This is a genomic window from Mucilaginibacter sp. A5337 (assembly GCF_059690695.1).
The window spans coordinates 980192-1210877 of the sequence record NZ_JCAWEC010000001.1; the positions used below are offsets into that span (position 1 = coordinate 980192).

General features: G+C 42.4%; 183 protein-coding genes and 2 tRNA genes (2 of these 185 cut by a window edge). 57 read left to right on the forward strand and 128 right to left on the reverse strand.

What is annotated here, in order from left to right; all coding sequences use genetic code 11:
• Together AC59JO_RS04055 and AC59JO_RS04060 are read right to left on the reverse strand one after the other, a co-directional pair.
• Window positions 1-430 carry the 5' end (the start) of an efflux RND transporter permease subunit gene (locus AC59JO_RS04055; RefSeq protein WP_413669315.1) on the reverse strand. 2816 nt of this gene lie to the left of the window's left edge, so only the first 430 of its 3246 coding nucleotides appear in the window; it begins with the start codon at window positions 428-430; the stop codon falls past the left edge of the window.
• A gap of 18 nt (window positions 431-448) precedes the next feature.
• Entirely contained in the window at window positions 449-1852 is a 1404-nt protein-coding gene (locus AC59JO_RS04060) for a TolC family protein (RefSeq protein ID WP_413669316.1), read from the reverse strand.
• Window positions 1853-1941: 89 nt separating this feature from the next.
• On the opposite strand from AC59JO_RS04060, the gene AC59JO_RS04065 reads away from it, so the two are divergent.
• Genes AC59JO_RS04065 through AC59JO_RS04080 form a run of 4 tightly spaced genes read left to right on the forward strand, consistent with a single transcriptional unit; the run spans window position 1942 to window position 4661 of the window.
• Entirely contained in the window at window positions 1942-2892 is a 951-nt protein-coding gene (locus AC59JO_RS04065) for a LysR family transcriptional regulator (protein WP_497303564.1), read from the forward strand.
• Window positions 2846-4096, forward strand: a complete 1251-nt coding sequence (locus AC59JO_RS04070) for a family 8 glycosyl hydrolase (RefSeq protein ID WP_497303566.1) — start codon at window positions 2846-2848, stop codon at window positions 4094-4096. Before AC59JO_RS04065 ends, AC59JO_RS04070 begins: the two co-directional genes overlap by 47 nt.
• Before the next feature lie 35 nt (window positions 4097-4131).
• Window positions 4132-4359 (forward strand): hypothetical protein, encoded by a 228-nt coding sequence (locus AC59JO_RS04075; RefSeq protein ID WP_497303568.1) that lies wholly within the window; start codon window positions 4132-4134, stop codon window positions 4357-4359.
• Window positions 4356-4661 carry a type II toxin-antitoxin system RelE/ParE family toxin gene (locus AC59JO_RS04080; protein ID WP_497303570.1) on the forward strand — a complete coding sequence of 102 codons (306 nt, stop codon included), beginning with the start codon at window positions 4356-4358 and terminating at the stop codon, window positions 4659-4661. Before AC59JO_RS04075 ends, AC59JO_RS04080 begins: the two co-directional genes overlap by 4 nt.
• A 7-nt stretch (window positions 4662-4668) precedes the next feature.
• Here the strand turns inward: AC59JO_RS04080 and AC59JO_RS04085 are convergent, their stop codons facing one another.
• The 9 genes from AC59JO_RS04085 to bglX all read right to left on the reverse strand — a co-directional run bounded on the left by AC59JO_RS04085 (window position 4669) and on the right by bglX (window position 25717).
• On the reverse strand, window positions 4669-5979 hold the full coding sequence (locus AC59JO_RS04085; RefSeq protein WP_497303572.1) for a flavin monoamine oxidase family protein: 1311 nt from the start codon (window positions 5977-5979) through the stop codon (window positions 4669-4671).
• A gap of 224 nt (window positions 5980-6203) precedes the next feature.
• On the reverse strand, window positions 6204-8993 hold the full coding sequence (locus tag AC59JO_RS04090; protein ID WP_497303574.1) for a glycoside hydrolase family 2 protein: 2790 nt from the start codon (window positions 8991-8993) through the stop codon (window positions 6204-6206).
• 278 nt (window positions 8994-9271) lie between these two features.
• Window positions 9272-10828, reverse strand: a complete 1557-nt coding sequence (locus AC59JO_RS04095; protein ID WP_497303576.1) for an FG-GAP repeat domain-containing protein — start codon at window positions 10826-10828, stop codon at window positions 9272-9274.
• 17 nt (window positions 10829-10845) lie between these two features.
• Entirely contained in the window at window positions 10846-12411 is a 1566-nt protein-coding gene (locus AC59JO_RS04100) for an FG-GAP repeat domain-containing protein (RefSeq protein ID WP_497303578.1), read from the reverse strand.
• A 15-nt stretch (window positions 12412-12426) separates the two neighbouring features.
• Window positions 12427-13749, reverse strand: a complete 1323-nt coding sequence (locus AC59JO_RS04105; protein WP_413669323.1) for a vanadium-dependent haloperoxidase — start codon at window positions 13747-13749, stop codon at window positions 12427-12429.
• A 10-nt stretch (window positions 13750-13759) separates the two neighbouring features.
• A complete protein-coding gene (locus AC59JO_RS04110; protein WP_497303580.1) occupies window positions 13760-17374 on the reverse strand; it encodes a VCBS repeat-containing protein in 3615 nt (1204 codons plus the stop codon).
• Window positions 17375-17451: 77 nt separating this feature from the next.
• Complete coding sequence (locus AC59JO_RS04115) at window positions 17452-19230, reverse strand: RagB/SusD family nutrient uptake outer membrane protein (RefSeq protein WP_413669325.1); 1779 nt, start codon at window positions 19228-19230, stop codon at window positions 17452-17454.
• A gap of 25 nt (window positions 19231-19255) precedes the next feature.
• A complete protein-coding gene (locus AC59JO_RS04120) occupies window positions 19256-22477 on the reverse strand; it encodes a SusC/RagA family TonB-linked outer membrane protein (protein ID WP_497303582.1) in 3222 nt (1073 codons plus the stop codon).
• 933 nt (window positions 22478-23410) lie between these two features.
• Window positions 23411-25717: a beta-glucosidase BglX gene (gene bglX / locus AC59JO_RS04125; RefSeq protein WP_413669327.1), complete on the reverse strand. Its 2307-nt coding sequence runs from the start codon at window positions 25715-25717 to the stop codon at window positions 23411-23413.
• Window positions 25718-25906: 189 nt separating this feature from the next.
• Between bglX and AC59JO_RS04130 the strand changes: the two genes are divergently transcribed.
• Window positions 25907-26668, forward strand: a complete 762-nt coding sequence (locus tag AC59JO_RS04130) for an NUDIX hydrolase (RefSeq protein ID WP_497303584.1) — start codon at window positions 25907-25909, stop codon at window positions 26666-26668.
• 191 nt (window positions 26669-26859) lie between these two features.
• Here the strand turns inward: AC59JO_RS04130 and AC59JO_RS04135 are convergent, their stop codons facing one another.
• From AC59JO_RS04135 to AC59JO_RS04175, 9 genes are all read right to left on the reverse strand, one after another.
• On the reverse strand, window positions 26860-28581 hold the full coding sequence (locus AC59JO_RS04135; protein ID WP_413669329.1) for a HAMP domain-containing sensor histidine kinase: 1722 nt from the start codon (window positions 28579-28581) through the stop codon (window positions 26860-26862).
• A gap of 2 nt (window positions 28582-28583) precedes the next feature.
• Window positions 28584-29714, reverse strand: coding sequence for a sensor protein KdpD (locus AC59JO_RS04140; RefSeq protein ID WP_413669330.1), 1131 nt, complete (start codon window positions 29712-29714; stop codon window positions 28584-28586).
• A 370-nt stretch (window positions 29715-30084) separates the two neighbouring features.
• Window positions 30085-30651: a K(+)-transporting ATPase subunit C gene (locus tag AC59JO_RS04145; RefSeq protein ID WP_497303587.1), complete on the reverse strand. Its 567-nt coding sequence runs from the start codon at window positions 30649-30651 to the stop codon at window positions 30085-30087.
• 127 nt (window positions 30652-30778) lie between these two features.
• Window positions 30779-32809: a potassium-transporting ATPase subunit KdpB gene (kdpB, locus tag AC59JO_RS04150; protein ID WP_413669332.1), complete on the reverse strand. Its 2031-nt coding sequence runs from the start codon at window positions 32807-32809 to the stop codon at window positions 30779-30781.
• Window positions 32810-32811: 2 nt separating this feature from the next.
• A complete protein-coding gene (kdpA, locus tag AC59JO_RS04155; RefSeq protein ID WP_497303589.1) occupies window positions 32812-34527 on the reverse strand; it encodes a potassium-transporting ATPase subunit KdpA in 1716 nt (571 codons plus the stop codon).
• Window positions 34528-34536: 9 nt separating this feature from the next.
• Window positions 34537-34614 carry a K(+)-transporting ATPase subunit F gene (kdpF, locus tag AC59JO_RS04160; protein WP_083879072.1) on the reverse strand — a complete coding sequence of 26 codons (78 nt, stop codon included), beginning with the start codon at window positions 34612-34614 and terminating at the stop codon, window positions 34537-34539.
• A 526-nt stretch (window positions 34615-35140) separates the two neighbouring features.
• A complete protein-coding gene (locus AC59JO_RS04165) occupies window positions 35141-36487 on the reverse strand; it encodes a sigma-54-dependent transcriptional regulator (RefSeq protein ID WP_497303591.1) in 1347 nt (448 codons plus the stop codon).
• 115 nt (window positions 36488-36602) lie between these two features.
• Complete coding sequence (locus tag AC59JO_RS04170; protein ID WP_413669335.1) at window positions 36603-37040, reverse strand: MarR family winged helix-turn-helix transcriptional regulator; 438 nt, start codon at window positions 37038-37040, stop codon at window positions 36603-36605.
• A 6-nt stretch (window positions 37041-37046) separates the two neighbouring features.
• On the reverse strand, window positions 37047-37559 hold the full coding sequence (locus AC59JO_RS04175) for a GNAT family N-acetyltransferase (protein WP_497303593.1): 513 nt from the start codon (window positions 37557-37559) through the stop codon (window positions 37047-37049).
• Window positions 37560-37976: 417 nt separating this feature from the next.
• Here AC59JO_RS04175 and glgB point away from each other — a divergent pair, with 417 nt between their 5' ends.
• Entirely contained in the window at window positions 37977-40220 is a 2244-nt protein-coding gene (glgB, locus tag AC59JO_RS04180; protein ID WP_497303595.1) for a 1,4-alpha-glucan branching protein GlgB, read from the forward strand.
• Between the two features lie 368 nt (window positions 40221-40588).
• Window positions 40589-40777 (forward strand): hypothetical protein, encoded by a 189-nt coding sequence (locus AC59JO_RS04185; protein WP_497303597.1) that lies wholly within the window; start codon window positions 40589-40591, stop codon window positions 40775-40777.
• A gap of 10 nt (window positions 40778-40787) precedes the next feature.
• Here the strand turns inward: AC59JO_RS04185 and AC59JO_RS04190 are convergent, their stop codons facing one another.
• From AC59JO_RS04190 to AC59JO_RS04210, 5 genes are all read right to left on the reverse strand, one after another.
• Window positions 40788-41342, reverse strand: coding sequence for an STM3941 family protein (locus tag AC59JO_RS04190; protein ID WP_497303599.1), 555 nt, complete (start codon window positions 41340-41342; stop codon window positions 40788-40790).
• A gap of 250 nt (window positions 41343-41592) precedes the next feature.
• On the reverse strand, window positions 41593-43257 hold the full coding sequence (locus AC59JO_RS04195) for a M1 family metallopeptidase (protein ID WP_497303601.1): 1665 nt from the start codon (window positions 43255-43257) through the stop codon (window positions 41593-41595).
• Window positions 43258-43299: 42 nt separating this feature from the next.
• Window positions 43300-44124, reverse strand: coding sequence for a DUF6348 family protein (locus AC59JO_RS04200; RefSeq protein ID WP_497303603.1), 825 nt, complete (start codon window positions 44122-44124; stop codon window positions 43300-43302).
• Between the two features lie 163 nt (window positions 44125-44287).
• Window positions 44288-44950, reverse strand: a complete 663-nt coding sequence (locus AC59JO_RS04205; protein ID WP_497303605.1) for a hypothetical protein — start codon at window positions 44948-44950, stop codon at window positions 44288-44290.
• Window positions 44951-45266: 316 nt separating this feature from the next.
• On the reverse strand, window positions 45267-47057 hold the full coding sequence (locus AC59JO_RS04210; RefSeq protein WP_413669343.1) for a GmrSD restriction endonuclease domain-containing protein: 1791 nt from the start codon (window positions 47055-47057) through the stop codon (window positions 45267-45269).
• A 277-nt stretch (window positions 47058-47334) separates the two neighbouring features.
• Here AC59JO_RS04210 and AC59JO_RS04215 point away from each other — a divergent pair, with 277 nt between their 5' ends.
• The 3 genes from AC59JO_RS04215 (at window position 47335) to AC59JO_RS04225 (ending at window position 51658) form a co-directional block, all read left to right on the forward strand.
• The gene (locus AC59JO_RS04215) at window positions 47335-49752 is read left to right on the forward strand and encodes an ABC transporter permease (protein ID WP_497303607.1); all 2418 of its coding nucleotides are present in this window, start codon (window positions 47335-47337) and stop codon (window positions 49750-49752) included.
• 223 nt (window positions 49753-49975) lie between these two features.
• Entirely contained in the window at window positions 49976-50881 is a 906-nt protein-coding gene (locus tag AC59JO_RS04220; protein WP_497303609.1) for a helix-turn-helix domain-containing protein, read from the forward strand.
• Window positions 50882-50932: 51 nt separating this feature from the next.
• Window positions 50933-51658 carry an SDR family oxidoreductase gene (locus AC59JO_RS04225; RefSeq protein WP_413669346.1) on the forward strand — a complete coding sequence of 242 codons (726 nt, stop codon included), beginning with the start codon at window positions 50933-50935 and terminating at the stop codon, window positions 51656-51658.
• A gap of 155 nt (window positions 51659-51813) precedes the next feature.
• On the opposite strand, the gene AC59JO_RS04230 is transcribed toward AC59JO_RS04225, so the two are convergent.
• The 6 genes from AC59JO_RS04230 to AC59JO_RS04255 all read right to left on the reverse strand — a co-directional run bounded on the left by AC59JO_RS04230 (window position 51814) and on the right by AC59JO_RS04255 (window position 62730).
• Window positions 51814-54288, reverse strand: coding sequence for a glycoside hydrolase family 31 protein (locus AC59JO_RS04230; RefSeq protein ID WP_413669347.1), 2475 nt, complete (start codon window positions 54286-54288; stop codon window positions 51814-51816).
• Between the two features lie 111 nt (window positions 54289-54399).
• Window positions 54400-55776 carry an MFS transporter gene (locus AC59JO_RS04235; RefSeq protein ID WP_413669348.1) on the reverse strand — a complete coding sequence of 459 codons (1377 nt, stop codon included), beginning with the start codon at window positions 55774-55776 and terminating at the stop codon, window positions 54400-54402.
• 153 nt (window positions 55777-55929) lie between these two features.
• Complete coding sequence (locus tag AC59JO_RS04240; protein WP_497303612.1) at window positions 55930-57702, reverse strand: alpha-amylase family glycosyl hydrolase; 1773 nt, start codon at window positions 57700-57702, stop codon at window positions 55930-55932.
• 41 nt (window positions 57703-57743) lie between these two features.
• Window positions 57744-60053 carry a glycoside hydrolase family 65 protein gene (locus AC59JO_RS04245; protein WP_497303614.1) on the reverse strand — a complete coding sequence of 770 codons (2310 nt, stop codon included), beginning with the start codon at window positions 60051-60053 and terminating at the stop codon, window positions 57744-57746.
• A gap of 118 nt (window positions 60054-60171) precedes the next feature.
• Window positions 60172-60822 (reverse strand): beta-phosphoglucomutase, encoded by a 651-nt coding sequence (gene pgmB / locus AC59JO_RS04250; RefSeq protein ID WP_413669351.1) that lies wholly within the window; start codon window positions 60820-60822, stop codon window positions 60172-60174.
• 45 nt (window positions 60823-60867) lie between these two features.
• Window positions 60868-62730, reverse strand: a complete 1863-nt coding sequence (locus AC59JO_RS04255; RefSeq protein WP_413669352.1) for a glycoside hydrolase family 13 protein — start codon at window positions 62728-62730, stop codon at window positions 60868-60870.
• A gap of 265 nt (window positions 62731-62995) precedes the next feature.
• Here AC59JO_RS04255 and AC59JO_RS04260 point away from each other — a divergent pair, with 265 nt between their 5' ends.
• On the forward strand, window positions 62996-63355 hold the full coding sequence (locus AC59JO_RS04260) for a hypothetical protein (RefSeq protein ID WP_497303617.1): 360 nt from the start codon (window positions 62996-62998) through the stop codon (window positions 63353-63355).
• A gap of 131 nt (window positions 63356-63486) precedes the next feature.
• Window positions 63487-64017: a ferritin gene (locus tag AC59JO_RS04265; protein WP_110587071.1), complete on the forward strand. Its 531-nt coding sequence runs from the start codon at window positions 63487-63489 to the stop codon at window positions 64015-64017.
• Window positions 64018-64240: 223 nt separating this feature from the next.
• Here AC59JO_RS04265 and AC59JO_RS04270 read toward each other — a convergent pair whose 3' ends face one another.
• From AC59JO_RS04270 to porV, 3 genes are all read right to left on the reverse strand, one after another.
• The gene (locus tag AC59JO_RS04270) at window positions 64241-64501 is read right to left on the reverse strand and encodes a (2Fe-2S) ferredoxin domain-containing protein (protein WP_413669354.1); all 261 of its coding nucleotides are present in this window, start codon (window positions 64499-64501) and stop codon (window positions 64241-64243) included.
• Between the two features lie 199 nt (window positions 64502-64700).
• Window positions 64701-65183: a 2-C-methyl-D-erythritol 2,4-cyclodiphosphate synthase gene (gene ispF, locus AC59JO_RS04275; protein WP_091217073.1), complete on the reverse strand. Its 483-nt coding sequence runs from the start codon at window positions 65181-65183 to the stop codon at window positions 64701-64703.
• On the reverse strand, window positions 65183-66352 hold the full coding sequence (gene porV, locus AC59JO_RS04280) for a type IX secretion system outer membrane channel protein PorV (protein ID WP_413669355.1): 1170 nt from the start codon (window positions 66350-66352) through the stop codon (window positions 65183-65185). Before porV ends, ispF begins: the two co-directional genes overlap by 1 nt.
• 242 nt (window positions 66353-66594) lie before the next feature.
• On the opposite strand from porV, the gene AC59JO_RS04285 reads away from it, so the two are divergent.
• Window positions 66595-68253 (forward strand): SUMF1/EgtB/PvdO family nonheme iron enzyme, encoded by a 1659-nt coding sequence (locus AC59JO_RS04285; RefSeq protein ID WP_413669356.1) that lies wholly within the window; start codon window positions 66595-66597, stop codon window positions 68251-68253.
• A gap of 110 nt (window positions 68254-68363) precedes the next feature.
• Here AC59JO_RS04285 and AC59JO_RS04290 read toward each other — a convergent pair whose 3' ends face one another.
• The 31 genes from AC59JO_RS04290 to AC59JO_RS04440 form a co-directional block, all read right to left on the reverse strand.
• A complete protein-coding gene (locus AC59JO_RS04290) occupies window positions 68364-68750 on the reverse strand; it encodes a nuclear transport factor 2 family protein (RefSeq protein WP_497303620.1) in 387 nt (128 codons plus the stop codon).
• Window positions 68751-68834: 84 nt separating this feature from the next.
• A complete protein-coding gene (locus AC59JO_RS04295) occupies window positions 68835-70241 on the reverse strand; it encodes a RagB/SusD family nutrient uptake outer membrane protein (protein WP_497303622.1) in 1407 nt (468 codons plus the stop codon).
• A 16-nt stretch (window positions 70242-70257) separates the two neighbouring features.
• Complete coding sequence (locus AC59JO_RS04300; protein ID WP_413669359.1) at window positions 70258-73311, reverse strand: SusC/RagA family TonB-linked outer membrane protein; 3054 nt, start codon at window positions 73309-73311, stop codon at window positions 70258-70260.
• Window positions 73312-73440: 129 nt separating this feature from the next.
• The gene (locus AC59JO_RS04305; RefSeq protein WP_497303625.1) at window positions 73441-73941 is read right to left on the reverse strand and encodes an acyl-CoA carboxylase biotin carboxyl carrier protein subunit; all 501 of its coding nucleotides are present in this window, start codon (window positions 73939-73941) and stop codon (window positions 73441-73443) included.
• A gap of 166 nt (window positions 73942-74107) precedes the next feature.
• Window positions 74108-74770: a DUF4159 domain-containing protein gene (locus AC59JO_RS04310; protein ID WP_497303627.1), complete on the reverse strand. Its 663-nt coding sequence runs from the start codon at window positions 74768-74770 to the stop codon at window positions 74108-74110.
• Window positions 74767-75477: a 16S rRNA (uracil(1498)-N(3))-methyltransferase gene (locus AC59JO_RS04315; RefSeq protein ID WP_413669362.1), complete on the reverse strand. Its 711-nt coding sequence runs from the start codon at window positions 75475-75477 to the stop codon at window positions 74767-74769. Before AC59JO_RS04315 ends, AC59JO_RS04310 begins: the two co-directional genes overlap by 4 nt.
• A 14-nt stretch (window positions 75478-75491) precedes the next feature.
• Window positions 75492-76832 (reverse strand): hemolysin family protein, encoded by a 1341-nt coding sequence (locus tag AC59JO_RS04320; RefSeq protein ID WP_413669363.1) that lies wholly within the window; start codon window positions 76830-76832, stop codon window positions 75492-75494.
• 6 nt (window positions 76833-76838) lie between these two features.
• The gene (locus AC59JO_RS04325; protein WP_091217112.1) at window positions 76839-77387 is read right to left on the reverse strand and encodes an inorganic diphosphatase; all 549 of its coding nucleotides are present in this window, start codon (window positions 77385-77387) and stop codon (window positions 76839-76841) included.
• 22 nt (window positions 77388-77409) lie between these two features.
• The gene (locus tag AC59JO_RS04330) at window positions 77410-78054 is read right to left on the reverse strand and encodes a DedA family protein (protein ID WP_497303631.1); all 645 of its coding nucleotides are present in this window, start codon (window positions 78052-78054) and stop codon (window positions 77410-77412) included.
• Between the two features lie 55 nt (window positions 78055-78109).
• Window positions 78110-79492 (reverse strand): NADH-quinone oxidoreductase subunit N, encoded by a 1383-nt coding sequence (locus AC59JO_RS04335; protein WP_413669365.1) that lies wholly within the window; start codon window positions 79490-79492, stop codon window positions 78110-78112.
• A gap of 22 nt (window positions 79493-79514) precedes the next feature.
• Window positions 79515-80990 carry a complex I subunit 4 family protein gene (locus AC59JO_RS04340; RefSeq protein ID WP_497303633.1) on the reverse strand — a complete coding sequence of 492 codons (1476 nt, stop codon included), beginning with the start codon at window positions 80988-80990 and terminating at the stop codon, window positions 79515-79517.
• Window positions 80991-81015: 25 nt separating this feature from the next.
• Entirely contained in the window at window positions 81016-82929 is a 1914-nt protein-coding gene (nuoL, locus tag AC59JO_RS04345; RefSeq protein WP_413669367.1) for an NADH-quinone oxidoreductase subunit L, read from the reverse strand.
• A 142-nt stretch (window positions 82930-83071) separates the two neighbouring features.
• Complete coding sequence (gene nuoK / locus AC59JO_RS04350) at window positions 83072-83401, reverse strand: NADH-quinone oxidoreductase subunit NuoK (RefSeq protein ID WP_090533902.1); 330 nt, start codon at window positions 83399-83401, stop codon at window positions 83072-83074.
• Complete coding sequence (locus AC59JO_RS04355; protein WP_091217130.1) at window positions 83401-83904, reverse strand: NADH-quinone oxidoreductase subunit J family protein; 504 nt, start codon at window positions 83902-83904, stop codon at window positions 83401-83403. The genes nuoK and AC59JO_RS04355 overlap by 1 nt, the downstream gene beginning before the upstream one ends.
• Window positions 83905-83961: 57 nt before the next feature.
• The gene (locus tag AC59JO_RS04360) at window positions 83962-84459 is read right to left on the reverse strand and encodes a NuoI/complex I 23 kDa subunit family protein (RefSeq protein ID WP_091217133.1); all 498 of its coding nucleotides are present in this window, start codon (window positions 84457-84459) and stop codon (window positions 83962-83964) included.
• Window positions 84460-84463: 4 nt separating this feature from the next.
• Window positions 84464-85507 (reverse strand): NADH-quinone oxidoreductase subunit NuoH, encoded by a 1044-nt coding sequence (gene nuoH / locus AC59JO_RS04365; RefSeq protein ID WP_497303637.1) that lies wholly within the window; start codon window positions 85505-85507, stop codon window positions 84464-84466.
• Window positions 85507-86496, reverse strand: a complete 990-nt coding sequence (locus tag AC59JO_RS04370; protein ID WP_394332327.1) for an NADH-quinone oxidoreductase subunit G — start codon at window positions 86494-86496, stop codon at window positions 85507-85509. The genes nuoH and AC59JO_RS04370 overlap by 1 nt, the downstream gene beginning before the upstream one ends.
• A 114-nt stretch (window positions 86497-86610) precedes the next feature.
• Window positions 86611-87969 carry an NADH-quinone oxidoreductase subunit NuoF gene (gene nuoF / locus AC59JO_RS04375; protein WP_112575916.1) on the reverse strand — a complete coding sequence of 453 codons (1359 nt, stop codon included), beginning with the start codon at window positions 87967-87969 and terminating at the stop codon, window positions 86611-86613.
• Between the two features lie 3 nt (window positions 87970-87972).
• The gene (locus AC59JO_RS04380; RefSeq protein ID WP_090533912.1) at window positions 87973-88497 is read right to left on the reverse strand and encodes an NADH-quinone oxidoreductase subunit NuoE family protein; all 525 of its coding nucleotides are present in this window, start codon (window positions 88495-88497) and stop codon (window positions 87973-87975) included.
• Window positions 88490-89701, reverse strand: coding sequence for an NADH-quinone oxidoreductase subunit D (locus AC59JO_RS04385; RefSeq protein ID WP_208864805.1), 1212 nt, complete (start codon window positions 89699-89701; stop codon window positions 88490-88492). Before AC59JO_RS04385 ends, AC59JO_RS04380 begins: the two co-directional genes overlap by 8 nt.
• 111 nt (window positions 89702-89812) lie before the next feature.
• Window positions 89813-90316: an NADH-quinone oxidoreductase subunit C gene (locus tag AC59JO_RS04390; RefSeq protein ID WP_413669370.1), complete on the reverse strand. Its 504-nt coding sequence runs from the start codon at window positions 90314-90316 to the stop codon at window positions 89813-89815.
• A complete protein-coding gene (locus tag AC59JO_RS04395) occupies window positions 90316-90858 on the reverse strand; it encodes an NADH-quinone oxidoreductase subunit B (protein WP_091175781.1) in 543 nt (180 codons plus the stop codon). The genes AC59JO_RS04390 and AC59JO_RS04395 overlap by 1 nt, the downstream gene beginning before the upstream one ends.
• Before the next feature lie 249 nt (window positions 90859-91107).
• Window positions 91108-91479: an NADH-quinone oxidoreductase subunit A gene (locus AC59JO_RS04400; RefSeq protein ID WP_091217156.1), complete on the reverse strand. Its 372-nt coding sequence runs from the start codon at window positions 91477-91479 to the stop codon at window positions 91108-91110.
• Between the two features lie 179 nt (window positions 91480-91658).
• Window positions 91659-93353 carry a tetratricopeptide repeat protein gene (locus AC59JO_RS04405; protein ID WP_413669371.1) on the reverse strand — a complete coding sequence of 565 codons (1695 nt, stop codon included), beginning with the start codon at window positions 93351-93353 and terminating at the stop codon, window positions 91659-91661.
• A 10-nt stretch (window positions 93354-93363) separates the two neighbouring features.
• Window positions 93364-94290 carry a PstS family phosphate ABC transporter substrate-binding protein gene (locus AC59JO_RS04410; RefSeq protein ID WP_413669372.1) on the reverse strand — a complete coding sequence of 309 codons (927 nt, stop codon included), beginning with the start codon at window positions 94288-94290 and terminating at the stop codon, window positions 93364-93366.
• A gap of 223 nt (window positions 94291-94513) precedes the next feature.
• Complete coding sequence (locus AC59JO_RS04415) at window positions 94514-95344, reverse strand: energy transducer TonB (protein WP_274986923.1); 831 nt, start codon at window positions 95342-95344, stop codon at window positions 94514-94516.
• Between the two features lie 40 nt (window positions 95345-95384).
• Window positions 95385-95930, reverse strand: coding sequence for an ExbD/TolR family protein (locus AC59JO_RS04420; RefSeq protein WP_413669373.1), 546 nt, complete (start codon window positions 95928-95930; stop codon window positions 95385-95387).
• Window positions 95931-95939: 9 nt separating this feature from the next.
• Window positions 95940-96566, reverse strand: a complete 627-nt coding sequence (locus AC59JO_RS04425) for an ExbD/TolR family protein (protein ID WP_413669374.1) — start codon at window positions 96564-96566, stop codon at window positions 95940-95942.
• A gap of 90 nt (window positions 96567-96656) precedes the next feature.
• Window positions 96657-97490, reverse strand: a complete 834-nt coding sequence (locus AC59JO_RS04430) for a MotA/TolQ/ExbB proton channel family protein (RefSeq protein ID WP_274986920.1) — start codon at window positions 97488-97490, stop codon at window positions 96657-96659.
• A 429-nt stretch (window positions 97491-97919) separates the two neighbouring features.
• A complete protein-coding gene (locus tag AC59JO_RS04435; RefSeq protein WP_413669375.1) occupies window positions 97920-98255 on the reverse strand; it encodes a translation initiation factor in 336 nt (111 codons plus the stop codon).
• Between the two features lie 5 nt (window positions 98256-98260).
• The gene (locus tag AC59JO_RS04440; protein WP_413669376.1) at window positions 98261-99148 is read right to left on the reverse strand and encodes a diacylglycerol/lipid kinase family protein; all 888 of its coding nucleotides are present in this window, start codon (window positions 99146-99148) and stop codon (window positions 98261-98263) included.
• Between the two features lie 217 nt (window positions 99149-99365).
• On the opposite strand from AC59JO_RS04440, the gene metK reads away from it, so the two are divergent.
• The 3 genes from metK to AC59JO_RS04455 all read left to right on the forward strand — a co-directional run bounded on the left by metK (window position 99366) and on the right by AC59JO_RS04455 (window position 102970).
• A complete protein-coding gene (gene metK / locus AC59JO_RS04445) occupies window positions 99366-100616 on the forward strand; it encodes a methionine adenosyltransferase (RefSeq protein WP_497303644.1) in 1251 nt (416 codons plus the stop codon).
• 257 nt (window positions 100617-100873) lie between these two features.
• A complete protein-coding gene (locus AC59JO_RS04450; RefSeq protein WP_497303646.1) occupies window positions 100874-101392 on the forward strand; it encodes a hypothetical protein in 519 nt (172 codons plus the stop codon).
• Window positions 101393-101896: 504 nt separating this feature from the next.
• Window positions 101897-102970: an AAA family ATPase gene (locus tag AC59JO_RS04455; RefSeq protein ID WP_497303648.1), complete on the forward strand. Its 1074-nt coding sequence runs from the start codon at window positions 101897-101899 to the stop codon at window positions 102968-102970.
• Between the two features lie 246 nt (window positions 102971-103216).
• Here AC59JO_RS04455 and AC59JO_RS04460 read toward each other — a convergent pair whose 3' ends face one another.
• From AC59JO_RS04460 to AC59JO_RS04480, 5 genes are all read right to left on the reverse strand, one after another.
• Window positions 103217-103417: a hypothetical protein gene (locus tag AC59JO_RS04460; RefSeq protein ID WP_497303650.1), complete on the reverse strand. Its 201-nt coding sequence runs from the start codon at window positions 103415-103417 to the stop codon at window positions 103217-103219.
• A 60-nt stretch (window positions 103418-103477) separates the two neighbouring features.
• Window positions 103478-104404: an anti-phage phospholipase gene (locus tag AC59JO_RS04465; protein ID WP_497303652.1), complete on the reverse strand. Its 927-nt coding sequence runs from the start codon at window positions 104402-104404 to the stop codon at window positions 103478-103480.
• A gap of 16 nt (window positions 104405-104420) precedes the next feature.
• Window positions 104421-105461 carry a nucleotidyltransferase family protein gene (locus tag AC59JO_RS04470; RefSeq protein WP_497303654.1) on the reverse strand — a complete coding sequence of 347 codons (1041 nt, stop codon included), beginning with the start codon at window positions 105459-105461 and terminating at the stop codon, window positions 104421-104423.
• Complete coding sequence (locus AC59JO_RS04475) at window positions 105451-105633, reverse strand: hypothetical protein (protein ID WP_497303656.1); 183 nt, start codon at window positions 105631-105633, stop codon at window positions 105451-105453. The genes AC59JO_RS04470 and AC59JO_RS04475 overlap by 11 nt, the downstream gene beginning before the upstream one ends.
• 581 nt (window positions 105634-106214) lie before the next feature.
• On the reverse strand, window positions 106215-106499 hold the full coding sequence (locus AC59JO_RS04480) for a hypothetical protein (RefSeq protein WP_497303658.1): 285 nt from the start codon (window positions 106497-106499) through the stop codon (window positions 106215-106217).
• A gap of 145 nt (window positions 106500-106644) precedes the next feature.
• Between AC59JO_RS04480 and AC59JO_RS04485 the strand changes: the two genes are divergently transcribed.
• A complete protein-coding gene (locus tag AC59JO_RS04485; RefSeq protein WP_497303660.1) occupies window positions 106645-107079 on the forward strand; it encodes a hypothetical protein in 435 nt (144 codons plus the stop codon).
• A 204-nt stretch (window positions 107080-107283) separates the two neighbouring features.
• On the opposite strand, the gene AC59JO_RS04490 is transcribed toward AC59JO_RS04485, so the two are convergent.
• Both AC59JO_RS04490 and AC59JO_RS04495 read right to left on the reverse strand, forming a co-directional pair.
• The gene (locus AC59JO_RS04490) at window positions 107284-107829 is read right to left on the reverse strand and encodes an REP-associated tyrosine transposase (RefSeq protein ID WP_497303662.1); all 546 of its coding nucleotides are present in this window, start codon (window positions 107827-107829) and stop codon (window positions 107284-107286) included.
• A gap of 457 nt (window positions 107830-108286) precedes the next feature.
• Window positions 108287-109051, reverse strand: coding sequence for a hypothetical protein (locus tag AC59JO_RS04495; RefSeq protein ID WP_497303663.1), 765 nt, complete (start codon window positions 109049-109051; stop codon window positions 108287-108289).
• Window positions 109052-109220: 169 nt separating this feature from the next.
• Between AC59JO_RS04495 and AC59JO_RS04500 the strand changes: the two genes are divergently transcribed.
• The 6 genes from AC59JO_RS04500 to AC59JO_RS04525 all read left to right on the forward strand — a co-directional run bounded on the left by AC59JO_RS04500 (window position 109221) and on the right by AC59JO_RS04525 (window position 115752).
• A complete protein-coding gene (locus tag AC59JO_RS04500; protein ID WP_497303665.1) occupies window positions 109221-110012 on the forward strand; it encodes a DUF5995 family protein in 792 nt (263 codons plus the stop codon).
• Window positions 110013-110168: 156 nt separating this feature from the next.
• Window positions 110169-110636, forward strand: coding sequence for a hypothetical protein (locus AC59JO_RS04505; RefSeq protein WP_413669389.1), 468 nt, complete (start codon window positions 110169-110171; stop codon window positions 110634-110636).
• A 117-nt stretch (window positions 110637-110753) separates the two neighbouring features.
• Window positions 110754-111710 (forward strand): tRNA modification radical SAM protein MnmL/YtqA, encoded by a 957-nt coding sequence (mnmL, locus tag AC59JO_RS04510; protein WP_497303667.1) that lies wholly within the window; start codon window positions 110754-110756, stop codon window positions 111708-111710.
• Between the two features lie 589 nt (window positions 111711-112299).
• The gene (locus AC59JO_RS04515) at window positions 112300-113532 is read left to right on the forward strand and encodes an acyltransferase family protein (protein WP_497303669.1); all 1233 of its coding nucleotides are present in this window, start codon (window positions 112300-112302) and stop codon (window positions 113530-113532) included.
• A gap of 7 nt (window positions 113533-113539) precedes the next feature.
• The gene (locus tag AC59JO_RS04520; RefSeq protein ID WP_413669392.1) at window positions 113540-114883 is read left to right on the forward strand and encodes an acetylxylan esterase; all 1344 of its coding nucleotides are present in this window, start codon (window positions 113540-113542) and stop codon (window positions 114881-114883) included.
• 20 nt (window positions 114884-114903) lie between these two features.
• Entirely contained in the window at window positions 114904-115752 is an 849-nt protein-coding gene (locus AC59JO_RS04525; RefSeq protein ID WP_091217238.1) for a hypothetical protein, read from the forward strand.
• A gap of 202 nt (window positions 115753-115954) precedes the next feature.
• Here AC59JO_RS04525 and AC59JO_RS04530 read toward each other — a convergent pair whose 3' ends face one another.
• Complete coding sequence (locus AC59JO_RS04530) at window positions 115955-116506, reverse strand: 5' nucleotidase, NT5C type (protein ID WP_497303672.1); 552 nt, start codon at window positions 116504-116506, stop codon at window positions 115955-115957.
• Window positions 116507-116572: 66 nt separating this feature from the next.
• On the opposite strand from AC59JO_RS04530, the gene AC59JO_RS04535 reads away from it, so the two are divergent.
• Together AC59JO_RS04535 and AC59JO_RS04540 are read left to right on the forward strand one after the other, a co-directional pair.
• A complete protein-coding gene (locus AC59JO_RS04535) occupies window positions 116573-117322 on the forward strand; it encodes a DeoR/GlpR family DNA-binding transcription regulator (protein ID WP_497303674.1) in 750 nt (249 codons plus the stop codon).
• Between the two features lie 14 nt (window positions 117323-117336).
• Complete coding sequence (locus AC59JO_RS04540; RefSeq protein ID WP_497303676.1) at window positions 117337-118515, forward strand: MFS transporter; 1179 nt, start codon at window positions 117337-117339, stop codon at window positions 118513-118515.
• A gap of 112 nt (window positions 118516-118627) precedes the next feature.
• Here AC59JO_RS04540 and AC59JO_RS04545 read toward each other — a convergent pair whose 3' ends face one another.
• The 4 genes from AC59JO_RS04545 to AC59JO_RS04560 form a co-directional block, all read right to left on the reverse strand.
• Complete coding sequence (locus AC59JO_RS04545; protein WP_497303863.1) at window positions 118628-118897, reverse strand: GIY-YIG nuclease family protein; 270 nt, start codon at window positions 118895-118897, stop codon at window positions 118628-118630.
• Between the two features lie 144 nt (window positions 118898-119041).
• Complete coding sequence (locus tag AC59JO_RS04550) at window positions 119042-119512, reverse strand: SRPBCC family protein (RefSeq protein WP_413669397.1); 471 nt, start codon at window positions 119510-119512, stop codon at window positions 119042-119044.
• Window positions 119513-119778: 266 nt separating this feature from the next.
• Window positions 119779-120615, reverse strand: a complete 837-nt coding sequence (locus tag AC59JO_RS04555; RefSeq protein ID WP_497303678.1) for a sulfurtransferase — start codon at window positions 120613-120615, stop codon at window positions 119779-119781.
• A gap of 59 nt (window positions 120616-120674) precedes the next feature.
• Window positions 120675-121148, reverse strand: coding sequence for a ribonuclease H-like YkuK family protein (locus AC59JO_RS04560; protein WP_090533971.1), 474 nt, complete (start codon window positions 121146-121148; stop codon window positions 120675-120677).
• 260 nt (window positions 121149-121408) lie between these two features.
• Here AC59JO_RS04560 and AC59JO_RS04565 point away from each other — a divergent pair, with 260 nt between their 5' ends.
• A complete protein-coding gene (locus AC59JO_RS04565) occupies window positions 121409-122011 on the forward strand; it encodes an REP-associated tyrosine transposase (RefSeq protein ID WP_413669399.1) in 603 nt (200 codons plus the stop codon).
• A gap of 447 nt (window positions 122012-122458) precedes the next feature.
• On the opposite strand, the gene AC59JO_RS04570 is transcribed toward AC59JO_RS04565, so the two are convergent.
• The 3 genes from AC59JO_RS04570 to AC59JO_RS04580 are packed head-to-tail and all read right to left on the reverse strand — an operon-like array spanning window position 122459 to window position 124085.
• Window positions 122459-123190 carry a lysophospholipid acyltransferase family protein gene (locus AC59JO_RS04570; protein ID WP_091217261.1) on the reverse strand — a complete coding sequence of 244 codons (732 nt, stop codon included), beginning with the start codon at window positions 123188-123190 and terminating at the stop codon, window positions 122459-122461.
• 39 nt (window positions 123191-123229) lie between these two features.
• Entirely contained in the window at window positions 123230-123790 is a 561-nt protein-coding gene (locus AC59JO_RS04575) for an NUDIX domain-containing protein (RefSeq protein ID WP_413669400.1), read from the reverse strand.
• A gap of 58 nt (window positions 123791-123848) precedes the next feature.
• Complete coding sequence (locus AC59JO_RS04580) at window positions 123849-124085, reverse strand: hypothetical protein (RefSeq protein WP_413669401.1); 237 nt, start codon at window positions 124083-124085, stop codon at window positions 123849-123851.
• A gap of 143 nt (window positions 124086-124228) precedes the next feature.
• Between AC59JO_RS04580 and AC59JO_RS04585 the strand changes: the two genes are divergently transcribed.
• Complete coding sequence (locus AC59JO_RS04585; protein ID WP_497303682.1) at window positions 124229-126106, forward strand: M1 family metallopeptidase; 1878 nt, start codon at window positions 124229-124231, stop codon at window positions 126104-126106.
• Between the two features lie 192 nt (window positions 126107-126298).
• On the opposite strand, the gene AC59JO_RS04590 is transcribed toward AC59JO_RS04585, so the two are convergent.
• Window positions 126299-126727 carry a pentapeptide repeat-containing protein gene (locus AC59JO_RS04590; RefSeq protein WP_497303684.1) on the reverse strand — a complete coding sequence of 143 codons (429 nt, stop codon included), beginning with the start codon at window positions 126725-126727 and terminating at the stop codon, window positions 126299-126301.
• 211 nt (window positions 126728-126938) lie between these two features.
• Here AC59JO_RS04590 and AC59JO_RS04595 point away from each other — a divergent pair, with 211 nt between their 5' ends.
• A complete protein-coding gene (locus tag AC59JO_RS04595) occupies window positions 126939-127433 on the forward strand; it encodes a DUF6265 family protein (RefSeq protein WP_497303686.1) in 495 nt (164 codons plus the stop codon).
• Between the two features lie 18 nt (window positions 127434-127451).
• Here the strand turns inward: AC59JO_RS04595 and AC59JO_RS04600 are convergent, their stop codons facing one another.
• Window positions 127452-128252, reverse strand: a complete 801-nt coding sequence (locus tag AC59JO_RS04600; protein ID WP_413669405.1) for a PAS domain S-box protein — start codon at window positions 128250-128252, stop codon at window positions 127452-127454.
• Window positions 128253-128548: 296 nt separating this feature from the next.
• Here AC59JO_RS04600 and AC59JO_RS04605 point away from each other — a divergent pair, with 296 nt between their 5' ends.
• Window positions 128549-129547, forward strand: coding sequence for a hypothetical protein (locus AC59JO_RS04605; protein WP_497303688.1), 999 nt, complete (start codon window positions 128549-128551; stop codon window positions 129545-129547).
• A 145-nt stretch (window positions 129548-129692) separates the two neighbouring features.
• Here the strand turns inward: AC59JO_RS04605 and AC59JO_RS04610 are convergent, their stop codons facing one another.
• The 5 genes from AC59JO_RS04610 to AC59JO_RS04630 all read right to left on the reverse strand — a co-directional run bounded on the left by AC59JO_RS04610 (window position 129693) and on the right by AC59JO_RS04630 (window position 139710).
• Window positions 129693-131906 (reverse strand): alpha-galactosidase, encoded by a 2214-nt coding sequence (locus AC59JO_RS04610; RefSeq protein WP_413669407.1) that lies wholly within the window; start codon window positions 131904-131906, stop codon window positions 129693-129695.
• A gap of 14 nt (window positions 131907-131920) precedes the next feature.
• On the reverse strand, window positions 131921-135259 hold the full coding sequence (locus AC59JO_RS04615; RefSeq protein WP_497303691.1) for a DUF5107 domain-containing protein: 3339 nt from the start codon (window positions 135257-135259) through the stop codon (window positions 131921-131923).
• A gap of 14 nt (window positions 135260-135273) precedes the next feature.
• Window positions 135274-136632, reverse strand: a complete 1359-nt coding sequence (locus tag AC59JO_RS04620; RefSeq protein ID WP_413669409.1) for a sugar porter family MFS transporter — start codon at window positions 136630-136632, stop codon at window positions 135274-135276.
• Between the two features lie 85 nt (window positions 136633-136717).
• Window positions 136718-138679: a glycoside hydrolase family 97 protein gene (locus AC59JO_RS04625; protein WP_497303693.1), complete on the reverse strand. Its 1962-nt coding sequence runs from the start codon at window positions 138677-138679 to the stop codon at window positions 136718-136720.
• On the reverse strand, window positions 138676-139710 hold the full coding sequence (locus tag AC59JO_RS04630) for an aldose epimerase family protein (protein ID WP_497303695.1): 1035 nt from the start codon (window positions 139708-139710) through the stop codon (window positions 138676-138678). Before AC59JO_RS04630 ends, AC59JO_RS04625 begins: the two co-directional genes overlap by 4 nt.
• A gap of 229 nt (window positions 139711-139939) precedes the next feature.
• Between AC59JO_RS04630 and AC59JO_RS04635 the strand changes: the two genes are divergently transcribed.
• Both AC59JO_RS04635 and AC59JO_RS04640 read left to right on the forward strand, forming a co-directional pair.
• A complete protein-coding gene (locus AC59JO_RS04635) occupies window positions 139940-140836 on the forward strand; it encodes an AraC family transcriptional regulator (protein WP_413669412.1) in 897 nt (298 codons plus the stop codon).
• Window positions 140837-140885: 49 nt separating this feature from the next.
• Window positions 140886-141422, forward strand: coding sequence for a DUF6886 family protein (locus AC59JO_RS04640; protein WP_413671112.1), 537 nt, complete (start codon window positions 140886-140888; stop codon window positions 141420-141422).
• 242 nt (window positions 141423-141664) lie between these two features.
• Here AC59JO_RS04640 and AC59JO_RS04645 read toward each other — a convergent pair whose 3' ends face one another.
• The 5 genes from AC59JO_RS04645 to AC59JO_RS04665 form a co-directional block, all read right to left on the reverse strand.
• Window positions 141665-142876 (reverse strand): DUF5000 domain-containing lipoprotein, encoded by a 1212-nt coding sequence (locus tag AC59JO_RS04645; protein ID WP_497303698.1) that lies wholly within the window; start codon window positions 142874-142876, stop codon window positions 141665-141667.
• A 20-nt stretch (window positions 142877-142896) separates the two neighbouring features.
• Window positions 142897-144123: a DUF4959 domain-containing protein gene (locus AC59JO_RS04650; protein WP_497303700.1), complete on the reverse strand. Its 1227-nt coding sequence runs from the start codon at window positions 144121-144123 to the stop codon at window positions 142897-142899.
• A 50-nt stretch (window positions 144124-144173) separates the two neighbouring features.
• On the reverse strand, window positions 144174-146093 hold the full coding sequence (locus tag AC59JO_RS04655) for a RagB/SusD family nutrient uptake outer membrane protein (RefSeq protein WP_413669415.1): 1920 nt from the start codon (window positions 146091-146093) through the stop codon (window positions 144174-144176).
• A gap of 20 nt (window positions 146094-146113) precedes the next feature.
• Window positions 146114-149401, reverse strand: a complete 3288-nt coding sequence (locus AC59JO_RS04660) for a SusC/RagA family TonB-linked outer membrane protein (protein ID WP_497303703.1) — start codon at window positions 149399-149401, stop codon at window positions 146114-146116.
• A gap of 548 nt (window positions 149402-149949) precedes the next feature.
• Window positions 149950-152415, reverse strand: coding sequence for a TonB-dependent receptor (locus AC59JO_RS04665; RefSeq protein WP_497303705.1), 2466 nt, complete (start codon window positions 152413-152415; stop codon window positions 149950-149952).
• Window positions 152416-152986: 571 nt separating this feature from the next.
• Between AC59JO_RS04665 and AC59JO_RS04670 the strand changes: the two genes are divergently transcribed.
• From AC59JO_RS04670 to AC59JO_RS04680, 3 genes are read left to right on the forward strand one after another with little or no spacing between them, the layout of a single operon-like run.
• Complete coding sequence (locus AC59JO_RS04670) at window positions 152987-154120, forward strand: sensor histidine kinase (protein WP_497303707.1); 1134 nt, start codon at window positions 152987-152989, stop codon at window positions 154118-154120.
• Window positions 154120-154857, forward strand: coding sequence for a LytR/AlgR family response regulator transcription factor (locus AC59JO_RS04675; RefSeq protein ID WP_497303709.1), 738 nt, complete (start codon window positions 154120-154122; stop codon window positions 154855-154857). The genes AC59JO_RS04670 and AC59JO_RS04675 overlap by 1 nt, the downstream gene beginning before the upstream one ends.
• Window positions 154858-154898: 41 nt before the next feature.
• On the forward strand, window positions 154899-155321 hold the full coding sequence (locus AC59JO_RS04680) for a DUF1801 domain-containing protein (protein ID WP_497303711.1): 423 nt from the start codon (window positions 154899-154901) through the stop codon (window positions 155319-155321).
• 31 nt (window positions 155322-155352) lie between these two features.
• Here the strand turns inward: AC59JO_RS04680 and AC59JO_RS04685 are convergent, their stop codons facing one another.
• On the reverse strand, window positions 155353-157635 hold the full coding sequence (locus AC59JO_RS04685) for a tetratricopeptide repeat-containing sensor histidine kinase (RefSeq protein WP_497303713.1): 2283 nt from the start codon (window positions 157633-157635) through the stop codon (window positions 155353-155355).
• Window positions 157636-157856: 221 nt separating this feature from the next.
• Entirely contained in the window at window positions 157857-159308 is a 1452-nt protein-coding gene (locus tag AC59JO_RS04690; protein WP_497303715.1) for an aminotransferase-like domain-containing protein, read from the reverse strand.
• A gap of 92 nt (window positions 159309-159400) precedes the next feature.
• Here AC59JO_RS04690 and AC59JO_RS04695 point away from each other — a divergent pair, with 92 nt between their 5' ends.
• The 7 genes from AC59JO_RS04695 (at window position 159401) to AC59JO_RS04725 (ending at window position 165522) form a co-directional block, all read left to right on the forward strand.
• Window positions 159401-159868 (forward strand): GNAT family N-acetyltransferase, encoded by a 468-nt coding sequence (locus AC59JO_RS04695; RefSeq protein ID WP_413669423.1) that lies wholly within the window; start codon window positions 159401-159403, stop codon window positions 159866-159868.
• A gap of 139 nt (window positions 159869-160007) precedes the next feature.
• Complete coding sequence (locus AC59JO_RS04700; protein WP_497303718.1) at window positions 160008-161210, forward strand: aminotransferase class V-fold PLP-dependent enzyme; 1203 nt, start codon at window positions 160008-160010, stop codon at window positions 161208-161210.
• 687 nt (window positions 161211-161897) lie between these two features.
• Window positions 161898-162755: a helix-turn-helix domain-containing protein gene (locus tag AC59JO_RS04705; protein ID WP_413669425.1), complete on the forward strand. Its 858-nt coding sequence runs from the start codon at window positions 161898-161900 to the stop codon at window positions 162753-162755.
• Between the two features lie 67 nt (window positions 162756-162822).
• Entirely contained in the window at window positions 162823-163395 is a 573-nt protein-coding gene (locus tag AC59JO_RS04710; RefSeq protein WP_413669426.1) for a DUF417 family protein, read from the forward strand.
• 20 nt (window positions 163396-163415) lie between these two features.
• Window positions 163416-163955: a carboxymuconolactone decarboxylase family protein gene (locus AC59JO_RS04715; RefSeq protein ID WP_497303721.1), complete on the forward strand. Its 540-nt coding sequence runs from the start codon at window positions 163416-163418 to the stop codon at window positions 163953-163955.
• Window positions 163956-163973: 18 nt separating this feature from the next.
• Window positions 163974-164375: a nuclear transport factor 2 family protein gene (locus AC59JO_RS04720; RefSeq protein WP_497303723.1), complete on the forward strand. Its 402-nt coding sequence runs from the start codon at window positions 163974-163976 to the stop codon at window positions 164373-164375.
• A 544-nt stretch (window positions 164376-164919) separates the two neighbouring features.
• Window positions 164920-165522 carry a DUF1684 domain-containing protein gene (locus AC59JO_RS04725; RefSeq protein WP_497303725.1) on the forward strand — a complete coding sequence of 201 codons (603 nt, stop codon included), beginning with the start codon at window positions 164920-164922 and terminating at the stop codon, window positions 165520-165522.
• A gap of 106 nt (window positions 165523-165628) precedes the next feature.
• Here the strand turns inward: AC59JO_RS04725 and AC59JO_RS04730 are convergent, their stop codons facing one another.
• Window positions 165629-168889, reverse strand: a complete 3261-nt coding sequence (locus tag AC59JO_RS04730) for a DUF2135 domain-containing protein (RefSeq protein WP_497303727.1) — start codon at window positions 168887-168889, stop codon at window positions 165629-165631.
• Window positions 168890-169353: 464 nt separating this feature from the next.
• Between AC59JO_RS04730 and AC59JO_RS04735 the strand changes: the two genes are divergently transcribed.
• Both AC59JO_RS04735 and AC59JO_RS04740 read left to right on the forward strand, forming a co-directional pair.
• Entirely contained in the window at window positions 169354-170034 is a 681-nt protein-coding gene (locus AC59JO_RS04735; RefSeq protein ID WP_413669431.1) for a YoaK family protein, read from the forward strand.
• 157 nt (window positions 170035-170191) lie between these two features.
• Window positions 170192-171079 (forward strand): dienelactone hydrolase family protein, encoded by an 888-nt coding sequence (locus tag AC59JO_RS04740; protein ID WP_497303729.1) that lies wholly within the window; start codon window positions 170192-170194, stop codon window positions 171077-171079.
• A 51-nt stretch (window positions 171080-171130) separates the two neighbouring features.
• Here AC59JO_RS04740 and AC59JO_RS04745 read toward each other — a convergent pair whose 3' ends face one another.
• The 3 genes from AC59JO_RS04745 to AC59JO_RS04755 all read right to left on the reverse strand — a co-directional run bounded on the left by AC59JO_RS04745 (window position 171131) and on the right by AC59JO_RS04755 (window position 175258).
• Entirely contained in the window at window positions 171131-171397 is a 267-nt protein-coding gene (locus AC59JO_RS04745; protein WP_090534028.1) for a DUF4342 domain-containing protein, read from the reverse strand.
• A gap of 110 nt (window positions 171398-171507) precedes the next feature.
• Window positions 171508-172626 carry a Gfo/Idh/MocA family protein gene (locus AC59JO_RS04750; RefSeq protein ID WP_497303732.1) on the reverse strand — a complete coding sequence of 373 codons (1119 nt, stop codon included), beginning with the start codon at window positions 172624-172626 and terminating at the stop codon, window positions 171508-171510.
• A 340-nt stretch (window positions 172627-172966) separates the two neighbouring features.
• Window positions 172967-175258 carry a GH92 family glycosyl hydrolase gene (locus AC59JO_RS04755; RefSeq protein ID WP_497303734.1) on the reverse strand — a complete coding sequence of 764 codons (2292 nt, stop codon included), beginning with the start codon at window positions 175256-175258 and terminating at the stop codon, window positions 172967-172969.
• 318 nt (window positions 175259-175576) lie between these two features.
• On the opposite strand from AC59JO_RS04755, the gene AC59JO_RS04760 reads away from it, so the two are divergent.
• The 4 genes from AC59JO_RS04760 (at window position 175577) to AC59JO_RS04775 (ending at window position 179481) form a co-directional block, all read left to right on the forward strand.
• A complete protein-coding gene (locus AC59JO_RS04760) occupies window positions 175577-176632 on the forward strand; it encodes an alpha/beta fold hydrolase (RefSeq protein ID WP_413669435.1) in 1056 nt (351 codons plus the stop codon).
• Window positions 176633-176785: 153 nt separating this feature from the next.
• Window positions 176786-177256 carry an organic hydroperoxide resistance protein gene (locus AC59JO_RS04765; protein ID WP_413669436.1) on the forward strand — a complete coding sequence of 157 codons (471 nt, stop codon included), beginning with the start codon at window positions 176786-176788 and terminating at the stop codon, window positions 177254-177256.
• A gap of 245 nt (window positions 177257-177501) precedes the next feature.
• Window positions 177502-178596, forward strand: coding sequence for a metallophosphoesterase family protein (locus AC59JO_RS04770; RefSeq protein ID WP_497303737.1), 1095 nt, complete (start codon window positions 177502-177504; stop codon window positions 178594-178596).
• Between the two features lie 468 nt (window positions 178597-179064).
• A complete protein-coding gene (locus AC59JO_RS04775; RefSeq protein WP_497303739.1) occupies window positions 179065-179481 on the forward strand; it encodes an acyl-CoA thioesterase in 417 nt (138 codons plus the stop codon).
• A 118-nt stretch (window positions 179482-179599) separates the two neighbouring features.
• Here AC59JO_RS04775 and AC59JO_RS04780 read toward each other — a convergent pair whose 3' ends face one another.
• From AC59JO_RS04780 to AC59JO_RS04850, 15 genes are all read right to left on the reverse strand, one after another.
• Window positions 179600-179995 (reverse strand): DoxX family protein, encoded by a 396-nt coding sequence (locus tag AC59JO_RS04780; protein ID WP_413669439.1) that lies wholly within the window; start codon window positions 179993-179995, stop codon window positions 179600-179602.
• A gap of 220 nt (window positions 179996-180215) precedes the next feature.
• Window positions 180216-182396 (reverse strand): TonB-dependent receptor, encoded by a 2181-nt coding sequence (locus AC59JO_RS04785; RefSeq protein ID WP_497303741.1) that lies wholly within the window; start codon window positions 182394-182396, stop codon window positions 180216-180218.
• Window positions 182397-182473: 77 nt separating this feature from the next.
• Window positions 182474-182869 carry a hypothetical protein gene (locus tag AC59JO_RS04790; RefSeq protein ID WP_497303743.1) on the reverse strand — a complete coding sequence of 132 codons (396 nt, stop codon included), beginning with the start codon at window positions 182867-182869 and terminating at the stop codon, window positions 182474-182476.
• Window positions 182870-183018: 149 nt separating this feature from the next.
• On the reverse strand, window positions 183019-185460 hold the full coding sequence (locus AC59JO_RS04795) for a TonB-dependent receptor domain-containing protein (RefSeq protein WP_497303745.1): 2442 nt from the start codon (window positions 185458-185460) through the stop codon (window positions 183019-183021).
• A gap of 110 nt (window positions 185461-185570) precedes the next feature.
• Window positions 185571-187502, reverse strand: coding sequence for a M56 family metallopeptidase (locus tag AC59JO_RS04800; RefSeq protein WP_497303747.1), 1932 nt, complete (start codon window positions 187500-187502; stop codon window positions 185571-185573).
• 23 nt (window positions 187503-187525) lie between these two features.
• The gene (locus AC59JO_RS04805) at window positions 187526-187909 is read right to left on the reverse strand and encodes a BlaI/MecI/CopY family transcriptional regulator (RefSeq protein WP_497303749.1); all 384 of its coding nucleotides are present in this window, start codon (window positions 187907-187909) and stop codon (window positions 187526-187528) included.
• Window positions 187910-188153: 244 nt separating this feature from the next.
• Window positions 188154-188227: transfer RNA gene (locus AC59JO_RS04810), tRNA-Asn, on the reverse strand.
• A gap of 191 nt (window positions 188228-188418) precedes the next feature.
• Window positions 188419-189111 carry a hypothetical protein gene (locus AC59JO_RS04815; protein ID WP_497303751.1) on the reverse strand — a complete coding sequence of 231 codons (693 nt, stop codon included), beginning with the start codon at window positions 189109-189111 and terminating at the stop codon, window positions 188419-188421.
• A gap of 26 nt (window positions 189112-189137) precedes the next feature.
• A complete protein-coding gene (locus tag AC59JO_RS04820) occupies window positions 189138-193112 on the reverse strand; it encodes an nSTAND1 domain-containing NTPase (RefSeq protein WP_497303753.1) in 3975 nt (1324 codons plus the stop codon).
• On the reverse strand, window positions 193102-194499 hold the full coding sequence (locus AC59JO_RS04825; RefSeq protein WP_497303755.1) for a toll/interleukin-1 receptor domain-containing protein: 1398 nt from the start codon (window positions 194497-194499) through the stop codon (window positions 193102-193104). Before AC59JO_RS04825 ends, AC59JO_RS04820 begins: the two co-directional genes overlap by 11 nt.
• 897 nt (window positions 194500-195396) lie before the next feature.
• The gene (locus AC59JO_RS04830; protein ID WP_497303757.1) at window positions 195397-196503 is read right to left on the reverse strand and encodes an acyltransferase family protein; all 1107 of its coding nucleotides are present in this window, start codon (window positions 196501-196503) and stop codon (window positions 195397-195399) included.
• A 105-nt stretch (window positions 196504-196608) separates the two neighbouring features.
• Window positions 196609-199074 (reverse strand): glutaminase family protein, encoded by a 2466-nt coding sequence (locus AC59JO_RS04835; protein WP_497303759.1) that lies wholly within the window; start codon window positions 199072-199074, stop codon window positions 196609-196611.
• A gap of 224 nt (window positions 199075-199298) precedes the next feature.
• On the reverse strand, window positions 199299-199868 hold the full coding sequence (locus AC59JO_RS04840; protein ID WP_091217519.1) for a Crp/Fnr family transcriptional regulator: 570 nt from the start codon (window positions 199866-199868) through the stop codon (window positions 199299-199301).
• Between the two features lie 32 nt (window positions 199869-199900).
• Entirely contained in the window at window positions 199901-201346 is a 1446-nt protein-coding gene (locus AC59JO_RS04845) for an MFS transporter (protein WP_497303761.1), read from the reverse strand.
• Window positions 201347-201593: 247 nt separating this feature from the next.
• Window positions 201594-201667, reverse strand: a tRNA-Asn gene (locus AC59JO_RS04850).
• A gap of 317 nt (window positions 201668-201984) precedes the next feature.
• On the opposite strand from AC59JO_RS04850, the gene AC59JO_RS04855 reads away from it, so the two are divergent.
• Complete coding sequence (locus tag AC59JO_RS04855) at window positions 201985-202899, forward strand: PfkB family carbohydrate kinase (RefSeq protein WP_091217747.1); 915 nt, start codon at window positions 201985-201987, stop codon at window positions 202897-202899.
• A 46-nt stretch (window positions 202900-202945) separates the two neighbouring features.
• Here the strand turns inward: AC59JO_RS04855 and AC59JO_RS04860 are convergent, their stop codons facing one another.
• Genes AC59JO_RS04860 through AC59JO_RS04875 form a run of 4 tightly spaced genes read right to left on the reverse strand, consistent with a single transcriptional unit; the run spans window position 202946 to window position 205285 of the window.
• Window positions 202946-203215 (reverse strand): cytochrome b5 domain-containing protein, encoded by a 270-nt coding sequence (locus tag AC59JO_RS04860; RefSeq protein ID WP_497303764.1) that lies wholly within the window; start codon window positions 203213-203215, stop codon window positions 202946-202948.
• Complete coding sequence (locus AC59JO_RS04865) at window positions 203215-203892, reverse strand: lycopene cyclase domain-containing protein (protein ID WP_413669453.1); 678 nt, start codon at window positions 203890-203892, stop codon at window positions 203215-203217. The genes AC59JO_RS04860 and AC59JO_RS04865 overlap by 1 nt, the downstream gene beginning before the upstream one ends.
• On the reverse strand, window positions 203889-204434 hold the full coding sequence (locus AC59JO_RS04870) for a hypothetical protein (protein ID WP_497303766.1): 546 nt from the start codon (window positions 204432-204434) through the stop codon (window positions 203889-203891). The genes AC59JO_RS04865 and AC59JO_RS04870 overlap by 4 nt, the downstream gene beginning before the upstream one ends.
• Window positions 204434-205285, reverse strand: coding sequence for a phytoene/squalene synthase family protein (locus tag AC59JO_RS04875; RefSeq protein ID WP_497303768.1), 852 nt, complete (start codon window positions 205283-205285; stop codon window positions 204434-204436). The genes AC59JO_RS04870 and AC59JO_RS04875 overlap by 1 nt, the downstream gene beginning before the upstream one ends.
• 82 nt (window positions 205286-205367) lie before the next feature.
• Here AC59JO_RS04875 and crtID point away from each other — a divergent pair, with 82 nt between their 5' ends.
• Window positions 205368-206861, forward strand: coding sequence for a bifunctional phytoene desaturase/3,4-desaturase (gene crtID, locus AC59JO_RS04880; RefSeq protein WP_497303770.1), 1494 nt, complete (start codon window positions 205368-205370; stop codon window positions 206859-206861).
• A gap of 201 nt (window positions 206862-207062) precedes the next feature.
• Here the strand turns inward: crtID and AC59JO_RS04885 are convergent, their stop codons facing one another.
• Both AC59JO_RS04885 and murB read right to left on the reverse strand, forming a co-directional pair.
• Window positions 207063-207599, reverse strand: a complete 537-nt coding sequence (locus tag AC59JO_RS04885) for an RNA polymerase sigma factor (RefSeq protein WP_090528721.1) — start codon at window positions 207597-207599, stop codon at window positions 207063-207065.
• Window positions 207600-207862: 263 nt separating this feature from the next.
• Window positions 207863-208900 carry a UDP-N-acetylmuramate dehydrogenase gene (murB, locus tag AC59JO_RS04890; protein WP_497303865.1) on the reverse strand — a complete coding sequence of 346 codons (1038 nt, stop codon included), beginning with the start codon at window positions 208898-208900 and terminating at the stop codon, window positions 207863-207865.
• A gap of 444 nt (window positions 208901-209344) precedes the next feature.
• On the opposite strand from murB, the gene AC59JO_RS04895 reads away from it, so the two are divergent.
• From AC59JO_RS04895 to AC59JO_RS04915, 5 genes are all read left to right on the forward strand, one after another.
• Window positions 209345-209722 (forward strand): BlaI/MecI/CopY family transcriptional regulator, encoded by a 378-nt coding sequence (locus tag AC59JO_RS04895; protein ID WP_090528727.1) that lies wholly within the window; start codon window positions 209345-209347, stop codon window positions 209720-209722.
• Between the two features lie 5 nt (window positions 209723-209727).
• Complete coding sequence (locus tag AC59JO_RS04900; RefSeq protein WP_497303773.1) at window positions 209728-211722, forward strand: M56 family metallopeptidase; 1995 nt, start codon at window positions 209728-209730, stop codon at window positions 211720-211722.
• A gap of 168 nt (window positions 211723-211890) precedes the next feature.
• The gene (gene recN, locus AC59JO_RS04905) at window positions 211891-213579 is read left to right on the forward strand and encodes a DNA repair protein RecN (protein WP_497303775.1); all 1689 of its coding nucleotides are present in this window, start codon (window positions 211891-211893) and stop codon (window positions 213577-213579) included.
• Window positions 213580-213612: 33 nt separating this feature from the next.
• Window positions 213613-214377 (forward strand): energy transducer TonB, encoded by a 765-nt coding sequence (locus AC59JO_RS04910; protein WP_413669459.1) that lies wholly within the window; start codon window positions 213613-213615, stop codon window positions 214375-214377.
• A gap of 34 nt (window positions 214378-214411) precedes the next feature.
• Window positions 214412-215224 (forward strand): enoyl-ACP reductase FabI, encoded by an 813-nt coding sequence (locus AC59JO_RS04915; RefSeq protein ID WP_091217560.1) that lies wholly within the window; start codon window positions 214412-214414, stop codon window positions 215222-215224.
• Window positions 215225-215297: 73 nt separating this feature from the next.
• On the opposite strand, the gene AC59JO_RS04920 is transcribed toward AC59JO_RS04915, so the two are convergent.
• Complete coding sequence (locus AC59JO_RS04920; RefSeq protein ID WP_121223957.1) at window positions 215298-215684, reverse strand: hypothetical protein; 387 nt, start codon at window positions 215682-215684, stop codon at window positions 215298-215300.
• Between the two features lie 301 nt (window positions 215685-215985).
• Between AC59JO_RS04920 and AC59JO_RS04925 the strand changes: the two genes are divergently transcribed.
• Complete coding sequence (locus AC59JO_RS04925; protein WP_497303778.1) at window positions 215986-217095, forward strand: carboxypeptidase-like regulatory domain-containing protein; 1110 nt, start codon at window positions 215986-215988, stop codon at window positions 217093-217095.
• A 148-nt stretch (window positions 217096-217243) separates the two neighbouring features.
• Here AC59JO_RS04925 and AC59JO_RS04930 read toward each other — a convergent pair whose 3' ends face one another.
• Entirely contained in the window at window positions 217244-219778 is a 2535-nt protein-coding gene (locus AC59JO_RS04930) for an ATP-dependent Clp protease ATP-binding subunit (RefSeq protein ID WP_413669461.1), read from the reverse strand.
• Window positions 219779-220301: 523 nt separating this feature from the next.
• On the opposite strand from AC59JO_RS04930, the gene ettA reads away from it, so the two are divergent.
• Together ettA and AC59JO_RS04940 are read left to right on the forward strand one after the other, a co-directional pair.
• Complete coding sequence (ettA, locus tag AC59JO_RS04935; protein WP_497303780.1) at window positions 220302-221984, forward strand: energy-dependent translational throttle protein EttA; 1683 nt, start codon at window positions 220302-220304, stop codon at window positions 221982-221984.
• Between the two features lie 89 nt (window positions 221985-222073).
• Complete coding sequence (locus tag AC59JO_RS04940) at window positions 222074-222490, forward strand: SMI1/KNR4 family protein (RefSeq protein ID WP_497303782.1); 417 nt, start codon at window positions 222074-222076, stop codon at window positions 222488-222490.
• Window positions 222491-222599: 109 nt separating this feature from the next.
• On the opposite strand, the gene AC59JO_RS04945 is transcribed toward AC59JO_RS04940, so the two are convergent.
• The 7 genes from AC59JO_RS04945 to AC59JO_RS04975 form a co-directional block, all read right to left on the reverse strand.
• The gene (locus tag AC59JO_RS04945; RefSeq protein WP_497303784.1) at window positions 222600-223409 is read right to left on the reverse strand and encodes an SDR family oxidoreductase; all 810 of its coding nucleotides are present in this window, start codon (window positions 223407-223409) and stop codon (window positions 222600-222602) included.
• Between the two features lie 325 nt (window positions 223410-223734).
• The gene (locus tag AC59JO_RS04950) at window positions 223735-225057 is read right to left on the reverse strand and encodes an MFS transporter (protein ID WP_497303786.1); all 1323 of its coding nucleotides are present in this window, start codon (window positions 225055-225057) and stop codon (window positions 223735-223737) included.
• A gap of 167 nt (window positions 225058-225224) precedes the next feature.
• Window positions 225225-226607 (reverse strand): M20/M25/M40 family metallo-hydrolase, encoded by a 1383-nt coding sequence (locus AC59JO_RS04955; protein ID WP_413669467.1) that lies wholly within the window; start codon window positions 226605-226607, stop codon window positions 225225-225227.
• Window positions 226608-226863: 256 nt separating this feature from the next.
• Window positions 226864-228963: an ATP-dependent DNA helicase RecG gene (gene recG, locus AC59JO_RS04960; protein ID WP_497303788.1), complete on the reverse strand. Its 2100-nt coding sequence runs from the start codon at window positions 228961-228963 to the stop codon at window positions 226864-226866.
• 429 nt (window positions 228964-229392) lie between these two features.
• Window positions 229393-229770: a RidA family protein gene (locus tag AC59JO_RS04965; protein WP_091217590.1), complete on the reverse strand. Its 378-nt coding sequence runs from the start codon at window positions 229768-229770 to the stop codon at window positions 229393-229395.
• On the reverse strand, window positions 229767-229910 hold the full coding sequence (locus AC59JO_RS04970) for a DUF6728 family protein (protein ID WP_162997005.1): 144 nt from the start codon (window positions 229908-229910) through the stop codon (window positions 229767-229769). The genes AC59JO_RS04965 and AC59JO_RS04970 overlap by 4 nt, the downstream gene beginning before the upstream one ends.
• A gap of 138 nt (window positions 229911-230048) precedes the next feature.
• Window positions 230049-230686: the 3' portion of an OmpA family protein gene (locus AC59JO_RS04975; RefSeq protein ID WP_413669469.1), read on the reverse strand. The gene runs 718 nt beyond the window's last position; 638 of the gene's 1356 nt are visible here — the last part of the coding sequence; its start codon lies off the right edge, out of view; the stop codon is at window positions 230049-230051.

The following is a 230686-nucleotide window of genomic DNA, read 5'->3' on the forward strand; positions in this document are numbered from 1 at the left end:
TCAACACCAGCTGACCAACCGGCAGCGTTGAGGCATCAAAGCGCAAAATAAAGGGCGGCTGCGACCCCTGAGGGAAGCTGGCCTGCGCCCGGTTGGTATAACTCGTGACCTCCGCCGCGGCCTGGGCCATATTAGTGCCCTCGTAAAAAGTAACTTTAATTAACGTTAAACCCTGTATATTTTTCGTTTCGATACTTTTTACGCCCGACACGAAAAGCAACAGGTTAACATATTGCTTACCAAAGTAAGCCTCCATTTGGTTTGGGGTGAAACCGCCGTATGGGTGCGATACATATATAACCGGCAGGTTAAGATCGGGAAATATATCGATCTTGATAGTCCGCACCGCATTTATACCGAAGAAGAACAGCCCGGCTACTATAACCAATATGGTAATTGGTTTTTGCAGCGCCCCTTTTATCATTCCCATTGTATATGTGTGTAACTGTTAAAAATTATTGATGAATAACCCAAAATCGCCGGTGGCAGCCGATTTGAACAGCAATGCCTGCCATACGTTGTTAAGGGCTATATATTTGTCAACCTCGGCCCGGTTAAGGGTATAAAGCGCCTGTGTAAAATCAACTATGTTTGATAGTCCGTTTTTATACAGTGTATATTTTTGAATGTAAGCGTTATTTGCGGCCGAAACTTCAACCGGTACTTCGTTTACATTTTTAAGGGCATTGCCTATGCGTGTTTCTGCAAGTGTACGCTGTGCTTCCAGTTGCTTATCAACCAGTTCGTAGTCGTTTTTCAATTGCTCTGATGTGAACTTTTGTGATTGAACCTGGTAGTGGGTCCTGAAAACGCTGGTAAAGTTCCAAACCATGCCAATACCAAACAGATAGTTATAACGGGTAGGGTCAACACCTGCGCCGTAACTGCTGGTATAACTTGATTGATCAACACCATAGTCTGACTTAAAGCCTGAGCCCCTGCCCTGGTAAACACCAAACAAGCTAAAGGTAGGCAAGGCAAAGGTGCGAAGGTATTTAGCCTGCTGATCGCTCACATTCACCCTGTTTTGATAAAACTTTAAAGTTGGGTGATCGGTTGCAGCAACAGCACTTAAAGCTTCCAGGTTGGTTGGCTGTTTGGTAATGAAAGCGCTATCCAGCTGAAACTCCTGTGCCGGAATACCTAAGTAAATAGAAAGCTGATTGCTTTGGTCCTGCACAGTTTGCTGTGAGTTGGTTAAAGCAATCTTGGCGTTAGATACTTCGGCATTAGCCAGTGATGAATCCACTCCTGGATTTAAACCGTTCTTTACGCGGGCAACCACTACTTTTTGTAAGTCCATAGCGCGGTTAAGGTTATCCTGCTGCGCCTTGGCAAGCTGCTGTGCTGCCAATAGATTTAGATACGTAGCTGCAACGCGTACCTGGTGCTGAAATTGCTCCTGTGCAAGATCAGTTTCGTCGCGCGATACGATGGTTTTCTGTACGCCGATCCTTTGCTTTGATCTGCCGAAGGCGAAAAAGTCCCAGCTAACGTTGGTTAAATACAGAGCGCCAAAAGCGGCGTTCCAGTTCTGTTTGGCCAAAGCTGGCCCCGATGAGGATACCGACAGGCCACGATAACCATACGATGGTCCGTTTTGGCCGTTCACTGTTCCGTAGTCCTGCTGCGCGGAAAAATTTACGTCCGGCAGATACTCCGTTTTTGTTTCTTTGAGGTATGCCTTAGAGGCGTTAAGCTGGTTTGCCTTCGACTTGATGGAAGCATAGTTAGCAAGGGCCATTTGTTCAGCATCCTTAATGGAAAGGACTTTTTGCTGAGCTTGTACGTGTAAGACATATGAAACACTCAAAAAAAACAGGAGTAATTTTTTTGAATTTGTGTTTAACATGAGGTGTATTTTATACACAGCAAATGTATACCTATATGATTCATGAAAAAAATGAATTAATTTTGTGTAAATCATTAGCAAAACTAATAATGAATATTGCATTACATCATTTCAGGTTAGTTGATACCATTTCAAAAGAGGGTTCGCTGACCAAAGCAGCAAGCGCTTTACACCTAACTCAATCGGCCCTGAGCCACCAGTTAAAAGAGCTGGAGAAGGAGCTGGATATTGAGGTGTTCCATCGCCAGGGAAAGAAGCTTCAGCTTACCGAAGTGGGCTATCGTTTCCTACGAAGTTCGGAAAAAATATTGGCCGAAATACGCACGCTTGAAGAAGATATTAACAACTATAAAAATGGCAAAACCGGCAAGCTAAATATCAGTATGCAATGCTATACCGCATACCACTGGCTGCCCGGCGTAATTAAGGATTTCAAGAGCCAATGGCCTGATATTAATATAAATATAGTTTCGGATGCCAGTCGCCGACCGCTCGAATATCTCATGCGCGGCGACCTTGACCTGGGCATTGTGCGCACCCAAATGGTGAACACCCAGATAGTGTATGAACCCATTTTTGAAGACCGCCTGATAGCCATTTTACCGGCCGATCATCCGCTGGCAAAAAAGGCTGTTATTGACATCTGCGACTTCCAGGACCAGGAGCTAATCCTGGCCCTTTATGACCCCTCATACCAGGAGACTCCGGTCATCGAAACGCTCATCCAGGAGCAGCATGTAAAGCCCAAAACTTTGAACCGGATCCACTACACTGATGCCACTATTGAGATGGTAAATGCAGGCCTCGGAATTAGCGTTATGGCCGACTGGATAGTGAAGCCATACCTCCCCGGTAAACACATTGTTACAAAACCATTACATCACAGCATAGCAAAACGCACCTGGTACGCCGCTACATGTAAGGATACGCCGGTAATTCAAAACTTTTTGGCCTGTTTAAAAAACCATTTCTGCAAAACCGAGCTATTATGTAATGATGTTGAAGAGGTTGCTGCTTACCCCGAACTACGTGCGATATAGTCTACTGCTATTTTTGATATTTATACTTAACGGCCTTCATGCACAGGTTGCATTAAGGCCGTTTCCGCAACATTGCAAGTATACCGCCGGTACTATTAAGCCTAACCACCTCAGTCAGCAGCAATTGGACAGGCAGGTAACCAGTTTTTACGATCAATGGAAACGCAGGTACATTAAACCCGGCTGCGATAAAGACCAGTTTTATGTTTGGTTTGAAAAGCCCGGTAAAGAGTGCGTATCCGAAGGGCAAGGTTATGGCATGATCATTACCGCGCTAATGGCCGGTTATGATCAACAGGCAAAAACCATTTATGATGGCTTGTATAATTATTACAAAGCCCATCCAGCCAAAGCATCTCCTTATTTAATGGCCTGGGCCCAGCTAAAAAACTGCAAAAACCACGACCGGGATGCTGCCACCGACGGCGATATGGATATAGCATACTCCCTTCTGTTAGCTGATAAGCAATGGGGAAGCAAAGGCCATATCAACTATCTGCAGGAAGCTAAAAACACAATGACTGCAATTATGCGCTATGAGATCAACTCTAAAACATATTCTGTTTTACTGAGCGATGGCAGCGATGGAGATAGCGAAGATTATTATGATATGCGCGCATCTGATTTTATGCCTTCCAACTTCAAAGCATTTGAAACCGCATCAAAAACCGGCAAATGGCAAAAAGCCATCGACAACAATTACCGGTTATTTAGTTATCTACAGAAAACTTACAGTCCGGATGTTGGTTTGGTACCCGACTTCATAAGGGGGATAGATAGGAAAGCCCGGCCTGCCCAACCTAAATACATGGAATCGGTGTACGATGGTTACTATAACTACAATGCGTGCCGTGTTCCCTGGCGGATAGCAACCGATTATTTGTTATATGGCGACAAACGCGCAAAAGCTTTTGTAACCCCGATAAACCAATGGATCAGGCAAACTACCAATGGCAACCCTGATAATATTTCGGCCGGGTATACGCTTGAAGGTAATGATATTAAAGGACGATACTTTGAAGCGCTGAGCTTTATAGCGCCATTCGCTGTATCAGCAACGGTTGATCAGAGTAATCAGCAATGGCTTAACAAAGTTTGGGATTACCTTGTGGCGTTTAAATTGAAGGACTACGATTATTACGACAATACCATCAAAATGCTGGATATGATTATTGTGAGTGGCAATTATTGGAAGATTGAATAAATTGATACAGACGAATAAATTAGTTAAATTTGATTATGCTTACAGTTCAAGTAAAATTATCCGTAGAAGACATTATCAATTCATTACCCGATTTGAATGCTAATGAAGTTGATAAACTTCAGAAAGCTATTGCTGTATTGAAAAACGAAGAAGCATTACAACAGGCGATTAACAAGGGCTTAGAAGATATAAAACATGGCAGGGTAACTCCGCACGACGTGGTAATGCAGGAAATTAAAGCGAGATATAATTACAAGGCGTGAATTTCATGGTTTTGTGGTCAGACAAGGCCAAATCAACTTATCTCGAAGTAATTGAATATCTGGAATATAAATGGACAGAAAAAGAAATTAATGCGTTCATTTCCAGAACTGACGGCGTAATCATTAAAATAAGCAATAATCCTTTTCTATTTCAACAGCATAAAGATGATACCTTAATCAGGCAGGCTGTACTACATGAAAATATTTCACTCATATACCAAATTTCAGAAGATCAAAAATTAATTAACCTGATTACATTTTGGGATAACAGACAGAACCCAACTAAACTAAAAGTAAAATAACGCTGTCTTACTCATACCCCAATAACATTTCAGCAGCCCTCAACCCACTGGTAAGTGCTGCTTCAACAGTTCCCATAGCTGTACCTTCATACAGGTATTCGCCGGCGAAAAACAGGGTATCACCGATTGGATGACTTAAGATCTTCCTTGCCCCGGCTGTTTCAACGGTATCATAACTATAAGACCCGCGCGCGAATGGGTCCACTGTCCAGTTGATTACATTCCAGGTGAGGAGTTTTTCTTTCAGCCTCGCAATAGCTATCTTAAAAATATTGGAGATGGAGCCAAGCGCTTCTATCAAAACATCCTCGTCGCTGGTATTTAAACGTGCAGCTGCTGGCGGACCACCTAACCAACCGGTGAGCAGTGGGCGATGTACAGGCATCTGAGTCCACCAAACCGGGATGGCTTCGTTTGAAAACAGGAAACCCATATCTTCCAGATCGGCACCGGTCATTTTCCGGGTTTCATCGCTGTACCAAAATGCCTCATCAAACTCAAGCAAAACTTTGATTACAGCACCAAAACCAAGTGCTTTAAGAGCATTCACATAATAATCAACCGGAGGATCAAAACTCAATGTACCTTTCAATCCGGCTTCAGCCTGTAAAATTCCAAGTGGTACGGCCACAAGCAATTGCCGGGCCTGGTAAGTTATCCCGATATCAGTGCTTACCGTAACATGGTGTTTTCCCCAATCAATATCTTTTGCAACAGCATTAAGGTAGATATGCCCGCCTGCCTGCTTAAACTCATTTGCCAGGTAACTGATCAGCACACAATAACCACCTTCTACACGGTACTGTGCATCCTCATGCTCATTTTGCCACTCTTTACGGATAGAAAACGCGCTCGCTTTTTTAGGATCGGCGTTGTCATAGCCAGATACATAACCCCGTACAGATTCACGGAGACCTGCATATTTTTCGCCTGAAAACTCCTGCTGCATGAATTCATCAATGCTCATATCATGTTTCAGCTGCATAATACTTTCCAGGAATTCATCCCAATGTTCAATTACATGCCCCTCGGCCAAAAACTTTCCGTCATCATATTTCCACATAGAGGCCGAGGCCGGGGTATATTTAATGCCGGCTTCATTAAGCAAACTTTGGGTAACCGGTAAATCGCCATGAATAAATTCGGCGCCCAACTCTGCTGGCTCTAAAGAGGTACCATGTTCCAACGTATGGATCCGGCCGCCGAGCCGGTTACGTCCTTCAAGCAACACAACATTCTTTCCCGCTTTAGCAAGCGTACGGGCCGCCATCAAGCCTGCCGCTCCCCCTCCTATGATAATTACATCCGTATTTTCCATATGCAAAATGTGTAGGGCAAGATAAGCAGATTTTTAAAGCAGAACCTGTATAGCAAGTCATTCTTAAACAAAATTTAACTTTAAAAATGGTTAGGCACAAGTCACCTCATTCACAATCAACCACACAAGACTTGCGCCAAGTACAGGATGATTTTGGGCATTAGATAAAATAACGAAGGCCAGACAAAATACCCGGCCTTCATTGTTACATATTATTAAAAGTTTTACTGTAAAGCTATTACCTGCTTATCCAAATTCCAGCCTTCAAGCAGCACCGTTGGTTTTACCATGCCCAGTTTAGCTACCGGGGCGCTAACCGATACCGTGATACTTTCATGTGGCGCCAGGCTAAAATAATTGCCTGTCCAGTAGCTTGGCATTACCTCTTCACCGTTTTTCATCAATTGCGGGCGGACAAAGAATGCCAATTGATTGGAGTTATTGGTAAACTGCATAGTCCATTTGCTTTCGCTTACTCCTTTTTCAGCTTTGATCACCTTGCCCTGCACCTGTGCATGTTTCATATCGTTCAAGGAAGTAAAGTCATCAGTGGCCGATAACCAGTAAACATTATGCGATACCGTTTTGCCTGCCACATTAGTCAGGTTCAACACCACGAAACTTACAGCTTTGGTAGCGGCAAGTGCATCTTTGAGCTGGATCACTTCCTTAACACCAGTTTGCGCTAATCCTATATTGCCAACTTTTTCCGATTTGATCAGCTTGCTGTTAATATCGTAAATATCGGCCGTTGCAGTTAAGTTGCCGGTTGCGTGATGTGTACGATTGATGATCGCTATTGACGAATTATCATAATTATATTGAATGTGAATTGGTTCACAGGCATTTTGCATGGTGTAGTAGCCTGCGTTAGGTTCCAGGTACCAATCGTAGATCTGCCATATTACACTTGGCAACGCCGCATTCAACTTCCAGAGCATTACGCCACCGGTTTCGTTCAGTTTGTGACCATCGGCTTCAAAAATGCCCTGGTACCCTACAGCGTTCATAAGCTGCATCTTGTCGGAGAAATTAACGATGCTGCTTGGCTTGCCATACCTTTTTGCCATTTCCTCATAGTATTTATCATACTTGCCTGCCCCTGTAGCTGCGTCATGGTAGCCCCATGAATTGTTGAGCGGGAACGGCAAATTGGTATCCCAAACCAAATTAGGAATGATTTTTGGCAGGGTTGTATAAGGCGGCTGAGAGGGTAAACCTGTTTCGTCTTTAAATACCCAATCTTTAGCCGCATCCGCCAGTTTATAATATTCTTTAGGATCTTTCCAATCATATGGGCCGCCGCTATAAACACCTGACGACATATCATCAGGCCATGAACCCTTCCAACCGGCAGGCAGTTTGGCAAAACCCGATGAGCTTGGAATGAACGGACGCGTGCCATCTAAAGTGATGATATCATTGCGCATTACGTCATATAACTCTTTACGGGCATGCCCCTCGTTACCACCTGTCCACACCAGTAAGCTTGGGTGATTGCGGATGCGATAGATGGTACTTTCTACGTTTTTAATAAACACGTTACCTTCTAACGGCCAGTCCGGCGAACCTTTAAATTCGCCCTGGGTATCGCCGGTGATCCAAAAGTCTGACCATACCATCTGCCCGTACTTATCCGCAGCATTCCAGAAAGCATCCGGCTCGGTAACGCCGCCACCCCAAATACGCACCAGGTTTACGTTAGCGTTGCGGCACAGGTGCATCTCATAATCATAACGGGCCGAATCGCGGTTTACCATCATATCCGGTACCCAGGCACCGCCTACCAAATGCACTTCTTTACCATTTACATAAAACTTACGGCGCACAAAACCATTGGCTGTAGTTTCGGCTTTTGAAGCCACCTTACGGATTCCAAATACAAAAGTGGTATCATCGCTTACGGTCGCTCCTTCAGCATATTGAAGGCGAATACGGTACAGATTTGCTTTACCATAACCATTAGGCCACCATAATTTAGGCTGACGGATCATCAGCTGGTTAATCTTATCGGCATTTAACTCAACACCTTTTTCCGACCCCCCGGGTACAACCACAGGCTGACTAAACTGTACAGGCGCACCAACAAAGTTTTCGGGCTTGATGCTAACAGTTAGCTTACCGCCATGCGTTGCCGCGGTATTGTTGGTTAGCGTTAAGTTTAATGAAAGTTTAGCTATACCTGTGTCGGGCAGGTTTGGCAAATCTGTAACCAGTTTTGGTCTGCCGATAGTTACCGCACCACTTGTGCGCAGAAAAACAGGCTGCCAGATACCCATATTACGGTCGCGCACCGGCGGGATCCAGTCCCAGCCCGATGAACAAAGCATGGTAACGTTTTTCCCGATATCTCCTGTAGGGCCGCCATTTTCGTAAAACGGACCGAGGGCCTTCAACTGTTCCTTTGCGGGATAGCCCGGGTAATCAAGCGGGTAAATTTTTACGGCAAGTGCATTTTCAACACCTGGTTTAACAGCATTACTTACATCCAGGTTGTGTTCGGCAAACATACCGGCCATTTGGGTACTGTCGGCAATCTGCTTGCCGTTAAGCCATACAGCTGCCCGGTAGTTGATTCCCTTAAATATCAATTGGAAACGGCGGCCTTTATCTGCAGCCGGCACTTTAAAAGTAGTGCGGTACCAATATGGCTTTTTCCATGGATTAGGATCGTTAGGCAGATGGCTATATTGCTCCAGGTTATATTCTTTATTAAACTGGTCGGAGGCATCGGGGATCAGCATATTATTAAGGCCCTGATATGGGTCGGGATAAATGTGATTAGCCACCAGCCCGGTAAGTACCGTAGAGGGTACTTTTACAGGGAACCAATATACCGGCGAGTGGTATTGTGTACTGGAAAGTTCGGTGCCAGATGCACTTACCAACGCCGATGATTGCAGATCGAAATTGCTTAATTTAACTTGTTTTACAACTCCTGATTGTGCCGATACAAAGGTGGGCAAAAAGCAGGCAGTTATTACGCTTAAAGCAGAGCGGATACTTTTGTTCATTTAGTATATCAATAAATAAGTGTGGTAAAACTACTTAACATACAACCAGATACAGCTGTACTTATTTATCAATTTGTTGTACAAATGATACGTTTTGGGGCTTTAGTAAAACAATTTACCAGTTTGCTATCACATCTCCCCGTCCTTATAAAAAGTTTAGCGGCAATATTGCGTTAAAAAGCAAACCCATGTTAAGCGCTCGTTACAAACGAGCGCAAGAAAGCATATGTTTGTGAGGACACAAACACCGGAGTTAGGCAATAGCGTGTGTAATAATTTTACTTTCGAATAGTTTTATTCTGCAGCACAATGATAGGCTCGTACAGGTCCCAGTTGGGTTTATAATCCTTTTGGTTCATGAGGCCCTGTGCTCCTACCGAAAAATTGCCCAAAACAATATCGGTATCGCCATCGCCGTCAATATCACCGGCGTCCATCGAGATCCACCGGCCTAATAAATTAATGGGGACTTCGCGGACTTTAAACTTGCCGGGACTAACCTGCTCATGATAGGTGAAACCTTCGGTGGGGTGATATTTATAATCCGGGAAGAAAGCAATCACAGCCAAATCAAAATCACCGTCTTTATCAAAATCGGCGGCTATTGCTTTTGAGCAACCATTAATGTGGTAAAAATAAGTTTGCTTAAATTTCCAGTTACCCTGGTTGGTAAAAATGTAAACCCCATGATATGGTTTAAATATGGGTGAATAATCGTTATTATCACCACAGGTGTACACAATATCAAGTTTGCCATCGTGGTTAATGTCAACTAATTGAAAACTGCTCGAGCCATAAACAGAGGGGAAATGCATGATATTTTGAGTAGTAAAGCCTCCCTGTTTATCATTTAAAAAGAGCCAGATCCCTTCATCGGCCTGGGCAAACAGACAGGCAATATCGGGCCAGCCATCGCCGTTAAAATCGCCGGTATAAACTATTTCCGGCCCGGGAACTGCGCGAATAATCTTTCTTTTAAACGTATGATTGGCCTGCTGCTGCAACAGGAACAAGCCGCCCCGGTCACGACCGAAACCGCAGCTTACATAATCCATCAGGCCATCTTTGTTAAAATCGGCTGCTGCGCTTTTAACCGGGCGTGGCAAGCTATCGGCCATTAAAGTGGTGTCTTTTGTCTTTTTGTCGAGATTAATATGTGTTAATGTTCCCTTGAGTTGATCGTTCGGCGGAAGAATCCCGATACAAGTGATTACGGCGCTGTTGGGTTCCGTTGCGGATTGATAAAACACGGCATCCGTTATGGGCGAATGGAACTTTTTAACCAGGGTAGCGCTGAGGTCACTATTCCAACGGTAAAGTTTGTTGCCGGCATCGCCTGTATAAAAGTACTTATCAACATCGTTAAACTTAACCATAGTGGTCATGGCCTCTCCCGAGTTGATATCGACATTAGCAGGCCTTTTTACCGAAAATATAGCCGAATCGGATACAGCATCAGGCTTAGGAATTTTTAGCTTTTTGGGTGAGGCATATCGGTAATAAACAACAATCTTTGTCCAGTCGGCAAGTGAAAGCGCGGCCCTCGACCCGGCTATATACTGATCCATAAAAGGGCGCATGCCAAGTTTTGTCCCCATGGCAGGCAGGATATACTTATCCCAGGTAGCGCTATCCAATAAAGAAGCATCGGGTGGTTCATGGCAACTTCCGCAATGTTGAAAGGCTGTTTTTTTTGCATCGGCCAAAAGCTCTTCGTCGGTCGGTTCGTTATCGCCGCAACTCTTCCATACTACTACTACAATCACAACAAACAGTGCTGTTACCAACAACAGTATATTACGTCTTTTTACCTTCACCCCTCCTGCTTTCCTCATTTACAATTTGGTACAGCTTATTTTTTGGTATGATTTTCCAATACTATCAGCGGCAGGTGCTGATCCCAGTTAGGTTTAAAACCATCCTGAAACATAAAACCATCAGCATAATTACCTAATACAAGGTCGGGTTTGCCATCCTTGTTAAGGTCGGTCACTTCCATGCACATCCAGTGACCAAGCTGACTGATCGGTAAAGCATGAGGCTTGAAATCAAAAGGCCTATCTTGTTCAAAATAAATAAACTCTTCGGCAGGCGTATTTTTCATATCGGCGAAGAAAGCTATCGTTGCTATATCGATATCACCATCGCCGTCAAAATCGGCAGCAATTGCTTTTGTACAGCCATTTATGGGGTAAAACCAGCGTTGTTTAAAGTTCCAGTCGCCGGTATTGGTAAAAATATATAAACCGTGATATGGTTTCAGGATCCGCGAATCGCGGTAGTTATAGCCGCAGGTTAGTACCAGATCAAGTTTGCCATCATGATCCATATCAACCAGTTGAAAGCTGCTTGAACCATATACCGGCGGAAAATGCAGCAGGTTCCTCAGTGTAAAACCTCCTTTTTGATCATTCAATAATAACCAAAGGCCCTCATCGCCGCTTCCTGTCAGAAGCATTACATCTGTCCATCCATCATTATTAAAATCGCCGGCTAAAGCTTGTGCAGCACCTGGCTTATCATAAATAGTTTGCTGCTCATAAGTATGATCTTTATTTTGCTTAAGCAGATAAACGCCGCCTTTAAACTTACCCTGCCCGCAAACCACAACATCCTGTAAACCATCTTTATTAAAATCGCCGGTTACGGTACCCACAGGGCGGGGCAAGTCAGATGCTATATAAGTTTGATCGTTGTTAACGTGCTGTGCATCAAGGTTCGCCTTAACTACCTTGCCATTTGGAAAATCAATTGGCGCCATACGGCCAATACAGGAAAAAAAGCCCACATTGTTGCCAACACTATCCTTACCAAAACTAACCCCAACTGCCGCCGAAGGCAGTTTTGCCAGGGAGTCCATTTTTAAATTACTGTCCCAGGTATTCAATTTTTCATCTACCGCATCGGCACTGTACATACGCCCGGTAGCTGCATTGGTGGCCAGCATAGTGGTAAAAGCAACGTAATTGACCGGTGCGGGCTTTTTAAGCGTAAAACCAGCCCAATCATTTATTAGGGGGATAGGCTTTTTAGCGGGTAATAAAGTATCCGGCGCTGCTTTTTTATAATAGGCTAATATGGCTGTCCACTCGGCGATGGTAGCACCAGTGGTATCCAACGGATCATTTTTATAGTACGACGAGCCCCCATATGTTGAAATATGCAACAGCGGAGCCATATTAACCAGCGCATGATTAAGCCAAACATCTTTGGGCAGCGCATCAACCGGCACTAACGAATGGCAGCGGGTGCACTTTAATTGTACCAGATTTTTGCCGTCGACTATAACATCGCCGGTAAATTTGTAAGGTTGATATGCCGGCTTACGCTTGCAGCTATTTATAAGCGTTAAACCAGCCAGTAATGCAGAAAATGAAAAAAGGTATGATATGGTTAATAAGCTCTTTTTAAAAATCATAAAATAGCCCGGTCCTTAATTTTTAAGTTTTAATTTTTTCCAGATGTATTCGCCTACCTGTTTACCTTGAACTGCACCCTGATTAACGCTATTGCGGAAGTGAATCCCGCCGTAAAACCTGCTTATTGAAGTTTCGTCGGCAGCTTTCAAAAATGAGTCGAAATGGCGCTGCATACCTATATAACGCAAATCGCTCGTATCCTGGTAAGCAAAGTTATCGCCAAATAAATGCGTAAGTACCACGGCTGATGCACCGCTGATATCGCTATGCCCACTTGGGTATTCGGGGAATGGCGGCGTTTGCAGCATCGGCAGCCAGTCGTGATCAATTTTATCGTTGATGATGGTTACCGGCCTTATATAATTAGTTTCATATTTAACCTGCCAGCCGCAAATAAAGGCATCAAACAAAGCAATTGAGGTAAGCGCATAGGCCTGGGCAGTTTTTACAACATCGGCGTGAGTTTGCTTGCAGGCAATTGCGGTTACGCCAATCCAATGACCACCGGGGGTAATTTTTTTGTTGGCAAACATCATGTGGCCGTTATGCTCAATAACAAATGGATTATCGTCCCAGAACTTTGCAATAGTTTTTTGCTCGGGCGTAATGTTTTTGCTTTGGTTATATACCTCCATTGTTTGTTTAAAATACTCGCTGTTTTTATCCTCACTAAAAGCAGGTGGCGGCGGTAACGGAAACATGGTTGAGGTATCAACGGCGAAAGTATGCATAGTACCCCAGCAAAATTCAACGCCATCCAGGTAATCGGGAGGGGTAGGATGCCAGTTACCGGGATTATCGTTGCCTAAAAACCTTGGCTTGCCACGGGTTTGGGGATAATTATCAACCGCCGCCCTTTTTAAAATGTATTTGCCAATTTTTTCGCCAAATGCCATTGAGCGGGCATAGGTTGAATCGTCCAGGTTATCTTTATACATGGCATAAACCTTAGCCTCATATTTTTTGAGCGAATCGATAGAAAAGGTAACCTTGTGGGCAACTGCAAAAAAAGCAGATGTAGCTGCAAGCGTGTAATTATATTTCACCCCGGCCTTTGGTTCGGGAGGTTTGCCAAAGCCCCGTAACTGGGCTGTAATTGAATTATACCCAGGGCTCGAATAACGGATAGCTTCATAAGCCGCCAGTGAAGTATAACCATAGATACGGCTTGCAACCGGAGGGCTGAATACATCATAAATAATAACCTGCGTAAGCTGATCAACATTATTGTGAATAACATCAGCATCTTTAATCAGGTTTATCTTTTTAGGTTTACTTCCGCAACCTAAAATAAGGGCACAACCTGCAAGGGCTACAAATATCTTAAAGCATCTCATTTATAATAGTTTAGTTAATTGGTACATCCCGGTGATGGCCATAGCTGTCGGTTATGGTTACCGATGCCATGTTATCATCAATATTAATGAATCTGCCCGATTGCGACAAGAAAGAATTGCCATTATAAAACTCCTGTTTAGCGGTTTTACCATTTTTGTATTTTATAGTTGCAAATGCATCAAGCGGCTGCAGGTTATACGTTTTAACAGGCCTTTTCAGTTCAAATAACTTCATAGCGTCACGGTTTTGCGTGGCGGCCAACAAGTAACTGCCGCCGGCCCCTTTAAGTTTAACCAGGGCCTTGCCATTGCCTGGTATGTAAATACCGCTTTGCATAATACTAAGTGGTTTAAAGCCTCCTTTGCCATCGCCTTTAAGCAGTAAACCATTAAAAGCATCGTAACGGCCGGTTGCTACTTCAGTTCCGTAGTCATTACCATTCAATGCAACGTCAAGATTGCCATCACCATCAAAATCATCAACAGCAATGCCGCATAGTTCTGACATCTGCGCTTCAACCGGCAACGGAATAGCCGTAAACTTCCCTCCGCCATCATTACGTAAATAAACCGACTGCAGGTAGTTTACTTTTAACCGGATAGCACCTTCACGCATTTTTGGCGTTATCACCGAATCCATAGTGGCTGTAGCAAACGAGCGGTAATTTTGGAACTTGATGCGCATACTAATCATTTGCTTCACAATATCATCGCGACCGAAAGCCGGAAACTCCTGGAGCTTTCCATCCTGATCTTTCAGGAAAACAGACGGGAAAGCATCATAGCTGCCGTTCTTGTCAAAATCCTTGGCCGTAATATAAATCGGGTATTGATCGGTTGCTTTATAAAAAGTATTAAGGCCGGTATTACCCACAATATAATCTGTATCGCCGTCATGGTCAAAATCGCCGGAGGCAATGGTGTTCCACCAGCCAAGCATATTTTCAACGCCGGTGCTTTGTGTTACATTTTTGTATACGCCGTGATCATTTTTAAGGAAGGTGATCGGCATCCATTCACCGGTAAGGATCAAATCGGGCCAGCCGTCATTATTAAAATCGGTAAAGGTGGCATCGCAAACCAGGCCTATATTATTCAACTCCTTTGCTGCGGATGCAGATACATCAGTAAACTTAATAACTCCGTTTTTGCTATCGTTGCGCAAAATAAAGCTTGATACCGGTTTAGGATAATTCCAGGGCTCAACACGACCAGAAACAAACAAATCCATTTTACCGTCACGGTTTATATCCGCTGCTTTTACACATAGCTTGCTGGTGAGGTTTTTAGGCAGGGCATCGGGCTGTAGTTTAAAGTTTCCTTTGCCATCATTAACATAAAGCCTGTCCTGGTAATTTGACGAACCGGGTTCGCTTTCAAACCCGCCGCTGGCAACATAAAGGTCAAGATCACCATCGCCGTCGGCATCAAAAAGCAGCATACCTTCGTCCTTCACCCTTACAGGCGATATCATATGTGCCATATCGTTGGGGTTGCCAACCGCGATGATAGCTTTAGGCTGAGGCACTAAATCGCGTTGAATAAATTTACCGCTGGCCTGCTGTAATAGCAATTGAGCCGGATATTTGGTAGTACCACCAACTACCATATCGTCAAAACCGTTGCCATCTACGTCACCAACCGCTACAGCGGGTGTATATTCTGATAATTTGTGCGGAAGCAGCTTTTGAACGTTAAAATCAATATAATCCTGATCGTTATGTTTATAGGTTATTCCCGCCGATTTGGTTACATCTTTAAACAAACTGGTGTTATCAACAGAAGGTTGTTTGTTACTATAATCGAGCTTTGCATCGGCAATTTTAACCTGGAGTGTCTGATTTGTTTTAACGTTGGTAAGCACCTGTTTTTTACCATTGTCCCAACGGATCACTACCGAATCCAGCTTAGATACTTTACCTAAACCAAAATGAGCAATATTCTGTATGGTTGATAAATAACCACGGTAAGGTGTATTTTCATAGTACTGATGCTTGCCATGATCGTAATAAATATCGGCAAAGGCACCAAGACCGTTCAGATTTTTGGGGCTACCATGAAATTGTATATGTAAGTAGTTGCTACTGTTTATTGCACTTTTACGGGAAGTGTTTTTGTAGATGAATGCCTCGTCATTGATATTGTTAATAACCATATCCATGGTACCGTCATTATCCAGATCGGCATAGGCACATCCGTTTGAAAAAGAAGGAACACCAAGCCCCCAGCTTTTGGTTACGTCTTCAAACTGCACACCATTAGTATTGCGAAAGGCGTAGTTAGGTATTTTTACCACCGGGATCTGGTCAAGCACCTGCTGGGTTGACGCTACCGAAAAAGCCATCTGCCTGAAAGTTATAAAATCATGGTCGGTTACATCACGCGGATAGCCATTAGTTATGACAATATCGCGGTAGCCGTCATTGTCAAAATCAGTTATCATAGGTCCCCAGCTCCAGTCTGTTTGCCCAACACCGCTTAAAAACGCCACGTCACTAAAGGAAGGATCTCCAATGGAATCATTGCCACCAAGCCGCGGGCCGTTGTTTAATTGTAAAGTATTACGGGTATACTGGTACTGGTATTTATACCTGTCAAAATTTTGAAATATCTGGTAATTATTTGGCGGCATGAACATCTTTTTCCGGTAGTTATCCTCGGGGTTCATGTCAACCTCGAAAACATCTGCAAGGCCGTCGTTATTCACATCCTCAATATCCTGCCCCATAGAACTAAATGCAGTATGTTTAAAATACTCCTGTACCTTATCGGTAAAGGTGCCATTGCCGTTATTGATGTATAAAATGTTATCGGTTAAAAAATCGTTGGTTACGTAAATATCTTTCCAGCCATCGCGGTTAATATCTACTATGGTGGCAGCATGACCGTAGCCTTCAGTACCAATGCCCGCCTGTTTGGATACATTGGTATAAACCGGATGTTTTAATACCGGGTTCCAGTCGCAACGATAAAGCTGCCCTGTGCTTCGGTGGGTGCCGTTTGTAATTATCGGCCTGAAAGTGCTTTGATTATCACCCGCCACGGCCTCGTTAACGGTGAGGTACATGTCCAAATCGCCATCGTTATCATAATCAAAAAACGATGCCATAGTTGAGTGAAGCCTTACATTAAGGCCGTACTCCTTAGCCATTTCTTTAAAGCGAGGTATACCGTCTTTACCTATTCCCTGGTTGATGTAAAGCAGGTTAGTACGCTTAACCGAATCATCAAGCAAAGTATAGCACACATATATATCCATAAGGCCATCATTGTTAATATCAACAACAGCCACTCCCCTGCCCCAGCCACCGCTGCCGCCAACACCTGAGGTTGACGTAACGTCGTCAAACCTCATATCGCCTTTGTTAAGGTATAGCTTGTTTGATGTGGTATTGGCAACAAAGTAAATATCCTGCAGCCCGTCGTTATTAAAATCGCCGATACCTACGCCGCCGCCATTGTAAAGGTTAAGTTTGGTAAGCGGGTTTATGGCATCATTTTCAACAATTTTATTATTGAAGGTGATTCCGGAGTGTGAAGAAGGGATTTGTTCAAAAAGTGTTGCTTTTTTACAGGCACCAAATAAAACGGCAACCAGGCATACGAGGGGAAAGGTGTACTTCATTATTGGTTAGTAAACTATAAAAAAAGGTGGAGATAATTATCTCCACCTAAAGTTAAATATTTAAAATCGATGGTTAATTAATAACCTGGATTTTGTTTCAACACACCAGTACCTAAGGAAGCAGATAAATCTATCTGAGCTTGAGGTATTGGATAATATTCGTTCCTACCCTTAGTGAAGTGTGCACCAGTCAGCTGAGAGTTGATTTTAATATCATAGGCAAAGAAAGCGTTGATCTCATCTGCCATGCTTCCGGTACCTTGATCCCAGCGCTGTAAGTCGAAGAAACGCTGCCCTTCCATTGCCAATTCAAGTTTACGCTCAAAGTGAATAGCTGTACGTGCATAATTTTTATCAGCAAAAGCCCCTGCAGGATAAGGTTTAATTAAGTAATTATCGGCAGGCGTAGTTTTAACTGTGTACTCTGATTTTGAAGGGTCATAAGCAGAACCTTTATAAACCCACCATGAACTACCGGCAGCACGGGTACGAACCATGTTCACATAATCCAAAGCCTTATTAACATCCCCAACTTCAACTTCGGCTTCTGCAGCCATTAAAAGCACATCGCTCCAACGCATTAGGTTTACGTTATTTGAGGTAACTTCATTAGCTGCCCAATAGTTTTCTGTGCTTGAATTGGTGCCTTTTTCGGCCGATGAATAAACATTTTTACGTGGGTTGAAAACACCATCTGTAGGGTCACGGATCCAGCTTGCCGGAGGATTACCCCAGTCAAGATAAGGGATGTTAGGGCGGCCCATAGTGATATCGATACGAGGATCGACAGTACCGGTATATGGATTAGTTTTTCCGCTAACTAATTGACCATCATTAAAAGTAGTAAACAACGGCAGGCCATTTGCATCAGTTTTATATGAATTTGCCAGTGACTGAGAGGGATTAAACCAACCGCAGCATGCACCGGGGCCGCTGTTATAAGGGAAGTTAAGCTCATCACCGGTGTTACCATTGTTACCACCTGAGTTATCATTAACCGAAGCCTGTGCGGCAAATACCGATTCAGGGCTGTTTTTCTGACCAGCTTGAGGGCTAAAGTTTCTCTGAAAATTAACATTCAAAGCAAATTTGTTACCGTCACCTTTTACTCCATTAGCAATCAGATCGGTAAACAAAGTTTTGGCTTCAGTAAATTTGTGTTGAAACATTTTGGCCTTAGCCAAATAAGCTACTGCTACCCATTTATTGGCTCGGCCTTTTTGCGCTTGTGTAACCGGAATATTATCAATACCTGCTTGAAGATCAGCCTCAATATTTGGCCATATGTCTTTGTCATTAGGTATATTAGCCTGTACGTTTGTTGTAGCCGTTTCGTCAACATATGGAATCATGTTGTACATCTTTTTCAACTCCATATAGTAGTAACCTCTTAAAAATCTGGCTTCGCCTGTAATCCTTTTCGCATCATCAGCTGTAACATCTTTAGCTAAGGCAAGCGTACGCAATACATCATTTGCACGAGCTACGCCATCATAGCACAATGTATATTTTGAGGTTGTATAAGGGTTTGAAGTTGCCATGGTAAAGTTGCCTACGGGCAAAGCGTCATTACCACCGTCAGACGGTTCTGAGCCTTTGTAGGCATCACCCGCGGCAACGCTGCCGAACAGCCAGTTTGAACCGGCGGCATTAATACCACCGCCAATACCGCCCACACCATCCAATAACGAGTAAGTGCCAATTAATAAACTTTCAACACCCAGCTTATTTGCAACAAGCGAAGGACTAAGCGCTCTTTGAATCGGCCTGTTAAGGATGTCCTTCTGACACGCATACACCATACACATTGACAATATTGTCAATGGTACAATCAATTTCATTTGTAATTTTTTCATAACTTTTTATATGATATTATACGTATTAAAATGTGGCATTAACACCAATATTATATACTTTTTGGTTTGACGGGTAGTTACCAAAGTCGATACCAAAACTTGTGTTGCTTTGTAAATTTGATCCTTGAAGTTCCGGATCTAAACCACTGTATTTGGTTGCGGTGAACAGGTTATTTCCTAATAAATAAACTCTAAGTTTACTTATGCCCAAACTCTTGATTTTTGAACTTGGTATAGTATATCCTATAGTGAGTGATTTTAACCTAACATAGGTACCACTTTCCACATACCATGAATTAAAATTACCGGTATTATCTGCATTAGCAATGCGGGTTAAAACCGGTACAGTTGCCTTACTGTTATCGGCACCTGGTTTCCAAACTTTATCGCTCAATATATCTGCGCTTACGTTACCGGTAAACACCTGAGGGAAATAAGTCCAGTATTTAACGTAGTTAACCACTTTACCACCAAATGAACCATAAAGGAATGCGTTAAAATCAAAGCCTTTATAGTACATATTCAGGGTAAAACCGCTGGTAAATTTAGGATTAGGATTACCGATAAATGTACGATCAGCTGCGGTTATTTGGCCGTCACCGTTAACGTCTGCATATTTAAAGAAACCAGGCCGTGCGTTAACATCACTTGGTGAAGCAGCAATATCTGCAGCGTCTTTATATAATCCAATCACTTTGTAACCGAAAAACTCGCTCACCGGCTGACCAGGCTGTAACCGAACAAAGTTCTGCAAACGGGTTGAACCGTTGCTGTTAAAATCGATATATTTTAACCCTCCTGTGAGACTTGTAACCTTGTTTGAATAATGGCTGAAGTTAAGACCTAAATCATATTTAAAATCACTTCCCACTGTGCCATGATACTGCACATCCAGGTCAATACCTTTGTTTAAGATATTACCACCGTTAAGGTAAGGTGCGTTAGGTACAGCAATGGCACTAATCAAAGGTGGTTGGAATAACAAGTTACTGATTGATTTCTCAAAATATTCAACCGAAAAGCTTAATTTGTTATTCAAAATAGTTGCGTCCAAGCCAATATTTTTTACTTTATCAGTTTCCCATGTAGTTGATATGTTACCTAACTGGTATTTATATAAACCAGTAATAGTCGAATTTCCAGTACCCGTTATATCGTAGTTTGCATTACCATTTGATTTTGCGTACAAACTATATGCATTACTCGCCTGAGATTCAACACCAGCCAAAGAACCTAAAGTTCCGTAACCTGCGCGAAGCTTCAAATCGTTTAACCAGGTTGCGTTTTTAAGGAAATTCTCTTTTGAAAGCCTCCAACCCACGGTTGCCGATGGAAATACTCCCCATTGGTGACCGGGGGCAAAGAACGATGAACCGTCGCGGCGAAGAGTACCACTTACCAGATATTTATCATCAAAGTTATAATCTAACCTGCCAAACTGTGAGTAAAGGGTGTTGTTATAAAGTTGGTCAACCTTATTGGTTGGTGTACCGTCACCATTTTCAACAGTAACATAATTGGGATCAAATGTAAGGCTGTAAGTAGTGTTACCAGCTTGGATACCACGGCCATATTTAGTAACAGCCTCAGTACCTGCCAAAAACTGCACATTGTGTTTGCCAAATTGCTGATTATATTTGATTGTATTGGTCCAGGTATATTGGCTGTTATAACCTCCTACTTCTGTAAATGCATTATTGGTAGTATTACCTTCTGAGTTCTCATATGCAGTATTGGTAAAGTAGTAGTAGTAATAGTTATCTACAACACCACCAAAACTGGTACGAATAGTAAAGTGTTTCAGGAAATCAACTTCAGCGAAAATATTACCGGTAATATCCCAGTTATTGTTCCTGTCGTTCTTTTTACGTTCCTGTACAGCTACCGGGTTACTTGAGTTACCTAAGCTACCTGATCTTGTACCGGCAAAATTACCCATAATGTCATACACCGGAATTATAGGAGGTTGACGGTAGGTATATGATATAGCGTTACCTTCGTTTTGGTTATTTGAAAGATTTGGTGTTCTTTTATAAAATATGTAAGCATTTTCACCAACACGTACATGCTTACCAACATTAAATGCTGTGTTTGCCCTCACCGAATAACGTTTCATATAGGTATCGATAAGTGTACCTTGTTGATTGAAATAGTTAACCGACATCAGGAATGTTGATTTATCACTACCCCCGCTTGCTGTAATGTTATGGCTTTGGATGGGCGCCAGTTTAAATACCTCATGAAACCAGTCGGTACCCTGTTTATTGGCACGGGTGATCTGGTTGTCAGTAACTTTTGGATTTAACAAATAAGTTGATGGATCGGTCTTAGGATCGCCTTCGTGGGCGCCGGCAGGTGTAATATAATCAGGAATAGTCCAAGTACCTGTTTTATTAGGATCATACTGCGAATTACCGTTTAATGCATTTGCATTTTTGAACGATTCATAAATTGCTTCAACATATGTTTTGGTATCAGCAAGTTTAAACCCATCTTTTAATGGTCTTTGTGTACCATAATAGGCATCATAAGTAATGGTAGCAGCACCCGATTTTCCTTTTTTTGTTGTAACCACAACCACACCATTTGAACCACGAACACCATAAATAGAGGCAGATCCAGCATCTTTCAACACCTGGATAGATTCGATATCGTTAGGGTTAACATCATTTAATGATCCCTGCACTCCGTCAATAATAATTAATGGCGCGGTGTTGTAAATTGAGCTGATACCACGTACGTTCACCGAACTACCGCCGCCAGGGTTACCTGAGTTGATAACGGTTACACCTGCAGCCTGACCTTGTAGTAAAGAGGCAGTGTTACCTGAGGGCACGGTTTTTAAACTGGCAACATTTACTACTGCTACCGAACCGGTAATGTCCTTTTTACGTTGCGAGCTATAACCGGTTACCACTACCTCGTTCAGCGTGCTGCTACCTGATTGTAGTGTAACCCGAAGGTTTACATCGGTACCCACCTTAACTTCGGCACTTTGATAACCGATGTAAGATACTACCAGCGTATTGCCCGGGCTTAGGCTTAAGGTGAAATCACCGTTAACATCAGTTACAGTACCTGTACTTGTACCTTTGACGCGTATAGAAGCGCCAACAATAGGTAATTTATCGTCGGAGCCGATAACTTTACCTTTGTACTTTGTTTGGGCTGTAACTACCAATGAAGATACCAGGCAGCATAGCAGCAGGCCCAAGTACCTTCCTTTTAGGAGTAAACTTTTAAACATGAGATTGAGATTTAGTTGATTAATATATTTGATTTAAGCTTTTAAGTCGATAATTGGTGGGTTATGTTTTAAAATGAAAAATTGCATACTTGCGGGCAACCGGTTTTAACGGGGCAGTTGTGAGATGGGCCCTGTTAAACAGATTAATTGAAGATGAAGGGCTGGAAAGTGAAAAATGTAAAGGTTTTATCATATGATCTTCTCTTGTATAAATTTTAAACTTTTTATCCGTGTTTTCACCTTTTTTGCGCCCCGCTACCGAAGCAACATTAAAGTTAAAATGTTATAATAATATTAGATTTTGAACGATTTCTGCCTTAACAGAAATTTATATTGGCTATGGAACTAATGTAATTAGTGTGTACTGTATACACAAGTAAAAAAAGCAGATTTACAAATTAATTATTTATAGGCTAATTTATCCGTTAAAATTACAAATTGAAAACTTTTCGTTAACACATTATTAATGCAGGACCTATTTTTTTAAAAATATCGCATTGTAAAAATGTTGCTATTATTCAATAACGGTTCTGCAAAATTTATTAAAACAATAAATATCATGGTAACGGGCCTGTTGTCTACTATATTTTAATCCAATTTTAATGTACGTGGGCAAGTTGCAGTAATTTACCAAAGTGTTAAAATATCATCATACTTTGCAAATACTGTCATAGCAACATTTATTATTAATTACACAATAATAAATGTTAAATATACATTTACCCAAGCGGTACTTTTTAAACAATAAATGTTCAGATTACATTTATTGCAATCGATTTCACATCAATTACACACCATTTTACACACTTTTTCCAAAACAAAACAGCACCGGTAAAATTTACTTACCGGTGCTGTTCAGATATTTTCGTGTATTAAAAAATACCTTTGCCATTTTTAACAAAGTGCTAAAAATGTATTACAACCTAAATGGCATTATTTAGCCCACCAAACCGATGCATTATGCGTATCGGCCGAACTTGTTCCTATTTCAACTACAAATTCGCCAGGTTCCCAGTCATACTTAAGCTGGCTGTTATAAAACTTTAGCTGCTCCGGAGTAATAGTAAAACTTACCTGTTTTGAAGCGCCAGGCTGAAGGTTTATTTTCTGGTAACCTTTAAGTTCTTTTACCGAGCGGCTGATACTTGCTACCGGGTCGCTTATATACAATTGTACTACTTCTTCGCCTTCATATTTCCCGGTATTGGTTACCGTAACGGTAGCTGTTAAAGTTTCGTTACCTCTTAATTTATTTTTGCTCACACTAACCGCACTGTAGTTAAAATTGGTATAGCTTAAGCCGTAACCAAACGGATAAAGCGGATCGTTTGAAATATCAAGATAATTTGACCTGAACTTTGAAGGACCACCTTTGTATGGCCTGCCGGTATTTTTGTGGTTATAATAGATAGGTATCTGCCCTACGCTGCGCGGAAAGGTAGCAGTTAGTTTACCGGCCGGGTTATAGTCGCCAAATAATACATCTGCAATGGCGTTACCTGCCTCGGTGCCTGGCGCCCAAACGTCAAGTATTGCGTTAGCATGCTTATCTTCCCATGTTAAGGTAAGCGGACGACCGTTAAACAGCACAATCACCATTGGTTTGCCCAATTTTGAAAGTTCCTTTAGCATGTTCTTCTGACTTTCGGGAATATCAATATCCGAACGGCTTGATGATTCGCCCGACATGCTTTGTGATTCACCAACAACTGCCACAATCACATCCGATTTTTTGGCGGCTTCAACTGCATCTTTCAAAAGTTCGTCAGCAGGCTTCGCATCTAAAGAAACCATTCCGGGACCAAAGTTCAGCCTTTTAATAAACAAACTGTCTTCGGTTATATTAGCACCTTTGGCGTAGTTAATGGTAACATTGTTGCCCACTACGTTTTTAATGCCCTCCATCACACTTACTGATTTTTGCCACTCGCCTGCAATAACCCATGTACCCAGCATATCGCGGTGATTATCGGCCAATGGCCCCACCAACGCAATACTGCCACCTTTTTTTAGCGGAAGTGTTTGATTATCGTTCTTTAACAATACAAAAGAGTGTTTGGTGATCTCCCTTGCAGCAGCGCGGTTTGCAGTCGATAACTCTTCTTTGGCTTCCTTACCGGCATCCATCGATTTATAAGGGTTTTCAAACAAGCCTAATTTGTACTTGGCTTCCAATACCCGCTGGCAGGCCAGGTCAATTTCCTGCTGGGTTATTTTCTTTTGTGTAAGTGAGTTTTTTAAAGTTTTCAGGAAACCCTCTCCCACCATGTCCATATCCAGGCCGGCTTTCAACGCAAGGGCAGATACTGTTTGCAAATCGCCCAGCCCATGATCTGTCATTTCGTTTACAGCAGTATAGTCAGATACTACAAAGCCTTTAAATCCCCACTGTTTTCTTAACAAATCGGTTAACAGCCATTGGTTACCTGTTGCAGGTACGCCATCAACTGTATTGAATGAACTCATGAAGCTACCCGCACCTGCATCAACTGCTGCTTTATATGGCGGCAGATAATCCTGGTACATTTTAATACGGCTCATATCTACTGTGTTATATTCACGACCAGCTTCCGCTCCGCCATAAAGTGCAAAGTGCTTAACGCAAGCCATTACAGCATCGGCATCCTTCATGCTCGTACCCTGGTAGCCTTGTACCATAGCTTTTGCAACCTGCGAGCCATACCACGGGTCTTCGCCCGAACCTTCAGAAATACGGCCCCAGCGCGGGTCGCGGGCAATATCAACCATTGGCGAAAACACCCAATTCAATCCTTCGCCGGTTGCTTCTTTAGCTGCAATTTGTGCCGATTGCTTAATCAAACCCATATCCCAGGTTGCCGACATGCCCAACGGAATAGGAAAAATAGTGCGGTGACCGTGGATCACATCCAAACCAAAAATAAGCGGAATGTGCAACCTTGAACTTTTAACGGCTATATCCTGGATCTGGCGGGTTTGAGCCGTACCCCAAACACCAAATACACCACCAATTGATCCTTTTTTAATATTTTCTTCAACACCTTTATTTACTACCGATCCTGTTGTTGCTGCTCCGATGGTTACCAGGTTTAGTTGCCCTATTTTTTCATCAAGGGTCATTTTACTCATCAGGCCTTTAACATAGGCATTCATTTTTGCATCTTCGGTTTTGCTTTGGGCCAATACCTTATTATAAGGCGTCAGCGCCACGCAAAGCGGCATAACGGCTACAAAAAGCCGGCTTGAAAAATACTTTTTCATTTTTTAATTTATGTGGGTAGTAAATAATTGGTTAACAAATATGACTAATAATCAGAGCATTTCATTGCGCCTTTAAATATTTTTGACAATTCCAAAAATTGGATGCTACGGCATTTATCATAGTGTATTAAGTACACAATTGTAAATATTATAATTAAAAAATCAAACTTTATTTGTACAATAGCACAAATGTTAAGTAAACAGCAACTTATTGAGTATAGCGAGGATGCCCGCAAAAACTACGTAAATCACATTTCTATTGATTGTGTTGTATTTGGATTTCATGAAGGGCAAATGAAAGTGCTGCTATTAAAAACCCATGATGAAGAGAAGTGGTACCTGCCTGGTGGCTTTGTACTTAAAGAAGAACCGATAGATAACGCTGCTGTAAGAATTTTGCAGGAACGTACCGGTTTAGATAAAATATTTTTACAACAGTTTCGTGTATTTGGTGATCCCGACCGTTCAAAGGTGCATAATGATATGTATGCAGATATGCTGCCAAAAGAACAAAACTGGTTTTCGGGCCGGTTTATCTCTATAGGCTATTATGCGCTGGTCGACTTTTTTGGTGTTATACCACACCCCGATCAGTTTTCGGAGCTTTGCGCATGGCGCGACCTGGATGACATGCCCGAATTGCAGCTCGACCATGAAAATATTTATAAAAGTGCTTTGGATGCCCTGCGGCTGCAGCTTAACTATCAACCCATAGGTTATAACCTGATGCCCCGGGAATTTACCATGCCCGAGCTGCAGAAACTATATGAAGCCATTTTAGGTAAAAAACTGGACCGGCGTAATTTTCAACGAAGAATTTTAGCTTTTGGCATCCTGAACCGGTCTGAAGAGCCACGTAAAGGCGGCGCACACAAGGCGCCATACCTATACTCATTTGATATAAAAAATTACCAAAACGCTTTAACCGAAGGGTTTAAAGGCGGATGGTAATTTGTGACAACCTAAACTGAATGTCATTTCGACGAACCATGGGGAGATTTGTGCGTTGGCCGGTGAGGAGAAATCTTATACGTTCCGCTTTTAATCGCGAAAATCTGTATATCGTACAAGATTTCTCACCCTTGCCCTGCTATTTCCAGCCATTCAAGGCTTCGAAATGACATATTCTCTTTATTGAAAGCTTACGCAGCTGCAATCGCTCTTTTCAACGTAAAATAAAACGTACTACCTGAACCTATTTCGCTGTCAACGCTAATTTTGCCTGCCTGGGCCTCAATAAAGTCCTTGGCAATGGCAAGCCCAAGCCCTGTTCCGCTTTGTTCAGATGTGGCATTTGGCACTTTAAAATAGCGCTCAAACAAACGGGGTAGATATTGATCTTCAATCCCCTTGCCGTGATCGGTAACCGAAAATTCGATCTCATCATTTTTGTGTTTTTTAACCACCAATTCTACAGTTGATTTTTCATGACTGTATTTTATGGCGTTTGAAAGCAGGTTGATGAGCACCCAGGTTGTTTTATCCAGGTCGGCGTGTACCTTCGGCAAACTTTCATCACATTTCACTTTAATTTCAACCTGTTTTTGATCAGCAATAAACTTAATGGCCTTTACAGCATAATCCACAATATTTTGGGGATGCGTGCTGCCAAAGTTTAACTGAAGCTTACCGGTCTCAACCTGTGCCATATCCAGTAGTTCGCCGGTAATGAGCAACAGGCGACGGGTATCATCGTCAATATTGCCTAACAGCTGGCGTTGCTCGGCATTTACTTCACCTATGCGCTCATCTTCCAATAATTTCAAGCTCATTTTTATAGATGAGATCGGGGTCTTCAACTCGTGCGATATGGTAGCAATGAAGTTGGTTTTGGCTTCATCCAGTTGCTGATATTCGGTAATGTTTTTCAGGATGATAACTTTACCAATCACTTTATCCCTGCTGCTTACCGATAATGATTCGCGCGAATAAAAACCTTCATGATTATCAGCAAAGATCCTGAGTTTTGCCTGATCATTAACAAGCAACTTGCGCATCAAATCATTTTCAATAGCGATATCAGGCGCATATTTACCGTTGAGCTGGTCGGCCTTCATACCAATAAGGTTGCAGGCCACCTGGTTGGCAAAAATGATAACACCTTTTTCGTCAAGACCAATAATAGCATCATGCATGGAATTGATAATGGTTTCAATCCGCTTTTTCTCAAACAGAATACTGGCCAGGTTGCTGTTCTCAAACTCATCAAGCTTGCGTGTCATATTATTAAAAGCCTGCCCCAGTTCTCCAAATTCATCATCCGATTCAAAATGGATTTGCTGATGATAATTTTTGTTTGATACCTCTTTGATACGGGCAGTAAGTTCTTTAATAGGATTAGCGATATATCCCGGAAAATTAACAGCAAAACTGAATGCCACCAAAAACAAAAACGCGCCTAAAAAAGCAACCAGCAACGACCCTCGTTTTGAGGTAAGGTTAGCCACATCATTTTTGCGTGATATAGCATCCATATTCAGCTTCATAATACCGTACAGGTACTGATGTAACTTGCCTCTTAACTGGTTTTGTACAACTTCGGTATTACCGGGATGTTTTAGTTTTTCATAGGTAGAGCTTGCCGAATCAGTAAGCTGCTGTTCGCCAACTTCGGTAACATTGCGTTGCTGCAAAACCATGTTTTGGTCAATTGTTCGTACTTGCTGGGTCGTGAAATTGCCACTGTGCGAATCCAATGCTGTCAGTACGTTTTGAGCATACTGTACGCTTTTATAATTATCTTTTAATATAGCACCCGCGTCAGCCGATAAGCGGTTTAAGAAATATATCGACATTCCGCAGCAAATTAATGCCAGTACAAACAGGAATCCGATTCCTGCCCGGAGTTTATTTTTAATTGTCATGGCTATGAGAGTATTACAAGGTCAATATCAGTTTTCGACATTTTATTTAGTAGCTGTGTAAACACTGCTGTTTTCATGATAAGCTGGTAAAATTTAAACCGCGGCTTGCCAATGCAAATCGTGGTAATATCATATTTTTCGGCCGTTTCCCAAATCGTGCGGGCCACGTGATCGCTCTTTATCTTCAGCACTTCCCCTCCCAGTTGTGTGGCCAGCTTCATATTATTAATAAGATGTCTTTGCGCTGCTAAGTTAATCTTATCGCTGCTTTCGTGTGAGGTTTGCACATACAGTAAATACCATTTGGAGCGATAGTATGATGATAACCTCGCTGTTTTACGAATAATAACCTTAGCCGACTCATCATTAGTGCTGATACAGGCCAAAAACAGCTCGGGCCTTAACTTTATGGTTTTGGGCACTTCAATATCTATCTTACGCTCAACCTGGTGGGCCACCTCACGCAGGGCTAACTCGCGTAACTGCAGGATTCGCTCTGCCTGGAAAAAATTATTCAGCGCGGTCGGGATCTTCTTCTCATCATAAATTTTACCCTCTTTCAAACGCTCTATCAATTCATCAGCTGTAAGGTCGATATTCACAACTTCGTCTGCCAGTTGCAAAACTTTGTCAGGTACACGCTCGTTGATGGTAGCACCCGTTATTCGCTGCACCTCTTCATTGAGGCTTTCCATATGCTGGATATTTACGGCGCTGATCACGTTAATACCCGCATTCAGGATTTCCAGTACATCCTGCCAGCGTTTTTCGTTACTACTACCTTCAATATTAGTATGGGCAAGTTCATCAACTATAACCACCTCGGGGCGCAGACTAATCACCGCCTTCAGGTCCATCTCTTCCAATTCCTTCCCTTTATAAAAAAGTTTACGGCGCGGTATCACAGGTAAACCCTCAAGCAAAGCATGAGTTTCTTTCCGGTTATGGGTTTCGATATAACCAATTTTTACGTCAATACCATTGCGCATTAAGGTCTGGGCCTCTTGCAGCATCCGGTAGGTTTTACCCACACCCGCACTCATGCCAATGTATACCTTGAATTTTCCCCGGCGTGACTTCTTGATCAGCTCCAGGAAATGCTCAACCGACTGCTCTTTGGTTTCTTCACTCATAAGACAATCCCTCCTAAAAGGGAGACTTTTAAATTTATCAATTTTATTTTTCAGTTCTACTTGCGCTCGTTTATAACGAGTGCTTAATATGGTTAAGCGTTTGTTTTATGGTGTTCCCTGCGGGCCGGGCTTTACGCTCATACTGCACAGGCCTTAATCACATGGCCGGTATCCGCTGCAATCCCTAACACACGGTAAGGTTCAATTTAAAACTATAATCCCATTTGTCATTTCGATAGAGCGGCGAAGGTTTGTGTGTTGGGGCGAAAGAGAACTCTTATACGTCATACAAGCCGCCCAACCTATCAAGCGTATAAGATTTCTCACTCGTTCCTCGTTTCGAAATGACAAAATCGGTTTGTACAAAGCCTTACTTCTTCAACCCATCCAACGCTACATTCAATTTCAATACATTTACCTTAGCCGGGCCAAACAGACCAAATAAAGGCTGTTCGGTATGCTCATCAACCAGTTTATTTACTGCATCAACCGGCAAACCACGAACTTTGGCGACACGGGCTACCTGAACTTTTGCACCGGCAGGTGAAAGATCAGGATCCAGACCGCTGCCCGAAGCTGTAACCAGTTCGGCAGGGATCTGCGAGCGGGTTACGCCCGGGTTGTGTTTCATAAAATCTTCTATCCTGCCTTCAACCTGTTTCAAATAATCAGGGTTTGAAGGGCCTTTGTTTGAACCTCCCGAACCGGCAGCATTGTAATCAACCGCAGACGGGCGGCCCCAGAAATATTCATCTTTAGTAAATTTCTGGCCTATGTTGGCGTAACCAACTACACGACCTTTATAAGTGATGGTTTCACCATCGCCTTTGCCCGGCGTAAATTTACCGATACCGGCTATAGCTAAAGGATAGATGCCAGCTGTTAATACAATGAGTATTAAAGTAAGCTTAATGGATGGCAACAAATATGTTTTCATTTTATTTTGAGATTAGATTTGAGATATGAGACGTGAGATATGAGATTTGAAATGAGACTTTTGCCTTCGAACTTTATACTTCCGATTCGAAAAGTCTCACATCTCATATCTAACATCTCACACCTGACTATATGAATAATGAAACAGCTAAATCAATTAATTTAATGCCTATAAAAGGTATAATAATACCGCCTAACCCATAAATAAGCAGGTTACGGCGCAACAGAGCACTTGCACCAATCGGCTTGTATTCAACACCCCGCAAAGCCAACGGTATCAGCAGCGGAATAATAATAGCGTTAAATATCACTGCAGAAAGTATAGCCGATTGCGGGCTATGCAGATCCATAATATTCAGCGCTTTTAATGCAGGCATGGATACCATAAACAAAGCCGGAACAATGGCGAAGTATTTAGCCACATCATTGGCGATACTGAAGGTTGTTAGCGTACCACGGGTCATCAATAACTGTTTGCCAATTTCAACAATTTCGATCAGCTTGGTTGGGTCGTTATCCAGGTCAACCATGTTACCGGCTTCTTTGGCGGCCTGTGTACCGCTGTTCATGGCAACACCAACATCGGCTTGTGCCAACGCGGGGGCATCGTTTGTACCGTCGCCCATCATGGCTACCAGTTTACCGCCCTGCTGTTCTTTTTTGATATAATTCATTTTATCCTCTGGCTTGGCCTCTGCAATAAAATCATCCACACCAGCTTTTTCGGCAATAAATTTGGCGGTAAGCGGGTTATCACCGGTTACCATCACCGTTTTAACGCCCATTTTACGCAGGCGCTCAAAACGTTCGGCAATGCCGGTTTTAATGATATCCTGCAACTCTATCACCCCCATGATCTTTTCATTTTGTGATACAACCAGCGGGGTACCACCATTTGATGAGATTTTTTTCACATTCTCTTCCACATCAGCAGGGAACGGGTTGCCGGCTTTCAGGGCCATGTTACGGATAGAGTCAAAAGCGCCCTTACGAATCCGCAAACCATCAGGGGTATCTAAGCCGCTCGAACGGGTTTCGGCGGTAAACTTGATGAATACCGAATCGGCCGGAGCATAGATTTTTAGTTTGTGGGGGCCTTGTTCAGCAAGTTCTACAATCGACTTTCCTTCAGGGGTTTCATCAGCCAGTGAACTTAATACACAGGCCATTACAAAATCCTGTTCGCTTACACCCGCTGTTGGGTAAAAGCTGGTGGCTTTACGATTACCAATGGTAATGGTACCTGTTTTATCCAGTAACAAAGTGTCTAAGTCGCCGGCAGTTTCAACGGCTTTACCGCTTTTGGTAATTACGTTGGCACGCAAAGCCCTGTCCATCCCGGCAATACCGATGGCCGATAAAAGGCCACCGATAGTGGTAGGGATCAAACAAACAAACAACGATATAAAAGCGGCTATAGTGATGGGCGTGTTAGAGTAATCGCCGAAAGGCTTCAGGGTAACGCACACGATAACAAAGATCAGCGTAAAACCCGCCAACAAAATGGTCAGGGCAATCTCGTTAGGGGTTTTCTGGCGCGATGCACCTTCTACCAGCGCAATCATTTTGTCCAGGAAGCTTTCGCCAGGCTGGGTAGTTACCATCACTTTTATCCTGTCGGACAATACTTTGGTACCACCGGTAACTGATGATTTGTCGCCACCTGCCTCACGGATCACCGGGGCAGATTCGCCGGTAATAGCCGATTCATCAATGGTAGCAATACCTTCAACGATCTCGCCATCGGTAGGGATATTATCACCGGTCTCGCAAATAAATACGTCGCCTTTTTTTAGCTGTGATGACATTACCCTTTCTTCTTTACCGTTAACCAGTAAGCGGGCAGGCGTCTCTTCGCGGGTTTTGCGGAGGCTTTCGGCCTGGGCTTTACCACGTGCTTCGGCAATGGCCTCGGCAAAGTTGGCGAACAGTACGGTTAATAATAATATGATAAAGACGGTAAAGTTGTAGCCAAAGCTACCCTGGCCTTTATTGGTAAGCGAAAACAGGCTTACTATCAGCATTACAACCGTACCAATCTCTACGGTGAACATCACCGGGTTACGGAACAGGACGCGTGGGTTCAGTTTGATGAAGGACTGTTTTAAAGCATCCCTCATCTGATCGCCCTGGAACAATGTATTTTGAGTTGAGTTCATGATTATTTAAGTGAAAAATGTTCAGCAATTGGACCTAAAGCCAGCGACGGGAAGAATGACAGCGCAGCAATGATCACGATCACTGCGAAGATCATCAACCCGAAAGTTGAGGTATCGCTCTTCAGAGTACCGGCTGATTCCGGGATATATTTTTTATTGGCCAGCAAACCAGCTATTGCCAACGGACCAATAATTGGCAGGAACCTGCCCAATATCATCACGATACCTGTAGTGTAGTTCCAGAAAATATTGCCGTCGCCCAGGCCTTCAAAGCCCGAACCATTGTTGGCTGCTGATGAGGTGTATTCGTACAGCATTTCGGAGAAACCATGCGTACCCGGGTTATTTAACCATGCCGAAGGTTTAACAGCCCAATCGGCACCGGCCACGTTAACTACAAAGTATGATGAAATGGCTAAACCTACCAGGATGATGAAGGGGTGAAGCAAAGCTATCAATGAAGCAATCTTCATTTCCCTGGCCTCTATCTTTCTGCCTAAAAACTCCGGCGTACGACCAACCATTAACCCGGAGATAAATACCGCGACAATGATAAAAATGTAAAAATTGAGGATACCAACGCCACAGCCGCCATAAAAACAGTTAACCATCATACCCAACAGCATCATGGTGCCCGAAACAGGCATAGCACTGTCATGCATAGAGTTTACTGAACCTGTAGAGATAATGGTGGTCATGATGCTCCAGTAAGCGGAGTTAGCCGGGCCAAACCTTACCTCTTTACCCTCCATAGCACCGGTTGGCTGGCTGATACCCATTTTAGCGATTGCAGGGTTACCATTCAATTCGGCATTCATAGTGGGGATCAACAGCATCAGCATGCCCAGCGTCATCACACCAAATATTACATACGCGAATTTCTTTTTATTGAGATAAAAACCCAGCGCAAATACCAATGCAATAGGAATGGCAACCTGTGCTACCAGCTCGACAGTATTGGTTAAATAATTAGGGTTTTCGATAGGATGGGCAGAGTTGGCACCAAACCAGCCACCACCGTTAGTACCTAAGTGTTTAATAGCAACAAGTGGCGCAACCGGCCCGCGGGAAACGTGAACGGTATCACCCTGCATACTGATGAAGGTATCTTTACCTGCATAGCTGGTGGTCATGCCATTAAAAGCGAAGATCACAGCTATTACAAATGATATAGGCAATAATACACGGGTGATGGATTTTACAAAGTACTCCCAGAAATTACCCAGCTTATCGGTAACCTTATCTTTCATCGCCCTGAACACAACCACCAGCGCTGCAATTCCTGTAGCAGCCGATACAAAATGCAGGAACATGAATACGAAATGCTGTGTAAAGTAAGTAGCGCCGCTTTCGCCCGAGTAGTGCTGTAAATTACAGTTCACCAAAAAGCTGATAGCAGTATTGAAAGCTGTATCTGGCGACTGGCCGGGGTTTCCATCGGGATTAAGCGGCAAATGCCCCTGGGCCATTAAACAAACAAAAGCATATATTAACCAAACGCTGTTAATGGTAAGCAGAGCCAGCAGGTGCTGTTTCCAGTTCATTTCTCGTTTGGTGTCGATACCGCTGAAGCGGAAAATAAAACGATCAAGCGGGGCCAGAAAATCAAGCCAGGTTTTTTCGCCCTTAAATACCTTAGCAATGTAGCGGCCAAGGGGAATGGCGAGGGCTAAGGTGAGCAGGTAGGTGAAAATTACACCCGTTAGTTCAGTGTTCATAGTTTAATTTTAAAATTTTTCGGGTTTGAGAAGTACGTATACCATGTAAATGAACACGGCTATTGCTACGATGAATAATGCTGCCATGACTTTAGATTTTTTCGAAGTATGTTACAGATTTAAAAAAGATCCAGAATACCACTACAAATGTGGCCAGGTAAGCGATTGTGAGTAAAGCATCCATTTTTATGTGTTTTTGCAAAGGGCTTTGCCAAGCGGATGCCAAGAAAATTAAAAACTACACAAACAATTGATCATCAATTATTTACACATGCTTAAAAATGTTATTTTATTTATTTAAGGGGATTTAAACTATCATTTTGATAGGTGATTATCAAAGTGGGATTTCACTTATGTCATTGCGAGGAGGGACGACGAAGCAATCTCATGACTCTACAGGGCGAACATGTAATGGCTACGAGATTGCTACGCAATGCGATGACATAATGGAGAATGCTTCCGCCGCCGCTCGCGTCCTCGCGAGTGGCAATTATTTCCAGACGGGATCCAGCGGCCAGAGGCCGCTTGATAGTCGACACCCGGCCGGAGCCGGGCGTCAGCATGGTGTGTTAAAACTTTTTAAAATCCGAAATCGAAATTCCGAAATCCGAAATCATTCCAAATTATATTCCTTCAACTTCCTGTACAGCGTGGCTACACCGATATTTAACAGGTGCGCAGCTTCGGCGCGGTTACCGTGGGTATGGTTTAAAACCCGTTGAATATGTAGTTTCTCTACCGAAGAAAGATCAAATGCTGAAATTGGCGCACCGCTTTTTACCTGTTGCTGTTGCATTTCGTAAGGCAGCAAGCTTTCATCAAGCACATTGCTATCGGTAAGGATAACTGCACGCTCCACGATATTTTTTAACTCGCGGATGTTGCCGGGCCATGGATAGGCCTCCAACTTTTCAATAAATTCGTCACTTAACGTATTAACCTGCTTTTTTACTTTAAGGGCAAAATGCTGCATAAAGTATTCGGCCAGCAGTTTGATATCCTTTTTACGCTCACGTAAAGCAGGCAGCGTGATCTGGAACACAGAAAGGCGGTAATATAAATCCGACCGGAAATGGCCGTCATTGATCTCATTCAGTAAATTACGGTTAGTAGCTGCCAGGATTCGCACATTAACCTGTGTGGGCCTGGTATCTCCTATTTTGATGAACTGCTGTGATTCAAGCACACGAAGCAATTTGGCTTGCAAATCGTGGTCAAGCTCACCAATCTCGTCTAAAAATATAGTACCACCGTTGGCCTCTTCAAACAGGCCTTTTTTATCTTTTACAGCACCGGTAAACGCCCCGGCTTTATGACCAAAAAGCTCACTTTCCAACAATTCTTTGGTGAAAGCACTGCAGTTTACCGCAACAAACGATTTGGAACTGCGGTTGCTGGCCTGGTGAATGGCTTCGGCGAAAATTTCCTTCCCTGTGCCTGTTTCACCTAATAATAAAACGGTAGTATCGGTAAGCGCAACCTTTTGAGCCAGCTTGATCACATCACTGATGGCTGTTGATTTGCCAATAAGCCTGTCAAACCCAAATTTATCATTCAGCTTGCTTTCCAGCTCAGCAACTTTTTGCTGTAGCAGGGCTTTATCCATGGCCTTGCTTACCAGCGGAATAATCTTTTCATTATCATCCCCCTTAGTAATATAGTCAAACGCGCCCGCTTTTATGGCTTTTACACCATCATTAATGGTACCGTAAGCTGTTAATACAATGATCTCGGTGTTAGGATAGCTTTTTTTGATGGTTTCGGAAAGGGTAATACCGTCAATATCGGGCAGCTTTACATCACTTAATACCACATGTATAGTATCGTGCTGCAATTTTTTAAGGCCCTCTTTTCCGGTACCTGCAGTTATCACCTCATGGCCTTCCAACTGCAAAATACGCGCAAGCAGATTGCGGAGGCGTTCTTCGTCATCAATAATTAATAGCTTACCTTTTTGCATCGTGGCAAATATGGCAAATTATTCTGAACCTTGATTTTTAAGATTTACGGATTTCCTGATAACGGGTTAATACTTTTGATTATTTGCTATTACAAGTGGTGATAATTGACCATAATTACCGGCTTCGCTTTTCTAACAGACCCGTTATAGCCCGCATATGTTTAACCAATTCATCTAACTGATTAACCGGTATACAGGAAATTAAATCCGTTACCTGCTGCTCGGACGCATTGTTCAGTTCATAAAAAACTTGCAATCCGGCATCCGTAAGCGAAAGTAGAGATACACGGGCATCTTCTTTGGAGGGAACTCTGGCGATCAGTTCCTGCTTCTCAAATTTCTTTAAGATACGGCTCAGATAACCTTTATCAATACTTAAACGACAAATGACATCCGACGCGCTCAGCTGCTTCGCAGCAAAAATTTCATAAAGAATCCGGGCTTCGGCAAGGGAATATTCACTATTGAGCAAATGTTTGTCAAGCAGACCGATGAGATCTGTATAGAACCTGTTAAACGTCCTTATTTCCTGGATATGTTGTTGAATGTCCATGCCTGATCATTGATTTAATGCCAAATCATACCGCCTTTCAACCAACTCTTTTCCAAAGGCACCGGATGGCTTTTCGTCACTGAGTTTAAACCCATACCTGGTGTACAAAACAATTGCCGAATGCTGTTCTTCTGTTGTCCAGAGGTAGGCATTACTGTAAGAGCCTGATTTCATAAAATCCAGAAACTCCTCCATCAGCTTCTTTCCTAAACCTATACCACGATATTCGGGCAAAAAGATAAAATAGCGCAATTGTAAGGCATCGCTTCTGTGCTGGGCCACCAGGCAACCGACAATCCTGCCCCCATGTTCACAAATCCACACTTTATCTTTGGCTTCATCATATTCAAGGGCAAAATCCTTTAAACCCTGAAGCACATAAGCTTCAAAATTCAACCCGTATCCGCATTCTCTGGCGTAAAGATCGCCGTGAACGTGTGCTATGTAGCCCAAATCGCCCGGGAGAAGTTTATTTCTGATTTTGATGGCAGCGAGATCGGGTTTTATTAGCGTATTCATCCGTATTTATGCTTTCTGTTACCAACTATGTTCTTCATTAGCAAAATAAAGTAATTTAGTTGACTTTGTCAACTAAATTAAACACATAAAAAATGACCTCCAAATTTTCCGGAGGCCATTTTTAAATTCAATCACTATTGCGGGGCTTACTATAGCTGCGGGAAGCATAGCTTAAGTTCTCAACTCAGTCGTTGAAGTTGAAAACTTCAACTATGTATAACCACGGGCTGCGCTATGCTAAACCAACGGCAGTTAGGTGGATACCCAATGACATGTTTTTATAAAATCACCCTCTCCAAAAATAAATCTCCAAAACCCTGCATAATATATTAATCCTGTTATATTTGATTACATATAAACCAAACTCATTCCTGTGATTTGGGTTATCTAATAACACCCTAACAGGTTATCTATATCATGGCCAAAAAAACAACTAAAACCGAAAATCCCTTACCGGATGCAAAGCCTGTAAAGGAAAAAAAAGCCGTCACTAAGGTCAAAGCCGATAAAGTAACGCCTGAAAAAGGAAGCCCGGAACCAAAAAAAGCAGTTAAAGCGAAAGCTCTTACTGCAGAAGAGCCTGCTGCCGAAAAGAAAGTCGCCCCGGCGAAAGCCAAAACTGTTGCTGCAGAAAAGCCCGCCGCTGTTAAAAAAACTGCCCCGGCCAAAGCAGCCAAAGTGAATAAACCTGCTGAGACTGCTCCGGCACCACCCGTAAAGCTTAAAGCTGTTGAACCATACAGCCGTTTTACCGATTTTGACATCAGTTTATTTAAATCGGGCAAGCATTATAAGCTGTATGAAAAGCTGGGTTCGCATGTGGTGGAATACCAGGGTGTTATCGGTACTTATTTTGCTGTTTGGGCGCCAAATGCGCAATATGTATCGGTAATTGGTAATTTCAATGGCTGGAACCGTGGTTCTCACAGTTTGAATGCCCGTTGGGATTCGTCAGGGATTTGGGAAGGGTTTATACCCAATATTGGTGTTGGCGAAACCTATAAATATTTTATTAATTCATCATCAGGCGAAGACCTGGAAAAAAGCGATCCCTTTGCCTTGCGCTGGGAACTGCCGCCGCGTACTGCCTCAATAGTTGCTGACACCTATTACGAGTGGGAGGATCAGGACTGGATGAAGAACCGTCATGAGCATAACGCGCTGGATAAACCATATTCGGTTTATGAGGTGCATTTAGGTTCATGGGCTCGTAACTGGGAAAGCCCGGATGAGTTTTTGACCTACACCCAGCTAGCCGAAAAAATGGTGCCTTACGTTAAGGAAATGGGCTTTACGCATGTGGAGTTCATGCCGATAATGGAGCACCCATATTACCCAAGCTGGGGTTACCAGGTAAGTGGTTATTTTGCAGCTGCATCCCGCTATGGTACGCCACAGCAGCTGATGTACCTGATTGAGGAGTTTCACAAAGCAGGCATTGGTGTGATATTGGATTGGGTGCCTTCGCATTTTCCGGGTGATATCCACGCGCTGTATAGGTTTGACGGTACGCACCTTTATGAGCATGCCGATTCAAGAAAAGGTTTTCACCCCGATTGGAAATCATACATATTTAACTATGGCCGTAACGAGGTTAGGGCTTTCCTGATTAGTAACGCGCTGTTTTGGCTTGACAGGTACCATGCCGATGGTTTACGTGTAGATGCAGTAGCCTCGATGCTGTACCTCGATTATTCGCGCAAACATGGCGAGTGGGAAGCTAACATGTACGGCGGCAACGAAAATCTCGAAGCCATATCGTTCCTGAAAGAGTTTAACGAGGCTGTTTACAGCCATTTCCCATCGGTGCAAACCATTGCCGAAGAATCAACTTCGTTTACAGGCGTTAGTCGCCCGGTTTATTTGGGCGGATTAGGTTTTGGCATGAAATGGATGATGGGCTGGATGCACGATACCATTGGCTATTTTAAAGAAGACCCGATACACCGTAAGTATCATCATAACGAAATTACATTTAGCACGATATACGCCTTTACCGAAAACTTTATGCTGCCATTCTCGCACGATGAGGTGGTATATGGTAAAGGCAGCATGCTGCGCAAAATGCCGGGCGATGAGTGGAGACAATTTGCAAACCTGCGTTTAATGTACAGCTATATGTTTACGCATCCGGGCACCAAACTATTATTCATGGGAGCAGAGTTTGGGCAGGGTGATGAATGGAATTTCAGCCGCTCGCTGCAGTGGCATGTGCTGCAATATCCAAACCACCAGGGCGTAAGCGAAACGGTTAAGGCGCTTAATCACCTCTACCGCGATGAGCCTGCACTGTATGAAAAAGCCTTCTCGTTTGAGGGCTTTGAGTGGGTTGACGGCGGCAACGCCAATGATTCGGTATTGGTATATCGCCGCATGGGGCATGATAGCAAGAACGACCTGATGATTATCCTGAACATGACTCCGGTTATCCGCAGGGATTACCGCATTGGTGTACCTGCAGCCGGTAAATGGAAAGAGATCTTTAATTCAGATAACAATAAATATTGGGGCAGCGGCATTATTAATTACGACGCAGTAAGTTCGGAGCCTGTTAAATGGCATGGTAAAGGTCAATCAATAAAAATAACCATACCTCCATTGGCAGCTGCCGTGTTTAAACTGGCGCCAGATGTGCCTGCTAAATATGAATTGAAAAAATAAATCTGCTTGAACGAGACTTACGAAGTTTTAAAAACCTCGTAAGTCTCTGTTATGATATACTTATTGTCCTGGGTAGCAGGTAAAATCCGGAAGCCTTTGAAGGTCAAACGACATTAACGTTTACTGTCATCCTGAGAAACGAAGGATCTTCTTCACCTTGCATAGCGACTCTGTATCTTGTAGAAGATTCTTCGCTATCGCTCAGAATGACAGGTGTTCTTTAAACATGTCATGGGTAGGAACGAAGGATCTTCTTCGCCCTATGTAGCCGTTCTGAATATAGAAAAGAATTCTTAGCTATCGCTCAGTATGACAAGAGTTGGTGTTGAAACAAGTTCAGTACGATATTGTTAAGTTTATAAATAATAATGAACCCCAAATTCAAATATCTTTATCTCATAGGCGGTATAGTTGCAACCATACTGCTTATTGTGCAAGTTGTGGCTACTTATCCAAAGCCTAATACCGTAGGGGTGATCCTTGGCGCTTTGCCGGCGCCCTGGCCTTGTTTTATCTGTCGTACAAGGCTCATCATGTTAAGAAGGACAATGAGTTAATGTGATTTTGTTACGCTGAAACTTCCCCGGATTGTTGCTCGGCTATTTTATTTTCAAGCTGTGCTTTTAACTCGTACAGGTTACATTCAAGCGTATTGGCTGATATGGCAATAGGCGAACCGTAATTTTTATAGTTAAAGCCAAAACTCTTTTTCTTAAGCAAATTTGTTTGGGAAGCAATATATTCTTCAGGGTTTCTCAGGCTGATGATCAGAAACTGCTGATTCATCACGCTTGAAACGCCGATGTGAGTGATATCGTACCACGGAATTAAACCAATAGCAGTGGCGCTCGAATTATCATGAATACCATCATTATCAATAACGAGTCCCGGTTTTTTATCGTTCAGTTTTTTAAGGAAGAAAAAGGCAGTAAATCCGAAAAAGATGATACACGCAACAGAGGCCCCATATTTCACCAAAGCGTTGTCAAAAACAGGATTGCCGATATGCGGCTGACGAATCAATAACCAAAGCCCAATAGCCACAAAAGCTATCGACCCCAAAAGGCCTTTTGTTATTTTGGTTTTACTTAAAGGAATTTCGATAGGGGCGTTTGTTGGCATGATTGAGTTAGGTGGTTTGGTTTGAGATTGGATAATTAATACCAAGATAGTACAGTTGGAGTTTATTATCAATGGTTTAGGGATATTTAGGATTCCCCTTTTATCGCGGTTTTGGCGCGGAGGATAGCGAATCGGTCGATGCTTTATACCATCCTTGATACTTGCGCCGGGAAAGTTTCTATCTCCCTGCAATCGCTGCGCTTTGCTTAATAACCTGCGACATGGATCAACTACCTGATTGATAATTAAGTTATTTAACGATTTTTGCTGTGATATAAAAGTCAGGATCAATAGCAAACGAGTCGACAGCAAGAGAGGATTCTAATTTCAGTGACTGCCAGTTTGTTGATGGGGTGATCCAACGTTGATCAGTCAATTTGATTTTAACGGGCATGGTAAGGCCGTTTATACAATTTGTAAATCTGTATTCGAAGTTTTTTCCATCAATTTTATACTCCAATACAGGGATCTGTGCGGTTCTTAAGTACTGGTCAAACATCTTGCTAAGATTTTTTTTGCTGATTTTACTGATATAGTTTTCAATCTGTGCCGAATTAACTGATTGGTGATAAAAGCTTCGGTTAAGTCCTCGTAACACTTCCCTGAATTTATCGTCATCATTGATAATTGCCTGCAACATGTGGATTAAAACCCAGCCCTTCAGATAAGCGTCGTCACCTCCGTCTTTAAAAATATTGTCAGGAGAAATTACTGGGGCTTTGTTGCCTATCCGATTGGTGGTCCTGCTCAAAAAGAAATCATGAGATGCCTCCGGCCCGTAAAGATCGGCAATAACCAACTCCTCCGCATAACCGGCAAAGCCTTCCTGTAGCCAGCCATAGGCAGGATCATTTGCCGTTATGTTGTTGCCAAACCATTCGTGCGCTGTTTCGTGAACCACCATCCGGTCGGTTTTTTGATCCCAATAAGTTAGCCGTTTGGGATTTAGGCCAAAGCGCCCCAACCTAAACTTGTTTCCATAGCCGATAGCGCTTTGATGTTCCATTCCTATATACGGTGCTTCTACCATCTTAAAGCCGTCGCTGTAAAATGGGTATGGGCCAAACCAGTGCTCAAATGATGTTAAAGTTTTTTGGACTTCGGCAACCAGATAACCTTTTACCTTTTCCTGGTTATAATCCAGCACCCAAAAATCCAGATCAAGGTTACCGCGTTCGCCCTTAAATTTGTCACTTACATGCGCATATTTCCCTATGTAAAAGGTAAGTCCATAATTATTTATCGGGTTATTTACAGCCCAGGTGTAGCTTGTGGTGCCGTCTGTATTTTTAAGTTGCCGCTGAAGCCTTCCATTTGATACAGCGACTAATGTATCTGGGGTAATTATAGTAACCGAAGCTCCTTTATCGGGTTTATCGCCGATGTAAACCTTACATGGAAACCATACACTCGCACCTGGCAATTGACAGGCCACAGCCATCCATGGCCTGCCTGCCGAATCTGTTTGCCATACTAAGCCGCCATCCCAGGGCGGATTAATCGATTGCCTCGGCTTGCCCGAATAGTATATGGTAATGTTTTGAATATTGGATCTTGATTTCTCCGGAGGCTTTACAAACCACGCATCGCCGTTTTTTGTAAATGTTAAGTTTGCGACTCCTGCTTTTACGCTATCTATTTTCAGGGGCGATTGCAAGTCTATTTGCATTAGTGCGGTGTGCTTTGCTTTTACAATTTTATATCGTATTGCATTTTGGCCGCTTATGGTTTTATTAATGTAATCTGGCTTTACAATCAGATCGTAGCGGAGCACATCCCACCAGGCCCTTTCGGGCGTTATCGATCCTTTTAATGTATCTTGATGGGTTGTTTTAACCGGCCCGGTGTTCTGCTGGGCTATTAGTTTACAGGTAAGCAGGTTTAGGATTAGGATAGCGGCTATTCTTTTTATCATTGGGCGGTTTTGCGTTGTAAGTGAAGGTAGATGTTATTACTATTACTTGTCGTAAAGATCACATCGCCTAAACATAATAAATTGCTTCAATCCTTTAAAGTTGCCTTCAATATTCCATGATTCAGCGTATTTTACAATGTCGTCAAGACCCGAATCCCAGGGTTGATTATTGAAAAGGCACTCGCCGATAATTGTTCCGTCGGCCCGTTTTGAAATATAGATTTTTAGCCAGTTAAATTTATTGCCGGTTAACAGTCCGGTTATTTTATCCCTTAAAATTTCAAAAAGGTAATTCCATTCTGGCTGATGCTCCCATTGCCCCTGAACCATTAAATCGCCTAATTTGGGATGCCAAAGCACCTCGCTTTCATGGTTTTTTATCAACAGATCTGCCTCGGGATCATGAGTATCCAAAAAGCCCTCCATTATGGGCTTAAATGTGCTGTTAAGATAGTTATCCAGGCCGGCGTCTATTTTGCTTTCTATAGTTTCTCCCGCACCGGCAAGGTTTTCATCAATTCCATGCGGAAAAAATAATGGATGCACAGTTAAAACTCTGAGCTGCATTAAATAGGGGTGGATGTTGGGAACATCGATAATTACGGCGGAGATCTCTAATTCTGAATTAACTATTAAGGTGAGGTATTGCGGATGCCGCTCAACCCTATAATCCATATCAAGTAATTTGCTTTTTAATACCTCGAGCAGATAGGAGTTATTGTCGATTGGCTGGGGAATTATTTCTTCTTTCGGGATTTGTTCTGTTGGTTTTCTCTTAAAAAGGTCGAATAGCCCCATGATACTTTTTGTTGCGATTACTGGTTTAGTTATTCTACCAAAAGTAAGGATGATTTTTTTATTATTCACCTCTGTTCGTTCGTAATTGCTTGTGCCCCCTATTGCATACATATTTATCAAGCGTCTCCGACCAGGAATCGCCCGGACATGATGCAGAGGCACAAGTAAGCTCCTACCCAGACAGCCGCAGAATATTTGCGCCGGCGGAAAAAACGTATTTTATCTTTAAAACTTACTTAGCCGGAAAATGCTGACCAATTACGAAAATTGCAGCCATTAAAGCAATAATAGCACCCAATACTCCCCATAATTGAGCTGGTTTCATATTCGAAACTAAATCGCCAATGGTTAATTCATCAGGAACAACTTTCTTTTTTTGGACAGCAACATCATTTTTGCTGAGACTGAGTGCCTCTACCTTGCTTTTCCAGCTCGCCAAAACTCCATTAAACTCAACGGTGGATAATGAACTTTGGTTGAGTTTTACCGTCATCACATACCAGTCGTTCCCTTTTTCCAACAACCCTTCGGCGCGTACCCCTTCTTCCACTATGACCAAAATCGGGAGGTTTTTGGCGTATGCAATTGCCGGTTCAATTTGATTCCATGGAGTGGCAAATTTGGTTACTGAAAGAGGTATTTCATTAGTACCGCCCCGTTTTTCAATACCACTTTCAAAATAGGTTCGTTCAAGTGCAATAACCAAAATCCCCGAGCATTCATCCATCAAAGCTTTTATTGATTTTAAAGGCGAGTCAGAACTGAATGTATTTCTTCCGATTGTGTTGGGGATCAAATTTTCGCTTCTGAGCCGGTCTTCTATAGATTTTACAAAATCTTCCTGCTGCGGGGTTGCTGTACCACCAACGCTAATAAAAACTTTTGGTTGATCCATAATAATTAAATGAGGTTAGTTATTATACATTGACAATCAGGTTTATAACTACCTGTAAGTTAGATATAATAAATACAATTTAATATGTTTTTTAAAGAAACCGCGCTTGCCCCTAAGGAGTTTATGTTTTGGGAAGCAGTAGAGATTAACAAAAAGTGTAGTTAAGCCTTCTCGTTTTTATGTACGTTTTTCAGTAAATAGAAAGTGCTGTCGCTTTAAAGGTTCGAACGGTGACTTGTAGATGTCTAAATCATAAGTATTGAAGAGCAATAGCACAAATGAGTTGTATAAACGTATTTGTGCTATTATTTAGATTTTATACCCTTTCTTCTATTGTTAGGGTTTCTTTTATTTCCATGGTATCTATTTCATCAAATGTTATATGCGCTAATTTTATTTTGAGATCATTTAAAATATTATTAACCCGGCTTTCAACAAATTGATCGATTGCATTGTCAGGTAATACGCCGCTTCTTGCCCATGTCAAGATATCATTTGAAAGTAAATGAGAAGGTAAGATCGCTTCGAATTCTTGGTTATCATAATCTTTTATATATTCAAGTGGGTTTCTGTTTGTGATATAACGATTTGTGATTTGCGTTAAATAAGCAATATTCATTAAGCTATCGCTGGTGATTTTATTTTTATGCTGATTGTTTAAAACATACTCGGAATTTGTTGGGAAGATATGATGAAGATTAGGTTTATCGGTTGTAAAAAAGAAGTTTTGAACCAATACATCCCTGTCACAATGTTCCCAGTCTTTCGGCTGAGCACTCGCATACAACGCCAAGATTGCTCTACTCATCCTGCCTTTTGAACTATAAGTAGCAGAACGAAGCCGTTGCTTATCGATTAAGAACCTGTCAAAAATGTAAGACGTTTTTTTACTGTTTAAGAAATCCAGGTGTTGAGCTAAATGCGTTGTGTTACTTAATAGGTCATAGCTATGAAAGCTATTAAACCAAAAGTATTTTTTTAGTAATTCGTAGCAGGGAGAACTGTTTTGATAAAAATAAGCGCTTACGGTAAAATAGAAGTAGCGAAATGGTATTAAATAGGGTGTCTTGATATGCAAGTGGTTTTCAAAAAAGTCAAAGGTTTTTAAGATTGCTTTTTTTGCTTCATCCCAAACTGCTAAGATGTGTTCGGTTTTTATTTCGTTCAAATAACGGTCGGTAATATTTCTTACGCCGCTATTTGGTATATTTTGATTAATGATTACTGCCAATATTTGTAAATAGTCAATATCGCTGATTTTTAGAAATTCACTATTGTTGTGATCTCTAAAATCGTTAATAAGATCTCGCAGATAAAATCCTTTTTCTGTTGAGGTTGCAGGTTTAAATGTTTTTGCAACCACTATATCGAAAATATTTAATGGTTTTCCTGCTTGATTTATCCGTTCAAAAATTTGGCAAACCTCTGACACTTGAATACCCTTAACCTCGATAAACGAAATCCTATAGTTGTCAAGAACTCCTTTGATTTTTGCAAGTTCGGCCAATATTGGATGGTTAAAATCTTTGTTTACAGTAGTACTATTAAATACGTTAGCCTGGATATTTGTAAAATTGTTTTTGATGTCGATAAGTTTAACAATTAAGCCATCTTCAAAACGCTGTTTTTTACCAATGTTTGATCGTATTTCTCCATTTCTATCGTCAATGTCAGCCCAGAATAGAAATCTATTTCTATAGCTTTCATCATCAGTATCGTTATCAATCGGAATTGTAAGATCAACGTAAAGCAATGGATCAAAGCCAGAGCGGCCTTCAATTGTTCCACCGTATAAGGAGGTTAAAAGCGATGTCGTTCGCTGTTGTCCATCAAGAATGTATTGGTATTCAGTTCGGGTAAAATTAATATCTGTTATTTGATGTCCCCCAATTTGTCTGTGATTTTGAAGTTTTAAATCGGTCTTCCAAATAAGTATACTCCCCAATGGGTAAAATTTGTAAATACTATCCCAAAGCTTTTTTACATTTTCTTGTTGCCAGACCACATCACGCTGAAAAGTTGGGATTTGATAATTTTTTGCTATAAGTTCCTCAAGATAAGTTGTTAGCCCTTTGTTCGTAGGGAATATTCGGTCGGTATAATTCATATTGTTTAATTAGGTCTGGAAAGCGATTCGCAAATTGGTTTATGCCTATTCTGTTCAATATTATAAAAGAAGGGATAATATTTCAATAGGTGTTTTCACTGAATTACATTATGGTTGCAATTGATAAGTTCCTTCCTTATGATCACCCACAACCGCACAATCACTGTTCGAAAACGAACACTTTCGTAGATTGAATTCCAATATAAATATCTGATAATCAGAATTTTAAAAACAAGGCATGTAATTAGCTGAATTTCAGGCATAAACCATTACAATTATGCTTAAAAATTACCTGTTGGTTGCTTTTAGAAACCTATCTAAAAACAAAGCCTTCTCTGCTATTAACATAGTAGGATTGGCTATTGGAATGGCTGCGTGCCTGCTCATTTTACAATATGTTAGCTTTGAGCTTAGCTTCGATGATTTTCATATCAAAAAGGACCGTGTATTCCGCATTAATCAGGACAGGTATAACAACGGCAAATTAAGCACACAATGGGCCGGCGGAGCTTTCGCCCCCGGTAACGCCTTTAAAGCTGATCTGCCCGAAATTGAGGAGTACGTAAAGATTGTGGGGGCGGGCCAAACCATCGCCAACTATAAAGATCAGAAAATGGTAATCCAGAATGTTTACTATGTAAGTGATGCCTTTTTCAAAACCTTTACTTTTCCGCTGATAAATGGGGATCCTAATACAGCCCTTAAAGAACCTAATACTGCAGTAATTACCCGGCAAATTGCCGGTAAGCTTTTTCACGGCCTAAACCCTGTTGGCCAAACCTTGTATATCAATACAGACAAGCCGCTTAAAATTACAGGGGTGATGGAAAATATGCCTGCCAATACGCATATGAATTTTGATATCATGCAATCGTATGCTACACTTCTTAAGGAAAATCCACCTAATAAAGATTACAACCTTGATAATGCCTGGCTTAATGACGGCTGTACAACATATCTGCTATTAAAGCCCGGTGTTGATCCGCGTAAGCTGGAGGCTAAATTTATCCCGATAGTGAAAAAGGCTTATGATAAGTATCCCGGCTCGGGCGAAGGTGGTATTTATACGCTGCAACCGGTGAAGGATATTCACTTGTACTCCAATCGTATGCTTGAGTTTCAGCCCAATGGGGATGGCAAATCGGTATACCTGCTTTTGGGCATTGCCATTTTTGTGATCGTCATCGCATGGATCAACTACATCAACCTGGCTACTGCCCGCGGCATTGGTCGTGCCAAGGAGGTTGGCGTACGCAAAACCTTAGGTTCGGCTAAAGCACAGTTAATTACCCAGTTTATGTTGGAAGCTATGATGCTTAACGCCATGGCGATAGGGCTCGCCTTACTAATCATTATGGCTTGTTTGCCGGCTTTTGCTAATATTTCGGGTATGCAAATGGGCTTTACTTTGTTTACAAAAGCAGCTTTCTGGCTGGCTGTTTTGGGCATTTTCGTGTTGGGCTCGTTCTTCAGCGGGTTTTACCCGGCCATTGTATTATCGGCCTTCAGACCGGTTGAGGTAATGAAAGGCAAGATCCTGGCCTCGCCAAGAGGTGTGGTATTGCGTAAGGGCATGGTGGTGTTTCAGTTTGCCGCATCCATATTTTTGCTGATCGGCTCACTTACCGTTTTCAAACAGCTTAAATATATGCAGAGCCAAAAGTTGGGGGTAAAAATAGATCAGACCCTGGTTATCAAAGCCCCGCTGGTTAAGGTTGATTCGTTTTATCGCAGCATGAGCTCATTTAAGCACGAATGCCTGGCTCAAGCAGCCGTTAAAAGCGTAACGGTATCAACCTCAATCCCCGGCGAACCTGTTGGCTGGAATGCTGGTGGCATTAAGCTGGTAGGCTCTGATCAAAGCACAAGCAAGCAATACCGTATCATCGGCGCCGATTATGATTACCTTAACGCTTACGATATTAAACTGATAGCCGGTCGCAAATTTTCGAAAGAGTTTGGCGACGAACCGCATAAGGTGGTATTTAACAAAAAGGCTGTTGAACAATTGGGTTTCAGCAAACCTGCCGATGCCCTGGGCAAACGCATTGATTTTTGGGGACAGGTTTATGAGATAATAGGCGTGGCCGATAACTTTCACCAGCAATCGTTACATGATGCTTATGATGCCATTATTTTCCGCTGTATCCCCGATGTGAGGGGGCAGGTATCGGTAAAGGTAAGTACCACCAATATACCCCAAACCATTGCCGAACTTAAGCAAACCTGGGCAAGCTTTTTCCCCGGCGATCAGTTTGATTATTTCTTTTTAGATCAGTTTTTTAACAAGCAATACAAAACCGATCAGCGCTTTGGGCAGGTATTTGGTGTATTTACCGGCATTGCCATTTTTGTAGCCTGCCTGGGTTTATTCGGCCTGGTATCATACACCATTGTGCAGCGAACCAAGGAGATTGGCATCCGCAAGGTACTGGGTGCTTCCGTGAACAGTATTTTAACATTGCTGTATAAAGACTTTGCCCTGCTGGTGGTAGTATCTTTTATCATATCGGCCCCGATAGGCTGGTATGCTATTCACCAATGGCTGCAAACCTATGCCTTTAGGATGGATATTAACTTCTTGCTGTTTGTTATCCCGTTTTTCCTGGTATTGCTGGTAGCATTTGCAACAGTATCATTCCTGAGTGTAAAAGCGGCGCTGATGAACCCGGTAAAGAGTTTGAAAACGGAGTAGGCGGGATAGAAGGAGAGAAAAAATAAGCCGCCGCCGCTCGGCTCCAGCCGAGTGGCTATTATCCACAGGCCTCTGGCCTGCATTATCTACAGCGGCCAGAGGCCGTGAAATAGTTACCACTCGGCTGGAGCCGAGCGGCGGCGAAAGAGGTAGGGCCAAAACATTTACAATCCGCTGTTGGTTGGCTGTTTACACCATATCAACTAATTGCGTACTTTGCTTTATGCTTGTTTTAACTGTACCCGAAAAAGCTTCTATCCCTACTTACACGCTTGCACCAAATGGCCATGGCGGCAAGGTTATGATAGATGTGCGCGAAGCCGGCGGGCGATGCGGAGAGTTTAGGCTCGATCCCGCCTTTCTGCAGCCTCACCGTAAGGACTATTACTTTTTTGTATTGGTTAAAAGTGGTGCTAACCGCCATTGGATAGATTTTGTACCCTATACCATGAAGCCCGATACATTTTATTTTACCGTGCCGCAACAGGTACATCTTAAGGAGCACACGGGACCTATAGAAGGGATAATGATGAGCTTTACCGACGAGTTTTTACAACTGGAAGATAACCGCATACTTAAACAACTTCCCATTATCCAAAACCCCGCCGCAGCTCACGAAATAAAGCTTAGCCCTCCAAATTTGGTTTTTATTGAAGATACCATGCGCAAAATGCTGGTTGAATTTAATGCCGATGGTACCTGGCGTAATCAGATGCTTACGTCGTGGTTGCGGGTGCTGGTGATATACCTCAGCAGGTTGTACAGCGAGCAATATAATGAAACCTGTATTACCTTAAATTATTGTCTGCTCAAAAGCTTTCAGTCGCTTATAGCCGAGCATTATGCCACCCAGCATGATGTTGCAGCTTATGCCGAAAAGCTGAACCTAACGCCCGGGCACCTTACCGATGTTATTAAACAGCAAAGCGGTAAAACGGCTATTGCCCATATTCATGAACGATTGATTGTTGAAGCAAAACGCCGCTTACTGCACACGGAGCTCTCAGTAAAACAAATCGCCGATGAACTTGGTTTTGATGATGCAGCTTACTTCAACCGCTTCTTTAAACGCCTTACCGATACCACGCCGATTGCATTCAGGATGCAAATCCGGGAAATGTACAGTTAATGCCCTGCTATGTGCAGCGGTAAAAATATCTGCCCGCCATAGCTTTGTGTTATGGAAAAACAAACAGTTTTAATAACCGGAGCCAATAAAGGCATTGGCTTTGAAAGTGCCCGCCAACTGGCTAATGCCGGTTACTACATTTACCTGGGCAGCCGTGATCAGGATAGGGGGCAAAAAGCAGTTGAACAACTCAAAGCCGAAGGTTTAAATGATGTTGAACTATTGCTGATAGATGTTACCAATGAAGCATCGGTACAAAAAGCTCATGATGAATTAGCCGCTAAAATAGACCATCTGGATGTGCTCATCAATAATGCGGGTATTCCCGGAGCTTTCCCGCAAAAGGCCGATACTGTAAGTGATGATACCATGAAGGAAGTTTTTGAAGTTAACTTTTTCGGTGTGATCCGCACAGTACGTATTTTTATCGACCTGGTTAAAAAGTCGCCAAACCCAAGGATTGTTAACGTTACATCCGACCTTGGTTCGTTAACCTACCACAACGATCCTAACTGGGAACACTACGAGGTTAAGTCGGCCGCTTATGGCCCGTCGAAAACTGCATTGAACGCTTATACAGTTGCCCTGGCTTACGACCTTAAAGACCAGGTTAAAGTAAACATGGTAAACCCCGGATATACCAATACCGAATTTAACGGCAACCGCGGGCCCAAACCAGTAGAAGACGGTGCAGCACCAATAGTTAAATATGCCATGATAGGCCCTGATGGCCCTACAGGTAAATACTTCAGCGATTACGGTGAAAGCCCGTGGTAAGTTTTTGAGAGGCGAGAGTTAAGAATCATGATTTAAGAATCAACCTCTCCTCGCCACCGCGACATTGCAATGACATCTTTTCATTAGATGGCTGGCTGTTGTAACTCTAATACGTAAAATGCAAAAAAAGACCCCGGCAAGCCAGGGTCTTTTAATTATTTGCTTATCTCAATATGCTTAAAGTTTTTACTAAACTTAAACGCTATCGTTTTGTCATCGTTGATCTGGAACTCTTTTACGCTCTTGCCATCTACCATTATTTTGGTTGGGGCAAATGGTAAACCTATCAGGTTAAAGTGGTAGCCATCGTAACGTGGAGTGTACAAACCTTCCATGCTTTGATCAATGGTTACTGATCTTGAGTTTCCATTTACCACAAATTTCTTTTCGAGGTAAATATCCTGTTCGTAGGCAAAAGTTTCGCCGTAATCTTCAAACAGGAATGAGTTAACTTCGTAATCTGTATAGTAGATATTTAGTTTTACTTCTTCAATTTCCTGCTGACCAACGTATTGCATTACCGGGTACTCAGGGATAACCGAACCTGCCTTAATGAATACAGGCATGGTTTCAAGCGGTGTATCAACAGATACTTCCTTGCCGCCGTCAACAACTTCATATGTCCAGAAGTTGTACCATTTGCCTTTTGGCAGGTACACATTACGCTTAATCTGACCTGGCTCCATTACGGGGCAAACCAAAATTTTATCGCCATAAGTAAACTCATCCTGACGGAAATGGTTCAACTGCGTATCCTGCTCATGCATCACTACCGGCCTCAAAATAGGGAAACCATAACGGTGATGCTCCCAGAAAGTAGAGTACAAATAAGGAATCAGTCGGTAACGCAGCTCGATAAATTTACGATTGATAGCGGTGAATGGCTCACCAAAGCTCCATGGCTCGCGCTCTTTGGTATCACCTGCCGAGTGCGCACGCATAAACGGCGAGAAGGTACCCATCTGAATCCAGCGGGTAAACAGTTCGCCATCGGGCTCACCGCTGAAACCGCCAATATCTGTACCGCAAAACGGTATGCCGGAAATTGATAAACGCTGGCACTGGATATTACCTAGTTTCAGGTGCTCCCATGAAGCCACGTTATCACCTGTCCACACCGATGAAAAGCGTTGTACGCCCGAGTATCCCGCCCTTGTGATGGTGAACGGGCGTTTATTTTTCATAATTTTGCGCAAACCCTCGTAGGTTGAACGCACCATCTGCATGCCATAAATATTATGCGCCTTACGGTGCGAACCGCGGTAACCGTCATATTGGTGGCGCACATCATCAGGGAAAGTACCTGCACCAAATACGGCAGGTTCGTTCATATCGTTCCAAACACCGGCAACGCCCATTTGCACCAGTTCGTCAAACAAACCGCCCCACCATTCACGAACTTCGGGGTTGGTAAAATCAGGAAACTGACAGCGGCCAGGCCATACGTGACCCTCCATAAAATAATCGTCGCTGCGGCGGCAGAAATAGCGCTTCTCCTTCCCTTCCCTAAATACCGAGTAGTTATCATCCACACGAATACCGGGGTCGATGATCACGACCGTTTTAAAACCATCGGCAGCAAGCTCGCTGATCATCTTTTTAGGATCGGGGAAATACTTACGGTTCCAGGTAAAGCAGCGGTAACCATCCATATAATCGATGTCCAGGTAGATACCATCACAGGGGATCTGGTTTTCACGGAAACCTCTGGCTATCTTCCTAACCTTGGCCTCAGGATAATAGCTCCAGCGGCATTGATGGTAACCCAGCGCCCAAAGCGGCGGCATAGGGTGCGTACCGGTTAAGGTATGGTAGCTTTTTACGACGTCCATCATGTGCGGACCGTGGATATAATAATATTGCAGCTCGCCACCATCGGCCCAGAAACTTGTTTTAGTCCTGTCTTCGGCGCCAAAGTCAAACTGCGCTTTAAATGTATTATCAAAGAAGATACCGTGTGCTATGCCATCATTTACGCTGATGTAAAAAGGGATGCTTCGGTACAAAGGATCCTGGTTCCACTGAAATGAATAGGCGTCGGTGTTCCAGTTTTTAAGCCTTTTACCTCGCAGGTTAAATTCAGTTGGTTTATCTCCTAAACCAAAAAAGCTTTCATCAGGCGCACATGTTTTAGTGCAAAATACATAATAGCCACCTGCCTGCACGTTTTCTTCCCAGTGCATAGGCACGGCATCCATACTGGTTACATGGCTGTTACTATCAGAAAAAGAGATAAAAAAATCTTTTTTACGAATGTGGCAGTTTACCTTGTAAGTTGATACCCTAAACTCGTTATCATCTTCGTGAAGATTATAATCAACATGCTTATTAGGCAGCTTAGGTACGCCGTATGAAAAATCATCCAGGAATACACCATGAGGGGCAAGCCTTACCCGAATGATCTCGTCTGCTACAACTATCACCTCAACTTTAGCATCACCATCGGTAAAATAGAACTTATTTCCCGTTTGTGAAGCCCTGGTAGGGATACCAAGGTATTTTTTTACTACCGGCTTAATGCCATCGGCAGGGTTATTAAGGTGGTGAAACTCCTCTTCTTCTTCAAGTAAGTTTTCTACTTCAACTAACTTACTGGTTATCAATTCCGGATTTGGGGTATTACTTTCCATTCAAACAAATTAGTGGGTTCAGCAAATATGTATAAAGTGTCCTTCCTACGCAATATACAACAAATGGTTTAACGAAAAAATCATTAACCGTGCCAATTGTTTAACTTTAATTCAATTTGCGGCTTCAATAATCTGGATTTTTTTGCCATCCCGAACAAAAAGAACGGCTACTGCCGCCAGAAACATAAATACACCGGCCATTACCAGTGCATATATGGCATGCCCACTGTAAGCATATTTCACTATCGGACCACCAATAATACCGTTAACTATTTGAGGAAACGTAATGAAAAAGTTAAAGATGCCCATATAAACGCCAATCTTGGAAGCAGGTATAGAGCTTGATAAAATAGCATACGGCATAGCTAAAATACTTCCCCAGGCCAATCCTATCCCTATCATAGAAAGCACCAATAACTTAGGGTCATTTATAAAAAATATCGATATCAATCCCAGGCCACCCATAGTTAAAGAAAAAGCATGTGCACGTTTGCGGCTTAATTTTTTCACTATACGCGGTAGCAGCAGCGCATAAATTGCCGAAACAGCATTATAAACACCAAATAATACGTTCACCCAATTAGCAGCATCGTTATAGGCTACCGATGAAGTGTCGCCGGCGGGTATATGATACACATGATCGGCCACGGCCGGGGTGGTAAATACCCACATCGAGAACAACGCGAACCATGAAAAAAACTGCACCAGTCCCAGTTGTTTCATAGTTTTAGGCATATTGGCCAAATCGCTGAAAATTTCGGCCAAACCGCCTTTATGCCCTGATTCAGATTCATCCTTTTCATGAAAAGTAGCGTAAACTTCGGGGGGATATTCTTTAGTGCGAACCACCGTCCATAGGATGGCTCCTATCAAAACTGCCGCACCAATATAAAAAGAGTAAAGTACGTTATCAGGTACGATGCCGGGTTGCGCAGTTTTTCCAATTCCAAACCATTCGGCAAAAACATAGGGCAGCCATGAGCCTATCACTGCGCCAACACCTATCAAACAGGTTTGCATGGAGAAACCTGTAGTGTGCTGGCTATCGGGCAAATTATCGGCCACCAAAGCCCTGAACGGCTCCATAGCTACGTTGAACGAGGCATCCATGATCATGAGCATGCCCGCTCCTACTACTATAGGCGGGATCAGCGCTGCCAGCATAGATGAGTTGGGCATAAAGAACAAAGCCAAACCGGATAAAATGGCGCCGGTTAAAAAGTAAGGGCGGCGACGGCCAAGGCGGTTCCAGGTCCTGTCGCTGTAATGACCAATGATAGGCTGAACAATCATGCCTGTTATAGGCGCAGCCAACCAAAACCACGACAAATGCTCTACATCGGCCCCAAAAGTTTGCAGGATCCGACTGGCGTTACCTGTTTGCAGGGCGAAGCCAAACTGGATGCCCAAAAAGCCGAAGCTCATGTTAAAGATCTGCCAAAAGCTTAATCGTGGCTTTTGCGCAATGGTTGGTTTATTTTGGTTCATTGATTCAATAGTTCACTGGTTCATTGGTGCCCTGTAGTTTTTACCACACCATGTCATTGGGAGCGAAGCGTGGCAATCGCATACTTTACAGGGCAATTATGCCTCCGTGCGATTGCTTCGTCGTTCCTCCTCGCAATGACATATTGTAAGCGGCTAAAACTCCAGCAACAATCCGCTCATGGCCGGCAGGCATACTTCAACACCATTTTTAATGTCATCGGTATTGAATTTAGCTCCGCTTAGCAGGTCGGTGAATTGTTTATGGCCGCTTTGATTTAATTTTGTTAACAGGTCATCCGGAAGTTTTATTGTTAGTTTACGCTCGCTCCGGTTAAAATTGGTTATTACTAATACGCGCTGATCATTGGTATAACGCGCGTAGATATACAAACGGGTATCAAACCCCGGCTGACGCTCATTGGCCATCATCAGCTCATAAAACGCGCCCGATTTTAGGGCCTCGCTGTTATGCACTGCCGTAAGCAGGTTATGGTAAAAGCCACGAAGCTTTTGCTGGTCTGCCGATAACTGCGCCCCATCGTACTCATGGTTATTCACCCATTTTTGGTGCTGAGGCACGCCCCAGTAATCAAATATAGAAGTACGACCGTCATTGCCGCTAAAACCCTCGGTACCGATGGCGGGCTCCCCTACTTCCTGACCAAAATAAACCATCACCGGACCAGTGTTCAGCGTAGCCGTAACAATCATACCCGGAACAGCCAGCCATGGGTTACCTGCAAAATCATTTGAGGCGATGCGCTGCTCGTCATGGTTTTCCATAAAGCGGAGCATGTGTTCGTCGATACCTTTGCTATCGTGGTTCCAGACAGCATTGATCTCCCAGGTAGATGAGTTGTGCTCATCGCGGGTAAGGCGTTTGATGGCATCATACAGGCCCACCTTATCGTACAGGTAATCAAACTTGCCTTTAAAAATATAATCTTTGTATTTGCCTTTGTCGTAAGCTTCACCAATGAAAATAATGCCTGGATGCTCTGCTTTAAGCTTAGGGATTACCCATCCCCAAAACTCAATAGGCACCATCTCCACCATATCGCAGCGGAAACCATCCACGCCTTTTTCGCTCCAGTAATGCAGGATATCATAAACTTTATTCCAAAGCGGTGGGATCGGGTCGAAATGACCTCGACGGTGATCCATATAATCAACACCGTAGTTCAGCTTCATGGTTTCGAACCAATCATTAATAGATGGCGCAGCGCTGAACACATCGTTACCGGTAGCTTTAGCAGGGTTTTCATCGAATTTCCCATCCTTCAGCGGGCTTTTAAACTCATCCCCTCCCGGGTTGTAACCCGCCGGTACCACAAAAGGCTGACCGGGCATATAATAAAAATCATTGGTTGGGCTAAAGCCTTTGCTTTTATCATCATCCTCACCAAAATCACGCACACCGGCAGGTTTAACATCCGATTCATAAGTACGGGCAACATGGTTAGGTACCAGATCCATCAGTACTTTTAAACCATTGTCATGGGTACGTTTGATGAGGGCTTCATATTCCCCGATACGGTTTTTAACGTCAACCGCCAGATCAGGATCGATATCGTAATAATCCTTAATGGCATAAGGCGAGCCTGCCCTACCCTTCACAATATCCGGATCATCGACTTTGATACCAAATTGCGAATAATCGGTCATGGTAGCGTGCTCAATTACACCGGTATACCAAACGTAGGTAAAGCCCATTTTCTTTATCTCCTGTAGGGCCTTGTCGTTAATATCGTTCAGCTTGCCAACACCGTTTTCTTCGATAGAACCATTGGTTTTATTAAGCGTTTTAGTATTGCTGAACAGTCGCGGTAGTAACTGGTATATGATTAGCTTATGATTGGTGGTTTGTTCCATGCGTTTTTTAGTATGATGTGTTTTTACCTGTGCCAACGTAATAACGGGCAACATTGTTACAGCAATAAAACAAGTAAATAGTTTATTGCTTTTCATTACGCCTCAACCAGTAATTCATCATTGGCTTTTACCAACTGCTCTTTACCATAAACCAGCACGGTAGTTTCTACATCCGATGCATTTTTGATCTGCACACCTTCTTTGCTCACTTTGATATTCAATAACACACCGCGGAAACCAATATGGAACGAAAACGACGACCATTTTTCGGGGATAAACGGCTGGAACGAAAGTTTACCATCCTTTACCCTCATGCCGCCAAACCCTTCAACAACAGCCATCCAGGTACCTGCCATCGAGGTGATGTGACAACCGTCCTCGGTATCGTTATTATAATCGTCGAGGTCTAAACGGGCGGTGCGGAGATAAAACTCGTAGGCACGGGCTTCGTCACCAAGCTTGGCGGCCAAAATAGCGTGCACGCATGGCGATAATGACGATTCATGCACGGTACGCGGCTCGTAGAAATCGAAGTTGCGGCGAATAGTATCTGTATCATACTGATCTTCAAAAAAGTAAATTCCCTGCAATACATCGGCCTGTTTAATATAGCATGAACGCAGAATCCTGTCCCAGCTCCATTTCTGGTTGATAGGGCGTTCTGATGCAGGCAAGTCTTTCACCAGGATCTGCTCTTTATCCAGGTAGCCATCCTGCTGTAAAAACACCTGGCGTTTCTCGTCGTACGGATAATACATCTTTTGGATGATATCCCTGAAACGACCAAACTCGGTTGCTTCATCAAGGTTGGTTTTGCTTACCAGCGCAGCATATTTTTCAGCATCAGCAGCTTTTACTTTTTCAGCAACATCAAGCGTATATTGCATACACCAGGTAGCTATGGTACTGGTGTACCAGTTGTTGTTTACGTTGTTCTCGTACTCGTTTGGCCCGGTTACGCCAAGCATTACATACTGCTGCTTATCATCCGACCAGTTAACCCTTTGCGACCAAAACCTTGCGATACCCAACAACACTTCCAAACCATAATCGCCAAGATAAGCTTCATCGCCGGTATAACGCACATAATTGTAGATGGCAAAAGCAATAGCCCCATTACGGTGGATCTCCTCAAAGGTGATCTCCCATTCGTTATGGCATTCGGTACCATCCATGGTAACCATAGGGTACAAAGCCGCACCATTTTTAAAGCCAAGCAGTTGCGCGTTTTCAATAGCCTTGCCCAATTGTTTATAGCGATAAAGCAGCAGGTTGCGGGTAACCTTTTGCGGGGCTGTGGAGAGATAAAAAGGCACGCAATAAGCCTCGGTATCCCAATAGGTAGAGCCTCCGTATTTTTCGCCGGTGAAACCTTTAGGGCCTATGTTCAGGCGATCATCCTCGCCGGTATACGTTTGGTTAAGCTGGTAAATATTGAAGCGGATAGCCTGCTGGGCCGAGATATCTCCATCAATAATGATGTCGTTATGTTTCCACTTTTCGGCCCAGGCTGCCGCTTGCTCAGCCAGCATGGTATCAAAACCTTTTATGCTGATGCGATCTAAAGTAGCGTTTAACTGGTCAACCAGTTCTTCCTGTTTATAGTTTTGTGACGACAGGTTAGCCGCATACTTAATTACTGTAATGCTTTCGCCTTGTTTTGCTTCTAAGCTAACCTTAGCGGCCACGTATTTCTCTTTTTCGATGGCCTCGGTAGTTGGTTCAATAGCAACACCATTTTGCAGGATGTTAAACTTCATGCCGGTAGCAACCACAAAACCTGTCTTTTTGGTACGCATCACAATGTAACCACCATTGGTTTGTGTGGCCTTGTTTACCTCGTCCCAAAACTTTTCATCGTAATTGGAGTCTTTGTTTACTACATCGCCATCAATTGACGGTGTTAAAGTAATAGCGCCACTAAAGTTTAAGGGCGTAAGGGTGTATTTGATAGCACCGGTTTCATCATCGGCCATGCTGCAAAAGCGGATAGCCTCTACCTTAACTTCTTTCCCTGATTTTGTTTTTGCACGGAAATCACGTTTAAGATAACCGTCCTTCATATTCAACTCCCTGCGAAAGTTTAAAACTTCGCATTTGGCAAGGTCAAGCTGTTCGCCGTCAATTACAACATCAATACCTACCCAGTTTGCGGCGTTGAGTACTTTGGCAAAATATTCAGGGTAACCATTTTTCCACCAGCCTACGCGGGTTTTATCGGGATAATAAACCCCTGCCACGTAGTTACCTAACAGGGTATCGCCACTGTAAGCTTCTTCAAAATTGGCACGCTGACCCATACGGCCATTACCCAAACTAAATATACTTTCAGAAATTTTATTGTAATGAGCGTCGAAGCCTTCTTCAATTATCTTCCACTCATCAGCTTTTATATAGTTTTTCATTTAGCCCCCTCTAAATCTCCCCCTAAAGGGTGAGACTTTTAGTTTAATAGTTTATATTTTTTTTTATGCCTCCATGCAAATCAAAAGCCCTCTCCCTTTAGGGGAGGGTTGGGTGGGGCTACAACTTATACAATTTATCAAGTGTCATTTCATCCAACCCTTTAATAACCAGGTTAGCTCCTGTAAGTACATCCGGCGAGCCGATGCCAACCACTTTCATGTCACCTGCAACGGCGGCTTCAACCCCGGCAATGGCATCCTCAAATACCACACACTCTTCGGGGAACACGCCCAGGGCTTGCGCACCGGCTAAAAACACTTCAGGATCAGGTTTGGCTTTGCTTACTTTGTTGCCATCTATCACCGCATCAAACATATCGGTGATGCCGATTTTCTCCAATATGGTCATGGAGTTTTTACTGGCCGAACCAAGCGCGGTTTTGAGGCCTACCTTACGGCAGGTTGTTAAAAACTCTTTAGCTCCGGGCAAAATCTCATCGGGTTTCATCTGGTTTACCATTTCCATATACCATATGTTTTTTTGGGTAGCCAGTTGCTCCTGTTCGGCTTCAGTTTTGGTAACGCCGCCCCAACCTAATATCAATTGCAGCGAACGCACTCGGCTTACGCCTTTCAATTGCTCGTTCTGGTGCTCGGTAAAATCAAAACCAAGCGAGTTGGCCAATCTTTTCCAGGCTTTATAGTGGTAAACGGCAGTATCAACAATTACACCGTCCAGGTCAAAAATACAAGCTTTTATAGTATTCATTTTCTTGGGTAAAACACAGGGAATTAGTCCCCTAAAGATATTATTTTAATGAGTAACACCGGGGATTAATTCTAATACTAAAGTTGTTTTGGCGGGGATCGTTACTTTATCCAGACCTGTCATCTCATCTGTTAGCACATTTCTCGCTTTTTTGGCATCGCCTATGCGCTCAAAATATCTTGACGTAGCGGTTTCCTGATCTTTCTCACTGCTGTTAAACATGATCATCACCGTTTTCTGGGCATCGTACCTGAAATAAACATAAATGCCATTTTCGGGTACAAACTGCATCATTTTACCTGTTTGCAGCGCAGTAGTGCCTTTGCGGTAATTAGCGAGCTTACTTACATAGTTAAAAGCATCGTTCTCCTTTTTATCACGGCCTTCGGCAGTAAATTTATTTTGCTTGTCGCCGGCCCAGCCGCCCGGGAAATCCTCGCGCACCAAACCATCGGGGTTTGAGTAGTTTTTCATCAGGATCTCATCTCCATAATACATTTGCGGTACGCCACGCATAGTAAGCAGCATAGCCATTGCCGATTTATATTTTGTAATATCCTCGCCCACCATGGATAATAAACGACTCATATCATGGTTATCCATAAATATGGTATTGCGGGTAGCATCCTGGTATAAAAAATCTTGCGCTACTACCGAGTATAGCCGACCAACGCCATCCGTCCAGCCGTCTTTACCGTTTATCGCTTCATAAATAGCATCTTTTAAAACAGCATCTGTTACGCCGGGGAGTTGGGTATCAAAACCGCGGTTAACGGTATTCCCCTGGGTAAAAAATGCCTGGTTAGCAGCAGACCATACGAGCGTTTCGCCAAATATGGAAAGCTTAGGAAACTCGGCTTTAACATCTTTTGCCCATTTAGCCATATACACAGGTTCATTGTAAGGATAGGTATCCAGCCTGAAACCATCGATACCTGCGTATTCCACCCACCAGATGTGGTTTTGGGTAAGATAGTTTTGTACGTAAACATTATTCTGGTTCAAATCGGCCATGCGATGGTCAAACCAGCCATCCTGCATCAACTTGCGGTCCATAGGTGAAGCATGCGGGTCCATTACCGCCGCATCACGGAAATTTGATTTGGTATACGTTGGCCATTGATGTACCCAGCTTTTCATTGGCATGTCCTGTATCAGGTAGCCTTCGGTACCGGCGTGGTTATGTACCAGGTCTTTAATAACCTTTAAGCCCATGCTATGGCATTTTTCAACAAACTTTTTATAAAGATCATTAGTGCCGTAACGCGGGTCTATCTTATAATAATCGGTAACCGCGTAACCGTGGTATGAAGCATGCGGCTCATCGTTTTCAATTTCGGGGGTAAGCCAGATAGCGGTAACACCTAAGTTTTTCAGATAATCGAGGTGATTCATGATCCCCTGTAAATCTCCCCCATGACGGCTGAACATCGAATCGCGATGAATACCCTGCTCACGAAGGTTATTGAATGAGTCGTTAGCAGCGTCACCGTTGCTAAACCTGTCGGGCATAATCAGATAGATCAGGTCTTTGCTGGTAACCCCCTGCGCCCTACCCGCCGACTTGTCGCGTTTGTTAAGCGTATAGCTATAAGTAAGATCCTTTTCACCGGCTTTTTTAAACTTTATCGGGAACGTTCCCGGAACAGCCGATGAAAAAATTTGCAGGTCGACAAATAAATAATTTGAGTTTTCGACTTTATGCACTGCTTTAAGCTTAACACCAGGGTAGCTTAAAGATACGCTGCGCTGCGCGATGTTGCTGCCATGAACCACCAGTTGCAGATTAGGATTGCTCATGCCAACCCACCACGACATAGGCTCAACGCGCTCAAGTGCAGGCGTTTGTGCCTTTACACCCAAAGCAGCCAACAAGCAGCATAAGGTGGATAGTAAGGTTTTTCTCATATAAAAAAATGATAAAAGGATAATTGGTTGGGTTGCAGATAAGCAGCAACCACGCTCCAAATTTATAATAAAATTAATTGCTTGTATGAAAAAAAATTATCCGACACTAATTTTTCGAATTCATACGAATTACACGAATTGATTTCTCAAACCTGATTCGTGTAATTCGAATAAATTGTGGGCTGCATGCTAATCATTCGTGTTGAAAATTATTTTCTATCTTTATTTGGATTGATTACAAATAATGCCAATATTTGTACCCGTTATGATTGCAACCACCGAATTATCTTTATGGACCGACGTTTTCAGCACCAAAACAGGTGCCGTTTACCAGTGCGATGCGGAGCGTTGCTGGTATATCGATTTCGCCGGTAAGGTTGCCCGGTTTGATCATCGCAATGTCTTGAAATTACGCAAAGCAGTTTATGCTATCGACATTGAGGAGAAGCTCCTTAATACTACTACCGATCCGGACGTAGAAATTATTTTCATCTGCGCCTGCGATCATTGTTATGTACTTTCCCTTGCTCAAATCATCAACCTGAAAGAGCTTTTAGAAGGTACCTTTGTGATGCTGGAACTCAACCACATCATTCACGACCGCCTTTACAGTAACTCCCTGTAATTTAGATCAATTCTCGTTATAATTTAGATTAATTTCATATTATCTTTAATTTAAACTAATATGCTTTAACTGCATTATTATTGCATTATAATTCCTGCAATAAGGCAGCGAACGTTTAATTTATCGACATCATGAAAGACCTACTCCGCATAAAAAGCCTGATATCGGCAGATATCGAATTGCTTTTAAACCAGCAAGTTAAGAAAGAAGCACTCTCTTCATCAATATATTTGGCCATGGCTTCATGGTGCAATCGTAATGGTTATGATTTTTCGTCCGAATATTTTTTCAAACAAGCAGATGAAGAACGTCATCACCAGTTAAAATTTTATAAATATATTCTTGATATGGGTGGCAATGCTGTATCACCAGAGGTTACCGGCATTAAACAGGAATATAACTCATTCCGCGAAGTGTTTGAAGAAGCGCTTGACCAGGAGATCAGCGTAACCAACTCTATCAAAAACATCTACGCCCGTTGCATGAAAGAGCAGGATTTTGTTACGATGGAATTCCTGAACTGGTTCCTGAAAGAACAACGCGAAGAAGAATACAAAGCCCGTCGCGCCCTCGAATTATTCGAAGTTATTGGCGAGGAAGGTACCGGCAGGTGGCAGATCGACAAGCATGTTGGTCAGATAAAATATGACAGCGAGGCGTAAAACCTCACCCTGCCCTCTCCAAAGGAGAGGGTTCGATAATAAAAAAAGTCCTTTTGCTAATGCAAAAGGACTTTTTTTATTATTGCCTGTTGTCATTTCGATACGAGGGACTAGTTAGAAATCTTATACGCCCTACATATTGATTTGCAAGGCGTATAAGATTTCTCCTCACCCTTTGTTTACAGCCCTCGCTGTTCGACGACAACGTTTTTTGTTGGATTTTTTACTCAATCAAATCCATCAGCTTTAACACTTCTTTAGGATGATATTCTTTCAACCACGTGTTACCGGGCTGAATACTGCATACCGGCGCGTACTTACACCTGTCGGTGCATTCGGTTTCAATCACTTCTAACTCTTCGCGACCATGGTAGTGCTTGATGTACGATTTGGCCAGCTTATACATATCCTTACCGCCACGTTTTCCGCATTTACTGCCTACACATACGTACAGCACTTTATCAGGTATGGTAAATTTGCTCATGATGCTATTTGTTAAAATTGCGTTAATAAATAGCAAAGTTAATGCTAAAACAATGCAAATAGTTGTCTGAACCAGGATTTATTGGATTTATGAGATTAAACGGATCTTTCCTTTTATACTCTTGCCTCCTCTGTTACTAAGTTAGCATACTTTATCGCTCACACCCTGCACGGGGTTTCAATATTGCTTCTTTACTACGCTACTCCCTTTCAATCAAACAAACAGCATAAGCTACCACACCTTCTTCACGGCCTATAAATCCCATTTGCTCATTGGTAGTAGCTTTAATGGAAATATCTTCCTCGCTAATAGCCGCAGCTTCTGCTATATAGGTTTTCATCGCTGGAATATGCGGATTAATCTTTGGGGCCTCGAGGCACACCATGGCATCGATATTGCCGATAACAAAACCTTTTTCTTTTATAAGTGCAACAACATGCTGTAAAAGGATCAGGCTGCTGATACCTTTCCATCTGTCGTCCTTATTTGAAAAGTGAAAGCCTATATCGCGCAGATTTGCTGCGCCAAGCAGGGCATCGCAAATTGCGTGTAACAACACATCGGCATCTGAGTGACCATAAGCACCGGCATGGTGCTCAAGTTTAACTCCGCCTAAAACAAAGGGGTGATTTTCTTTTAACTGGTGTACATCAAACCCAAAACCTACCTTAATTTTACCCATTATCTTCTTGAAGCATTTGTTGTACCACCAAAACTTGCCGACAAAGTGAAGCGCAGAGTATTGGCCAGGGCACTATTTTGCTGGCTGGCTGCCAGGTATGAAAAATCAAAATCAAAAACACTGTATTTAAACCCTATACCCATGGTAACATAGTGCCTGTCGCCTTTTGACGGGTTTTCGTAAAAATAGCCTGCCCTTACAGCAAACTGCTTGTTGTACCAGTATTCAACACCCGGCGAAAAGCTGATCTCTTTCAGCTCTTCACTAAAGCCACCCGGTGCATCACCAAACGATTGAAAAATACCCGCAGGTACAGATACATTATCATCCTTACCCTTTATAATATTACCATTCACATCGCGCAGCGGCGGAGTTGGTACCAGCAGCTTGTTAATATCAAAAGTTGCTGTAAACTCATTTACATCATCCAACTGCCAGGTATTAGCTACACCTAATTTTAAATTGGCCGGCAAAAAATACTTATTACCTACATCGCTGTAACTGATTTTTGTACCAATGTTTGATATGTGTGTGCCAAAGGCAAAAGTGTTGCCATCGCCATAAGGCGCTGTATAGTATAGCGAAACATCGGCGGCAAAGGCATTGCCCGCTTTTGCTGCCTGGCTCGAGCCGGTAGCAAACGAGATGCTTGATATATTAGAGTGAATGTATCGGGCAGTTAAGCCCAATGAAAAATTATCACCAAACTTACGGGCAAATGAAACATCCAGTGAATATTCGTTAGGTGTATAAGTACCCTGATCGTTTGTATTATCATCGGTAAGCTGGATAGAACCGTAGTTAAAATATCTCAACGAAGCACCAATGGTATTCCGGTCGTCAATTTTGTGTGCATAGCTCAGGTACGATAAGCTGATATCGGGTACGAGGTGCCTTAACCATGGACTATATGATACCGATAACGCATCATTACTTTCCAGGAATGCAAGCTTTGACGGGTTCCAGAAGTTTGCATTTACATCCGGCGATAAAGCTACACCTGCATCCCCCATAGCTCCTGAACGTGAATCTGGCGAAATGTTTAAAAAAGGGACTTCAGTGGGAATTGCATTAACATTACTTCCGTTAGTATTTGTTTGTGCTGCTGCAGCAATTGGTAACAAAAAGGGGGTAATTATAGCAAGGCCTCGAAATGTAAAAAACTTCATTTGTAGGAGTTAGGTTGTAACAGTTTGTATTTTATAAAAACAGGCTCACGACTTGTTTTACCCTTTCAAGCCTGTATTTATGCTGAAAGTTAAATCAAAAATTTAAATCAACGCAACTAATTTCATCAATTTTTCGTTAAAACCCCTGATAACTGTACTATTTATTTCTAAATAATGGTTCATAAGCATAAGCACTGTATCCATTTTTTTATAAATTTACCACTTAATATAACTGTAAAAATATGAAAATACTTTTTACTAAAACTGCTTTGGGATTGTTGGCTTTAGGGGCCGTGCTTAGCAGCTGCAGTAAACGTGAGCAATCGCAAAAAACGGGTATAACTTATAACGACAAAAACAACGGCGGTTACGAACGTTTCAGGCAAAGTCACCCATCTCCGGGGCCTGGATTAGTACCTATTGAAGGCGGTACCTTTGTAATGGGTGGCAGTGCCGATCAGGACATCACTTACGATTATAATAACGTACGCCGCAGGGTTACCGTACCCTCTTTTTACATGGACGAAACAGAGGTATCAAACCAGGATTGGCTTGATTACCTGCACTGGATCAATATTACCTTCCCTCAGGACCGCGAGTTATATTATAATGCAGTACCTGATACATTGGTTTGGCGTCATCCATTATCATACAACGAACCTTATGTAGATAATTATCTGCGCCACCCGGCTTTTCAGGATTACCCCGTTGTAGGTGTAACCTGGGATCAGGCGCAGGCCTATTGCTCATGGCGTACCGACCGTACCAACGAAAACATTTTACGTGAAACCGGAAAGTTAGTAGCCTGGAAAGATCAGGGTAAAAAGGGCGGCGGCGGCGATGCCGGTATTGCAGCTAACGGCCAGCCTTTCAACACTGATATTTATCTGAACGGCCAAATGACAGGCGCAGGCGTGGATGGTAAAAAAATGATGCCTAACCTGAGCCCTAACGCTCAAGCCGGTACCGGAAAAGGCGGCAAAGCTGTAAGGCCGGTGCGTATGGAAGATGGCATCCTGAAACAAGCTTACCGTTTACCATCAGAGGCTGAATGGGAATATGCAGCATTAGCCCTCGCAGGTAACACCCAATTTGAAAACATCGATGATGGTAAAATGTATACCTGGAATGGTTTAGGTGTACGTTCGGCAAAAAAGAAAACACGTGGTTTGATCATGGCTAACTTTAAACGCGGCAGTGGCGATAACGCGGGCGTTGGCGGTTACCTGAACGATAAGGCAGACATTACCGCTCCTGTACGTTCATATGCACCTAACGATTTCGGGCTATACAACATGGCAGGTAACGTTAACGAATGGGTTGCCGATACTTACCGTCAAACATCGTTTGAGGAGTTTGAAGACTTTAACCCTTTCCGTGGTAACGAGTTTTCAAATAAACGCCTTGCAGATCCAAGCAAAGGGCTTTATGCCAAAGATAAATACGGCAAGCCTATCAAAGATCCTGCACATTCCAATAAAAAATTAAAATACAGCGAGCTCTTAGCGTTACAACAACAAACTACAGCTGCACAAAGTGCAAATCCAAATGCGCCGCTTGCTACTTCGCAAACAGGCTCGCTTCCGGTTGATTCATTATTACCTAAAAACTCGGGTAAGGCTTACACTCCTGACGCAAGGGGTGAAAAGGATGAAGTTAACAAAGCCCTTTATGGTACAACCACGTTGGTTAACGACCACTCTAAAGTATACAAAGGCGGATCATGGAACGATATGGCATTTTGGTTAAATCCAGCTACACGTCGCTTTATGGACCAGGACGAAGCAAGTGCCGAAATTGGTTTCCGTTGCGCAATGACATTAGTAGGAGCGCCTGAAATTAACCCTAATGGCAAACCTCATTATCCGGTTAAAAAAGCTAAACCTTTTAAAGCAAGATAATTTTTATAACAGACTTCAGATAAGGCCTTTCAGCAATGAAAGGCCTTTTTGTTTATAGCCAACCAGCCAAATACATTAGCAAAAATCTTCGTTACACTTCCCCCTGTGCGCTATCCGTCAATCGGCTCAACCCATTGGCTTCGCCATTTTGGAGCTTCAAAAGGATCGGCGAAATACTGCGTTTCATGTATTACCTTATCGTTACGAAATTCCATAATGCTTACGGTGAAAGCCGGTCGATCCAGGTAGTTGATAGTGTATTCTGTGATCCAAGTATCGCCTTTTCCAAGAATCCTCCTAACACGGAAACCCGATGGTTTACCGGGATGATGCCCACGTAAAGCCTGCAAATTACTTCGTCCAAAAATACGTTCGCCCGACTGCGGATAATCACAGATAACGTCATCATCGTAAATATCATGCTCTGCGTTAATATCGCCGGCTCCTGATGCCTGCCAGTGTGCATTCAGGATCTCAAGTATTTGTTCATCTTTCATGGTGTTTTAGGTTTGATATCTTTATTAACAAAAAATCCCGATGAATGATATTCACCGGGATATATACTTGGATAATTAGGACTTTTATTGATATCCTTCGTTTTGGGTCAAATTTGAATTAGCATCGCGCTCGCGTTTTGGGATCGGAAATACCAATTTTGGCGAGTTCCACTCAAATGTATCTGCCACATTTCCGTCCTCGTCTGTTGTAACTGTACTTCCTTTATAACGTTTCAAATCAAATAGCCTGAAGCCTTCGAATGGTAACTCCACACGGCGTTCCGCTTCCACCGCATCACGCAATGCTTGTTTGGTGCTTGCAACGGTTGTATTTCCTAATCCAGCCCTGTTACGCACAATATTTAAATCAGCTTTAGCTCCGGTATAATCCGGAGTAGCTTTTTGCGATCTTGCCTCAGACCTGATCAGGTACATCTCGGCAAGCCTTATTACAATCACATTGCCAAATTTGTTATTGAATTTTGCGGTGTAATTATCCCCGTCGTTATAAAACTCATCAGCTCTTGTGTCATTCTTTTCATATTGGTCAAAATGCTGCTGATTAATTACTGTTTCACCTCTGCCCGCAAAATCAGCGCTCGCAAAAATTTCATTCAATGCGTTGAAACCCGATTGTTGAGATATCTGAATAGCAAATACGTCTTCACTGGAATTGAATACCCGTGTGGCTTGTTCGTAGTTTTGAAACTCATCTTTAAAAACAGGTACCAGGGAATAAAGTCCTGAATTGATAACTTTAGTAGCTTCCTGCTCAGCAAGATCAAACTTCTCTTGTGTTAAGTATATACGGGCAAGCACCGCAGAAGCATCGGGAGAGTTTGCGAACGAAGTTTTATTAGTTTCAAGTTTCGCCTCTGCATCGGTAAGATCTTTTATAGCCTGCGCATAAACATCGGCAACGGTGTTACGTGTGGGTTTCTGGATACCCGAAATTGAAGTTGTCGGTGTCAATACTATCGGAACCGCCAGGTTTGATGAAGGGGTCCCGTCATTCCAGGCTTTACCAAACACCCTTGCCAAATCAAAATAGATCATACCCCGTAAAAACTTGGCTTCACCTTCTACCCTATCCTTATTGGCAGCATCAACCAGATTTAAGTTGGCCAAAACGTTGTTGCACACGTTAATAGCGTTATACCCACTATCCCAAACACCCTCAACAAAAGCATTATTGACTGTTATCGCTTTATTTGCCAGTTCGGTATATTCTGAAAAAGTTCCGAAATATGAAAAGTCGCCATCGTCAGCTAAAAAGTCGGTGGTTGATTGAAACCGGCCTCCATACAGGCCCCTTAAACCGGCGGCCGTATAAGCACCTACAAGTACACCCTGAACATCTTTTGAAGTCTTGATTGCAAGGTCCTGCTCAACGGAATCCTGCGGCTTTATATCCAGTTGCTTTTGGCATCCGGAACTATATAGCAATGCTAATGTACTTAGTGCTATAATTGAATATTTAATTTTTTTCATTGTTCTTCAGCTTAAATTAAAATCCCACGTTAATGCCAAAAGTTATGGTTTTAGCCTGCGGTGCAGCATAAAAGTCATATCCCTGGGTAATATTTCCAGAAAATGCATCAGAGTTAAGTTCCGGGTCCCAGCCTTTGTATTTTGTCCAGGTGGCCAGGTTGGTAGCCTGGGCATAAACCCTTAAGCTTGACAATTTGATCTTACTTATCCAAGCTTTTGGAAAATTGTATCCAAGCACAATGTTTTTTAAACGTACATATGAACCATCATCAAGGAAGCGGGAACTTGGGTTAACGCCGTTTCCGCCGAACAAACGCGCTTCAGGTACGTTGGTGATCTGGCCGGGTTTTGTCCAAGCCTGCAATTGATCGCGGGTTTGGTTATCAAAACCGTTGTTAAAACCAACCGACATATATTGGCCGGCGCCATTGTAAATCTGATTCCCGTTAACAGATTGTAACAGGAAGCTAAAATCTATGCCCATGTAACTTACGCTGTTATTTAAGCCTGCTATATATTTAGGATTAGGATTACCAACTACAACAGGTACTGCCTGGTTGTAATCGTTGGTTTTTGCACGGTCTCTCTTGCCGCCACCTAAATCGGTATTTTTATAATACAAGGCATCGCCATTAGCCGGATCAGCGCCTGCAAATTCAGGAGCCACGAATACACCCAAAGGCTGCCCTTCCATAGCACGGTTAACGGCATCGCCACTACCTGTAATTACCTGACCTTTCAAGTCGGTAATTTTATTTCGGTTGAATGAGATATTAAAACTTGTATTCCAGGTTACCTTCCCTACAAGATTTTTTGAATCTATCTGAATCTCCAAACCCTTGTTTTGTAACTTACCAAGATTTTGTGTGATAGTGGTAAATCCTGAAGTTGCCGGTACCTGTACATTCAATAACAGGTCTTTGGTTTTCTTCAAATAAACATCAAACTGCCCTGCTAAACGACCTCCAAGGAAAGCTATGTCCAAACCTATATCTGTTTGAGCGGTGGTTTCCCATTTTAAACCGGGGTTTGGCAATTGTGTAGGCCTTGCTCCGGCAACACCAGCGTAACCGAATTCTGAATATAACCCTCGGGCCGGGAAATTACCAATCTCTGAGTTACCAGTTAAGCCATAGCTGCCCCTTATCTTCAGATCAGATATAACCTTTTGATTTTTCATAAAGCTCTCCTCCGAAACTACCCATCCAACAGAACCTGCCGGGAAAAATCCATAACGATGGTCGGCACCAAATCTTGATGAGCCATCTATACGACCACTTAATGACAATAAGTATTTATCGTGATACTTATAATTAGCCCTTGCAAAATATGAAAGCAATGAATAAGCAGTAGAGGATGACAAAGCACTGGTGATACTTGCAGAACTGGTCAGCTTCTTGTAAGCGTCGCTCGGAAATTGTTCGCCATTTAACGAATTAAGGTCATTCTGTTGCCTTTGATAGGTCATACCACCCACCGCGTCAATGCTACTTTTCCCGAAATCTTTTAAGAAATGTAAAAAGTTGTTGGTATTAAGGTTAATAGAAGTTACCGACGAATTAAGACCCACACCATTATTAGTACCCGAGTTACGGGCAGTAAGACTACCTGAATAATTATCTTCGGTTGAATTTAAAATGTCTACACCAACTTCACTCCTGAAAGTTAACGATGGCAATATTTTAATCTCCCCAAAAACATTACCGAGATTTCGGTAATCGGTAGTAATGAAATAACTATTCTCGGAATTTAACAGCGGATTAAAATACACTGGAAAATTACTGTTTGGCAAACCAGTGGCCGGGTCAAGCTGACCGCTTAACAGGCCTGTACGCGGGTCGATTACTGGCGTAATCGGCGACAAAGCCACAATTTGTTCAGGGGTGGAGAAAGCATTGTCATTATCTAAACGATGGTTTTGCGTACGCGAAACACTCAAATTAGCCCCAATTGTAAGCCAGTTGTTAGCCTGGTTTTCGATATTTGTACGTAGGCTATACTGATTGATCTGGTTTTTCAATATCCAGCCTTTTTGATCATTATAGGTGCCGGATATGTAAAACTTTGTTTTTTCGGTCCCTCCCGAAAATACGAGGTTATAGTTTTGAACCGGAGCATGCTGAGTTATCTGATCCTGCCAATTGGTATTTACGCTTGTATTTGCATAATCTGTATTTCCCGCAGCATACCTGATTAAGCGGGTCTTCGCATAACTTTCCAAACCACCTGCAACAGCAGCTGATTGAACAAGGTTCAGATATTCTTTTGAGTTTAAAAATTCACGCTCATGGGTTGGCTTACTGAAACCATAGTATTGATTGTAAGTAATTTTTGTTGAACCTGCTTTACCTTTTTTTGTAGTAACCAAAACAACGCCGTTTGATGCTCTTGAGCCATATATAGCCGCGGCAGAAGCATCTTTTAAGATATCGATAGACTCAATATCATTTTGGTTCAAGTCTACAAGTGGATTGGTGGAAGCTCCGTTACTTGAAAAATCATCTACAGTGATCGGTAAACCGTCAACAACGTAAAGTGGCTGGCTGCCAGCCGACACAGAAGATGCACCACGTACCCGAACCTGGATACCTTGCCCTAATTTACCGTTTTGGGCCTGGATATACACGCCGGGGCTCCGGCCTTGTATAGCCGATTCAAGGCTTGGTACAGGAATATTCTCTATATCGCCGCCTTTAATTTTTGAAACAGAGCCTGTTAGTGATCGTTTGCTTTGTGTACCATATCCTACAACCACAACCTCACCAAGTACTTTTGAATCTGTGGTTAACTGTGCATTTACCGCTGCTCCAGTTATAGCGATTTCGCGGGGAATATATCCCAAAAAATTAAAAACTAAAACTTTTGCAGTAGCCGGCACACTAAGTTTGTACCCGCCGTTAATATCGGTTTGGGTGCCTAATCCGGTAACTCCTTTTACGGTTACGCTTACTCCTGGTAAGGGCGAGCCGTCTTTCTGATCTGTTACTTTACCTGTAATAACCCGGTTTTGAGCAAAACCAAAGGCAACACAAGTACATAACAACAGAATTGTTAGTAGATGTTTCTTCATAAAAGTTAATATTGTTAATTAAGAAAGTAAGTTCGTAAAAAAAATATGCAAAAACAACAAAAGCCTTAAGATTACGTTGGCTTTGTTACAAAAATGTTATTATCGCATATTTAAAACAATAACACTCAGTTAAAACAACATTAAAATCTGCCCTTTTTCAACTTTGTCCCCGGGCTTTATTAATGTTTTTTCAACCGTTGCATCGGCTGGAGCTTTGATGATGTTTTCCATTTTCATAGCTTCAAGCACGAAGAGATTATCGCCTTTTTTAACGATATCCCCCTTATTTACAAATACTTTAAGCACCAGGCCCGGCATAGGGGCTTTAATCTCGCTGATCCTGGCACTGTTTAAATTACTAAACCCAAGCTTATCAAGCAGTATATCAAACTGATCTTTAGCGGAAACGCTATATAGGTGATTATTAACTTTTATTTCAGCAGTTTTTTCGCTACCGTTAAAATTAATTACCTCCACATTATATGAGCGGTTGTTTTCAATAACATGGTAATTGCCGGGCTTTATCTGTTTGATATCCGCATCTTTTTTAACCCCGTTTATAAGTAATCCAGCTGCAATGGTTCTCTCGGCTTCAATACTATAGTGGTTATTAATACTTAATTTATACATAGGATTTAGATTTGACGATAAGCGGTTTATATATTATTTGTTTAGGGATTGGTATAAAGCTAAACATAATATTATTAACCACAAAGGTTCCATAAGCAAACTAAACCCTTAACTGACAGTATAAAGAAAAAAAATGACGCGTAAAGGCTGCGGGCTGAAGCGGCCGTTATTGAGTGAAAATGTACTGAATTAAATTTGCGCCCATTTTAAGGGCTTTTTGGCGGGCTTCCTGGGTATCGCCGGCATAGGTACCATAATCTTCCCAACCGTTGCCTAAATCGCACTCATAGGTGTAAAAACAAACCAATCTGCCTTTGTATATCAATCCAAAACCCTGTGCACGCTTACCATCGTGTTCGTGAATTTTGGGCAGGCCGTTCGGGAAATCATATTTTTGATGGTAAATGGGATGATTAATGGGAAGCTCAACAAAATCGAGCTCTGGAAATACCTTCTTCATTTGCGGGCGAATATATTGATCGAGCCCATAATTATCATCGATATGCAAAAAACCGCCGCCGGTAAGGTATCTGCGCAGATTACGGGCTTCCTGATCGGAGAAGATCACATTACCATGGCCCGTCATAAAAGTAAAGGGATAATTAAATAATGAAGCACTGCCTACCTCAACCACCTCATCATCATCATCAAAATTGGTTTTAAGGTTTTCGTTGCAGAATTTAATAAGGTTAGGTAAGGCTGTACGGTCACCATACCAATCGCCGCCGCCACTGTATTTAAGGCGGGCAATTTTATAGGCAGGGGCGTCAAAGCTGCTCATTGCTATAGCAACAAATAAAACAACCAATGCTAACCCTACCTTTTTCATAACCTGTTTAAAAAGTTCACTTCAAAGCAAGCCTCCAGCGCGGCGGTTTCGGTGCGCAGGCGGCTTGTACCTAAAGATACTGGTTTAAACCCATTGTGTAAAGCCTTATCAATCTCGGCAGGGGCAAAATCACCTTCAGGACCTATCAGTATTAAATAACGCCCCTGCCGGGTTATTTCGTCTCTTAAAGCAAATTTCTCACCCGGTTCGCAATGGGCTATAAATTTTTGTCCATCAAAAGGTTTATCCAACAGTTGATTTAACGTTAACGGCTCATTTAATAGCGGGTGATACGCTTTCAGAGATTGTTTTATAGCGGCCGTGATAATTTTATTTAAACGCTCCACCTTGGCCTCCTTACGTTCTGAGCGCTGGGTGACGATCAATGATACTTCATCAATACCGATCTCCGTAGCCTTTTCTAAAAACCACTCCAGGCGTTCGATATTTTTGGTTGGAGCTACCGCTATGTGGAGGTAATGATTCCGTTTTTCAAAACCGGTGGTTACCGATGTTATTTTAAGAATGGTGCGCTTTGGATGTGCATCATGAATCAAAGCAGTATATAAACCTCCCCTGCCGTCAATCAACTGCACTTCATCGCCTGCTTCCAGGCGCAGCACACGTATAGCATGTTTGCTTTCCTCTTCGCTCAGAAAGTATTGGGGATGCGAGGCATCAATATCAGGAGTGTAAAAAAGTTGCATTATAGATAAGCAGATTAATGTAAATCTACTGTATCTTCTTCATTTATCAGTAATTCGAGTTTAACTGATTCAATATTCTGGTCAGATTTTTTCAGTACGGTAATGTTATATCCGTTCGATTCTTTTTGTTCGCCCACGTCAGGGATCTTTCCGAAGATATCGCCAAGCCAGCCCGATACGGTATCAAAGTCGCCGTCTTCAGGTAAATCATGTGGTAAATGCTCATTTACATCATAAATAGATGCAAGCGCATTTACTATAAACTCACGTTCATTTACCTTTTCAACAATTGGCTTTTCTTCATCATATTCATCCTGGATTTCGCCAACCAATTCTTCAACTATATCTTCCAAAGTAACCATACCCGCAGTGCCGCCAAATTCGTCAAGTACAATGGCTATCTGAATTCGCTTTTGCTGCAATTCGGCCATCAGGTCATTGATCTTTTTTGTTTCGGGGATGAAGTACGGCTTGCGGATAATATCTTTTAAAACGATCTCTTCGTTGCGAGCCAACAAGGGTAAAATATCTTTGGCATGTACAATACCGATGATCTTATCTATTACATCATCATAAACCGGCATACGCGAGTAGCCTTCATTGATGATCATATCCAGTAACTCTTCTTTAGTTGAGGCGATATCCACACCTGAGATCTTGGTTCGTGGTACCATGATGTTTTTCACCACCCGCTCGTTAAAGTCGAATACATTTTGGATGAGCTCATGCTCATTTGAATCGAGCGCTCCGGTCTCTTTACCCTGCTCAAGTAAATACTGCAGTTCCTCAGAACTGTGATGGGTTTCACCACCTTCAACAGCAGTTATGCCCAGTAATCTTAAGATAAAATTGGCAAAATTATTAAGCACCCATATAAATGGCCTGAAAACTACAAAGAAGAATCTCAGCGGCAAAGAAACAGCCATTACCGTACGTACCGATTTTTGGATAGCCAGCGACTTGGGCGCAAGCTCACCAAAAACTATATGCATGATGGTAATAAAACTAAAAGCCAGGATATGACTGGCCGTAATATAACCTTGAGAAAGGGTTATCCCCACACTCAGGAATGCCCGGATCACGAGATTGGTGGCAACCTCTTCGCCCACAACACCGAGTGCCAGTGAAGCAATGGTAATACCCAGCTGCGTGGCAGCCAGGTATCCATCTAAATTATGCAGTATGCCGCGGGCAACTTTGGCTACGCCGCTGCCCCCTTTGGCTTTAATTTCAATTTGCGAACCCCGAACCCTCACCATGGCAAACTCGGCGGCTACAAAGAAGCCATTGAGTAAAACCAAAAATATGGTAGCGAAAATGTAAAATAAACTAATCTCGTAATGTGCGGGGTCCATTTATTTTTATGATTGATAAACTGGGAACGTCGACTTATACAGCTCCAAACTCTCGGTTATCACTTTATGAGCATAACGTACGCCTAACAAATGCTCGATGGTTACGTTTTTGCCTTCCAATTTTTTGTAATCTTTGAAAAAACGAACGATTTCGGTCATGGCATGCGGAGGCAATTCATTTAAGTCGTTAATGTAATTTACCGACATGTCATTTTTAGCCACTGCAATGATCTTATCATCCTGCTCGCCATTATCAACCATGTGCATTACACCTACAACCTTAGCTTCGATGATAGACATTGGGAAAACGTCAATTGAGCAAAGTACAAGGATATCCAGCGGATCTTTATCATCACAATAAGTTTGAGGGATGAAGCCGTAGTTAGCAGGGTACATTACAGATGAAAACAATACACGGTCAAGCTTTAACAAGCCCGATTCTTTATCAATTTCATATTTCGCTTTTGAACCTTTTGGAATTTCAATGATAGCGTTTACTACTTCAGGAATATTATCACCTGGTGAAACCTGGTGCCATGGATGTAGAGTACTCATTTATCTTTATTAAAATTATTAACTAATCTGTTTTCTCGTTTTTTTCACGAAACTGTTTCTTTATGTAAGCAATAACCAGCGGAATTGTTGTAACTACAATCAATCCAAGTATAATATATTGCAAATAATCTTTTAATTGAGGGAACCTTCGCCCTAAAAAAAAACCACTTAAAGTAAATACACAAACCCAGGTTACGCTGCCGATAAGGTTATAAACCGAAAATTTTTTGATATCAACCTTAACAACTCCTGCAAATATAGGAGCAAATGTTCTAACAATAGGGAAAAATCTCCCTAAAATAAGCGCCATCCCCCCATGCTTGTTGTAAAACTCGCTGGCCAGCACCACATAGCGGCGCTTGAAAAAAAGCGAGTCGTTTTTATTGAACAATACAGGCCCCGTTCGGTAGCCAAACCAATAACCTGTAAAATTGCCTAATACGCCGGCCCCGATCAACGCTAGAACCAGTGTGGTGATAGATACATCAACCTTACCGGCGGCGCATAACAAACCGGCCATAAACAGCAGGTAGTCGCCAGGCAAAAAGAAACCAAAGAATAAACCGGTTTCGGCAAAAACAACAATAAGCAAGAGATAAAAACCACCCCTGCTTATTATGGATTGAGCGTCAGTTAAATTTTGAAGGTATTCCCAAAAACTTTCCATTCACTATATCTGTAAAACTACAAATATTAAATCAATTTGCAGTTATGAATACCGATTATATGAAACGGGCTATAAGATCGGGATAAACACCTATAAGGATTGTAGCCAAAGCCGAAACTGCAAATACAACTTTGTAGTAAACCGGCACTGTAAGTTCGGCACGTTCACCATCACGGAAATACATTGCTATGATAACCCTGAAATAGTAGAAAATACTGATTATAGCATTAATTACAGCTACAATAACCAAACCGATATGGTAGCGGCTTACCGCTCCCGAAAACATGAAGAATTTACCAATGAAGCCTGCGGTAAGCGGGATACCTGCCAACGAAAGCATAGCCACAGTTAATACAAAAGCCAGGAATGGGTTCTTTTTACCCAAACCGTTAAAGCTTTCAAAGTTATCGCTTCCGCCTTGTTGCTGTACCAATATCAAACCGCCAAATGCGATAATCGAAGCAATTGAATAAGCAGTAGCATACACAAATACCGAATTGCCTGAAGCAGCTCCTAATGATACAATAGCAAATAACAGGTAACCCGCATGTGAGATACTTGAAAATGCAAGCATCCTCTTAAAGCTTTGCTGATATAACGCGGTAATGTTACCGATAAACAAAGTGATAATAGTAACTACAAGTAATATCGGTGTCCAGAAATCAGATAACGGTTGAAAACAAGCTGAGAACAAACGCAGGAATGCTGCGAAACCAGCTGTTTTAACCACTGTAGACATGAAGGCAGTGATCAATGTAGGGGCACCTTCGTACACATCCGGAGTCCAGAAATGGAAAGGGGCAGCACCTACTTTAAAGCATAAACCTACTATAATAAGTGCTATGCCGGTATAAAACATAGGGTCGATATGCGGATGGTTAATTACATATTCCCTGATGGTATCAATGTTAAATGAACCTGACGATCCGTATAACAGGGCCATACCAAACAGCAAAAAGCCGGTTGAAAAAGCACCCATTAAAAAGTATTTCAAAGCAGCTTCATTTGAAGCGAAATCGCTCTTTTTAATACCGGCAAGGATATACAAACTCACCGACATGATCTCGATGCCGATAAACAGCATCACGAGGTTATTAAACGACACCATTACGATTATACCAGTCAGTGAAAACAGGATAATAGCATAATATTCGGCGGTGTGCCTGCTGATGCGCTCAAAGTAACCTTTTGACAATAACAGGATCAGAATTGTAGATATAATGGTAACACTTGAAAATACAACCGAAAAATTGTTGAACAACAGCATACCGGTATAAAGCGGCTCAGCTGTATCTTTTGAAGTCCATTGGCAAATTGCAAAACCTAAAGCAGCCAGTAAGCCTATAACGGTAACGGGCAGCAAAGCCTTTTGCGCTTTATATAACCCTAAATACAAAAGCACTATAGGTAAAACAGATATGATGATTATAGTATTCATTCTTTTCTTTAAAATCTTAAACCTACATTGTAAACTTTGAACCTATCTGATTTACCAGTTGCGTTACCGCAGCTTCAGAGATATGCAGGATAGGCTGAGGATAAATACCTAATACAATAACCAGGACACAAATTAAACACAAGGTAAACTTTTCGGTACCGCTAACGTCGGTGAAAGTAGCCGTAAGCGGATTGGTTTCGCCCTGCATTACATTTTTATAAAGACGTAACATGTAAACTGCGCCAAATATAATTGTTAAACCAGCTACTGCACCAAGTGCAATGCCGCCATATTGATGGGCACCAAAATCAAACACTCCTTTTAATAAAAGAAACTCGCCAATAAAACCATTGGTAAGCGGTAAGCCTACTGTACCTAATAATATGATCAGAAAACCAATTGCAAATTTAGGAGCAACTTTAGCAATACCCCCCAGTTGGCTAATCTCACGGGTGTTTAGCCTGCGGCTGATGACATCCCAGATAAAGAACATACCAACAACGTTGATACCGTGGTTCAGCATCTGGATCATGGCCCCCTGAACACCGGCAATATTCCAGGCAAAAATACCTGCAGCTATTAAACCAACGTGAGCTATTGATGAATAAGCTACAAGACGCTTACCATCTTTTTGCTTAAAGGCAATAATTGAAGCATATACTACACCTATAACCCCAAGGATTATGGCTAAAACCTGGAAATGAAAGAAGCCAAGCGGAGCATTAGGGATCATCCATCGGATAACACCATAAATACCCATTTTAAGCATGATACCTGACAACATCATAGTACCACCTGATGGAGCTTCGGTATATGTATCCGGCTGCCAGGTATGGAAGGGGAACAAAGGCATTTTGATGGCAAAAGCCAGGAAAAATGCCCAGAAGATCCAGCTCTGATGTTTAACATCCAAAGTCATTTTATAGAAATTGTGGATGTCGAATGTTTTATCAGGCGATTGCAGGTACAGGTAAATGATACCAACCAGCATGAACAACGAACCTGCAAATGTGTAGATGAAAAACTTAATAGTAACGCGGATACGGTTTTCGCCTCCCCAAAGAGCACATATAAAGTAGATTGGGATTAATGCTGCTTCCCATCCAACGTAAAACAAAAATCCGTCGAGGGCAGTGAATACAACCAACATACCAGCCTGCATAAACAGGATGAGGCCATAAAAGGCGCCTTCATTTTTATATTGATGCTGATAGGTTGTTAAAATAATTAATGGTACAAGCACCGTGGTCAGTAAAACCAGCACCATGCTGATGCCGTCGATACCGGCACTAAAGTAAATTCCATAACTGCTGATCCAAGGCACATCAATAACAAACTGGGTTGATGCATCCGGAACAAATTTGCTTAAAAATATAAGCGCTATTACCAGTTGGGCAACAGAGAAAAATAATGCTGCATGTTTAGCTATCCCGTTTTTTAGCAGGGCAGTTATAACAGCGGCAACTATTGGCAAAAAAAGTAATATACTAACGGTCATTTTTATGTTGCTAAACGCTTATCGTTTATATTTTAGTTAATCCAAATACGCTATACAGAAGTACCGCAATAATTCCCAGTACCATGATGAATATGTAGAAACCCACATTACCTGTTTGCAGCAAACGAAGGCCTTTACTGGTTTCAATTGTCCCTCTGCCTATGCCATTCACCAGGCCATCTATCCCCAAACGCTCTATGATATTATAGAAGAAGTCAGAAAGCCAGTCGAGCGGTTTACGAACAATCAGGTCATAAAGCTCATCAAGGTAAAACTTGTGATATGAAATGCTGGTCAATGCCGGACGCTCTTCAGTATCAGCAACAGGTACACTACCATTTTTAGCATATTTAACATAGGCATAGGCCATAGCAGCTAAAGCAAGTACTACCGACGTACCCATTAACGCATACTCAAGCGATTCAGACAAATGATGCTCGCCCAAAATCTCGTTTGATTTATGGAAAACAGGCTCAAGGAAATGTGCCAGTTCATGGTGTCCGTGTAATACTTCCGGCACACCTATAAAACCACCTACTATTGAGAGGATAGCTAACACAATAAGCGGAATAGTCATTGTTGGAGGCGATTCATGCAAATGATGCTCTTGCTCATGTGTACCGCGGAATTTTCCGTAAAATGTAAGGTACATCATCCTGAACATATAGAATGAAGTTAACATAGCGGTTAATACGCCTACGGCCCAGAATATAGGGCTATGAGCGAATGCATGTGCCAGGATCTCGTCTTTAGAAAAGAACCCTGCAAATGGCGGGATACCCGCGATAGCGACAGTACCGATCATCATGGTGGTGAAAGTAGTTCTTATCTTGCCTTTCAAACCGCCCATTTTACGCATATCCTGTTCGCCACTCATAGCGTGGATCACGGAACCTGCGCCAAGGAATAATAAAGCTTTAAAGAAGGCGTGAGTTAACACGTGGAAGAAAGCGCCCGTATAAGCACCAACACCCAGGCCTAAAAACATATATCCCAATTGAGATACAGTTGAATAAGCCAGTACCTTTTTAATATCCGTTTGTGTTAACGCGATAAGTGCTGCAATAAGCGCTGTTGCCAAACCTACATAAGCAATGATCTCCATGGTATCCGGAGATAAAGTGTAGAATATGTTTGAGCGGGCGATCATATAGATACCGGCCGTAACCATGGTAGCAGCGTGGATCAAAGCAGAAACCGGAGTTGGGCCGGCCATCGCATCAGGTAACCAGGTAAACAATGGTAATTGTGCAGACTTACCGCATGCACCGATAAATAATAATATAGTAATGAACAATAGCGGAGTGGTACCTGATTTCATAACAGCAGCCTTAGGAAAAATTTCCGCAAACTGGATACTGCCGAAAACATAAATAATGGTGAAGATCCCTAATAAGAAACCAAGGTCACCGATACGGTTCATTACAAACGCTTTCTTCGCTGCATCTGCATAGTCAGGGTTAGTAAACCAGAAACCTATAAGCAGGTATGAGCATAAACCTACGCCTTCCCATCCAATAAACATGATGAGGTAGTTTGAACCCAAAACCAACAACAACATGAAAAACACGAACAAGTTGAGGTAAGCGAAAAACTTTCCAAAACCTTCGTCGTCATGCATGTAACCAATAGAGTACAGGTGGATCAGGAAACCAACACCTGTAATGATCAGGAGCATGATTGAACTTAACTGATCAATAAGGAATGCGAAAGGGAATTTCAAGGCGCCAACCGCAAACCAGGTAAAGTAGTTAACGTTGATGGCTACACCAGTTGATTTTACCTGGAAAAACGCGGCAATACTTAAACCAAATGATACCAGTACCAGCAAGCTGCCGATAAAGCCAATTACGCTTTTTGATAATGAATTACGGCCAAGTCCGTTTATAACAAAACCGGCTAACGGTAGTATAGGAATAAGCCAGATATATTTATCCATGTTCGATGTTGTACGTTTTACGTGTTACGTTATACGTTTTTAATTATCTAATCGCTATTGCGGGAAAGGGGCAACAACGTTTGTTTTATTACTAATCAGTTATACAAACCCGAAATTGAAATTCCGAAATCCGAAATAACCATTACCACTTCAACCTGTTCAATACGTTGATATCAATTGAATTGGTGTTACGGTAAATCATCACGATGATAGCCAAACCAACTGCAACTTCGGCAGCGGCCAGTGCCATGATAAAAAACACGAACACCTGCCCGGTAGCATCACCCCTGTATACCGAAAACGCGGTAAGCAAAAGGTTAACCGAGTTAAGCATCAACTCAACCGACATGAAGATCACGATAGCATTACGGCGGATCAATACGCCCATTACGCCTATAGCAAAAATGATTGTGCTTAACAATATGTAATGATTAAGCGGCACGGCGTGCATTGTATTTGTTAAACTTTCCATTATGCTGCTTTAGGTTCTTTTTCTTTAGTGGCCAACAATACCGCGCCTACCATTGCTGATAACAACAATACCGACGATATTTCAAACGGCAATAAAAATTCGTTGAACAATACTTTACCTAAGTTTTTTACAAGGCCCAGATCAGGGTTTTGTAATAACACAGGGTTTGATGCGCCAATAAGTTTTAACGATGATGCAACAGCAACAGCTAATATGCCACCGCCAAAAACACCGGCTATTTTAACCATGAAAGGCTTTACAGGTTCCGACTCCTTGTTAAGATTGATGAGCATCAGCGTATACAGGAACAATACCAGTATAGCGCCCATGTATACAATGAAATTTACAATCGCCAAAAATTGCGCATTAAGCAAAATATAGTGGATGGTGAAAGTAAAGAAAGTGAGGATCAGATATAGGATACTATGTACCGGATTTTTGGCCGAGATTACCAATATCGAAAAGAATATGGACAAAAATGCGATGAAGTAAAATGTACTCATGTTTTTATTTACAAAATACCTTTACCCTTTTAGGCAGGGCAAAGGTATAAAACTTCTTTATTGATTTAAGGGCGCTTCTACTAATTTGTCTTTACCGTAAATAAAATCCTTCCTTAAGTAGTCGGCAGGTACAATATCTCCGTCAAGGTAAATAGCTTCTTTAGGGCAGGCCTCTTCGCACAAACCGCAGAAAATACAACGCAGCATGTTGATTTCATAAACAGCAGCGTATTTCTCTTCGCGGTATAAATGCTCTTCACCTTTCTGGCGCTCTGCAGCTGTCATAGTGATAGCTTCCGCAGGGCATGATAATGCACAAAGGCCGCAGGCGGTGCAACGTTCTTTACCGTTTTCATCGCGCTTAAGCGAGTGCATACCACGGAAGTTTTCAGAAAACTCGCGCTTTTCTTCGGGATAACTGATGGTTACCGGCTTTTTGAAGAAGTGTTTCATTGTTGTGGCCAAACCGCCAACAATAACAGGCAGGTAAGCACGCTCCAATAAGGTAAGAGGCTTAACTTCCAGTACTTTTCTTTTATTGCTTAATGATTCCATTTGATTAATATCCAAAGTGTGTAAGTAATGTGCTGCCTACACCGGTAAGCACAATGTTGGCAATAGCCAGAGGTATTAATATCTTCCAGCCCAGGTCCATCAACTGATCATAGCGGAAACGAGGGATTGTCCAGCGTACCCACATAAAGAAGAAGATAGAGAAGAAAATCTTACCAAATAATACAACAACACCAATAATAGGCGCTATAGTAGGGCCGGCATGAGCAGCAACCCAATCCATACCAGGATAGTTATAGCCCCCCCAATATAAAGTAGCCATTACTGCTGATGAGATGAACATATTGATATACTCGGCAAACAGGTAAAAACCTAATTTCATTGATGAGTATTCGGTATGGTAACCGCCAACAAGCTCGGTTTCGCACTCAGGTAAATCGAAAGGTGAGCGGTTGGTTTCAGCAAAGGCACATACCAGGAACAGGATAAAACCAAGCGGTTGTCTCCAAACATTCCAGTGAAAGCCGTGCTGTTGTTCGGCAATTTCTTTAAGGCTCAATGTACCGGTAAGCATCAGCAATGCGATGATGGATAAACCCATCGAAATTTCGTAGCTGATATTTTGTGAAGCAGCACGGATAGCGCCTAACAACGAATATTTATTATTTGATGCCCAGCCACCAATCATGATGCCATAAACACCTAATGATACTACACCAAAAATGTAAAGTACACCTACGTTAATATCGGTAACCTGTAAATCAAAAGTACGACCGCCGATTTGAATAGCTGATCCCCATGGAATAACAGCCGAACCTATACAAGCGGTTAAAATAGCCAGCGAAGGCCCAACAATGAACAAAAAGCCGGTAGCGTTGGTTGGGATGATCTCTTCTTTCAAGAACATCTTACCACCATCTGCAAGGGGTTGCAAAATACCCCATGGACCGGCACGGTTAGGGCCTACCCTATCCTGGAAAAATGCTGCTACTTTACGTTCGGCATAGGTTGAGTACATAGCCACAACCAGGCTGATTGCAAAAATCACAACGATCAATACGATTCTGAATATTAAATCTGCAGTTTCCATTATAAGCGTGTTTCCCTTTCAAATTGGTCTTTATTTGCTGCCTGCAATACCGGGTTGGTTTTAACAACCGGCAGTGGTGTAAACTCGTAATGGTTAGCGCTGATCACTGATTGGTGCGATACCTTACGCGGGCCTTCAATAACCCAATCGGCAGTTTTCTTTTTGTCGAAGCGGCAGGTGTTACAGATAAATTCTTCAACCTCGCCATAAACATCTTTACGGCCGGTTACCCTGATCACATCCTCACCTTTGTACCATAAGGTAACTTTACCACAGCATTTATCGCAATCGCGGTGTGCTTCAACTGGCTTAGTGAACCAAACACGGTTTTTAAAACGGAAGGTTTTATCAGTTAATGCACCTACAGGGCAAACGTCAATCACATTACCAGAAAAATCGTTATCAACCGCTTTGCTGATATAGGTAGAGATTTCTGAATGATCGCCCCTGTTCAGGATACCGTGTAAACGGGTATTGGTGATCTGGTCGGCAGTGAACACGCAACGGTAGCAAAGGATGCAACGGGTCATGTGCAGCTGGATCTTATCGCCGATATCGATTTTCTCAAATGTACGACGATCGAACTCATAGCGGGTTTTAGCAGCGCCGTGCTCAAAGCCTAAATCTTGCAGGTGACATTCGCCAGCCTGATCACACACAGGGCAATCAAGCGGGTGATTGATCAACAACATTTCTACCACACCTTTACGAGCTTCAACAACCTCGGGCGAAGTGATATTTTGTACCTCCATCCCATCCATAACACCGGTACGGCATGAAGCCACCAGTTTAGGCATAGGGCGTGGATCTTTTTCAGATCCTTTGGTAACCTTAACCAAACAGGTACGGCATTTACCGCCACTACCTGCCAGCTTGGAGTAATAGCACATAGCAGGCGGAACAATGTCGCCACCTATTTGCCTTGCGGCATTCAGGATGCTTGTTCCGGGTTCTACATCAACGGTTATTCCGTCTATTGTTACTTTCATTGACATTTAATAATAACGTCGTTTGTTAATTAACCCCACCCAACCCTCCCGAGGGGGAGGGCTTTTGTGAGGCCTTATTTTTAAAGTCTCCCCTCCGGGGAGATTTAGAGGGGTTTACGCAGTCTCTACAACTTTCAACGGATCAGCGTAATGCGCCAAACCATAGTTTCTTGAAGTTGCTTCGCTTGCGTTAGTTACATGCCACTCAAACTCATCCCTGAAATGGCGGATAGCACTGGCCACAGGCCATGCTGCCGCATCACCCAACGGACAAATAGTATTTCCTTCTATCTTTTTAGATACATCAACCAGCAGGTCCATGTCGCTCATTTTGCCATGGCCATATTCTAAGCGGTGCAATACTTTTTCCATCCAGCCAGTACCTTCACGGCAAGGCGAACATTGTCCGCAGCTTTCATGATGATAGAAACGGGCAAAATTCCAGGTATTACGTACGATACAGGCATCCTCATCATAAGCAATGAAACCACCAGATCCCAGCATAGTACCGCTTACGAAACCACCATCTGATAATGATTCGTAACTCATCAAACGGGCTTCGTTATTGATAGTTTTCAGGATCAGGTTAGCCGGTAAAATTGGCACTGATGAACCACCCGCAACAACAGCCTTTAAGCGTTTACCATTGGCGATACCACCGCAATACTCATCCGAATAAATAAATTCTTCAACAGGTACACCGAGTTCAATTTCATAAACTCCCGGTTTTTTCAGGTTACCACCTGCAGAGATCAATTTAGTACCTGTACTACGGCCGATACCTATTTTAGCGTACTCATCGCCGCCTTCGTTAATGATAGGCACAACAGCAGCAATTGATTCAACATTATTAACTACGGTTGGGCAGCCATATAAACCGGCAATAGCCGGGAATGGTGGTTTAATACGCGGATTACCACGTTTACCTTCCAATGATTCCAGCAATGCAGTTTCTTCACCGCAGATATAAGCACCACCACCAGGTTGAACATAAAGTTCGAGATCGTAACCGGTACCCAATATATTTTTACCTAAAAAGCCTTTCGCTTTTGCTTCGGCGATAGCCCTTTCCAGGATCCTTACCTGTGGCATCATTTCGCCGCGCAGGTAGATATATGATGTATTGGCACCAAGCGCAAAGCTTGATACAATCATACCCTCAATTAATAAGTGAGGGATATAGGTCATCAAATAACGGTCTTTAAAAGTACCCGGTTCAGATTCATCACCATTACAAACCAGGTAACGTGCCACACCTTCTGGCTTCGCCAAAAAGCTCCACTTCATACCGGTAGGGAAACCTGCACCACCACGACCGCGCAAGCCTGATTTTTTAACCTCTTCAACAATCGCCTCGGGCGACATGGTTTTTAATGCTTTCTCAACAGAAGCATAGCCACCCTTTGAACGGTAAACATCAAAAGTATTGATGCCGGGTACGTTTATATGTTCTAAAAGTAATTTCCGTCCCATAACTTAATTCTTAGCTTTCGCTTTTAAATCACTGATCAATTTATCTACCGACTCGTTGGTCAGGTTTTCATAAAAAGTATATTCAGGGCCAATTTGTAATACCGGGCCAAAACCGCAGGCAGCAAGGCACTCCACTCCTCTCCAGCTAAATAAGCCGTCGGGAGTAACTTCACCTTCTTTTACACCGAGGGTTTCCTCAATATGATCCATGATCTTCTCGGCGCCTACCAGGCAGCAGCCGCTTGTACGGCAAACTTCCAGTACGTACTTACCTTGCGGGCGTAAAAAGTACATGGTATAAAATGTAGCAACCTCATACACCTCAATAGGCAGGATGCTTAAATATTCGGCAACCTTATCCATTGCAGGTGCGCTTACCCAGCCAAATTCTGCCTGAACGAGGTGAAGGATTGGCAATAAGCCCGATTTTTGTTTACCCTGCGGATAACGGCTAACTATTTCATCAAATTTGCTGATCAGTGCCGGCGAAAATTCAACCGGTTCCTGAGCTTCGTCAACTCTAAGCATCTAACTCTCCGGCTATAACGTTTAAACTACTCATGTTAATAATAGCATCTGATAATAACATACCGCGGCTCATTGGGGCATACATCTGGTAATTGATGAAGCTTGGCCTGCGGAAATGCAAACGGTAAGGTGAACGGCCACCGTCATTAACCAGGTAAAAGCCCAGCTCACCGTTAGTGCCCTCAACCGAATGGTAAACCTCGGTAGTTGGGGTTGGAATTTCGCCCATCACAATTTTAAAGTGATAGATCAAAGCTTCCATGTTATTATATACTTCCTCTTTCGGAGGCAGGTAAAATTCAGGTACATCAGCATGGAAAATGTCGCCCGGTTCTTTATCAAGCTTGACAAGCGCCTGCTCAATAATCCTTAAGCTTTGCCACATCTCTTCGTTACGAACCAAAAAGCGGCTGTAAACATCGCCATTGTCGCCAACCGGCACTTCAAATTCAAAGTCTTCGTAAGATGAATACGGGTTCATTGCCCTTACGTCGTAATCAACACCGGCGGCACGTAATAACGGGCCTGTCCAGCTATAGCTCAACGCGGTTTCTGCAGTTACAGCAGCTACGTCGCGTGTACGGTCAACAAAGATCCGGTTACGGTTAAACAAGCCTTCAAACTCCTTAAGGGTTTTAGGAAAGCTCTTTAAAAACGCACGTAATTTATCAAATGCACGACTGTTAAAGTTACGCTCAAAACCACCTATACGGCCTATATTGGTTGTAAGGCGTGAGCCGCAAACCTCTTCGTATATTTCATAGATAGCCTCACGTTGCTCCATCATGTAAAGGAAGCCGGTAAAAGCACCGGTATCTACGCCTAATACACCGTTACAAACAATGTGATCGGCAATACGGGCAAGCTCCATTACAATTACACGCAGGTAATCAACACGTTTAGGAGTTTGGATATTCAGAAGCTTTTCAACCGTCATGTGCCAACCCATGTTATTGATAGGTGATGAGCAATAATTTAAACGGTCGGTAAGTGGGGTGATCTGGTAAAAAGGCCTATGCTCGGCAATCTTTTCAAATGCGCGGTGAATATAACCAATGGTTGATACACCGCTAACGATACGTTCGCCATCAAGCTGAAGCACATTTTGAAACACGCCGTGCGTAGCAGGGTGTGTTGGGCCCAGGTTAAGGGTTGATAGCTCGCTTTGCGGATCGTTATCTGTATATACAGGATGATTTTGCATCAGTATTATTAATTAGAGTCAGGAATCAGGAAGACAAGAATCAAGATGAAACTTATTCTTACTTCTTGATTTCCTGTTTCTCGATTCTCAATTTCTTGATTCTATAGTATGTTATCTTCCGAAATAGAAATCTTTCTTATCAACACGGTTAGGGTCTTCCAAAGGAAACTCTTTACGCATTGGGAAAGCAGTCATGTCGTCAACATTTAAGATACGACGCAAATCCGGGTGCCCGTCAAAAATAACCCCGAAAAAGTCGTATGTTTCGCGTTCCATCCAGTTAGCACCTTCCCAAAGCACAGTAGCTGTTGGTATGTGCACATCGCCATCGGCCAAAAACACCTTGATCCTGATACGGGTATTGGTGGTTAAGCTGTGCAGGTGATAAATTACACCTATTTGCTTTTCCTGCTCAGGATAGTGAATGCCGGTAATATCTGTTAAAAAAGTAAATTTAAACGAGGGATCGGTTTTCAAAAACGTAAGCAGATCGATGATCTGTTCGCGACCGGTTTCAACAGTAAGTAAGCCATAAGGTTCACCTATAACTGTTACAGCGTCGGCAAATTTATCGCCTATTGCTTTTACTATGTCTTCGTTAGGTATAGCGGCCATTATTGAATCCCGTATTTAGCTAATAACTCCTGGTACTTAGGTTCGTTTCTGCGACGCAGTGATTCCGTTTTAACCAGTTCCTGAATATTCATAAAACCATCAATAATAGCCTCAGGCCTCGGAGGGCAACCGGGTACATAAACGTCAACCGGAATCACCTCATCAATACCCTGCAAAACTGAGTAAGTATCAAATATACCACCACTTGAAGCACAGGCACCTACTGCCATTACCCAACGAGGCTCGGCCATTTGCAGGTAAACCTGGCGTAACACAGGCGCCATCTTCTTAGCTATGGTACCCATAACCATCAGCAAATCGGCCTGACGCGGTGAAAAACTCAAACGCTCGGCACCAAAACGCGAAAGATCATAGTGAGATGCCATAGTAGCCATAAATTCGATACCGCAGCATGATGTGGCGAAGGGTAAAGGCCACAATGAATTTGAGCGTGCTATACCTATTACTTTATCAAGCGAGGTAGCAAAAAACCCGGCGCCTTCAACTCCGGCGGGGGCATCAACTAATTGAATATCACTCATTGAACTAAATTGATAGAAAAATCATCGTCCACTAAATGTGGATAATGGGAGCAAATTTACAATAATAACGATGTAAAATGTACACTATAGGCTTGCAGGGACTATATTTAGAATCAATCTAAAAAAGAATTCCCTAATCCTTTGATGTGCAGATATGCAAATTTCAAATGTGCAGATGATTTATTAAATTTCAGAATTAAAAGAACTCCTTCATCTGCATATTCGCACATCCGAAATCTGCACATTTAATTAATCCCAGTCTAAAGCGCCCTTTTTTATTACGTAGATAAAACCCAGCAAAAGCGTAGCCATAAAAATGAACATTTCAATAAGGCCGGTAGTACCTAAAGCTTTGAAATTTACCGCCCAGGGGTACATAAAAATAACCTCGACATCAAACAGCACAAACAAAATGGCTACAAGGAAATATTTAATAGAGATTGGCGTACGGGCATTACCCACCACCTCAATACCCGATTCAAACGGGGTCAGTTTATCTTTTGTTTTTCTTTTAGGACCTATTTTGTGTGTTACAAACATTGTTGTTACCACAAACCCTAAAGCCACCAACATTTGAAATATGATGGGTAAATAATTAACCGGTAAACTTTGTGCTTCCATGCTGCAAATATACTAATGCCTTAATAATAAAAAAGTGTGATTTATAAGGTTATTAATCATTTCTGCAATTCATTACCAATCTTGATAACTGAATTGGTTCATTAAATCAATTTTGCAAATCACGCAAATAAAAAAGGCCTCTTTTTCAAGAGGCCTCCTTATATCAATTAAAGTTTATGTTATTTGCTTTTACCTGCTCCGCCTTTGCGTTGAAAGAACGCTACCGCCTGTTTGTTGGTAGGATCACTTTCCCGCGCTTTAGTGAAGTTTTCAGTTGCTTTTGCATCATCTTTTTCTTTGTACTCGTAGTAAGTACCTAAGTAAGCATAAGCATTAGCCAGGCTCTTTTTAGTTTTATCATCTGCAGCACCTTTCGCTGTTACCAGCTCAATGTATTTTTCATAAAATGGTTTAGCATAACCGTTAATGTTGTTACGATCTTTTTCTTTCATATCGTTAACATAAGCACGGTATAGGTAACCATCAGCCGTAGTTGGGCTTTTTTGGTTTACATAGCTAAACGCTGAATCGGCCCTTACAAGCAGTGAATCGGCATTTGGCTTCTTTTCGTCATAACCAAAATAGTAGCTGATACCTTCGTAAAAATAGTCAGTCAATTTCACGTTACGGCCAGCTTTCAAAGTAACCTGACGGTAAGCATCACCTGCCTGCTCATACTTTTTCTGGTGATATAATGCCTTAGCAATTTCACCGTAAACATCAGTTTGAGTGCTGTCAAGCTCTAAAGCTTTTTTCAGGGTGTTAATACCTATTGAATCCTGACCTGTAGCCATTTGCAAACGGCCCTGATATAAATAATCACGAGGTATGATACGTTTTGGATCAGCTTTCTGGAACCATGTGTTAATCGCAGTTAAACCATTTTGATAATCTTTGTTTTCGAAAGCAGCATAAGCCAGATAACGATAAACCCTTGCATTGCTGCCTGCTGATTTTGAAAGATCAGTTGTAACCTGTTGCAAGGTTTTGTAATCGCCTGCAAGGATCAGGAAGTCGGCATAACGCATTTGTGACTCAACTGACTGATCTGTTAAGCTCAGGTATTGTTTGTAATGATCAACAGCTTCTTTAATTTTAGCAGAAGCCATCTTAGGATCTGTTAAAGACCAGCGCAAATCGGTTTCAGCCCATTCGCGGTAAGCCGGGCCGTAGTTTGCATTAATAGCCAATGCATCTTTAAATTGCTGCTCAGAACCATCAAAGTTATTAGCAAATTTATACAATACACCGGTTGCAACTTTGGCAGCCGGATTTTTAGGGTCAAGCGTAGAAGCGTCGGAATAGTTTGAATAAGCTTCGTTACTTTTTAATACCGAGCGGTAAGCATCACCTAAAGCGATAAGCAAATCAACATCTTTTGCATTGATGGCTTTTCCTTTAGTTAAAACTGCAATAGCAGCATCCGCATCAGCAGGTGCAATTTTTTTATCGGTAGTTGTAGGTAACAAATATGATAAACCTACATAAGTGTAAGGTTTTGCATCCTTACCTGCCAAAGCCACAGCCTGGTTAAAGTTAGTTGTAGCGCCTGCATTATCCTTATCTAAGCGGGCAACAGCGCCTAAACCGGCATAATTTAATGCTGATTTTGGATTTGCGGCAATACCTTTATTGAAAACGACTTTCGCCGAATCAGAATAGTCCTGTTTAATGTACACCCAACCCAGGTAAAAGAAATTTTCATCTTTAGCTGGCTGAGTTGTAGTAAGCGTTTTGAGCATCGACTCTGCTTTCTGATATTGTTCGGCGTCAATAGCTTTTTTGGCGTCGGCAAGACTTTGCGCAAAAACTGATGATGAACCTAAAAATACCAGTCCTAATGAAGCCTTAGCTATTTTACTGATCATTTTCATCTTTATTTAGTTATAGTTTACTTTTTAAAATTATTTCTCTCGGCGGGATCGAATCAGGTAATAAACCCGATTTCAATATGATCCGTTGCCCTACATCACTGGCTAAGAACGTAACAAAACCGGCGGCTAAACCATTTTTACTCGAACAATTAACCAAATATAGCGCCCTGCTTAAAGGATACTGTTTTAAGACAAGTGATTCCTGCGAAGGTTTAAAAAATTCGTTAGGGTACTTCTTATTCCCCTCATCTTTAACACCCACTATTTTCACTTTGTCAACATAACCGGCATAGGCTTCTTCAGGGTTGTTAATCCAGCTAAAACCTATAATACCCATAGCATCCGAATGCTCACTTACGTATTTAATAACATCAATATTTGACTTTAGAGCATAAATGTTTTTTTGTTTAAACTCCTTATTTCCAGAGAAATCCTTCAAATATCTTACCAAACTTGAGTTTGGATTATCAAAAACTATAGTTTTGTTTCCGACACCCTGGCCATTAAGTTCTTTCTTTAGTTGGGCAACCGTTATAGTAGTATCGCCCGATGCTTTATTTACTATTAATGTAATTGCATCTACTGCAAAAGGTATAACTTGAACATCCAACGAACGGCGGGTGATTATATTACGTTCGGCAGTATCCAGATCACGTGATAATACGGCAACCCTTACACTGTCATTTAACAACATATTTACAGCCTGGTTTTCTGTTTTATAAACAAATACCGGGTCGGCGTTGGGGTACCGGCTCCTGTAAACGTATTCTTCCTGTGCTATTATAGGCGAAAAAGACTCATCGGCAGCAAAAGTTGCCCTTCCTGTGTTGAAGCCATCGGTTGGTACAGATTTTACTTGTTTCTGTTTACAAGCCTGTAAAGAGGCCATCGAAACAAATAAGATCGATACGTATACAACCCGTAAATTAATCTTCATACTGATCCTTCTTAAACAATCTTGAAAACCTTAAAATCGCGTAGCCAATAATAAACGCACCGAAAAGTAAACGTTGGTAATGTTGCAGTTGTAACGGAAGCGCGTCCCAGAACATAATCATGAGACCTAAAACCACGAAGCAAATAAATGCAGCGGTTCCTAAAATAAGCAAAAACCGCCTTTTGGGCGATTTTTGCTCTTTATTGTAATTAAATGGCATTACTTATTCTTCAGATGCTAAAGTAAAGCTAATTGGAACGCTGTATTGTACACGAACCGGACGACCGTTTTGTATACCAGGTTTCCATTTTGGTGAATTTTTCAATACACGAACCGCTTCTTCGTCGCAACCGCTGCCGATGCCCCTAACAACTTTAATGTCAGTTAAAGAACCATCTTTTTCCACAACGAATGTACAAATTACACGACCTTGTGTATTGTTTTCACGGGCTACAGCCGGATACCTGATGTTTTTGCTCAGGTACTGACCAAATTTCTCTAAACCGCCGGCAAATTCCGGAACCTGCTCAACCGAAGTAAAGATCTGGTTAGGATCGGCCTCTACCACTTGTTTAACGTCTGAATTACCTACCGGCTCATCAATTCTGATTTCGGCGTTAGGATCACCTTTTTGGTCTTTTTGACCCGGATCCGCAACAGCAAGCTCTTTTACAGTTGGCGGATCTTTCTCCTTAACCTCATTATCTGGTTTTACAACCGGAGGAGGGAAACGTACCTGGTCTACCTTTGGTTTTGGTGGTTCAGGTGGCGGCGGAGGTGGTTTTTTGGTTTGGTCAACCGGTGGTGGAGGTAACAGAACCACGTCTGTTATCTTCACTTTTTCGTCTTTCGCAGGGATAAGACCTTTGATCTTGTTGATGATAGTTGGTAAAGAAACTATAAATACAAAAACCACGATAGCGATGATCAATGACCTGCTGGTGTTTTTCGAATTTTCCTTTCTTAACTCGTAAGCCCCATAGGCTTTATTACGATTACTAAAAACAACGTCGATCCATTCCTGCTTTAGTATGTCTAATTTTGATCCTAACATCTGTTAAGGCTTTAATGGAAATTAATAACGTTATTTAATACTATTTATTATCGTTGTACAAGCCGTCTTTTTTCAGCAACTCGATCTCCGGTGCAGATATATCTACAATGCCGTAGCTCTGGATATTTGCTATGTTAATCTCATCAAGCGTGCTAACCATATTTTTATATTTTGATTTATCGCTTGGTTTGATCACAACAAACATGTATTTGCCTGTTTTTTGCTGTACTTCTTTACTTTTTTCAATTAACGTTTTACGCAATCCATTCGGACCGAAGTTGTCAATTGTTGGTGCCGATTTTCCCGGCTCGCCGATATACCACTCCAATTTATCGTCGCTTCCCAATAAAATGGTCATCGAACGAGAAGCGGCAATATCCAGCTGATCTTTTGTTTTCTCATCTTTATCAGGCATAGCCAAATCCATCGCCTTTGGTTTAGCGAGTGTAGTGGTCATGATGAAGAAGGTGATCAACAAGAAAGCCAGGTCAACCATCGCGGTTAAATCTACACGGGTTGATTGCTTTTTACTGCGAACCTTACCGCCTTTGTGTTTGCCTCCCCCGGAGGTATCTAATTCTGCCATGGTCTTCTTTTATTTTTTAGCTGCACCACCACCGGCGCTGCCCAAATCCGTAATTAAACTAAACTTGTTAACTTTTTGCTTTTGCAAAATACCGATAACATCCTTTATAACCGGATATTCCTCTTTGCTATCACCTTTAATAGCCAAACGAAGTTCCTTGTTATGTAAGGCTTTGGTAGCTATACGGGCCTGACGAATCCAGTTGGTAAGCTCTGCCGAAACAGAGTCTCTCGGAATACCCGGCTGAGCATATTTCTTTTGCTGATCGGCAGATAAAGCAATAAACTGTTTCAACTGATTCATTGGCACGCCAAATGAATTGATAGAAGAAAATCTGGTTTGTTCTTCAGGCGTAAAGGTCATATGATATATTGAACCCATTTGGTTCAAAGTTTCCTTGCGGATATCAACACCTTCAACACCAAAGAAAGCTTTTTGATCACCTACAGATATTGTAGCAAAATCAGACTCAGGTACTGGCTGCTGGATTGAAGACTTCGGTATATCAATAGGTACCGGATCCTCGGTTTTTACTTTTGCGGTCATGATGAAGAAAGTAAGCAGCAGAAACGCCACGTCGCACATAGCGGTCATGTCAATTGCGGTGCTCTTTCTTGGAACTTTTATCCTTGCCATGTTAAAAATTTCTTAAAAATATATAGTGTTTCAGTATTAACTATCTTGCCTCTAACTTATTGTGCACGAGGCATAAGCACTAATATATTCTTATTTATTTTTGTGAGATGAAGCAAATGTTTGTACAATGCTAAATCCGGTTTCATCAATAGCGTAAGTAAGCTTGTCAATTTTTGATGTAAACACGTTGTACATAACAATTGAAATAGCAGAAGTACTGATACCGAATGCAGTGTTGATCAAGGCTTCAGAAATGTGAGCTGATAGTTCAACCTGGTTAGGTACACCGGCTGTTGCTAATGAAGAGAACGCTTTGATCATACCCACAACCGTACCTAACAGACCGGTTAATGTACCGATAGATACCAAAGTAGCGATGATAGTTAAATTTTGCTCAAGCATTGGCATTTCCAAAGCAGTAGCCTCTTCAATATCTTTTTGGATAGCTAAAGTTTTTTGATCAACGTCAAGGTTTGGTTCAGCTTCCATTTCACCATATTTTTTCAATGCTGATTTGATAACGTTAGCAACAGAACCTTTTTGTTTGTCGCACTCTGCAGAAGCACCTGCAATGTTACCTGCATTTAAAAGAGCCTGGATTTTCCTTACGAAGCTGTCAACACTACCAGTACCTGAAGCTTTGCTGATAACGATGAAACGCTCGATAGAGAAAACGATAACCATTAATAAGAAGCCCATGATCACTGGTACGATAACACCACCACTGTGAACTGTTCCAAATATGTCTGTTGGATAAGCGTTAACATCACCACCTTTAAAGTGGCTTGGATCACCTAAAATGAATATAAAGATACAAGTTGTAACAATAAGACAAATTGGAATAGTTAAAGAAGCAAACATGCCCGATGCACTTGAGCTTTCTTTCTTAACAGGAGTAGTTGGTTTTGTTGGTGCGTTTGCCATTACTTTTGAATTTTTAGTTTTTGTTTTTGTTTATTTTATAAGTTAGTTAAAATGCGCTGTTTGTTGGGAATAACAAAAATAGAATTTTATTGAATTAAAAAAACCATTTATGTTATTCTTTACAATTTTTTAATACAGAATATCATTCTGTGTATTGTTGGTGTTTATAAACGCAACAATACAAATTTATTGTGTGTTACCAACACAATTATTTGCAATGAAAACCATTTTTTTTAAAAATAGCAAGTGATAACATATAAAATTTGTGTTACCAAGCTAAAATCAGGTGTTTTTTTTCAAAGTTTATAAAAAGCTGCATGTTACATTTAACTACAATGCAAGCTTTGTAACATATAGTTGCACACTTTGTTTAAAAACGCTCCTTTCAAATAATTCTGTTAAACTACGGTTTATAATGTTTAGTTAATACTACCCGCCTGCTTTTTTGGCTTTATAGCCATCTGCCTGCAGTAAAATTAACACTTTGTCCCTAAAATCGCCCTGGATCAGGACCTCGCCGTCCTTAACAGAACCTCCAACCCCGCATTTGGATTTCAGTTTTTTCCCTACGGCTTCCAGGTCGGCATCCGCGCCGATAAAGCCCGAAATACGCGTAACCAGTTTGCTACCGCCCTTACGGTCAAGGTATATTTTAAGGTTTTGTTGCTGTGGCGGTAGGGTATCCTGCTCTCCCCCACCGTTTTCCTGGTATTGAAAATCCGGATCAGTTGAGTAAACTACGCCGGTAAAATTTTTCTTAGCCATATTGATCAGTTTTTAAATGACGGGCCAACTATAACTCTTAATGAATTGGGCAGTATATTGATATCTATTCCTGTACCGGCTACCTGGGGTTCACCATCCAGGTGGATAGGGCCGGTATGTTCTCTTTTTATCAGGATCTGTTTGCCGCGAATAATTTCTACATATTTTGAGCTTTCAGTTGCTTTAACCAGCATACGCATGCTCATTTCCGGAAACCTCCACAACGGAAAAGGCTTAATCACACAAACATCCAGCAAACCATCCTGCAGACTTGCCTTGGGCGATATGTGCACATTATTACCATATTGCGACGAATTTGCAATACTGAGCATAAATGCTTTGTAATCATATTTTTTTCCGTCGATATCTATATGATAGTTTTGCGACTGATAGCCAACCACTTCTTTTATCGACGATTTGATATAACTGATAAAGCCACGTTTTTTGCCGTGCGAAAAAATCTCGCTGATGTGGGCATCAAACCCCATCCCCGCCATGTTAAAAAATGGCTGCCCGTTAATCCTGGCCGAATCAATAATTTCGGTACGGCCTGATGCCAGGTTTTTGATAGCACTCTTTGTATCCATCGGAATACCCAAAAACCTCGAAAGCCCATTGCCCGAGCCAAATGGCACTATTCCAAGCGAGGTATCAGTATCAACAATAGCCGAAGCTACTTCATTAACCGTACCATCGCCGCCAACCGCAACCACTATATCAAATTTCCCTACTGCTTCGGATGCGATAACCCTTGCATGTGCCACGCCATCACTAAAAGCTATAACCGGCTCCATTACACCGGCATCAATAGTATCTTTAATCAGTTCAGGCACCCCGTCCTTCTTCTTCCCGCCCGAAATTGGGTTTATTATAAATAACGCTTTCCGTTTCAACTATATATATTATTTCAATCGTCAAAAGTAAATGTATTTTCGGCTTTGTGAAATTTGTTTTATTTTTACCGCCCGAATGTGGACTGATTTAATGCTCCTTTTTACACTGGAGCCGGATTGCAACCACGTAAAAAAGTGCTAAAACCATGCTTCTTTTTACCACTCGATCCGTGTTAAGCCCCTCCCAGTCGATTTTAATTTTACTTATTTAAATTTTATGTCATATTTATTTACTTCAGAGTCCGTATCAGAAGGTCACCCGGATAAAGTGGCTGATCAGATCTCGGACGCGCTGATTGATCATTTTTTAGCATTTGATGCCGAATCGAAAGTTGCCTGCGAAACGCTGGTAACCACAGGCCAGGTTATTTTAGCCGGCGAAGTAAAATCAAAAGCCTATCTGGATGTACAGAAGATTGCCCGTGAGGTGATCAACAAAATCGGGTACACCAAAGGCGAATATATGTTTGACGGCAGTTCATGTGGTGTGCTATCGGCCATCCACGAACAATCGCCTGATATTAACCAGGGGGTTGACCGCACCGCCAAAGAAGAGCAGGGTGCCGGCGACCAGGGGATGATGTTTGGTTATGCTACCGTTGAAACCGATAACTATATGCCGCTTGCCCTTGATATCGCCCACGCCTTATTAATTGAGCTTGCAGCCATCCGCCGCGAAAACAACGAGATCAAGTATCTTCGCCCGGATGCAAAATCGCAGGTCACTTTGGAGTACAGCGATGACAACAAACCTCAGCGTATCGATGCCATTGTTATATCAACCCAGCACGATGATTTTGACGACGAGCCTGCTATGCTGGCTAAGATCAAAGCTGATATTATCAGCATCCTGATCCCACGCGTTGAAGCTAAATATCCTAAATACGCGCACTTTTTTAACGACGATATTAAGTACCATATCAACCCAACCGGTAAATTTGTTATTGGCGGCCCCCATGGCGATACCGGCTTAACCGGTCGTAAAATCATTGTGGATACCTATGGTGGTAAAGGTGCTCACGGCGGTGGCGCTTTCTCAGGTAAAGACCCTTCAAAAGTTGACCGCTCGGCTGCTTACGCTACCCGTCACATTGCTAAAAACCTGGTTGCTGCCGGTTTGTGCGATGAGGTATTGGTACAGGTATCATACGCTATCGGTGTGGCGCAGCCAATGGGCATTTACGTAAACACTTACGGCACTGCCAAGGTTGACCTGCATGACGGCGAGATCGCTAAAAAAGTAGAAAGCATTTTTAACATGACCCCGTACGCTATCGAAACCCGTTTCAAACTGCGTAACCCTATTTACAGCGAAACCGCAGCTTACGGCCACTTCGGCAGACCAAATGAAGTTGTGACCAAAACTTTTGTTGGCCACGATGGCAGCAAATTGGAACGCGAGGTTGAACTGTTTACCTGGGAAAAACTTGATTATGTAGACCAGGTTAAAGCAGCATTCGGTTTGTAATTAGTTACACCTATTTATATAAGAATAAGACAATAGCGATGGGCTTACCTGTCGCTATTGTTGTTTAACCTCACCCCGGCCCTCTCCAAAGGAGAGGGAGCTCTTTTTTTTCTTAAAGTCCTCTCCTTTGGAGAGGATTTAGGTGAGGCTATAAGTGCGTTTTTTAAAAGCCCTCCCCTCCGGGGAGGGTTGGGAGGGGTTTCCTTATTAAATTATAAATACATACATTTATCACCCAAAATCCCCCGAGCCTGTTAATGCCTGCTAATACCCGGAACGCCGTAACCGCTATCATTTATTTTGCTGTGTCAGTTATGATAACAGCATGGTTCATTGAACAAAAGTTTGGCTATGTGGTTACACCCGATATTATATTGCTATCCAACATTGTTGCAGCCATAAAATGGGTGATTATCACCATTGCCGCAATGGTTTTGCTTAAAGAGAACAAATGGATATTTATCAGGCGTATAGCGTTTGCCTGCCTGGCCGGAAGCTGCACCATGTTTTCAACTTACGCATTTAGGTTTTTACCTGTGAGCAGTTGGCAGCAATTTACCTATACCATGGCTTTGGCACTGCTGGTAATGACGGTATTGTTTTTTAAAGCTGTTATTGATACCCGGCTTTCGGTTAAATGGTTTGCCGTATGGATGGCTATTCTGATCATAAGCGTGATATTGCAAATTAAAGTGGTATTCCATTTGCACCCATCGCTTGTAACAAATGAGGTGTCCCAATTTTTTGATTCCCGAAAAAAAAGTGAAATAGCCTGATGGCTCTTTTTCTTAAAAATCACAAGTGTTCCATTTTTTGAGCGTTAAAACGCGGGACAGGCATTTTATGAAACATGCTAAAAATCAACAGATTATCATTTTTAGCGAAAGATCATTAAATATCTGACTATCAGCAATTAAACCTTTCACGAGTGAATTTCATGATCTATTACGCCAATAGTTTAACCTGATTTTACGACAGGCATTTTCCGCAATTTTCTGTTATTTTTTCTAATTTTTTTATGGCCACCCCGATTATTCATCGGGGGTACTGACAAAACAGTGCCACCAATATTGCAAACGGTTGCCGGTAAATTTGAACCTCACCCAACCCTCTCCAAAGGAGAGGGCTTACGAAAATCCTTCCGGGTGACACTTGTTAAGTCAATAGTCCTTAGTCTTAAGTCAATAGTATTAAGTCTGAAGTCTTTTTTTTGCTTCTGTACCCGGCACCTATGACTTTGGACTAAAGACTAAGCCTCAATTTATCGATAACATAATACTATGATTGAAAAAAATGGAAGACCACTGGTTGTGGAAATGATCCGCACCAATGTGCGCGATGCGGCGCGCAGAGACGCTAAAAAAGGAATCCGCCCAAGGGTTTATGATCCGGATGGCATCCCCGATCTGTTCATTATTCACCAGGCCAGCGCATGGATGGAGATGGAACGCGGACACCAAACACCACACATGCTGTTTGGCGAGTTTTGGCTCGAGGGCGAGCTGTGCATCCTGTTTGCCGATACCAATATGGGCAAAAGCCTGCTGGCCGTACAACTGGGCGACAGTATTGCCCGCGGCGAAGCCATTACACCTTTTAAAATGGATGCAGAACCCAGCCCGGTGCTATATATTGATTTTGAGCTGAGCGGCAAACAGTTTGAACAACGCTACACCGATGGCAGCAGCACCCACACTTTTCACGAAAATTTTTACCGCGGTGAATTTAACCAGATGACCGGCCTGCCGCATGATTTTAAAACTTTTGATGAGTTTATTACCCACGGCCTTAGTCGCGCCATTAAACGTACCGATGCCAGGGTGCTTATTATTGATAATATTACCTGCCTGCGCAACGGCACCGAGCGCAGCAGCCAGGCCCTCTCGCTCATGAAACAGCTTAAGCTGCTTAAAACCCGGCATGGCCTCAGCATCCTGGTGCTTGCCCATACCCCCAAACGCAACCCGGCCCTGCCCATTACCCGCAACGACCTGCAAGGCAGCAAAATGCTCATCAACTTTTGCGACAGCGCCTTCGCCATGGCCGAAAGCCAGACACTACCCGGCTACCGCTACCTGAAACAGGTAAAACAACGCAGCACCGCCGAAATGTACGGCAGCCATAACGTATGCCTCGGCCGGCTGGAAAGGCAAAATGGTTTCTTAAAATTTGTATTTTCCCATACCGATAACGAGGTTAAACACTTGCGCCGCTACAGCCAGGTAGAACGGCAACGCCGGGCAGCAGATGTACTCGCACTTCATAAACAGGGTTTGAGCCAAAGGCAGATTGCCGGCAGGTTGGAAATGAGTTTATCGGCGGTGAACAGGGTGTTGGGGGTTGCGGGAGGATGAGGGTGCTTTTACGGTATATTCTGGCGCGAGTATGTAGGGTTGGGTTGAGATATGGGATACTCGTGACTTTTCAAATAACTGATGATGCATTTAGCAAAAGTTACGAGTACGCCAACGCTTTGCCAACGCAGCATACTCGCGCCAGTTAGGAGAGAACATTCTTTTACCAACTTACAAATAAGCCGCAACCCAAAAGTTTAAATACTACTTCGGATTACGGCTAGTTTCATTTAGTAATTAATGCATTTAATATTCAATCTTCTCAAGTACAAAGGTTAGGGAATACATGTATGACGATGTTGCTCCTGTTGTAACAGGTAAGATTTGTTTAACCAAATATCCATCATTTAAATATGCAGATAGTACCGGGTATTCTTGTTCACTAAAATTCTCTGTTCCAAAAGTCCCTGTGTAGGTATGAATTGTAACTACTTGTTGCTGTGTCATATTATTCATTTTTAATTCTCTATTCTAATAATCTTTATATCACTCTAACTTATTGAAAGTTTATTTTATTCTAAACGCTCCAATTATATCCCTTTCGTAATTAGCGTAAGACCCTATACCTAACTTGTACATATTGCTCAATTTAATTGGATTATTTTCCATCATATTAGTCCCATGCTGTGGCTGTGCAAAAGTTTCATTTATACGCGTGATCATTAGTTCTGGAAAAAGAAGCTTTGTCACAACTTCCGTTGTATTTGAGCTGGCGATAAGTACCCGACTTGCAATTTGCGCCATTTCAAAACGGCTTAAGATTTTTTGAACTTTTATTGGCTTCTCTATATAATTTCCAACTCCGACACTCAATATTCGAATATCCTCATCATTTAGTTTGAGTGCTTTTTTAGCATCGATTATCGCGAACAAAGTTGGATTATTGGCAATAAATCCTCCGTCAATAGCTGTAATATTCTCCTTATTAGCAGTCTTCAGTATCTTTTTATTAAAAATAGGACAGGCGGCGCACGATGCTTCGATTGCATCTAATATGGTAACACCGAAGCCCGGTACAAATGAGCTTTTAGTACCATGAGCGCGTTCTATATCATTTTTCAAGATTAAAGGTTTTTGTGTCTCATAATTCATCGAAACAATACCGACCCCTGTCTTAAAAGCATCAAATTTAAGGTCACCAAATACCTCTGCTCCTAATCTTTTTAACGTTCGACTTTTACCTGCTTTTGTCCATTTTTTCATAATTGTTGGTACAAGTTCTAGATAAAGTGCCTTGATTTTTTCGATATTATAACCTAAAGCAATCATCGAAGTTATTATGGAACCAGTACTGGTTCCATATATCAATTGAAAGTATTCATGTAACGGCTTACCAACAGCTTTTTCAAATTCACTTAATACTCCTAATGTATAAATCCCCTTTGCTCCTCCCCCATCCAAACAAAGTATATTAGTCTCAGTTTTTTGCTCCATTTCGAAATCTTATTATCTAATTTTTCTGAAAATATTGGTCAACTAAATACCTCTGGTCTCTGTTTATTGAAAGATAAGATACAAGAACACTGTAATTAATTTCCTTAATCTCTTCGTACAGCTTTACAACTTCATCAAGTTTTAATCCTTTATCATCAAACAAAGGCCTTGTCTCATTAGGAACCAAAGCAGAAATGCGAAAAGAAGGATCATTGATCACTTTTAAAAGAAAAGCCTCCGTTAAAGCCGACAGTCGCGCCGGATCATTGGCTGTAACCATAAGCTCACTGTTGCCCAAATGAAACATCAGAGCCGTTGCATCGTAACTGGATATACTAATTTGACGATCTGAGTCCTTTATCACGTTTTTTACATAGCGTACTATTTTTTTAAATTTTCCATCTACATAGGAATCCTTTTGATCACAGCGATATATATGTAAAAACGGATAATTTGTGATATATTCTCTATTATTTTTATCATATAGCTTAATGCCCCTATATGTAAAGTCCCTACTATTAGTTGATTGAACATTATGAACCCATGAAATAGGAACCAAATCCATCTTTCTATTTAACGAACCTCCACAAATCGCTACGGCCTTTCCTCCTGTATCATCTATATCTACAGCGGGGAATGTATTTTGAATTGTATCTACTACATCTTTTCTCAACTCTATAAGATCGTTCTTAGCATTACCAAGATAAGGATTGTCGGGAGTCAAAGGCAGTGTAACCCAATGATATCTCCCCGTTGCTATCAGTATGTCCACATCACTATGCCGCTTTATATGGGTATTTAGCGGTACCGATCCCTGATATTGAAAATCAATACCAGAATGAATATGATTAATGTTGCTTTTTATCTGATCTTGAACTCTTACACACTGTTTATATGTATTCTCTGTATAAGATCGTTCGACAGGTCTCATAGATTCAGTTACATATAATAATTGATCAGAGACAGTACCCTCGAAATTTTCAAAAAGTTGATCTGGCGAATAGTCTTCGCCAAATTTCCGAGTCTTCAAGGCTGACAATTTAGTTTTACCGTCCATTATTCTCCTTTCTCACTCCTTTAAAAGGAGCACCATCCTGTTTAACGTCTAAAAACTTACCTGTCCCCGTATCTCTCTTCACCCATTGTTGGGTTTGAGGATTAAATGTTTGTGAACGATCTAATACCGCTCCATAACGTCTGCCATCGCCAGACTTACCGTTTGTTGCCATTGTAGTTTAAAAATTAACTTGATTTAAATAATTTGCTATAGACTGGCAGTCCATAGCAAATTCTTCCATTTCTATCACGTGTCAGGAAGATTATCTACGGCACAAGGATTGAAGAGATTGATCTACAGAAGCAAAATAAAATTTGTCATATACAAACATTTTTTATTTTTGCGCGCTGATAAACACATTATCTAATCTGTCGGACTGTTACAGCAGTACCCGATGCATGACAAATTAAAGGCTTGTTTGGACGGCCATCCTGCAAGCCTTTTCAAAATTTGCCGCTCAAAAGTCTTGCCATGTAATTTCACTGCTACAATTGTTCAATTTACATTAACACAGCTAATATTTTTCGACAATTAAATATTAAAATCTCAAAAAAATATTTTTCAAAATAATTAAATAATAGCACGCCACTTAATACTAAAGGAAATAGTATTCCATCTATTTTAGCATTACAAAATTCAGATAATTTTCAACAGAACCTGACAGGCATTCAAAACCATGACAACCTGTCGCTCTAAGATTGATTAAAAACAAACAGAGATTCCATCCTGACAATACTGACACGTCAATTCCCATTAATTTAATTTGAAGTTTTTATCCAAGTCGCTTGTCCAAAATGCATGTGACTTATTGCTTTCCTTACTTTCTTTTAAATATTTTTCAATTTTCTGCCCGGTAGCAACCTGTTTCCAATCCTTACGTTCCATATATCTATTAATGAAATAAACCATTTCATATGATTCACCTCTATTTAACAATGTAATATCAGGTTTACCAGTCAATTTGGGGTCATCAGCTGGGTAAGCTGTATCTTTATAACCTGAATAAAGAAGATCGCTCTTTTTGAAAACTTGGGCCATGATTTATAATTTAGATTTAGCTGAATTGCTTATATAAACCTATAAGTAACTATTAGCAAATACAATAGGTGTTTTCACGGTATTTCACGTATTTTTCACAGATATTATGCTTTGCCTATCCGTACATGATAAACAGAAGATTATAATGAAAAAGCTGGCGCTATTACTTTTCTTGACTGTCATAAGTTCCATTGCCGCAAAGGCTCAAGGCCTAACGAAAATTTATGGAGGTAAACACTATGACCAGTTTCTGGGCTGCTTTGATTGCGATAGCCAAACACCAAAGTCTATATGGAGTTTCTTTTCCGATTATGGTTCTGCCCATAGTCCAAAGTCGATCTGGAATGAACGAGGCAGGTACGGTTCTGTGACCAGTAACTTTTCGCCGTATAATCCCAAGGCAAAATACCCGCCGCGCGTTGTCGACGGCAACGGTAAGCTTTTGGGATACTTAACCGTTAACAAAGACAATCCCAATCGGTTGCAAGGGACAATTGCAGATCTGATATGCTTTAAAAGGGATATGGTGCTGCAAGACGGTGTCGAAACTTATGGGGAAATCTTCGAGAGGGTAAGATAGCCCCTGCTACCGCAAGCAAATCAATATGTCTTGTCCCCCTGCTACCGCAAGCAAATTCGATACTTAGCATGTTTACAACAAGGCACAGCCTTGCGGTAGCAAAAAAAAATCGGGAACGCTGCCGCAAGGCTGTGCCTTGTGGCCCGCATGCAAGGTATAAAACCGTGCATCTGCGCTATATAAAGTATAAGCCGTGCATTTGCTTTAAGTAGTTATTACCTCAACCAAACCCTTTGTCCCGGAGTAATCGCGTGCGCTGCTGTGCAAATACTCATAGTCGTTTTCTACCAAACCGGCAACTACAGGGTTATTATGAATGTAATCTATCTTTTGCTGAAGTACAGCATTACTCCAAAGTTCGATAGGTTTATTATGCTGCTGCCAAAACTGGTTGCCGGGATTGTTGCTGTTTTTAAGTCCCGCTTTTTTAAATGCATTCAACATCCACTCCTGTCGGCTTTCCTGGTTATTTTCGTTAATAAGTCTGATAAGTTGTTTCGATGTCTGTGATTTAAAATCTCTCAATAAGTCTTCAGGCTTTTGAACCGTCGATCTGAACACTAAGTGAACGTGACTTGGCATTATGCAATAGGCATAAATCTCCATTCCCTTATTTGCAACACAATAATTTAAATTTTTTACCAGGCAATCAAAGTATTCCAATCGTACAAAAACATCTATCCAAAATACTGTAGCGAAACTCACAAAATAAAGACCTTCAGCATTATGGAACTTATAATTACGGCTCATGATTTAAAAATACATTTTTCCTGTGCTAATTCATGTCTTAGCATATTTGCCACAAGGCACAGCCTTGCGGTAGCGAACGCGTCCAGCTGGATTATCACCAACACAAAAGGCCAACCATCTCTGATCAGCCTTTTCACATAATTACCCTGTTTAACCTATTACATTTAACATTCATTTTCATTTGTACTGTGCGCAACAAAAAAACCGCATAATGCACTTGCGCTTAATGCTATTAATAACGTAATCATAGTGTTTAATTTTTAGGTGAATAATTAATTAATACTATAATTAGTACGTATAAAACATGCTTTAGTTTTATCAAATAGCCGTTTCCCGATAACAAAAAGGCACTTTTGCAATTATTATTTCTTTTAGATTAAAAAATTAGGATATCATTATTAATAACCTTAAACAAGCACCAAAATCAAAATAACTTCACACTTATTTGTGCAGTAAATTACAGTGTATTTAAAGCTTTATACAGATCTTTTGCATTAGCAACCGTATTATGCATGTTATCCAGCTTCATTACCTTTTGTAGAAAGTCCTGGATTTTAGCTTTATTGGCTTTCAAAACATTACCATGCATATTTTGCAGTACAACTACGGTATTAAAAATGCCATTGGTATTATTCATATTTTGTGATGCATAATCAATGAGTTGCGGTACTATGCTTGAGGTTTTATACCAGTTCACCATAATATCATTGGCGCTGTTTGTGCGGGTTGAGGCGTTATCTGAAAACAAACCTGCTACCAGTTTTACCTGCGTGCTGTCAAACGCGCTTTGATACTTTTTGGTATTTGCCGGATCAGAAGCGATGGCCGTTTTCAAAAGCTCTGGCGCTTCATTCGGCAGTACTTCAGTGATCACCTTGGCTGCATAAACACGCTTTTGCGCATCAGGGTTGTTTACCATAATTTCCAGCAGCGGGGTGATAAATTTATAAGTTTCCAGTCGCTGGCTTTGTATGGATAGCTGCATTTGTTGTTGATACTGCTGATTGGCGAGCACATCATGATCGCGCGATTGCTCCATATCCTGCTTTTTTATGGCCTGCGAAAACCAATAGCCCGATGCGGTAATAGCCAGCGGCAAAAAGATGGACGAAAAAAACTTGAGCCAAAAATCCTTTTTCTTATCCTCGTCCGAAGTTTCTTTAAGCTTGGCCAGCTCTTTTTTAAGGCCATCTATCTCTGTTGTTAACTGTTCTGAAGTCATAGGTAAGGTTTATTTTAGAACATTAAAGAAAACAGGTATAAATATAAATCATTAATTAATAAGACAGTAACGAATACGCTTTTCGTCACGTTTAAAAACCTGATGTACAAGCCATCAACAAAAATCCTATCTTTAAAACAGTTAAATTCCCCTGAACTTATCTGCCTTTATGGAACCTATTGCACAAGCCCAAACTATTGATCAAATTATTGAACAGTTAGAAGCCATTATTGCCGACGCCATAAAAACCGACAGCAGGGCCGGGTATTTTGCAGCGCTGTATCATAAGGTTACCTGCAAGGTAAGAGAAGGCATCCAAAACGGCGAGTTTGAAAACCCCACCCGTATGGAGCAACTGGATGTGATTTTCGCCAACAGGTATATTGCGGCCTACCGTAGCTGGCAGCAAAAGCAGCCCTGTTCTAATTGCTGGCAGCTTGCTTTCGGCATTTTTAGCAAATCGTCAAAACTGGTATTACAGCACCTGCTCATCGGCATGAACGCACATATCAACCTTGATTTGGGCGTTGCCGTTGTAGAAGTAGCCCGTAAGCTCAATCAGCCATTAACTGAAGTTCATAAAGATTTTAATTCCATCAACACCATACTTTCGGCGCTAACTTATGAGGTGATCAGCGAGCTGAACCAAATCTCTCCATTGTTATCGCTGGCAGGCCTGCATGCGCAAAATAATTCTATCCTCATCCAGTTTGCCCTCAGCAACGCCCGCGACGGCGCCTGGTGCTTTGCCGAAGACCTGTTTACCCGTACCGGGGAGGCCTATCCTAAACAAATAGCCAGCAGGGATAATGATATCAACAAACTGGGTTTAGGGATTGTTAACCCGGTAGGCATGCTGCGTTTTACGGTATGGGTAATCCACCTGTTCGAAAAGCGGGACCCATCCAAAATAACCGAGATCCTGAGCACTTACAAAAAGGCCTATCTAAAGGTGAATTAAATTAGTCCGGGCAAAAGTTGAGCTATTAAAATTCCGACCACTAAAAACCACAAGAATAAAAAATATCCGCCTGAAATAGCGATCGTTACGAAAACAACCAGCCGTAGATCATTTTAATTAAATATATTGCAGTGTATTTAAATCCTTATCACAAAAATGAATAAAACCCTGCTTCTGTGCGCATGCGCATTGATATTTTTCGGTTGCGGCAGCAAAAACAACAATCCAACTCCCTCAAAACCCGATTTCAAAACCCTTATTATTGGCAAATGGGGAAACGCAAAAGATACCATCCGCGAGTATACCAACGATAAACTTACCAAAACACATATAACAAATGCCCAGGGTGATTCTTACGATTTTAAAGCCGATGGAACCGGGATTGAAAAATGGACCACTTTGACAATACCCTATACTTATATTTTGAGTGACAAAACACTATCCTTCCACACATTTTCTGTTAAAGATGGGGCCGCTACCTACCCTGGAAACGATTTTTCGTTTGAAATAAAATCACTTACGACTAATGAACTGATTTTGTTTTACCAAAATGTTGACGTTGATTCGAAAGGCAATGTCTATAAAGAAGTCGAGATTGATCATTATTTTAAACTTAGCAATTAAACAATTCTAATGCCTGGTACACAAGGTGTAGCTCAATAGTTACGTCGCTAAAAATTCATTATCTTTGCCGCCTGATCGATCAAATCAAAACAAGTCGTCAAAATCAAGGAAAGCAAAGTGGAACAGCAAGCAATAACAACCTGGGAAAAAGGCTATAACAATTACGGGCCCTGGCTTAAGGAAAAATACAAAGGCCATCGCGTGTTTAAAGTAATTGTTGATGGTGGTTTTACCTGCCCCAACCGTGACGGCTCAAAAGGCTACGGCGGTTGTACTTATTGTAATGTTGATTCCTTTACCCCCTCGGTTAGCCGCAATGCCCCCACTGTAAGGCAACAGGTTGAGGAAGGTATGGAACGTGCCCGCAAAGGTAATAAGGCCGATAAATTTATTATTTACTTTCAGCCCAACACCAATACTTATGCGCCGGCTCATTATCTTAAAATGATGTATGACGAGGCACTAAGCTATGGCACTGAAGATATTGTGGGCCTATCGGTAGGTACCCGCCCTGATTGTATTGATGCCGAAAAGATTGCCCTGTTGGAAAGCTATACCGACCGTTTTGATGTTGACCTTGAAATGGGCATGGAAAGTATCTACAACGATACCCTGAACCAGATTAACCGCGGCTGCAGCCACGAGGAGCTGGTGAAAGCGCTTGCTTTGGTCGAAAATTCCAAACTGGATATTTGTGTACATACCATCTTCGGTTTCCCATGGGAAACTAAGGAGATGATGCTGAAATATGCCGACGAGATCAATCGCTTTAAACAGATCAAGTTTGTAAAATTCCACCACCTGCATATTGTTGAGGGTTCGGTAATGGGCGTAAAATACAAACGCGAACCGTTCCGCCTGTTTGGCATTGATGAATATGCCGATTTTCTGTGCGAACTGCTACCCCTTGTTCGCCCGGACATCGTAATCCAGCGCCTCTTCGGCCTCAGCGACCGCGAACTGCTCATCGCCCCCAACTGGGGATTGAAAAAATCGGAGATCCAGTATTACATTGATCAAAAGATTTTAAGCAAGGGTGTGGTGCAGGGAAGTGGGCTGAACCTTGCTTTATAAGATTTTAGGATTGGCGAGATTTTTTATACTCTCGCCGTTGTTGGTGTTGTCACCAACAACATTGCCCATCGGCTTATCAATGATAACGTAATTAAAAAATATGATCTATTGAATAAATAGGAGTTGTTGGTGACAACACCAACAACGGCGCAGATTATTAAGTATGTTTTTTTGAGTGGATTTTATAATATGGGCGTTGCCTGCGGCCCGGGCTGTACGCTCATACTACACAAGCCTTAGCCACGAGGCCGGTATCCGCTCCCATCCCTAACGCAGCCCAGCGCACCATCTCTAAAAAATATCTTGCACGTCATTACGATTTTTTCCGGGGATTCCTTGGTGGTTCCTCGCAATGACATATTTTATTTAAATATAACTTCATCTTCCGAACAGATATTTGCAGGCAAAATCCATCAATCCGACAAATCCCCCCAAATCCCGGTTCAGGTTTAACGAATAAGCAAACTGCTTACTGCCACTAAAAACTGCTACTACCACTTAATTCACCCCTTACTTATTCAACATTGGTATCCATTTTGCAAACATTTACGTATAATTAAATTGATCTGAAAGTTAAAATACGTCTATTTTGTCACAAAGAGCGCAATCCAATTATATCCCGGCATTAACCGGTGTGCGGGCCATGGCTGCTTACCTGGTTTTTATCTCGCATTTTGCATATGTGTTTGATGAAAAATTTCCCCACTCTGTGCAACGGTTCTTTAACGAGTTCCATATCGGCGTTACTATCTTCTTTGTGCTTTCGGGCTTTTTGATAGCTTTTAGGTATTTTGACAGCTTTAAATTAACCAAAGCCTGGTTTTTACAATACCTTAAAAACAGGGTAGCCCGTATTTATCCCATGTATGCACTGCTTACTATTGGGGCGTTCATAGCTTATCATTTTACGCAAAATCAAACGGTAACGGCGGGGCAAAACCCGGTGGTTATGTTTTTCATGAACATCGTTTTTATACGTGGCTTTTTTGATCAGTTTAAATTTACAGGCATTGCCCAGGGCTGGTCGCTCACTGTTGAAGAGTGTTTTTACTTTTCGGCGCCGTTCATTTTCCTGATAGCTACTAAATACAGAAAGTTTTATATCCAGCCTATCGCGGTAACAGGCTTAGGTGTTATACTCGTATTGATTTTTAGCCGCGTAAACTGGTTCGGTTTCTTCGGCAACTTTACATTCATGATGTTGTACACCTTTTTAGGCCGATGCTTCGAGTTTTTCGCAGGTATTCAACTGGCCCTCATCGTTCGGAAGCAAAAACTGGCTGGCACAAGCAAAAAGAAATTCACTTACCTGGGTTTTTTCATGATCTTCTTTTGTGTGTGGATCATGTCGACCTTAACTATCCCGAAAGGATACGAAGCCGGTTTGCATAACCCATGGGGCATTGTCACCAATAACTATTTACTGGCTACGGCAATTGCCATTTTCTTTTACGGTCTGCTTACCGAAACAACCCTGCTTAAAAAGTTTTTAGCACACCCTTTTATTGAGCTGCTGGGTAAAAGCTCATACATATTTTACCTAATCCATTTAGGCTATATGTACAATTTCATACATCATGGGATGAACAGCCTTAATGACTATGTTTTTGAACTTTACGACAAATGGGGGCTCGACTGGCATTCGCCGTTTGAGTACGATAGTTTAAACCTTTTATATGCGTTCATCGTTTTAAATATCGTTTCAATAACGTTGTTTAAGTTAATTGAAGAACCGCTTAATCATTATATCCGCAGGTCCGATTTCCTGATCAAAAACAAAGCACGCAATCCCGAAAATGAATCAGCTAAGATTAAAGCCTAAATATAACATGCTAAAAAACGCTAATAAATTACTGATCATAGCTTTCGCATTATTGACCATAGGTGCCGTGAGACCGGCCGTGGCCCAGGAAACCGAAAAAGAAACAGCCGAAGCCAACGATAAAAGCGGTGGTGGCGACGAGGTATCAACCGTATTAACTATCAACAATAAGGATGGCGAATTTAGCTCCACCGCCTCGTTTAGTTTTGAAGTTAAAAACACCTACAATACCAACCAGGAAGGTACCATATCATACAATATCACCACTGATAAAGGACAGGTTGTAAAAACACTGTCGAAACCGGTAAACCTCGCCAAAAAAAGCACTTCCAAATATGATTTTGATGTACCTAACCTAAAAACAGGTTTTTACAAGGTTAATATGATGATCAACGTGAGCGATTATGACGATACCACGCGTCGCGCTTTCGGGATCAGGCCAGATGAGATCAGGTCGCAATATGCCAAACCTGCCGATTTTGACCAGTTTTGGCAAACCGCCAAAGATGAGCTGGCCAGGGTAAAACCCAACTATAAAATTACCGAGATACCATCCATGAACACCGAAAACCGCAAGGTTTACGAAATAGAGATGAAATCGCTGGATAACCTTACCATACGCGGTTATATGACGGTGCCCATCAGCAAAAATAAAAACAAGAAATTTTCGGTACTGCTTGGCTTACCTGGTTACCAGGTAAAGCTATACCCTATAGTAGGCCTCGACCCCGACCTGGTGATCATTACCCTTAACACCCGCGGACAAGGTACCAGCCGCGACGTAATCCACACCGAACGCGATGCCTTTATCTCCTACCACATTGAGGATAAAAACAAATACGTAATGCGCGGCGTAATTATGGATTGCGTACGTGCCGTTGATTTTATTTACGCACAGCCTAACCTGAGGCATGATCAGATCCTGGCCACAGGTGGTAGCATGGGCGGATATTTATCCATTGCACTTGCAGGGCTTGATCATCGGGTAACGCTTTGCTCGGCGCAAAACCCTATCATGAGCGATATCCGCAATTTGGTTGGCGCTGTTGAATGGCCCATCAACGATATTAAAAAATATACGTTAAGCAAGCCGGGTGTAACTTTCAACCAGGTATTAAACAATCTCGATTATTACGATACCAAAAACTTTGCAACAACCATAAAATGCCCAACCATTCTGGGTTTAGGTCTTTTAGACCCTTACGTGCCACCAAACAACGGTTACGCCGTATTTAATTCAATGCATGGTGATAAACACGTATTGGTATTTAAAAACCTTGCACACGAAGTAAGCCAGGTATACAAGGATTATGAGGGCCGTTGGATGCGCGATACCTTTGGTTTGTTTTAAAACTTTTAAAATCTACACACATGACCTTGAAAAATACTTTATCAAAATATTTGCTCGCGGGGATAGTGATATTGGCCTTAGCTACAGGCAAAAGTTATGCAGGAGGTTTCCCGGTAAGGCCAGGCAGGATCTCGCTGTCGCCCTCGGCAACTTACTTTTTTGCCAATAAAGCCTGGGATGCCGACAGCCATAAAGGAGCCTTTGCCAATAACGGCAAATTCAGTTCATGGAGCTATTCTTTATATTCAGAAGTTGGATTAAGCCGCAAGTTTACCCTGTCGGTACTGGCGCCTTATGTAATGAATACTTTTAGTACAGATCTGGGCACCAGCAAAAGTTCTGGTTTCCAGGATTTGGAAGTAGGTATCAGGTATTACCTGGCCAACATCAATTATAAATATTATTTCAGCCTACAGGGTACAGCTATTGTGCCTATGTATACAAACACAGCACTGGGCTATAACCAAAAAGGGGCCGAGCTTAAACTGGCTTTTGCGGGCAGTGGACATCTGTTCGGCAAAAACTCATTTTTCATCCTCGAAAATGGCGTACGCGAATACTTTGGCTACGAAAGTGTTTTCCAGGACAGGTACAATGCCACATACGGCTTAACGCTTGATAAAAAATTCCGCGAGCAGATTTCCTTAAGTGTAGGCGGCTTTTATGCTACCAGTATCAACAAGGATTTTAACGTAAACCCAAGCGCCAGTAAAAACTTTGCCTTTAACCAGGTATCGTTGAGTTACGGCCATGCGTTCGCTAAAAGCCTCTCGCTGTTTTTAACGGGCGGCACCTTTGTTACTGGGCGCAATACCGGCGCAGGCACCAATTTTTCGGCATCACTAAATTACCGGATAGATACGAAATAAGCCCTCCAGAGCTATTTACAATGAAAAGTATTCATTGCCGTTGACTTTAGTCAACGGTGAAAGGAAATACTATTGCGGGCTTCAGCCCAATTATTCAAGCGGTATTTTGGCTAAAGCCCTTGTTTTTCAGTCATTATTCCGTCGACTAAAGTCAACGGCAATGATTCTTACACTTTATATAAATGGTTCTTTAAACACTTCGTCAGGCTTCCTGCACCTCTTTTTCAAATAGGTTTAATACTTCATCCCAATTGTGGACCCGTATGTGCTGATGTTCATTTTTGTTGTGATGGGCATTGAACATGATCGCCTTACCGCTGCAGTAGTCGAGGTTTTTACAATGGTCATCTATCATGTAATCGGTATGGATGATGCTTTTATCACCGCACAGCACAATATTGCGCCAGCTAATAAACGGGAAATACTCCTGAAGCCATTCCAATTTTTCGAATAGCGACAGCGGGAATTCCGTAGCGGCCGATACAATGTAAACCTCGTAATCTTCCATCAGCTTTTTAACTGCCTCAATAGCGCCTGGCATAACCGGTAGCGTGCGAAAAAAACCGGGTAAGTTCAGGGAAGCCTTCGTTACAGCATCCAGCGGAAAAGCCTCCGCATGAGATAAGCCGTCTATAGCTTCAAGGGTTGTTGTAACGCCATACAACTGTTCGTAATATTTGATCAGTTGCGGCTCGACATCGGCCATAACACCATCCATATCGATAGCAATGGTTTTCTTTTCTTGCGTTTTCATGCAACAAAGCAAAGTATAATTGCAATATTTTGCAAATTAATTATAACTTTGCATCATATTGCAAACATGGTAAGAGAAGAAAGACTCCAGATCATATTAGATCACGTATCAAAAGATAACAAGGTTATGCTTGCCGAACTGAGTGAGAAACTCAATGTTTCGGAAGATACCGTACGCCGCGACATCAAAGTATTAGCCGATCAGAAGCTGCTAACAGCTGTAAGAGGTGGCGCAGTTGCCCACTCCCCTATCCCTCACCATTACCGGGCAAGGGAAAAGCACGATGTCGCATCAAAAAAAGTAATCGCATCTAAAGTATTAAGCTTTTTGAAAGACGGGCAGGTAGTACTTTTCGATGGTGGCACGTCGACATTGGCAGTTGCTGAAAGTTTGCCCGACGATTTAAGGATAACCGTAGTTACCAACAGCTTCCCGGTGGCAAATGCACTTGAAGATCATCCAACTGTTGAAGTAATATTTGCAGGAGGTCGCCTGTACAAATCATCGTTTACTACTATCGGCCACGAAACAATCAATGCGTTCAGGAACATCCGTGCCGATCTTTGCATTTTTGGGATCTGCAGTGTACACCCTACCATCGGCATCACCACAAGGGATTATGAAGAGGCCGAGATCAAGAAAACGATGATTGAAATTTCAAAAGAAACCATCGCCCTATCCACCTTAGAAAAAATAAACAAGGCCGATCCTTACTACATAGGTCCGGTTACAGAACTGGACACCATCATTACCGATGTATCTCCCGACGATGAAGAACTCTCTGCATACAGGGAAGCAGGCATCAATATCATTTAATATAAAACAACAACGTGAAAAAGAGTTTACTACCACTAACCTTAGGCGGCCTTGGTATTGGCACTACCGAATTTGTGATGATGGGCATGCTGCCTGATATTGCCAATGATTTTCATACCAGCATCCCCGTTGCAGGGCACCTGATTTCGGCATACGCATTAGGTGTGGTTATTGGCGCACCGTTATTGGTTGCCTTTACCAGCAGTTATCCGCCTAAAAAGATCCTGACTGTATTGATGATTATTTTTACAGTTTTTAATGCATGTTCGGCCTTTGCTCCCAATCATTACGTTTTATTGTTTTCGAGGCTATTAGCAGGTTTACCACATGGCGCGTTCTTTGGCGTGGGCTCGGTAGTAGCTACCCGCCTTGCCGACAAAGGCAAACAGGCCCAGGCCATATCTGTCATGTTTGCCGGGCTTACCATTGCCAACCTGCTCACCGTTCCGCTGGGTACTTATATCGGTCACCATTATTCATGGCGCTATACTTTTGGGATGATATCAGCAATAGGTTTAATTACGTTAACATTTATCCAGTTATGGCTGCCACAGTTGGCCCCCAATAATGCAGGAAACATACGCTCGGAGCTTTCATTTTTCAGAAAAAAACAGGCATGGCTCATCATCGGTTTAACAGCCATTGGTACAGGCGGACTTTTTGCCTGGATCAGCTACATCGCCCCGCTCATGACCGAGGTATCAAAGTTTTCGGCCAGCAGCGTTCCTTATGTTTTGGTATTAGCAGGCCTGGGCATGGTGGTAGGGAATTTTGTCGGCGGTAAACTGGCGGATAAAGTTTCCCCGGTAAAAGCCTGTTTAATATTGATGATCACCATGGCTATATCGCTGGTTGTGATCTTCTTTGTGTCGCAAAATCAGATCCTGTCGCTTGTCATGACATTTATAACAGGCGGGCTTTCAATGGCCGCGGGTTCGCCTATTCAAACATTAATGATCAACACTGCCAAAGGTGCCGAAATGCTCGGCGCAGCAGCTACACAGGCTGCTTTTAACATCGGTAACGCCTTGGGTGCTTTTCTGGGTGGCCTGCCCATTGCCTGGGGCTTAGGCTTTACTTCTCCTGAAATTGTCGGCGTGATCATGGCCTCAACAGGAGCAGTGTTTGCGTTGACGCTGAACAGGCAAAAAGTTAAGGTAGTTGAAGAAGAGGCTGTGTTGGCGGGGGAATAAAATTATAATCTGCCGTGATTAAATAATATGTCATTGCGAGCGCAGCGCGGCAACCGCATGCTAGGCAGAGCAATCACACAAGGCACACTACGCATTATTGTATTGCTCGCCATCAATCATACCACCCATCGCTCAAATCGTTCCACAATGGATTATCTGCAATAATCAGGTCAATCTTTTTTTGACGTGAACCTGCTTTTAATTGCTTTTCCCTTGCGATAGCATCCTGAATCCATTGAAAATCTTCAAAGTAAACCAGCTTATTGCAATTATACATTGCTGTGAATCCCTTAAATATTTTCAGCTTATGCTCGGATATACGGTTTTTAATATCATTGGTTACACCAACATATAATACCGTGTTTGCCTGGTTCGTAATGATCTAAACATAGTATTGGTGTAGTTTCATGTGGTTAATTTACAAAATGCTGCAATATCACAGCGGCTCTGTAAAGCATGTGGTTGCCACGCTGCGCTCGCAATGACATGGAGGTGATTCTGCGGCAGTTAGGTAATTCCGCGGCAGTTACTTGTATTTCCCAAACAGCTCCTCTATCGCTTTTACCCTGTAATCAAATATCTGCTCTACCTTTCCTTTAACAAAAACAGCATTCGCTAACTGGCCTATTACTCCATAGGGAATAGCGTAATGCAACAGATCGGTCATCTGTACACCGCCTTCAATAATTTTAAAATGGTGCTGATGGTGCCATAAAGCGTAAGGGCCGAAACGCTGCTCATCAACAAAATATTTTTTATCATCAACGTGGGTGATCTCCGTCATCCAGTTCATGTTGATGCCTAACAACGGTGATATTTTATAGGTGATGATCATTCCCGCATACATTTTAGTTGTTTCTGTATAATCAGAAGTTACCACGAAACGCATATCATTCGGAGTGATCTTAGCCAGATTTAATGGCGATGAGAAAAAATCCCAGGCCTGTTCAATGCCAATGGGAATAGATTGTTCTCTTTTTAAAACGTATGTTTTCACAATGTGGTAACAAGGATAAAGCGGGAAAGTTACGGCAATAAATAGTAATAAAAAAGCAAGCCACCGCTCGGCTCCAGCCCGGTGGTAACTATCAAGCGGCCTCCCGGCCGCCGGGTATCACGCAGGCCAGAGGCCTGGGAATAATTGCCACTCGGCTGGAAATAAAACCATGTCATTGCGAGCGCAGCGTGGCAATCGCATGCTATACAGGGCGACCCTGCTTCCGTGCGATTGCTTCGTGCCTCGCAATGACATAATATCTATTTTTACCGCTCTTCCTTCCCTATCGGCAAATCCCTTCTCGACCATTCGCTCCAGGAGCCAACATAAAGCTTAGGGCCGCTGATACCTGCGTAATCCATACCCAGCAGGGTATGGCAGGCTGTAACGCCAGATCCGCAGTGAACAATCACCTGGTCATGCGCTACCTCACCAATTGCTGCATCGTATGCCTTTCGTAACTCATCAGCAGGTAAGTACTTACCGTCGGCACCCAGGTTGTTGATATAAGGCAGGTTTAATGCACCGGGGATGTGACCGGCTATCAAATCCAAAGGTTCGGTTTGGCCTAAATAACGCGGCGTTTCACGCACATCAATTACTAATCTTGAAGGATCCTGTGCAGCTTCGCCAGCTTCAGCAATTTCAACAGTATTTGCATACTCGTGTGTTACCGGATACGGATCAACTGCAACAGGAGTGTAAGCTTCAGTGTTTAGCGCTACACCGGCATCTTTAGCAGCCTGTAATCCACCATTTAATACCTGTACGTTTTCATGGCCAATTGCCCTCAACATCCACCATAAACGCGACGCGCTGAAAGCACCCGATTTGTCATCATAAACCACAACGTGGCTCTTAGGTGTAATACCCCAGTTACCTAACAGTACAGCAAACTCCTGTATATTAGGTAGCGGATGCCTGCCGCCAAAGGCTGGATCATCGGGTTTAGTGGTAAGGTGCTGATCAAGGTCGGCGTAAATGGCGTGGTTTAAATGGCCTGCCAGGTAACGCTGGTAAGAGTCCTGCCCTCCGCGGGCATCAATAAGAATAGTATCCTGTGCGGCTAAAGCCGGGTCGTTGATTTCAATAAGTGGCGACATAGGTATATCTGATATGTTTTAATATCAAATATAGATACACCGCTTTAGTTTCGGCAAATTTACTGCACTATTTTGTTTGCACAGTATGAACTTGCGAAAGCTTCGGGCTTGGCTTTAAACACAAAGCCCATGCTCAGGATGTAACCCATAGCCTCATGCAGGGCTGCGTTACTTTTAAACATTGGGTTGGTGTTAATGTCGGCATGTACCTCAAGCTCCACATCATACAGGTCAAGCAAATCGCAAAGTTTATAAGCAATATCGATAGACTTCTGAACTTCGCTCAGCATCCTTTCTTTAATGCTCATTTTTTGCGAAGTACGCTCCTGGTGTATGAACATGAAAGCGCCGCGTTTTTCGCGCAGGAACACGATCACGGTTGCAAAATCTGTTACAGATCCTTTAACTTGTGAGTCGGTGCCAATACATACTTTTAGCTTGTTACCAAGGAGGGCTTCGCGTTCAATTGCCTTTTCAACCTCTTCCATAATGGGCGATTGGATTACTTCGCCGCTGAATTTTCTCCAGGTCATAAAAATTATTTTAGGTAAATTTTAGGCGACCTCTTTTATGGGTCTATAAAAATAAGCGATAACGTTTCATATTAACGTAAATATGATATGATTTATTTGTTAACATTTAACTGATTATTAACAGATTAATTGTATTTCGGATGTCGGATTTGGGATTTCGGAATTTTAAAGGAAGGAATTTTCTTTGTTCCCTCAGGGTCTCTCGGAGAGGACCCTGAGGTTCATCATCATTAGATCCATAATTATCTTTATATTTAACCATGGCCACCCATACCCTACACAACGATCAAGGTGAAACCTGGTTTATAACATTTACGTGTTACAACTGGATTCCTTTATTCGAGATCACACAGTCGTATAACATACTATATGGTTGGTTAAAGTTTATAGCAGAACGTTACCAGGTGCAAACTCATGCATTTGTATTGATGCCTAATCATGTTCATCTGATTCATAAAATGCCTGATACAGAGGTGGACCTTAATAAGATAATCAGTAATGGCAAAAGATTCATGGCTTATGAGCTTGTTAAAAAACCAACTGAATTAGGCAAAACCGATATCCTTGACCAACTTTCGGCGGCATGTACTGAAAAAGAAAAAGCCAAAGGACAAAAGCATAAAGTTTTTGAACCATCATTTGATGCCAAGCCCATATACTCCACTGCGTTTCTACATCAAAAATTAGATTATATACATCATAATCCGGTATCCGGCAGGTGGTCACTATGCAATGACTTTACCAAATATCCATATAGCAGTGCGACTTTTTATTATTCCGCAAGGCTTCATGAGTCAATACCCATTACAGATTATCGGGATTTTTGGACAGACATGAATCACGTGAAACCAGTGGGATTTTAAAACAACAGCTGGCATGGCGTAGAACATCAGGGTCCTCTGCGAGAGACCCTGATGGGACGGAAACCAATAGGACTGCTTTAAAACAGCAGCTGGCTGGCGCAGATCATCAGGGTCCTCTGCGAGAGACACTGATGGAACTGAAGTTGAACCCCTCTGGGGTTCAGGTAAGGGGTAGAATGTTATTTCTACAAACCTTTTCTCCCTCTGGGAGATTTCTATAATTTAATAAACAAGTATTAATTAAGATATACTTAAGGACAGGTGCACCAGAGGTGCAAAAGGTTTGTAGCATAAAAAAGTATAGCAATACCCTTTGCACCAGAGGTGCAAAACAAAATGCCTTGTTGATTAAACGACAAAACAATTTTGTAGGCTAACTTAAATCTGCGGGAGACCCTGGGGAGACAAGGAATAAAAAATCCGAGATCGAAATTCCGAAATCCGAAATTAAGATAACGCCGCTTTGATCCTGTTCTCGGCTTCAAGTACCAGATCGCCAACCGGGGTTTTACCGGGCTCAATGGGTTCAAGTACTGTCCAGGTCATGGATATAAAGGTATTAAGCGGATAAAAGCCATACCGTACAACTTTCCAGCTGTCTTTTATCGCGATAGGCACCAGTAACGCCTCCGGGCATTTTTTCAGAAGCATAGCAACACCTCCCGGTTGAAAAGACCGCACTACACCGTCTTTAGAACGGGTACCTTCGGGGAAAATCACTGCCGACCAGTTATTGGCTTTCATACGCTCACCCAGCTTCATCATTTCTGTAGTAGCCTGCCGGTGATCCTTCCTGTCGATATTGGCCCCGCCACCATGTTTCAGGTTATAGCTGATAGAAGGAATGCCTTTGGTAAGTTCTATTTTAGAAACAAACTTAGCGTGATATTTGCGCAGGTAATAAATCAATGGTGGTATATCAAGCAAACTCTGATGATTGGCTAAAAATATAATTGGCCTGCCCACAGGCAAATTTTGTTTATTGATAAAAGTTACCGTATCGCCCGTGATATAAAAAGTGCGGAACAGGCATAGGTTCAGGATATCAACAGTACGTTTATGCGCTGCATAGCCAAAAAAACGAAAAGCGATCCACTGGATAGGCTGAAAAACAACCAGGGCTAAAAAAAATGCAATTATGGCAAAGGGCGACAGGATATAGCCTAATAACTTCTTCATCAATGAGCAAAGTTATATTTTTTTCAGTAATGCTGTAATTTACAAACGGTTTTCTGTTAACAGCAGTTGCACTTTAAGTACCGCAGCTACAGTCATGGCATCGGTAATTTCGCCATCGCAAACCATGCGGTACATTTCGGCAAAAGGCACCTTTTTGATGATGAGTTGTTCGGTTTCTTCGGGTTCGGCTTCAAACTGCTCAAGGCCGCGGGCCAGGTATAATATGCTTAGCTCATCACTTACCGAATTACTAAGGTGCAAGCGCTGAATTTCTGTCCATTGCGAGGCCTTTAAACCGGTCTCTTCCAATAATTCACGTTTGGCTGATTCAAGCGGATCAGTACCCTCCGGACCGCCGCCTTCCGGCATTTCCCAACTGTACTGATTTAATACAAAGCGAAATTGCCCTACCAGGTAGGTATTAAACTCAGCATCTAAGGGTAAAACACCGATAGCTAAATTTTTATAGTGTACCCTACCATAAATGCCGGGGTTACCGGCGGGATTTATGACCTGAAATTCGGTTAGGTTGATCCAGGGGTTATCGTAGATGTTTTTTTGGGACGTTATTTTCCAGGGGTTATCTTCAGGGTGATGCATGGCCTAAAAATAAACGATTATGATTAGATTGAGGAATAACCGGCCGGGAAAAGTTTACCTACTCCGCCAGATACTCCAGCTTTACCTGCACGTTCAGGTCTTCATGCATGCGGGCAAACTGCCGCGGGTTGCGGGTAAAGTCAGGATCAGTGTCCATGTAAATATTGGTGATCCTCACTATTTCGGGCTGTTTATCGGTGCCTATATTATAGGTAAGCCCCTCGCCGCTTTCTAAACTTTGTTTTAGCTCAAGGTATTGCTTACCGGTTACAATGATCATCTTTTCGGCAGTCATGGGTGCTATTTAAAAATGGTAAACTACTCAAAACCGTGCGGATTTACCCTGTAACATACCGGTGATACAAAATTATCGCTTACCGGGTTCTGCAACGGTTTATTTATATTTACCTCAAATATAACTCATATATATCCGCATAAATGATCAGTATTAAAAAATTATTGCCTTTTGTTTTATTAATTGGCAGTATCACCGCATTTGCCCAGCAAACCCTCCCCATAGCCGTAAACCTGCAAAAAACCTACACCAAAGGAATAAGAACCGCAGCCGGCGCTCCCGGAAAAAACTACTGGCAAAATACCGCCGACTATAAAATCAAGATAAATTTCGATCCTAAAACCCGTCTGGTAAGTGGTACTGTTGGTATAGACTACTTTAACAATAGTCCTGATACTTTAAAAAGGGTGCAATTTAAGCTCTATCCCAACTTGTATAAAAAAGGCGTGGCACGTCAAATGCAGGTTTCGGCCAGTGACCTTACCGATGGTGTACAGATCAAAAGCCTCAGCATAGATAATAAAACGCCCGACAGCGCTAAAACCCGCCGCATCAATGGTACCAATATGACGCAGCGGGTATCTCCCATCGCACCAAAACAAAAAGTACATTTTGATATCAGCTATGCTTACACTTTAAACAAAGGCTCACATATCCGTACCGGTCAAATTGATACAGGCGCGTTCTTCATTGCCTATTTCTTCCCGCGTGTAGCTGTTTATGACGATATTGATGGATGGAACGATTACCCGTACGTTGGTGCTCAGGAGTTTTATAACGATTTTTGCCACTTTAGCGCAGAGATCACCGTGCCAGGCGATTATAAAGTTTGGGCAACCGGCGATCTGAAAAATGCCGCAGATGTTTATGATAGCCGCATAGTTAAACGTATTGCCGATGCAGGCGCGAGCGATAAAGTAACGGATATCATTACCGAAGATGATGTTAAAGGAGGTAACATCACCAAAAACAATCCAACCAACACCTGGAAGTTTGAGGCCGATAGCGTTACTGATTTTGTATTTGCTATCAGCAATCATTATTTGTGGAAAGCATCAAGCCTGGTGGTTGATCCTAAAACCGGCAGGCGCACCCGTGTTGATGCCGTATTTAACGAAAAGCATAAAGATTACTATGCCGTAGTAGATTACGCCCGCAAAACGGTTGAGGTAATGAGCTACAAATTCCCGAAATGGCCATATCCATATCAGCATGAAACCGTTTTTGATGGCCTGGACCAGATGGAGTACCCTATGATGGTGAACGATAACCCGCTCGAAGATAAAGCGGATGCTATAGAGCTTACCGATCATGAGATCTTCCATACCATGTTTCCATTTTACATGGGTATTAACGAAACTAAATACGGCTGGATGGACGAAGGCTGGGCAACCATAGGCGAGTGGCTTGTAAGCCCCGAAATTGATCCTTCAATAGTAGACCCCTACGGTGTTTCCGCAGTTGAACAAAGCGCGGGCCATGAAATTGACGTACCTGTGATGACGCTTACTCCTATGCTTACAGGTACGGCAAGCTTTACCGATAGCTATCCTAAACCGGGCCTGGGCTATTTGTATGTAAAAGATATGCTTGGCGATAACCTCTTTACCAAAGCCCTGCACTACTACATTGCACAATGGCACGGCAAACATCCCATGCCGTACGACTTTTTTAATTGTATGAACACCGGCTCGGGCATAAACCTCAATTGGTTTTGGAAAGCCTGGTTCTTTGATAATGGTGTAACCGACCTTGCCATTGGTAAAGTAACTAACACCGGGTTAAAATACAGCGTTAACATTATCAAAGTTGGCAGTAAGCCCATCCCCGTAAACCTAACTGTTTATTATACCGATGGCACTACCGAACTGGTACATAAAAGCATTGCTGTTTGGGCCGCAGGCAATAAAACAACCGCAGTGAATTTTACTGCCAAAAAAGCAGTTAAAAAGATAGTATTGGGTACCACCTATGATCCCGACAGTAACAAAAAGGATAATGTGTGGGCAAGTGCTAAATAAACTTGCCATTTCAAAGACTTACGAAGTTTTAAAAACATCGTAAGTCTCTCCTACCGTCCCCTCAGGGTCTCTCACAGAGGACCCTGATGTATGCACCATGCAGATTCGTAGTTCAAATTAGCACGCGCTGAACCTCAGGATCCTCTGCGAGAGATCCTGAGGGGACACGGATGGGGCTTTTATCAATAAAGCCTATTTCTGCTGATATGCCTTCAGCAGCTCCGCTACATCGATGCCGTTAATTTTCATACCGTTCAGGTTACAGTCTGTAATATTCACATCGCTTAGGTTACAATCGGTTATTGTGCTGCCCTGTAAATCGCAATCTTCAAACCTGAGGGGACGTTGTTTCGCGCTGGGATCATAAGCCGGATGACCTTCGGGCGGCATTCCAATGTCATGGATGTAAGCTCCGCCAAGCTGCGCATATTTTATCTCCAGATCGCTCAAATTGGCATCTTCAATTTTAAGTCCGGTGATGCATACATCCTTAAAACTTGCATTGTTCATCATCATTTGCTCAAAGGTTGAATCATTAAGCATTGCGCATTTAACATCAAGTACCTTTTGAGTTTCTTTTATGGTGATAACTTCTATGCCGTTAGTCGCTGAATTTTCCATGATTTGCTATTGGTTTCATCAAATATCCTAAAAACGAATGGCATCGCAGAGTTACATACGCGACAAATAAAGGGTGCGTTTGCGACAAGGTTATCCTCACGCTAAGCCGCAAAGGCGCTAAGCTAAAACCTTTGCGGCTTAGCGCCTTTGCGTGAAATTTAATTTATGCTGAGTTATAAGTTTTGTATCTTCAATTACTTAATCATCACTTATGATCCTGCTTCCTCATATCAAATCATCACTGCTGGTTGCGGCCTGCATTACACTTGCTTATACCAGCTCTTATGCCCAACAAAAATCCACCCCTATCGCGCACGCCCAATGGCTGATCGGCAGCTGGAAAAATCAATCGGCAAAAACACTGGATATCGAAACATGGAAGAAACTTAATGATTCCACCTTGCTTGGCAGAAGCTATTCACTGGCAGGCTCAGACACCGCATCGTCAGAGCATATCAGGCTGGAGCAACACACCGGTAAACTTTACTATATCCCAACAGTAAAAAATCAAAACAACGGCAAAGCGATAACTTTTACGCTTACTTCATCCAACAAAAAACAACTTGTATTTGAAAACCCGGAGCATGATTTCCCTCAAAAAATCAGTTATACCCTAATAACTAAAGACTCACTGCTCGCCGAAATATCAGGACTAAGAAAAGGAAAGCTCAAGGCGATACAGTTCCCGATGAAAAGGGTTAAATAAAAGATTAGTAGCTTTATATTATTGCAGTAATTCGGCTACATCACGGCCATAAAACTCTTTAAACAGTTTTCTGAAATATGCTGGTGTTTCAAACCCTGCAATGTATGATATTTGGGCCACGGTGCGGTATTTGCCGCTATTGATCGCCTCCATCGACATTTGCAAGCGGACTCCGCGGATGTAGTTATTAGGTGTAACTCCGGTGATATTTTTTATACGCCGGTGCAATTGCCTTTCGCTTAAGCCCATTTCGCTGCTCAGCAATACTATGCTCAAATCAACTTTCCCGATATATTTTCTTACCAGCGTTTCAAGTTCATAAAGCCATAACTTATCGGCAATAGAAAGCTCACTAATGGGCTTAAGATTACGCGTACTGATAAATGCATTAAGATTTGCACCTTTTATTATTTCACCGTTTTGTACCGACACAAGTGATGCCTTGTTAAATTCTTCCAGTTTCTTTTTCTCTGTAATATTTTTGGCAATGGCAAAAACCAGCTGCTGGTTTTTTATAGGCATCGATGTCCATGAAAGCCATACAATTTCTCCGGTTTTGCTTACATACCTGTTCTCAAAATTATATAGCGGATTGTTTTTCTTGATGCTTTCACGTTTACTGGCGGTGATGCTCCTGTCTTCAGGATGAACAAACGAGTCAATAGGCTTTGCAAATAATTCGCTTTCTGTATAACCTAAGGTTTTTGAAACGGCAGGATTGATTTTTTTGAAGTAACCGTCAAACCCGGCCACGCATAACCAATCGGGCGACAAACGAAAGAAGCATTCCAGGTCAAAAACCTCGTTTAAGTTTTCCATAAAATTTCAGTTCCCTTTGGAGGAAATGTGATACACTTGGTGGCTAAAAGCAATATAGCAGCTGGTTGTTAAAAGGCGAATTCAAAAGAAGCTATTTTTTATGATATTCATAAATATTTAATACAACCTGCCAGGATTTTTTAGCAGAATGTCAGTCTTGTTCACTTTTCCAAACCGGATTTTACCTGCTCAAAATAAAAAGACAAAAGGGTTATATCGTATTCACAGAATCTTTGTTATTCATAAACCGGTTGCGATAGCAGATTTCAACGTTTTTTTATATCATTACGGGTAATATGAAAACCCTATACCCAAACACAATTAAACTCATTTCCTTTGCCTTACTGGCAATATCATTACAAAGCTGTATCAAACAGCCCGGAGCCTGGCGAAACGACCAGATCCCCGGCGGCAAACGCAGCGATTTTCACAAACTAAATGAACAGCTGCTTCATGATTTGAATACCAGCAATAGCGACGATATTAGCAACATGGAATCGCAGGAAATGCTGCAGGATAAATCAAACCTCAGGCAAATAGAATTAGTAGGCAATGCCGTAAAAACCACCGATTATGATATTTATGATGAATATTATATTGTAAACAAACATCGCAATACCGATACGGTAGCTAATCTGTCTGCCGGCATTAACAGCTATAAAATGGTTTATAATGGTATTACCCATGAAATGTACATTGCGCTGTTTTTGCCAAAAGACAAAAGCCAGCCAAACCAGGAAATGATAACCGCAATGTATGCCAAATATGACTACGGCTGGAAACTTACCTCATTAAATGTAAACACTTATAAAATCAACGGCAAAACAGCCCCTGAACTTTACCAGCAAGGGAAAGAAAAATACGACAAACAGCATTTTGCCGATGCTCGTTTAACGCTTGAGCTCTCTTTACAATGTACCGCCCCTAATGACTACTGGCAATATCAGCACGATGCAGATGCCGGCAAATTATTTCAGGATGCTGCCGAGGCAACAGTAAAACAATACCGCTTTCCGGTAGTGATTGATGGTGTTGCAGGAGAACCGAGGGTGTTCCGGATCGGCAATCAAAAAAACAGTCATGGCTGGTTCCCAGTAATTTATTATACCACTAAAGTAAACATTGCCGATACCAACGCGGTAAAAAGCGAAAACCTGCAGATTGGGAAGGTTATCAACAAACTGCTTCCGGGAATTACTGAGGATAAGGATTATATTTTTTACTCCGCCTGTAGCAAACTGCCATTGAGTTCAACAAGGGTTGAGCATTTTGATATGACGAAGAAGTTGAGGTAACTATTTTTTATGTCCTTTCTGTAAGGAGGCACGACGAAGCCTAAGCTACCACAAGGCTGCGGTGGTAAACCCACTACTGGTCGAAGTTTATAAAACAAGAAATGGAGCGGCAAGCCGCTCCATTTCTTGTTTTAAATCGTTCCTATCAAATTGCTTCCAGTTGCAATACCACACTGGTATGGTAAGTACTGGCTTCAGGATTAATACCCACATTCATCAGGAAATCGCCGGTAAAAGTTAAATCTTCGTTTCCTAACACCGAACCGGTGCCCGGATAAAGGTTGATCTCTTTTACACGGTATTTCTTGTTAGGGTCGAGACCTTTCAGGCGTACAGGTACTTTGCTGCCTGAGCCGTAACGGTTATTCACCAAATAGTTGAACATAACCGCTTTTGATTTGTCAGTATTCACATACATGATAGAAGCAGCATCGTTATCCCATGGTGATGCTAAACGGTACTGATCGCCATGCCAAATCACATCTTTCAATGCATCATAGTTTTTCAGGGCCGACTGGCAGAAACTCAGATCATTTTCGCTTAGCTTGCCTATCACAATATCAAAGCCCATTTTACCCATCATAGCCACATCCACACGGTATTTAATTGGTTGCTTGCCCCAATCGGTAACATGGTTTGAGCTGGTGATAGCCGGGTAGAAGAATGAATATTCCCACTGAATAAACACACGCTCCAGCGGATCGGTGTTATCACTTGGCCAGTACTCTGTAAAGTATTGCAATGCACCATAATCAACACGGCCGCCGCCACCTGAGCAAAGCATCAAAGGGACTTTAGGATATTTAGCACGAACACGTTTCAATACATTGTACAAACCATTCACATAATCAACATAAATGTGCGACTGGTCTTTTTTCAGATAAGCCGAATAAGCGTTGTAGATAACCGCGTTACAATCCCATTTAATGTAAGCCAAATCGGGATTTTTGGTGAACAGACCGTCAACCACGCCAAATACAAAATCCTGTACTTTAGGATTAGCCAGATCAAGTACCAACTGGTTCCTGAAGTATTTCTCAGGACGGTTTGGTTGCTTGATCACCCAATCAGGATGAGCTTTGTACAGGTCGCTGGCCGGATTAACCATTTCGGGCTCAATCCAGATGCCGAATTTTACGCCATTGGCCTGCGCCTCTTTCACTAATGAGCTGATACCGTTAGGGAGCTTTTGTTTGTTCTCCTGCCAATCGCCCAAACCTGCATTATCACCGTTGCGCGGGTGGCTGTTACCAAACCAACCGTCATCCAGTAAAAACAGGTCGACACCCAGTTTTTTGGTATCTTTTAACAAGCCTGCAAGCTTGCTCTCATTAAAATCGAAATAGGTTGATTCCCAGTTGTTCAACAATGTAAGCCTTGAGCCTTCGCCATCAACAATTTTGTATTTGCGGGCCCAGCTTTGCAGCTTGCGGCTGGCATCGCCCTTGCCATGGTCTGAATAAGTATACAGAAAAGCAGGCGTAGTAAATTCAGTATTTGGTTTTAAATGATACTCGGATGCAGCATTATTAATACCTGCAATAATTTTCAGGTTATTGGCTACATCCAGTTCAAAATCAACCCTGAAATTGCCTGACCATTCCATAGCACCGTAAAACACCTTTCCTTCATCTTCGGTAGCCGGTTTATCCAGCGAGATAGCAAACATGGAATGCTCGTACAAGTTGGCACGGGTGCCCAGCTTGCTGTCGATAGTTTTAATACCGTGGGTTAAACGGGCTTCTTCCGGCTGCACTTCCATGGCCCAGTTGCCGTGGTATTGCTTTAACCAGAAACCACCTGTGGTGTTACCCTTCAGGTTTAAATTGGCCGAAGCATATTTGTTAAGCGTTACTATACCTTTTTCGTTGTGTTTGATCACCGACCATTGTTCGGTAACATCCTCTTTAAAATAGGTTTTGTAGTATAGTTTCACCTCAAAATCATAAGCAGGATCTTTAAGGGTAACCACTAATAATGAAATATCATCATCAACCTTACTAACCGTATGGCTTACATAGGCCAGGTTTAATGATTTATTACCATCGGCATGGGTAACGGTAATGGCTGGTTCGCCAAGACTTGCCGATCCTGATGGTGTATACACATCATTCTGCACCCCCGAATCATCGGCTTGTTTGTACATTTTCTGGATGCGGGCATACTCTGCCGTGTTGGCAAGCTTTGCGCCCAGGTACACCATGTTCAGGTGTTTTTCGGCATCAGTTTGCAACACGATAGCGTTGTGCTGGGTTTCAACAGGGATGGTTACATCCTGTGCTGCTGCTCTGCTGGCCAACAGCATTGAGCCTGCAAAAAGCAGGCCCAGTGGTAAAGTTTTTCTTTGAGTAGTTCTCACGTGTGATTTTTGGTTTAACCGGCTACTTCGGTAATTTGGTTTATCATGTTTTGATGTATCCTCGCCCCAAAGTGCCCGGCATCAAGTTTCAGAACTTCGGTAAAGGCCTTTTGTGCCTGCTCAAAATCATGTAAACCGAGGTATCCCAGTCCCTGTAAAAAGTAGCAATGCACACGGTTCCTTACCTGCAGATCATCTTCAAAAATGAGCAAATTTGGCAGCGAGACGGCAAAGTAATCAATTTTTACGTTATCATCCATGTGCCCAATACCATAATTAAGCAGTTTTTTGAAGATCCGCTCGGCTGATGTACTGTCACCCAGACATTTTTTAGCTAAACCCTGATAAAAGATCTTATCCGGCTGCTGATCGTTGTAAAAAACTGCCGCCGTAGGATCTTCTAAACCGATGGCTGCTTTCTCAAAATAAGCCCTTGATTCTTCAGTTTGCTGCAGATTTTCATAGGCCTTACCTAACCAATAAAAGATATCATTTTCCTGCGTGCCGAACAGTTTGCCCTCGCCTAAATTATGCGGATAGGTTTGCGCTTGCGTTAACTGTTCAATGGCTTCATTATTTTTACCATCGCGGATGTTTTGCTTGGCCATTTCAACCAATGATGCAACATACTGGCCCGAAGCCTTGCCTTCACCTCCCTCCCATGGGTGAAAAATTCTTTGCGTCACTTGTTCAAAAGCTGTTTGGTGCTCGCCCAAAAAGTTATACAATGTTGCGCGCTCCAGATAAACATCGTCACGCAGTTTGGCAGTTTCCAGGTTAGCTTCAACAAATTTCAGGCGCGCATCAGCAGGATTGTTCAACTTTTTGTATAACTGATCAAGCTCCATCAGGATCCGGGCATCGGTTGTATCCAACGCGAAGGCTTTTTCAAAGCATGTTAAAGCTTTTGCCGGATCATTGCGTTTGTTGTAATAAGCAATACCCAAATTCCTGAATACAGTTGGGAAAGTATCATCTAACTGTGCCGATGTTTCCCAGGCTGCAATGGCGTCATCATACTGTAGCTTATCATAAAACAAGTTACCCAAATAGTATGGCGCTTTGGCATCTGTTGGTACTAAAGCAGCGGCCAGTTTCAGCACGCTGATATCTTCCAGCCTATCTGGGAAACATAAATACGAATCAGCAGCCGAAGCCAGTTTAAAATACGCAGATGCCTGTTCATTATTATCCAACTGGCAAGCAAAGTAGCCCAGGTAATAGTATACCATCGGACTGGTAGCATCGCCATTAACTGCATAATTCAGCAAATCGGTAGCTTCCTGGTACAGGCCTGCGTTGGCGTAATCAAGCGCATATTCGATGTAGTTTTGGTAATAACCGCGTGATAGTTTGGTCAGTTCATTAAGGCTGTTCATGGCTTTTTCCTCATTGCCCAAAGCTTTGTAAGCATAAACCAGTTCAAACAAAGCGCCTAAGTTAAATGCATCCCTTTTGATAGCAGCAACGCCTACTTCAATAGCCTCTTCAAAACGCTCCAATTTGCGGAAAGCCGCCGAGCGTAAAACATAAGCTTTACTGTTGTTGGCGTTCCTGTCTAAAGATGACAGTGAATGGTCAAGCGCCAGTTCATAGTCGCCATTTTCCAAGTCGATTTGGGCTACCGAAAAATAGCCGCTGTCTTTCCAGGCGTTACTCCAGGTAGCTTTATAGAACGATTTGTAGGCCTCATCCTTTTTACCCAGAAATTTCAAGGCCAGGCCTAAATTGTAATAGCACTCGCTATCATAAGGGTTAGGGTTGCGCTGGGTAATGGTTTCGACCGCCTTGCGGAAATATGGCTCACTTTTAGCAAACTGGCCGCGGCGTAGGTACCATAAACCTAAAGCATTGTTATTGCGGATATCTTTAGGGTCGCGGCGTAAAGCTTCTTCGTAATAAGGCACCGGGCTATACGTAGCATGACGGTACTGCTCCAAATGCTGAGCGGTTAAAAATAACTGCTCGTTATTTTCAACATCGGCAGGTAGCAGGGCCGGTTTGGCAGCCTCCGGGATGTTGTTCAACTTATTGCTGGCCGTATCGTATTTAATGAGTTCTTTGCCAGCCTCCGAATGTACGGTAAGCAATAAAAGGCTCTCGTCGATATTTTTAACAGCTATCTCCCTTACAAAAACCTGCTCCGGTACAATGCAAACTTTTTCGCTTAGTAAGACTTTACCATCGTGCTGTAGTTTGATGTTTAGGTTGTTTTGCTCGCCGGTTACGTATACTTTTAACAGCAGCTTGCCATCTTCATAATTTAGTGCCAGCAGGATATCTTTAGTGGCATTTTTAATTACGCCAAGCTCACGGTATGGCATAAAGTATTGGGTAAAATGCTTTTCTTCATGCGGCATCAGCCAGGTAAAATCGGGCTGGTTATCCGTAAACATACCAGTCATTAGCTCAATGTACGGGCCGTCTTCATCGGTCAGGTTCCTGTCCCAGGCAACACCGAAATCGCTGTGGCCCCAGGTCCACTGTTTTTTGCCGGGCGATACATGGTGATTGGCTACGTGCAGTAAGCCAGCTTGTGAATCATGCTCATATCCCCCAACAAAATCGTAGTTGGAGTTGATGGCCATGTACGATGTTGGCACCGGGATATTTTTATATCTCGAGATATCCGTACCCGGCGAATAGTCAACTTTGTAATAAGTACCGGTAGCTATCGGGAATGTTGATACATCGCGCTTGCCATGGTCAAAAACGGCATTTACATCGGGCGGAAAAACCGACTGGTAATCATCATTAACCTTTACAGCCGGGTTTGCCCACCATAAAAAGGTTTGCGGCAGGGCAGAACGGTTATACAGTTTGGCTTTTATTTCGATGTAGGCCTTATCCGGGTGAAGGGTAAAGCCGGCCATACCTTTAGTATGGAACATGCGCTCTACCTCATTAACCCAAACAGTTTTGCTGCCGTCTGCGTTTTCTTCAATTTTATAATCAACCGGCTCAAAAGTACTAGGGCGGTGGTGCTGCGGCCAGTTAAACTCAATACCGCCCGAAATCCAGGGACCGGTTAAGCCTACCAGTGCAGGTTTAATTACCTGGTTGTAGTAAATAAAATGGCGGTCTTTGATCTTGTCATAAGCCATCTGAATGCGGCCGCCAAGCTCTGGAAGGATCAGCACTTTAAGGTATTTATTCTCCAGGTACAGGCCTGTGTATTCCTTATCTTCTTTTTCGTCGTAAATTTTTTCGATAACAGGGTTAGGGTATACCTTACCGCTGCTGCCCTGGTAAACCCGCTTTTCAAAAAACATGGGGTTTTTGTCAGGCTTGCCTATACCGTAGGTTGGGATAATTACCTTTTCTTCCCAAACATTTACATCCAAATTATTCATGTAGCTTACAATTATTAATGTCTTATTAAATTCTCTTCTAACTCTTCAAGGGTTTGGCCTTTGGTTTCTTTCACTTTACGTAGTACAAACAAAAAGCCCAAAAAGCAGATCACCGCATACATATAAAACGGCCCGTAGGTACCCAGCAGCTTAGCCAGTATCGGGAAGGTGAACACCAGTATAAAATAGGCTCCCCACAACGATACAATGGCTACTGTTGATGCCGCGCCGCGGATCTTGTTGGGGAAGATCTCCGAAATAAGCACCCAGGTGATAGGCGCAAGTGAAAGTGCATAGGTGCTGATAGCCAGTAACACAAAAACCGACACCAGTTTAGCCGACAGGTGATTTTGCAGTAGGTAAGCCAATACGATATAAAATATAGATAAACCTAAAGAGCCAATGAGCATTAATGGCTTACGGCCAAGCTTATCAACCTGCCACATTGCCAGCAGCGTAAATACCAGGTTAACGATACCAATAGAAACAGTTTCAAACAGTTGCTGGTTCAAACTTGAACCCACCGAAGCGAAGATGGTTGACGTATAATTAAACACCACGTTAATACCGCAAAACTGCTGAAACACAGCCAGCGTGATACCTATCAGCACCGCAGGGCGTACCGCTTTTTCAAATACCGCGCGGTATGATTGCTTGCCTGTCCCTCCTTTCAATGACTTTTCAATGGCTTCCTGCGTGGCGGTAACAAACTCTTCAGTACCTATTTTATAAAGAACCTTTTCAGCATCTTCATTCCTGCCAACCTTCATGAGCCATCTCGGGCTTTCGGGCAGGAACAATACACCCAGCATAAAAACTACTGCAGGCACGGTACCTAAACCAAACATCCATCGCCAGGCGTTATCGCCGGTATCAGCCAAAAAGTAATTACACAGGTTGGTGATCAGGATACCCAGTACTACCGTAAGCTGATTGATGGCCACGTTACGTCCGCGTACTTTGGCCGGCGAAATCTCGGCAATGTACATGGGGCAAAGCATGGATGCCATCCCTACGCCAACGCCGGCTGCAAAGCGCATGGTAATAAAATAGGCAAGCCAGGTTGAAACCGAAATAGCCAATGATGACACTGCGAAGATAAACGCGGCAATCATCAGGCCCGGCTTGCGGCCAAATTTTTCGGCAATGCTGCCGGCAATGATACAGCCCACAATACAGCCCAGCGCCAGTGAGCCGGTCAGGAATCCCTCCCAAACCGGATCAAGCGCAAACTCTTTACGGAGGAATGGTAATGCACCCGATATTACAGCAAAATCAAAGCCGAACAGGTAGCCGCCCAGCGCCGATATAAAGGAAATCCCTATAATATAGCTGCTATTAAACTTAACTTCTTTTTTTAAATCAGTAATCATTTGTTATTGGTTAGCTTCTTCTTAGTATAAATCTACTTTTATTTAGGTCTATATTTATTTGCTTTAAGCCTTCGGCTTTCAGCTCTTACCTCCCGTGCAGGTGAACAACCGCGCCGCCACCCGGTGCCAGTTTCAGGTTTAGTTTGGTTGATCGGTTTACGGTGATGGTTTTATGCTCGTATTTTTCAGCGTTTTTATCTGCATCGGCAGCATCACTGTACAGGTCGGCAGTATAGCTAACTCCGGCAGGCAGGAATGAGAAATCAACATTGACGTCCCTTGCATCCCAGTTGGTCATGGCACCAATGTACCAGTCGCTACCCGTCTTTTTTGCTATCGCGATGTATTCGCCTACTTTGGCATCCAGTGGTTTGGTTTCATCGAAAACAGTTGGTACTGCCGATAAATAAGCTTCGATATCCGGGTACTTTTCGTACTCGGTTGGCGAATCGCAAAACACAGCCAGCGGCTGATCAAATACCACAAACATGGCCAGCTCATGGCAGCGGGTGCCTTGTGTTGAAGGTAGTCCCTCAGCTATTGGCTTAAAAGTATCTTTTGATTTATTGCGCATAGATCCCGGCGTATAATCCAGCGGACCACCCAGCATCCTGATAAAAGGGAACGTAGTATGATGAACGGGATTGGTGGTAAAATCCCACTTTGAACATTCCTGCCCGCGCACTGCCTCATAGTTAACAATATTTGGATAAGTGCGCTGCAAACCGGTTGGTTTTGAGCAACCATGAAAATCAACCATTAAATGCCTTTTAGCAGCCCCTTCGGCAATTACCTGCAGCCATTTGATAGCCTGCTGATCGTCCCGGTCAAAAAAATCGACTTTAATACCAACCGCGCCAATTTCTTTCAGATAATCCAGATTGGCATCCAGGTCTTTCAACAAAGGTGCAGCCACGCACCATACAAAAATGCCTACGTGTTTTTCATTAGCATGCTGAATTACTGCCCGGATATCGGTTTTTTGAAGACGTTTTTTAACATCGTAATTGTCGCTCCAGCCGGCATCTATCATCATGTATTCCAAATGATTTTTGGCAGCGAAATCGGTGTAAAAATTATACAACTGCGTACTACGGTTTTCCATACCCGATGGAATTGGCGCACCGGGCAGGATAGCATCATGCCACCACTCCCAGGCCGCTTTGCCGGGTTTTATCCATGCTGTATTTTCCAATACCGATGGCTTCGAGAGCTTATAAATGAGCTGGTTGTTTAATAAAGTTTTATCATCGTCAGTAGCGATGAGCACGCGCCACGGGTATTCTTTTTTACCGGGTTCTTTGGCGATATAATTTTCGCGCGAGGTTACTACCGAAACAAAATCGCCCCAACTACCCATTTTGGTCGTGGCCGGATAGCCAGCCCATTCGCCTGTGATATTGCCGTTTTTCTTTTTAACGTACATGCCGGGGTAATCAAACAGGTCGGCCTCTGCAATAACCAGCTTTACGCCGTTATGGTAAGTGTATAAAGCCGGGGTGATGGCATGTTTATCTTCTTTTACTTCGCTGATGGATTTGTATTGGTTATAAGCCAGTTCCCAGGCGGTGTAATTGTCGGTTTCGGCAATAGTTGTGCCGGGCGCACCCTTCAGGTTAAAACCGGCCTGCTCGCTCATTACTTTCACCGAATCTTTTAAATCGGTAACAAAACGGTAAGCAACACCTTCGTTATAAGCGCGGATAAGCAGTTTATAATTCCCTGCAAAACTGATAACCAATTCGTTATAATTATCGGTAAGTACAGCAGCCTTGCCATACAGCGGGCGGATGGTTTTATTTACTGTTGATGGTTTGGTACTTAATACTTTGGTATTTGCACCAAGGGTAGTTTTATCCAGCTTAAGGCCAATGGCCGATGGCGAGATCAGCTGGTTATTTTTATAAGTCAATGAATAGCTGATGCTGTCATTTACCTTAAGCTCCAGTTTCAGGTTATTATCGGGCGATTTAACTGTGTAGGTTTGCGCCGATGCCGCAAGGGCAAAAGCAGATAGCATAGAAAATATCAGGGCGTGTTTTTTCATATAGTGCCGAACTTGTATAAAATGCTTTGATCGTAAACATCGCCTGCCTGTAATGTGGCCTGCGGAAAATTGGGATGATTAATGCTATCCGGATAATGCTGGCATTCCAGGCAAAGTGCATCGAACGGTTTTGCCGGTTTGCCGGTATGGTTTGGCGATATGCTGCTCAGGTAATCGCCTGTGTACAGAAACACGCCGGGATAATCGGTATAAACTTTGAGCGTACGGCCCGATTCTTCGTCGGTTAAAAGAGCGGCACAAGCCAGTTTGTTCTCTTCCGCTTCCGTATCGATGATATAAAACAGGTTAAGCCCTTCAACCCGACTTTCATCTATCTTAAATTTATCACTTAACTTGTTATTACTGAAAGCCTTTTGCCGGGCAGGAATAATAGCTCCGCTTGGCGTATAATCCTCGTACGAATCCACAATATACTCCGACGATATGGTGAGCTTATGGTTATAGATCTTACTCTTAAATGCCGACAAATTAAAATAGGCATGATTGGTAAAATTAGCTATGGTAGTTTTATCGGTAGCGGCTTTATAATTGATCAACAGCTCATTATCATCGCTCCAGGTGTAGGTAACGGTAAGTTCCAATGTACCGGGATAACCACCATCCCCATCAGGGCTGGTCAGCGTCATGATCACGCCATTACCAATAGCTTCGGCAGCGAATACGCGATAGTTAAAGCCGCTTTTGCCTGCATGATTGGAGTTTTTACCGTCGTTGGTATCCAGATAATAGATCCTGCCATCCAACTTGAACCGCGCATTGCTGATGCGGTTGGCGTAACGGCCAATAGTTGAGCCTACATAACAGGTATCGTTTAAATATCCATCCAGATCAGGGAAGCCCACCACTACATTTCCAAGCTGTTGCTGCTTGTCGGGCACCACAATGGATACAATGGCTGCACCATAATTGGTAAGCTCAACATAAGCCCCGTTTTCGTTTTCGATCCTGAAAAGAAAAACATCGGCGCCGTAAAGTTGCCCCCATAAGCTGGATGAAGTTTTAACAGCCATGCGTGTATTGATATTTAAATTGGTACCTCATGTATTTATCTGTCGTTAAACAGGCGATTACCTGTTTTAGTCGCTAATTGGTTTTGGTAAACCTACTATGAAACAGCGGTTAAAAAAATGGATATTTTTCAAAAAGTGATGGATAATCCTATCATCAATACATAGTTTTCGAAAACTTGCTTTGATCAAAAAAATAAATACCTTTAAGCACCAATTATGCTGTAATGTTATGAATGCGATAGCCGAGCCCAAAAAGCGGATCAAAGAAGGCTTTATAGGTCAAAAAATGATCGTATTGCCGCCAAACATTAAAAAATCCATCACCAACAATGCTTTGATCAAGGGCTTTTACCTTACCGCCATAGGCTATTACCCAAAGGCTGCCTATCATGACCGGGAGCGCCGCACCGGCAGCAATGAATATATTTTACTTTACTGCATTGATGGAGAAGGCTATGTTTATTTAGGCGGGCAGGACCACATCCTTAAACCCAATACTTTTTTCATCATTCCGCGTAACGTTGCGCATCGTTACAAAAGCTCCGAAACCAATCCCTGGAGTATTTACTGGGTGCATTTCAGCGGCTTAAATTCGCAACTCATTTATGAGCGCTCGCTCGAGAACGGGCAGCCCGTGGTGCAATCCGTTCCGTATGATAGCAGCCGGATTAAGCTTTATGAGCAGATCTACGCCGTGCTTGAACACAGCTATCATGAAAAGGAAATGGAGATCGTAAATATCAACCTGCTCAATTTCATCTCTTCGTTGGTATACTACAAACAAACAAACCCGGTTGATTATGATAACGATTTTGTGAGCAATTCTATCGCTTACATGAAAAAGCATATCAGCCAAAAGTTTGAGGTAATGCATTTGGCTAAGCAGCAGGGCATTTCGGCATCGCATTATTTGCGATTGTTCAAACAAAAAACAGGTTCATCGCCCATTAACTATTTTAACCTGCTCAAGATCCAGGCTTCATGCCAGTATCTCTATTTTACCGACAGGAGTATCAAGGAGATCTGCTCAGATCTGGGCTTTGACGATCCTTATTATTTTTCAAGATTGTTTACCAAGTTGATTAGTATGTCGCCATCAAAATACCGGAAAACACATAAGCGGTAATTAGGCTATTTACAACTTACGAAGTTTTAAAAACTTCGTAAGTTTGGCTATGCACCTGCACCCGCCCAAACCCCGACTTTTCCATATCAGCGAACAGCCCGGCATCAGCATATTTACTCCCCGCCCTTCCCCATCGCATTTTGATAATATTACAGGTAATCTTGTTTTTGCTATAAACGATCAGTTGCTGCACAATTACCTGTTGCCCCGCGATTGTCCGAGGGTAACGTTTTATGCAGGAGCTAATACTACTGACGCAGATAAGCAAAGGTTCATGGGTAATACAACGGCCAGTCATGTTGTTGCTGTGGAAAGCGGCTGGTATCAGCGGATCAAAGAAACGACACTATACTGCTATGAGTTTTTATCTGACGATTTTGTGTTGATAGATGAATGCGCAGGCTATTACGTATCCTATAAACCGGCTTTGCCAATAGCGGTTACCGTTATTGATGATATCATGGCCGCGTTGTTAAGCAGAAATATTGAACTGCGGTTTATGCCATCTTTAATTTGTATTGCGGAGGCAGTCCGCGATTCCAGCCTGCAGTTTTCATTGATCAGGATGCGGAATGCGAAGGGATAGCTTCCTTAAAAAATTGTCATTTCGAAACGAGGAACGAGTGAGAAATCTTATACTCCCTATTGAGCGACTATGCTAATCGGATGCCTGGCGTATAAGATTTCTCTTTCGCCCCTGCGCTCACTCTGCCCCTGCTCAGTCGAAATGACATCTTTTATAAAGCCTCCGTCCCCCCTTAAAACCACAAATCCCGCTGCTTCAATTGAAACAACGGGAAATTGCCATTATTAAACCAAACCAAGTTTTTATTTATCCACTTTGTACATCGTTAGTTCTATGAGATGGAAGTAATTTGTTCCGCCCCAGGTTTCCAGTACTTTGAACCTGATATAACGGTAGGCAGGCAAGTCGGCAGGGAAGTTGAACGGCTCGCCGGCTGCGGCAAAGTCGGCATCAGCCTGGGTGGTTTGCCCTGTTGGCAAGCCTGATGGCTTAACCGAGGTAAAGCTTGCCAGTTTTGTCCAACTGCCATAACTACCATCCGCACCTGGGCTGTTGCTGCCGTAGATCTCGAAGCGTTTAGGATTGCCATAATTATACAAGGCTGAAGTACGCTGCCAGATCTTCATTTTAGCCAGCGATGCCTGCTGCCCCATATCAAACGTAAACCATTGCGGCATGCTTGTTCCCGGTGTATGGAAGCCCGGTTCATTGGTGCTCTTATCCCACAGGTAATAAGTTTCCCAGCCGTATGCCGACGGAATATCGGTAGGCAAATTATAGGCTTTAAACAATGATTTGTCGCACTCTACTATCCCATAGATCTTTGGAAAATCATCAAAAGCTGCGGTATTGAACACATCAACCGCATCAGCCGTTGGTTTGTATGATGACCGGTACTGGATAGCTGTTCCCAGTTTAAGATCGGTCAATGTTATCCCGCTACTATCTACACTAAGTTCTTTTGTTGCCTCGGCACCAGCCGTGTTGGTGTATTTGATAGTGGTTGAAACGTTACCGGTATCGGCCTTAATAAAAAACAACCTCACCGAGCCATTATCATTTACCTGGAATGGATTAGCCGTATTATATGAACGGTTTAACAAGGCCGACTGATAGGCCGCGCCATAAACACGCACATTGTTAATATCCTGTCCAACTGATGAATTGCCCGCATTATCCCTCGCTACCAACCTGAAGCTGTATACATACTCCTTTAAATTGGGGATGGATACGCTGATGGAATCAGCGGGGCTATGGCTTGTGGCATCAACTATTACCGAGTCGGTGGCATTGTTCCAGGTGATCTTATAGTTTTTAATACTCGGGTCGGGGCTTGGGTGCCAAACCAGCACCGCCCTTAAATTACCGGGATGGAAAGTTACTTTGCTGGCCAAACCCGGATAAGTTACCTCATGGTTATCTAAAAACGCCTTATAGTCCTTATCGTACTTTTTACAGGCAAATATTGCAATACTCGCCAAAAAGAAAGCAGCTATACTGTATCTGATCTTCATGTCTTTAATTTTTAATTGTATTACAATGGGTTGCCATATAATGAGATCTCCAGCGCATTCACATAATCCAAACCGCCCCAGGTTTGTGTACATTCCAACCTGATGAATTTAGTAGCAGGCACGTTGATGTTAATCTTGAAGTTTACACCCGCGGCCACAAAAGCCAGATCGGAAGCGTTAGCCTGGTTGGGCGGCAAGCCCGACGGCGGGTTAGGATAAGTAAAGTTGCCCAGGTTAACCCAGTCGCCGGACACCGTGCCGGGAGCCGAATTTTTAGGCAGCACCGAATCCTTGGGCGAATCGCTGATGGTGCCCCATAAGGTAAGCTGCCTGATGTTCTGGTAACCGAATATCCCGCTTAACCTTTCCCATAAAACAAAACGGCTTAGTTTGGCATTTACACCCAAGGCAAAAGTGCCCTGTTTGGTAGGCGCGCTCAGCGTATGCCAACCAGGTTCGCCGGTGTTACCGTCAAACAGGTATTTAAACTCCCAACCGTAACCAATAGGGCTGTCGCTATCCAGGTGATAGGTGTAAAACTTGCTCTTATCCAGCAGGGTTTCAAACAGCGGCGTTAGCGTTTTATAAACCGTATCCGACACATTGCCAAACCTATCGGTAGTGTACACACCAAATTTTTGGGGCTTAGCATCGAACCCGCGTACTGAAAAATTCACCGAATCGGTATTGATATACTGCGGGTCCTGCTCGTCATATTTATTGGTTTTATCATTTAACGATAGCACATGCACGGCAATTGGCACTTTATTAGGGTTTAAGCCGAAGAAATTGGCGCCGCCAAAATCGGGAGTAATATCCAGGTTATCATTGATGAGCAAATAGTTGGGCGTTTTAGGACTCACCTTTACCACAACCGGCTCTGATTTAACGTTGGCGCGGCTTACCGCATACAGGGTAACTTCATAATCTTTTGCCCTCGCAAAACCATCAACTGTAATGGTATCTGTATAATAGCTGGCCTTGGTTTCCCTGGTTGTTTTATCATTAATGTTATAACTGGCTAAAACGTACAGCAGGTTTTTGGAATTGGGCAGCGTATAGGTAAGCCTTGCCGCGCCATTTAAATTCTCAACCTTTACATTGGTGACCACGCCGGGCTTAGTAGTATCATTGGATACCACCTCGATGTTTGATTCGCCCTTTTTACAGGAAACGATAAGCATGATCAGCAAAACCGGCATAAGCATTAAACCGGTGAGCCATCTGCGGTTATTAATCTTTTTCATAATTTATATTTCTATATTAATTATTTAATCTTTTCAGTAAACAGATGCTCCTACCAGTAAGGATTTTGGGTAAGGTTATTATTCACTATCAGATCATTAGTACTGATAGGCCATAAATAATCTTTGATACCAAATACCGGCTGTATGATGGTTTGCGGGCGATAATAGTTAACCGCGGTACCCTCATAAATATTCCATCCCTGGATGGGCTTGCTCAGCACATCCTGTAGTTCTTTCCAGCGGCGAAGGTCCCAGCCGCTTTGTGCTTCAAAACAAAGCTCGATCCGGCGTTCCTGGTGAATGATGGCCCTTAAACCATCTTTTGAGCCTGGTTTGGATGGGTTTTTCGAGTAATTGCTCCATGATGCCTGCACACCATCTAAACCTGCTCTTGCACGTACCCTGTCAATGTATGAGTAAACCTCGGCTGTTGGGCCCTGCACCTCGTTCAGCGCTTCGGCATATAACAGGTATAAACCTGACAGGCGCATTACCGGTAAATGATAGTTTTCGGTAGTGAAGATGTTGTCATAAACCGACAGGTAATTGGCCAGCTTTTTAGGCCAGTAACCGGTGATATTGGTAGCGCTGATACTTTTAGGACCGGCCAAGGCATAAGGGCCGCGGGCCTGCACATAATAAGCAGTACTTTCGTCGCGTTTACCGTTACCAAACCAGATACCACCATCAAAACCGATATCGGCATAAAACCTCAATTCGCGGTTAAAGTGGGCTTTGGCGGTTTCGTAGCCGCTCATGATAAGCGGTGCACTTGAGTCATCGCCTGTTTGCGTGGAATTACGATTAGTATAATCCCAGGTTTTATCCTCGTTGATCGGCACGCCTTTGTCAGTATAAAACAGATCGGCAGTTTGGATAGGCACTGCAAAAGTACCGGGGTTGGTTGATGCCAAACCTACTGCCGCCGAAGTCATCCTTGGGATAGTGAAATTCTGGTAAGTAAAGCCATAATTCATCGCCCAGATCAGCTCGGGATTTTGCTCCCATTTTTCGGTGATATCATTTTGCAGGGTTAAAACCTTTTTCAGCTTGTCGGATACATTGCCTACGCCAACAGTTGGCGGCGTAGTATATAGCTTAAGCCCTTGCGCTTCGCATTCGGTTATCGCTGCTTTACAGGCATCGGCAGCTTTTTGCCATTTACCTGCATCATAAGTGGTTGAAAACAGGTTTTTACCATCATGGTCTTTAAAGCCGGCATAATCAGGGTTACCGTTAAACAGCGGACTTGCAGCCGTGGTCAGGATCTCGGCTTTAACAGATAAGGCGATAAATTTGGTGATCCGCCCAAATTCGGTAGCCTGGTTATCAATAACCGGCGGCAGGTCGGGAATAGCCTCATCAAGCAATGACACCACATATTCAAAGCCTTCATCAACTGATGAGCGTTTACGTTTCACTTCCTCGGCCGATGCATTGATCGGAAAATTTTCCTTGATCAGCAGCATAGGGCCGTACATGCGGATGAGGTAATAGTGATAGTATGCTTTGAGGAATTTGGTTTCGGCAATCCATCTTTTCTTTTCGGATGCACTCAGGTCTATGGGTTTATCAATGTTTTCCAGCATGATATTACATCTTCTCAATGCCTGAAAAATTGCCAGACCACCGTTGGCACCATCCCAATAGTTGAGGCTTACATTTGAATTACTTTGCAAGCCGCGGATCAGGTTAAACCCTGCCTCATTAAAGTAATGATCGTTCAGTGTATTGGGGTACACGATCTCTGACGAATATACAAAACCCGGGTTGTTCACCACATCGTTTAAATGCTGCATGGTTGAGTAGCAGGTAAACAGGTAATCTTCCGCTTCGTTACGGTTACGGAAGGTATAGTCTATCGTGGCCACATTATCAGGAGTGATATCCAGGTATTTTTTGCACGACTGGCCCACGGTAACCAAGGCGGCCAGCATAACAATTTTATAATATGATCTTAAATTTTTCATCTTTCTAAATCCGTTTACGGTTATAAATTCACGTTTAAGCCCAGGTTAAACACCTTTTGTATCGGATAAGCAAAGCCGTTACCGCCCTGCTCAGGGTCCCACATTTTGAAGGGGCTCCAGGTAAGCAGGTTAAGGCCGTTAAAGTAAATGCGGCAATTGGTAAGGTGCATTGCTTTTGATATATTTTTTGGCAGCGTGTAACCTATCTCAACCGATTTAAGCCTCATGAAACTGCCATCGCGCAACCACCAGGTACTTGGCTGTAAATTGTTAAGCACTGTAGTGGAGGTAGTGCCCAAACGCGGATATAAGGCGTATAAGTCCTGGTGCTCCTCACTCCAATGGCTATCGGCAAAAGCCTGCAGCACCTGGGTATTGCCGTAGATGTAGGCGTCGTTACTCGGGATGAATGGGCTAACCTTGTTTGGATCGATAAAGAACGATACCCTTGCCTGCCCCTGGAAGAAGGCCGAAAGGTCGAACCCTTTGTACCCGGTTGAGAAACCGAAGCCGTAAACAATTTCAGGGGTTTGCGGATAGCCTAAAAAGGTTTGGTCGAGGTAGTCGATCTTACCATCGCCGTTCAGGTCGCGGTATTTGATATCGCCGCCTTGTGGCAGGATACCGTTTGTGCCGTTAGCGCTGAAGATCTGTGTTGGCGAGTTGCGGGCTTCCTGATCGTCAACAAACAAACGTTCGGCAATGTAACCATAACCGCGGCTTATCGGCTGACCGATAAAGTGCCTCCATGACTCTTTATAATCGGGCTCTTCAATGTATTTGTACCTGTTGGTTGAGTAGGTGAAGTTACCGCGGATAGATGCCCAGGCGCCATTGCTGAAGCTCTGCTTATAATCGAGCGACAGATCGACACCTTTTGAATTTACCTTACCCAGGTTGGCACTGGTTGTTGATTCCAAACCTTCGCTGGTTGGGGTATTGGTACGTTCCTGTAAAATATTGTAGCGGTTGTTGCGGTAAAACTCGGCCACTACGTTGAAGTTTTTCAGGAAGGTAGCCTCAATAGCGATATTGGTTTGTTTTGATGTTTCCCAGGTAACATCAGGGTTAGCATAGTTATTAATGAACACACCTTTACGCTCGTATTGGTTGTTGATACCAAACTGGGCATAGTTAGGCCCTGAGTTAAGGGTAACATCCGACTGGTAGAAGAACCTTTGATTGCCAATAGCATCGTTACCCACCAAACCGTAGCTGGCGCGGATCTTTAAACGATCAAGAATATTAGGGTTCCAGAATTTTTCGTTTGATACCACCCATGAACCGCCAATGGTTGGGAAGAAACCGTAACGGTGATTTGCAGAAAAACGTTCCGAACCGTTATAACCAAAGTTAGTTTCGATGAAATACCTGCTCAGGTATGAGTAAGTTAACCTGCCTGCCAAACCTAAGTTGCGGAAAGGCAACGAATACGGCAAGGTGGTAGTACCCGTTTTGGGATCTTTGGCGCTTGAGTAAAGCGTTTGCTGAGCGGTACCAATTAAGGTTGAGCTGATGTTGTGACCTTTACCAAAAGGCTTGTTATACTCCAGTGCTGTTTGCAGGTAGAAGAAAGTATTGGCATTAGGCTCATTACGGCTGTAATTCAGGTATTCGGTTGCTACGTTATTACCGGTTGGCTGTGGATTAAGCCAGGTTAAAGTGTACTGGTTGCTATCCTTATCGTAGCTACCTACGTTATAATAAAAAGGCGAGTAAGCCAGCTGCGAATCAAAGTATGAATACCTGTTGGTATTGAAAATGCTTTTAAACTTTAAACCATCGGTAATAAACTTCAAATCCTGGTTTAACTCAAACTGGGCCGACATTCTTGACTCTGATGAGTTTTTATGGCCCCTTAACAAAGCAGCATATGGGTTATTATATTGGATGCTGTTGCTGGTAGTACCTGATGCCAAACCAACGTTACCGAACAGGATGTGCTGCGCATTGGCATTGGCGGCATCCGGCTCAAAATACGCCGGAAACAAAACCGGGCTGGTATGAATCGCTACATTGTAAAGATCAGACGCGAAAGAACCATCGGATGTAATAGGGCCATTATACTCGCTGAACGTGCCCGATAATCTTACGATAACCTCGGTGGTTTTGGTTAGGTTCACGTTTACGTTTGAACGTAGCTGGTAATTTTTGAACTTAACGTTGTTGTTATTGTTGTTACGGATATCTTCGCGTAAAACGCCATTATCAATATTATATGAACCGGCTATGTAATACCGTGCAGTTGGGCCGCCACCGCTAACGCTTAAATCATTACGCTGTGTGGTGGCTCTTTTTTTGAATAACAAGTTCAACCAATCCACGGCAGGGTAAACATATGGGTTACTGCCCAGTGTGTGGTTAATGGTGTTAATAGTATTGTTTATTTTAGTTTGAGGGAATGGAAGTGGCAACGATGGATCACGCGTTAACGAAGCCTCGTTGTATAGGTTCATGTACTGAATAGGATCAACGAGTTGCGGTGTTTGTGTTGATTGCGAAGAAGAAAACTCTGAGCGGAAATTGACTTTGGCCGGGCCTTGTTTACCCTCTTTGGTGGCAACCAAAATTACACCGTTTGCACCACGTGCACCGTAAAGCGCGGTAGCACTTGCATCCTTCAATATTGAGAAGCTGGCAATGTCATCAACATTTAACCGGGCAAGGTCGTTGGTTGAAAGCTCCACGTTATCTATCAAAATCAAGGGGTCACGTTTGTAGCCAAAAGTGGTTACCCCCCTGATGAAGAACGAGGCATTGTCCTGCCCCGGCTGCCCGCTGCGCTGATAGGCTATGATACCTGCTGCCTGGCCTGCAAGTGCGTTGGTAAGGTTACTTGCCGGTATTTTCAACTCGCCGGGTTTGATACTGGTAACCGAACCTACCAGGGCTTCCTTGCGTTCCTTTTTACCAAAGGCGGTTACTACCACCTCTTCGGCAAGGAGTTTTTGTTCTTTCAGTCTGATCGTAAAGTGCTGGTTATCGGCGGTAACTACAATATGCTGGTCGATGAAACCAACAAATGAGATCTTAAGACTGGTACCGGCTGCTACTTCAAGTACAAACCGGCCGTTTACATCGGAGGTGGTACCTACGTTCTTCAGGTTTTCGGCAGTAATGTTGGCGCCGGGAATTTTTACGCCAAGGGTATCGGTCACCTGCCCAATAACAGTGATCCTGTTTTGCGCATGTATATTCATGGCAAAACAGGATAATATCAAAAGCATTAATAACCGACCAATGAAAAGATAGCTTTGCTGCCTGCCTCTTTTCACAGGAAATTGATCGCAACTGTAAAATGGTTTCATAAAATTGGGTTCATATAAATTATTTAGGGTTAGCCAGATTTTTAAAAATCAAATTTTCGGTCGCTGAAGTCCATAGCATTTCCATGCCGGGTTACCTTAACCAAGGATTAAATAGTTAAGCGACCAACACTAACGGGGAATTAAATAATAGCTAATAATATCATTTGGCCGAAATGGCATAATGAACTGCCGGACTTATTCAGCTTTGGTAAATTTTAATTGTAGCAACGACAGTTTCGCCGTATTAAGGAAGTAGAGCTTCTTTTCATAATTTTTTGCGTTTGATTCTATTAATTGGTTTTGTAAATGTATACGAGTATCGCAAAATTTAAAATGGATAAAACATATAAAAAGATGGATAATATTATCAGCACAAACACTCCTATTCGAAGTGAATTACAGGCATTTATGACATCTTTTTAAACAGACCTATCAAACTGAACCGGTAGGCTTTGACGGCATTAAAGCTCATGGCATTGAAAGAAAAAAGGCCGCTACGCGGCCTTAACAAAATGAACACTACTGATTTTTACTATTGCAAAAACCTTTTAGTTACCCCGAAGCCGCTCACGCTCTTCCTTTGAACCATTTTCCTGATTACTCCGGTTTGCCGATCCGGTACCTCCAAACGACTTTGTATAAGTAAGCTTGATCACCGGGAAACGCCTTGTTTCGGTATTGATTACCACATGGCTTTTTATGTCAAAAGCCTCGCGCGTAAGCGTGCCGTAGCGTACATGTATCTGCGAAGCGCTAAACACATCGGCCACCGCTAATTGCAGACTGCCGCCGTTATTTTTCAGATCTTTTTTGATGCCGGCATTGATCACCCCAAAACCATCAACCCGTATGGTGCTGTTGTATGACAGGGAGTTATATTCTCCCGACACCTCTGCCGAAAAGCTATTGGGCAACTTAAACAGCTGGTTAAAGTTGAAGGAATAACCGAAGTATGATTTAGTTAGGGGATTCAAAGTATAATCTTCCTTAAACTGACGCAGCCCGCCTACAAAGCTATAGGTCATTTCCCACCAGTTACCTACTTTAACCGGCGCATTAACCTGGAAGGTAAGATAGTTTTGGTATGGTAAATTTTGAGGAGAGATAAACAGGATGTCATGCGCAGGGCTTTCGCTGAGCTGATAACGGGCAATGGCGTTATCATCCCGGCTGTAAAGCAGGGAAAAGCTATAATCGCCATAATTATAACCCAGTTTTATGTTATTGGTGATGGTTGATTTAAGAAAAGGGTTACCGGTGTAAACAGCCGTAGGATCACTATAGGCAAAGTACGAAGCCAGGTCATCATATGATGGCCGGGCGATCCTTTTGGTGTAAGATAATTGCAGCTCCGAACGATCACTTAGTTTTTGAGTAAAAAGTACAGTTGGGAACAGCTTGCCCAGTTTGCGGTTCACGATATTGCTGCCGGTTTGCGGGTTATCCATATTGGTGTATGAATATTCATAACGCGCGCCGGTATTCAGGCTTGTACCTTTACTCAGTTGCCAGTTGAGGGAAAGATAAGCTGCGCCGATATCCTCTTTCATGTAAATATTGGCAGCGGTTTGCATGTTACGTTCCCAAGCCCCATTATTAAAACTTTCGATACCTGATGAACTGGAGCTGCCGGTATGTGTGCCCTTAATACCGGTTTCCAGCTTCAGCAAAGGCGATAGCTGGTTGGTATAATCGGTTTTAAACACACCTACTTTGATAGTGGTATTGGCAAATCCACGTTGCTGCTGGGCACTTACGCTGTTATTGGCGTACACCTGCTCGCCATGTTTATTTACAAAGGAAGTATTAACCACGGTTGGGCCATCGCTGCTGTAATGGATATAATCGCCCTCCATGCTGATCTTCTCCCCTTCTTTCAGCACCCGTTCAATATTAATTGAACTTGTGAGGTTACTGAGGCGGTCGTTACCGTTGATATGCCCAATATACCTGAGCAATGAATCGGGCAGGATGTTGTACCCGGCATTACTGTAAGTATAATTTGGCGAATGGATATTGTTATAGCTTACATTACCGCTCAGTGTGGTTTTGGCATCCAATTTAATATCCGCACCGAAATTGGCATTATGATTATTGCTGATCCGTTTTGTTTTGGTGTAAAATTCAACCTCGGCATTACCGCCGATGAAGGGCATGTACTGGCTGCCGGTGATGAAAAGATCGGTATAGGTCCGGTCGTGCTGGAAAGTGTAGGAACCATACAGGTTAACATTTTTGGTGTTATGATTGAGGTTGAAACTGGCCGTTCCTTTTTCGCCCATGCCGTAGCCGCCTGTTAAGGAATATGAACCGTTGGTACCCTGCTTTTTGCTTTTCTTCATTACTATGTTGATGATCCCGGCGCTGCCTTCGGCATCATATCCGGCGGGCGGCGTACTCAGCAGTTCTATCTTTTCGATATTATCGGCACTGGTACCGTTAAGCAGGTTCGTAACCTGTGCCAGCGGCATGCGCACCAGCTTGCCGTTTATCATAATCGTAGCACCGCTTTTCCCGTTTAATAAGATACCATTGTCCCGGTGATCAATGGCCACCCCTGGCGACCGCTCTAACACCTCCAAAGCGGTGCTGCCTTTGGTAAGCACACTGTTCTCCACATTCACTACCAACCCATCGCTTCGCTGCTGATACAGTGGCTTGCCGGCCCTTACCACTACTTCTCCTAATTGCCGGGTATCTTCTTTCATCACAATAACGGCAAGGTATTTTGCCTCCTTGTTTCCGCTGATTTTAAAAGGAGACGAAGACCAGGTTTGATAACCCATACTGCTTAATTTAAGGCGATAATTGCCGGCGGGTACATCTGCAATGCTATAAGCGCCCTCTTCGGTGGTGAGCATACTTTTAACTGATGATGAATCTGCCGCTTTGATAAGCGATACGGTTACATATGCTAAAGGCTGGCCATTGGCTGTAGTTACCCGACCTGATACCTGCGCTTTTACAACCTGCAAAAGGCAAATAAATAACAGACTGATGCTTAAAGTTTTCATATGCTTTCATAACCTTTTTAGCGGTTATGAAAGCAAATAAAAAACGGTTCGCGAACTTTAAAAAACTTCAGTGATGAGCAGCTGCGGATAATTGACGAGATACACAAAAACAGCCTAATCCACTTAAAACCAAAACCATATTAGCTTTTTTACCATTTATAAGTTAAGCGTTGCATTTGGTCAATTATTTGTGCCGGTTGGTATAATGACGGTGCATAAATCAGGGCAATTGCTGTATCTTTAGGTATGATGTTGGAAATCATTATATAAAAAACGTCATTGCGAGGAACGAAGCAATCTCCGATGAGCAGAGCCGCTCTGTATAGTTTGGGATTGCTTCGTTCCTCGCAATGACGCATTTTTGAACGCATCCCCGAGGTATCATGGCGTATAGTCGACTCACCCGGTCTACGCTTCGCTGGACCACCCTCTCTCCGGCTACGCCGCAAAGAGGGTAAAAAATTTAGAACCTCCTCTTTCCGCAAAGCGGGGAGAGGGGTGACGAGCGCAGCGATGTCGGGGTGAGTCAATACCATGGCTGAGATGTAATATCTCCTCAATTAAAGAAAAAATGAACAGGCTATCAGTAGATACATTAAACCAAAACTGGCTGTTTAAATACAAGCTGTACCATATCCCGTTTTGGTGTGTGTACCATTATTTTTGGTTCACTATTGCAGTAGCTAACCCCGTAGCTGCAGCTAAATCCATGTTCTTTTCGGCATACAGTGTCAAGATCCTGGCTTACGTTATTTTCCAGGCCCTGTCGGTGTATTTTAACCTTTACTTTTTAATGCCTCGATTCATGAAAAAAGGTCACCTTACCCAATATGTAATTTACCTTTCACTAACCGTTATCTGCGCATCATCCCTTATTAATGGCGGTTATTATTTAAGCGCCTTTTTCGCGGGCTGCTCGGTTAAAAAAATGTTCGGGGTTGAACCTTCCGACTTCGCATCATTTTATAATACGTCGTTCCCGTCTACCGTGGCCAGCATGACTTTGGGCATGAGCATCAAACTCACTAAAAACTGGCTGCAAACCCAGCATCGCCAGCAACTGCTCGAAAAAGAAAAACTGGAAACCGAACTTAAATTCCTGAAATACCAGTTTAACCCCCACTTCCTGTTCAACAGTATCAACTCCATATTTTTCCTCATCCATAAAAATCCGGGCGTGGCATCAGCTTCGCTGGCTAAGTTTTCAGAACTACTGCGGTATCAGCTTTATGAATGTAATGACCATCAGATTCCGTTAGGAAAAGAAGTCACCTATCTCGAAAACTTTATCGAACTGGAAAAATTGCGGCAAAATAATAATGTACACGTCTCTTTTGAGACAGATGAACAGATGCCAGGACATTTAGGCATAGCCCCCTTTATCCTCATGACCTTTGTAGAAAATGCTTTTAAGCATGTATCAAAAGATGCAGAATATTCCAATTGGATTGATATCAAGCTGAAGCTGACAAACAACCAGCTTGATTTTTATGTTGCCAACAGCGCATCCAATGAGCCGGAAACCGAAGCGGTGAATTATGGCGGCATCGGCCTTAAAAATGCAAAACGCAGGCTCGATCTGATCTATCCTGAGCTGCATAAGTTGGAAATCCAAAATACTGATAACCGGTTTGAGGTGCACCTCCAATTAACCCTGGCCGAACTGGAACAACCGGCTGCAACCCTACAAATGGCTTCCCTATGATGAACTGCGTAATAATTGATGATGAACCATTGGCCCGCGAAGGGTTAGCCAGCTATGTACGCGAGGTCGATTTTTTGAACCTGACAGGTACCTGCGAGAATCCGATCGAACTGATCAAACTGCTTGACCATCAGTCCATCGACCTGATATTTTTGGATATCCAGATGCCGAAGATGAACGGGATCGATTTTTTAAAGATCATGCAGAAGCCTCCCATGGTGATCATCACCACAGCCTATCCAAGCTATGCGCTCGAAGGTTTCCAGCTCAATGTGCTTGATTACTTGCTGAAACCCATTACGTTCGATCGCTTTTTTAAATCGGCTAATAAGGCTAAAGATTATCACCGCTTGCTTAACAATTCGGCCCAGCCGGGCGCGCCTAAAACGGATGCCGATGAGGGTTACTTCTTCATCAAATGTGGCAACAAGTATGAAAAGATCTATTTTGATGAGATCCTGTACGTTGAGGGCATGCAAAACTATGTGACCATTTTTACCACCAAAGGCAAATACATTACGCTGCTCAATCTCAAAAGTTTGGAGCAAAATTTAGATAGTAAATTGTTTATCCGCGTACATAAATCCTACATAGTATCAACCGGTAAAATTGAAGGTATTGAGGGGAACGATATTTTTATCGGGCAGCACCGGATCCCCATCAGCCGCAATTATCGCGAGCAGGTGATACAGCAGGTTGTTGCCAACAAACTATGGGATAAAATAAAATTTTCGTGATATATTTATGTCAGTTTTAAACCTTTATCCAGCATAAAGTCATGGCCAAAAACACCAACAAAACCACCGAAACCATAGCTAGTGTAAGCGATTTCATTAACACCATTGCCGATGAAACCAAACGCGCCGACAGTTTTAAGCTGACTGAATTGATGGAAGAGGCCAGCAGCCATAAAGCCAAAATGTGGGGGCCGGCCATAGTAGGCTTTGGCAGCTATCACTACAAATATGAAAGCGGCCGCGAAGGTGATGCCCCGCTCATTGCTTTTTCACCTCGCAAAAGTTCCCTTACCCTTTATCTTCCCAGCTTTGAAAGCAAAGAGCAACTACTGCAAAAATTAGGAAAGCACAAGCAAAGCGGCGGCTGCACACATATTGTAAAACTAACCGATGTGGATACCGGTGTGTTAATGCAGTTGCTTAACGAATCATTTAAACACGCCGAAACAACGCATTGTAAATAACACAGCTTTAAATCATCTTTGCCACAAAAGCTTAGTCGGATTCAAAGGCGGTTTTACTCCGGACCTCTTCTATTTGAAACTCAATAGCAATAGTTACCCCTGTTAAACCTTTAATATTAAACGAGCCGCCCAACTGTTTACTTAGTGCCTTCATCATTTCCATACCCAATGAGGTGGCCTTTTTAAAATCAAAATTATCAGGCAAGCCTTTGCCATTATCGGCAATGGTTAATAACACACTGTTATTATTAATGCGATGTAAGCTTATATTAATAATTCCCCCGCAATCAGGGAAAGCGTATTTTATGGCGTTTGTGACAGCTTCATTAACTATAAGACCAAAAGGCACAGCCTGGGTAAGATCAAGTTCAATAGGATCAATTAGTAATTCGAAGCGGATACGGCCTTTCTCGGTATCAAAACAATCCCTGAGATTATTGACCAGATCGGCCACGTAGATTGGCATCTTTATGGCGGCCACGCTATTTGAACTGTATAATTTTTGGTGGATAAGCGCTATGGCACTAACACGGTTCTGACTTTCGGTTATTACTTCCAAAGCCGCGGCGTTATTTTGCAGATATGCAGATTGTGTGCTTAACAGGCTCATTACAATTTGCAGATTATTTTTCACCCTATGATGCACCTCTTTCAACAGCCACTCTTTTTCGGTCAGTAATCTTTCCTGTTTGCTGTTGAGTTGTTGCAGCGCATGGTTTTGCTTGTTAATCTCATCTCGCTGAGCCTGCAACTGCATATTTACATGTTGTTTTAACCTGTAACGGTTATATCCAACAGCAAGGAGCAAAGCAAGCATGCACGACCCTCCAATAAACATATTGCGGCTTGTTTGTGCTGCAACCACCTGGCTATGCTGCAATTGCTCTTTATTTTTAAGTAACTGGATGTCTTTAGCCTGCAATTGCAAATCGTTATTCTTTTTTTCGGTTTCAAACTCTATTTGCAAAAAGGCGGTATGTTTATCATTTGCGAATCGGTAATTGGAGTCAACAAGCATTTTATAGCGTTGGTAATGCTTAATGGCACTTGCGTATTTACCGAGTCCCGAATCGGCTTTAAACCAATACAACTGATTTTGCGCTAAAAAGGGCAACAGTTTTCCATTCTTTAAAGCGTCTTCATTTTTTTGCAGGTATACATAGGCTTTCTGGTATTCTCCTGTTGCTACATGATAGCTTATATGGCTCCTGTAAATTTCAGTTATTTGATTACCTGCATCTTTAATTAGAAGATCCATTTTATCCAGGTAAACTTTAGCCATCTTGTACTGCTTCAGCTGAATATACACCAGGCAGTAGACGTAATACATCTCTATTTTTTTATCCGGATTATTAATTAAAGAGGCGTAGTTATTAAGCACTTTCAGTTTGCTTAAAGCAGCAACGGGCTGCTCAAGTTTATAATAGGCCATCGCCTCGTTACCTGTAATAACCACAATAGAAACAGAATCATTGTACTTTTTCGCGACGGTAATGGCTTTGTCAAAATAAATCAGGGCCTGGTTCCATTTACGTAATGTATAGTATGATAATGCGAAACGATTATAAATAGTACACATTTGCAGGGAGTTATCCTTTCGGGCTTCGGCCAACCTGATAGCCATAAGTTCATATTTCAGGGCATTATCAGCGTCGCCCAGATAAGTTAAATCGGTACCAAGCAAATCATATAAACCCTGAAGGTCTTTAAAACCAATACTGTTATATAAGTTAAGCGCGGCACGGAGGTTCTTCAGCGACTCTTCGTATTTTCCCTGTACCGTTAACAAGTCGCCAAGATCTGTCATAGTTGTTGCTGCCCGCTCTGTTATGCCTGCCTTCAAAAAAATATCGATAGCTTTTTTATAATAGGCTATTTTTTTATCCAGATCCGTTCCGTCATTGCTAAAGCGCTGTCCGATGATAACGTACGCTTCGGCTATACCGGGTAAATCGTTTATACTTTTAAATAATGCAAAACCTTTTTGCGCCAGGCTTTCCCCGCCGTTGTGATCGCCTTTTTTGTTACTAATCATAGCCGCCATTAATGCGGTATGTCCCTGGCCTTTAATATCATTGAGCTGAATGCTTAATTGTTCGGCCTGTTTCATAAAACGATAAGAGCTATCAATCTCTTTTGACCCTGCGCCCGATTTAAGCAGGATAACCCGGCTCAAAGCAAGCAATAGTTTTACCTTTCCGGTATCGGCCTTACTTTTTTGAACCTGTGTTAATAAAGTTGTTGAGGATTGAGCATTTATATTGCCTGTAATAAATAAAGCTGCAAAGCATAACAGCAAAAGTTTAAATTTCATGATAAAGGGGGATTGCTTATGATACTTCAGTTACTACCTGAACAGCACACTACAAAAACACAAAGCATTAATATAGAGAAAATTAACTATTTACCTGTATTAATAACAATAATAATCCAAAACTAAAAACAAAAGGCAGATAACCTAAAATTATCCGCCTTCAAATTACGGGCTCCGCCCGTAAATCCTTAATACATTTTTATCAAATAGCTGTATATATCTTATCGAAAAACTAAACTGCTCACTAATTTCCCTAATACCTTAAAACTCTCCTCCACAACATCATCAAAAGCTAAACCGAAACTAATGCGGATAAAATTGTTAAAACGGCCGTCTATACTAAAGATCTGGCCGGGGGCTATACTGATGTTATGCTCCATGGCTAATTGATAAAGCTCAAAGGCATTAACCTTTCTATCCAGCTCAACCCAAAGGGCATAACCGCCTTGCGGTCGGCTTATTTTGGTTCCTGGCGGAAAATGCGTTGCTATGGCGTGCGTATACCGAAGGCATTGGGTATACAGCGCTTTACGCAAATGCCTCATGTGCAGGTCGTATCTTCCGGTTTCAAAAAAATGACCGATTGCTGCCTGCGTAGGTGTTGCTGATGCTATAGAATGCATCATTTTGATATTTAATATTTGCTCTTTAAACCTTGCCGGTGGTATACACCAGCCCACCCTGTACCCCGGTGCAATTGACTTGGAAACCGACGAGCAAAGGATCACCAACCCTTCTTTATCATAACTTTTGCAGGTACGCGGACGGCTTTTGCCAAAATAAATCTCACCATAAATATCGTCCTCAATTAAAGGCACCTGTCTTTTGGCAAGCATACTCACCAACTGCAGCTTGCGCTTGTCTGTCATGCAAACACCTATGGGGTTGCTGAAATTGGTAACAAACAGGCATACTTTTACAGGCTCTTCATCCATAGCCCGTTCCAGGTATTCCAGATCGAGGCCGGTATCCGGGTTAACGGGAATCTCTAATACTTTCAGGTCAAGGCTCAGCATCACATTGAAAATACCAAAGTAAGTGGGGCTTTCAATAGCTATGGTATCGCCGGGTTTGGTAAGCGCCCGCAGGCAAAATATCAGCGCTTCCAGGCAGCCTTGCGTGGTCACAACATCATCTTCAGTAATATTACCTCCCCAGTTAAAGGCATTTTTGGCAACCTGTTTGCGCAAAGAGATATTACCCTGCGGGTTTTCATAAGTGATATTACCAGAGGGGCTATTACGGATAGACTCCATCATAGATTTGCTGAGCTTGGCCAGCGGGATCAAACTTAACGGCGGCGATGAGCGCGAAAGCTGCAGCACGCTGTCTTCAGACATGTTGCGGTAAACCATGGCTATCATTTCGGCAACGCTGGCGTCCCCTGCTTTTTTTACCGGTAGCTTTGCCTCGGGCACACTCGTAAAACGTGCCGGCAGGTATTTTACATAATAGCCAGATTTAGTACGGGCTTCAATCAGCCCCATATTCTCCAGCTCAACATAAGCTTTATAGGCGGTACTGAGACTAATGCCTTGCTCCTGGCTTAGCATCCTTACAGATGACAGCTTATCACCAGACTTAAGCAGGTTTTGTTTGATCTGCTTTTCAATGCGGGAGGCTATCTGAGCATATAAGAAATCATGATCTGTGCTAACTGCCGGGCTTTCCATACAAAAATCTGTTATGCTCAAAATTAATAAAACTGCATCTGTTTTGTTATTGTGTTATGCTTTTATTTTGTATTGATCAAATAATTAAGCACATGGAACTACAGGTTATCGATTACCAGCCTCAGCACGCTCCCTACTTTGAAAAGTTTAACAAGGCATGGCTTGAAGAATATTTCACCGTTGAACCTTTTGATAAATGGGTTTTGGAAAACCCCGACGAAGCCATCATTAAGACGGGCGGCAGCATTTACTTTGTCACCTCAAATGAAAAAATTATTGGCACCGTAGCGCTGCGATATATTGAGGACGGTGTTTATGAGCTTACCAAAATGGCGGTAGATAAAGAGAATCGCGGAGCGGGCGCCGGTCAGTTTTTATGCCAGACCGGGATTGACAAAGCGCGCGAGCTGGGCGTAAAAAAACTGATCCTGTTTTCGAGCCGGGTGCTTGAAAACGCTATTCATATTTACCGCAAACTCGGTTTCACCGAAATACCGGTTGAACCGGGCACCTACAAACGTGCGGATATCATGATGGAAATAAATTTCACTAATAACTAATAGCTTTTTTATTTTTTGTAGAGACGCATAGTTGCGTCTCTCGCAGGACAAGCTGCTTTGCCAAACATTAACCATTTTAAATTGCACGCGGGAGACGCAATTATGCGTCTCTACAGTAAAAAAACAACCTCTCAACTTTATGGAAAATATACTAAGCGAACAGGAAGTACAGCAGCTAAGGGCCGAAACCCGGGGCACAACAAAAACTATCCACTTTAACAATGCCGGCTCATCCCTGCACCCTGATGTAGTGGTTAATACAGTAATAGATTATCTGTACGAAGAAGCTCAAAACGGCGGCTACGAAACCGAGTACACTTACCGCGAAGAGCTTGAAAACACCTATAGCCTTATAGCCCGGCTCATCAATGCCCGCAAAGATGAAATTGCCATTGTTGAAAATGCCAGCATTGGCTGGTGGCTGGCCTTTAACGGTATTGACTTTAAACCCGGCGATGAGATCATCACCTGCGAAATGGAGTATGTAACCAACCTGATTGGTTTACTGCATGCTCAAAAAACAATGGGTGTTGAGTTTAAAGTGATCCCTAATGATGAGCATGGTAATTTTCAGCTCAAAGCTTTTGAAGATGCCATTGGCCCAAAAACAAAGCTGATAGCGGTTACACATATCCCATCAACTGCCGGCAGCATGATCCCGGTTGAGGAGATAGGCAGGATAGCACGTAAACATAATATTTTGTACCTGCTTGATGCCTGTCAAAGCGTAGGCCACGTACCGCTGGATGTAGAGGCCATTGGCTGTGACATGCTGGCCGTAACCGGCCGGAAGTATTTGCGCGCACCAAGGGGCACAGGATTTCTGTACGTCCGCAAAGAAATTCAGGATAAACTGAAGCTGTTTTTTATGGATGGCTTTACCACACAATGGGTAACCGAAACAGATTTTAAACCGCGTGATGATGCGCGCCGTTTTGAGGTGTATGAAAAAAGTCGCGCTTTAACCCTGGGCCTTGGCAAGGCGGTTGAATATGCCCTTAACATCGGCGTTGGCCGTACCTGGCAACGCGTACAACATTTAGCCGGCTTGCTGCGCAGCAAACTAAAAGAAGTTAACGGCATAACCGTTCATGATTTTGGCGACCAGTTATGTGGCATTGTAACCTTTTCTGTTGAAGGGCTGGATGCTGCAGCAGTAAAAAACAAACTCGCCGAAAAGCATATCAATGTATCGGTTGGCAAAGCAGTATCTACACTCATCTACATGAATAAAAACCACCTGAGCAATATTGTAAGGGCTTCGGTACACTATTATAATACAGAGGAAGAGATTGGCGTTTTGTGCGGGGCTTTGGAGGAGATACTTAGGGTAAGCGTTTAACATTCGCACGATTTAGCGTCTACGCTTGATCGTTGGCCTTAATGGAGCGTCCACGCTCCCGCATTATGTTATTAACGTAAGCGTGGACGCTTACTTTGATCATAGTTCAAGCGAAAGACGCTTGAACTTGCATAAGAAGCCCTGGAAAAAATCGTGATGAGGTGTAAAATATATTTTAGAGATAGTGTGTTGGGTTGCGTTAGGGATGGGAGCGGATACCGGCCTTGTGGCTAAGGCCGGTGCAGTATAAGCGTACAGCCCGGGCCGCAGGCAACGCCCATGTTATAAAACCGATCAAAAAAAAAAACAATCTTAATAATCAATAACTTACAATTTCGCCATTGCGAGGAGGTACGACGAAGCAATCTCGTAGCTATACAGAGCGGACATGCATTGGCTACGAGATTGCCACGCTACGCTCGCAACGACATACTTTTTTTAGAGATAATTTCATCTTCTGAACACTTATAGTGTTGTAACTAATAACGGCTTAGCCACTATTGCATGGGCTCTTACCTGGCTTATAGCTCAAGCGTTTTTCGCTTGAACTTGCATGATAGAAGGCGGCAACAAAACAGCTGCATCTATTGGTTTTTTGTAATTTTTTTGAGCGAAAACTCAACCCATAAAAGTGGTTGCCGCTATAAAGCAGAGTATATTTATATTAGTGCCATAAATCATTGGCCATTGAAAGCAATCCGCGATAAAGCAGGCGAGTTTTTACTTGGGTTACAGGATGTACGGGAAGATATTTTATGTACACCTGCCCAGTTTTCTGAATACACCGTTTACCTGGTTCCTGAAGGATCGGGTATCTTTCATGCAGATTTTGGAGCATTCCCTTTTACAGGCCCGGTGTTATTGTTTTCGACCCCACTGCAGATTATTTATGTAGATGAGTGCCGCGCCATAAAAAGCAATATCTTACAGTTTCACAGTGATTTTTATTGTATCGAGTACCACCGCGAAGAAGTAGCCTGCAACGGATTGTTATTCAACAATATCTATCTTGACCCTATAGTTGCACTTACCCCGCAGGATGTAAAAGTGTTTGAGTTGTTACTGATGCAGATGAACGATGAATTTATGCAGCCGCCACCCTCTGAAATTGTATTGCGGGCCTATCTGCAGCTTTTTTTGGCTAAGGCCAGCAGCATAAAAATAAATGCAATCAACAGTGATCAGGATAAGCCCCAAAAAGACGAAATGATGGAAAAGTTCCGGACACTGCTTAACCAGCATTACCTTGATCTGCATAAACCATCAGATTATGCCTCGTTACTGGCTATATCTTCTGATAATTTAACCCGGCGCTGTACAAAATATTTCCGCAAATCGCCTTCACAGCTCATCCAGGAGCGGCTGATCCTTGAGGCAAAAAAGCAGCTTCATTTAACCCGGCAAAGCATCAAAGAAATTGCCTATAACCTGAAGTTTCAGGACGAATTTTATTTTAGCCGGGTATTTAAAAAGTTCACTAAAATATCGCCGCAAACATTTCGCGATAAAACAGGCATCTCCATCGTCGCGGATTTGTACAAATAAAACCCCGTTTCGTCCATGTTGGGGGTGCTCATGGCGTTGTAGTTTTGCTTCATCAAAAAACAACAACATGAAAACTTCAATCATAAACACCATAGCCGGCCTTGATCAGCTTGGTAAAAAAGCCGTTCGTTTCGGCATCGTAGTCGTATTCCTTTGGATAGGTGGCCTTAAGTTTTTCACTTACGAAGCCGATGGCGTTGTGCCCTTTGTGGCTAACAGCCCGGTAATGTCATTCTTTTACAATCATCCAACCGAATACAAAAAACACATGAACAAAGAAGGCGAACTGATAGCCGCCAACCACCAGTGGAATATCGAAAATAACACCTATGGCTTTTCAATTGGTCTGGGTATTATGCTGGTAGCGCTTGGTATTTTGGTTGCACTTTATAAAGTTGCGCCAATACCAAGTATGATTGCCAGTATACTGGTCTTTATCATGACTTTGGGCACGCTTTCCTTCCTGATCACCACTCCCGAAAGCTGGGTACCACATTTAACCGATAACCAATGGGGCTTCCCATACCTGTCAGGTCGCGGTCGTTTGGTTATTAAAGATATCGTGATCCTTGGCGGTGCCATCATCACCATGAGCGAAACCGCACAGCTTTATCTTAAACGTAAATCAACAAGTAAATAATCTTAAACCAGCATATAATCATGAAAACTATAAATGTCCCCACCCGCGAACAGGTAAGTACCGAAGCACAGGTAATGTTTGATACATTCACAAAACGCGTTGGTAAAGTGCCTAACCTTTATGCCACTATGGGGTACTCGGGGCCTGCACTTAAAATGTTTATGGATATGGAGGATGACATGAGCAAAAGCATATTTACCCCTAAAGAAAGGGAAGCTATTGCCCTCATTGTTTCTGAACTAAACGGCTGTGCCTATTGCTTAGCCGGCCATAGTATGCTGGCCATGAAACGCGGCTTTACCAAAGAGCAAACACTGGATATCAGAAGAGGCCGTACTTCTGATGATAAGCTGAACGCTATCATCGGTTTAGCCAAATCAATTGTTGAAAATAAAGGTAAAGGCGATGAAACCTCACTAAATAACTTCTACGCAGCCGGTTTTGATGAAGCAGCTTTAATGGACCTTATTGCCTTTATTACTATACGTGTATATACCAACTATGTATTTGCAAACACAGAAGTTCCGGTAGATTTTCCTGCTGCCGAACCTCTTAACTAATACCTAAAACATATCATCATGAAAACCACCGAAGAAATAAAAGAACAATTAGCCAATAAGTTTTTAACAGGACTAAAAAATCGCGACTGGGAGCTCATGCGCTCGGCCCTTGCCAATGATGTTATCTGGACCCTGCCGGGAACAAGTCTGCTTTCGGGCCCTGCTGTTGGTGCCGATGCTGTGATAAAACGTGCCGGTCAGCTGCGTGATTTTGGGGTAATGGTTCAGTTGAACCACATTTTATACGGGTTGGATAGTGTAGCCCTGTCGCTTCACAACACAGCCAGCCGCAGCGATTTGATCCTGGATGAACAGGTAGCCATAGTTTGCGATATTACTGATGGTAAGATCAGCCGGATAACCACACATTTGAGCGATGTGGAAGGGATCAATGCGTTTTTTATTGATGGGGTGATTTAACGTTATACAGCATATTATTAAACTCGTCATTAACGTTCCATCAGGGTCTCTCTCGCAGAGGACCCTGATGTTTTCGCCAAGCAGGCACGCCTGCTTTTTGCGCGTTATATAACAGTCTCCCAATCACAGCAGGAACATCAGGGTCCTCTACGAGTTTAAGTTTACCCACAAAATCTAAATGCTCGCTAAGCAGTGTTTGGAAAGCAAGTTTACGATCACGAGACTCCGCTGGAGTCCAATATCTGTCTGAATTTTGTCTATAAACACGTGGCCTCTCTGAGGCCGCTTGGCAAATCGACCATATTCGTTATGTTATAAATATTACCGGCCCCATAGGGGCCACGTGTTTATAGCACTAAAGAGCATATTTCCCGGCTCCGTAGGCGCCTCGTGTTGAAATTCTGGTTGGTGAATTTTGTGGGTAAACTTAATTCTACGAGAGACCCTGATGGGACAAGGTTTAGGATTGCTTTGTCCCCCCCTCAATGACACTTTTTTTTGACCTGCGTCTACCTTATCTTTGAGCCTAATCCCTGCGATACACATGAAATACTTCATTACTCTCCTATTTGTCTTTTTCATCGGCCAACACAGCTTTGCGCAAAACCATAAGGAACAAATTGCTGCCTTCAGGCAAAATTACAAGGATGATTTTTTAAAAGATCCACGATCTCCACTTAAACAGGATGACCTTCAATTTTTAAGGTTTTATGATGCCGACAGCACCTACCGTATAACTGCCAAAGCCGAATTGCTTACCAATCAATCAACTTTTATAATACCTACCTTCAGCGGTACTGGCAGTCAATACATACGTTACGCCCAGCTTTCCTTTACGCTTAAAGGTAAACCTATGCAGTTAACCATTTACAAAAGCATAGCCCTGTCGCAAAACCCTGCTTTCAGTAATTACCTGTTCCTGCCTTTTACCGATGCTACCAATGGATCGGAAACTTACGGTGGCGGCCGGTATATCGATCTTACAACTAAAGATATCAAAAACGGCTCTATCGTTATCGACTTCAATAAAGCCTATAATCCATACTGCGCTTTCAGCAGCGGCTATTCATGCCCTAAACCTCCCGACGAAAACCGGGTTGATATGGCCGTTGAAGCTGGCGAAAAAAACTTTGGAAAAGGGCATTGATCTAAATTCATTGGTAGTATAAAGGTATGGGCTCTAATAATAAAAAAGAGCCCCGCTGTTAACGGAGCTCTACTGTTACAATCGGGCCTGGATCACGCCCAATCATCTATTTAAAGTCCAGGTCGCCAATGTAAACAGTGCCGTTTGCGCCTTTCTTCATTTGCAATACAATAATCTCTTTCTTCTCATCAGGAGTTCCGTAATGCGTAAACATTTCGGCCATAACGGTAGTTGGCCCCGCAATGGTGGCCTGGCGGTCACCAAAATAGTTAATCTCTATTTTGTAAGTCCCTTTAACAGCTTTCTTCAATAAAAATTGCTCCGGGCCAAAACCCTGTGTCATATCGTGCGAGATCCTGCCGCCTATTGCTGTGCGGTTATGGCTGTAAAAACACTTTTCATTATTAGGGTCCGTTACCCAAAGATCAATATCCGTGTTGTTCATATTCCAATCCATCACAATGCGGATATCAACCGGCAAAGGTTTGATCAGCTTTTTGTCAATTGCTGAAATGTTAAGTTTGCCTTTATTAAGCGCTATGATCCTGTTTATTTCGGGCAAAAACACCTCCTGAATACCACGATATAAATTATCTGCTTCGCCGGTATAGCTTTTGGTCATGGCAGTGTAAAGCACCTCAAGTGCTTTTTGATGTTCGCCGGCATCATCAAGGGCCAGGCCGTAATCACGGTAGCTTTGCGGATCGAGCGGGCGCAGTTCGGTGACTTTTTTAAAGGCAAACACTTCACCTTCAAAATCGCCAAGCTGTTTTAGTTTATAGCCCAGCATTTTATATAGTTCATAGCTCCCCAGGTCAAGCTCGGCAAGGTTACTCAGGATCCGCGTACCCAGTTCTGTATTGCCCGTTTTTATAAAATAATCGGCCACATCAAAATAATAAACAGGATTGCCGCTCAATGAAGCCCGTAACTCCAGGTATTTTTGGTACTGCGCAGCCTTATCTGTTTTTTGGATAATTTTTAAGTAATCGGCGGCAGCTGGATTGTAGGTAACGCTGATGCCACCGTTTGCATTTGCAGGTCTGGCAACAGAATCTGCACGGACAGCGCTGCCATGGCTGGTCCGCGTATTGATCACTACAACTCCACCGGCGGCTCTTGCACCGTAAATAGCCGTAGCATTGGCATCTTTTAAAACCTGTACCGATCCAACATCGTTAGGATTTATATTATTTATAGACGAAGTTGCTACTCCATCAACAATATACAGTGGCGCAGGCGCATTAGCGCTTGCCGTACCTCGCACCCGTACATCAGCATTTGAACCGGCCGAACCGGAGGTGGTTACCAGGACTCCTGGTACTCTGCCTGCAAGCTGTGTATTAACCTGGTCGTTTTGTATTGTTGTAACAGAACCGGTGGTCGATGTCTTTCTTTGCACACCGTATCCTACCACAACAACCTCACTAAGCTGATTGGAATTTGGCGGGGCCGCATTTGCAGAATATCCGGCAGCTGCCGATGGCTGCGCCGTGCCCGGGGGATTTGCCACAGCCTCTGCAACCGGCAAAGTAGCATTGGCATGTGGGGTACGGGCCTTGTCGTTTTCATTTTTTAATTTGGGTTTCGGCTCCGCTTCAACTTTCGTATCCCACCATTTAGCAAGTTCGGTTTCCGTGGTATAAGCTGCGGTAAGGTTTTCGCGTACCGGCTCATTAACCGGACCGCGTTGCTTCATAATGGCATCGTACTGGGCTTGTAATTCGGCAGGTGGCTCAATGCCATATTGAATATAATCGCTCACATTTTCTAACACAATGAGCGAAGTATTGCGGGTGACGATCCCAAAACGTTTACCAAGCGATTCAATCTCCTGCCGGTTGGCATCATAATTAATATCCAGCTCGCTGATCTTTTTTTGCGCCCATAGTTTGGCTACATCTACTCCTTCAACTGCGTTGGTTGCCAAATCAAGTGTAACCGTTTTTTCAAAGCTAACTTTATCGCCATAGCCGTATTGCAGTGTAATATTTTGGTTGGGGTTACGGGTGGTACCGGCTATTGAAAATGAATTGCCAACCGCAACAGGCAATGAGGGATAAGTTTCTTCCACAGTAGCCCCGGCTTTGATCCCCAAAAAATGCAGCGAGCGGGTGGTTAGTTTGCTCAGCGCTTTATCGGTATCGCCTCCGGTAAGGTCAACCAGTTCTCCATGTGTTTTAAGGGCGATGAGTTTAAGATTGCTATAGTCGGCTGTTGAAGATGAATTAATACAATAAACCGGCTTATTAATCAATTTCAAAGCTTTTTCGCCAAAGGTTTGATGACCATCGCTCATGAGCAGAAATTCATCTGCCGGATATTGAGCCAGGTTGATATTGCCAAAATTGGTGGCGCCATCGTAAGTAACGTGCTCAAGCACATTTTTCAGCTCGGCCCAGTCGCCGTTACGTACAGGATAACTTTTAGTACTGATCACTTTGTTGCTGAATATGGTAAGGTTTACCTCTGCATTATTTACTTTTTTAAAATAGGCATCCAGCAGCGCCAACTCTTTTTTACTATCGCGATTGGCCCCGCTTAGAGAAGCATCCCACAGCAAACCAATACGATGAGGAAGCGGTTTGCTCACCGACTGCGACTGTAACGACGTATTGATAAAATAATAGTACTTATTACCCTGGGCCTGCAACATTACCTCATTTGCTCCGGCAGGTTTAGGGATTAAAAACGACAGAGCATGATCTGGCACATAATTGCTTTTTTCAACAGATGCCGAATATGTATTATGATGGTTGTCAAAATGCAGTATATCGTCTTCCCCTTCGGCAACCGGGGCTTCGGCATTTTGAATAACCGATGCATTGAGCGAAAACTTTTCGACAGTATCTTTAACATTAAGCGGCAGCGTAAACTTCAGGTTATCTTTATCAGCCAGGGGAATCTCTTCTTCATAACCAATAATCACCGTACGGGTACTATTGGGATTAATAGGATAAATACGCGTACGGAATGCATTACCTTCTACCTTTTCAAGCAAACCCGGATCAACCCTGCGACGTTCAATAGCCTCAAAGGTTACGGTTCCCTTGCCCCTGTCAACAGGTACGGCCTCCCGCATTTTGCCATTAATATCGAGGGCATAACGGCTAACGCTAATACCATCCTTTAACGGAAACACCAATGTGCCTTCTAAAATGCGCGAAGTTGAATTAAAGAAAGTCATTTGCCAGGTGGTGCGGCTAATGTTACCGTAAATAGCAACATCAACCTTTAACTGCTGCAGCTTAACGCCGCTATTGCTTTTACCATCAACAGTAAGCTGAGGGCTCTGCGCACAAACTGTTGTTATGCACAATACAAACAGCATAATTACTAATAAGGGAAAGGAAATTATCTTTTTCATGGATGCTTATTTCCTACAGGATGCGGAGATTTAAGCGTTTCCATAAAATGATCTAAAAAAAATTAACGGATACATCAGGGTCCTCTATGAGTTTAAGTTAACCCACGAAATTGCTTTGTAGCTTAATCAGTAAGGCGTTTTGTTTTGCCTCTCTGAGGCAAAGGATATTTCTATACTTTTTATGCTACAAACCTTTTGCACCTCTGGTGCACCTGTCCTTAAGCCTCATTATGTTGTAAAACCTTAACGGCCCCAGTGGGGCCACGTGTTTATAGCCTTAAAAGAGGATATTTTTTGGTTCCGTAGGTGCCTCCTATTGAAATTTCAGGTTGGTGAATTTTGTGGGTAAACTTAAACTCGCGGAGGCCCCCGCGGAGACACGAACCTTTTTGTCAACTATTCGTTTGCAGAAAATATTGACTATTTTGCCATTAGAAGCAACGATTTGCCTTTTTAATACATCAATGGAAAACTCAAATAACATTTGGTATGTAACCATCCTGCTAAGTGCTGTTGCCGGCTATTGTGATACCGTAACTTTTGTGGCAGCAAACTCCATGTTTTCGGCGCATGTTACCGGCAATTTTATTGTATTTGCTTACCAGATCATTAACGGGTCTGATCCGCAAGCCTGGATTAAATTACTCTCCTTTCCTGTTTTTGTTGCAGCGGTAATAACCGGCGGACAAATAGGTGCTGAAGCGGGTAAAAGGTACCGGCTGTTATTTATTGAAGGGATCCTGCTACTCATGAGCGGCATCTTTGCAATGTCCGCGAAGTTTTATTCAATGGCCTACTGGAGCGTACACTTTACAGCAATGATGGTGGTATTTGCCATGGGGCTCCAAAACGCCTTCGGTAAACTTTATGCCAAAGAAACCTATGGCCCCACAACTATGATGACCGGTAACGTAACCCAGGCTTCGCTTGATCTTGGCAGCCTGCTCTTTTCTCTATTCAAAAACACTGTTAGCCTCGGCGCTTTAAAAAACCAAACAATAACCATAACGGGCTTTTTAGGTGGCTGCCTCACCGGTGCCCTGATGGCAAAGGACTTTGGCTTACCCGTACTGATTGCCCCTGGCTTATTATTGATTATCTGTTACCTAAGCACTACCCGGCAGGCAGCCCGGCAGTTACAGTAAGCTTTGGGGTATCAATCTGTAGCCTCTACTTCGGGGAGAGACGTAAAATACAATACATGGACACGTCCAGAAATTCGACACAAAACATTACTGGTAATGAGACTGTTACACCCTAAGCAAAACCTAACCGGTAAATTTGAACAAAGCCTCCAGCAATATGAACCAAATTAAAAGAGAAGACATCAAACAGGAAGTGTTTGACCTGTACGATGATTATGCACATAATCGTCTCGACAGGCGCGCTTTTATGCAAAAACTGTCCTTGTATGCAGTAGGCGGTTTAACGGTAACTGCATTGATGAGTTTCATGATGCCCGATTACCATTCAACCGCAGAAGTGAAATCTGATGATCCGCATTTGAAATCAGGCTATATCAACTACCCCTCACCCAAAGGCGGCGGAACAATTAAAGGCCTGCTATCAGAGCCTGCCGACGCAAAGAAAAAATTGGGAGGCATTGTAGTTGTTCATGAAAACCGGGGACTAAACCCATATATAGAAGATGTAGCCAGACGCGCCGCCCTCGCCGGCTTTATTACACTTGCTCCCGATGCGCTAAGTCCATTGGGTGGTTACCCCGGCAATGATGATGAAGGGCGCGCCATGCAAGCCAAAAGGGACAAGGGCCAAATGGAAGAAGATTTTATAGCAGCTTATGAATACCTGAAAAACCATAAAGACTGCAATGGTAAAGTGGGTGTTGTAGGTTTTTGCTATGGCGGAGGAATTGCCAATATGATGGCCGTACGTATTCCCGACTTGGCTGCCGCTGTTCCATTTTACGGAAGTCAGCCGGCCCTTGAAGATGTTCCTAAAATTAAAGCGCCGCTACAGCTGCACTATGCATCACTGGATACCCGCATTACAGATGGCTGGCCGGCCTATGAAAAAGCCTTAAAAGAAAACGGCAAAAAATATCAGGCTTTTATTTATGAAAATGCCAATCATGGTTTTCATAATAACACTACTCCACGTTACGATAAAGCCGCAGCAGAATTAGCCTGGAAACGAACCATTGATTTTTTTACCGAATATTTAAACTAAAGACCAGAAATTTCCGGTCTTTAGTTTCACAGAATTATACTGGAAGATATCTTATTCTTTTGGGGTATCTTCTTTATCTTCCTCTTCCCGTTCTACAGTTATGGTACATTCTGTAACCAGGGCCGCCAGGGTGCCTACAGCAGCAAATACCGGTGCCAGTATCATCCCAAAAAGGCCTACGCTTAAAGGAAAAGTCATTAGCTCTTTACCATGTTTATCAGAAATGGTGATCCTGCTGGCTTTACCTTCGTTAATTATTTCTTTTATCTTTCCCAATAACGCTTCACCGTTAATTGAAAATGTTTCTTTGGTGCTCATGTTTTTTCTAAGTTTTTATATTTAGATGAGCACGCCGGCAGCTTGTTACAGGTTCTGCTAAATATGACACATCAAACCGAAGGCACCTCTGGTACACTTTACCCAGCCTGCTACAAACTCACTTCCACTTTTTTTCCGGTCTTAACGGCGAGATAAATGGCATCAATAATCTTAAGGTCTTTTACAGCTTCTTCACCATTTACAGGTACTACCGGTTTCTTGTTATTGAATATGATTTCGCACATCTCGTCCATCTGTACGGTTTGATGCGTGGTGATTGGCTGGTTAAGCTCTCCCAAATGGGTACGACCTCTGATTGGCCCGTAACCGGTAGAAGGCTGCATTTCGGCAAAGCCCTTTTCCCCATCAAGAAAAAAGCGGTCGAGATTGTTCATATTATAGGTAGATAAACAGGAAGCCACCGCCCCGCTCGGGAAGCCAAACTGAAACTGGATGGTTTCGTCAACTCCTTCCTTAAATTTCACCGGATCGGTTTTGGTTTCCTGTGCGGTAACCCATATCGGTTCTTCCCCCGTCATGTAACGTGCGCCGTTGATAGCGTAAATGCCTATATCCATCATTGATCCGCCGCCGGCCAGTTTTTTATTCAGTCGCCATTGTGTAGGATCGCCAATGGTAAACCCGCATTGTCCCTGAAAAAACCTGATCTTTCCAAACTCCCCGCTTTGCCGCATCCTAATCACTTCAAGCGTTTTGGGTTCAAAATGCATGCGGTAGCCTACCAGCAGTTTTACATTGGCCTTTTTGCAGGCATCAACCATTGCCTGTCCCTCCTGCGCATTAACCGCCATTGGCTTCTCGCATATAGCATGTTTACCTGCCGCCGCTGTCCTGATCACAAAATCATGGTGCAGCCCGTTTGGGGTAATAACATATACGGCATCGATATCCGGATTATTTTTTATGTTATCGAAATTCTCATAGTTGTAGCAGTTTTTTTCGGGGATACCATATTTACTTTGCCATGCCTTAACTTTTGATGGCGTACCACTGACCACGCCTACCAGTTTAGCTTTGGTACATTTCCGCATAGCCTCTGCAACCATAGTTCCGTAACCTCCAAGCCCCAAGATGGCCACACGTAATAGTGGGCCGTCATAAGGTGGTTCAACATTATCTGCTCCTGCTGCCCAACCCGAAAGCGGGGCAAGCTGCAGGGCCAGGGCAGATAAGCCCAGTTTCTGCAAAAAATCACGACGAGAATTCATAGGTATGTTTTTGGTTGATGACAATTTACATATTTCCGGGAAAAATGCACCTAAGTCATCTGATTTTTACAGGGAAGCAGGGTTTGCTCTTAAAAGGTTTCAACAAAATAAAAAATGTCATTTCGACGAACCAAGGTGGAATTTGTGCGCAGGAGGTGAGGAGAAATCTTCTACGCCCTGCTTTTACAGCTATAGTTGTAGAGCCTGATGTAGAAGATTTCTCTTTCGCTCCACCACTCAGCCCGCCCTTGCTCTATCGAAATGACATTTCCCTTTTTTAAAATGTGTACACAGCAGTTCGAGAGGGGATTTTAAAAATCCCTTTCCCCTGCTTATTTCATTACATCCCTTTAGGCTGATTTGCCGGTTTAACTGCCCAGTTACTCCCCGGTTTATCATTCATATATATTTCAAGTTTGCCGCCGTTCCTGATATCGCTGTAACGGATAAAATTATCGGGCATTATTTTGCCATTCAATTTCACTGCACTGATATACATTGATTTCGGACTTGATTTATGGCAAATGATCTCAAACTTTCTTTCATTTTGAAGTGTAATAACAATTTTATCAAACAACGGCGAACACAGCAGGTACTCGCCCGAAACCGGGTTTACCGGGTAAAAACCCATCGATGCAAACAGATACCAGGCCGACATCTGACCGGCATCATCGTTTCCTCCCAAACCACCGGGACCATCGCTGTATTCGGTAGCTAAGATCTTGCGTACGGCTGCTTGTGTTTTCCATGGCGATGGCGTATAATTATACATAAAAGGAATCTGGTGCCCCGGCTCATTGCCGTGCCAGTATTCGCCCTTTTCAAACAGGCTATCTAAAGATTGTTCAAGCTTTTTAGTACCACCCATCAGCTTTGCCAAACCAGGCACATCCTGCGGCACATAAAACGTGTATTGACGTGCGGTGCCTTCTGTAATATAAGTTGCCTTTTTATCCGGATCAAAGGGAGATACCCAACTGCCATCAAGATGTTTACCGCGGACAAACCCCGTTGACGGATCAAACACATTGGTATAATATTTTGCCCGTTTGCTAAGCGCCGTATAATCGGCAGTATTTTTTAAAGCTTTTGCAAATTGCGCCAGCGCATAATCATCGTAAGCGTATTCCATGGTACGGCTCACCTGTTCCATTTTGTGGAAGGCATCACGTACACTATCTTCTAAGGGGATGTACTGATATTTCAAATAACTATCCAGTGCCCTGCGGCCTTTGCCTTCCACATAATCGGCCCTGTTAGCAGGCAGTTCAAAAGCATTATGCCTTAAAATTTGGTAAGCATCTGTAACATCAAAATCAGTGATCCCTTTTAAATATGCCGAACTGATCACCGAAACTGTGTGATCGCCGATCATTTCGGATGTATAGCTGTTCCAGCACGGGAATACAGGCATCCAACCACCTTGCTTACCTTTCAGGATCAGTGATTTCGCCAGGTTATTGATCAAAACCGGATTCAGGATCTCAAACAATGGCAATTGCGCCCGGTAAATATCCCACATCGAAAAATCATCATAATAATTACCGTTAGATAATTTTTCGATCTGGTAATTACCAGAAAACCGCGGATACTTGCCATCTACATCATTAAAAAGGCGCGGATGCTGCATGGCGTGATAAAATGATGTATAAAAGATCCGTTTATCCTGTTCGCTGTTTGTTGAAATGCTTATCTGCCCTAAAGCTTTTTCCCATCTTGATTTGCTTTTTGCTACAGCCCTCTCAAAATCAAACCCGGGCATTTCGGCTTGCAGGTTTTTGCGTGCCCCGTCCAAACTGGTAAACGATGTACCTATCCTTATGGTTAACTTTTCGCCTTTGTTGAATTTGAACCCTGCATAAATGCCCGTGCCTCCGTCGTTTTTGATACTATCGGCAGTAGATGTTTTATCGCCCGCAAACGTGCCTGTTTTACTCAAACTCCGTTCAAACCTGATCACAAAAAAACCACTGAAACCTGCGCTTTTGCCCCAACCCTGGTAAATGCGGTGCGCCGGGTTATAGCCCGATATTTCACCGGTTTGTTTATCCACTTTTACAAAACCTTCATGATAATCACTATTGGCTTTGATCAATAAATAAAGGCTGTCGGCCTGTTCCATGGTAAACTGCATCATGCCGCAGCGTTCGGTGGAGGTTACTGCGGCATTCACTTTATATTGATTAAGGTTTACGCTATAAAAGTGCGGCGACGATAGTTCATCGGTATGTTTAAATGTCGCGCTATAATTAGTTGTTTTTAGTTTACCTGTGATGGGCATAATAGTGAAGCTGCCATAATCCTGGGTACATGAACCACTTAACCAATGCGAACCCCGCAGGCCGTTAAATACACTGTCTTTATAATAATAAGGGGGCACGCATTTAGTTTCGCCACTCTCGGTTTCGGGAGTCCATTGCGTCATTGCAAAGGGTGTGGTAACCGCGGGAATGGTATTGGCAAACCGCGTATCAGCCGCCTGGCCATGTTTTAGCGCCGAAGCTGTGGTAGCAATAGCTGTACCTGCCATCGGCTGTACATATTTAACCAGTTTTTGGGCAAAAACCGGCCGCGGAAGTACTAACAGCGCTATAGCAATAAAGTAATTTGTTAGTTTGGATATGAAGTTCATTTTAAAACGGCGTTAACAAAAAATTTCGTGGTAAAATACAGCAATCATTGTTAATTGTTACCTGCAAATAATTAAATAGTAGAATTTGAGATGAGCTACTCAAAAAAGGACTTAATATTATTCCAAACTGTCCGGCTATCTCCGGGTAATTTAAAATAACGGCAAATCCAACTGGGGGTATGTCTAACTGAAGTCACCATTTGTCCGGTTCATACATCACCCCCTTTCATAATCTGGATGGCGGCGTACTTTTGTTATGCCCAACGATGAGGAATGCATCTAAAGGTGAATTTATTAAACAAACTAATCTTGAAAAACATGAACAACGAAACAACCTTCAGCCGCCGCCGCTTTCTTGGTATTACCGCACTAACAGTTGCAGCAGCAGAATTAGGCGGTCTCGGTTTGCTTAAAGCCGAAACCAGGCATACTGATTCATCAAACCAACAAAATAACCATTTGTCTACCGCAACCTTCGATACCATTAAACAGGTAAAAACAAGCCTGCTTGATATTGGGTATGCAGAAAGTGGCCCGGCAACCGGACAGCCTGTTATTCTGCTTCATGGATGGCCATATGATATACATAGCTATACTGAAGTATCAGCTATACTTGCCAAAGCCGGGTACAGGGTAATAGTACCTCATTTACGCGGGCACGGCACAACACAATTCCTTTCGGCACAAACTTTCAGGAACGGGCAGCAGTCAGCAATAGCAACCGATATAATCGCACTGATGGACGCCCTGAAAATAGACAAAGCAATTATCGGCGGGTTTGACTGGGGCGCACGTACCGCTAACATTGTGGCCGCCTTATGGCCCGAACGCTGCAAAGCAATGGTTTCGGTAAGTGGTTACCTGATAGGCAGTCAGGAAGCTAATAAAAAACCGCTGCCTCCAAAAGCTGAGTTATCATGGTGGTACCAGTTTTATTTTAGTACCGAGCGCGGCCGCATGGGGTATGAAGCCAACAGGCGCGATTTTAACAGGCTTATCTGGGAAACAGCATCACCCAACTGGAAATTTGATGATGCAACCTTTGCACAAACAGTGCCATCATTTGACAATCCAGACCATGTTGACATCGTGATCCACAATTATCGCTGGCGCCTGGGACTTGCCGAAGGTGAGGCAAAATATGACGAAATGGAAAAAAAGCTGGCAACTGCTCCTCCTATCATTGTGCCCACCGTAACCCTCGAAGGCGATGCCAACGGAGCCCCTCACCCTATGCCAGCCGATTATGCAGCCCGTTTTAAAGGTAAATATGCACACCATACCATTACCGGAGGTATAGGCCACAATTTGCCGCAGGAAGCACCCAAAGCCTTTGCCGATGCGATTATCGAGGCCGAAAGCTTTGCAAAATAACCCTGATGACGCAGAGCATCAGGGCCCTCTGCGCGAGACCCTGAGTAGACAAAAACAAAACGTACAAAGCTTAAAGCTGATGATTGATCATAAATTATAAAATCAATTAATAGGCTTTTATACAACATTCTCAAAATTGAAACACTAAATATAATGGAAACAATAACAGTAATTGACGTTACCAATAACGCGCAGATCAATATAGACAAAGTACTATACACAGGTAAAGTAAAAACAACCGGTGGCCGTGAAGGTGCATCCAAAAGTACCGACGGGCGTTTGGATGTAAACCTGTCGACCCCGGGCGGGCCGGGCAGCGGGACTAATCCCGAGCAACTATTTGCAGCCGGATGGTCGGCTTGTTTTATCGGAGCAATGAGACGTAACGCCGCAGGATTGCAAATTGCCATTCCAAATGATACCGCTGTTGAAGCCGAGGTTGACCTGGCAACAACCGGCGAGGGCAGCAACCTGGCCTTTAGCCTTCAGGCACGCCTGCATGTATATCTTCCCGGCCTTACAAACGAGCAAGCTCAAACTGTTGTAGCAGCAGCACATCAAACCTGCCCATATTCAAAAGCCACACGTGGCAATATTAATGTTCATATTAGTGTTTCTGTTTAAGAACAGGTGCAACAAAAAATAGCTATCAACCGGCTACAATATACCCTTCAAATTCGGGTTATGTTGCAGCCGGTTTTGTTTGCGTCCCATTGTGGTGTCGTGCAGATTTAATTAATCATGAGTAAATCCCCATTTAACTACATTTAACAACGCTTATTTTTATCTAACACATACATCTTTCAGGAATAAATAAATAGCTTTATAACATCAATTAGTTATACAACCTTCCTTAACGCTATCGAACTATGAAAAAACTTTTGTTCCTGCTACTCGCCGCCTTTCCTGCATTTAGTTATGCGCAAAAAGATTCGATATTGGTACTATCAGATGTACATGTACACCTGGACACAACATGGAGTACCTTTTATCATACGGACACAGATTCCTCGCTCTTTTTGTCGGCGATCAACAATATTAAACCGGGAAAATACCCATTTATCATTATGCCCGGTGATCTGCTCAAACATAAGGGTCATAGCAAGCAGGTAATGAAAACGACGTTTGCCTATATTATTAAGCATATCCACAACATAGATAAACGCGCGATCATCCTGCCTGCATTAGGGAATAATGATTGCATGGCACATAATATACCCAACGCTGAGACTTATGACGTTTTCTATAAATCCCTGCTCAAACCAATCGATCAGAATGGGAAAATAAAAAAGACATTTTATAAAGGAGGGTATTACGCTTACGAAAAGAATGACCTGTCAATTATTGTATTAAACACGGTGCTTTTTATGAGTGAAAATAAAAACCTGGCACCGGCAGCGCAAGCTGAATTAAAATGGCTGGAATACAAATTAAGTACACTTAAACGCACTCAATCGGTTTGGCTCGTTTATCACGTCCCTCCGGGCATCGATCGTTATTCAAAATCGCCCTCATGGCAGGATAGCATTCAGTTGGCGTACACACGCATTATAAAAAAGTATGCTTCGCTTATCAAATTTCAACTGGCAGGGCATACCCATATGGCTGACGTTAAATTAATGATCAATAACGGAAAGCTGCTCTCCCCTGTTGTGATAGCCCCGGGCCTCGATACACGGAACGGAAATAACCCAGCCTACCAGGTGATGCATTATAATAAACAGGATAAAAAGATAAACGAGATAAATACCTATTATACCGATTCCATAAGTAATCTTAAATGGCATTCCTTTACTTTCAAAGATCTTGGTTTTAAATTCCTGCTGGATTGTAACCACGGCAGCAGTATAGGAACCGGGTTTGTTAAGCATTACACTATAGATAGAGGCACAACAAAGTCTGCAGACGGATCAACCATCGCCTGGAATGAAGATTTTTGCACGACATCGAAAATAGACCATTGAGGCTTCAATGAAATGAATATACTATTTTTTCGTCCACTCAAGGTCTCTCATAGATTTAAGTTGACCCACAAAATCAATGGTCAAATTGGGTAATGTGCGTGAGTTGAACCCCTCTGGGGTTCGGGAACGGGTGTGACGTTTGTTTCTACAAACCTTTTCCCCCTCTGGGGATTTTTATAATTTAATAAACAGGTATTAATTGCCCAGGGATAGGCGCACCAGAGTTATAAAAGGTTTGAAATACCCCTGGGTAAAACAAAACGCCTTGCTGATTAAACTACAAAACATTTTTGTGGGTTAACTTAAATGTGCGAGAGCTCCTGATGGGATAAGAACATAATTACAATTTTGAACTATCTTCAAATTGTTCACCGTTTACCAAATAAAGTTCACATCTCTCATTTTAGGGATTTCCTAAAACGAAAAGGTTCAATAGCTTTGCTATCTAACAAAGAAGAACAAATTACTATGGAATACACAAAAACCTATATTGCAAAAGATGAACATATAGACGTGCAGGAAATTATGGACGGTTTATATTATCCGTTTTATATGGAATACTGCAGGCACGATTATATCAGGGAAATACTGGGCTTTGATTTTGAAACCGAAGCTAAAAACGGCGTTTACATGGTACTGTCAAACTATAGCATCAGCTTTTTGAGGTCATTAAAAAAGGGGGACGAATTTAAGGTTACCTGCACCCTTTATACCGATAAAGAAGGCTTACCAAAACTGCATTTTAAACAATCTATCATATGCAATAATAAGGTGATGACCAAAGCAGTATTTACAGGCACCTGCGTACCGGCAACCGGCGGCAGACCCTATTTACCTGCATCAGTATTGGAAAAGATAAAAGATGCACCTGTTCTTGAAGATTAAATTTCAGCACTGTTTTATACAAAAAGAGGCTATCCTTATCGGATGGCCTCTTTAATATTTTATAGATTCATGTGCTTTGTAAAACCGGTTTTGCTTTGCAACGCCAGTTTGTTACTTTTTACAACGCAGCTGGCTTTGCGTATGCTGCAGGATAAAGTTTACGGAACATTACGTAAGTAACCGTTACCATAATAAATGCAACGATAGCATCTATGGTAGCAAGAAAATTGAGTACGGCTATTTTAGATAAAAAGGCAAATATGATATCGAAGAAAATACCGGCAAATACCCACTCTTTTAACCTAAGGAATTTGTTGGGGGTTAAAAGCACCGCAACACCTGAAAGCTTAGCAACACCAAGGATATAAATAAAGTGTGGAGGGTAACCTAATTTTAGGGTGATATCCCATACAAACTGGTTTTTGGTGAGTTCTCCAAATCCGCTTGCGGCAAACCATAATGAAGTTAATGCTGCTCCTATCCAATAGATTGTTTTTACTGTTTTTGTTGTCATGATCGTAGTTTTTATTTTGTTTGATGACTCAAAATTGTAGCAAAAACAGCAAAAACCTAAGTGCTTTCAGAGCGAACCAGACAAATGGACCTTCCATCCAGACAATCTTAAACCTGAATACGTTATATCATTGATTCACTTTGGCTTACAAACGTAAAAAAACCGCTTAAAAAAGCGGGGCTGAATGAATGCCTTCTCTATGATATTAAAAAAAACAAACCTATTTGTTCAGCAACTTGACTCTGATCCCGGCATTAACAACGGCACCATCCAATGGGGCATAAATGTCTTTGAAGTTGGGGTTGGTTAAACTTTCGGTATAGATACCGGCCCACCTGGTTTGGCGCTGATCGGTCAGGTTTTCTGCATTTACGAAAATGTCGAAGTGCTTCCACATCTTCTGTACCAGTAAGCCAAAGGTGGTATAGCCCTTACCAGTGGTACCATCCGACAATAATTGCGGCGCGGTATAAAAACTCTCGGCACCAAAACAGCAAACACCTTCTATCTCATAAGTGGCATCAAAACTTAGTTGATTTTTGGGTGTTAATGTTTGCGGTATGCTTAAGCCGTTAAAATGAGTTTTAGTATCCGTATAGGTATACCCCAGGTAAAACACCAGTTCGTCCATCACCAGTTTGATATTGGTTTCGGCTCCCTTTGAGTTTAAATAGCCCGGGCCATTAATAAAACTGTTGTTTTGCAAAATGAGCGGCCTATTTACACGGGTAAAAAAGAACAATTGATTAACATTAATAAATGCTTCATCGCCCAGCGCACTACGGTAATTAAGATCACCGTTTAAACCATATGACTGCTCAGCCCGGGTAGCACCAATATTCAAGGGCTGAATATGCCTATAGCCCTCCTGTTCGCTTTCATCATTAAACAACGATGGCATCTTGTAGCCTAAGCCACCACCTAAACGACTGCTCAACCGGTCATTGACCTTAAATAAAGCGTTTACTCTTGGCAAAATAAATAAACCCGACGATGGCTTTGCAGGTGCGGGGGTATTGTCATCCAGCCTCAAGCCGCTCTCAAGCGAAAACCAGTTATTGGCCTTAAAGGTATTTTGCACAAACGCCCCTAAAGTTGTTAAATCATAATTGAAGCTGCTTTGTGATGGTTGCGCTGTAAAATGATCCGTAACTAAATTTACACCGGCTACCCATGAGGCTTTTTCGCCATTGCGTACGTAATTTAATTCGCTAAATGAAGATAATTGCTTCCCTTTAAAGTCGAACCCGGGCTCACTTAACGTCCGGTCGAAATAGCCAACGGCATTCTTAAAATTAATGCGGCTTTCCCCGTTTATTTTATGAGTAAAGGATAAATAGGTTGAGAAACGCGTTGTTTTATTACGCTCAAAATACTGATGAATACCATTCGGTTTGCCGTCGATCACCTGCATATCGCCGCCGAACCTGTTTTCAGCGGTTAGGTTAACCCCCAACCAGCCCGAATTACGGTCATCCAGGTACAAAAACACTTTAGGGTTAATGCTGAAGCGTTTGGTTAGGGGTATGGCACTCAATCCGGTACCTGATGGGTCATACTCGCCGTTATAGTTATAAGAACCAAAGATAGTTGTACCTATATGCTGCCATTTCCGGCTGTAATAGCCGCTTGCATCAGCACCTTTTGCACTTGTACCGTTAAGCATAAAAGTTAATTCCGGATCTTTTTCCGGCACTTTGCTAATCAGGTTAACTAAACCGGCTATGGCGCCGCCGCCATAAAGCGTGGAAGCAGAGCCTTTTATGAATTCAACCTGCCTTAAATTGAGCGGACTGATCTGTAATAAGCTAAGGTTACCGGAAAAGCCTGAGTAAAGCGGCATTCCATCCTGTAATAACTGTGTATACCGGCTATCCAGGCCCTGGATACGGAAACTGGCATTACCGCTTACTGCCGAGGTTTGCTGTACATGGATCCCTGTTGCTTCGCCCAGCAACATCTTAATATCACCAGGCCTCATGGTACTCTTTTCATCCAGCTCCTCTAAGGGCAGCGCTTCAATCCGGGTGGGGATGTCGCGCAAATTTTGGTTGGTGCGGGTAGTTTGAACAGTAACCTCCGCCAGCTCACCTCCCGACGGCTCTAACCCTATAATTACAAGCTTTTCGGAGTGCTGTGCAGGAAAGCTGTAAACTTTTTCGCTTTTAGTAAAGCCTACATAGCTTACCTCAATCTCGTATTTACCATTGGGGATATTGGTTATGGTTATTAAGCCGGCGGTATCGGTGCTTACACTGATCTTCAAATCAGGAATGGTTACGGTAGCGCCTATTAATGCACTTTTTGTTTGATTGTTGATCACCTTTGCCACAAAGGTATTTTGTGCCATTACCCAATGCGACAATAGCATACAAAGAAATAGCATGAAAACTCTTTTCATGAATATATAAATAAGTTAGCCATGGCATAGCTATGGCTTGCATAAAAAATTGATGGATAAAAAAACAGAAAAACCGATCAGGCTATCGGTGGCCTGAAATACTGATCGCGGCATTCTGAACTATGATAGCGGGGACGATAAATTGGCTCATTAGCCAGCTGTTGTCCGGTATCGCTAAGAAACAAGATGGTATGCTGAAGGAAAAAAATTGACAATGTGGCCTGATGCTGAAACTGCAAAGCATTTTCATTCCTGGGCTTTGCGTCATTTGCATTGTTTCCGAAAAGCTCTTTGCCGTGAAGTAAATAATCACCTACAAAATCACATATATCCGGCTCACCTGCCTTTACCTCACAGTATGACCGGTACATTGCAGGCAGATCCTGCATGAGCGAAAAATCACTCAAGGGAAAAATGATGCTTCCTGCTAAAAAATAGCAGGCCAGCAAAATCCCGGTGATTGAAACCCTCATGGGGCAAAGATAACAAACCTAATATTTATTTCGGCTGATAGAAAAACTTGCAATAAACACAATATAATGCCCCCGGGGCTGCACATAATTCGAACCAACTGATGGAATAACAGAAGGGTTAGATTCAGTCCCTTTTGGGTTATAAAAAATTAATTCTTTACCCTGTTCTGCTCACTTTCGGCACCATTGGCATCGTGCTGTCGCTGGCCGGATATGGTTTTCCCAAAACGGTAACTAAGCGATATCACGCCGGTACGGGTGTCACCCAGGTTTCGCCAGTTAGCCTGGGTTTGATTTAAGTTATTGATTACGCCAGTGTTTTTAAACGTATAAAAAATATCATTTACCACCAGTTTAAGCGTAGTTTTTGCCGAAAGTTTTTTAGAAACAGCCGCGTTCACTTTGCCCCTGCTGCCCATTACAAATTGTGCGCTGGTAACCTTGCTCTGGTAACCGCCATCCAACTGAATTGTCCAGTCGTTAGGCAGTTTAAAGGTAAAGATAGGCCTGATGAAGAAATATGTGCCCTTACTATCCAGCAAACCGGTATAAAAATTACTTACCGAATGGATTTGGGATACCCTTCCGTTAATATGAAAGTTAAGCCATTTGGCAGGATCAAATGTACCATCGAACGAAAGCGTTTTGATAGTATAGGTGCCAATATTACCGGGGCGGCTGTAGTAAATACCGTCAACAATTTCAATGGTTTCTTCTACATCATCTCTCGATCGGCTGTAGCTCAACGTTGTAGTGAACCTGTTTTTATAAGTGTGTGCCAGCTCAAAGTTATCGGTAAATGTAGGCCTTAAGAAAGGGTTGCCGGTATAGTAGGTGAACTTATCAAGCGGTGAAAGAAACGGGTTAAGATCCTGATAATAAGGACGGTCAATACGGCGGCCATAGTTCAGGCTCAATTGGTTCCGGTTAGCGGTATCCAGCTTGTATTGCAGATAAATAGTGGGGAACAGGTTGGTATAATTGCGCTTAAAGGCCGAATCCGGCTTTTGAGCGTTGCCCAGTTGATGCCCGTTTGATATGGTATTTTCCATACGGATACCAGCCTGTACCGACAGTTGCTTATAATCCTTAGTTGCATTGATATAAGCGGCATTGATGTTTTCTTTGTAGATAAAATGATTGGTTTTGCCATAATCCGGAGTCATGGTCCCTCCAGCAGAATAAAAGTAATCGGCAATATTGTCGGTATGGGTATAGCTTGATTTTAAGCCGGCCGAGAGTTTCACACCATTTTTCAGCGGATGATCGTAGTCTGTCTTAGCCGAATAGATGTGAATATGCGCGGGAAGCATCCCTGTCAGTACCTCGTTCCCAACCAGTGTGCCATCGGGCAGGAAGCTGCTGTTGTTAAATAATTGGTTATTATTGGTGTAATAGTCGAGATAATCAAGATCTGCAGAAAATTCATGCCCGTTTTTATCAAACTGGTGGCGATAGTTCAGGTTGGCGCCTCCATTTTTAAAAGTGCCGTGTTGCTGATTATGGGCGATAATGGTTGAGTCGGGCTGATTAGCCGCATTTGAAAACTGACTGGTTACCGGGCTTTTGGTATTGTATGGATTGTAAATACCGGTAAGGTTAATACCGATAGTGCTTTTATCGGAGATATAATAATCGGCACCAATTTTTGCAAAATAATTGTAGCTCTTGCGCCTGATATAGGAGTTTTGAATAAAGTTAGAGGTAATATTACCTTGTGCATTTTCAAAGTGGCGGTTGATATCCAAATCGCTGAAACCGTTGCCATTATTGAAACTCAGGTTACCAAATATGTTTACCCGGTTGTTACGGTAATTAAAATTGAGGCTGTTATTGGTTTTGGCGTAGCGCCCCTGGGTATAATTAAGGTTAAGGCTGCCGTTGAAACCTTTAACCTTATTTTTCCTGGTGCGGATATTGATCACTCCGCCATTACCGGAAGCATCATATTTTGCGGGCGGATTTGGCATGAGCTCAATCTGGTCGATGGCAGCAGAAGTTAGTGATTTAAGGTAATTTTCCAAATCTGGGCCTGAAAGGTACGTAGGCTTATCATCTATAAATATAGTCACTCCCTTTCCTTGTAAACTTATGGCAGCATTTTGATCAACGATAACGCCCGGCGCTTTCTCCAATACTTCAAGCGCGGTGCTGCCGCTGTTGCTGATCAGGGCTTCGGGGCTGATGATCGTCCTGTCTATCTTTTGCTGTACAAAAGGCCTTTGCGCACTTACGCTTACTTCTTTAAGCGCCGTGCCTGCCATCTGCAAAATAACAGGCTCCAAAACTTTATCCTGCTCCAATTGCAATATGCCTGATTGATATCGTTTATATCCCATCATGGTAACCGATAGTTTATAACTGCCCGGTTTCACTTTGAAGCTATAAGCCCCTGAAGCATCGGCAATGGCAGTTTTAACCAGGGCAGAATCCCGGCCATTGAGCAGATAGGCCGTTGCGCCGTCCAAAGGTTTATTATCCGCGCCCATCACTTTACCGCTAAGGTTAACGGCGATGTTTTGGGCCGATGCAAAAGTTGAGGCAATAGTTATCCAGGCGACTAAAAAAGCCGCAATTTTTATTTTCATCATAAGGTGTATGGTTAAGTTTTAAATGCTGATCATATGTTCATTTATGGCAATAGTTATCCTGCTCATGCTTTAGCGCATAAATCAATTACTGTCGATATTGTATTTGTAGGTTATTGCGGCTGATCGCCGGCTGCCGTTTGTTCAGAATAGTTGAACATCCAGGCCCAGCTTCCCTGCTTACCTTTTTCGGGTTGCTTTACGTATGCTTTCTTAAATTTCTGATAAATGTCGTCGGGTATCCTTTTGCCGTTAACAATAAACTCTGTATCGCTTAATTTAAATGAGGTTAGTTCATCGCGGCTATGAATAATACCTTCGGTAATGAGATCATCGGTTAGCTTAGCCCGGTTAGAATCATCATGATAAGCTTTGTAATTGGCCGGATAAGGATTAACAGCACTATAATTTGCGGCTGTGGCATGATAAGCCTTACTGCTTGCGTCATAAGCACCCGATGTTGGTTTAAGGCTGCCAAGGTTTCCATTAAGCTTCCTTAAAGCTGGCTGGCCGGTTGTATTGCCGGCCGCCCAATTGGCATTTATTGGGGTTATCGGATCAGCCTGCCGGGCCACCTTTGCTGCCTTTGCAACATAAGCAACAGGTGCAACTACCGGCTTGCGTTGCATTTCCTTATCAACAATAAGCAAAAAAGGTGCATATTCATCAGGCCGTATAGTTTTGCCATTAACCTGCATGGAGGTAATTCTTTCATATAATGAATTCACCTGGTATAATACACCATCCATCTTGAGCAAGCGGGTTTGTACACCGCCATTAGATGAGGTTAGGGAAGTATGGTCGCTAACCTCATCAGGCCGGTAGATCCTGAACCGCGAGGTATCATACTGTGTTTTATAGGAAGTATCCTTTGCCGCCGACGAAACCGTATGTACATTTTTTTCAACGCGTTTGCGCCTAACAGGATTAACCGGCGATTTTGTTTGCTTGCGGGGCGCCAGCGCCGCTTTACCGGCATGCACCATCTTGTGAACTAACTGATCTATGTTTTCCCTGTTTGAAAAAGCCGTTGTGAGCAGGACTGTCGAAACCAGGGCAACAGCCAGCATTGACCGTTCCATTACGTTCAACGATTGATTATTATTAGAAAGGATCCGCTTTACCCGACCCATCAGTTGATTTTTGCTGCCACTAAGCGCCATCGCATAAGCAGGCGCAGCCAATTGGTATTCCTGACAAGCCACCAGTGCTTTAATATAAGTGACTTTATTAGCGGTATGCTTAATCACAATATCGTCGCAGCAGTTTTCACGTTCGGCACGGATAAGCGAGACTATCCATAGTACAGCGGGGTTAAAAAATAACACCACCTCCATCATACTTACCAACAGGTTCATGATATAGTCGCGGCGGCGGATGTGTGCTAACTCGTGCACCAGGATGGTTTCGATCTCTGCCGGGGGCATGGCTGTGATTAGCCCTGCCGGGATCAGGATCAGCGGTTTTAGATGACCTATAACCATAGGCACTTTGGCTATTCCCGATTCGGCAATGTTAACCAGGCGTTTAATACCTAATTGCAAAGCCAATTGTTTTACCCGGCTTTCCCAATCCTTGCTTACAGCCAGGATTTGACGGCGACGCAGATAGTAAAGGCCCTGTAAACCGGTCATTAACTGCAAGGTGCGCACCATCACCACCAAAAACCAGATAAAAACAATGCCATTAGAATGCTCATTTAAAAAACCTGAGATAGCTTTATAATCGCTTGGTTTTGAACCGGATTGAGGCTGCGCAATAACATTTGCATTGATGGTGATCTGCCGACCGGCTACTGACGTTGCCTTAAGCGCCTTTTCCTGGTTTAATTCGTATACAAAAGTGAATGCAACTGTGCAGGCAAAAATTGCCAGCCCCGCTATTAATAAATTATACCTGTTTGCCGGGCTCGAACGCCGGGTGCAAACTATAATGATACCCGCCAATGCAGCAAGTAATACGCCCTGCCACAGCGATTGGATCAGCGTACTGCAAAGTGCTTTAACCAGGTAATCGGGCATTGCTTTTACAATGGTAACATCCATAACGATTTGGTTTACTGAATTAGTTATTCTTCCAGTTTTTTAAGCAGGTCTTTGATCTCCTGCAATTCCTCCTGCGAGGTTTTTTTGTTCCCTAATAGCTGCATCACCAGTTTACCGGCCGAGCCTTTATACATGGTATCCACAAACTTATCCAGCAGATGCGCCTTGGTTTGCTGCTCCTCCTCTACTACACTGTATATGTGCTTCATCTGGCTTTCATCGCGTTTCAGGATACCTTTATCGGCCATGATTTGCATGAGCTTTAACGTTGTGGTGTAGTTTACATCCTTTTGCTTCAACAACTCATCATTTACCAAACGTACAGTTAAAGGGCCTTTTTCCCATAATACCTGCAGTATTTCGAGCTCAGATTTAGTGGGTTCTATCGGTTTGTTTGGTGTATTCATATCTATCTCCCAAACAAAGGTAGAAAAGTTTTCGTACGAAACAAATATTAGTTAGGAAATTTTTCGTAGGTTTAAAATAACAGGGCCATTAGCTGAAAGTTAATGATAACGAGGAAGTTTTAATGTCGAGCTTTTAGTATTCGATTAATGAAATTTCAAACCTATTTTAGTTTCGACACACTTTTTTATCACTCTGAAAGTTACGGGCATAAAAAAAGCCCCACAAACATGTGAAGCTTTTTCGCTCCTGAGGCTGGGCTCGAACCAGCGACCCTCTGATTAACAGTCAGATGCTCTAACCGGCTGAGCTACTCAGGAATCTAATCCGGTTGGGGATTGCAAAAGTATAATTTTCATTGATATTTCACAATTTTATTCAATTTGTTATTAACATCATATTACCTGTGCTAACAATTGAGCTACAAGCCGCTGAAAACATGCAGGTTTACTTCTCTCCCTATAGTTAAATCTTCCTATGCCAAAAACAATTAAGCTAACAGCGAGAACATTTATTGATCATTAGTGAATTTAGCAATTAACTCAGAGGCTTCATCAACAGCTACTGGGGAGAGTTTTAGACCCTCTCTGTTAAATACCTTTTTACATAATCTCTTAATTTTTCCGCTCAAGCGGTAATAAAGATATAAGAAAGAGATAATACAAATTAACAGGATAAAAAGTGTGTCTATTTCGAAATAAAAAACATCACTTTTTAAACTTTTGAAATCGTTAATCCACTTAAGTATTGCTGCGCCGATAATAATTAATGGAAAAATCAGTACGTATATCCAGTATATAAGTGTTGTTAGCCATGGCATGTCATTGAAATAAAACTTCCCTTCCCGTGTTATTACCGGACTGGTTAACTTTTGACACAATTGATCTTCCAATTGATGAATATATTTATATAACCGCTCAACTGTTGTATTAACCTGAAAATAAAGCATTGAGGCCCATAACAACGCAAACGTGATAATATTACTAATAAAATTAAAGTTGATATGAATGTCGCCTATTTTGTTTTTAATAACCACTGCAGCTATTTGTTTTGCATTATCCGGACTGGTTAATTGCAAGGAGAATACAGCTATTATAATAAGACAAGTTAGGGTATATGCAAACCTTTTTTGTAGTGCTTCCTTAATCTGATCGAACGTATCCTTATAATGTTCGTATAAAATTTCAAGAGACTTTTCTTCCATTTTTGCTTTGCTTTAATGATATGGCATTAGTAAACCGTTGTTTTAGCAATAGTGAGCTTCTTTTTAATCTTACTTATTTCGGGATCATCACTCTGAATTATCCCCTCTTTTTCAAGGCTTTCTATGTCTTTTTGCAAGGCATCATTAAAACTATCAAAAAATTGCGAGTTGCCATAGTGGGTATCATTAGGAAAATAGAGCTCTGATAAGCTTTTCGCATATTTATTAATAATTGCCTCCGCATCGTTATAACGTTTTAAAACTATCAAAGCAACAGCGAGGCTTTTTTGGGAAATTAGTTCCGAATTGAGATTTGAAAAAATTGTTTTTATTCTTTTCTCGTTAGAAGATTTGAGCGCTGTTTGCAATGCGCTTTCAAAATCCTTGCTAAGTATTTGATACCAAACAATCTCACTTGAAATTAAAGCTCTATTGCCATTATTTATTGCAGAGGTATCTATATTCAGCAGGTGTTGGCATTTTTGTAATCTTTGTATAAATTTTTTATAATCTCTGCCCCCCGCCTTATAATCAATAGCATTAACTCTTAACGTTATAATGCTATTATTCTCTACGTAATTTCTGAAACCAATGCTACTTAAATTTTTCATTTGTTCATTAAGCCGGGTAATTGTATCCAACCGACTTCTTTTAGAAGCGTTAGATCGTGTTGTATCGCTTAATAATCTAAAATAACTCCATACAGTTCGCTCGATGTCATCCACGTCCTCGGATTTCTTTACATCATCTAATGTAATAAGTCCTGTTGTCAGTCCGTCATACAAAGACAAATAGGGTTTACTGGAAGAATTAAATGCCTGCGTAGCGTTTTCGTAACCAGGGCTTAACTGCCAAACTTTCAAGCCTAAAGTTGAAATTGTGATAATACTATTGTTAATGAAAACTGCAGAATAAAAACCGTCGACACTAAGTTTGCGCCCTTTGAGATAGCTACCGCTGAAGGCGTATCTGATGGTGTTTTTCCTGTCACTCAAATCATATAATATGCCGCCCCATGAACCATATAAAAAAACGAAATGCCCATCGGGAGATATTATAATTTTCGATGGTATATCTCCTCCAAATGTTGAAGGTAAAGAAATTGGGTTTGGTGGTGTTTGGTTACTATCCACCGTATTAAAAAATTTAATTTTATATCCTCTTGTTAGCACAGCTGCTAGTCCACGCTTAGATATATCAACATCTAAAATACCGTTATCCGGGCCATTGCCCTTTGCTTGAATAAGCAGTTCCGGCTTCCTGTCCTTGGCAAACTTTAGTAGGCCTAAAGAACCATCCTTCCACCCCAATATTACACGGTTACGGTATAAATCCGATTTCATAACCGTTATTTGTCCCAGCGGCATGCTGGCTTCTATCGGCATGATATTTAAACCATCAACCGTACATTTATACAAACTATATCTTGCTGTATCATACAGCATTTTTTTTGAACTTTCCGTTGCATTTTTGGCACTGCCCGATCTTGCAAATATGATCTGCCTCTCACCTGGTAAAAAGCAAGCTAAAGAAAATCGACCTTTAAATGGCGCGTCCACACTTTTAGTTTTTGCCGGAACCAGGCCTCGCTTATAAATTTTTTGCGACGAAAAAAAATAAAACATCTGCTGTTCCTTGTCATAATAATTATCTTTTATAGCTAAAGGTTCAAAATCAGTAGTATAAGCTCGGCGCACATCAGCAGCCAATGCGTTGTAATCTAAATATTGAATGGTGTCAACGGCTTCTAATTTTTTGCCTGCAAACCTATAGCGATAACTCGTTCGGGCATCGGATAAAACCATCGTTAATGAATCTAAAAGATAAATGCTTCCAGGGTATGAATATGAATATCTGCCAATTGAAAACTGCTGTTGATAGAATCGGTAATTTTTTAAAATATTTTGGGATATATTCTTAACTACCTCATTTGAATCTATTTTTAAAGCCATAACAGACCGTGCGAGGGCCAGATTTGTAGTTATGCTGCCTGAGTCGGCCAGGGCACTCACAGCTATATTTAATGATTTAATTATTCGCGCTGTATCTGCCCTTTCCTTTTCATTTAGGTCGTACAGATAATAGGGCTTCAGCAGTTTTATTGCCTTCTTCTGCAAATCCAACGATAGGCCGTTATAAAACTTCGAAAACGTTATTCTAAAAGAAGCTGATGCATCCTCCGCAGCCCGTTTTTGGTCCCGCACCTGTATGATAGCTATCAACAAAATCAACCCAATAATACCTCCGGCCACTGAAATTATTCGCCGGGTAAAAGTACGGCGCCTTTCTGCCGCCTCTTTTTTAACCGATTGTTCAGCTTTATCCTCTTCTGCCGTTAAATAGTCTATATTCTTCTTGTAAAGCTCCAGTTTTAACTGCCTTATTTCTGTATCCGACTTTTGCTTATCCTCTTCATCAATTTTCTGATATCGCAATGCCCAATATGCATTGTGCTTTTCCTCATCTCTCCATCTTATAAGACCGTTCAACAGAAAACGCGATAAATCTTCACTATTCTTACGTCGTTCATCCAGGCGATTATAACGGTCGGCATTTTCGGCTTCTTGTTTTGCCCAGTCTTTTAACCGCAACCAGTTGCGCATTAAACTTTCGTGAACAATATCCAACATTATGAACCTGTGCAGATCCGTATCTGGTGGCGGCATAATAAACGATGTTCCCACTGCCCTAAATTCATTAATCACATCGTTAATTTGGCTGGTATCGCTTGTTATTACCTTAGCAATGTTATAAATATTAACAAGTTCGGTTGGCCGCCTACCTCCCTTTTCTTCAGACGAGGCATCAGTTAATGCCTGAAATATTATTTTTGCGATCTCCTGCTTTTCGGATAACCCATCTTTATTTTTAGGGGCGTCCTTGCCAATTTCCGTAAATACTTCTTCTGCATGCCATTCTATTGCTTCCTTAATGCCACCAATTTTCTCATAGTCGTAATTAGTTATCCTTTTATTTTCAGGATGATTGGCAACAGCATATTTAAAAGTGCGCATAAGGGCATGCTGCAATATGGGTAATTGGTCCTGGTTATCCTTTGCGCTGCCATTCTCTATTTCATTAACCAGCATTTCTGTTAATGACTGATCAATCTCCCAGCCGCTTCTTGTTATAGGACCGTTTATTACCTTCCTAACCTGGTCGCGTTCCAACTGCGGAACAAGATATTGGCTCTTATTTATGTCTTCGGGTAAGCCTCTAAATTTCACGCACTCACCTAAAAACTCCGACCGCATGGTGGTTACCAGGTATATATTGGGATTTAAGCCGGATGAAGCTTGCCTCAGTAATTTGACAAAATGCTGCTCTATGTCGCGCTTACTGATGTTTTTGCTCTTTAATTCCTTTCTGTCAAATCTGAATAATTCCTCAAACTGATCGATGATGATCAGCAATTTTTGCTTTTCATGAAGTAATTGGTCAAATACCTCCAAAATACCGAAAGTAGATTTCTGAAGCAGTACTTCCAGCTTATCAGACTTTTCAAGTATTTCCCGCTTGTAGCGCTCATTTAAATTTTCACCTTCAGGATACTCGGGAAAATCAATGTTTGCAAATGCAACAGATAGGTTTTTTATAGGATCCCGTCCGGGTCTGCATATAACAATTTTCCAATCGCTGCCTGTATTGCTAATTCGCCCGCCAAATAAAGCCGGGATGAGGCCGGCACGAACCAGCGATGATTTACCGGAGCCTGAACTTCCTAAAACGGCCAAAAAATTATTGGTATCCAGCCTTTTTAGCAACTCTTTCACCTGGTTATCTCTTCCATAAAACAGTTCGTGCTCGGTGGTTTTAAATGGACGCATACCCGGAAAAGGGCATTCAGCAATTGCCTCAGGAGATAACTGTATAAGTTTTGATCCTTCATACTGCACTCTCCAGTAAAACTCATCAACTTCAAATGGAGGCTCATTTTGATAAAGGTCGTTGTCGGCGTCAACCGATGAGGTTTGAGATGAAACTTTTATTTCAGATGCCATGACAGTTTGATGAGTTTTTAAGGTTAGTGATAAACTGATCTACATATTGCCTTATCAGGCCTTCCTCCTGCATTACTAAAAAAGCCTTATTGTTTACGTCCCGTTCCAACTTATCTATCTTATCCGGATTATCTATATAAACCGCCCTTGAACATCGACTAAACATTTTCTGAATCTGATCTTGCCAATGGCAGTACCAGTTAATGGTTGAATTACCATAAAATATAATTACACCTTCAGATATGTTTAGATAATTTTCAATAACATCGTTAGTATAGTTAGGCGGAGCAAAGTCGCTAAGTATCTCACCTCTTCCTTCCAGTTCCCGCTTTAGTTTTATTCTGATTGGCGACCCATGATCTTTTTCAAAATCATACATCATAAAAACACTTAATTTCGGCAGGAATATTTTCTTTTTGTTATCAATTATTTCCTGGCGCTTAATTTCGTTCACTTTAATATTGTCCGTCAAATCGCTTGGTAAGCCTTTGATAATGGTACATGCCTTCATTTCTGCAGGTAGCTTATCTTCCAGATCCGGCGAACTGAGCCAGATCAATGAAGATTTAAACTCCGAATTTTGAGTGTTTTTAAATGCAAAATCGAACATGCCCCGCTCCGCGCCATCATTTATTTCATTTTGTGATGTAAAAATGTGTACAGTATAAAGGGAGTTGGCCATCTCCTCTTCAAATTTGGCTTCATCAGAGGGCTGAATAAGCGTGAATTCCCAACTCTGATATTTTTTTTCCCGTTCTATTTGGCTAGCCAATGCATCGGCCAACATAAGCGCAATATGTGATTTTACCGGCGCCAGCAGTATCTTCTTTTGATAATTCTCCTGCTCCCTTATCGTAATTGCCTGCTCCTTTTGCTCAAGCCCTTGCCCCGATACTTCATGATCTTCCCCAACAATGCCAAAATTATTTATTCGTACCTCGCCTATCAGTGCAGTTATTTTGCGTTGAAATTCGGTATAGTACCTGTCAAGCTCGTGCGTAAGATCACTAAAAAAGGTGCCTTTTGGAAAGCCCTGGAATACCATTACCTCATCAAGTTCGTCGAGGATACAATGCCTTACAAAAACAGGTACTAAATAACATTTGCCAGCCCGGTGTCGGTCAAGAGCCTGCTTCAATTCTATTTCCTGAATATATCTTGATGAAAGAAAGTCAATACTGATTAGGAACAATACGATGTCTGCTTCATTAAGGCGAGCCTTTATAGTTTGATCCCAGCTTTTAGCCAAGCCAAGTTCACCATCGTCCCAAATGGTGATATTTTCATGTTGGGCGTACCTTAACCATTTCTTTATGTCCAGCAAATAATTTTTATCCTGAGACGCATAAGAAATGAATATTTTAACAGCATTTTTCATTTGTGCCATGATATTAAGGTTATAGGTGAATAAATTTTACGATATAAAACCGTATTAATTCTGAAAATATCTATAAGGTCTGATTCAACTTTTTGGCAAACTCTGATGATGCATTAAATCCAAGTCCATAAAAGCCCGGACCGGGTCACGCTTTTATCAGAATAATCGTCTCGGAAAATTTGTGATAAGACTTTCCAATTGATAACGCTTAGGTTATAAAGCTACAAAACGCCATATTTAATAACAAGGGATTTATAAAATAAATATCGAAAAAATACTACATAAAACATTGATAATCTTTAATATAACTAATTAACCAACAGGAAATAACAAGAAAAAAGACGATATATATTTTCCAGGCAGATAATATTTATTCTTTCGTTAAAAATTTAAACCAACGGATATCCTAACTGACATACACACTGAAGATCAATCGTTTACTATAAGTCTGTTCGATGCTATACCAATGCCTTGATATAGCACCAAAAGTTCACCCTGGACAACCTATAACATTAAGCCGGCAACACGAATGAACTTCTTAATTATATGGAAGAGTTAACAGGTAACAATGATTACTGAAATGAGGCTGTATCATAAATCAAATTGCCCCCTGGTGTTTTGTTACCTATGAATTGAAATTTAGCCGATAATATTTATACAAAATGGGGGTTACATGTTTTTCAACAAAAACACAATCAATTAACTGATTATAAAATATATAAGTAAATATTAGCCTTAAATTGTGTTAACCCTGTTAACCCCCTTTTTTAGTAGAGTTAATCCAACCAAAACCATATATCGTTTAAGTAGCTGAAAAGAAAAGAGGCTGATCATGGTGATTTATGATACAGCCTCGTTTATCAGGTATACTAAGCCCGCCCCCAGTCCGCTTTTTAGTCAAGCTTTTTAGTCAAGCTTTTTCCGCAGCCATTTACGAACCGGCTCATCATACCATTTCAAAGTGATATACGCCAGGATAACTGCCCCTATCAAAATAGCTAAGGCATAAGGCCAGGCCTGTACAATAGTTACACCTTTATGATTGCTGATCCATGCCACATAAAAATAAACCAGCGGATAATGAACCAGGTAAAGTGGATAGGATATATCACCCAGGAATTTGCATATCCTGTTTTCTTTTTGAGTTTGTATCGCGCCGCTGGCGCCAAGGTAAACGATAAGCGGGAAAACAATAATAATGCAAACTGATTCATAAATCCCGTTCATCCAAAGATGGTTGGCGCCACCGATGCGCGGCATGTACAGTACGATAGCCACTAACAAACTACACCACAAAAATGCTTTTTTAATGCGGGTAGGTTTTACCACACGTGAAAGCAGCAGGCCGGCAAAGAAAGGATATATAGTGCGGGTAATACCTACACGCAGCTGCTCCAAATTCAACGTCCAGCCGCCGCTGACATCCCCATTGGTGATTGCCAGGTGAGCGAGTGCTACAGCCGCAATGCATACTAATACTGTCAATGTAGTTTTTGAAAACTTTCTGATCCAAACCGCATAAAGAATGTTGGCGATATACTCAAAAAATAACGACCAACCTACACTATTCATAGGGTGCATCTCTTCCCAGCCACGTATATCAAGCGATAAAGGCACCGGCAGGATGGTATAACCAATCAGCATTACCAGCAGCATTTTCCACACAGGTACAGTATGGATAAGCGGCCATATAGTAGAGTCGGTAAAATAGAATCCGATAGCGCCCAGGGTCATCCCCAAAACCACCATGGGTTGAAGGCGCTCTATCCTGCGCTTAAAAAAACTGCCAACTGTCATTTTATCCCAGCGATCGTCATAAGCGTAGCCTATAACAAAACCTGATAACAGGAAAAAGAAATCGACAGCCAGGTAGCCGTGATTAACGATGATATCCAGGTGACCAGTCCCCAGCGGTTCGGTTAGGTGAAAGGTAACTACGATAATGGCTGCAACTCCGCGTAAACCATCCAATATCGGGTAATGTGGTTTAGTACTTAAGTTGTTATTATTCATTTTACAGGATAAAAGAATAGGGCGCTGATATTATAAGAGCCACATACAGTCCTGTCAATCTTAACAGAAAAGCCGTATGTGACTCTTAAATATTTACCCGGGAAATTACTTTGCGTTCAGTTTATCAGCCAGCATTTTCATATAAAAGCCACCTACTACACTCCTTGCTTTAAAGTTTTCCCTGATACCTGTATTTGAATCATAAAAATCATTGAGCGGCACACGTGACGGGGTTTCCAAAGCGTGGATATAAAGCGGCTTGATCAATGCTTCGAACTGATCCTTTTGAGGAGCAAAAGTTGCTGTCCAGGCTATCCAATCGTTCTTGGTATATGCTTTACGGCTATCCAGCGGAATACCGAACTTATTTATTTTAGTAAGGTAATACCGGGTTTCGGTATCATACACTTTCTGAGGGAATAAATGCAGCCCCAGCACCTTGTCCCAAACCAGGTTATATTTCTGGCTCCAGGTATCTTTGCTATCGAAAGTGAGCGCATAGTGATCGCCTGCATCAGCCATCTTTATCCACTCAGGTACCATGCCTTCGGCTATGGCGCGATATTTTTTAGCAGTTTCCGTTTCACCTAATGTTTCGGCCATTTGTGCATAACAAGCTATTGCAACAATGGCTTTTACCGATAAGTTGGCGTTACGTGCCAAATGTCCGGCAAAATCATCTGTACATAACTGGGTTTTCGGATCCAAACCTTCTTTGGCAAGGTAATCAACCCAGGTAGTTAACGTTTGCCAGTGTTTTTTTGCATAACCGGCATTGCCTTCCGCTTTGGCAATAGCAGCACAAAGGATGATCATGTTACCAGATTCCTCTACCGGCATCGGCTCGCCGTAAGTCTGCCCGTTGGCCTTTGGATAAGTGCCCAGATCGTGCGCAGCCCATGGGTGCGGATATTTGCCTGTTTCACTGAAATGAAATATCCCGTTTAACATGCCCTGTACCAGTTCCGGGTTATAGATAAGGTATAACGGGGCAGATGGGTAAGTGACATCAACGGTATTAATAAAGCCGCCGCTATTATTTTCTTTGGATAGCCATAAGGTTTCACCTGCAGGGCTTTTTACCAGCGCATGCGCAGCAATGCTTTGACGATAGGCCAATACGCACAAATGGGCATATTCTTTTCCTCCCGAGCGTAGGGCGTCCGCATAAACCTCTTTATCAAAGGTATTACATTTTTGCATAACAGCCTGGTATTCATTCAAGGCATCGGTCAATTCGCCTTCAATGGTAGCTTTGCCCGAGTTATTCCACCATGGCCTCAAATCGGTATTGAAATACTGTACCGAAACCCCTTCGTCATAACCTAACTCAACAAAACGCTCAACAGCGGTTTTGCCAACAGTTCCGAAAGGAACAATGGTATTTAATGAAAGTGAACGGCCTTTAGTTTCAGTTGATAAAACAGATCCCTTCCTGAATGCGTCGGCGGCTTCGCTGCCTTTGGTAATAAATTGAACCGCTCCTGCAGTTTTTGGCGTAGCTGCATAAAAATATCCCCAGTCTATACGCATATCATCGCCTCCCTTTTGAAGAACAGGCTGCTCAACAGTGCCGGTTTTCAAGACTGAAAGCCTGGCAGTAACATATTTTTGTGCACTAACTGCCTGGGTAGGCTGATAGACTGCGATATCAGATGACGCACCGAGAAAAATCTTTACAGCGTGATTTTTTCCGTCGTTTGCATTCACTTTATAATTGATATACGAAACCGGACGGGATAATAAATTCAGGTCATTCAACAACAGTGGTGAAGTAAATGTTAGCTGAAGATCCACTTTTCCGGCGGCGAAATTGTAAACGGTTTGCGTTGCCTTAACTTCTACATTTTTTTGTTCGGCCAGTGATATTTGAGCGGCATTGTCTTTCAATTTATCAACAAGGCCAAAATCTAAAAAGCGGCCCCCCGCCGAATTAGCGAGATGGATGGCAATCACGTTCTGCCCTGCTTTAAGTGCGCTTTTATTGACCGGATAATATTGAAAACTACTTGTCCAGCCTTTCTTTTCGTAAACCCTGGTGCCATTCAGAAACACCTCAACATTATCGTCATGGTTCAGTTTCAGAAAAAGTTCATTAATGGCAGAGACCGAGTTAAGATTAAAAGTCCGCCTTACCCAAATATCGTCCGATTTCCATAGCGTTTTTATGCTCTTCTCATCGTCGCCAATCGGTGCCTGTCCCGACTTCCAGCCGGTAGTACCATATTTTAACGAGGTCCAGTCGCCCTCTGGCTTATTTTCTGTATAACTAACGTTATAAGCCGCTTCATCAGAAGCGTTTAATATTGTTTTATAATTGGTTTGCTCTTTTCCCAGGAAACGATAAATCTTCCCATCCACATTAATCAGCCCCAATAGTGAGTGTTCGGCCCCTGTCCAATGTGTTGTGGTAGCGTTGTTCAGCTGATCGGTGTTTGACCAGATGCTAAAGTAGGTGTTGTGAGTGATCAGCGGATAAGCAGGTGCTTTTCTTTCCTGTGCCTGCATAGTACCGGCCGAACATGCACAGGCCAGTACGACCAATGACTTAAGTCGGTTAGATTGGTTCATGGATAGTATATAATTGATATTTTATTCAAATCGTAAAAGTAGGTAAAAGCATTGCCCGGATATCTTCATATTGTATCAAAGTGGGCGCATATTGTCTCATTTTCGCATGTTTCACTCAAAACCCGGGGGAGTTTACCGGGTTACAGCAAAAAGCTATGTGCATCAATTGGCAAGATAATAAGCTTTGAGATTAACGGTTTCCCATTCATTTATAGTAAGGCATTCTATAATTTTGACTTCAGCCTGCTTAAACCTTCTTGTGTAATATTCAAATAATTAGCCACCAATCTGTTGGGTAAACGTTTTATAATTTCAGGGTTTTCTTTAAGCAGTAGTAAATAGCGCTCGGTAGCATCATTGGTAATAAAACTCATTAACCGGTTGGTATTTATCACGTAGGCGTATTCCAGTTGATGGCGATAGAACTTTTCCCATGCGGGCAATGTTTCTACCAGGTGGTAAAAATCCTTCCTGTCCATATAAAGCAGCTCTGAATCCATTACAGCTTCAATATATTCATTCGAAGGGTTTTCGGTAATAAACGACACCATCGAAGATGATGCATCATTTTCAAATATGATCCTCCGGGTAACTTCTGTGCCAACGTCCTTTATAAAATAAATCCGCAAGCAACCCTTCACAACAAAATACATCCTGTTTGACAAACCACCTTCGTGTAATAAAATTTCTTTCTTTTTAACCGTACGCGATTTAAAATATGAAAGGATCAACTGCAAATCTTCATCACTCATTTTAACCTTTTTCAGGATGTATTTGGCCAATGCTTCTTTCATAAATATGCAATAGAGTTTATTACCTGATAAAATTATGCGTTTTGCTTAAAGAATTTGGGGTAAATTAACAACGCGGCAAACAACGCAATAAATGCGTTTATCAAAAATACTTTATCAAAGCCATATGTTATTGACTGTGGCGAACCGCCCATTTTTGAGGTACCCGACACGCCCGACAAAACAGCGAATATAACCCCAATAACTGTTGTGCCGGTTATTTGCCCTAAAATCCGCGATAACGACAGAAAACCACTGAGCAGCCCGCGCTGGTCTGGCCGCGCTACTTCCATAACAACGGTGTTGTTAGGCGTTTTAAAAAAGTTTAACCCCAACGCAATTATTCCTATCCGCCAAAGGTAACCTGCAATATTTTGAGCCGGGGTAATTGTACTCATGCAAAAGCATCCAATTGCTATAGTAAGTACAGCATAAAACATCACATTTTTTGCACCATACTTATCTGCAATTTTACCTGCATAAATACTTAGCGCAACAGTTAATAAAGGCCCGAAAGACATAATTAATCCAACCTGTACCAGGCTGTAATTGGCTGCTTTTGAAAGATAGAACGGCGGCAATATTACTGTAGTAATAATTACTGTGTAAACAAGTACCGTACCAAGCAGATTTTTACTGATAAGCCTGTTTCTAAAAATAGCGACATTTATTAACGGATGGGTTATCCTTTTCTCCAATTCAATAAATGAAAATAAACCAACAACAGTAATTGCTAATAATATTAAAACCAAAGGATTACTAAAACCGCTTTTTTCAATCATTGTCATACCAATACAATAACACGATAAGGTTACTGCCAATAAAACTATTCCAACCCAATCAATAGATATCGATTTTTTAATGGCAGGGCTCAATATATACTTGTAGCCCAATCCGTAAGCTACTACTCCAAACGGAACATTTACCAAAAACATAGACTGCCACCCAAAAGTTGAAAGCAATATGCCGCCGATGGTTGGTCCGCTTGCAATGCCCAGTGCGGTTATCGTTGATAAAATACCCATTATTTTACCCAGCTGCTTTTGGGGCGTAAGCTCGGTTGCGATAGCCATGCTTAAGGCCAATATTAAAGCTGCCCCCAAACCTTGTAAACCACGAAATACGATAAATAATGTTGCACTGTTGGATATTCCACAAAGCAGAGATGCCATTGTAAATATTACAATACCCGCCAGGTACAATTTCTTTTTACCTACAATATCGCCAAGCCGGCCTGTAGCGGTAATTAAAGCGGTAAGCACAAGCAGGTAGGCCAGCACAAACCACTGCGCTGCAGCAAAAGTTGTTTTTAGCGTTTTGATCATGGTTGGCAATCCTACGCTCACAATACTTGTGTCGAGGTTCATCATAAACAAGCTAATGGAAATACCGGCAATAGCAATGTTCAGGTTGGCTATATTGTGGGTAGGCTTTTCTTCAATATCGATGTTATGTAAGGTTTCTAATGTTTCTGTTTTCATGCTACAAAATTGAAAAGCAGAAAATGAATAAACATTGATGTGTGTTAAAAAATGGAGGAAGATGGAAGTTATTTTAAATCCTGCTGATTTGCTGATTTACGAGATGAAAAGAACAAGAATCTGTGTCATGATTGACCGGCGTTGGCACATATATTTCTCCTAACTTTTGGGGCCGGTCCTCCGGAATCACACTTTTGAGCAAAATATTATGGCATAAAAAAAGCCTCACAGACATGTGAGGCTTTTGCTCCTGAGGCTGGGCTCGAACCAGCGACCCTCTGATTAACAGTCAGATGCTCTAACCGGCTGAGCTACTCAGGAATCTAATCCGGTTTGGAGTGGGGCAAAGGTAAAAACTCGTCGGATATTTCACAATTTTTATTCAAAAAAATTTCAAATATTTTTTACCTGCTTTTTTACCTGCTGATTTCCTGCTATTTATCATTCCATCACATACTACAAGTTCTTCAACAACTGGTAAATTTCCCTGCAGATCTTGTTTTTTCCACTATTAAGCTCACAAAATCTGCCTGCATAATGTTTTAACCGATGAAAATCGGCATTACAAATGGGCACCGATGAATGATTATCCCTTAATTTTCACAATATTTGCGGCGAAAAAATATAAATATCTTTACATGAGTTTGTTAGTTATTGGCACTGTGGCGTTTGATGCCATTGAAACCCCTTTTGGTAAAACCGATAAAATAGTAGGCGGCTCTGCAACTTTTGCAAGCTTGGGTGCTTCTTACTTTTATGATAAAATAAAAATTGTTGCTGTTGTTGGCGATGATTTCCCTCAGCACGAAATTGAGGACCTGCAAAATCACAACGTTAATACCGAAGGCCTGCAGATAAAACAGGGTGAAAAGTCATTTTTCTGGAGCGGCCGTTACCATAATGACATGAACAGCCGCGATACCCTGGTTACCGAGCTTAATGTACTTGAAGCTTTTGATCCAATCATCCCCGACAGCTACCAGGATTGTGAATACCTGATGCTGGGTAACCTATCGCCACAGGTACAGCAAACGGTCATCAATCGCCTTAAAAACCGCCCAAAGCTTATTGTAATGGACACCATGAATTTTTGGATGGACATCGCCCTTGATGAATTACTAAAAACCATACAAATGGTTGATGTTTTAACCATCAATGATGCCGAAGCACGTCAGCTATCGGGTGAATTTTCACTGGTTAAGGCTGCCCGTAAAATATTAACCATGGGCCCAAAATACCTTATCATAAAAAAAGGTGAACATGGCGCATTGTTGTTCCATGAAAATCAGATCTTTAGCGCCCCTGCCCTTCCGTTGGCCGAAGTATTTGACCCTACGGGCGCCGGCGATACTTTTGCAGGTGGCTTTATTGGCTATATGGCCAAAGTGGGTACCGTTAACTTCAACAACATGAAAAACGCCATCATCTTTGGTTCGGCACTGGCCTCTTTCTGCGTTGAAAAATTTGGCTCAGAAAGATTAAGAAACCTGAGCGAAGAAGAAATTGCTGCTCGTATCCAGGAGTTTGTTGGTCTTGCTAAATTTGAATTGTAACACCCCTCCTAAATCCTCCCCCAAGGGGAGGACTTTAAAAAACATATTAACTCTTTCCTCCCTCTCCTTTGGAGAGGGCTGGGGTGAGCTGACCGACCTTTTTAAACTTCTCAAATACCGTTTCAGTATGCGGGGCATCGGCAAGTTCATCTGTCAGGTCCTGGCCCGCCCAGTGCTCATAATGTTTACCGTTACGCCATAAACGGCTTTCAGTAACGTCATAAATATCGCCTTTATAAGCCACCCAGATCTGGGGTTTATCCTGACCATTACGCAAGGCCAGCTGCGATTTAGTATATACTGGCAGCTCAATCATCAACTTAACTTTCGTTGTTTAAAGTACTCAAAGAAACCAATATTCATGAGCAATAAAGCCATCAGGTAAAAATGATCCTCAAATGGGATAGTACCAACGCGTTTCCCGATATTCTCGGCATTGTTATACAACACAATGGGTATGGAGGTTAATATGCCATTTACAATATAAAACGGCAAAAGGGCCACAAAATAGGCCAGGTAATACCGGTTAAGCCAATCGGCTTTAAAAACGTACTGGATCAGTAAAACCAATACCAGCAATAATCCAAAAGTAACCGTGGTGTAAAGCCGGTCGTGATAAAATATCAGCATTAAAATAGCCAGTAATATCATCAGGCTGCTTATAATACTTGTAAGCCTGTATGGCATCAGCCATTTTACATAATAATTAAGGCAGGCATAAATGAATATGCAGGAAAAAGGCACTGTTAAAAAGAACAGAATTTCCTCTAAAGGCAAACCGAAAAACTTAATACCGATAATGTATGCCGAATTGAATGACCATACCCCCTTAATGGTAAAAAGCACGTCCCAAAACAAAAAAAACAAACCGGTTATGGCCATGCCCGGCCATATAAACTTCCAGCTTTTGTAAAAAGCTACCCTTTTATCAAACGAAAGCATCACCGGAAAAAAAACCGTGAGCAAATTGATCAATAAATAGGCGTGTCTCACGTAAGTTCGGTTAAATGTTTATTAAGGATTTGGTTTTGGGCGGGTGTACATCTTTTTGAATGGATCAGGAATTTGATGATCGCTATGGTCAATTCCTTATCAGCAGAGCCGTAATTCTTTTTATCCAGCTGCGCTATGATGTCTTCACTATCGGCTGCCAAATCTTTATTAAAGCCTAAAATAGAAGGCACGTTATGTTCGATAGAAAAGCGCATGAACCGGATCTCGATATTATGCGGATCGGCCATTACTGCCTGTTTAAATACCTTCTCTGATCTGTTAAGATACTTTATTTTAGAATAGGGGTTCCAGGCATGTTTAGCTTTTAAGGCCAGTAACGCACCCACAAAGCCGTTCACAATGCCACTTTTTTCTTTAATATGATCAAGGCTGTTATACAATGAGTCGGTTAGCTGGCTTTTATCAATGGCAATAACCATTTGTTTACGTAACACTTTAAGATTAAGCTCTTCGGCTTTAACTGATTGCACAACGAATACCAGCGCCCAAATATTGGCTATAAAAAATATCTTTCTGAACATTAAATAACATTTAATTTTTGCTGCAGCACAGCTTTGACATATAAACTCATTTTGCGCGCATCCGATACCCTGATGCGTTTTTGCAATATGACGCTGGCTGGCGTATAACTTATTTTCTTAAACAACTGCAGGTAGTAAATATAAGCAATATAAACTCCAAGCCGGGTGCCTACCGGTAAACGCTTAATACCTTCCAGTGCCTGGTCGAAGTCGTGTTTAATTTCGGCTTCAATGGCCAATTTATCCTCTTCGGTAAAATTATTGAAATCAATCCCCGGAAAATAGGTACGACCGCGTTCGGTATAATCGGCCTTAACATCGCGCAAAAAATTCACTTTCTGAAAGGCTGCACCCAGGCTCCTTGCATTGGGAATAAGCGACTGATACAAAGCATCATCACTGGTAAATATCCTTAAACACATCAATCCGATAACTTCTGCCGAACCGTAGATGTATGTTTGATAGGTATCCTTATCATATGCCTTATTATCCAGATCCATCGCCATCGACCTCAGGAAAGCCCTGATCAATTCATGATCGATATGATACTGATTTACAATCTGCTGAAACGAATGAATAACCGGGTTAGTGCTTATCCCCTCTTTAATAGCACGAAAAGTTTCATCGCTAAACCTTTCAATCAACTGCTGCTGATCATAATTGTGAAAAGTATCCACAATTTCATCGGCATAACGCACAAAACCATAAATGGCATAAATTGGGTACCGGAACCTTTTATCGAAGGTTTTAATACCGAGACTGAATGAAGTGCTGTATTTTTTGGTTATCAGTTTACTGCATTCAAAACATGCTTCATCGTATAGGTTCATCATTGGCCTTTGCGTGGTCATTTGTTCAAAAGTACAAATTCAAAGCCGGATTGTTTTTTAATGAGCCTAAAACAATTTGCTTACCTTGGGCTTCACATTAAACATGAACAGCAGCAAGCATATTATTGTTATAGGTTCGGGCTTTGCAGGTTTATCGGCAGCCTGTGTTTTGGCTAAAGAAGGATATAAAGTTACCATACTGGAGAAAAACGATCAGCCCGGCGGCCGCGCCCGGGTTTGGGAGCAGGACGGCTTCCGGTTTGATATGGGGCCAAGCTGGTATTGGATGCCCGATGTGTTTGAAAACTTCTTCGCACTGTTCGGTAAAAAAACTGCCGATTATTATCAACTTAAAAGACTTGATCCCGGCTATCGCATTTATTACAGCCAAAACGAAATATTGGATGTACCTGCAAACATGGTCGAACTCGAAGCCCTGTTTGAACAAACAGAACCGGGCAGCAGCAAAGCATTAAAAGCGTTTTTAGCCCAGGCGGAGTATAAATATAAAGTTGGCATGGGCGAATATGTTTTCCGCCCCTCCCACTCCATCACTGAGTTTATTGATTTAAATCTCATCAAAAAAAGCTTCAGTATTCAACTGCTTACCAGCATGAGCAGTCATGTACGTAAGTATTTTAAAAACCCCAAACTGGTTAAGTTGCTTGAGTTCCCGGTATTGTTTTTAGGTGCTACCCCACAAAATACCCCGGCCATGTACAGTATGATGAATTACGCCGATCTTTCGCTGGGAACCTGGTACCCCATGGGCGGCATGAATGAGATTGTAAAAGCGATGGTAAACCTGGCTACCGAACTCGGGGTTGAAATTAAATTGGATACTGAGGTTATAAAGATCAACGTAAAAGATAAACAGGTTGATACTATACAAACCAATAAAGGCCTATTTACTGCCGATATGGTAATTGCCGGGGCCGACTATGAACATGTTGACCAGCATTTAATTGATGCGCCTAATCGTAATTACACAAGCAAATATTGGGATAGCCGGACCATGTCGCCATCGAGCCTGCTGTTTTATATCGGCACTAATAAAAAAGTGCCGGGCATACAGCATCATAATTTATTTTTTGATGAGGATTTTGAGCTGCATGCCAAAGAAATTTACACTTCACCGCAATGGCCAACCGATCCATTATTTTACGTATGCTGTGCTTCAAAAACAGACAGTACCGTAGCTCCCGAGGGAGGAGAAAATCTGTTTTTCCTGATGCCAATAGCTCCGGGATTAAATGATGATGACGCCATCCGTGAAAAATATTTTAACCTGATGGTGGACAGGTTTGCCCACATTACCGGCCAGGACATCCACAATTCGATAGTGGTGAAACGCAGCTATGCATTAAATGATTTCAAGGCAGACTATCACTCATTTAAAGGCAACGCCTACGGTTTAGCAAACACACTTGCCCAAACCGCATTTTTTAAACCCGCCATGCGGGCCAAACATATCAGCAACCTGCTGTATACCGGCCAGCTTACAGTGCCGGGGCCAGGTGTGCCGCCGGCTATTATATCCGGGCAGGTAGTGGCTGCGGAGGCGATGAAGAAATTGCCGATTAAGTGCAACTCTTGATAAACACTAAAAAACATGTCATTGCGAGCGTAGCGCGGCAATCGCATGGAAGTATAGCCGCTCTGTATAGCATGCGATTGCCGCGTCGCGCCATGCTCATTCCCGTTTGGCTCCTCGCAATGACATTTTTGTTTATAACAAAAAACCCGCCTCATGGGGCGGGTTTCCTATTATATGTATATGATGGAGTTTAATTGAACATTAATTCTCGGCATAAACGGGTTTGGCGATTCCGTTATCGTATGCTTTAAGGTTTTTCTTCAGCAGCTTGCGTGCTACGTGAATGCGGGTTTTTACAGTACCGATCGGGATATCCAGGTGATCGGCAATTTCATGGTATTTATGACCTTCAAAATACATGGTGAAGGGTACATAATAATCTTCGGGCAGCCTGTCTAAAGCTTTTTTAATATCATCCATTACAAATTTAGCTTCGCCCTGGTTTTTGGTTGAACTGAATACCAGGTTTGGTGATGAAATTTCATCACTTTTAGTAACGAAGGTGCTCATTTTAACAAAACGGCGATAGTTGTTGATGAATGTGTTTTTCATGATGGTATATAACCATCCTTTTAAATTGGTGCCTTCCTTAAACTTGTTGTAATAAGTTATGGCCTTCAACATTGTATCCTGGACAAGGTCGTTAGCATCGTCTGCGTCGTGCGTGAAGTGTAAAGCGTATGATCTTAAAGAAGTCGCCTGACGTAGTACAAGGGTGTTAAACTCAATCTTTGTCATTTTGTTAAAGTTTTGTGTTAACAATTAGACAAGCATGATGCCACTAACCTAAAGTGTGTAGTAAAAACTCCACATTTAAATATCGACATGAAAGTTCAGTCAATGTGTACTTTTTACACCTTAATTACAATTACATTACTGTAAAACAGGTATTTAAGTTAGATAAAAACAGAAAAACAGGCTCTAAAACAGCCTCTTTGTAACAGGAATATTATCCAGAACAAATTTTATTTAAAACAAAAATTCACTTTAAATAAAGTTATTTAACTAATAATATTAACCTCACGTTGTAGTGTAACGCCAAATTTAGTGTACACACTGTCTATGATTTGCGACGAAAAGTTATACACTTCCTGCCCGGTAGCGCCCCCATGGTTCACCAATACAAGGGCCTGATTCTTCCATGTTCCTGTGTGGCCAACAGTTTTTCCCTTCCATCCGCATTGTTCAATGAGCCATCCGGCAGCCAGTTTTACACCACCATCGGCAGCAGGATAGTTGACCACATCCGGAAATTTAGCCTGAACCACAGCAAATTCTTCAGCACTGATCACCGGGTTTTTGAAGAAGCTGCCGGCATTACCAATGGTTGAAGGATCGGGCAGTTTAGATACCCGGATGTGTGCTACCACCTGCGATACATCTTTTATAGTAGGGTTTGAAATCCCTCTGTTTTGTAGTTCCTGTTCGATAGCACCGTACCTCGTATTGATGCTGGGTACCAGCGAAAGATGAAATTTTACAGATGCTATAATATATAGTCCTTTCAACTCTGCTTTGAACACGCTTTCGCGGTAACCGAATTTACAATCCTCTTTGTTGAACTCCCTGAAAGTACCGGTGGCTATTTCAAAAGCGCGACAGCTATGAAAAACATCTTTCAGTTCCACACCGTAGGCACCTATATTTTGAATCGGCGATGCCCCCACAGAACCCGGAATGAGGCTCAGGTTTTCGATACCCGCATAACCGTGGTCAACACAATAGTTTACCAGGCCGTTCCATACTTCACCGCCCCCAACTTCCACATAAACATCATTATGACTGATGCGGTGCTCAATACCCCGGATATTCATACGGATCACCAGCCCGTCAAAATCATCAACCATTAACATATTGCTGCCGCCGCCAAGTATCAATCGCTCCGTTTGCTGCCATTGCGGGTCAGCAAACAGCTCTGTTAGTTCGGTTTCATGAGCTATTTCTACAAAGTAGCGGGCGCGGGTATCAATACCGAAAGTGTTAAAATTTTTGAGGGATACGTTTTCCTGTATTTGCAGCATGGTTTTTTTATGTCGAATTTCGGATGTTCGATTTCGGAATTTTGATTTCCAAAGCTCTTCAGCGCAAAAGTAATTAAAAGATGATGATTGTTTTGATTTGGGATTTTGTCTGAACCTGGATTTGGGGCGATTTTTGGGATGGGCAGGATTTTCTTTTGTCTGAACCTGAATTTTTAGAATTAAGAAATGAGCAGAATTTTAGAACGATAAGCAAATTCCATAAATTCTTTAATTCTAAAAATTCAGGTTCAGACAACATCATACAGGAAAAATCCAATAAAATCTCAAAAATCCCCCAAATCCAGGTTCAGAAAAATAGCAACCACTCACCTAATCAACCCAATCAACCACTCACACACCCACCCCAACCGTTAAAATTTGTTAAAAAAATAACAAACCCCTTGCAAATACGAAAATCATCGTAGATATTTGTACGAAGAAATTCGTAATAAAGAGAGACAGATGGAAATTAAACCAACAGAAAGCGAACTTGAAATTTTACAGGTGATCTGGAAAAAGGGCCGGTGCACTGTACGTGAAGTTCACGAGGAGCTTGCTAAAAACAAGGATGCCGGTTACACCACTACCTTAAAACTCATGCAAATTATGCATGATAAGGGAATGGTTGAGCGCGACACCACTTCAAAAACCCATGTTTACAAAGCTTTATTCACAATGGAGCAGGCGCAAAGCAACGCTCTGGATAAAATCTTGTCTACTGTATTTAAAGGCTCCACTTCCGATTTGGTGATCCAGGCGCTTGGCCAGCACCGCGCATCAAAAGACGAGATTGACGCTATTAAAAATTTTTTGAATCAATTTGATCAGGACAAAAAATAAACGTGATGGAAAATTTATTCTATAATATAAGCCAGGTGTTGGGCGTAACTATTCTGCAATCGTTATGGCAGGGTTTGTTAGTATGGTTTGCCTTAAGGTTAGTGTTTATTTGCAGGCCGCAATTATCGGCCATAAAAAAGCACAATTGGGCCATGGGCGCCATGCTTGCCATAAGCGCCTGGTTTATATACACGTTTATCCATCAGTTCAGGCTGCACGAGTGGATCAATTATACATCTGCCAATGCGCCATCTCTATTACCACGTTTCTACCTGCCGCTGCATGAAGTAGCAGCCAAACCGCGAAGCAACTATTACGAATACGTTATAAAAGGCTATCTGCCTTATATATCGGCCCTTTACTTTGTTGGTTTGGTATTTAACCTGCTTAAAGTAAGCTTAAGCTGGCAAAGGATCAGCCTGATAAAACGTACCATGGTACCTGCCGACAGGCTGCAGGACTTTGCCGATGAGCTTTGCCAAAAGCTGGGTATTACTAAAAATGTGTGGGTAAACTTTAGCCGTATGGTTGATGCCCCCTGTATGATTGGTTTTTTAAGCCCTATCATTTTGTTGCCGATAACCCTTACTACATACTTATCGGCTACCGAGGTTGAAGCCATTTTACTGCACGAGCTATCACACATTAAACGCAACGATTACCTGCTGAACCTGATGCAGCAATTTATTTCCATACTGTTATTCTTTAATCCCTTTGCCCAATTAATTAACCGCATTATTAACCAGGAGCGCGAAAACAGCTGTGATGATCTGGTTGTGGCAACAACACAACAACCGTTAATCTATGCGCATGCCCTCCTTAAACTGGAGCAAACCAGGCAACAGCATTTACAGCTGGCCCTGGCTGCTAACGGCAAAAAATATCATTTATTAAACAGAATTGAACGCATCATGAAAACCAAGAAACCTATAGGCAATATCCGCCACCTGCTTGTGGCCATTGCTATAATGACTGCCGGCGTTAGCAGCATTGCCTGGCTAAACCCCACCTTAAAGGATGGCAAACTAACTGTTAAAAAGGTTAGTGCCCCTGCTGCCTTACATGCCATATTTGTAGAAGACACTACCCACAAGGTTAAAACAAAAAAAGCAGTAGCTTATAAAAAGAAAACAACAGCCGAAATAGTTAAGGCTAAACAACGTCATGATTCTTTTAATTACGACGGCTTTAATGATCCCGAACTTGAAAAATTAAGTGCCGAAGTAAGCAAACAAGGCGAATTAATTGGTAAGTACTACGCCAGCGACGATTTTAAAAAGCAACAGGATATGCTTGAAGCAAAAAGCAAAGCATTGCAGGCTTATTACAACAGCGATGGCATGGAAAAAATGAAGCTCGAAATGGAAAAGATGGGCGAAGATTTCCAAAAGGAATATGGCGAAACATCTGAAAGCAAAAAAACAAGCGAACAGATGGGCGAAATTGGCCGCAAAATCGGCGCTTACTACAACAGTCCCGACTTTAAAAAGATGAATGAAGAGCTGGAAAAAAAGTATGGCATTCCGCATAACCGTGGCTACAATAGCTATAATGACGACAGAGATCCTAATTACAAAAAATACCAGTACGAACTGCAAAGCAAGATCCCTGCTGATGTTAAAAAGCAAACAGAACTGTTGAAAACGTTGGGCCAAAAGATCCGCAGCCGTTATGATTCGCCGGAGTTTATTGCCAAAAGGGAGCGCATGCAGGCCATGGGCGATAGCATGAGGTTAGCTTACGATAATCCTGATATGAAAAAGCTACAGGAGGATATGAAAAATATCGGCAAGCAAATGCGTAGCTTTCAGGACAGCCCTGAAATTAAAGCTGCCCAGCAGCGCCTCAAAGAAGCCAGCAAAAAATTACAGGATTATATGAAAAGTCCGGCCTTTAAGCAAAAAATGAAACTGTACCGCGATAAAATGGATAAAGACTTTGATTACAAGTTTGACATCGACGACAAAGAAGACGTAAAAGCCGACACAGCTACTAATTGATGTTAAGTCAGAAGCCCTAAGTCCTGCTTCGACTTTGAACTTTGGACTTAAGACTTTCGACTCATCTCAACAAAGACTAAATAAATTAGCAAACAGTATTAAAAAATATTTTTTAAAGAGCCTTAATTTGTAATTTAGTGTCCTCAATAAAATGAGGACACTTTTTTTATGCTTCAAAAGCTAACCATTAATAACTATGCGCTTATCGACAACCTGGAGATAGGTTTTGATAGCAATCTGAACATATTAACCGGCGAAACCGGTGCAGGTAAATCTATTATATTGGGTGCCTTATCACTCATTTTAGGGCAGCGGGCCGAAAGCAAATATTTTTTCAACCAACAAAAGAAATGCGTTATTGAAGGTACGTTCAAGATCAGTGGCTTTCATTTAGCCGATTTTTTTGAAGATAACGACCTGGATTACGAAACGGAAACCGTGCTTCGCCGCGAAATTTCTGCCGATGGCAAATCCCGTGCTTTTGTGAACGATACCCCGGTTAACCTTACCGCCTTGAAACAATTGGGTGAAAAACTGATCGATATCCATTCGCAGCATGCTACGCTGGAGATCAACGATCCGGAGTTTCAGTTATTGGTGGTTGATTCGGTTGCCCGTCATTCGGATTTGCTGTTTGATTATCAAACCAAATTCAAGGCATATAAAAAGTCATTAAGCAAACTTAACCAGCTCATCGCCGAAAATGACAAAGCCAAAGCTGATCTGGATTATTTCCAGTTTCAATTTGATGAGCTTGAAAAAGGCGTCCTTGTGACCGATGAACAGGAGTTACTTGAGCAGGAATTAAATACCCTTAACAACGCAGAAGAAATAAAACGCGCCCTGCTAAACGCCAACTACCTTTTACAGGATGGCGAAGCCGCTGCGCTACTCCAGTTAAAGGAAGCGGGGCAGGCTTTAGGCTCGATAGAAAAATATAACCCGGCCCTCGCCGAACTTCACCAGCGCATCAGCATCACTATTATTGAGCTTAAAGATGTCGCCGCCGAAATAGATGCTATTGAACAGCATACATTTGTTGATGAAGCCCGCGCCGAAGAGGTGAACAATCGCCTCAGCATGATCTATAATCTGCAAAAAAAGCACCGGGTAAGTACCATTGCCGAGCTATTGCAGATCCAGGAAGAATTATCAGAAAAAATACAGCAAGCTCTTTTTGGTGACGAAGCCATCGAAAAACTGCAAAAACAAATAGCTGCCGATAAAGCCAATTTGGAAAAACTGGCGGCAGAATTATCAGCCAATCGGCAAAAAGCTATCCCGGATATTGAAAAACAGGTACTGGCTACGCTGGCCGAAATGGGTATGAGTAACTCGAGTTTGAAAATTGAGCAAACGCCCCCCCCGCCCCCTAAAGGGGGTGCTGATAGTCCTAAAGCCATGCTTACGGCTTCGGGGACTGATAATATCCGTTTTTTGTTTTCGGCCAACAAAGGGCATGCTTTGGCAGAGATGAGCAAGGTAGCTTCGGGTGGTGAGCTTTCGAGGTTGATGCTGAGCATCAAATCCATTGTAGCGCAATACACTGCTTTACCTACCATTATTTTTGATGAGATTGACACCGGTGTATCCGGCGAAGTAGCTAACAAGGTTGGGCAGATCATGGAACGCTTAGCACAAAACCTGCAGGTAATCACAATCACCCACCTGCCGCAAATTGCCAGCAAAGGCCAAAGCCATTATTTTGTTTATAAAGATGATAGCGAGGCTGCTACATTTACCCGTATCAAGCAATTGAGCAATGACGAACGCGTATTGGAAATTGCCAAAATGCTAAGCGGAGACAAGCCAGGCGAAAGTGCTTTGCAGAATGCACGGGAATTGCTGAGTATATAATCTCACTCAATTAAACATATAACCTAAACCGCAATGAGATTATTTTTATGTGCGATGATGCTTTTGGCTTCGTTTAAGTTATTGGCCCAGAAAAGTAAACCTGATACAGTTATTAAACGGGATACCATTAATATTCGGGGATACATTTATGACAGAATGGGTAGGCCCATTAAACACATCGGTTTAGAATCAACCAACCCCTGGATGGAAGCCCCTTCATGGCACGTTGGCGCCACCACTGATAGTAGCGGCTATTTCGAATTAAAAGGGGCTAAGTTTAATGATACGCTAACTTTTGAAAAAAGTGTATTGTACAATACCGTACCTGTTTATAATAAAGGTAGCAGGTATATGATCATCTACCTTGCCTCGCTGCCTCCTATAGATATAACGGACAAAAAACCTATTGCCGTTACCGCTGTACGTAAGCACCGGAAAATAACGCCATCATTTGATGTGATTTATAGCACTGCTAATATTGATAAATTTAGTTTTCAAGCGCCTCCCAAATTTGAAGGCGGAAACGAGCATTTTATTGAACTGATAAAACAGCAGTTGCATTATCCCCAAAAAGCCATTGATAACAACATTGAGGGATTGATAACGGTTGGTTTTCAGGTTGAACGTGATGGCTTTCCGGTTAATTTTAAAATACTGAAAGGCATAGGTTACGGCTGCGAAGAAGCTCTGATCAACATCATAAAATCCCTCTCCTGCTGGCGACCGGCTATTGAAAACGGCCGACCGGTTGTGGCAGCGCAAACTGTTTCGGTTGAATTTATACTAACTGATAAATAATTATAACTTTGCCCTAATTATAAAAACTTAACAAATGGCTTATAATTTATTAAAAGGCAAAAAAGGCATCATATTCGGTGCACTAAATGAGCAATCAATAGCCTGGAAAGTGGCACAACGCGCTGTACAGGAAGGTGCTGAAATTGTATTATCAAATGCCCCTATTGCTTTACGCATGGGCGAACTCAATAAACTGGCCGAAGAATGCAATGCGCCGGTTATTGGTGCCGATGTTACCAATGGCGATGATATCAACAATCTGTTCACTAAAACGCTTGAACACTTTGGCGGTAAGGTTGATTTCATCCTGCACTCGATAGGTATGAGCGTTAACGTACGCAAAAACATTCCATACTACGAAAACAACTACGAATTTACCCACAAAGGGTTTGATATATCTGCATTAAGCCTTCACCGCATTTTGCAAGCGGCTATGAAACATGATGCTATTAACGAATGGGGGTCGGTACTGGCTTTAAGCTACATCGCTGCCCAACGTTACTTCCCTGGCTACAATGATATGGCCGATAACAAAGCGGTATTGGAAAGCATAGCCCGTAACTTTGGTTACGAGTATGGTATGGCTAAAAAAGTACGTGTTAATACCATTTCTCAGTCGCCCACCCGCACTACTGCAGGTTCAGGTGTTAAAGGCTTTGACGGCTTTATCGAATTTGCCGAAAAAATGAGTCCGCTTGGTAATGCTGATGCCGATCAGTGTGCTGATTACTGTGTAACTATGTTTAGCGATTTAACCAAAATGGTTACTATGCAAAACCTGTATCACGATGGTGGCTTCTCGTTCACCGGCGTAACACAGGCTGTCATTGATCAGATGGCTAAGTAATACCATATTGCTACTAAATAAAAAAGGAGCTTTTGCAAATGCAAAAGCTCCTTTTTTTGTTAGTACGATTAAATTACGGTACTAATACAATTTTAAGTTTTAATGGGCCGGGAATACCGTTTCCTGTAGGCACGCTTCCATCAGCGTTTTGCGCATCAATATACAGCGTACCTTTGGTATATACAAACCTATAGCTTATACCACCATAAACATCCGGCAATTGTTCATAAGTACCATTATCTTCCAGGTATACTAATACAGCACCATGATTATTATAATAATCGGTGATTTCAGGCACCGCTAAGGTAGTGGTATAACCGTTGATACTATTGTCAAGTACAAAATTTGGAGTGGTGTCAAAAATGGTAGTAGCGCTTGGACTGGTGGTTACATACTCCTTTTTACACGATGTTGCGGCAAGTACAATAGTGCAGCAAATTAAAGTCAAGATTTTTTTCATAAAGTATTGCGTTAGTTATTATAACTGTATGAACAAATTTTTGTTCAAAGGTTTAAACGTTTTTTAAATTATTTTATTTCGGACCATACTTTCTGAAGATTTTTCATGCCGCCATATTGCTTAACTAATATTTCATGTCCCCTCAAGGTCTCTCGCAGAAGGACCCTGAGGAACGACGAATCTGCATACCGTAGACATCAGGGTCCTCTCCGAGAGACCCTGAGGGAAGGTTGGATCATACTTTCTGAAGATTTTTTATGCAGCCACATTGGAAAACTAATATTTTAGTTTAAATTTAACTATGCGTAAGTCCTTGTTGTTTTTATTGTTACTATTACCCATAGGTAGTTTGGCCCAGGTAAAAATTACCGGAAAGGTAATTAACATGACCGATACCAAACCCGTACCCAATGCCAGCGTATTTTTAAATAACGCCCAAGTGGGCAACAAGACAGCCGATGATGGCACGTTTACACTAAGCAATGTGAAGCCTGGTAAATATGATTTTATCATATCTATAGTAGGTTATGAAACTTACACCTATAGCCTGCAGGCCGGCAATGTAAATATCGACCTCGGTACAATCAGCATTATTCCTAAAACCTTTCAACTTAATGAGGTAAAGATCAGGCCCGATCCTAACCGCGAAAGATACTACGCTATTTTCAGGCAACAGTTCCTAGGTAGTTCTGAAAACGCTGCCCAGTGTAAAATACTGAATTCGGATGTGCTGGATTTTGACTACGATGATGTTACCCGGATTCTAAAGGCCACATCTCATGATTTTATGGAGATTGAAAATAAAGCACTAGGTTATCACATCAGGTATAAAGTAACCAACTTTAATTACAATCCTGCAAAGGCAATGTTATATTATGAGGGGATGTCGACCTTCGAAGATCTGAAAGGCTCCGAAAAACAAAAACGTAAATGGCACAAGCAACGGCAATTAGCTTATCTCGGTTCAAATATGCATTTCTACCGGGCGGCTATCAAGGATAGTCTTACAAGCGAAAACTTTGTGGTGATGCGCCTGATCCGTAAACCCAACCCTAATTACAAAGGCGGACCGAATAATAAATACCTTCAAAGTCTGATCAACAAGCCGCTGGACAGGGCCGACTTTTTCAAACTGACAGATCAGGAAGGCTTATTTGCCATAGGCTATACAGACTGCCTGTATATCATGTATACGAAAAAAGGGCAGGATCCATCAAGTAGTGTTGTCCAGGCCTTTAATATGCCTAACAACGCCACCACCATCGTTTCCTTTGATGAACCCACCGTCTTTTTCGACAATAACGGTATAGTTGTAAATCCGCATGCTGTTGTTTATGAAGGCGACTGGGGCATAAGCCGCGTTGCCGAAATGCTGCCGGTTGATTATGAACCGGTGGTGGAGAAGAAGTAAGGTCTGAACTCGAATTAAACGAATTAAGGGAATTTGCTTTGCATTCTACCCATTCATTTAATTCAAAAAATTCGAGTTCTGACAAAAACAAAAGCCCCGTTCCGAAAAATCGAAACGGGGCTTTAATATTATTTACAGTACCGCAAAATTACTTTTGCTCTTCCTGCTCAGGTTTTTTGCTTTCGCCTTTTCTGTCGGTGATTTTGATCTCTTTGGTCTCGGTATCAAAATCAACTACCATCACATCTCCTTCGGCTAATTCGCCTTTAAGGATTTCCTCGGCAATTGGGTCTTCCAGGTATTTCTGGATAGCACGTTTAAGCGGTCTTGCACCAAACTGCGAATCGTAACCTTTATCGGCAATGAAATCTTTAGCTGCTTCGGTAAGCTCAATTTTGAAACCTAAGCCATTTACACGGCTAAACAGGTAAGCAAGCTCGATATCGATGATCTTGAAGATCTCTTCTTTACCTAATGAGTTAAATACGATAACATCATCAATACGGTTCAGGAACTCAGGTGCAAAAGCACGTTTCAGGGCGTTTTCGATAACACCGCGCGAGTGACTTTCGGCCTGTAAAGTTTTAGCGTTGGTGCTGAAACCTACACCCTGACCAAAGTCTTTCAACTGGCGGGCACCGATGTTTGATGTCATAATGATGATAGTGTTCCTGAAATCAACCTTACGGCCTAATGAATCGGTAAGCTGACCTTCATCCAATACCTGTAAAAGAATATTGAATACATCAGGGTGAGCTTTTTCGATCTCATCCAATAAAACCACCGCATATGGCTTACGACGAACTTTTTCAGTTAACTGACCACCTTCTTCATAACCTACGTAGCCCGGAGGCGCACCTACTAAACGAGATACAGCGAATTTCTCCATGTACTCGCTCATGTCAATCTGGATTAGGGCATCTTCAGTGTCAAACATAAAGCGGGCAAGCTCTTTGGCAAGCTCGGTTTTACCAACACCTGTAGGGCCTAAGAAAATGAATGAACCAATTGGTTTTTTAGGGTCTTTCAAACCGGCACGGGTACGTTGTATAGCACGGGTTAGCTTTTTGATCGCATCATCCTGACCAATGATCTTGCTGGCAACGGTATCGCTCATGTGCAACAGTTTCTGACTGTCGGCCTGGCCAACACGTTGTACCGGGATACCGGTCATCATTGATACTACTTCAGCAACATTATCTTCGGTTACAGTGTAACGTTTTGATTTTGTTTCGGCTTCCCAAACAGCTTTTGCCTGATCAAGCTCCACTAACAAATTCTTTTCGGTATCACGTAACTGTGCAGCTTCCTCGTATTTTTGACTGCGAACAACTTTGTTTTTCTCAATCTTGATCTGCTCTATCTTTTGCTCAATATCCAAAATGTTTTGAGGCACGTGGATATTGGTTAAGTGAACACGTGAACCAGCTTCGTCAAGCGCGTCGATAGCCTTGTCCGGTAAAAACCTGTCGGTAATATAACGGGTGGTTAAGTTAACGCAAGCATTAATAGCTTCAGGAGTATAAGTAACACCGTGGTGTTCTTCATATTTATCCTTAATGCGGTTCAAAATCTCAATAGTTTCAGTCGGCGTAGCCGGTTCAACCATTACCTTTTGGAAACGACGGTCCAAGGCACCATCTTTTTCAATATACTGGCGGTATTCATCTAAGGTAGTTGCGCCAATGCATTGTATCTCTCCCCTCGCCAAAGCTGGTTTAAACATATTTGATGCATCAAGCGAACCTGAAGCACCACCAGCGCCTACTATAGTATGGATCTCGTCAATAAATAAAATTACATCAGGTGATTTTTCCAATTCGTTCATTACCGCTTTCATACGCTCTTCAAACTGGCCACGGTATTTGGTACCGGCAACCAATGAGGCTAAATCAAGTGTAACTACACGCTTATTGAACAATACACGTGATACTTTGCGCTGAACAATGCGTAACGCAAGACCTTCGGCAATGGCCGATTTACCTACACCCGGCTCACCTATTAATATAGGGTTGTTCTTTTTACGGCGCGATAGAATTTGTGATACCCTTTCGATCTCTTTTTCACGACCAACAATAGGATCAAGCTTACCATCTTCGGCGGCGCGGGTTAAATCGCGGCCAAAGTTATCAAGCACCGGTGTTTTTGATTTAATGTCAGATACTTTTTTAGGCTGACTAAATGACTCTTCTTCTTTAAAGTCGTCATCGCCACCTGTAGGTGATCCCGGCATTTCGTCAGTAACGTCGTTTTTATGCGATTCAACTTCGCCTTTAAATACCTCGTAGTTCACATTGAACTGTACCAGGATCTGTGAGGCAATGTTGTCCTCATCGCGAAGGATAGACAACAGCAGGTGCTCTGTACCAATCACATCGCTTTTAAATATTTTGGCTTCCAGATAAGTTATCTTCAATACCTTCTCGGCCTGTTTTGTTAACGGGATGCTGCCGATATGTACGTTTGTTCCAATAGTTCCCTTTACTGCATCCTCAACGGCGCGGCGAAGTTTTGCGGTATCAACGTTCAATCCCTTCAGCAATTTAATTGCTACACCATCCCCATCGCGGATAAGCCCAAGCAAAAGATGTTCAGTACCTATATAGTCATGCCCAAGACGTAATGCCTCTTCCCTGCTATATTGAATAACATCCTTTACCCTCGGCGAAAATTTAGCTTCCATATATACCTTTCTAATTATTGAACGCCCTAATGTATAAATTATGTTTTTACAAATTACGACGCCTGTTTACTTTCATCAACAATATTGCCAACATTTAGAGCTTTGCAGAAACAGACATTGTAATGATACGCAATGTATCAAAGTTTGGCATCAATCAACAGTTTTTATCTGAAAAGCCCGCTAACAAGCATTTTTTTTACAATATACGAACGAAACTTACCTGTTTGATATAAATATCCTAAAAAAGTTTAAACAAATTTCAAATATTTAATAACATTTCCACCTTTTAAGGCATTTCGTCATAAACATGACAATTAGGCATTAGCCTGTAATTATCGTCATATAACTATATACGGCTAACACATTATGATGGTTGTGTATCTTCGTTTAAGGTTCAATTAAATTTAAATTAACATTATAACTCCAAAATCAGTTTAAAATTACTACTCCTAATCAATTAATCTGAGGCTTCCTTTTCAGCTATTTTAGCCATATTTGAATTTCTATTTATCGATCAATTATAATGGCAGACGAAAAGATAATTTTTTCAATGGCAGGGGTTAGCAAAGTTTATCCCCCGCAAAAAACAGTATTAAAAAACATATACCTGTCGTTTTTTTACGGCGCTAAAATTGGCGTTATCGGCTTAAATGGTTCCGGTAAATCGTCGTTGCTGAAGATCATTGCAGGTATTGATAAAACCAATATAGGCGAGGTTGTTTTTTCGCCGGGCTATACCGTAGGCTACCTGAGCCAGGAACCGGAGCTTGATCCGGAAAAAACTGTGCGTGAAATAGTTGAAGAGGGTGTTGCCGAAACCACCGCCTTACTGAAAGAGTACGAAGAGATCAACGAGAAATTCGGTCTTCCGGAGTATTATGAGGATGCCGACGCCATGGAAAAACTCATGAACCGCCAGGGCGAATTGCAGGACAAAATTGATGCTGTAAATGCATGGGAACTGGATAGCAAACTGGAACGCGCAATGGATGCCCTTCGTTGCCCTGAGCCGGATACCCAAATTTCGGTATTATCAGGTGGCGAGCGTCGCCGTGTGGCTTTATGCCGTCTGTTATTAAAGGAACCAGACGTGCTATTACTCGATGAGCCTACCAACCACTTAGACGCTGAATCTATTGATTGGCTGGAGCAACATTTACAACAATATAAAGGAACAGTTATAGCAGTAACGCACGACAGGTATTTCCTTGACAACGTTGCCGGCTGGATTCTCGAGCTCGACCGTGGAGAAGGTATCCCATGGAAAGGAAATTATTCCTCATGGCTCGATCAGAAAGCCAAGCGTTTGGCGCAGGAAGAAAAGAGCGAGAGCAAGCGCCAGAAAACTTTGGAGCGCGAGCTGGAGTGGGTACGCATGGGCCCGAAAGGCCGTCACGCCAAATCAAAAGCCCGTTTAGGCAATTACGAAAAACTGGCATCCGAAGAAACCAAAGAACGCGAAGAAAAACTGGAGCTGTTTATTCCGCCGGGCCCGCGTTTAGGTAATGTAGTTATTGAAGCCAATGGCGTAAGCAAATCATATGGCGATAAATTATTGTTCGACAACCTGAGCTTTTCATTGCCTCCTGCAGGTATAGTTGGTATCATCGGCCCTAACGGTGCGGGTAAAACTACCTTGTTCCGTTTAATCACAGGACAAGATCAACCAGATGCCGGTACTTTCCGAGTAGGTGAAACTGTAGCCCTGGGTTATGTTGACCAGATGCATGACGACCTTGACCCTAACAAATCTGTTTGGGAAAACGTAACCGGCGGTTTGGAAACTATTATGGTAGGTAACCGTCCGTTAAATTCAAGGGCATACGTATCTAAATTTAACTTTAACGGTGCCGATCAGCAGAAAAAAGTGGGCGTACTATCGGGTGGTGAACGTAACCGTGTTCACTTATCCATCACCCTCAAAAAAGGATCAAACGTACTGCTGCTGGATGAGCCTACCAACGATATCGACGTAAATACCTTACGTGCTTTGGAAGAAGCCCTGGAAAACTTTGGCGGCTGTGCCGTAGTGATCAGCCACGACCGCTGGTTCCTCGACCGGATCTGTACCCACATCCTGGCCTTTGAAGGCAACTCACAGGTTTACTTTTTTGAGGGTAACTATTCTGATTACGAAGAAAACAGAAAGAAACGTTTGGGCGACGTCGCTCCGAAAAGGATCAAGTATAAGAAGTTGACGGCGTAAAAGCCTCTAAAGGCCGTATCCAAAAACAAGTGATGCGGCCTTTGTTTTTATAGTTTAACCGAGTTCCTTTAACACCCGATCTAAATAAAATGGAAAAGCTCGAATACCTATTGAATAAATACGAGTTTGAACGGAGGCCAAAACCTTTGGAACAGGGTATTCTAAATGCCCTTCCTTTTCAACTACCCGAAGACTATAAATATTACCTTGAAAATTACGAATCATTTGCGGAATTTATTGGTGAAAATTTTGTGCGCCTCTGGCCAGGCGAAGAACTTGCAGAAGCAAATGATGGTTATGAATTTCCTGAATACAGGCCCGGTATATTAGGCATTGGCACCAATGGCGGAGGCGAATTCGTTGGTATCCAATTTAGAAAAGATGGAACCCATCATATTATTCTTTCAGATTTTCTTAATGACGAAGAAAAGTACTTTATTGAAGTCGGCACATCTTTTTTAGATATGCTTATTCGATTGGATAATGGTAGAAATTGGTTTGAGTAAACCATAAAACAATCTGCCATGGGTTTAGCATAGCAGTGAAAAAAGCAAAGGGACATTCTTCATTGTAGAATGTCCCCTTTATATATTATACAAGCGCGTAATCAGGTCACTATTTTATACCGTAATGGTCATTCATCAATTTCTCAAACAAACCGCCTGGCAAAATGGCTTTAAGGGTAGGCACGATGGTTTGACCAACCTGTCCAACCAAATAACGGTGTTTAGGACTTGATGAAGCTACTATCGAAACCAGCTTTTTAGCCAATGATTCTGGGCTTGGGGCGATGCTTTCGTCTTTTTCCATAGCGGCAACGGCTGCATTATATTCGGTTTCCAGTTTATCGTTTTTGATAGGGAATTTAACTTTCGCGCGGTTCTGGCTAAAGTCTGATTTAAAGTCGCCTGGGTTAAGCAAGGTTACTTTAACACCAGTGTTGCGCAGTTCCATTCTTAAACTTTGCGAATAACCTTCAATAGCATATTTTGAGGCGCTATACATGCCCTGGTATGGCAAACCGAATAAACCGGCCAATGAACTGATGTTAACGATCAATCCCTGGCCTTTCTCGATCATACCAGGCAATACAGCCGAGCTAACACGGATCACGCCAAAAAAGTTGACTTCAAACTGCTGCTTGGCACTTTCAACTGGCATAGCATATGCCGGACCGGTTACGCCGTTACCCGCGTTGTTCACCAATACATCAATTTTTCCCTCGGCTTTAATAATGGTATCAATAGCTACCTTTACCGAAGCATCGTCGGTAACATCAAGCTGAACAGGTTTAAATGATACGGATTTCATACGGTCGAGATTACGCGACGAACCGTAAACCGTATGGCCTGCTGCCTGTAAGGCATTGGCACAAGCCAGGCCGATACCAGAAGATGCTCCTGTTACTAATATTACCTTTTTCATTGTTGTAAGGGTGAGTTGTTTTGTTTGATTGTTTATTGGTTTGCTTGTGCCGTTTTTCGGCAGCGTAAAGATGTGAATTTATATCCCAGCAAAACAAGGGGATAGGTTAAAAATAATGTTGGCTACATGAAAAATTCACTAAAGGAGAAAGAACCAATAAAAATTGTCATTTCGAAACGAGGAACGAGTGAGAAATCTTGTACGCCCTATTAAGCCGACAAGCAAGGCCGCTTTGCCACGCGTACAAGATTTCTCTTTCGCCCCGGCGCGCTATCCCTGCCCCGCTCTATCGAAATGACACTTTTTGAGTTTGCTTTTATTACTCTTACCCTTCTTTTATCCCCTCCTCGCCCGGAGCATGAATTTCCCGCAGTGACAATGGAATTAACTTTTTAGTTTTCAAATATGTAACTCCAACGATAAGCATGGTCATACTACCACCAAAAATTACCGATGGAACAGTACCCAGCAGTTGTGCGGCAGTGCCCGATTCAAAAGCACCGATTTCATTTGAAGAACCGATAAACATCTGGTTAACCGCCGATACCCTGCCACGCATATGATCGGGCGTTAAAAGCTGCATCAACGTACCGCGGATAATCACACTGATACTATCAAAGGCACCTTCAGTAAAAATGAATAACAGCGACAAATAAAAATTAGTGGATAAACCAAAACATAAAATTGACAAGCCAAAGCCGGTTACGGCAATAAGCAGGTTACGCCACGGCTTGCCCATTGGCGAAAAACGCGTCATCACCAGCATGGTCAGCACCGCTCCCAATGACGACATAGCCCTCATGATGCCCAATCCCTCAGCACCTACCTTCAATATCTCGTTGGCAAAAACCGGCAGCAAAGCAACTGCACCACCAAAAAATACCGAAAACAAATCGAGACTCATAGCGCCTATCATCATCTTATTGCTGAATACAAAATTGATACCTTCTGAAAGACTTTTCCAGATACTTTCTTTAGGAACATATTGTGCCGGATATTTTCTGAGCATAAAAACCAGCACTAATGATACCAACAGCAAAAACAGGATACAGCCAAAAACGGCGGTAATGCCTGTTAAACCGGGTACTATCTTATCGGCATAACCATATATCAGACCACCTGCGGCCGGACCCAAAATAGAGGCTACCTGCCAGCTGCTGCTACTCCAGGTACTACCATTAGGGTATAATTCTTTAGGGATACTGTTAGCATAAATGGTAAAAGTAGCCGGGCCATAAAAAGCGCGGGCCACACCATTACAAAATATCATGGAGTACATGATAGGCACTATCCATGCTGCATGAATAATATTGCTCATGCTTTTGAGCGTAACAGTAAACATAACCAGCGATGTCAGTAAAACGCCGCTAAAGATGAGCAAAAGCATTTTTCGCTTTTCAGACTTATCGGCGATATATCCGCCGTACAAAGCAATACCAATAGCCGGAATAGCCTCGCACAGGCCAATGTAGCCAAGCGCTATTTTACTATGGGTGATGCTGTAAATATAAAAGCCGAGGACTACGGCCTGCATGGAATATGCAAAGGTGAAACAAAAACGCATGCCTATGTAAGATCTGAAATCTTTATAACGCAATGCTGCAAAGGAGTCTACTTTCCGGGGTTTACTATCGCCTTCTTCGGTCACTATTTATTATTTTTTAGATGTGCCGCAAAGGTAGTAAAAAAAGAACCTTGATTAATAGGATTAGAGGATTGCCATGAGACGAAGACTTACGAAGTTTTAAAAACTTCGTAAGTCTGGGTTCGACGGTAACTGAGTATCATAGCCATCCTTTAATCCTAAAATCACGATTACAACCCGTGCTGATCTATCAAATAAATTAATGCTGCCATGCCTGCCGCGCCAAGTTCAAGCTCGCGTTTGTTTACGTTTTCAAAAACGTCTTTAGCGGTGTGGTGCAAGTCGAAATAACGTTGCGAATCCGGGCGGAAGCCGATCAGCACTACGCCCGGCAAGGCTTCCTTCATCGGTTCTATATCGGTACCGGCACCGCCAATGGTCAACTTGTCAACATCGTAAGGTTCCAGTATTGATTTAAAGTTATCGTTAACTTTTTTAATAAAATCTTTTGATACATCAGCAAAGCTGAATCCGCGTGGCGTAAAGCCGCCTTCATCTGTTTCAATTGCTGCGATGTGCTGCTCCTTGTTTTGAGCAGCCAGTTCGGCATATTTGGTGCCGCCTTTATGGCCGTTCTCTTCGTTCATGAAAAGCACCGCACGTACCGAATTTTTAGGTTTGTATCCAACCGTTTTAAAAATCCTCAATACTTCAACAGACTGCATTACACCTGTCCCGTCATCATGTGCGCCTTCGGCCAAATCCCATGAATCAAGGTGGCCGCCAACGGTGATAAACTTGTTGGGATTTTCAGAACCGGTTATCTCGCCAATTACGTTGTATGATTTTACATCGGGCAACAGCTCACAGTTTTGTTTAAAGTAGAATTTAGCAGCCGGGAATTTTCTTAGCTTAAGCATAGCACTCAGCTTATTGGCCGCTTTTGTAGAGATAGCCGCTGCCGGAATGATTTTGCTGCCAGGAGTAGCCAGTGTAGCGCCTGTATGCGGGTAATCGTCAATAATTTCGGTAAGGGAACGTACTATTGCACCAATCGCGCCAAGTTTGGCTGCTACAGCAGGCCCCATAAAACGCTGATCGCCGGCATTGCCGTAGGCTGCCCCCGTTTCAATAAAGCGAGGGTCAAAGGCGCGGTTAAAGAAAACGATCTTTCCTTTTACCACATTTTCGCCAAGGCTTTCCAGTTCCTTGATACTTTTAACTTCTATAACATTGGCAGTGATACCGGCTTTTGGTGTAGCTATGCTCATGCCCAGGGCAACAATAGGCACCGGGATGCGGGTTTTGCCATCAATAATGGCAGCTTCTTCTTTTGCTCCGCGAACCCAGTGCGGCACCATCACCTCCTGCAAATAAACCTTATCAAAGCCATAGTCTCCCATCAGCTTTTTGCTCCAGTCAACAGCTTTTTGCGCATTGGCCGAACCGCTGATCCGTTGGCCTATATTTTTACACAGGTAATGCAGATTTTCATAACATTGGCCGTTAACCAATGCTTCATCGTACATTTTTCGGATAGTTAAGGAATCCTGTGCTTTTACCTGAATACACAGCAACGCAGCAGCAGAAAATAGTAAGGAAAATTTCTTCATATATAAATAGTAAGATCAGTTTTAACAAATGTACTATTTGAGGGGCAAAGGGCGAAGGACGGCGAAGCTTATTATTGAAGAAATTGGCGGTGATCCCGTTCTGTAGACAGTATTTCATAATAGACATATCTAAAAAATGTCATTGCGAGCGCAGCGTGGCAATCGCATGCTATTACAGGGCGGATTTGCTTCTGTGCGATTGCTTCCTACCACGCAATGACATGCGGCTTGGGGTTATCAGTTTTATTTAAAGCCGCTACGATATCTTATCCCAGCTCAACCCGGCATTCTTTACTTCAAAGGCATGATGCAAAATCTGGTTTTCGGGATGGGCCAGTTGCGGGTCTTTTTCAAATATGGTTTCAACACACTTGCGCACCTTAAAAAGCAGCTCCTGATCGGTAGCCAGGTTAGCCAGCTTCAAATCAACCACACCACTTTGCTGGGTGCCTTCAATATTGCCGGGGCCACGCAATTGCAGATCGATCTCTGAAATTTCAAATCCATTATTGGTTTTCACCATAGTATCCAGACGAATCTTGCCATCATTACTCAGTTTATGACTGCTCATCAAAATACAATAGGATTGCTCGGCCCCCCGCCCTACCCTGCCCCTTAATTGGTGCAGTTGCGACAGGCCAAAGCGTTCGGCATTTTCGATAATCATTACAGAGGCATTGGGTACATTCACGCCTACTTCTATTACAGTAGTGGCTACCATGATCTGCGTTTCATGCTTGATAAAACGCTGCATTTCAAAATCTTTATCGGCAGGTTTCATTTTACCATGCACAATACTCAGGCGGTAATCAGGCAGCGGAAACTCGCGCGACATGGCTTCAATACCATCCTCCAGGTTTTTAAGGTCGAGCTTTTCACTTTCCTGTATCAGCGGATATACCACGTAGATCTGCCTGCCCAATGCTATTTCCTGTTTCATAAAACCAAACATGCGCAAACGCTGGTTTTCATAAAAATGAACAGTTTTGATAGGCTTACGCCCGGCCGGCAACTGGTCAATTACTGATACATCAAGGTCTCCATATAACGTCATAGCCAGCGTACGCGGGATAGGAGTAGCCGTCATTACTAAGATATGCGGCGGGACAATATTTTTACGCCATAGTTTTGAACGTTGCTCAACACCAAAACGGTGCTGCTCATCAATCACCACAAAACCAAGGTTTTTAAACTGCACTTTATCCTCAATGAGGGCATGTGTACCAACCAGTATCTTCAGATCACCATCTTCAAGTTTCTGGTGTAAAATCTTGCGTTCTTTTTGCTTGGTTGAACCTGTTAACAAAGCTACCTCAATAAAATCATCACCAACCAGGCTTTTAATTGTTTGATAATGCTGGGTAGCTAAAATCTCGGTAGGCGCCATAATACAGGTTTGAAAACCGTTATCAATAGCTATCAGCATGCTCATCAACGCCACCACAGTTTTACCGCTTCCCACATCACCCTGCAACAGGCGGTTCATTTGTATACCGCGCTGTGTATCCTGCCGAATCTCCTTCAATACCCGCTTCTGCGGATCGGTAAGGGTAAAAGGCAGCTTGTTATGATAAAACTCATTGAAATAATGCCCCACCTTATCAAACACATTTCCCTTAAACTTTTGGGTATGCAGTAGTTTATTCTTAAGCAATTTAAGCTGAAGGAAAAACAGCTCTTCAAACTTCAGGCGGATCAATGCCTCATTAAGCAACGTAGCATCGCCCGGGAAATGAATGTTCCGGTAAGCATCGGCCCGGTTAAGCAACTTAAACTGGTTGATGACATATAAAGGCAGGTTTTCGCGGATATCTTTAGCATGCAGATCAAGCAACACTGCAGTAAGCTTTTGAATCCCTTTAGTATCCAGCGAAAACTGCTTAAGTTTTTCTGTAGAGTTATAAACAGGTTGTAAGGAAAGATTACCCTGCTTTTGAGCCCCCGGCACATACAGTTCCATTTCGGGATGCGCCATCTGGGGCATCATGTTAAAAAAGCCGGGCTTGCCAAACAGTATATAAACCTTACCGGGGATGATGGTCTTCTCTATCCAGTTAATACCTTTAAACCATACCAGCTCAATAATGCCAGTATCATCTTTGGCCTTTACCACCAGGCGCCGGCTTTGTTTTTCACCTACAATTTCTTTGCTTACAATACGGGCCAGTACCTGTACATAAGGTAGCTCCTCCCGTATTTCCCTTACCTTGTAAAAGCGGGTACGATCAATATACCTGAACGGGAAATGGCGCAGCAAGTCTTCGAATGTATGCAGCTCGAGCTCCTTCTTCAAAACTTCGGCCCTTGACTGGCCTACACCTTTCAAATATACAAGTGGCGTTTGAAAAGGGTTCATTGATTCTAGCGGTTTAAATCTCTACCTGTGGCAGCCGGGAGAATTATAGTGTATGCTGTTTTTAAAATGATAATAGTTGCCTGAGCTCGAATTTATCGAATTAAAGAATTTACAGGATACCAAGCTATTCTTATAAATCCAGCAATCCATTCAATTCCTGCTCAGATTCTTCAAAATCCGAAATCGAACATCCGAATTCCGAAATTATAATTGTGGCGTTGCCTGCGGCCGGGCTATCCGCTCATACGCCTGCAGGCCTTAGGCTCAGGCCGGTATCCGCTCCTATCACTAACGCATTTATCTGAATCAGAAATTGACAGGATTCAGGAATTAATAGAATGCTAAAGTAATCCAATAAACCTCTAAATCCTGTAAATTCCAGTTCAGAAAAAATTCGAAATCGAAAATCCGAATTCCAAAATCAAAATATTATTTAACTGCAATAACCGAGATCTCCACATTCACTCCTTTAGGTAAAGCGGATACCTGGATAGTTTCGCGGGCCGGAAAATCGGCAGTAAAATAGGTGCCGTATACTTCATTAACCTGTACAAAATTTTGCAGATCGGTTAAGAAGATACTTGTTTTTACTATGTTATCGAAACCTAAACCGGCTTCGGTTAAAATAGCTTTGATATTCTCCATCACTTGTGTAGCCTCAGCTTTGATGTCGCTGCTAATAAGTTCGCCGCTTAGCGGATCGATGGGGATCTGGCCCGAAACAAATAAAAAACCACCAGCTAAAGTAGCCTGGCTATATGGCCCTATTGGGGCAGGTGCATTGTTGGTATTGATGATTGTTTTCATTTTTTAAGTATAAATACCTGTACCAGTTTCCAGATGATCCCGGCCAGGAACATAATAATAGCCAGTGCATTTATAAAATGCATCACCCTCAAATTAAAATTATCGGGGCGGTTCGGATCTTTTTTCCTGAAGAAATACATTACACAAACTTACATAAAATTTCGCCGCTGTAAACCCATACTTATTATATAAGGTACAACTATAAAACACAAAACCTTATAAAAACAAAGAAGGCTCCGGGTTATCCGGAGCCTTCGCAAATAATATTTAATCAGATATTATTTCTTTTTGAATTGAACACGACGGTTAAGTACGCGACCTTCTTCAGTTGAGTTGTCAGCAATTGGGTTAGTTTCACCGTAACCTTTTACTTTTACTTTCTTAGCATCAACACCAGAGTTAACTAAGTAAGTTTTTACTGAGTTAGCACGGTCTTTAGATAAAGATAAGTTGTGAGCAGCAGTACCTTCAGATGAAGCGAAACCGTCAACTTCAATAGCTGAACCAGATGAACGTAAGTCAGCTGAAGTAGCATCTAACACAGGGTAAGATGAAGTACGTAATACTGAGCTATCAAATTCAAACTGGATGTTTGAGTAAGCAGCAGCAGCTGGAGCAGCAGCAACAGTATCTTTAGGGAATACGATAACGCAACCAGAACCATCAACTACGCTACCTGCAGCAGTACCTGGGCATTTGTCAAACTGATCAGCAACACCGTCACCGTCAGAGTCTTTTTTCAGGTCGTTAACAGCAGTTTCAACGTTTGCAACACGGCCTTTTAAAGCTTCAACTTCCTGACGTAAAGCTGCATCATACAGTTCGTCATACATCATAGCTACCGGGTTAACCCACTCTAATACTGGTTTTGATTTTGAACCTAAAGTAAAGGCTAAACCAGCATAAGCATATGAGT

Coding starts and splice junctions, on each gene's coding strand:
- AC59JO_RS04875 (WP_497303768.1), bottom strand. CDS start 205,285: ATGACCACGCAAAGGCCAATGATGAACCTATACGATGAAGCATGTTTT.
- AC59JO_RS04745 (WP_090534028.1), bottom strand. CDS start 171,397: ATGAGCACCAAAGAAACATTTTCAATTAACGGTGAAGCGTTATTGGGA.
- AC59JO_RS04910 (WP_413669459.1), top strand. CDS start 213,613: ATGAGATTATTTTTATGTGCGATGATGCTTTTGGCTTCGTTTAAGTTA.
- AC59JO_RS04215 (WP_497303607.1), top strand. CDS start 47,335: ATGCTTAAAAATTACCTGTTGGTTGCTTTTAGAAACCTATCTAAAAAC.
- AC59JO_RS04100 (WP_497303578.1), bottom strand. CDS start 12,411: ATGATTTTTAAAAAGAGCTTATTAACCATATCATACCTTTTTTCATTT.
- AC59JO_RS04265 (WP_110587071.1), top strand. CDS start 63,487: ATGAAAGACCTACTCCGCATAAAAAGCCTGATATCGGCAGATATCGAA.
- AC59JO_RS04805 (WP_497303749.1), bottom strand. CDS start 187,909: ATGAATACACCAAACAAACCGATAGAACCCACTAAATCTGAGCTCGAA.
- AC59JO_RS04075 (WP_497303568.1), top strand. CDS start 4,132: ATGCTTACAGTTCAAGTAAAATTATCCGTAGAAGACATTATCAATTCA.
- glgB (WP_497303595.1), top strand. CDS start 37,977: ATGGCCAAAAAAACAACTAAAACCGAAAATCCCTTACCGGATGCAAAG.
- AC59JO_RS04240 (WP_497303612.1), bottom strand. CDS start 57,702: ATGTTGCCCGTTATTACGTTGGCACAGGTAAAAACACATCATACTAAA.
- AC59JO_RS04460 (WP_497303650.1), bottom strand. CDS start 103,417: ATGACACAGCAACAAGTAGTTACAATTCATACCTACACAGGGACTTTT.
- AC59JO_RS04895 (WP_090528727.1), top strand. CDS start 209,345: ATGGAAATTAAACCAACAGAAAGCGAACTTGAAATTTTACAGGTGATC.
- AC59JO_RS04620 (WP_413669409.1), bottom strand. CDS start 136,632: ATGATTACTGATTTAAAAAAAGAAGTTAAGTTTAATAGCAGCTATATT.
- AC59JO_RS04670 (WP_497303707.1), top strand. CDS start 152,987: ATGAACAGGCTATCAGTAGATACATTAAACCAAAACTGGCTGTTTAAA.
- AC59JO_RS04645 (WP_497303698.1), bottom strand. CDS start 142,876: ATGAAGATCAGATACAGTATAGCTGCTTTCTTTTTGGCGAGTATTGCA.
- AC59JO_RS04425 (WP_413669374.1), bottom strand. CDS start 96,566: ATGGCAAGGATAAAAGTTCCAAGAAAGAGCACCGCAATTGACATGACC.
- AC59JO_RS04260 (WP_497303617.1), top strand. CDS start 62,996: ATGATTGCAACCACCGAATTATCTTTATGGACCGACGTTTTCAGCACC.
- AC59JO_RS04070 (WP_497303566.1), top strand. CDS start 2,846: ATGATGTTGAAGAGGTTGCTGCTTACCCCGAACTACGTGCGATATAGT.
- kdpB (WP_413669332.1), bottom strand. CDS start 32,809: ATGAACTCAACTCAAAATACATTGTTCCAGGGCGATCAGATGAGGGAT.
- AC59JO_RS04330 (WP_497303631.1), bottom strand. CDS start 78,054: ATGGAAAGTTTTTGGGAATACCTTCAAAATTTAACTGACGCTCAATCC.
- nuoK (WP_090533902.1), bottom strand. CDS start 83,401: ATGGAAAGTTTAACAAATACAATGCACGCCGTGCCGCTTAATCATTAC.
- AC59JO_RS04455 (WP_497303648.1), top strand. CDS start 101,897: ATGATTGAAAAAAATGGAAGACCACTGGTTGTGGAAATGATCCGCACC.
- AC59JO_RS04355 (WP_091217130.1), bottom strand. CDS start 83,904: ATGAGTACATTTTACTTCATCGCATTTTTGTCCATATTCTTTTCGATA.
- ispF (WP_091217073.1), bottom strand. CDS start 65,183: ATGGGTAAAATTAAGGTAGGTTTTGGGTTTGATGTACACCAGTTAAAA.
- nuoL (WP_413669367.1), bottom strand. CDS start 82,929: ATGGATAAATATATCTGGCTTATTCCTATACTACCGTTAGCCGGTTTT.
- AC59JO_RS04665 (WP_497303705.1), bottom strand. CDS start 152,415: ATGAAAACTTTAAGCATCAGTCTGTTATTTATTTGCCTTTTGCAGGTT.
- AC59JO_RS04140 (WP_413669330.1), bottom strand. CDS start 29,714: ATGAGTGAAGAAACCAAAGAGCAGTCGGTTGAGCATTTCCTGGAGCTG.
- AC59JO_RS04065 (WP_497303564.1), top strand. CDS start 1,942: ATGAATATTGCATTACATCATTTCAGGTTAGTTGATACCATTTCAAAA.
- AC59JO_RS04770 (WP_497303737.1), top strand. CDS start 177,502: ATGAAAAAACTTTTGTTCCTGCTACTCGCCGCCTTTCCTGCATTTAGT.
- AC59JO_RS04300 (WP_413669359.1), bottom strand. CDS start 73,311: ATGAAGAAACATCTACTAACAATTCTGTTGTTATGTACTTGTGTTGCC.
- AC59JO_RS04400 (WP_091217156.1), bottom strand. CDS start 91,479: ATGGAAGCACAAAGTTTACCGGTTAATTATTTACCCATCATATTTCAA.
- AC59JO_RS04305 (WP_497303625.1), bottom strand. CDS start 73,941: ATGTATAAATTAAGTATTAATAACCACTATAGTATTGAAGCCGAGAGA.
- AC59JO_RS04615 (WP_497303691.1), bottom strand. CDS start 135,259: ATGAATAATTTGGATGTAAATGTTTGGGAAGAAAAGGTAATTATCCCA.
- recG (WP_497303788.1), bottom strand. CDS start 228,963: ATGAACCCTTTTCAAACGCCACTTGTATATTTGAAAGGTGTAGGCCAG.
- AC59JO_RS04505 (WP_413669389.1), top strand. CDS start 110,169: ATGAATAAAACCCTGCTTCTGTGCGCATGCGCATTGATATTTTTCGGT.
- AC59JO_RS04815 (WP_497303751.1), bottom strand. CDS start 189,111: ATGGAAGAAAAGTCTCTTGAAATTTTATACGAACATTATAAGGATACG.
- AC59JO_RS04530 (WP_497303672.1), bottom strand. CDS start 116,506: ATGAAAACGCAAGAAAAGAAAACCATTGCTATCGATATGGATGGTGTT.
- AC59JO_RS04320 (WP_413669363.1), bottom strand. CDS start 76,832: ATGGACCCCGCACATTACGAGATTAGTTTATTTTACATTTTCGCTACC.
- AC59JO_RS04735 (WP_413669431.1), top strand. CDS start 169,354: ATGGAAAACTCAAATAACATTTGGTATGTAACCATCCTGCTAAGTGCT.
- AC59JO_RS04755 (WP_497303734.1), bottom strand. CDS start 175,258: ATGAACTTCATATCCAAACTAACAAATTACTTTATTGCTATAGCGCTG.
- AC59JO_RS04500 (WP_497303665.1), top strand. CDS start 109,221: ATGGAACCTATTGCACAAGCCCAAACTATTGATCAAATTATTGAACAG.
- AC59JO_RS04860 (WP_497303764.1), bottom strand. CDS start 203,215: ATGATTGAGCTGCCAGTATATACTAAATCGCAGCTGGCCTTGCGTAAT.
- AC59JO_RS04685 (WP_497303713.1), bottom strand. CDS start 157,635: ATGAAATTTAAACTTTTGCTGTTATGCTTTGCAGCTTTATTTATTACA.
- AC59JO_RS04720 (WP_497303723.1), top strand. CDS start 163,974: ATGAAAACCACCGAAGAAATAAAAGAACAATTAGCCAATAAGTTTTTA.
- AC59JO_RS04775 (WP_497303739.1), top strand. CDS start 179,065: ATGGAATACACAAAAACCTATATTGCAAAAGATGAACATATAGACGTG.
- crtID (WP_497303770.1), top strand. CDS start 205,368: ATGAACAGCAGCAAGCATATTATTGTTATAGGTTCGGGCTTTGCAGGT.
- AC59JO_RS04640 (WP_413671112.1), top strand. CDS start 140,886: ATGCACCTGCACCCGCCCAAACCCCGACTTTTCCATATCAGCGAACAG.
- AC59JO_RS04490 (WP_497303662.1), bottom strand. CDS start 107,829: ATGAGCCGTAATTATAAGTTCCATAATGCTGAAGGTCTTTATTTTGTG.
- AC59JO_RS04560 (WP_090533971.1), bottom strand. CDS start 121,148: ATGACCTGGAGAAAATTCAGCGGCGAAGTAATCCAATCGCCCATTATG.
- recN (WP_497303775.1), top strand. CDS start 211,891: ATGCTTCAAAAGCTAACCATTAATAACTATGCGCTTATCGACAACCTG.
- AC59JO_RS04715 (WP_497303721.1), top strand. CDS start 163,416: ATGAAAACTATAAATGTCCCCACCCGCGAACAGGTAAGTACCGAAGCA.
- AC59JO_RS04630 (WP_497303695.1), bottom strand. CDS start 139,710: ATGGCTGTTAAAACTTCATCCAGCTTATGGGGGCAACTTTACGGCGCC.
- AC59JO_RS04495 (WP_497303663.1), bottom strand. CDS start 109,051: ATGACTTCAGAACAGTTAACAACAGAGATAGATGGCCTTAAAAAAGAG.
- AC59JO_RS04110 (WP_497303580.1), bottom strand. CDS start 17,374: ATGAAGTACACCTTTCCCCTCGTATGCCTGGTTGCCGTTTTATTTGGT.
- AC59JO_RS04270 (WP_413669354.1), bottom strand. CDS start 64,501: ATGAGCAAATTTACCATACCTGATAAAGTGCTGTACGTATGTGTAGGC.
- AC59JO_RS04090 (WP_497303574.1), bottom strand. CDS start 8,993: ATGAACAAAAGTATCCGCTCTGCTTTAAGCGTAATAACTGCCTGCTTT.
- AC59JO_RS04900 (WP_497303773.1), top strand. CDS start 209,728: ATGGAAAATTTATTCTATAATATAAGCCAGGTGTTGGGCGTAACTATT.
- AC59JO_RS04290 (WP_497303620.1), bottom strand. CDS start 68,750: ATGAAAGATGAACAAATACTTGAGATCCTGAATGCACACTGGCAGGCA.
- AC59JO_RS04245 (WP_497303614.1), bottom strand. CDS start 60,053: ATGAAAAACTATATAAAAGCTGATGAGTGGAAGATAATTGAAGAAGGC.
- AC59JO_RS04170 (WP_413669335.1), bottom strand. CDS start 37,040: ATGGACATTCAACAACATATCCAGGAAATAAGGACGTTTAACAGGTTC.
- AC59JO_RS04830 (WP_497303757.1), bottom strand. CDS start 196,503: ATGAATAATAACAACTTAAGTACTAAACCACATTACCCGATATTGGAT.
- AC59JO_RS04570 (WP_091217261.1), bottom strand. CDS start 123,190: ATGAAGAAGTTATTAGGCTATATCCTGTCGCCCTTTGCCATAATTGCA.
- AC59JO_RS04310 (WP_497303627.1), bottom strand. CDS start 74,770: ATGAAAAAGGTAGGGTTAGCATTGGTTGTTTTATTTGTTGCTATAGCA.
- AC59JO_RS04855 (WP_091217747.1), top strand. CDS start 201,985: ATGAGTTTGTTAGTTATTGGCACTGTGGCGTTTGATGCCATTGAAACC.
- AC59JO_RS04525 (WP_091217238.1), top strand. CDS start 114,904: ATGACCTTGAAAAATACTTTATCAAAATATTTGCTCGCGGGGATAGTG.
- AC59JO_RS04725 (WP_497303725.1), top strand. CDS start 164,920: ATGAAATACTTCATTACTCTCCTATTTGTCTTTTTCATCGGCCAACAC.
- AC59JO_RS04430 (WP_274986920.1), bottom strand. CDS start 97,490: ATGGCAAACGCACCAACAAAACCAACTACTCCTGTTAAGAAAGAAAGC.
- AC59JO_RS04940 (WP_497303782.1), top strand. CDS start 222,074: ATGGAAAAGCTCGAATACCTATTGAATAAATACGAGTTTGAACGGAGG.
- AC59JO_RS04565 (WP_413669399.1), top strand. CDS start 121,409: ATGGCCACCCATACCCTACACAACGATCAAGGTGAAACCTGGTTTATA.
- AC59JO_RS04585 (WP_497303682.1), top strand. CDS start 124,229: ATGATCAGTATTAAAAAATTATTGCCTTTTGTTTTATTAATTGGCAGT.
- AC59JO_RS04590 (WP_497303684.1), bottom strand. CDS start 126,727: ATGGAAAATTCAGCGACTAACGGCATAGAAGTTATCACCATAAAAGAA.
- AC59JO_RS04945 (WP_497303784.1), bottom strand. CDS start 223,409: ATGAAAAAGGTAATATTAGTAACAGGAGCATCTTCTGGTATCGGCCTG.
- AC59JO_RS04595 (WP_497303686.1), top strand. CDS start 126,939: ATGATCCTGCTTCCTCATATCAAATCATCACTGCTGGTTGCGGCCTGC.
- AC59JO_RS04700 (WP_497303718.1), top strand. CDS start 160,008: ATGGAAAATATACTAAGCGAACAGGAAGTACAGCAGCTAAGGGCCGAA.
- AC59JO_RS04785 (WP_497303741.1), bottom strand. CDS start 182,396: ATGAAAAGAGTTTTCATGCTATTTCTTTGTATGCTATTGTCGCATTGG.
- AC59JO_RS04395 (WP_091175781.1), bottom strand. CDS start 90,858: ATGAGTGATATTCAATTAGTTGATGCCCCCGCCGGAGTTGAAGGCGCC.
- AC59JO_RS04450 (WP_497303646.1), top strand. CDS start 100,874: ATGCCTGCTAATACCCGGAACGCCGTAACCGCTATCATTTATTTTGCT.
- AC59JO_RS04765 (WP_413669436.1), top strand. CDS start 176,786: ATGGAAACAATAACAGTAATTGACGTTACCAATAACGCGCAGATCAAT.
- AC59JO_RS04420 (WP_413669373.1), bottom strand. CDS start 95,930: ATGGCAGAATTAGATACCTCCGGGGGAGGCAAACACAAAGGCGGTAAG.
- AC59JO_RS04130 (WP_497303584.1), top strand. CDS start 25,907: ATGTTAAGTAAACAGCAACTTATTGAGTATAGCGAGGATGCCCGCAAA.
- AC59JO_RS04750 (WP_497303732.1), bottom strand. CDS start 172,626: ATGAATTCTCGTCGTGATTTTTTGCAGAAACTGGGCTTATCTGCCCTG.
- AC59JO_RS04465 (WP_497303652.1), bottom strand. CDS start 104,404: ATGGAGCAAAAAACTGAGACTAATATACTTTGTTTGGATGGGGGAGGA.
- ettA (WP_497303780.1), top strand. CDS start 220,302: ATGGCAGACGAAAAGATAATTTTTTCAATGGCAGGGGTTAGCAAAGTT.
- AC59JO_RS04575 (WP_413669400.1), bottom strand. CDS start 123,790: ATGCATCACCCTGAAGATAACCCCTGGAAAATAACGTCCCAAAAAAAC.
- kdpA (WP_497303589.1), bottom strand. CDS start 34,527: ATGAACACTGAACTAACGGGTGTAATTTTCACCTACCTGCTCACCTTA.
- AC59JO_RS04255 (WP_413669352.1), bottom strand. CDS start 62,730: ATGAGAAAAACCTTACTATCCACCTTATGCTGCTTGTTGGCTGCTTTG.
- AC59JO_RS04120 (WP_497303582.1), bottom strand. CDS start 22,477: ATGTTTAAAAGTTTACTCCTAAAAGGAAGGTACTTGGGCCTGCTGCTA.
- AC59JO_RS04930 (WP_413669461.1), bottom strand. CDS start 219,778: ATGGAAGCTAAATTTTCGCCGAGGGTAAAGGATGTTATTCAATATAGC.
- AC59JO_RS04475 (WP_497303656.1), bottom strand. CDS start 105,633: ATGGCAACAAACGGTAAGTCTGGCGATGGCAGACGTTATGGAGCGGTA.
- AC59JO_RS04710 (WP_413669426.1), top strand. CDS start 162,823: ATGAAAACTTCAATCATAAACACCATAGCCGGCCTTGATCAGCTTGGT.
- bglX (WP_413669327.1), bottom strand. CDS start 25,717: ATGAAAAAGTATTTTTCAAGCCGGCTTTTTGTAGCCGTTATGCCGCTT.
- AC59JO_RS04655 (WP_413669415.1), bottom strand. CDS start 146,093: ATGAAAAATTTAAGATCATATTATAAAATTGTTATGCTGGCCGCCTTG.
- AC59JO_RS04915 (WP_091217560.1), top strand. CDS start 214,412: ATGGCTTATAATTTATTAAAAGGCAAAAAAGGCATCATATTCGGTGCA.
- AC59JO_RS04520 (WP_413669392.1), top strand. CDS start 113,540: ATGCTAAAAAACGCTAATAAATTACTGATCATAGCTTTCGCATTATTG.
- AC59JO_RS04925 (WP_497303778.1), top strand. CDS start 215,986: ATGCGTAAGTCCTTGTTGTTTTTATTGTTACTATTACCCATAGGTAGT.
- AC59JO_RS04470 (WP_497303654.1), bottom strand. CDS start 105,461: ATGGACGGTAAAACTAAATTGTCAGCCTTGAAGACTCGGAAATTTGGC.
- AC59JO_RS04690 (WP_497303715.1), bottom strand. CDS start 159,308: ATGGAAAGCCCGGCAGTTAGCACAGATCATGATTTCTTATATGCTCAG.
- AC59JO_RS04220 (WP_497303609.1), top strand. CDS start 49,976: ATGCTTGTTTTAACTGTACCCGAAAAAGCTTCTATCCCTACTTACACG.
- nuoH (WP_497303637.1), bottom strand. CDS start 85,507: ATGGAAACTGCAGATTTAATATTCAGAATCGTATTGATCGTTGTGATT.
- AC59JO_RS04195 (WP_497303601.1), bottom strand. CDS start 43,257: ATGATAAAAAGAATAGCCGCTATCCTAATCCTAAACCTGCTTACCTGT.
- AC59JO_RS04315 (WP_413669362.1), bottom strand. CDS start 75,477: ATGCAACTTTTTTACACTCCTGATATTGATGCCTCGCATCCCCAATAC.
- AC59JO_RS04085 (WP_497303572.1), bottom strand. CDS start 5,979: ATGGAAAATACGGATGTAATTATCATAGGAGGGGGAGCGGCAGGCTTG.
- AC59JO_RS04920 (WP_121223957.1), bottom strand. CDS start 215,684: ATGAAAAAAATCTTGACTTTAATTTGCTGCACTATTGTACTTGCCGCA.
- AC59JO_RS04740 (WP_497303729.1), top strand. CDS start 170,192: ATGAACCAAATTAAAAGAGAAGACATCAAACAGGAAGTGTTTGACCTG.
- AC59JO_RS04675 (WP_497303709.1), top strand. CDS start 154,120: ATGAACTGCGTAATAATTGATGATGAACCATTGGCCCGCGAAGGGTTA.
- AC59JO_RS04325 (WP_091217112.1), bottom strand. CDS start 77,387: ATGAGTACTCTACATCCATGGCACCAGGTTTCACCAGGTGATAATATT.
- AC59JO_RS04145 (WP_497303587.1), bottom strand. CDS start 30,651: ATGAAAACATATTTGTTGCCATCCATTAAGCTTACTTTAATACTCATT.
- AC59JO_RS04840 (WP_091217519.1), bottom strand. CDS start 199,868: ATGAAAGAAGCATTGGCCAAATACATCCTGAAAAAGGTTAAAATGAGT.
- AC59JO_RS04825 (WP_497303755.1), bottom strand. CDS start 194,499: ATGGCACAAATGAAAAATGCTGTTAAAATATTCATTTCTTATGCGTCT.
- AC59JO_RS04790 (WP_497303743.1), bottom strand. CDS start 182,869: ATGAGGGTTTCAATCACCGGGATTTTGCTGGCCTGCTATTTTTTAGCA.
- porV (WP_413669355.1), bottom strand. CDS start 66,352: ATGAAGTTTTTTACATTTCGAGGCCTTGCTATAATTACCCCCTTTTTG.
- AC59JO_RS04965 (WP_091217590.1), bottom strand. CDS start 229,770: ATGAAAACAATCATCAATACCAACAATGCACCTGCCCCAATAGGGCCA.
- AC59JO_RS04370 (WP_394332327.1), bottom strand. CDS start 86,496: ATGAAAGTAACAATAGACGGAATAACCGTTGATGTAGAACCCGGAACA.
- AC59JO_RS04795 (WP_497303745.1), bottom strand. CDS start 185,460: ATGATGAAAATAAAAATTGCGGCTTTTTTAGTCGCCTGGATAACTATT.
- AC59JO_RS04385 (WP_208864805.1), bottom strand. CDS start 89,701: ATGCAAAATCATCCTGTATATACAGATAACGATCCGCAAAGCGAGCTA.
- AC59JO_RS04135 (WP_413669329.1), bottom strand. CDS start 28,581: ATGACAATTAAAAATAAACTCCGGGCAGGAATCGGATTCCTGTTTGTA.
- AC59JO_RS04800 (WP_497303747.1), bottom strand. CDS start 187,502: ATGGATGTTACCATTGTAAAAGCAATGCCCGATTACCTGGTTAAAGCA.
- AC59JO_RS04605 (WP_497303688.1), top strand. CDS start 128,549: ATGAAAACCCTATACCCAAACACAATTAAACTCATTTCCTTTGCCTTA.
- AC59JO_RS04175 (WP_497303593.1), bottom strand. CDS start 37,559: ATGAATACGCTAATAAAACCCGATCTCGCTGCCATCAAAATCAGAAAT.
- kdpF (WP_083879072.1), bottom strand. CDS start 34,614: ATGGCAGCATTATTCATCGTAGCAATAGCCGTGTTCATTTACATGGTA.
- AC59JO_RS04335 (WP_413669365.1), bottom strand. CDS start 79,492: ATGAATACTATAATCATCATATCTGTTTTACCTATAGTGCTTTTGTAT.
- AC59JO_RS04535 (WP_497303674.1), top strand. CDS start 116,573: ATGGTAAGAGAAGAAAGACTCCAGATCATATTAGATCACGTATCAAAA.
- AC59JO_RS04115 (WP_413669325.1), bottom strand. CDS start 19,230: ATGAAAAAATTACAAATGAAATTGATTGTACCATTGACAATATTGTCA.
- nuoF (WP_112575916.1), bottom strand. CDS start 87,969: ATGGGACGGAAATTACTTTTAGAACATATAAACGTACCCGGCATCAAT.
- AC59JO_RS04230 (WP_413669347.1), bottom strand. CDS start 54,288: ATGGAAAGTAATACCCCAAATCCGGAATTGATAACCAGTAAGTTAGTT.
- AC59JO_RS04885 (WP_090528721.1), bottom strand. CDS start 207,599: ATGACAAAGATTGAGTTTAACACCCTTGTACTACGTCAGGCGACTTCT.
- AC59JO_RS04845 (WP_497303761.1), bottom strand. CDS start 201,346: ATGAAAACAGAAACATTAGAAACCTTACATAACATCGATATTGAAGAA.
- AC59JO_RS04820 (WP_497303753.1), bottom strand. CDS start 193,112: ATGGCATCTGAAATAAAAGTTTCATCTCAAACCTCATCGGTTGACGCC.
- AC59JO_RS04625 (WP_497303693.1), bottom strand. CDS start 138,679: ATGAAAAAACACGCCCTGATATTTTCTATGCTATCTGCTTTTGCCCTT.
- AC59JO_RS04415 (WP_274986923.1), bottom strand. CDS start 95,344: ATGTTAGGATCAAAATTAGACATACTAAAGCAGGAATGGATCGACGTT.
- metK (WP_497303644.1), top strand. CDS start 99,366: ATGTCATATTTATTTACTTCAGAGTCCGTATCAGAAGGTCACCCGGAT.
- AC59JO_RS04835 (WP_497303759.1), bottom strand. CDS start 199,074: ATGAACCAATCTAACCGACTTAAGTCATTGGTCGTACTGGCCTGTGCA.
- AC59JO_RS04095 (WP_497303576.1), bottom strand. CDS start 10,828: ATGAGGAAAGCAGGAGGGGTGAAGGTAAAAAGACGTAATATACTGTTG.
- AC59JO_RS04955 (WP_413669467.1), bottom strand. CDS start 226,607: ATGAAGAAATTTTCCTTACTATTTTCTGCTGCTGCGTTGCTGTGTATT.
- AC59JO_RS04380 (WP_090533912.1), bottom strand. CDS start 88,497: ATGCTTAGAGTTGACGAAGCTCAGGAACCGGTTGAATTTTCGCCGGCA.
- AC59JO_RS04660 (WP_497303703.1), bottom strand. CDS start 149,401: ATGAAACCATTTTACAGTTGCGATCAATTTCCTGTGAAAAGAGGCAGG.
- AC59JO_RS04405 (WP_413669371.1), bottom strand. CDS start 93,353: ATGAAAATGATCAGTAAAATAGCTAAGGCTTCATTAGGACTGGTATTT.
- AC59JO_RS04730 (WP_497303727.1), bottom strand. CDS start 168,889: ATGAAAAAGATAATTTCCTTTCCCTTATTAGTAATTATGCTGTTTGTA.
- AC59JO_RS04870 (WP_497303766.1), bottom strand. CDS start 204,434: ATGTTCAGAAAGATATTTTTTATAGCCAATATTTGGGCGCTGGTATTC.
- AC59JO_RS04285 (WP_413669356.1), top strand. CDS start 66,595: ATGAAAATACTTTTTACTAAAACTGCTTTGGGATTGTTGGCTTTAGGG.
- AC59JO_RS04780 (WP_413669439.1), bottom strand. CDS start 179,995: ATGACAACAAAAACAGTAAAAACAATCTATTGGATAGGAGCAGCATTA.
- AC59JO_RS04205 (WP_497303605.1), bottom strand. CDS start 44,950: ATGGATCAACCAAAAGTTTTTATTAGCGTTGGTGGTACAGCAACCCCG.
- AC59JO_RS04060 (WP_413669316.1), bottom strand. CDS start 1,852: ATGTTAAACACAAATTCAAAAAAATTACTCCTGTTTTTTTTGAGTGTT.
- AC59JO_RS04360 (WP_091217133.1), bottom strand. CDS start 84,459: ATGGAATCATTAAGCAATAAAAGAAAAGTACTGGAAGTTAAGCCTCTT.
- AC59JO_RS04480 (WP_497303658.1), bottom strand. CDS start 106,499: ATGGCCCAAGTTTTCAAAAAGAGCGATCTTCTTTATTCAGGTTATAAA.
- AC59JO_RS04225 (WP_413669346.1), top strand. CDS start 50,933: ATGGAAAAACAAACAGTTTTAATAACCGGAGCCAATAAAGGCATTGGC.
- AC59JO_RS04235 (WP_413669348.1), bottom strand. CDS start 55,776: ATGAACCAAAATAAACCAACCATTGCGCAAAAGCCACGATTAAGCTTT.
- AC59JO_RS04650 (WP_497303700.1), bottom strand. CDS start 144,123: ATGAAAAAGATTAATAACCGCAGATGGCTCACCGGTTTAATGCTTATG.
- AC59JO_RS04555 (WP_497303678.1), bottom strand. CDS start 120,615: ATGTCGCCACTTATTGAAATCAACGACCCGGCTTTAGCCGCACAGGAT.
- AC59JO_RS04760 (WP_413669435.1), top strand. CDS start 175,577: ATGAACAACGAAACAACCTTCAGCCGCCGCCGCTTTCTTGGTATTACC.
- AC59JO_RS04970 (WP_162997005.1), bottom strand. CDS start 229,910: ATGTATTTCTTCAGGAAAAAAGATCCGAACCGCCCCGATAATTTTAAT.
- AC59JO_RS04580 (WP_413669401.1), bottom strand. CDS start 124,085: ATGACTGCCGAAAAGATGATCATTGTAACCGGTAAGCAATACCTTGAG.
- AC59JO_RS04635 (WP_413669412.1), top strand. CDS start 139,940: ATGAATGCGATAGCCGAGCCCAAAAAGCGGATCAAAGAAGGCTTTATA.
- AC59JO_RS04295 (WP_497303622.1), bottom strand. CDS start 70,241: ATGAAAAAAATTAAATATTCAATTATAGCACTAAGTACATTAGCATTG.
- AC59JO_RS04390 (WP_413669370.1), bottom strand. CDS start 90,316: ATGGCCGCTATACCTAACGAAGACATAGTAAAAGCAATAGGCGATAAA.
- AC59JO_RS04210 (WP_413669343.1), bottom strand. CDS start 47,057: ATGAATTATACCGACCGAATATTCCCTACGAACAAAGGGCTAACAACT.
- AC59JO_RS04190 (WP_497303599.1), bottom strand. CDS start 41,342: ATGCCAACAAACGCCCCTATCGAAATTCCTTTAAGTAAAACCAAAATA.
- AC59JO_RS04600 (WP_413669405.1), bottom strand. CDS start 128,252: ATGGAAAACTTAAACGAGGTTTTTGACCTGGAATGCTTCTTTCGTTTG.
- AC59JO_RS04185 (WP_497303597.1), top strand. CDS start 40,589: ATGAACCCCAAATTCAAATATCTTTATCTCATAGGCGGTATAGTTGCA.
- AC59JO_RS04165 (WP_497303591.1), bottom strand. CDS start 36,487: ATGCAAAAAGGTAAGCTATTAATTATTGATGACGAAGAACGCCTCCGC.
- AC59JO_RS04695 (WP_413669423.1), top strand. CDS start 159,401: ATGGAACTACAGGTTATCGATTACCAGCCTCAGCACGCTCCCTACTTT.
- AC59JO_RS04410 (WP_413669372.1), bottom strand. CDS start 94,290: ATGAAGATTAATTTACGGGTTGTATACGTATCGATCTTATTTGTTTCG.
- AC59JO_RS04485 (WP_497303660.1), top strand. CDS start 106,645: ATGAAAAAGCTGGCGCTATTACTTTTCTTGACTGTCATAAGTTCCATT.
- AC59JO_RS04435 (WP_413669375.1), bottom strand. CDS start 98,255: ATGGCTAAGAAAAATTTTACCGGCGTAGTTTACTCAACTGATCCGGAT.
- pgmB (WP_413669351.1), bottom strand. CDS start 60,822: ATGAATACTATAAAAGCTTGTATTTTTGACCTGGACGGTGTAATTGTT.
- AC59JO_RS04340 (WP_497303633.1), bottom strand. CDS start 80,990: ATGACCGTTAGTATATTACTTTTTTTGCCAATAGTTGCCGCTGTTATA.
- AC59JO_RS04680 (WP_497303711.1), top strand. CDS start 154,899: ATGGCCAAAAACACCAACAAAACCACCGAAACCATAGCTAGTGTAAGC.
- AC59JO_RS04105 (WP_413669323.1), bottom strand. CDS start 13,749: ATGAGATGCTTTAAGATATTTGTAGCCCTTGCAGGTTGTGCCCTTATT.